The sequence below is a fragment of the Mycobacterium sp. E802 genome (assembly GCF_001666875.1).
Classification (GTDB): Bacteria; Actinomycetota; Actinomycetes; order Mycobacteriales; family Mycobacteriaceae; genus Mycobacterium.
In genome coordinates, this window is sequence record NZ_LZJD01000162.1 from 1 (window position 1) to 166,652 (window position 166,652).

General features: G+C 67.1%; 154 protein-coding genes and 5 pseudogenes. 38 read left to right on the forward strand and 121 right to left on the reverse strand.

Annotated features, from left to right (window positions below):
* Positions 1–130: 130 nt before the first annotated feature.
* The 7 genes and pseudogenes from A5699_RS23490 to rimP form a co-directional block, all read right to left on the reverse strand.
* Positions 131–1,318: pseudogene (locus A5699_RS23490) on the reverse strand (MATE family efflux transporter); the annotation flags it as partial.
* A 17-nt stretch (positions 1,319–1,335) separates the two neighbouring features.
* Complete coding sequence (locus A5699_RS23495; RefSeq protein WP_067775074.1) at positions 1,336–2,340, reverse strand: bifunctional oligoribonuclease/PAP phosphatase NrnA; 1,005 nt, start codon at positions 2,338–2,340, stop codon at positions 1,336–1,338.
* Positions 2,333–2,837: pseudogene (gene rbfA / locus A5699_RS23500) on the reverse strand (30S ribosome-binding factor RbfA). The gene A5699_RS23495 and the pseudogene rbfA overlap by 8 nt, the downstream one beginning before the upstream one ends.
* A 36-nt stretch (positions 2,838–2,873) precedes the next feature.
* Positions 2,874–5,395: pseudogene (gene infB, locus A5699_RS23505) on the reverse strand (translation initiation factor IF-2).
* A 102-nt stretch (positions 5,396–5,497) separates the two neighbouring features.
* On the reverse strand, positions 5,498–5,848 hold the full coding sequence (locus tag A5699_RS30350) for a YlxR family protein (protein WP_076239369.1): 351 nt from the start codon (positions 5,846–5,848) through the stop codon (positions 5,498–5,500).
* A gap of 51 nt (positions 5,849–5,899) precedes the next feature.
* Complete coding sequence (nusA, locus tag A5699_RS23515; protein WP_067774678.1) at positions 5,900–6,928, reverse strand: transcription termination factor NusA; 1,029 nt, start codon at positions 6,926–6,928, stop codon at positions 5,900–5,902.
* Positions 6,925–7,470 carry a ribosome maturation factor RimP gene (gene rimP, locus A5699_RS23520; RefSeq protein ID WP_067775077.1) on the reverse strand — a complete coding sequence of 182 codons (546 nt, stop codon included), beginning with the start codon at positions 7,468–7,470 and terminating at the stop codon, positions 6,925–6,927. Before rimP ends, nusA begins: the two co-directional genes overlap by 4 nt.
* A 174-nt stretch (positions 7,471–7,644) precedes the next feature.
* Between rimP and A5699_RS23525 the strand changes: the two genes are divergently transcribed.
* Complete coding sequence (locus tag A5699_RS23525) at positions 7,645–8,154, forward strand: hypothetical protein (protein WP_067774681.1); 510 nt, start codon at positions 7,645–7,647, stop codon at positions 8,152–8,154.
* Positions 8,151–8,630, forward strand: coding sequence for a ferritin-like domain-containing protein (locus tag A5699_RS23530; protein WP_067774684.1), 480 nt, complete (start codon positions 8,151–8,153; stop codon positions 8,628–8,630). Before A5699_RS23525 ends, A5699_RS23530 begins: the two co-directional genes overlap by 4 nt.
* 147 nt (positions 8,631–8,777) lie before the next feature.
* Here the strand turns inward: A5699_RS23530 and A5699_RS23535 are convergent, their stop codons facing one another.
* The 9 genes from A5699_RS23535 to mqo form a co-directional block, all read right to left on the reverse strand.
* Entirely contained in the window at positions 8,778–10,547 is a 1,770-nt protein-coding gene (locus tag A5699_RS23535; protein WP_067774687.1) for a proline--tRNA ligase, read from the reverse strand.
* A gap of 11 nt (positions 10,548–10,558) precedes the next feature.
* Positions 10,559–11,233, reverse strand: a complete 675-nt coding sequence (locus tag A5699_RS23540) for a VOC family protein (RefSeq protein ID WP_067774690.1) — start codon at positions 11,231–11,233, stop codon at positions 10,559–10,561.
* Between the two features lie 24 nt (positions 11,234–11,257).
* Positions 11,258–12,778, reverse strand: coding sequence for an MFS transporter (locus A5699_RS23545; RefSeq protein ID WP_067774693.1), 1,521 nt, complete (start codon positions 12,776–12,778; stop codon positions 11,258–11,260).
* Positions 12,779–12,811: 33 nt separating this feature from the next.
* Complete coding sequence (cobA, locus tag A5699_RS23550) at positions 12,812–14,032, reverse strand: uroporphyrinogen-III C-methyltransferase (RefSeq protein WP_067774696.1); 1,221 nt, start codon at positions 14,030–14,032, stop codon at positions 12,812–12,814.
* 36 nt (positions 14,033–14,068) lie between these two features.
* On the reverse strand, positions 14,069–15,442 hold the full coding sequence (locus A5699_RS23555; RefSeq protein WP_067774699.1) for a cobyrinate a,c-diamide synthase: 1,374 nt from the start codon (positions 15,440–15,442) through the stop codon (positions 14,069–14,071).
* 97 nt (positions 15,443–15,539) lie between these two features.
* Positions 15,540–16,154, reverse strand: a complete 615-nt coding sequence (gene cobO / locus A5699_RS23560) for a cob(I)yrinic acid a,c-diamide adenosyltransferase (protein ID WP_067774702.1) — start codon at positions 16,152–16,154, stop codon at positions 15,540–15,542.
* Positions 16,155–16,180: 26 nt separating this feature from the next.
* On the reverse strand, positions 16,181–18,046 hold the full coding sequence (locus A5699_RS23565) for a magnesium chelatase subunit D family protein (RefSeq protein ID WP_067774705.1): 1,866 nt from the start codon (positions 18,044–18,046) through the stop codon (positions 16,181–16,183).
* Positions 18,043–18,528, reverse strand: a complete 486-nt coding sequence (locus A5699_RS23570; protein ID WP_067774708.1) for a GNAT family N-acetyltransferase — start codon at positions 18,526–18,528, stop codon at positions 18,043–18,045. Before A5699_RS23570 ends, A5699_RS23565 begins: the two co-directional genes overlap by 4 nt.
* 13 nt (positions 18,529–18,541) lie before the next feature.
* Positions 18,542–19,981, reverse strand: a complete 1,440-nt coding sequence (gene mqo, locus A5699_RS23575) for a malate dehydrogenase (quinone) (RefSeq protein WP_369806761.1) — start codon at positions 19,979–19,981, stop codon at positions 18,542–18,544.
* 212 nt (positions 19,982–20,193) lie between these two features.
* On the opposite strand from mqo, the gene A5699_RS23580 reads away from it, so the two are divergent.
* Both A5699_RS23580 and mtr read left to right on the forward strand, forming a co-directional pair.
* Positions 20,194–21,216, forward strand: a complete 1,023-nt coding sequence (locus A5699_RS23580; protein ID WP_067774714.1) for an alpha/beta hydrolase — start codon at positions 20,194–20,196, stop codon at positions 21,214–21,216.
* Positions 21,217–21,225: 9 nt separating this feature from the next.
* The gene (gene mtr / locus A5699_RS23585) at positions 21,226–22,611 is read left to right on the forward strand and encodes a mycothione reductase (RefSeq protein WP_067774717.1); all 1,386 of its coding nucleotides are present in this window, start codon (positions 21,226–21,228) and stop codon (positions 22,609–22,611) included.
* A 3-nt stretch (positions 22,612–22,614) separates the two neighbouring features.
* Here mtr and A5699_RS23590 read toward each other — a convergent pair whose 3' ends face one another.
* The 7 genes from A5699_RS23590 to A5699_RS23620 are packed head-to-tail and all read right to left on the reverse strand — an operon-like array spanning position 22,615 to position 29,120.
* Positions 22,615–23,721, reverse strand: a complete 1,107-nt coding sequence (locus tag A5699_RS23590; protein WP_067774720.1) for a HoxN/HupN/NixA family nickel/cobalt transporter — start codon at positions 23,719–23,721, stop codon at positions 22,615–22,617.
* Between the two features lie 56 nt (positions 23,722–23,777).
* Positions 23,778–24,107, reverse strand: a complete 330-nt coding sequence (locus A5699_RS23595) for a helix-turn-helix transcriptional regulator (protein WP_197508374.1) — start codon at positions 24,105–24,107, stop codon at positions 23,778–23,780.
* A gap of 9 nt (positions 24,108–24,116) precedes the next feature.
* Positions 24,117–24,845 (reverse strand): FadR/GntR family transcriptional regulator, encoded by a 729-nt coding sequence (locus tag A5699_RS23600; RefSeq protein ID WP_067774726.1) that lies wholly within the window; start codon positions 24,843–24,845, stop codon positions 24,117–24,119.
* Positions 24,846–24,851: 6 nt separating this feature from the next.
* A complete protein-coding gene (locus tag A5699_RS23605; RefSeq protein ID WP_067774729.1) occupies positions 24,852–25,625 on the reverse strand; it encodes a 3-oxoacyl-ACP reductase in 774 nt (257 codons plus the stop codon).
* A complete protein-coding gene (locus A5699_RS23610; protein WP_067774732.1) occupies positions 25,626–26,990 on the reverse strand; it encodes an aldehyde dehydrogenase in 1,365 nt (454 codons plus the stop codon).
* Positions 26,987–27,766, reverse strand: coding sequence for a gamma-glutamyl-gamma-aminobutyrate hydrolase family protein (locus A5699_RS23615; protein ID WP_197508375.1), 780 nt, complete (start codon positions 27,764–27,766; stop codon positions 26,987–26,989). The genes A5699_RS23610 and A5699_RS23615 overlap by 4 nt, the downstream gene beginning before the upstream one ends.
* A complete protein-coding gene (locus A5699_RS23620) occupies positions 27,753–29,120 on the reverse strand; it encodes a glutamine synthetase family protein (RefSeq protein ID WP_067774735.1) in 1,368 nt (455 codons plus the stop codon). The genes A5699_RS23615 and A5699_RS23620 overlap by 14 nt, the downstream gene beginning before the upstream one ends.
* 202 nt (positions 29,121–29,322) lie before the next feature.
* On the opposite strand from A5699_RS23620, the gene A5699_RS23625 reads away from it, so the two are divergent.
* Positions 29,323–30,885 (forward strand): amino acid permease, encoded by a 1,563-nt coding sequence (locus A5699_RS23625; protein WP_067774738.1) that lies wholly within the window; start codon positions 29,323–29,325, stop codon positions 30,883–30,885.
* On the opposite strand, the gene A5699_RS23630 is transcribed toward A5699_RS23625, so the two are convergent.
* The gene (locus tag A5699_RS23630) at positions 30,886–34,212 is read right to left on the reverse strand and encodes a DEAD/DEAH box helicase (protein WP_067774741.1); all 3,327 of its coding nucleotides are present in this window, start codon (positions 34,210–34,212) and stop codon (positions 30,886–30,888) included.
* Between the two features lie 107 nt (positions 34,213–34,319).
* On the opposite strand from A5699_RS23630, the gene A5699_RS23635 reads away from it, so the two are divergent.
* Positions 34,320–36,125 (forward strand): N-acetylglutaminylglutamine amidotransferase, encoded by a 1,806-nt coding sequence (locus tag A5699_RS23635; protein WP_067774744.1) that lies wholly within the window; start codon positions 34,320–34,322, stop codon positions 36,123–36,125.
* Positions 36,122–37,909, forward strand: a complete 1,788-nt coding sequence (ngg, locus tag A5699_RS23640; RefSeq protein WP_067774747.1) for an N-acetylglutaminylglutamine synthetase — start codon at positions 36,122–36,124, stop codon at positions 37,907–37,909. Before A5699_RS23635 ends, ngg begins: the two co-directional genes overlap by 4 nt.
* Before the next feature lie 83 nt (positions 37,910–37,992).
* Here ngg and A5699_RS23645 read toward each other — a convergent pair whose 3' ends face one another.
* The 4 genes from A5699_RS23645 to map all read right to left on the reverse strand — a co-directional run bounded on the left by A5699_RS23645 (position 37,993) and on the right by map (position 41,755).
* Positions 37,993–38,556 (reverse strand): alpha/beta fold hydrolase, encoded by a 564-nt coding sequence (locus A5699_RS23645; protein WP_067774751.1) that lies wholly within the window; start codon positions 38,554–38,556, stop codon positions 37,993–37,995.
* A 63-nt stretch (positions 38,557–38,619) separates the two neighbouring features.
* Positions 38,620–39,303 carry a hypothetical protein gene (locus A5699_RS23650; RefSeq protein ID WP_067774754.1) on the reverse strand — a complete coding sequence of 228 codons (684 nt, stop codon included), beginning with the start codon at positions 39,301–39,303 and terminating at the stop codon, positions 38,620–38,622.
* Between the two features lie 9 nt (positions 39,304–39,312).
* Positions 39,313–40,818 carry a cobyric acid synthase gene (locus A5699_RS23655; protein WP_082957849.1) on the reverse strand — a complete coding sequence of 502 codons (1,506 nt, stop codon included), beginning with the start codon at positions 40,816–40,818 and terminating at the stop codon, positions 39,313–39,315.
* A 79-nt stretch (positions 40,819–40,897) separates the two neighbouring features.
* Positions 40,898–41,755, reverse strand: a complete 858-nt coding sequence (gene map / locus A5699_RS23660; RefSeq protein ID WP_067774757.1) for a type I methionyl aminopeptidase — start codon at positions 41,753–41,755, stop codon at positions 40,898–40,900.
* Positions 41,756–41,840: 85 nt separating this feature from the next.
* Between map and A5699_RS23665 the strand changes: the two genes are divergently transcribed.
* Positions 41,841–42,230, forward strand: coding sequence for a PaaI family thioesterase (locus A5699_RS23665; RefSeq protein WP_067775086.1), 390 nt, complete (start codon positions 41,841–41,843; stop codon positions 42,228–42,230).
* Between the two features lie 3 nt (positions 42,231–42,233).
* On the opposite strand, the gene A5699_RS23670 is transcribed toward A5699_RS23665, so the two are convergent.
* From A5699_RS23670 to dxr, 6 genes are all read right to left on the reverse strand, one after another.
* The gene (locus tag A5699_RS23670; protein ID WP_067774760.1) at positions 42,234–42,830 is read right to left on the reverse strand and encodes a DUF1707 domain-containing protein; all 597 of its coding nucleotides are present in this window, start codon (positions 42,828–42,830) and stop codon (positions 42,234–42,236) included.
* A 22-nt stretch (positions 42,831–42,852) separates the two neighbouring features.
* On the reverse strand, positions 42,853–44,676 hold the full coding sequence (locus A5699_RS23675) for a penicillin-binding transpeptidase domain-containing protein (protein WP_067774762.1): 1,824 nt from the start codon (positions 44,674–44,676) through the stop codon (positions 42,853–42,855).
* Positions 44,677–44,877: 201 nt separating this feature from the next.
* Entirely contained in the window at positions 44,878–45,732 is an 855-nt protein-coding gene (locus tag A5699_RS23680; RefSeq protein WP_067774765.1) for a GNAT family N-acetyltransferase, read from the reverse strand.
* Positions 45,733–45,788: 56 nt separating this feature from the next.
* Positions 45,789–46,922: a flavodoxin-dependent (E)-4-hydroxy-3-methylbut-2-enyl-diphosphate synthase gene (gene ispG / locus A5699_RS23685; protein WP_067774768.1), complete on the reverse strand. Its 1,134-nt coding sequence runs from the start codon at positions 46,920–46,922 to the stop codon at positions 45,789–45,791.
* Between the two features lie 29 nt (positions 46,923–46,951).
* Positions 46,952–48,172 carry an RIP metalloprotease gene (locus A5699_RS23690; protein WP_067774771.1) on the reverse strand — a complete coding sequence of 407 codons (1,221 nt, stop codon included), beginning with the start codon at positions 48,170–48,172 and terminating at the stop codon, positions 46,952–46,954.
* Positions 48,169–49,353, reverse strand: a complete 1,185-nt coding sequence (gene dxr, locus A5699_RS23695; protein ID WP_067774774.1) for a 1-deoxy-D-xylulose-5-phosphate reductoisomerase — start codon at positions 49,351–49,353, stop codon at positions 48,169–48,171. Before dxr ends, A5699_RS23690 begins: the two co-directional genes overlap by 4 nt.
* A 305-nt stretch (positions 49,354–49,658) precedes the next feature.
* Between dxr and A5699_RS23700 the strand changes: the two genes are divergently transcribed.
* On the forward strand, positions 49,659–50,570 hold the full coding sequence (locus A5699_RS23700; RefSeq protein ID WP_157561428.1) for a hypothetical protein: 912 nt from the start codon (positions 49,659–49,661) through the stop codon (positions 50,568–50,570).
* 5 nt (positions 50,571–50,575) lie between these two features.
* On the opposite strand, the gene A5699_RS23705 is transcribed toward A5699_RS23700, so the two are convergent.
* Both A5699_RS23705 and A5699_RS23710 read right to left on the reverse strand, forming a co-directional pair.
* Positions 50,576–52,069, reverse strand: a complete 1,494-nt coding sequence (locus tag A5699_RS23705) for a hypothetical protein (protein ID WP_197508376.1) — start codon at positions 52,067–52,069, stop codon at positions 50,576–50,578.
* A gap of 70 nt (positions 52,070–52,139) precedes the next feature.
* Positions 52,140–53,021: a TIGR03619 family F420-dependent LLM class oxidoreductase gene (locus tag A5699_RS23710; RefSeq protein ID WP_067774780.1), complete on the reverse strand. Its 882-nt coding sequence runs from the start codon at positions 53,019–53,021 to the stop codon at positions 52,140–52,142.
* Between the two features lie 193 nt (positions 53,022–53,214).
* Between A5699_RS23710 and A5699_RS23715 the strand changes: the two genes are divergently transcribed.
* Positions 53,215–53,469 (forward strand): DUF2631 domain-containing protein, encoded by a 255-nt coding sequence (locus A5699_RS23715; protein ID WP_067774782.1) that lies wholly within the window; start codon positions 53,215–53,217, stop codon positions 53,467–53,469.
* Positions 53,470–53,490: 21 nt separating this feature from the next.
* Here the strand turns inward: A5699_RS23715 and A5699_RS23720 are convergent, their stop codons facing one another.
* Together A5699_RS23720 and A5699_RS23725 are read right to left on the reverse strand one after the other, a co-directional pair.
* Positions 53,491–54,357: an acyl-CoA thioesterase II gene (locus tag A5699_RS23720; RefSeq protein WP_067774785.1), complete on the reverse strand. Its 867-nt coding sequence runs from the start codon at positions 54,355–54,357 to the stop codon at positions 53,491–53,493.
* Complete coding sequence (locus tag A5699_RS23725; protein ID WP_231965813.1) at positions 54,357–54,968, reverse strand: hypothetical protein; 612 nt, start codon at positions 54,966–54,968, stop codon at positions 54,357–54,359. Before A5699_RS23725 ends, A5699_RS23720 begins: the two co-directional genes overlap by 1 nt.
* Positions 54,969–55,175: 207 nt before the next feature.
* On the opposite strand from A5699_RS23725, the gene A5699_RS23730 reads away from it, so the two are divergent.
* Entirely contained in the window at positions 55,176–55,883 is a 708-nt protein-coding gene (locus A5699_RS23730; protein ID WP_067774788.1) for a DUF427 domain-containing protein, read from the forward strand.
* A gap of 49 nt (positions 55,884–55,932) precedes the next feature.
* Positions 55,933–56,406, forward strand: a complete 474-nt coding sequence (locus A5699_RS23735; RefSeq protein ID WP_067774789.1) for a polyketide cyclase — start codon at positions 55,933–55,935, stop codon at positions 56,404–56,406.
* On the opposite strand, the gene A5699_RS23740 is transcribed toward A5699_RS23735, so the two are convergent.
* From A5699_RS23740 to A5699_RS23775, 8 genes are all read right to left on the reverse strand, one after another.
* Complete coding sequence (locus A5699_RS23740) at positions 56,399–57,652, reverse strand: MinD/ParA family protein (RefSeq protein WP_082957850.1); 1,254 nt, start codon at positions 57,650–57,652, stop codon at positions 56,399–56,401. The two genes, A5699_RS23735 and A5699_RS23740, sit on opposite strands and share 8 nt — an antisense overlap.
* Before the next feature lie 140 nt (positions 57,653–57,792).
* The gene (locus tag A5699_RS23745; protein ID WP_067774792.1) at positions 57,793–58,716 is read right to left on the reverse strand and encodes an alpha/beta hydrolase; all 924 of its coding nucleotides are present in this window, start codon (positions 58,714–58,716) and stop codon (positions 57,793–57,795) included.
* A gap of 3 nt (positions 58,717–58,719) precedes the next feature.
* Complete coding sequence (locus A5699_RS23750) at positions 58,720–60,252, reverse strand: NAD(P)/FAD-dependent oxidoreductase (protein ID WP_067774794.1); 1,533 nt, start codon at positions 60,250–60,252, stop codon at positions 58,720–58,722.
* Positions 60,234–60,971: an SDR family NAD(P)-dependent oxidoreductase gene (locus A5699_RS23755; RefSeq protein ID WP_369806762.1), complete on the reverse strand. Its 738-nt coding sequence runs from the start codon at positions 60,969–60,971 to the stop codon at positions 60,234–60,236. Before A5699_RS23755 ends, A5699_RS23750 begins: the two co-directional genes overlap by 19 nt.
* A complete protein-coding gene (locus tag A5699_RS23760; RefSeq protein ID WP_067774800.1) occupies positions 60,962–61,747 on the reverse strand; it encodes an HpcH/HpaI aldolase/citrate lyase family protein in 786 nt (261 codons plus the stop codon). Before A5699_RS23760 ends, A5699_RS23755 begins: the two co-directional genes overlap by 10 nt.
* Positions 61,744–62,712 carry a zinc-binding dehydrogenase gene (locus A5699_RS23765; RefSeq protein ID WP_067774804.1) on the reverse strand — a complete coding sequence of 323 codons (969 nt, stop codon included), beginning with the start codon at positions 62,710–62,712 and terminating at the stop codon, positions 61,744–61,746. Before A5699_RS23765 ends, A5699_RS23760 begins: the two co-directional genes overlap by 4 nt.
* 1 nt (position 62,713) lies before the next feature.
* Entirely contained in the window at positions 62,714–63,943 is a 1,230-nt protein-coding gene (locus A5699_RS23770; protein WP_067774807.1) for a cytochrome P450, read from the reverse strand.
* Between the two features lie 7 nt (positions 63,944–63,950).
* Entirely contained in the window at positions 63,951–64,655 is a 705-nt protein-coding gene (locus A5699_RS23775) for an NIPSNAP family protein (protein WP_067774810.1), read from the reverse strand.
* 76 nt (positions 64,656–64,731) lie between these two features.
* Between A5699_RS23775 and A5699_RS23780 the strand changes: the two genes are divergently transcribed.
* A complete protein-coding gene (locus A5699_RS23780) occupies positions 64,732–65,595 on the forward strand; it encodes an SMP-30/gluconolactonase/LRE family protein (protein WP_067774813.1) in 864 nt (287 codons plus the stop codon).
* 9 nt (positions 65,596–65,604) lie between these two features.
* A complete protein-coding gene (locus A5699_RS23785) occupies positions 65,605–66,426 on the forward strand; it encodes a thioesterase family protein (protein ID WP_067774816.1) in 822 nt (273 codons plus the stop codon).
* 27 nt (positions 66,427–66,453) lie between these two features.
* Here A5699_RS23785 and A5699_RS23790 read toward each other — a convergent pair whose 3' ends face one another.
* Positions 66,454–67,650 (reverse strand): alpha-hydroxy acid oxidase, encoded by a 1,197-nt coding sequence (locus A5699_RS23790; RefSeq protein WP_067774819.1) that lies wholly within the window; start codon positions 67,648–67,650, stop codon positions 66,454–66,456.
* Positions 67,647–68,555, reverse strand: a complete 909-nt coding sequence (locus tag A5699_RS23795; RefSeq protein ID WP_067774822.1) for a cyclase family protein — start codon at positions 68,553–68,555, stop codon at positions 67,647–67,649. The genes A5699_RS23790 and A5699_RS23795 overlap by 4 nt, the downstream gene beginning before the upstream one ends.
* A 29-nt stretch (positions 68,556–68,584) precedes the next feature.
* Here A5699_RS23795 and A5699_RS23800 point away from each other — a divergent pair, with 29 nt between their 5' ends.
* Positions 68,585–69,838, forward strand: a complete 1,254-nt coding sequence (locus A5699_RS23800; protein WP_082957851.1) for a cytochrome P450 — start codon at positions 68,585–68,587, stop codon at positions 69,836–69,838.
* A gap of 28 nt (positions 69,839–69,866) precedes the next feature.
* On the opposite strand, the gene A5699_RS23805 is transcribed toward A5699_RS23800, so the two are convergent.
* Entirely contained in the window at positions 69,867–70,145 is a 279-nt protein-coding gene (locus A5699_RS23805) for a hypothetical protein (protein WP_157561423.1), read from the reverse strand.
* 37 nt (positions 70,146–70,182) lie between these two features.
* On the opposite strand from A5699_RS23805, the gene A5699_RS23810 reads away from it, so the two are divergent.
* Positions 70,183–71,598, forward strand: coding sequence for a hypothetical protein (locus A5699_RS23810; RefSeq protein WP_067774831.1), 1,416 nt, complete (start codon positions 70,183–70,185; stop codon positions 71,596–71,598).
* A 22-nt stretch (positions 71,599–71,620) separates the two neighbouring features.
* On the forward strand, positions 71,621–72,184 hold the full coding sequence (locus tag A5699_RS23815) for a hypothetical protein (protein ID WP_067774834.1): 564 nt from the start codon (positions 71,621–71,623) through the stop codon (positions 72,182–72,184).
* On the opposite strand, the gene A5699_RS23820 is transcribed toward A5699_RS23815, so the two are convergent.
* Complete coding sequence (locus A5699_RS23820) at positions 72,181–73,437, reverse strand: cytochrome P450 (RefSeq protein WP_067774837.1); 1,257 nt, start codon at positions 73,435–73,437, stop codon at positions 72,181–72,183. The genes A5699_RS23815 and A5699_RS23820 overlap by 4 nt on opposite strands.
* Before the next feature lie 88 nt (positions 73,438–73,525).
* On the opposite strand from A5699_RS23820, the gene A5699_RS23825 reads away from it, so the two are divergent.
* Both A5699_RS23825 and A5699_RS23830 read left to right on the forward strand, forming a co-directional pair.
* Positions 73,526–74,062, forward strand: coding sequence for a TetR/AcrR family transcriptional regulator (locus A5699_RS23825; RefSeq protein WP_067774840.1), 537 nt, complete (start codon positions 73,526–73,528; stop codon positions 74,060–74,062).
* 36 nt (positions 74,063–74,098) lie between these two features.
* Positions 74,099–76,311: pseudogene (locus tag A5699_RS23830) on the forward strand (glycoside hydrolase family 3 C-terminal domain-containing protein).
* Here A5699_RS23830 and A5699_RS23835 read toward each other — a convergent pair.
* Positions 76,299–77,477 (reverse strand): CaiB/BaiF CoA-transferase family protein, encoded by a 1,179-nt coding sequence (locus A5699_RS23835; protein WP_067774843.1) that lies wholly within the window; start codon positions 77,475–77,477, stop codon positions 76,299–76,301. The pseudogene A5699_RS23830 and the gene A5699_RS23835 overlap by 13 nt on opposite strands.
* 54 nt (positions 77,478–77,531) lie before the next feature.
* Here A5699_RS23835 and A5699_RS23840 point away from each other — a divergent pair, with 54 nt between their 5' ends.
* The 4 genes from A5699_RS23840 (at position 77,532) to A5699_RS23855 (ending at position 81,334) form a co-directional block, all read left to right on the forward strand.
* Positions 77,532–78,680: a phosphotransferase gene (locus tag A5699_RS23840; RefSeq protein WP_067774846.1), complete on the forward strand. Its 1,149-nt coding sequence runs from the start codon at positions 77,532–77,534 to the stop codon at positions 78,678–78,680.
* 43 nt (positions 78,681–78,723) lie between these two features.
* On the forward strand, positions 78,724–79,281 hold the full coding sequence (locus A5699_RS23845; protein WP_067774849.1) for a TetR/AcrR family transcriptional regulator: 558 nt from the start codon (positions 78,724–78,726) through the stop codon (positions 79,279–79,281).
* Positions 79,282–79,415: 134 nt separating this feature from the next.
* On the forward strand, positions 79,416–80,900 hold the full coding sequence (locus A5699_RS23850; RefSeq protein WP_067774852.1) for an aldehyde dehydrogenase family protein: 1,485 nt from the start codon (positions 79,416–79,418) through the stop codon (positions 80,898–80,900).
* 20 nt (positions 80,901–80,920) lie between these two features.
* On the forward strand, positions 80,921–81,334 hold the full coding sequence (locus A5699_RS23855; RefSeq protein ID WP_067774855.1) for a nuclear transport factor 2 family protein: 414 nt from the start codon (positions 80,921–80,923) through the stop codon (positions 81,332–81,334).
* 82 nt (positions 81,335–81,416) lie between these two features.
* On the opposite strand, the gene rlmN is transcribed toward A5699_RS23855, so the two are convergent.
* The 5 genes from rlmN to A5699_RS23880 form a co-directional block, all read right to left on the reverse strand.
* Entirely contained in the window at positions 81,417–82,541 is a 1,125-nt protein-coding gene (gene rlmN, locus A5699_RS23860) for a 23S rRNA (adenine(2503)-C(2))-methyltransferase RlmN (protein ID WP_067774858.1), read from the reverse strand.
* A gap of 42 nt (positions 82,542–82,583) precedes the next feature.
* Positions 82,584–83,462 (reverse strand): phosphatidate cytidylyltransferase, encoded by an 879-nt coding sequence (locus A5699_RS23865; protein WP_067774861.1) that lies wholly within the window; start codon positions 83,460–83,462, stop codon positions 82,584–82,586.
* Complete coding sequence (gene frr, locus A5699_RS23870; RefSeq protein ID WP_067774864.1) at positions 83,462–84,019, reverse strand: ribosome recycling factor; 558 nt, start codon at positions 84,017–84,019, stop codon at positions 83,462–83,464. The genes A5699_RS23865 and frr overlap by 1 nt, the downstream gene beginning before the upstream one ends.
* A 22-nt stretch (positions 84,020–84,041) precedes the next feature.
* Positions 84,042–84,791: a UMP kinase gene (gene pyrH / locus A5699_RS23875; protein ID WP_067774867.1), complete on the reverse strand. Its 750-nt coding sequence runs from the start codon at positions 84,789–84,791 to the stop codon at positions 84,042–84,044.
* A gap of 137 nt (positions 84,792–84,928) precedes the next feature.
* A complete protein-coding gene (locus A5699_RS23880; protein ID WP_067774870.1) occupies positions 84,929–85,612 on the reverse strand; it encodes a class I SAM-dependent methyltransferase in 684 nt (227 codons plus the stop codon).
* A gap of 36 nt (positions 85,613–85,648) precedes the next feature.
* On the opposite strand from A5699_RS23880, the gene A5699_RS23885 reads away from it, so the two are divergent.
* Together A5699_RS23885 and A5699_RS23890 are read left to right on the forward strand one after the other, a co-directional pair.
* The gene (locus tag A5699_RS23885) at positions 85,649–86,077 is read left to right on the forward strand and encodes a MarR family winged helix-turn-helix transcriptional regulator (protein WP_067774872.1); all 429 of its coding nucleotides are present in this window, start codon (positions 85,649–85,651) and stop codon (positions 86,075–86,077) included.
* A gap of 61 nt (positions 86,078–86,138) precedes the next feature.
* Positions 86,139–87,275: a glycerate kinase gene (locus tag A5699_RS23890; protein ID WP_067774875.1), complete on the forward strand. Its 1,137-nt coding sequence runs from the start codon at positions 86,139–86,141 to the stop codon at positions 87,273–87,275.
* A gap of 55 nt (positions 87,276–87,330) precedes the next feature.
* Here the strand turns inward: A5699_RS23890 and A5699_RS23895 are convergent, their stop codons facing one another.
* The 7 genes from A5699_RS23895 to rpsB form a co-directional block, all read right to left on the reverse strand.
* Complete coding sequence (locus A5699_RS23895; protein ID WP_067774878.1) at positions 87,331–87,786, reverse strand: DUF350 domain-containing protein; 456 nt, start codon at positions 87,784–87,786, stop codon at positions 87,331–87,333.
* 20 nt (positions 87,787–87,806) lie between these two features.
* Positions 87,807–88,970, reverse strand: coding sequence for a glutathionylspermidine synthase family protein (locus A5699_RS23900; RefSeq protein ID WP_067774881.1), 1,164 nt, complete (start codon positions 88,968–88,970; stop codon positions 87,807–87,809).
* Entirely contained in the window at positions 88,971–89,477 is a 507-nt protein-coding gene (locus A5699_RS23905) for a hypothetical protein (RefSeq protein ID WP_067775095.1), read from the reverse strand.
* Positions 89,478–89,630: 153 nt separating this feature from the next.
* On the reverse strand, positions 89,631–91,115 hold the full coding sequence (locus A5699_RS23910; RefSeq protein WP_067774884.1) for an amidase: 1,485 nt from the start codon (positions 91,113–91,115) through the stop codon (positions 89,631–89,633).
* Between the two features lie 24 nt (positions 91,116–91,139).
* Positions 91,140–91,994: an LLM class F420-dependent oxidoreductase gene (locus A5699_RS23915; protein WP_067775103.1), complete on the reverse strand. Its 855-nt coding sequence runs from the start codon at positions 91,992–91,994 to the stop codon at positions 91,140–91,142.
* A 187-nt stretch (positions 91,995–92,181) separates the two neighbouring features.
* Positions 92,182–93,009 (reverse strand): translation elongation factor Ts, encoded by an 828-nt coding sequence (tsf, locus tag A5699_RS23920; RefSeq protein ID WP_067774886.1) that lies wholly within the window; start codon positions 93,007–93,009, stop codon positions 92,182–92,184.
* Between the two features lie 17 nt (positions 93,010–93,026).
* Entirely contained in the window at positions 93,027–93,851 is an 825-nt protein-coding gene (gene rpsB, locus A5699_RS23925) for a 30S ribosomal protein S2 (RefSeq protein WP_067775106.1), read from the reverse strand.
* Between the two features lie 300 nt (positions 93,852–94,151).
* Here rpsB and A5699_RS23930 point away from each other — a divergent pair, with 300 nt between their 5' ends.
* Positions 94,152–94,649, forward strand: a complete 498-nt coding sequence (locus A5699_RS23930; protein ID WP_067774889.1) for a M23 family metallopeptidase — start codon at positions 94,152–94,154, stop codon at positions 94,647–94,649.
* Positions 94,650–94,666: 17 nt separating this feature from the next.
* Here A5699_RS23930 and A5699_RS23935 read toward each other — a convergent pair whose 3' ends face one another.
* From A5699_RS23935 to A5699_RS24050, 24 genes are all read right to left on the reverse strand, one after another.
* A complete protein-coding gene (locus tag A5699_RS23935) occupies positions 94,667–95,578 on the reverse strand; it encodes an alpha/beta fold hydrolase (RefSeq protein ID WP_067774892.1) in 912 nt (303 codons plus the stop codon).
* Between the two features lie 12 nt (positions 95,579–95,590).
* Positions 95,591–96,493, reverse strand: coding sequence for a tyrosine recombinase XerC (locus tag A5699_RS23940; protein ID WP_067774895.1), 903 nt, complete (start codon positions 96,491–96,493; stop codon positions 95,591–95,593).
* Between the two features lie 91 nt (positions 96,494–96,584).
* Entirely contained in the window at positions 96,585–97,418 is an 834-nt protein-coding gene (locus tag A5699_RS23945; RefSeq protein ID WP_067774898.1) for a DUF5995 family protein, read from the reverse strand.
* Between the two features lie 112 nt (positions 97,419–97,530).
* Positions 97,531–98,697: an alpha-hydroxy-acid oxidizing protein gene (locus tag A5699_RS23950; RefSeq protein ID WP_067774902.1), complete on the reverse strand. Its 1,167-nt coding sequence runs from the start codon at positions 98,695–98,697 to the stop codon at positions 97,531–97,533.
* 36 nt (positions 98,698–98,733) lie between these two features.
* Positions 98,734–99,600 carry a siderophore-interacting protein gene (locus A5699_RS23955; protein WP_067774905.1) on the reverse strand — a complete coding sequence of 289 codons (867 nt, stop codon included), beginning with the start codon at positions 99,598–99,600 and terminating at the stop codon, positions 98,734–98,736.
* 87 nt (positions 99,601–99,687) lie between these two features.
* Positions 99,688–100,059: a thiocyanate hydrolase gene (locus tag A5699_RS23960; protein ID WP_067774908.1), complete on the reverse strand. Its 372-nt coding sequence runs from the start codon at positions 100,057–100,059 to the stop codon at positions 99,688–99,690.
* Positions 100,060–100,075: 16 nt separating this feature from the next.
* Complete coding sequence (gene scnC, locus A5699_RS23965) at positions 100,076–100,783, reverse strand: thiocyanate hydrolase subunit gamma (protein ID WP_067774911.1); 708 nt, start codon at positions 100,781–100,783, stop codon at positions 100,076–100,078.
* Positions 100,784–100,821: 38 nt separating this feature from the next.
* Positions 100,822–101,661, reverse strand: a complete 840-nt coding sequence (locus tag A5699_RS23970) for an SH3-like domain-containing protein (RefSeq protein WP_067775108.1) — start codon at positions 101,659–101,661, stop codon at positions 100,822–100,824.
* 130 nt (positions 101,662–101,791) lie between these two features.
* Positions 101,792–102,967 (reverse strand): DNA-processing protein DprA, encoded by a 1,176-nt coding sequence (gene dprA, locus A5699_RS23975; protein WP_067774914.1) that lies wholly within the window; start codon positions 102,965–102,967, stop codon positions 101,792–101,794.
* Entirely contained in the window at positions 102,964–104,475 is a 1,512-nt protein-coding gene (locus tag A5699_RS23980) for a YifB family Mg chelatase-like AAA ATPase (protein ID WP_067774917.1), read from the reverse strand. The genes dprA and A5699_RS23980 overlap by 4 nt, the downstream gene beginning before the upstream one ends.
* Before the next feature lies 1 nt (position 104,476).
* Positions 104,477–104,845 carry a YraN family protein gene (locus A5699_RS23985; protein WP_067774920.1) on the reverse strand — a complete coding sequence of 123 codons (369 nt, stop codon included), beginning with the start codon at positions 104,843–104,845 and terminating at the stop codon, positions 104,477–104,479.
* Between the two features lie 98 nt (positions 104,846–104,943).
* Complete coding sequence (locus A5699_RS23990) at positions 104,944–105,735, reverse strand: acyl-CoA thioesterase II (protein ID WP_067774923.1); 792 nt, start codon at positions 105,733–105,735, stop codon at positions 104,944–104,946.
* Positions 105,732–106,961, reverse strand: coding sequence for a CoA transferase (locus A5699_RS23995; RefSeq protein WP_067774926.1), 1,230 nt, complete (start codon positions 106,959–106,961; stop codon positions 105,732–105,734). The genes A5699_RS23990 and A5699_RS23995 overlap by 4 nt, the downstream gene beginning before the upstream one ends.
* Positions 106,962–106,973: 12 nt before the next feature.
* Positions 106,974–109,082 (reverse strand): thiamine pyrophosphate-dependent enzyme, encoded by a 2,109-nt coding sequence (locus A5699_RS24000; protein WP_369806763.1) that lies wholly within the window; start codon positions 109,080–109,082, stop codon positions 106,974–106,976.
* A 205-nt stretch (positions 109,083–109,287) separates the two neighbouring features.
* Entirely contained in the window at positions 109,288–110,505 is a 1,218-nt protein-coding gene (locus A5699_RS24005) for an amidohydrolase family protein (protein ID WP_067774932.1), read from the reverse strand.
* A 73-nt stretch (positions 110,506–110,578) separates the two neighbouring features.
* On the reverse strand, positions 110,579–111,649 hold the full coding sequence (locus tag A5699_RS24010; protein ID WP_067774935.1) for an FUSC family protein: 1,071 nt from the start codon (positions 111,647–111,649) through the stop codon (positions 110,579–110,581).
* Complete coding sequence (locus A5699_RS24015; RefSeq protein WP_067774938.1) at positions 111,649–112,170, reverse strand: (2Fe-2S)-binding protein; 522 nt, start codon at positions 112,168–112,170, stop codon at positions 111,649–111,651. Before A5699_RS24015 ends, A5699_RS24010 begins: the two co-directional genes overlap by 1 nt.
* Positions 112,157–113,038, reverse strand: a complete 882-nt coding sequence (locus A5699_RS24020) for a xanthine dehydrogenase family protein subunit M (protein ID WP_067774941.1) — start codon at positions 113,036–113,038, stop codon at positions 112,157–112,159. The genes A5699_RS24015 and A5699_RS24020 overlap by 14 nt, the downstream gene beginning before the upstream one ends.
* The gene (locus tag A5699_RS24025; RefSeq protein WP_157561424.1) at positions 113,035–115,368 is read right to left on the reverse strand and encodes a xanthine dehydrogenase family protein molybdopterin-binding subunit; all 2,334 of its coding nucleotides are present in this window, start codon (positions 115,366–115,368) and stop codon (positions 113,035–113,037) included. The genes A5699_RS24020 and A5699_RS24025 overlap by 4 nt, the downstream gene beginning before the upstream one ends.
* A complete protein-coding gene (locus A5699_RS24030) occupies positions 115,365–116,162 on the reverse strand; it encodes an ABC transporter permease (RefSeq protein ID WP_067774944.1) in 798 nt (265 codons plus the stop codon). The genes A5699_RS24025 and A5699_RS24030 overlap by 4 nt, the downstream gene beginning before the upstream one ends.
* Entirely contained in the window at positions 116,159–117,010 is an 852-nt protein-coding gene (locus tag A5699_RS24035; RefSeq protein ID WP_067774947.1) for an ABC transporter permease, read from the reverse strand. The genes A5699_RS24030 and A5699_RS24035 overlap by 4 nt, the downstream gene beginning before the upstream one ends.
* On the reverse strand, positions 117,007–117,816 hold the full coding sequence (locus A5699_RS24040; RefSeq protein ID WP_067774950.1) for an ABC transporter ATP-binding protein: 810 nt from the start codon (positions 117,814–117,816) through the stop codon (positions 117,007–117,009). Before A5699_RS24040 ends, A5699_RS24035 begins: the two co-directional genes overlap by 4 nt.
* 34 nt (positions 117,817–117,850) lie before the next feature.
* A complete protein-coding gene (locus tag A5699_RS24045) occupies positions 117,851–118,834 on the reverse strand; it encodes an ABC transporter substrate-binding protein (RefSeq protein WP_067774953.1) in 984 nt (327 codons plus the stop codon).
* A gap of 326 nt (positions 118,835–119,160) precedes the next feature.
* Complete coding sequence (locus A5699_RS24050; protein WP_231965814.1) at positions 119,161–120,156, reverse strand: LLM class flavin-dependent oxidoreductase; 996 nt, start codon at positions 120,154–120,156, stop codon at positions 119,161–119,163.
* 98 nt (positions 120,157–120,254) lie between these two features.
* Here A5699_RS24050 and A5699_RS24055 point away from each other — a divergent pair, with 98 nt between their 5' ends.
* Complete coding sequence (locus A5699_RS24055; RefSeq protein ID WP_067775115.1) at positions 120,255–120,854, forward strand: SRPBCC family protein; 600 nt, start codon at positions 120,255–120,257, stop codon at positions 120,852–120,854.
* Here A5699_RS24055 and A5699_RS24060 read toward each other — a convergent pair whose 3' ends face one another.
* The 3 genes from A5699_RS24060 to A5699_RS24070 form a co-directional block, all read right to left on the reverse strand.
* Positions 120,855–121,316 carry a RidA family protein gene (locus A5699_RS24060; protein WP_067774956.1) on the reverse strand — a complete coding sequence of 154 codons (462 nt, stop codon included), beginning with the start codon at positions 121,314–121,316 and terminating at the stop codon, positions 120,855–120,857.
* A complete protein-coding gene (locus A5699_RS24065; RefSeq protein WP_067774959.1) occupies positions 121,313–122,038 on the reverse strand; it encodes a GntR family transcriptional regulator in 726 nt (241 codons plus the stop codon). Before A5699_RS24065 ends, A5699_RS24060 begins: the two co-directional genes overlap by 4 nt.
* 109 nt (positions 122,039–122,147) lie before the next feature.
* On the reverse strand, positions 122,148–122,921 hold the full coding sequence (locus A5699_RS24070; RefSeq protein WP_067774962.1) for an HAD-IIA family hydrolase: 774 nt from the start codon (positions 122,919–122,921) through the stop codon (positions 122,148–122,150).
* A gap of 105 nt (positions 122,922–123,026) precedes the next feature.
* Between A5699_RS24070 and A5699_RS24075 the strand changes: the two genes are divergently transcribed.
* Complete coding sequence (locus tag A5699_RS24075) at positions 123,027–123,293, forward strand: hypothetical protein (protein ID WP_067774965.1); 267 nt, start codon at positions 123,027–123,029, stop codon at positions 123,291–123,293.
* Positions 123,294–123,350: 57 nt separating this feature from the next.
* On the opposite strand, the gene A5699_RS24080 is transcribed toward A5699_RS24075, so the two are convergent.
* Positions 123,351–124,736: an aspartate aminotransferase family protein gene (locus A5699_RS24080; RefSeq protein ID WP_067774968.1), complete on the reverse strand. Its 1,386-nt coding sequence runs from the start codon at positions 124,734–124,736 to the stop codon at positions 123,351–123,353.
* A 13-nt stretch (positions 124,737–124,749) separates the two neighbouring features.
* Positions 124,750–126,252 carry a CoA-acylating methylmalonate-semialdehyde dehydrogenase gene (locus tag A5699_RS24085; RefSeq protein WP_067774971.1) on the reverse strand — a complete coding sequence of 501 codons (1,503 nt, stop codon included), beginning with the start codon at positions 126,250–126,252 and terminating at the stop codon, positions 124,750–124,752.
* Positions 126,253–126,365: 113 nt separating this feature from the next.
* Here A5699_RS24085 and A5699_RS24090 point away from each other — a divergent pair, with 113 nt between their 5' ends.
* From A5699_RS24090 to A5699_RS24105, 4 genes are read left to right on the forward strand one after another with little or no spacing between them, the layout of a single operon-like run.
* Positions 126,366–127,961, forward strand: coding sequence for a PucR family transcriptional regulator (locus A5699_RS24090; protein ID WP_067774974.1), 1,596 nt, complete (start codon positions 126,366–126,368; stop codon positions 127,959–127,961).
* A gap of 4 nt (positions 127,962–127,965) precedes the next feature.
* The gene (locus tag A5699_RS24095) at positions 127,966–128,352 is read left to right on the forward strand and encodes a DUF2237 family protein (RefSeq protein WP_067775118.1); all 387 of its coding nucleotides are present in this window, start codon (positions 127,966–127,968) and stop codon (positions 128,350–128,352) included.
* Between the two features lie 19 nt (positions 128,353–128,371).
* Positions 128,372–129,838: a YdiU family protein gene (locus A5699_RS24100; RefSeq protein WP_067774984.1), complete on the forward strand. Its 1,467-nt coding sequence runs from the start codon at positions 128,372–128,374 to the stop codon at positions 129,836–129,838.
* Positions 129,839–129,862: 24 nt separating this feature from the next.
* Positions 129,863–130,567 carry a dienelactone hydrolase family protein gene (locus A5699_RS24105; RefSeq protein ID WP_067774987.1) on the forward strand — a complete coding sequence of 235 codons (705 nt, stop codon included), beginning with the start codon at positions 129,863–129,865 and terminating at the stop codon, positions 130,565–130,567.
* A gap of 8 nt (positions 130,568–130,575) precedes the next feature.
* Here A5699_RS24105 and A5699_RS24110 read toward each other — a convergent pair whose 3' ends face one another.
* The 4 genes and pseudogenes from A5699_RS24110 to rplS all read right to left on the reverse strand — a co-directional run bounded on the left by A5699_RS24110 (position 130,576) and on the right by rplS (position 132,965).
* Complete coding sequence (locus tag A5699_RS24110) at positions 130,576–130,881, reverse strand: DUF2469 domain-containing protein (protein ID WP_003881082.1); 306 nt, start codon at positions 130,879–130,881, stop codon at positions 130,576–130,578.
* Between the two features lie 60 nt (positions 130,882–130,941).
* Positions 130,942–131,693: pseudogene (locus tag A5699_RS24115) on the reverse strand (ribonuclease HII).
* Between the two features lie 20 nt (positions 131,694–131,713).
* Positions 131,714–132,565: a signal peptidase I gene (gene lepB / locus A5699_RS24120; RefSeq protein WP_231965815.1), complete on the reverse strand. Its 852-nt coding sequence runs from the start codon at positions 132,563–132,565 to the stop codon at positions 131,714–131,716.
* A gap of 58 nt (positions 132,566–132,623) precedes the next feature.
* The gene (gene rplS / locus A5699_RS24125; RefSeq protein ID WP_029372100.1) at positions 132,624–132,965 is read right to left on the reverse strand and encodes a 50S ribosomal protein L19; all 342 of its coding nucleotides are present in this window, start codon (positions 132,963–132,965) and stop codon (positions 132,624–132,626) included.
* Positions 132,966–133,289: 324 nt separating this feature from the next.
* Between rplS and A5699_RS24130 the strand changes: the two genes are divergently transcribed.
* Entirely contained in the window at positions 133,290–134,249 is a 960-nt protein-coding gene (locus A5699_RS24130; protein WP_067774993.1) for a hypothetical protein, read from the forward strand.
* A 13-nt stretch (positions 134,250–134,262) separates the two neighbouring features.
* Here the strand turns inward: A5699_RS24130 and trmD are convergent, their stop codons facing one another.
* The 5 genes from trmD to A5699_RS24155 form a co-directional block, all read right to left on the reverse strand.
* Complete coding sequence (gene trmD / locus A5699_RS24135) at positions 134,263–134,940, reverse strand: tRNA (guanosine(37)-N1)-methyltransferase TrmD (protein ID WP_067774996.1); 678 nt, start codon at positions 134,938–134,940, stop codon at positions 134,263–134,265.
* 11 nt (positions 134,941–134,951) lie between these two features.
* On the reverse strand, positions 134,952–135,479 hold the full coding sequence (gene rimM, locus A5699_RS24140) for a ribosome maturation factor RimM (RefSeq protein ID WP_067774999.1): 528 nt from the start codon (positions 135,477–135,479) through the stop codon (positions 134,952–134,954).
* A gap of 10 nt (positions 135,480–135,489) precedes the next feature.
* Entirely contained in the window at positions 135,490–135,732 is a 243-nt protein-coding gene (locus tag A5699_RS24145) for an RNA-binding protein (RefSeq protein ID WP_003881089.1), read from the reverse strand.
* Between the two features lie 8 nt (positions 135,733–135,740).
* Positions 135,741–136,208, reverse strand: coding sequence for a 30S ribosomal protein S16 (rpsP, locus tag A5699_RS24150; protein ID WP_067775003.1), 468 nt, complete (start codon positions 136,206–136,208; stop codon positions 135,741–135,743).
* A 243-nt stretch (positions 136,209–136,451) separates the two neighbouring features.
* Positions 136,452–136,871, reverse strand: a complete 420-nt coding sequence (locus A5699_RS24155) for a nuclear transport factor 2 family protein (protein WP_067775006.1) — start codon at positions 136,869–136,871, stop codon at positions 136,452–136,454.
* A gap of 32 nt (positions 136,872–136,903) precedes the next feature.
* Between A5699_RS24155 and A5699_RS24160 the strand changes: the two genes are divergently transcribed.
* The 3 genes from A5699_RS24160 (at position 136,904) to A5699_RS24170 (ending at position 140,350) form a co-directional block, all read left to right on the forward strand.
* Positions 136,904–137,803, forward strand: coding sequence for a D-alanyl-D-alanine carboxypeptidase family protein (locus tag A5699_RS24160; protein ID WP_067775009.1), 900 nt, complete (start codon positions 136,904–136,906; stop codon positions 137,801–137,803).
* A gap of 78 nt (positions 137,804–137,881) precedes the next feature.
* Positions 137,882–138,709, forward strand: coding sequence for a D-alanyl-D-alanine carboxypeptidase (locus tag A5699_RS24165; protein WP_067775012.1), 828 nt, complete (start codon positions 137,882–137,884; stop codon positions 138,707–138,709).
* Positions 138,710–138,847: 138 nt separating this feature from the next.
* Positions 138,848–140,350: a sulfite reductase flavoprotein subunit alpha gene (locus A5699_RS24170; RefSeq protein WP_067775121.1), complete on the forward strand. Its 1,503-nt coding sequence runs from the start codon at positions 138,848–138,850 to the stop codon at positions 140,348–140,350.
* 61 nt (positions 140,351–140,411) lie between these two features.
* Here the strand turns inward: A5699_RS24170 and A5699_RS24175 are convergent, their stop codons facing one another.
* From A5699_RS24175 to ftsY, 6 genes are all read right to left on the reverse strand, one after another.
* Positions 140,412–141,476, reverse strand: a complete 1,065-nt coding sequence (locus A5699_RS24175; RefSeq protein ID WP_067775015.1) for an amidohydrolase family protein — start codon at positions 141,474–141,476, stop codon at positions 140,412–140,414.
* 4 nt (positions 141,477–141,480) lie between these two features.
* A complete protein-coding gene (gene ffh, locus A5699_RS24180; RefSeq protein WP_067775018.1) occupies positions 141,481–143,046 on the reverse strand; it encodes a signal recognition particle protein in 1,566 nt (521 codons plus the stop codon).
* A 46-nt stretch (positions 143,047–143,092) separates the two neighbouring features.
* Positions 143,093–145,621 carry a [protein-PII] uridylyltransferase gene (locus A5699_RS24185; RefSeq protein WP_067775021.1) on the reverse strand — a complete coding sequence of 843 codons (2,529 nt, stop codon included), beginning with the start codon at positions 145,619–145,621 and terminating at the stop codon, positions 143,093–143,095.
* A gap of 87 nt (positions 145,622–145,708) precedes the next feature.
* Positions 145,709–146,047: a P-II family nitrogen regulator gene (locus A5699_RS24190; protein WP_018600748.1), complete on the reverse strand. Its 339-nt coding sequence runs from the start codon at positions 146,045–146,047 to the stop codon at positions 145,709–145,711.
* A 34-nt stretch (positions 146,048–146,081) separates the two neighbouring features.
* The gene (locus A5699_RS24195) at positions 146,082–147,431 is read right to left on the reverse strand and encodes an ammonium transporter (protein ID WP_067775123.1); all 1,350 of its coding nucleotides are present in this window, start codon (positions 147,429–147,431) and stop codon (positions 146,082–146,084) included.
* Between the two features lie 181 nt (positions 147,432–147,612).
* Positions 147,613–149,013: a signal recognition particle-docking protein FtsY gene (ftsY, locus tag A5699_RS24200; RefSeq protein WP_157561430.1), complete on the reverse strand. Its 1,401-nt coding sequence runs from the start codon at positions 149,011–149,013 to the stop codon at positions 147,613–147,615.
* A gap of 417 nt (positions 149,014–149,430) precedes the next feature.
* Here ftsY and A5699_RS24205 point away from each other — a divergent pair, with 417 nt between their 5' ends.
* On the forward strand, positions 149,431–151,014 hold the full coding sequence (locus A5699_RS24205; RefSeq protein WP_082957855.1) for a PE-PPE domain-containing protein: 1,584 nt from the start codon (positions 149,431–149,433) through the stop codon (positions 151,012–151,014).
* Here the strand turns inward: A5699_RS24205 and smc are convergent.
* The 3 genes from smc to A5699_RS24220 are packed head-to-tail and all read right to left on the reverse strand — an operon-like array spanning position 151,001 to position 155,324.
* Positions 151,001–154,588: a chromosome segregation protein SMC gene (gene smc / locus A5699_RS24210; RefSeq protein WP_067775030.1), complete on the reverse strand. Its 3,588-nt coding sequence runs from the start codon at positions 154,586–154,588 to the stop codon at positions 151,001–151,003. The two genes, A5699_RS24205 and smc, sit on opposite strands and share 14 nt — an antisense overlap.
* 26 nt (positions 154,589–154,614) lie before the next feature.
* Positions 154,615–154,920: an acylphosphatase gene (locus tag A5699_RS24215; RefSeq protein ID WP_067775033.1), complete on the reverse strand. Its 306-nt coding sequence runs from the start codon at positions 154,918–154,920 to the stop codon at positions 154,615–154,617.
* Positions 154,917–155,324, reverse strand: a complete 408-nt coding sequence (locus tag A5699_RS24220; protein WP_067775036.1) for an OsmC family protein — start codon at positions 155,322–155,324, stop codon at positions 154,917–154,919. Before A5699_RS24220 ends, A5699_RS24215 begins: the two co-directional genes overlap by 4 nt.
* 125 nt (positions 155,325–155,449) lie before the next feature.
* On the opposite strand from A5699_RS24220, the gene A5699_RS24225 reads away from it, so the two are divergent.
* On the forward strand, positions 155,450–156,256 hold the full coding sequence (locus A5699_RS24225; RefSeq protein ID WP_067775040.1) for a hypothetical protein: 807 nt from the start codon (positions 155,450–155,452) through the stop codon (positions 156,254–156,256).
* 16 nt (positions 156,257–156,272) lie between these two features.
* Here A5699_RS24225 and mutM read toward each other — a convergent pair whose 3' ends face one another.
* The 11 genes from mutM to A5699_RS24280 all read right to left on the reverse strand — a co-directional run.
* Positions 156,273–157,139: a bifunctional DNA-formamidopyrimidine glycosylase/DNA-(apurinic or apyrimidinic site) lyase gene (mutM, locus tag A5699_RS24230; protein WP_067775043.1), complete on the reverse strand. Its 867-nt coding sequence runs from the start codon at positions 157,137–157,139 to the stop codon at positions 156,273–156,275.
* Positions 157,140–157,145: 6 nt separating this feature from the next.
* Entirely contained in the window at positions 157,146–157,850 is a 705-nt protein-coding gene (gene rnc, locus A5699_RS24235) for a ribonuclease III (protein WP_067775046.1), read from the reverse strand.
* Complete coding sequence (locus A5699_RS24240) at positions 157,847–158,464, reverse strand: DUF177 domain-containing protein (RefSeq protein ID WP_067775049.1); 618 nt, start codon at positions 158,462–158,464, stop codon at positions 157,847–157,849. Before A5699_RS24240 ends, rnc begins: the two co-directional genes overlap by 4 nt.
* Positions 158,465–158,531: 67 nt before the next feature.
* Complete coding sequence (gene sepIVA / locus A5699_RS24245) at positions 158,532–159,269, reverse strand: cell division protein SepIVA (RefSeq protein ID WP_067775052.1); 738 nt, start codon at positions 159,267–159,269, stop codon at positions 158,532–158,534.
* Positions 159,270–159,407: 138 nt separating this feature from the next.
* A complete protein-coding gene (locus A5699_RS24250) occupies positions 159,408–159,974 on the reverse strand; it encodes a hemerythrin domain-containing protein (RefSeq protein ID WP_067775056.1) in 567 nt (188 codons plus the stop codon).
* An 85-nt stretch (positions 159,975–160,059) separates the two neighbouring features.
* Positions 160,060–160,536 carry a pantetheine-phosphate adenylyltransferase gene (gene coaD / locus A5699_RS24255; protein ID WP_067775059.1) on the reverse strand — a complete coding sequence of 159 codons (477 nt, stop codon included), beginning with the start codon at positions 160,534–160,536 and terminating at the stop codon, positions 160,060–160,062.
* 36 nt (positions 160,537–160,572) lie between these two features.
* A complete protein-coding gene (gene rsmD / locus A5699_RS24260) occupies positions 160,573–161,127 on the reverse strand; it encodes a 16S rRNA (guanine(966)-N(2))-methyltransferase RsmD (protein ID WP_082957856.1) in 555 nt (184 codons plus the stop codon).
* Positions 161,124–164,546 (reverse strand): pyruvate carboxylase, encoded by a 3,423-nt coding sequence (locus A5699_RS24265; protein ID WP_067775065.1) that lies wholly within the window; start codon positions 164,544–164,546, stop codon positions 161,124–161,126. Before A5699_RS24265 ends, rsmD begins: the two co-directional genes overlap by 4 nt.
* Before the next feature lie 34 nt (positions 164,547–164,580).
* Positions 164,581–165,207 carry a vitamin K epoxide reductase family protein gene (locus A5699_RS24270; RefSeq protein ID WP_067775068.1) on the reverse strand — a complete coding sequence of 209 codons (627 nt, stop codon included), beginning with the start codon at positions 165,205–165,207 and terminating at the stop codon, positions 164,581–164,583.
* Positions 165,204–166,025 (reverse strand): DsbA family protein, encoded by an 822-nt coding sequence (locus A5699_RS24275; RefSeq protein WP_067775071.1) that lies wholly within the window; start codon positions 166,023–166,025, stop codon positions 165,204–165,206. The genes A5699_RS24270 and A5699_RS24275 overlap by 4 nt, the downstream gene beginning before the upstream one ends.
* A gap of 27 nt (positions 166,026–166,052) precedes the next feature.
* Positions 166,053–166,652, reverse strand: a 600-nt coding sequence (locus tag A5699_RS24280) for an alpha/beta hydrolase (protein WP_157561425.1), incomplete at its 5' end; no start/stop codon positions are given.

The following is a 166,652-nucleotide window of genomic DNA, read 5'->3' on the forward strand; positions in this document are numbered from 1 at the left end:
GGAATCGTTTTCGCCCTCGACGGGGTGCTGCTGGGAGCCGGGGACGCCAAATTCATGCGCAACGCCACCCTGACCAGTGCGCTGGTCGGCTTCCTGCCGCTGATTTGGTTGTCGCTGATCTACGGCTGGGGCCTGTTCGGCATCTGGTCAGGGTGGCGTTGCGCATGAATTTGGCGTCCCCGGCTCCCAGCAGCACCCCGTCGAGGGCGAAAACGATTCCCGCGACCGGTAATTGGGCGACCAGGAACCACCACGGCACATCGATGGCCGCCAGCACCGACTTGTCGTCGGTGAACACCGGCGGGAACACCGACGAGCCGACCGCGAACACCAGCGCCAGGACCACGCCGGCCAGCGTGGAAAACAACGTCACCCGCCAAGCCACGCTCTTGGCATGGGCCAGTTGCCCCGCGCCCAGCGCCGCCCCCACGAGCGACTGCGCAGCAATCGCCAGGGAATCCAGCACCAGCGCAAGGAAACTCCACACCTGCAGGACAACTTGATGGGCGGCCACCGCGGCCGCACCGAACCGGGCCGCCACCGCGCCGGCAGACAGGAAACAGGCCTGGAAGGCCATCGACCGCAGCAACAGATCCCGGCCCATCGTGAGCTGGGCGCGCAACACCGCGGGCTGCACCCGCAGCCCGACCTTCTCGATCAGCAACGCGCGCACGAACAGCAGCGCCGCGACCCATTGCCCGATCAGGTTGGCGACGGCCGAGCCGGCCAGCTCCAGCCGCGGCAAGCCCAACCAGCCGTAGACCAGCAGCGGGCACAGCACGGCCGACACGGCGAACCCGAACACCACATACCGCAGCGGCCGGACCGTGTCCTGTACCCCGCGCATCCACCCGTTGCCGGCCAGTGACACCAGGATCGCCGGGGCGGCCAGGATCGCTACCCGCAGCCACGGCAGTGCCGCGTCGGCGATGTCGGCGTGCCCGGCGATCACCGACAACAACGGCTCGGCCACGGCCTGCACCACCGCGATGATCAGCAATCCCAGCCCGAGGGCCAGCCAGGTCGCCTGCACTCCTTCGCCGACCGCCGAGGCCCGGTCACCCGCGCCGAACAGACGGGCCGATCGTGCCGTCGTGCCATAGGACAAGAAGGTTCCCTGTGAGTTGACCAGACCCAGGATCAGGCCGCCGATGGCCAGGCCGGCCAGGCTGAGCGCGCCGAGGCGCCCGACGATCGCGATGTCGAACAGTAGATAAATGGGTTCGGCCGCCAGTACCCCGAGCGCCGGGAAGGCCAGGCCGGCGATGCGACGGGTGGTGGCCGGTGCGACCGGAACGTCGCCTTCGGGCTCAACCATGCGACCCGCCGGCGGAGTCAGGCAAGCGCTTGAGTAAGCGCGTGCACCACGTCGTCCGTCGGGCCGGCGGCGGAGTATCCGGCCGCGTGCGGGTGCCCGCCACCGCCGAACGAACTGGCGACCGTGGCCAGGTTGAGCGACTTCGCCCGCATCGAAACCGACCAGTGCTGGGGCTCGATCTCCTTGAACACCGCGGCCACCTCGGCCTGCTGTGTCGTCCGCACGATGTCGACGATGCTCTCCACTTCCTCCGGCCGGGCCGTGGACCATTCGGCATGCGGCACCACCGCGTACACCAGCCCTCGCCCACCCACGGCCTCCGGGACGAGCCGGGCCGAGGCCAGTACCCGCGACAACATCGGCAACCAGGCGAACGGATGAGTGTCGAGTAACGCTCGGCTGATCGCGGCGTTGTCCACCCCGAGCTCGACCAGCCGGGCCGCCAGGCGATGCGCCCGGGCCGTGGCCCAGCGGAACGATCCCGTGTCGGTGGTCAGGCCGGCGTACAAGCAGTGCGCCACACGTTTGTCGATGGGCTTGTCCCAGGCATCGAGCAGTTCGGCCACCAGCATCGTGGTGGAATCCGCCGTCGGGTCGACGTAATTCGCGGTACCGAACAACTGATTCGATGCATGGTGATCGATGACGAGCACCTCGCGGCCTTCCGCGGCCAGCCCGGCCAACGCACCGAGTCGGTTGACGCTCGGAATGTCCACGGTGACAACCAGATCCGCGTCGTCACGCATGGTTTCCGGCGCGACCAGCAGATGCCCGCCCGGCAGCGTCTGCAGCGATTCGGGCAGCTCGGCCGGCGCGGCGAAGGCCACCTGGACCTGTTTCCCTGCGTCGTCGAGCACCTGCGCCAGCGCCAGTCCGGCGCCTATCGTGTCGGCGTCCGGATAGACGTGGCACACGACGCTGATGCTCTTGGCGGCCGACAGGAGATCGGCGGCCGCACGCGCATCGACGCGCAGACCGGAGGGGCTCCCGTGGGGAGCCCTCGAATGAGCCGTATCAGTCATCCGTTCGATCGCGGCCACCGGCATCCTCTGTGTCTGCCCCGTCGGCAAGCCCATCAGTGTCCTCCGCCCCGCTCACAACGGTACGGGTCGGCCTCACCGGCGTGCTTGGCACCCTGCCGAACTCGTGCCAGATCCTCATCTGCGGCCCGGGCCCGGGCCAGCAGCTCCTCCATCCGATGTGCCGCGTCGGGCACGGTGTCGCGGACGAACGCGAGGGTCGGGGTGAATCGCACCCCGGTCCCCGCGCCCACCTTGGACCGCAATACGCCCTTGGCCTTCTCCAGGGCCGCCGCCGCACCGGCATAGTCCGGCTCGTCTTCGAGTGACGAGCCCATCACCGTGTAATACAGCGTGGCGTCGTGTAGATCGCCCGACACCTTCGCATCGGTGATGGTGACCCCCGCCAGGCGGGGATCCTTGATCTCGTACTCGATCGCCGAGGCGACGATGGTGGAGATCCGTTTGGCGAGCCGCTTGGCCCGTGCCGGATCAGCCATGGCAGGCACCATTGTTCTTCGCGCAAGCGCTCATCACTAAGTACGTGCCTTCTCGACGAGTTCGTACGTCTCGATGACGTCGCCTTCCTTGATGTCGGAGTAGGTCAGCGTCAGACCGCACTCGTAGCCCTCGCGCACCTCGGTGGCATCGTCCTTCTCGCGCTTGAGCGAGGACACCGTGAGGTTCTGCGCGACGACGGTGTTGTCACGCAGCAGCCGGGCCTTGGCGTTGCGGCGCATGATGCCCGAGGTGACAAGGCAACCGGCGATGTTGCCGACCTTGGACGACCGGAAGATCGCCCGGATCTCGGCGCGGCCGAGCTCCTTCTCCTCGTACACCGGCTTGAGCATGCCCTTGAGCGCGGCCTCGATCTCGTCGATGGCCTGGTAGATCACCGAGTAGTACCGGATCTCCACACCCTCGCGGTTGGCCAGCTCGGTCGCCTTGCCCTCGGCACGGACGTTGAACCCGATGATGATCGCGTCCGAGGCCGAGGCCAGGTTGACGTTGGTCTCGGTGACGCCACCGACACCGCGGTCGATGACCCGCAGCTCCACTTCGTCGTCGATCTGGATGCCCATCAAGGCTTCCTCGAGGGCTTCGACCGTACCGGCGTTGTCGCCCTTGAGGATCAGGTTCAGCTGGCTGGTTTCCTTCAGTGCCGAATCCAGGTCTTCCAGGCTGATCCGCTTGCGGCTGCGCGCGGCCAGGGCGTTGCGCTTGCGCGCGCTGCGCCGGTCGGCGATCTGGCGGGCGATCCGGTCTTCGTCGACAACGAGGAAGTTGTCACCGGCACCCGGCACCGACGTGAAGCCGATGACCTGGACCGGACGCGAGGGCAGCGCCTCTTCGACGTCGTCGCCGTGCTCGTCGACCATGCGGCGGACGCGGCCATAGGCATCGCCGGCCACCACCGAGTCGCCGACCCGCAGGGTGCCGCGCTGGATGAGCACCGTGGCCACCGGGCCGCGACCGCGGTCCAGGTGCGCCTCGATGGCCACACCCTGGGCCTCCATGTCGGGGTTGGCCCGCAGGTCCAGGGCCGCGTCGGCGGTCAGCACGACCGCTTCCAGCAGCGCCTCGATGTTGGTGCCCTGCTTGGCCGAGATGTCGACGAACATGGTGTCGCCGCCGTAGTCCTCGGCCACCAGGTTGTATTCGGTCAGCTGCGCCCGGATCTTGGCCGGGTCGGCGCCTTCCTTGTCGATCTTGTTGACCGCCACCACGATCGGCACGTCTGCGGCCTGCGCGTGGTTGATGGCTTCCACCGTCTGCGGCATGACGCCGTCGTCGGCGGCGACCACCAGGATCGCGATGTCGGTGGCCTTCGCACCACGGGCACGCATGGCGGTGAACGCCTCGTGACCCGGGGTGTCGATGAAGGTGATCGGGCGGACGGTGCCGTCCAGCTCGACCTCGACCTGGTAAGCACCGATGTGCTGGGTGATACCGCCGGCCTCGCCCTCGCGAACGGTGGCGTTGCGGATGGTGTCCAGCAGGCGGGTCTTGCCGTGGTCGACGTGACCCATGACGGTGACCACCGGCGGACGCTGTTCGAGGTCCTCTTCGCCGCCCTCGTCCTCGCCGTACGTGAGGTCGAAGGACTCCAGCAGCTCACGGTCCTCGTCCTCGGGCGAGACGACCTGAACCTTGTAGTTCATCTCGCTGCCGAGCAGCTCCAGCGTGTCATCACCGACAGACTGGGTGGCGGTGACCATCTCACCGAGGTTGAACAGCGCCTGCACCAGCGAGGCCGGGTTGGCATTGATCTTGTCGGCGAAGTCGCTCAGCGAGGCACCACGGGCCAGCCGGATGGTCTCGCCATTGCCGTGCGGCAACCGCACGCCACCGACGACCGGGGCCTGCATGTTCTCGTATTCGGCGCGTTTCGCCCGCTTCGACTTGCGACCGCGCTTGGGGGCACCGCCGGGACGACCGAACGCACCGGCCGCGCCACCGCGCTGACCCGGACGACCACCGCCGCCACCGGGACGACCACGGAAACCTCCGGCGGCCGCGCCACCGGCGCCACCACCGCCACCGGCACCGCCGCCGCGGTAGTTACCGCCGCCGCCACCGCCGGGACGACCACCGCCGCCGGCACCGCCGGGACGAGGGCCACCACCCGGACGCGGGCCGGGGCCTCGGGAGCGCTGGCGGCAGCCGCCGGCGCACTCGGGGCGGCCGGAGGCTGTGGGGCAGCCGGCTTGGGTGCCGCGGGGCGCGGGGCAGCCGGGGTCGGCACTTCAGCCGCCGGGGCCGCGGGGGCCGCGGGCTTGGCCGGAGCCGGCTTGGGTGCGGGGGCGCCGGGCTTCGGTGCCGCCGGCGTGGGCGCGCCGCCACCCTGCGGGCGCGGCTTTTCCTCGGGCTTCTTGCCGCCCGAACGTGCTTCGGCCTTCGCGCCGAACGATTCGCGCAACCGACGCGCGACCGGCGCCTCCACCGTGGAGGATGCCGACTTGACGAACTCGCCCTGCTCCTTGAGCTTGGCTAAGAGTTCCTTGCTTGTGACACCGAGTTCCTTGGCCAACTCGTGTACACGGGCCTTACCTGCCACTACATCTCCTCGTCTGGAGGCAACAGCGGTGGTAGGCGCCGCGCCTCGGGTTTAGCTATGACGCATGGTCATCGGGACTTCACGGTGTGCTCATGTTCTTCGCTACCTGTTCTCTTGACCGGAGTGCTCGGGTGGCCGAATTCCTTCGACGTACTCGATCACTGCGGATGTATCCGGTGAACCGGTGAGTCGCAACGCTCGGACGAAAGCTCGTCGCCGGACTGCCAACTGTGCGCACTGACGGTCAGGGTGCAACCATGCACCCCGCCCGGGCAGGCTGGCCGTGGGATCAACGGTTACGGAACTCGTCCCGTTCCCGTCGGTCACCGCGACCACACGAAGCAACTCGGCGGCCAACTCTCGCTTCCGGCATCCGATGCAGGTCCGCACTGGTCCGACAGAGGTGTCGGAGGTGCTTTCATGCGTCAGAGCCGGAGTCTCGCGCTGGATCACGGCTGAGTCTACCGCCCCACCGGGTGTGCTCCGAAACGCCGGTCACTGCTGTCAGTCGTGTACCGCACCCGGCCGGACGTCCTGGTCCGGCTGAGGCGCCGCATCACTGCGGATATCGATCCGCCACCCAGTGAGCCGGGCCGCCAACCTGGCGTTCTGCCCTTCTTTGCCGATCGCCAGCGAAAGCTGGAAATCGGGCACGATCACCCGCGCCGCCCGAGCAGCCTCGTCGATCACCGATACCGACACCACCTTGGCCGGTGACAGGGCGTTGGCGACGAACCGCGCCGGGTCCTCGTCATAGTCGATGATGTCGATCTTCTCGCCGGACAGTTCGCTCATCACGTTGCGCACGCGCTGGCCCATCGGACCGATGCACGCACCCTTGGCGTTCAGGCCGGGCACCCGCGAGGCGACCGCGATCTTGGACCGGTGCCCGGCCTCCCGAGCCACCGCCACGATCTCCACCGAACCGTCGGCGATCTCGGGCACCTCCAGCGAGAACAGCTTGCGCACCAGGTTCGGGTGCGTGCGCGACAGCGTGATCAGCGGTTCCCGAGCGCCCCGGGTGACGCCGACGACGTAGCAGCGCAGCCGGTCGCCGTGCTCGTAGCTCTCCCCCGGCACCTGCTCGGCGCTGGGGATCACGCCCTCGGAACCCTTGGTCTCGCTACCCATGCGGACCACCACGAGCCCGCGGGCGTTGGCCCTGGCGTCGCGTTGGATCACCCCGGCCACGATGTCGCCCTCGTGAGCGGAGAACTCTCCGTAGGTCTTCTCGTTCTCGGCATCGCGCAACCGCTGCAGGATCACCTGCCTGGCCGTGGTCGCCGCGATCCGCCCGAACCCCTCGGGCGTGTCGTCCCACTCGTGCAGGACGTTGCCGTCGGCATCGGTCTGGCGGGCGATCACCTTGACGACACCGGTCTTGCGGTCGATGTCGATGTGCGCGTCGGGCTCATGGCCTTCGGTGTGCCGATAGGCGGTGAGCAGTGCCGACTTGATCGTGTCGACGACCACGTCGACGGTGATGCCCTTGTCCGCCTCGATGGCATGCAGCGCGGCCATGTCGATGTTCATTCCCCGGCCCCCTTCCCGGTTTGTCCGGACAGTTCCAATTCGCGTCGATTTGGAGGCGAAAACTCCACTTGCACAACAGCTTTGGCGACGTCAGCCAGGGCGATTTCACGGATCGCCAGCTCCCGGCCGTCCGGGACCACGACTTTGACCACCGCGCCGTCGGTTTCCCCGATCCGACCGGTGAACACCGTGCCGTCGGCCAGCGTCAGTTCGGCTTTGCGACCACGGTTGCGGCGGAAGTGTTTGGCTTCGGTCAGCGGCCGATCCACCCCTGGCGAGGTGACTTCGAGCACATACGGCGTGTCGCCCAGGGCAAGTCGATCGAGCAACTCGGATGCGGTCCGCGACAACGCGGCAAGCGAATCCAGATCGAGGCCTTCGTCGCCGTCGGCGGTGACGATGATGCGGGGCGGGCGCGCGAAAGCCTCGATGACGACGTCGTCGATCTCGTAACCGGCGCGCGCGAATTCGCCGTCAAGTAGCTCGATCACCTGCGCCTGCGACGGTAATTCCGCAGACCGCAACTTTGGATCCGGTGCCACGGCGAGCTCCTCATCTTGAATTGTCTCCGGCACGAAGGCCCGGGCCAGCCGCGTGGGCTGGCCCCGGAATCGCCTATCCACGATACGCCAGGGCCGCGGCAGCAACCGCCAATCGCCGTCGGGTGCGTGGCGGACGTCGTCAGTGGCGGTGTCGGGCAATGGCAGGATGTTCACGTGCCGAGCGCCGATGCAGACATCAGCCGGCGGCGCGTACTGCTCTCGGCCGCGGCCCTTGCCCTGTTGGGCGCCACCGCCGCCGCCTGCGGTACGACGACGCCTCAACCCGAAGTCGACGACCTCACCCGGCAGTTGGACCGGGCTCGCGCCGATGCCGAACTGGCCGCCGCGGTCGCAGCCGAGCAGCCGTCACAATCACCCGCTGCCCAGGCGTTGAACGCGCTGGCCGCCGATCGCACCGCCCACGCCGAAGCGCTGTCCGACGAGTTGACGCGCATGGGTGCGGCGCCCGCAGCCACCGGCACCGCCACGACCACGACGCGTGCGCCGGACACCGCGGGCGCGGCCACCTCCACGGTCAAAGACCTCATCGACGCCCTCAAGGAGTCCGCGGACCAGGCAGCCGATGTCGCGCACGCGCTGGCCGGCTACCGCGCCGGTCTGCTCGGATCCATCGCGGCCTCGTGCACGGCCGCCTACACCGTCGCACTGGGAGGTGCACAGTGACCTCACCGGACCCACGGTCGACCACCGCCCCGACCCGGCCGAGCACGTCGGCCGATGCTGCCCTGTTCGACGCGGTGGCCGTCGAGCACGGGACGATCTACGGCTACGGGCTGGTGTCGTCGCATTCGACCCCTGAGGAAAACGCCCTGGTGGCCGCGGCGATGGCCGAGCATCGAGCTCGTCGGGAAGACGCCATGGCCCGGCTCGAGGCTCGCTCGGTCACCCCGCCGCTGCCGGCGGCCGGCTATCAGCTGCCCGCGCCGGTGACCGACCCGACCGACGCCGCCAATCTCGCGATCCGGATGGAAGAGGATGCCTCGGTGGCCTGGCGTGCGGTCCTCGAACAGGCCACCAACGCCGATGACCGCACGTTCGCGGTGACCGCCCTGACCGAGACCGCAGTTACCGCGGCCAAGTGGCGTGCCATCATCGGTACCTCGCCGGTCACGACCGCCTTCCCCGGTGGCACCGAGTAATCGCCTTCCGCGGGGCCCGTTTCGCTTTTGCGCGGTTCACCTTTGCGCGGTTTTCCTTTGCGCGGTTTTCCACCTCAGGACTGCCGATGGTCGCTCACAACAGCCCTCAGGTGGAAACCGGTGCATAGGTTCGCCCGCCCCGGGCACTCAGCCGGTGATCGCCGCTGAGATCGCCGTTGAGATCTCACTGGCAGCCGCGTCGACGGCCACCTCGCGCTTCTCGCCGGTGAGCCGGTTGCGCAGCTCCACCACGCCATCGGCCCAGCCGCGACCCACCACCACGATCCACGGCATGCCGAGCAGTTCGGCGTCCTTGAACTTCACGCCGGGCGAGGCGGTGCGATCGTCGAACAGCACCTCGTGTCCGAGCCGGTCCAGATCGGCGACCAGTTCGCTCGCACCGGTGCGGGCGGCGGCATCCTTGTTGGCCACCACCACGTGCACATCAAAGGGCGCGACGGCGCTCGGCCAGCGCAGCCCCAGCTCGTCGTGCTGTTGTTCGGCGATCACCGCCACCAGGCGCGACACACCGATGCCGTAGGACCCCATGGTCAGCCGCACCGGCTTGCCGTCCTCACCAAGCACGTCGGCGGTGAAGGCGTCGGTGTACTTGCGGCCCAGCTGGAAGATATGGCCGATCTCGATGCCGCGCGCCGACGTCAGCACACCGGCACCGTCGGGTGACGGGTCACCGTCGCGTACCTCGGCAGCCTCGATCGTGCCGTCGGGGGTGAAGTCGCGTCCGGCCACCAGGCCCACCACATGCTTGTTCGGCGCATCCGCTCCGGTGATCCAGGCGGTGCCGGTCACCACCCGCGGATCGACAAGGTAACGAACACCGTTGTCCTGCAATGCCTTCGGGCCGACATAGCCCTTGACCAGGAACGGGTTCTTGGCAAAGTCGGCCTCGTCGAGCAGCGCGAACTCGGCCGGCTCCAGCGCCGCGCCGAGGCGCTTCTCGTCCACCTCGCGGTCACCGGGAACGCCGACGCCGAGCAGTTCCCACTCACCGCCCGGTTGGCGGACCTTGACCAGGACGTTCTTGAGCGTGTCCGCCGCGATCACCTCACGGCCGGCGAATTGCGGCAGCTGCGCGCTGTTGGCCCACTCCACCAGTGTTGCGATGGTCGGAGCATCCGGGGTGTCGTACACCTGAGCCTCCGGCTGCCCGTCGACAGGCAGGGCTTCGGGCGCGTGGGTGATGACGGCTTCGACGTTGGCCGCGTAGCCCGATTCCAGGCAGCGTACGAAGGTGTCCTCACCGACCTCGCTCTCGGCCAGGAACTCCTCCGACGCGCTGCCGCCCATCGCCCCCGACACCGCCGAGACGATCACGTATTTGACGCCCAGCCTGCCGAAGATCTTCTGGTAGGCCTCGCGGTGGGCGTGGTAAGCGGTCTTGAGCCCGTCGTCGTCGACGTCGAACGAGTACGAGTCCTTCATCACGAACTCGCGGCCACGCAGGATGCCGGCCCGCGGCCGCGCCTCGTCGCGGTACTTGGTCTGAACCTGGTACAGGATCACCGGGAAGTCCTTGTAGGAGGAGTACTCCCCCTTCACCGTCAGGGTGAAAATCTCCTCGTGCGTCGGGCCGAGCAGATAGTCGTTGTTCCGGCGGTCCTGCAGCCGGAACAGGGTGTCGCCGTATTCGTTCCAGCGGTTGGTGGTCTCGTAGGCGGCGCGCGGCAACAGCGCGGGCAACAGGATTTCCTGCCCGCCGATCGCATTCATCTCTTCCCGCACGATGTTCTCGATCCGGCGCAGCACCCGCAGCCCCAGCGGCAGCCAGCTGTAGATACCGGGACCGACCGGGCGGACATAGCCGGCCCGGATCAACAGCTTGTGGCTGGGCACCTCGGCATCGGCAGGGTCGTCACGCAGGGTTCGCAGGAACAGCTCGGACATACGGGTGATCACAGCGGGCCAGCCTAGTCGCGGCCCTGCCACGTGCAGATGCAGGCCTCGTTGCCCTCGGCGTCGGCCAGGACCCAGAACGCCGGTGCCCGACGGTCACTGAGCAACCGGCCGCCTGCGGCCAGGGCCGCGTCGAGCCGCGCCTGCGCCACGTCGTGTGGGACGTCGACGTCGAGGTGGATGCGGTTACGTTGCGCGCGTGGGGAATCCATCTGCTGAAACCAGATGACCGGGCCCCGGCCGAACGGATCGACAAGTCCGCCGCTGAAACCTGATGCGCCCGACTCAGCTGGGGTCTCGTCCTCGTACCCGGTGACGGCTTTCCAGAACGGGCGCACCGCGGCGATGTCCAACGCGTCGATGGCGATCTCGAAGGCCTGGATCGAACCGCCCCCGCTCGACAGCTCGAAACCGTGGGCCGCCAACGCCTGTGACACCTCATGGGCCAGCTCGAGATCCCGCGTCGTCACCGCACCGGCATCGCGGGTCCGCAGGCGCAGGATGGCCCGGTCACTCCGGATGTCGATCGACAGATGCCCCGGCGCGTCGGAGCCGGCGGCCTCCACCGCGTGCGCGACCGCCCCGGCCGCGGCCGACATCGACGGCACCAACACCTCGGTGTAGATGGCGCCCAGGACCAGCCGCCAGCCCAGCGGGCCGACGGTTTCCGAGATGTGTTGTCGGTTCATCGTCGTGGGCCCCGGTTCGCCGGCTCAGTCGAGCTCGAGCTCTCCGGAATCGATCGCGTCCTTGACCTCTTGGGCATGGGCGACCTGTTCGGAGGTGTACCCGATGAACAAAGCGGCGCCACCGACGAGCACCGCCACCGCGGCCACCCACAACAACCCGTACGTGTAGCCGGCGTCGAGCGCCGCCAGTTGCGGACCGTTCATGTCCTTGACCGGACCGGTGATGCCACCCAGGAAAAGCGTGCGTGACGTGATGACGGCCTGGATGATCGCCAGGACCAGCGGACCGCCGAGGTTCTGCAGCATCAGGGCGATGGCCGAGGCCGGCCCGATCCGGTCGAAGCCGACACCGGCGATCGCGGCCAGGGTCAGCGGCACCACGATCATGCCGATGCCGATGCCGCCCACGGTGATCGGCAGTACCAGGTTCGGAAAGTACGGGATACCGGCATGCAGCGTCGAGCCGTAGATCATCGAGCCGAGTACCAGGATGCCGCCGCCGATCACCACGAACCGCGGCTGGAAGTACCGCACGATCTGTGACGAGGCGCCCAGGCCGATACCCATGCCGACGACGAACGGGATGAAGCCGATGCCGGCGTGCAGGGCGCTGTAGCCCAGGATGTCCTGGACGTAGAGCCCGATCAGCACGGTCAGGGTGAACAGCACGCCACCGGCCAGGAAGATCGCCACAAACGTGGCGACCCGGTTGCGCTCGTGGAACAGGTCGAACGGCACCACCGGGTTCTCGGCGCTGCGTTCGGCGATCAGGAAGGCGATGCCGGCCACGGCGGCCACCGCCGCGGAGCCCAACGTGATCGGCGCCAGCCAGCCGCTCTCGGGGCCCTGGGTGAAGGCGAACACCGCAGCGGTGCAGGCCAGGGTCGCCAGCAGGGCGCCTGCGGCGTCGAGCTTCATCCGCTCACGGTTGGTCTCGCGCAAAGCGGTGCGGGCCAGATAGAGCATCACCAGGCCGATCGGCACGTTGACCAGGAACGCCAACCGCCAGGAGACCTCGGTGAGAGCGCCGCCGACCACCAGGCCCATCACCGAGCCGATGGCTGTCATCGCACCGAACACGGCGGTGGCGAGGTTGCGCGCCGGGCCCTTCGGGAAAGTGGTGGCCACCAGCGCGAGACCGGTGGGTGAGGCGATCGCCGCGCCGATGCCCTGCAACAGCCGGGCGATCACCAGCGTCGCTTCGTTCCAGGCGATGCCGCACAGGATCGAGGCGATGGTGAACAACGCGACACCGACGATGAAGGTGCGTTTGCGTCCGATGGTGTCGCCGAGGCGGCCGCCGAGCAGCATCAGACCGCCGAAAGTGAGCACGTATGCCGTGATGACCCAGCTGCGCCCGGCGTCGGAGAGGCTCAGCTCGTCCTGGATCTTGGGTAGCGCGACGATGGCGACCGTGCTGTCCATGGTGGCCAGCAGCTGCATGCCGCCGATCGCGATCACCGCTGACAGGAAGCCCCAGGACGGGAACCAGGATGGGAGGCGGGCGGCGAGTCCCTGGCGCTCGGCGTCATTGAGTGCCGTCATACCGCGCCACCTTACCGGAATCTTAAGAATCCTTTAACCGGCGAACGCCGCGACAGAGCCGATCACGATGATCGCCGGGGGTCGAATGCCCTCTGCACGAATCCGTTCCGGCGCATCGGCGAGGGTGGCCCGCAGTGTGCGTTGCGCGACGGTGGTGCCGTGCTGGACCACGAGGACCGGCGTATCCGCAGGTCGACCGCCGTCCAGCAACGCCTTGGTGAACTGCTCGATCCGTTCGACGGCCATCAGCAGCACAATCGTGCCGCTCATCGCCGCCAGCGCATTCCAATTCACTAACGATTCCGGGTGGCCGGGCGCAACATGGCCGCTGACCACCACGAATTCGTGCGTCATACCGCGGTGGGTGACCGGCACGCCGGCCAACGCGGGCACCGATATGGCGCTGGTCACACCGGGGACGACGGTGACCGGGACGCCGGCCTCGTTGCACGCCAGGACCTCTTCGTAACCGCGGGCGAAGACGAACGGATCGCCGCCTTTGAGGCGGACGACGAACTTCCCGGCCCGCGCGCGGTCCACGAGGAGGTCGTTGATCGCCTCCTGTGCCATGGCGCGGCCGTAGGGAATCTTGGCCGCGTCGATCACCTCGACATGGGGGCCGAGTTCAGCCAGCAGTTCCTGCGGCGCCAGCCGGTCGGCGACCACGACGTCGGCGCGGGCCAGCAGACGGCGTCCGCGCACGGTGATCAGCTCGGGATCGCCCGGTCCGCCACCGATCAGTGCCACCCCCGTGGGCGCCTCCCCCGAATCCTCACCGGCTTGGGCGGTCAGCAGCCCGCTCTGCAGCGCTTCGTGGATCGCGGTGCGGATCGCCGCCGAACGGCGGTGCTCACCACCGGCCAGGACGCCGACCGACAGGCCGTCGTAGTCGAAGGTCGCCGGGGTCACCGCGGAGCCGTCGCGAGCGATGTCGGCCCGCACACAGAAGATGCGACGTTCCTCGGCCTCGGCCGCGATGGCCGCGTTGACCTCCGTGTCGTCGGTGGCGGCGATCACATACCAGGCACCCTCGAGGTCGCCGGCCTGGAAGTCGCGGAGCTGCAGGGTGATCCCCGGGTCGTCCTGCGACAGCGCCTCCACCGCGGGGCTGGCCGCCCGGGCGATCACGTGCACATCGGCGCCGTGGGCGATCAACAGGGGCAGCCGGCGTTGCGCGACGGTTCCGCCGCCCACGACGACGACCTTCTTGCCCGCCAGGCGCAGGCCGACCAGGTAGGCGTTCTCGGAGGTCACATCGCTCCTCGCGTGCGCGGTAGTCACTCGCCGAGCTTAGTGGTTGCTGCCACCGGCTCGTTGGGTCGGCACCGCCGACGCCACGAACCGGGTGATGGCCTCCGGGTGTGCCGCCGGGTGGGTGTGCAGGTATCCGGCGTGCACACCTCCCCGTACCGCGCCATCGCGCCGCGCCACCTGCCCGGCACCGGCGAACGCCCACGCCGGCGGTTGTTCCTCGGCGAATTCCACTGTAGTTCGGTGGAATTCGTGGCCGGTCACCCGGTCACCCGCGGCGTGCAGGCAGGAATCCACGACGGCCACCGCGTCGCGGTAACCGAGGGTGAGACGCTCGGTGAAGCGTGCCGATCCGGCCAGCACACCGCACATGGGTATCCCGTCGAGGTCGTCGACCAGATAAGTCAAGCCGGCACACTCGGCATGGATGGGGGCGCCGCGGCCGGCCAGGTCCCTGATCTGCTGGCGGACAAGGTCATTGGCCGACAGTTCGGCGGTGAACTGTTCGGGGAATCCGCCGGGCAGCACCAGTGCGCTGACACCCTCGGGCAACGGGTCGGACAACGGGTCGAACTCGGCGACCTGCGCTCCGGCCCCGCGCAGCAGTTCGGCATGTTCGGCGTAGCCGAAACTGAACGCCTTGCCGGCGGCCAGCGCCACGGTGACATTGGTCACCGACGGGGCCACCGGGCTCCAGGGTTCGGTGGTGACCTGCGCGCCCGAGGCAGCGACCAGGGCGGCGAGATCTACGTGCCGGGCCACCAGGGCCGTCATCGCGGCCACCGCCTCGCGCGCCTGCCGGCCATGTTCGACCGCGGTGATCAGCCCGAGATGCCGTGAGGGGACGGTTAATTCGTCGGCGCGGGGAATCGCGCCGAGCACCGCCACCCCGGCATGCTCGCACGCCTGGCGCAACACCGCCTCGTGCCGCGGCGAGCCCACCCGGTTGAGGATCACCCCGGCGAGCCGCACGGAGGGGTCGAAGGTGACGAAGCCGTGGATCAGCGCCGCGATGCTGTGGCTCTGCCCGCGCGCATCGACCACCAGCACCACCGGCGCGCCCAGCAGGTTGGCCACCTGCGCCGCCGACCCGCGCGGGATACCGGTCATCTGTCCTTCGATACGACCGTCGAACAGTCCCATGACGCCCTCGACGACCGCGATGTCTGCGCCGGTGCAGCCGTGCCGGTACAACGGGCCGATCAACTCTTCGCCGACCAGCACCGGGTCCAGGTTGCGACCGGGCCGGCCCGCCGCCAGGGCGTGGTAGCCGGGATCGATGAAGTCCGGGCCCACCTTGAACGGGGCCACAGCGTGACCGGCCTGACGCAGCGCACCGACCAAACCCGTTGCCACCGTGGTCTTTCCGCTGCCCGACGCCGGAGCGGCGATCACCACCGCCGGGGTGGTCATGCTCACCTCAGCACCGCGAGCGTGCGTGTCTGCTGCCCGACACGCCGCAAAACCTCGACGCCGAGCGCACGCTCGGCGGGCGCGAGCGGGCCGAGAATCACCACTCGATGCCCTTCTGCCCCTTGCGGCCGGCATCCATCGGATGCTTGATCTTGGTCATCTCCGTCACCAGGTCAGCGGCATCCATCAGAGCCTGCGGGGCGTCACGGCCGGTGATCACCACATGCTGCGTGCCGGGGCGGGCATTGAGCGCCTCGACAACCTCGTCCACGGGAATCCAGCCCCATTTGAGCGGATAGGTGAACTCGTCGAGCACGTAGAAGTCGTGACGCTGTTCGGCCAACCGACGTTTGATCTCCGCCCAGCCGTCGGCGGCCGCCGCCGCGTGATCGACGTCGCTGCCGTGCTTACGGGTCCACGACCAGCCCGAGCCCATCTTGTGCCACTCGACCGCCCCGCCGAGGCCCTGTTCGTCGTGCAGCCGGCCGAGCTGACCGAACACGGCCTCCTCACCGACCTTCCATTTCGCGCTCTTGACGAATTGGAACACCGCGACCGAAAAGCCCTGGTTCCAGGCGCGCAACGCCATCCCGAAGGCCGCGGTCGACTTTCCCTTCCCCGGCCCGGTGTGTACCGCGAGCAGCGGCGCGTTGCGCCGGGCCTTGGTGGTCAGGCCGTCGTCGGGGACGGTCAGCGGCTGCCCCTGTGGCATGGGCGGTCCTTCCTGCAGAGTGGGGTCTAGGCAGCGGTCTGGTGCTGTACCAGCCGGGTCAGTTCGGCTGCGCGCAACTGTTCGAGCCGCACCACCGGCGATCCCAACTGTTCGGCCAGTTTCGGCGCCAAACCCAAACGCACGAACGATGTTTCACAATCGACCACCACGGCGGCGGCGCCCTCGGCGACGAGCGCAGCCGCGGCCTGCCCGGTGCGGCCCAGCGGATCGGGACCGCCAGTGGCGCGGCCGTCGGTGAGCACCACGACGAGGCTGCGCCGGGCGCGGTCCCGCGCCTTCTCCCGGATGACGAGATCGCGCGCAGCCAACAGGCCCTGGGCCAACGGCGTCTTCCCGCCGGTGTCGAAGCGGGCCAGTCTGCGGCTGGCGATGTGCACCGAGGTGGTCGGCGGCAGCAGCACTCGGGCATCGGCCTGGCGGAACGTGATCACGGCGACCTTGTCCCGGCGCTGATAGGCGTCACGCAGCAGCGACAGCGTCGCGCCGGTGACGGCCGACATCCGGTCCCGGGCGGCCATGGACCCGGAGGCGTCGACGACGAAGATCACCAGATTGCCTTCGCGGCCTTCACGTACCGCGCGTCGCACATCCTCTGGACGGGGGCGTGGCAGGCCGGGGCCCTGCTGCCGGCCGGCGGTGGCCAGCAGGGTGGCGAACATGTGCAGGCCGTGACCGCTGCCCGGTTCCGCGGTGGCCGCGATGGGAGTGCCGGTACGGTTGCGGGCCCGCGAACGACGACCGGGTGCCCCCTCGCCGACCCCGGGTACCACCAGGGCCTTGGTGCGGAACACCGGAGACGGCGGCGCGCTCGGCCGGGTCCCTGACTTCGCCGAATTACCCTGTGACGGCGACCCTTCCGAGCCGGCGTCGGCCCCGCCGCCGGGCGGGTCGAAATCCGGGTCGAAATCGGGATCTGGGTCTGCTTCCGACTGCGGTGCCTGGGCGGACTCCCCCGCCTGCTGCATGGCCTCGTCGAGGCGGTCGGGGTCCAGGCCCGGATCGTCGAATGGATCGCGACGGCGCCGGTGCGGCAACGCCAGTTCCGCGGCCACCCGGATGTCGTCTTCGGTCACCGTGGTCGCGCCGCGCCAGGCAGCATGTGCGACGGCGGTGCGTGCCACCACCAGATCCGCGCGCATGCCGTCGACGTCGAAGGCCGCGCACAGCGCGGCGATGCGGCGAAGTTCGGTGTCCGGCAGCGTCACCGAGCCGATGCTGGCCCGCGCCGCGGCGATCCGGGCGGCCAGTTCGGCGTCGGCGGCGGCGTAGCGCTCGGTGAAGGACTCGGGGTCGGCTTCGAACGCCATCCTGGCCCGGATGACCTCGACGCGGACGTCGACATCACGCGACGCGGCCACGTCCACGGTCAGCCCGAACCGGTCCAGTAGCTGTGGGCGGAGCTCGCCTTCCTCGGGGTTCATCGTGCCGATCAGGACGAATCTGGCCTCGTGGGAATGCGAGATCCCTTCCCGCTCAACATGAACCCGGCCCATCGCGGCGGCATCCAGCAAGACGTCCACGAGATGGTCGTGCAGCAGGTTGACCTCGTCGACGTAGAGCACGCCGCCGTGGGCACGGGCGAGAAGACCCGGCGAGAAGGCATGTTCGCCGTCGCGGAGGACCTTCTGCAGGTCCAGCGACCCGACCACCCGGTCCTCGGTCGCCCCGATGGGCAATTCGACCAGTCGGGCGTCGTCGTCGACGGCGGACAGCACCGCGGCAAGGCCGCGCACCGCGGTGGATTTCGCCGTGCCCTTCTCGCCGCGGATCAGCACGCCGCCGATCTCCGGGTGAACGGCGCACAGCAACAGAGCCAGCCGCAGCCGGTCCTGCCCCACGAGTGCGCTGAAGGGGTAGGTGTGCTCGGTCATGAGGGGTCCGTCTCCGTCACATCGGCTCCTCTGACGCCGGGCCGCACCATCGGCACGTGCGGGATTCCGTCGTCGAGGAACTCGTCACCGTCACGGACGAACCCGTGCCGGCCGTACATGTCCACCAGGTAGACCTGGGCGTTGATGTGGCATGGATAGTCACCGACCTCGGCCAACGCCGCTTGCATCAGTCGTGTGGTGTGCCCGTGGCCGCGGTCGCTGCGTTTGGTGCACACCCGGCCGATCCGGAAGCTCTTCTCCCCGCCGGGATGTTCCTCCATCAGCCGCAGCGTCGAGATCACTTCTCCGTCAGGGCCTTCCAGCCAGAAGTGACGGGTCTCGGCCAGCAGATCTCGGCCGTCGAGTTCCGGGTACGGCGTGGCCTGCTCCACCACGAACACCTCGACGCGGAGCTTGAGCAGCTCGTAAAGGGTTGGTACGTCGAGGTCTTTCGCCCAGCTTCGGCGTAACGCGACCGTCATCCGCCCGACCCTGTCACACGGTCGCGGGAACGTCCAGTTGGAGCGCCTTGGTGCCCCACGCCCAGACCTCCTGGAACAGGCCTGGTTCGGTGGACAGCTTGGTACCGAGGGAGGGCACCATCTCCTTGAGCTTGGGCAACCAGCTCTGGTAGCGATCGCCGAAGCAGCGCTCCAGCACATCGAGCATGGCAGGCACCGCGGTGGACGCGCCGGGCGAGGCGCCGAGCAGACCGGCGATACTGCCGTCGGCGGCGGTGAGCACGGTGGTGCCGAATTCGAGGACGCCCCCGGCGCCCTTGCGCCGGATCACCTGCACACGCTGCCCCGCGATGTCCAGCTCCCAGTCGGAATCGACTGCGCTGGGCGCGAATTCGCGCAACGTATCGACCCGGTCGCCCTCACTGAGCAGCAACTGGCCGATCAGGTATTTGAGCAGCCCGACCTCGGTCAGACCGACCCCCAGCATCGAGGCCAGGTTGTTGGGTTTCACCGAGAACGGCAGATCGGTGACCTTGCCCTGCTTGAGGAATTTCGGCGACCAACCGGCGAACGGTCCGAACAGCAGCCACGACTTGCCGTTGATCACCCGGGTGTCCAGGTGCGGCACCGACATCGGCGGGGCTCCCAACGGCGGCAGCCCGTACACCTTGGCCTGATGTCCTGCGGTCAGCGTTTGGTTGTTTGTCCGCAGGAACGCACCGCCGACGGGGAAGCCGCCGAAGCCCTTGGCCTCGGGGATCCCCGACTTCTGCAGCAGCGGCAGCGCACCGCCACCGGCGCCGACGAAGACGAACTTGGCGTTGAACTTGCGCTTGAGGCCGGTGCGCCGGTTGGTCACCTTGAGCGTCCAGGTGCCGTCGGATTCCTTGCGCAAGTCGCGCACCTCGTGACCGAACAGCGTGTCCATCCCGCGCTGCGCGGTGAAACCGATCAGCTGACGCGAGAGCGCGCCGAAGTCGACGTCGGTGCCATGTTGGGACCAGTTGAGGCCGACGGGCTCGGAGAAGTCACGCTTGGCGGCCATGAACGGCAGCCGGCGGGCGAACTCGTCCTTGTCGTCGATGAATTCCATCGACGAGAACAGCGGGTTGCTGACGAGCGCCTCGTACCGACGCTTGAGGTAGCCGACGTTCTCAGCGCCGTGCACGAAGCTGACGTGCGGGATCGGGTTGAGGAAGCCGCGCACGTCGGGCAGCACACCGTTCTCTGCCGCGTAGGCCCAGAACTGCCGCGACACCTGGAACTGCTCGTTGACGTTGATGGCCTTGGTGGTGTCGATCGAACCGTCAGACAGCTCAGGGGTGTAGTTGAGCTCACACAGGGCCGAATGGCCGGTGCCCGCGTTGTTCCAGGGATCACTGCTCTCGGCCGCGGCGCCGTCGAGCCGCTCGATCATCGTGATGGACCAGTCCGGCTCCAGCAGCCGGATCAGGGCGCCCAGAGTTGCGCTCATGATGCCGGCCCCAACCAGCACGACGTCGGTCTTCACGGTCGTACCCACGTTTGCCTCAGACACCCTGATCGCTCGTCCTTTGTATTGCGGCGGCCCGTCTCCATCGACGGCTTTTGTTATGCCCAGGTTATCGCGCGACGAATCCCGGTTGGCCAGGCATGGTAGTGCTATCCGTCACCCGTAACCTTCCGCGCCGCGGTTAGGGTGGAGCCGTGACGTCACGGGAGCCCGTATGGGAGCCGGATGTATTGCCGGGGTTCTGGCAGCACACCATCGATGGCGGAGCCGATCCTGACGGGGAAGGTGGCCTGGTCGCCACACTGGTGCGGCACGGCGCCGGAAGCGCCCAATCCGGCCATGCCGTGCTGGCGCTGCACGGCTATACCGACTACTTCTTCCACACCGAGCTGGCCGAGCGGTTCGCCGAGCGCGGCTTCGCGTTCTACGCGCTCGACCTGCCCAAGTGCGGGCGGTCCCGCCAAGAGGGCCAAACCCCGCATTTCACCACCGACCTGGCGCGCTATGACGCCGATCTGCAGCGAGCCCTGACCGTCATCGCCGCCGATACCGGCAACGCCACGGTGTGCCTGTACGGGCATTCGGCCGGCGGGCTGATCCTCACTCTGTTCGCCGACCGCCTGCGCCGCAGCGGCCGACTGGTCGAGCACCGGGTGGGCGGGTTGATACTCAACAGCCCGTTCTTCGACCTGCACGGACCGGCGGTCTTGCGCATGGCACCCACGTCGGCCGCGCTGATCGCGTTGGCCCGGTGGCGGAAGCTCTCGGTGATCCGCAAGCCCACCGAAGGTGGATACGGCACCACCCTGCATCGGGACTACGACGGTGAGTTCGACTACAACCTGGCCTGGAAACCATTGGGCGGCTTCCCCATCACCCTCGGCTGGATCAACGCCGTCCGCCGAGCCCAGGCCCGGCTGCACCGCGGCCTGGACGTCGGTGTGCCCAATCTGATCCTTCGGTCCGACCACAGCGTCCGGGAGACCTCCGACCCGGCTGCGATGCAGCGCGGCGATGCGGTGCTCGATGTCCGCCAGATCGCGCGCTGGGCGGGTTGTGTGGGAAACCGCTCCACCGTGGTCCCGATCGCCGACGCCAAGCACGACGTCTTCCTCTCGGTGCCCGAGGCTCGAGCCGTGGCCTACCGGGAGCTCGGTCACTGGCTGGACCACTACCTGAACACTCAAAGACAGTCCAGCACAACACCTTCCGGATAGGGACAGCAGATGGACCACTACGACCTGACGATCATCGGCACCGGCTCGGGCAACAGCATCATCGACGAGCGTTACGCCGGCAAGAAGATCGCGATCTGTGAACAGGGCACCTTCGGCGGCACCTGTCTGAACGTCGGCTGCATCCCCACCAAGATGTTCGTCTACGCCGCCGAGGTAGCCCATACGGTCGCCGACAGCACCCGATTCGGCGTGGACGCCCACGTCGACAAGGTTCGCTGGCCCGACATCGTGTCACGGGTGTTCGGCCGCATCGATCCGATCGCGGCCGGTGGTGAGGATTACCGGCGTAACGACCCCCAGATCACGGTGTACGCCAGCCATACGCGGTTCGGGCCCACAACCGCCGATGGCCGCTACACGTTGCACACCGAGGCCGGAGATCAGTTCAGCAGCGATCAGGTGGTGATCGCCGCCGGGTCCCGCACGTTCATCCCACCGGCCATCGTGGATTGCGGTGTGACGTACTACACCAGCGACGACATCATGCGGATCCCCGAACTGCCCGAGCACCTGGTGATCGTCGGCGGCGGATTCGTCTCGGCCGAGTTCGCCCATGTCTTCTCCGCCCTGGGAGTGCGGGTCACCATCGTGGTACGCGGATCTGGACTGCTCACCCACTGCGACGAGACGATCTGCCACCGATTCAGCGATTTGGCTGCCGAGAAATGGGACCTGCGGACGCACGAGAACGTGATCGGCTCCCATCAGGACGGCGACAAGATCGTGCTCGAGCTCGACGACGGCAAGACCCTGCCCGCCGACATGTTGTTGGTGGCCACCGGCCGGATTCCCAACGGCGACATGCTCGACGCCGAACTGGCCGGGGTTGAAGTGGACGAAGACGGCCGGGTGATCGTCGACGACTACCAACGCACCACCGCGCGAGGCATTTTCGCGCTCGGCGACGTGTCGTCGGACTATCAGCTCAAGCACGTGGCCAACCACGAGGCACGCGTGGTCAAGGAGAACCTGCTGCGCGACTGGGATGACACCGAGGCGATGGTGCGCAGCGATCACCGCTTCGTGCCGTCGGCGGTGTTCACCGAACCCCAGATCGCCACCGTCGGCCTGACCGAAGCTCAGGCCCGCGCGGAAGGCTACGACATCGTCACCAAGGTGCAGGCCTACGGCGACACCGCATACGGCTGGGCCATGGAGGACACCACCGGTATCGCCAAGCTGATCGGCGATCGCGACACCGGCAAAATCCTGGGCGCCCACATCATGGGGCACCAGGCATCCTCGATCATCCAGCCGCTGATCCAGGCGATGAGTTTCGGCCAGACCGCCAAAGAGATTGCCCGTGGGCAGTACTGGATCCACCCGGCGCTGCCCGAGGTGATCGAGAACGCGTTGCTGGGGCTGACGGACTGACCGTCAGGCCCGCGCCGCCCAGCGCTGCTCGATCCGCCCGAACCGCCAGATACCCACTGCGACTGCCCAACTCAGCACGAACAGCCCGACGATCGCAAAGCCGACGAACTCGAGGTCGGCCGAACCGACGACGGCCAGCGGTCCCGTGGTGATGCCGAGGCGCTCGACGATCAGACCGACGAGCACGATGACGCCGACGACCAACGCCACGATCACCGAAAGCACCGTCACCGTCAGGTTGTAGTAGACCTTGCGCACCGGCTGCAGGAAGGCCCAACCGTAGGCCCGGGCCATGAAGATGCCGTCCAGGCTGTCGAACAGGCTCATGCCCGCTGCGAACAACACCGGCAGCACCAGCATCGCGTACCAGGGCAGCGTGAACGCCGCGGTCCCGGCCGCCAGCACCAACAGGGTGACCTGACTGGCGGTGTCGAAGCCCAGCCCCATCAGGAAGCCGACCGGGTACAGGTGCCAGGGCTTGCTCACCCGGCGCATGACCCGAGCCAGCAGGCGGGCCAGGAACCCCCGGCTGTCGAGCTGGCGTTCGAGTTCGGCCTCGTCGTACTCGCCGCTGCGCATCGCGCGAAAAACCTTGGCGATCCCCACCGCGGCGGCAAGATTCGTCAAACCGATCAGGATCAGGAATGTTCCGGCCACCAGCGACCCGATCAGCCCGAGGGTCTGCAGCATCGCGGACTGTTCGTCCTGCACCGGACCGGCGAGTGTGCGCACGCCCAGCGCCAGCAGCAGCGCCAACCCGAACACCACGCTGGAGTGCCCCAGGGAGAACCAGAACCCCGCCGACACCGATCGGGTGCCCTCCCCGACCATTTTCCGGGTGGTGTTGTCGATGACGGCAATGTGGTCGGCATCGAAGGCGTGCCGGACACCGAGTAGGTATGCGGTGAGTCCCAGGCCGACGCCGAACACACCGGTCGACCCCAGCGTGATGCGCTGCGGCGCCACACCGAAGACCAGGACACCCCACCCGATGACGTGCAGTAACAGGACCACGGCACCGACCGCGCCGATCGAGATCCAATCGGCTCGGTCGAAACGGGTTGCCATTCCGGCTGATCGGGCGGTCGGCTGCGAAGCACCGATGGTCATCGACCGAGCGTAAGGCGAGCCCTGACATCTGTCCATGTGAACAGATGACGCTCAACTCAGCCGTGCCGGGCCCCGATCCAGTGCAACAGGTCGTGCACCGTCTCGTCCTCCAACCGGTAGCTGACCGTCCGACCAACTCGCGTCGCGCTGACCCAGCCCTGCTCCCGAAGCACCCGCAACGCCTGGGACACCGCATTCTCCGAGCGTCGGAGTGCGGCGGCCAGATCGCCGACGCAGATGCCGGGAGCACTGTGCAGACCCAGCAGGATCTCCAGCCGGTGGGGGTCGGACAACAGGTCGAATCGCCGCGCCCATCCCGACGTGTCGACGTCGGCCAGGGCCGACGATGCGCGCTCGACCTGTTCGTCGTTACCGGGATGGACCACGGTTCGAATCTAATCCAGGAAGCCGTGCAGCAAGGCCGACGATCCGCCGACGTGAGCCAGCATGGCCGCGGCCGCACCCTCGCTGTCGCCGGCCAGGATCGCGATGACGATGGCCTCGTGCTGTTCGTCGGAGTGGGCAATGTTGCGTGGCAACAACGGGATCTGATCCAGCAGCGCGTTGACCCGCATACGGTTCTCGGCCACCAGCGGCACCAGCGACGGTGACCCGGCAGCCTCGGCGATGGCCAGGTGCAACCGGGAATCCAGGCGTCGGTAGTCATCGGGCGCGGCCCCGCGGACGTCGGCCAGCCGGCACCACAACCCATCCCGCTCGCTGGCACTCAAGGTGCGGCCGGCCGCCATCCTGGCCGCCCCGACTTCCAGGATCTCGCGCAACCGCAACGCATCGTCGATCTCCTCGCGGGTCGGCCGCGGGCCGTCAGCCGTGTGCCGCGGCAACTCGGCGGCCAGGAAGGTGCCGCCGTAACGTCCGCGCTTGGACACCAGGTAACCGGCGTCGGCCAGCGATTTGATCGCCTCGCGCACGGTGTCGCGGCTGACGCCCAGACGCGTCGCCAACTCGCGCTCGGGTGGGAGGGACTCCCCTGGGGTCAGGACGCCGAGCCGGATCGTCTCCAGCAGCCGGCCGACGGTGTCCTCGAAGGCGTTGCCGAGGCGGACCGGCCGCAACAGCGTGTCAGCTGTTTCGGCGGCGGCCTGCGGATCCGGTTCGGTCATGGCGGGTCACAGAGGCGTGACGTAGGCCGAGCTGATCCCGCCGTCGACCAGGAACGTCGACCCGGTGATGAAGGAGGCGTCGTCGCTGGCCAGGAACGCGACCGCGGCGGCCAGTTCCTCCGGCTCGGCGAAGCGGCCCAGGGGGATGTGCACCAGCCGCCGTGCCGCCCGTTCGGGGTCCTTGGCGAACAACTCCTGCAACAGCGGCGTGTTGACCGGACCAGGGCACAACGCGTTGACCCGGATGCCCTGGCGGGCGTACTGCACGCCGAGCTCACGCGACATCGCCAGCACCCCGCCTTTGGAGGCGGTGTAGGAGATCTGCGATGTCGCCGACCCCATTACCGCCACGAAAGAGGCGGTGTTGATGATGGAGCCCCGCCCGGCCGGGACCATGTGCCGCAGCGCCGCGCGGCACGACAGATACACGGATTTGAGGTTGACGTCCTGCACCCGCTGCCAGGCCGGCAGTTCGGTGGTCTCGATCAGATCGTCCTCAGGCGGCGAGATCCCGGCGTTGTTGAACGCGATGTCGACCGAGCCGAACGTCGCAGCCGCGGTGTCGAAGAGCTGGTCGACGGCGCCCTCGTCCGACACGTCGACCGCGACGAACAAGCCGTCGAGCTCCTCGGCGGCCGCCTCGCCCGTGGTTGGGTCGATGTCGCCGACCACGATGGTGGCGCCTTCGGCGCGCAGCCGCTTACCGGCAGCCAGGCCGATGCCGCCGGCGCCGCCGGTGATGACGGCGACCTTGCCGGCCAGGCGTTGGGTCAGATCCATCTACAGCTCCTCTACTGCGAAAAAGACGTTCTTGGTCTCGGTGAACGACAACGGCGCATCAGGGCCCAGTTCCCGGCCGAGACCCGACTGCTTGAAGCCGCCGAACGGGGTGTTGTACCGGACCGACGAATGTGAATTGACGCTGAGGTTGCCCGATTCCACCGCCCGGGAGACGCGCATAGCGCGCGACAGGTTCTCGGTCCAGATCGAGCCCGACAACCCGTAGGGGGTGTCGTTGGCGAGCGCGATCGCGTCGGCCTCATCCTCGAACGGCAGCACCGTCACGACGGGCCCGAAAATCTCGTCGGTGACGGTGCGATCGGTGCGGCTCGGGGTCAACACCGTTGGCGGGAACCAGAATCCAGGCCCGTCGGGCGCCGAGCCGCGGAACGCCACGGGCGCATCGTCGGGAACATAACTGGCCACCGATTCCCAGTGCGGCCGCGACACCAATGGGCCCATCTCGGTGTCGCGCACCGTGGGGTCTCCGACCGTCACGCCCTTGACCGCCGGTTCCAGCATTTCCATGAAACGGTCGTAGACACTGCGCTGCACCAGGATTCGGCTCCGCGCACAGCAATCCTGCCCGGCGTTGTCGAACACCCCATACGGTGCGGTGGCCGCGGCCTTCTCCAGATCGCAGTCGTCGAACACGATGTTGGCGCTCTTGCCGCCCAACTCCAGGGTGACGCGCTTGACCTGGGCGGCCGCCCCGGCCATCACCCGCATGCCCACCTCGGTGGAGCCGGTGAACACCACCTTGCGCACGCCCGGGTGGGTGACGAACCGCTCACCCACCACCGAGCCCTTGCCGGGCAGCACCTGAAGGAGCCCCGCCGGCAATCCCGATTCAGTGGCCAGCTCGCCCAACCGGATCGAGGTCAGTGGCGTCCACTCGGCCGGTTTGAGCACGACGGCATTGCCGGCGGCGAGCGCGGGGGCAAATCCCCAGGCGGCAATCGTCATCGGGAAGTTCCACGGGGTGATCACCCCGACCACACCCAACGGCTCGTTGAACGTGACGTCCAGACCTCCTGCCACCGGAATCTGCTTGCCGCTCAACCGTTCCGGAGTGGCCGAATAGAACTGCAGTACGTCCCGGACATGCCCGGCCTCCCATTCGGCCTGCCCGATCGGATGTCCGGAGTTGGCCACCTCCAGGGCGGCCAGTTCATCGACGTGCGCGTCGACGACGGCAGCGAACGCGCGCAGGGCTGCCGCCCGTTCGGCCGGAGCCAGCCGAGCCCACGCTCGCTGTGCCGCCCCGGCACGCGCCACCGCGTCGTCGACAGCCGCCACATCGAGGAGCTCGACGGTGGTCAGCACCGCCTCGGTCGCCGGATTGATCACCTGACCTGATGTCATGAGACCCTTTCTGTTGCATACGTTCTGGCCGCATCTACCACGGCGGCGAACAAGCGCAGGTCGTCGAGAGTTTCCTCGGGATGCCATTGCACTCCGACGACGAATGCGTCGCCCGGGTACTCCACGGCCTCGATCACTCCGTCGGCGTCGCGCGCGCTGACCACCAGCCCCTCACCCAGCAGGTCGATGGCCTGATGGTGATAGCACTGCGCATCTGAGGTCTCGCCGATCAGGGCGGCTAGCGCGGTGTTCGGCACGGTGTGCACCGCAGATGTGCCGAACACCGCATTGCCCTGTTGATGGTGGGTGTTGCCGATGACGTCAGGTAGGTGTTGGTGCAGGGTGCCGCCGAGGGCGACGTTGAGCACCTGCGCCCCGCGACACACGCCGAGCACCGGAATGCCCCGCCGCAGCGCCCCTTCCAGCAGCGCGAACTCCCAGGCATCCCGCGCGATGTCCGGCGCATTGGTGGCCGGATGCGGCTGCCGCCCGTACCGCGCCGGGTCGACGTCGGGCCCGCCGGTGATCACCAAGCCGTCGATGCGGTCGAGCACCCGGTCGACGACGTCGCCGTCGGCCGGCTGCGGGGGCAACAGCACCGCGATGCCACCGGCACTGCTGACACCTTCGAAGTAGATCTGGGGCAGGAAGCTGGCCTGCACGTCCCACACCCCGGTCTGCGCCTGCTGCAGATACGTCGTCAGCCCGATTACCGGCCGTGCGTTCGCCGGGCCGGCCGTCGGACCGGTTGCCGGGCTGGCGTCAAAGGCGTTCAAATCCGCGCACCCTTTCCCAATCCGTCACCGCAGTGTTGAACGCCGCCAACTCCACCCGTGCGTTGTTCAGGTAGTGCTCGACGACCTCGTCCCCGAACGCCGTGCGCGCCACCTCGGACTTCTCCAGCAGCTCGACCGCCTCGACCAAGGTGGTGGGTAGCCGTTGCGCCCCACTGGCATAGGCATTCCCCGACATCGGGGCCGGCAGTTCGAGCTCGTGGTCGATACCGTGCAGGCCGCCGGCGATCAACGCCGAGACCGCCAGATATTGGTTGACATCGCCTCCGGGTGCCCGGCATTCCATCCGCATCCCGTGCCCGTGCCCGACCACCCGCAACGCACACGTGCGGTTGTCCATCCCCCAGGCCACCGCCGTGGGCGCAAAACTTCCGGCGGCAAAGCGCTTGTAGGAGTTGATGTTCGGTGCATAGAACAGCGTCAGCTCTCGCAAGGTGGCCAGCTGACCCGCGACGAAACTGCGGAACATCGGGGACATGCCATACGGGTCGGACTCATCGGCGAAGACAGCCGAACCCTGGTCGTCGCGCAAGGAGATGTGGATGTGGCAGCTGTTGCCCTCACGCTCGTCGAACTTCGCCATGAACGTCAGGCTCTTGCCGTGCTGATCGGCGATCTCCTTGGCGCCGTTGCGGTAGATGGTGTGGTTGTCACACGTGATGCGGGCGTGGTCGTAGCGGAAGGCGATCTCCTGCTGGCCGAGGTTGCACTCGCCCTTGACGCCTTCGCAGTACAGACCTGCCCCCTCCATCCCGAGGCGGATGTCGCGCAGCAGCGGTTCCATTCGGGTCGAGGCGTGCATCGCGTAGTCGACGTTGTAGTCCGACGCCGGGGTGAGGCCGGTGTATCCGGCCGCCCAGGCCTCACGAAACGTGTTGTCGAAGACCATGAACTCCAGTTCGGTGCCGACGTAGGGCACCAGGTTCCGCTCGGCCAGGCGGTCGATCTGCCGGTTGAGGATGCTGCGCGGCGCCTGCTGCACCGGGTTCCCGTCTGTCCACGACAGATCCGCCATCACCAGCGCGGTGCCGGGCAGCCACGGAATCAGGCGCAGCGTGCTGAAGTCGGCGGTCATCACCATGTCGCCATATCCGGTGTCCCAACTCGACATCGCATAGCCGTCGACGGTGTTCATGTCGACGTCGACGGCGAGCAGGTAGTTGCAGCACTCCGCCCCGTGGGCGGCGACCTCCTCGACAAACAACCGGCCGGAGACCCGCTTGCCCGTCAACCGGCCCTGCATATCGCAGAACGCGACGATCACCGTGTCGATCTCACCGGCGGCCACCATTTGCTCGAGGTCGGCTCGTGCCAGCATGCCGGGGTGGTGGCTCATTGCACACTCTCCTGCCCGTGTCGGATTCACTGGCCAACCCGAACTCCAGCCGACCATTGCCTAGCCCGATGACGTCACGATCGTGCCCCGAATCCGCACGATTGTCACGCACAAAAGGTAGGACAACCGACCAATAACACTCTATTGTCCGTGTGCAGCGCGGGTTCGTTCCGCCCGGCCCGCCCGTACCGAGGAGGCGTTTGTGCCCGAAGGCCATGAGCAACTCACCGACGACGAACAACATCTGGCCAAGCTGGGCTACACCCAGGAGCTCCAGCGTTCCTGGTCCGGGTTCTCCAATTTCGCCATCTCGTTCTCGATCATCTCGATCCTGGCCGGCTGCTTCACGTCATTCGGGCTCGGCTGGAACAACGGCGGCCCGGCGGCCATCGCCTGGGGTTGGCCGATCGTCGCGGTGTTCATCCTGATCATCGGGTTCTGTCTGGCCGAACTAGTCTCGGCCTACCCGACATCAGGCGGAATCTATTGGTGGGCATCCAAACTCGGCGGTCCGAAGGCCGGCTTCTACACGGGCTGGCTCAACCTCATCGGGCTGGTGGCGATCTTGGCCTCGGTCTCCTACGGGTGCGCGACATTCCTGGACCTCACCCTGGGCACTTTCAGCGAGTCCTGGCTCGCCGGTTACAGCCTGACCCGGGTGTTCATCATGTTCCTGATCATCTTGGGTGTCTCCGCGGTGATCAACATCTTCTCCAGCCATCTGCTGGCGGTGATCAACAACGTCTCGGTGTGGTGGCATGTGGCCGGCGCCGCCGCGGTGATCCTCATCCTGTTCCTCGTCCCCGAGCAGCATGCCAGTTTCTCCGACGTGTTCGCCCAGACCATCAACAACAGCGGCATCTTCGGCGGCGAAAAAGGTTGGGGTTTCCTGCTGTTCGTGCTGCCGATCTCGGCCATCCTGACCCAGTACACGATCACCGGGTACGACGCGTCGGCGCATCTGTCAGAGGAGACGAAGAGTGCGGCCAACGCCGCCGCCCGCGGGATCTGGCAGTCGATCTTCTACTCGGCGATCGGTGGCTGGATCCTGTTGCTGTCCTTCCTGTTCGCGGTTCAAGACGCCGACGCGGTATCCAAGGGCGGCGGCGCGGTGGCGGTGATCTTCGCCCAAGCGATGAGTTCGAAGTGGGTGGCCATCGTCCTGTTGATCTCGACGGCCGGACAGTTCTTCTGCACCACGGCGTGTCAGACCAGCGCATCGCGCATGCTGTTCGCGTTCAGTCGAGACCGCGCCGTGCCGGGCCATCAGCTGTGGTCGAAAGTCAACGCCAAGCGGGTGCCGGCCAACGGGGTGATCGTCACCGCCGCCGTCGCCGCGCTCATCACGCTGCCCGCGCTGGTGCCCGTCGAGATCAACGGCGCCCCGGTGCCCGTCGCGTTCTTCGCGGTGGTGTCCATCGGGGTGGTGGGCCTGTACCTGTGCTTCGCCGTGCCGATCTACTACCGGCTCAAGGCCGGTGACTCCTTCGAGCAGGGCCAGTGGAACCTCGGCAACAAGTACAAGTGGATGGCCCCCGTGGCGATCATCGAGATCATCGTCACCTCGATCATCGCGATGTTCCCGACCTCGCTGGGCGGCATGCCGTGGGATCCGAGCTTCGCCTGGAAGTTCGTCAACTACACGCCGCTTCTGGTGGGCGGCGTCTTGGTGCTGCTGTTCATCTACTGGCACGTGTCGGTGAAGCACTGGTTCACCGGACCGATCAAGCAGGTGGACGACGCGGCCGTGCAACTGCCCCGCTGATCACCCAAGCAGTTCGCGGATGTCGGAGGCCGTGATGGCCGAGCCGAACAGATCACCGTCGTCGACCACCGCGGCGAACAGGGCCCGCTTGCGTTCCTGCAGAGCCACCACCTTTTCCTCGATGGTGTCCTGGGCGACCAGGCGGTAAACGGTGACGGGCCGCGTCTGCCCGATGCGGTGGGCCCGGTCGATGGCTTGAGCCTCGGCGGCCGGGCTCCACCACGGGTCGCACAGGAAGCAGTAGTCGGCGGTGGTGAGGTTCAGCCCGAACCCGCCGGCTTTGAGGCTGATCAGGAACACCTGTGTGGTGCCGTTCCCGAATTCCTCGATGGCGGTGGCTCGTCCGTCGGAAGTGACCGAGCCGTCGAGGTAGCTGTAGGCAATGCCCGCCGAATCCAGATGCGCCCGCAGGATTCCCAGGAATCCGGTGAACTGGCTGAACACCAAGGCGCTGTGTCCCTCGGCCACCAACTGACCGAGTTGTTCGATCAGGAAGTCGATCTTGGCCGAGCCCACCGAGCGGGCGGAGTCGTCGACGAGCCCGGGGTGCAGGCTCAGTTGCCGCAGCAGGGTCAGTGACCGGAAGATCTGGAACCGGTTCTTCTCCCAGTCCCCCAGCAGCCCGAGCACCTTCTGCCGTTCCCGGGCCAACCGGGTGTCATAGATCTTGCGGTGTCTGGCGCTCAGCGCGATGGCGAGCACCTGTTCGCTCTTCGGGGGCAGCTCGGCGACCACCTGGGTCTTCGTGCGGCGCAACAACACCGGCTTGATCCGCCGCCGCAACACGGGCAACCGGTCGTCGGCCGCCCCTGATTCGATCGGCTTGCGGAAATACATCTCGAAGATCTTCGGTGACGGGAACAAGCCGGGGACCGTGATCGACAGCAGCGACCACAGTTCCATCAGATTGTTCTCCATCGGCGTGCCGGTGATGGCCAACTTGAACGGCACGTCGAGCAGCCGTGCGCTCTGATGGGTCTTGCTGTGGTGGTTCTTGACGAATTGGGCTTCATCGAGAACCATTCCGGCCCATTGAAGTTCAGCATATGCGGCCACATCCATGCGCAGCAGCGTGTACGAGGTGACGACGATGTCGGCCTCGGCCACCTGCTCGGCCAGTCGTACCGCGCCGCGCGCATCGGTACTGGTGACCACCACCGCGGTCAGCCCCGGGGCGAACTTGTGGCATTCGGCCACCCAGTTGCGGGCCACGCTGGTCGGCGCCACCACCAGGAACTTCCCCGCCCCGTCGGCCACCGCCCGGGCGATGAGCGCCAAGGTCTGCACAGTCTTTCCCAGCCCCATGTCATCGGCCAGTACGCCGCCGATGCCGTTGTCCCACAGGAACGACAGCCAGTCCAGACCCTCGCGCTGGTAATCGCGCAGGTCGGCATCGAGACCCGCCGGCGGCTCGATCGGGACCGGTGGCCGGGCAAGGGCCAACCTGGCCAGGTTGGCCCGCCACCGGGAGAGCTGCTCATCGACGACACCGAGCTCAAGCAGTTCGTCCCACAGCGTGATGTTCAACGTGGCGGCATTGGCCCGCTCCCCGTCGATCTCGCCGAGTGCCCGTGCCTCGTCGAGCAGGGCCCGCAACCGGAGCAGCTCGGGGGTGTCGAGCCGGAAGTACATACCGGAGGGCAAGAGCATATGCGTTGCCCCGGAGTCCAATTCGCGGATCACGTCGGCCAGGGCCACCGTCTCACCGTCCACCCTCACGGTGACGTTCAGACTGAACCAGTCGCCGGGAAGCGAGGTGTCGCCGGAGAACGACAGCAGGGGGTCGACGCCGGAGGCCCGGTACTGCACCTCGGAATCGATGACCAGCTCCGCAAAGCACTCGAGCTGGGGCAAGGTCTCGTCACAGAGCACCGCGGCCTCGACGGGCGTGAGGTTCACCGCGCCCAGCAGCGTGCGCCGCGATGCCAGTGCGGCCGCCTCCAGGGCACCGTGGGCGTTGACGATGGCCCGCAGCTCGTGGACCGCGCCGGCGTCCAGCGTGGCCGAGATCCGGCGGTTGACATGTTGGGAGGCCTGCCGTTTCCAGTCCTGTGCGGCCGCCGCGACGGCCTGCAACGCCGGCGTCACCCGCTCCCACAGCTCGTCCTCGGCGGCGGCGTCGCGGTACCCGGTCACCCCGGCGCTCGACGTCGGGTCGAAGTCGTGATGCTGGTCGTTGACCTGATAGCGGGTGCTCCAGAAGGCCCGGGCCCCGCCGTCGAGGATCTGCACCGTGAGCACCGCCACCGGCCCGGTGATGGTGGGCGGCACGAACAGTCCGTCGGCCACCTCCATCTCGACGCTGTGAGCCAGGCGCGGCAGGATGTCGACGGCGAGTTCGCGGGCCATCGCCGCCGGGATCTGGACCTGCTCTCGGCGGCCGAGCAGCTCGGCCATGGTCCGCCCGGGCAGCGGATCGAAGGCACCCAACCGCAGCACTGAATCGACGACCTGAAACATCCCGTGCGGCGCCGGCATCCCGATCAACCCGACGCCCTCGGGATCGTGTTCCTGTCCGTCGACGATCATCGCCACCGACATCACCGCACCCCCGGCAGTTTCGGCGGCGAAGTCCAGTCGCAGGTGCACATTCTTGATCAGTTCGACAGCCCGAATCCCGCTGGCGGTGTCGGCCAAGACGGTCACCCCGGCGTCCAACACCTCGTCGAGCCGCGGCCACAGGGAGGCCGACATCCCGTTGAGCATCATGGCCTCGGTGCCGTGCGGCGACGCGTACCGCTCCATCTCGGAGATCAACCCGCGCACCGCCTGGTACTGGTCGCGTTCGAACTCGCCGGGCTCGGGGTGGTCGAGCAGGCGCCGCCACGTCAACGCCCGCGTGATCCAGGTGCCTCGCTTCCCGAGGGTCAACGGCCGCAGCATCAGCAATGTCCCCGGCCGGAACCGGCTGGGGGCGCCGATGGAGAACTCCAATGCGATCGGTTTGCCACCGCCCTCGGGCACAGCCACCTCGTCGAGCACCCGGTCGAGCAGATAACGCCATCGCTCGACCGGCGGCTGCGGCGCGGCCCCCGGCACCGCCGTCAGCACCAGGGCGACGGCATGTTTGCAGAACGAACCGACAGGGCATGTACACAGCGCCCATTCGACGACCGCCGGGTTTCCCTGCGACAAGCCGACCTCAAGGACATACCACTGACCATGCGATCCCACACACCGTCCGCGCAGCAGCCGCCCGTCATCGTCGGACTCGACATCACGGATGCGGCCCTCGGCCGCGTAGCGCTCACCGCGCATCGTCGATTGCGCGCCGAAGTCGCGAATCAGCTCGTCGCGGGCTATGCCGAAGCCGAATCCTGGCCCCATGGGAGGAGGATAAAGCCACTGTCCGACAGGTTCGGCCACGGCGCCGGAGAAATCCCCGTCCCCCCGGGGAGGGGACAGCGCGGCCAGATGCTTGTAGGGTCGAACTGATGTGTGGAGCCGCCGGGGAAGTGCGTCTCGATGGTCAGGCACCGGATATTTCCGCGGTGTCGGCCATGGCAGACGCGATGACGCCCAGGGGTCCGGACGCGGCCGGTGTGTGGTCGCAAGGCCGGGTCGCGCTGGGTCATCGTCGCCTGAAAATCATCGACCTGACCGAAGCGGGCGCCCAGCCCATGGTCGACCCCGAGCTGGGGTTGACCATTTGCTGGAACGGCTGCATCTACAACTACCAAGAGCTACGTCGGGAACTGTCCGGACACGGCTACCGCTTCTTCTCCCACAGTGACACCGAGGTGTTGCTCAAGGCCTATCACCACTGGGGTGACCGGTTCGTCGAGCACCTGATGGGCATGTTCGCCTTCGCGATCGTCGAGCGCGACACCGGCCGCGTGCTGCTGGGCCGCGACCGGTTGGGCATCAAGCCGCTCTACATCACCGAGGACGTACACCGGATCCGGTTCGCCTCCTCGCTGCCTGCCCTGCTGGCCGGCGGCGGCGTCGACACCCGGATCGATCCGATCGCGCTGCACCACTACCTCACATTCCACTCGGTGGTGCCCCCGCCACTGACGATCCTGCAGGGCATCAAGAAGGTGCCGCCGGCCTCGGTGGTCGCGATCGAACCCGACGGCAGCCGGCACACCACCGTGTATTGGTCGCCGGACTTCACCCGAAGCGACGACCGGGCCGACTGGTCCGAAAGGGACTGGGAGGACGCGGTACTGGAGTCGCTGCGCCGCGCGGTCGAGCGTCGGCTGGTGGCCGACGTACCGGTCGGATGCCTGTTGTCCGGCGGCGTCGATTCCAGCCTCATCGTTGGTTTGCTCGCCGAGGCCGGCCAGCACGGGTTGTCGACGTTCTCAATCGGTTTCGAGTCGGTCGGCGGCGTGGCCGGTGACGAGTTCAAGTACTCCGACATCATCGCCGAGCACTTCGAGACCGATCACCATCAGATCCGGATCGGAACCGAGCGCATGCTGCCCGCCCTCGACGGCGCCATCGGCGCGATGAGCGAGCCGATGGTCAGTCATGACTGCGTGGCGTTCTATCTGCTGAGCCAGGAGGTGGCCAAGCACGTCAAGGTGGTGCAGTCCGGGCAGGGCGCCGACGAGGTGTTCGCCGGTTACCACTGGTACCCGCCGATGGCCGAGCCTGCCGCCGCCGATCTCGCCGGCGCGGTCGCCAGCTACCGGGGCGCGTTCTTCGACCGCGACAGCGACGGGGTCGGCGCACTGATCAGCGACGCCTACCGGGCCGAAGGCGATCCCAGCGGGCGATTCGTCACCGACCATTTCGCCGCCGCCGGCGCGCAGACCGGGGTCGATCGGGCATTGCGTCTGGACACCACAGTGATGCTGGTCGACGACCCGGTCAAACGGGTCGACAACATGACCATGGCCTGGGGCCTGGAGGGCCGGGTGCCGTTCCTGGACCATGAACTCGTCGAGCTGGCCGCCACCTGCCCTCCGGCGCTGAAGACCGCGTACGGGGGCAAGGGCGTGCTCAAACAGGCGGCGCGCCGGGTGATCCCGGCCGCCGTGATCGATCGCCCGAAGGGGTACTTCCCGGTCCCGGCACTGACCCACCTCGAGGGTCCGTACCTCGACCTGGTCCGCGATGCGCTGTATGCGCCGGAAGCCAAGGAGCGCGGCTTGTTTCGACCCGAGGCAGTCGACCGGTTGTTGGCGGACCCCAACGGCAGGCTGACCCCGTTGCGGGGCAACGAGTTGTGGCAGATCGCGTTACTCGAGCTGTGGCTGCAACGCCACGGCGTCACGGGGGCCGCGGCGTGACCGCCACCGAGCCCGACGCCTCGGTAGCCCCACTGGGGTCCGATCACACCGAGGCGATCACGCTCGGTCTGCACGACGCCTCACCGCAGCACCTCGTCGATGCCATGGCCGACGATGTCGTCCTCGAACTGGGTTGGGGCCGGCTGATTTTCGGCCAGACGTTCGCAGACCCGGAACAGCTCGCCGAGGTGCTGCAGCGAGAGGGTCCGGGCCGGCGCGACATCTGCATCTATGCCCGTGAATCGCACGTACTGGTTGCCCGGTCCCCCGCTGAGCTGTTCATCGATCCCAGCCACACCTACCGGCTGCGGTTCACCGACGAGCTCGCCGGGCCCGAGCCGGTTGGGTTCAGTGTGCGCACCCTGCACACCCCGGCCGACGCCGACGACATGAACCGCGTGTACGTCCGCTGCGGGATGGTGCCGGCACCGGTGGACGTCATCTGGCACAACCACACCCTGACCCCCGCGGTGGTCTATCTGGTGGCGGTGCGCGACGACGACGGCTCCGTGGTCGGCACGGTCACCGGTGTCGACCACAAACGGTTGTTCGCCGACCCCGAGGACGGGTCGAGCCTGTGGAGCCTTGCGGTGGACCCGGCCGCCGGGCTGCCCGGCGTGGGCGACGCGCTGACCCGCACGCTGGCCGGCATCTTCCGTGAGCGCGGCCGCGCCTATCTGGATTTGTCTGTGGCCCATGACAATTCGGCCGCAATCGCCCTGTACGAGAAGTTGGGTTTCCACCGGGTGCCGGTGCTCGCCGTCAAGCGCAAGAACGCGATCAACGAGCCGCTGTTCACCCACCCGCCCGAAACCGTCGACGATCTGAACCCGTATGCCCGGATCATCGCCGACGAGGCGATGCGTCGCGGTATCCGCGTCGAGGTGCTCGATGCCGGCGCCGGTGAGATGCGGCTGTCGCACGGCGGACGCAGCGTCATCACCCGGGAGTCCCTCTCGGAGTTCACCTCTGCGGTGGCCATGGCCCGCTGCGACGACAAACGGCAGACCCGACGCATCGTTTCTGACGCCGGAATCACCGTGCCCAAAGGCCGCTTGGCCACCTTCGACGACGAGGACCACGAGTTCCTCGCCGACGTCGGCGACGTGGTGGTCAAACCGACCCGCGGTGAGCAGGGTAAAGGCATCACGGTCGGCGTGGACGGCAGCGAGGAATTGGATGCCGCGTTGCACCGGGCCCGCGAACAGTACCCGGAGGTGCTGATCGAGCAGCGCGCGGCCGGTGACGACCTTCGCCTGGTGGTCATCGACGGCAAGGTGGTGGCAGCCGCGATCCGCAAGCCCGCCGAGATCGTCGGCACCGGCAAGCACACCATCGGCGAGCTGATCGAGACGCAGTCGCGCCGCCGCGCGGCCGCCACCGGCGGCGAGTCACGCATCCCGATCGACGACGTCACGAAGGGAACCGTTGCCGAGGCCGGCTGGTCTTTCGACGACATCCTGCCCGAGGGTGTGCGACTACGGGTGCGGCGGACGGCAAATCTGCATCAGGGCGGGACGATTCACGACGTCACCGCGCAGGTGAATCCCGAGCTGTGCCGGGTCGGGGTGGCCGCGGCCGAGGCGATCGGTATCCCGGTGACGGGCATCGACCTGTTGGTGCCCGACGTCACGGGCCGCGAATACGTCTTCATCGAGGCCAACGAACGGCCGGGCCTGGCCAACCATGAACCGCAACCGACGGCCGCGGCGTTCGTGGATTTCCTGTTCCCGCAGCAGCCGGGTTTGCCGCAAGCCTGGAAGCCTTCGGAGGCGGCTGACTGAGCGCTCGCGCGAAGGCAGGCCGCCGACCCGACAACACCGCGGCGGCTGACTGAGCGCTCGCGCGAAGGCAGGCCGCCGACCCGTCACCAAGTACTGGTGCGCAGCACGATCTCGGCGGCAAGTTGGGCCGTCGAGTCGCCGGCGTTGCGTCGACCCGGCATCTCCACGAGTCGGAAGTCGCCGTAGACGTATCTCTGGCTGGCCTTGGCCACGGCACGGGCAGCCGGGGTGCTGACCAGCACGGTGGTGTTCATCTCGACCGGCGGGCATCCGTCGTCGCGGACCGTCCCGGTGGCATCGGCGACCCGCGGGTGCCCCCGGTCCACCACGACGAGGCCGATGAACTTGTCCAGCCGGGTGGCGGCCAGCTCCCACGCCAGCTCGCCGCCGAGACGGTCCCCGACGAGCAGCGCCCATTTGATGTCCAGCGAATCGAGAATGCCGACCACGGACTTGGCGGTGAGCCGCGGATCGGGACCGATGATCACTGTGCGCAGTGACGCGGTGTGGAGGCGCTGGCAGATCGGCTCGTATGCGGCCGGGCCGTGGTGGCCGGCGCTCAGCACCACCACGGTGGAGCCCTTGTCGGGCCCCGAGACGTCGACGGGCGTGCTGAACCCGTCGATCGTCATGACGGTGGTAAGCATTCGGTCAAACTACCGTCCGGATTCGACGTGCGGGCCGGAATCCACATTGTCTTGACGCCGACGTCAGCGCTGCGTCAGGCGCTGCGCCTGATGGTCGAAAACGTCCAGAAACGTCTGCGGCAACTCACCTTTGGCGACGATCGACGGATCCGGCGTAGGGAACGCGATGCCGAAAACCGACCAGGTGCCCACATTTTCGAAGGCGAAGTAGATGCTCTGTTCATCTCTGCCCAGCCGCATGGTCTGCTGGTACACCAAAGCCGAGTCCCGCGTTCCGGCCATCCGGGTGGTGGTCATGGGAATGCCCGTGTCCGACGGGTCGAAGTAGGTGGAGAAGCGGGCGCACCGAGCGGCGGTGGCTTCGAGCCGCTCCATCGGCAGTGGTGAAGTCAGCACGGTCAGCACCATGCGTGCCCCGTCGTAGGCCGCGACGATCTGCGCGGCGCTGCCCGGTCCCCGCTCTGCGGACTCGGCGATCACCCGGGTCAAGCCGTCACTGCACCCGGCCGGTTCGGTCAGCATCGCCGGCGGCCCGCTCGATCCCCCCGGCCCACCGGATGCGCCGTCGTCGGTCACTCGGTCGAATTGCACGCCGGGCGGGAAATCCGCGGCAGTCAGCACCACTTTCTCCAGGGTGGCGCCCAGCCAGGTCGGACTACCGGCAACCACGGACGCGCAGCCCGACACCACCAGCAACGTGGCCATCGGCCCGACCAACGCTGCCACCCCTCGATGGCACCGATTCATCTGCCCAGGCTATCGGGCCGGGCCGGTTAGTGCAGTGTTCATGGTGGGCCGTGGTGGCGGACCGCTCCGCAACAGGCCCATCACGGCCTCGACATCCAGATGGCCCGCCAGCAGATCGGCCATGAGATCCAGTTGAGCATCGCGCCGGCCGGGCACGTCGGTGTCGTCGGCCACGACGAACCCGCCGCGTCCGGCCGCGGCGGCGACCTCGGTCAGCCAATCTCGGCGCAGCCCGTCGTTGTCGAGCAGGCCGTGCCAGTGGGTGCCGTAGATCGCGCCGTGACGCAGGCCGACGCCGAGCCAGTCCGCCGCCGCGGAACGGGTCACTTGGCCGTGATGAATCTCGTAGCCCCACAAGGGTTTTTCCCAATGCCGCAGGGTCTTGTTCGGGGCAAACTCGATATCGGCGTCAAGCAGACCCAACCCGTCGACCGAGACCGGCCGCGCTGCTCCAGCCTCCACGGCGTCGTCGATTCGCCGGCACAGCATCTGAAATCCGCCGCACACACCCAGCACGGGTCGCCCCTGTGCAGCGTGTTCACCGATCGCGTCGGCCAGGCCGCGTTGGCGCAGCCAGTCGAGATCGTGCACGGTGGCCTTGCTGCCGGGGATGATCACCAGGTCGGCACCGTCGAGGTCGGCGGCATCGGCAACCCAGCGCACCGCGACGCCGGGCTCGCAGGCCAGTGCCTCGATGTCGGTGGAGTTGGAGATGCGGGGCAATCGGATCGCCGCGACGCTCAGCGTCTGCGTGCCACGGGGCGGTTGTGGAACACCGACGAGCCCGCCGGGCCGGACCGAGACGGAATCCTCGGTGTCCAGCCAGATTCCGTCGTCGAACGGGATCACCCCGTAGGTGGGCCGGCCGGTGAGCTCCTGCAGCCGAAGCAGGCCGGGTTCGAGCAGGGCGGGGTCGCCGCGGAATTTGTTGACGATGAATCCGGCGATGAGCGCTTGGTCTGCGGGTTCCAGCACCGCGACGGTGCCGTGCAGGTGGGCCAGCAGCCCACCCCGGTCGATGTCGCCGACCACGACGACGGGCAGGCCCGCCGCCCGGGCCAACCCCATGTTGGCCAGGTCGGTGGCACGCAGATTGATCTCGGCTGGTGACCCGGCTCCCTCACAGATGACGACGTCGAATTCCGATCTCAGCGAGGACAATTCGTCGGCGACGACCGCACTGAGCCGGTCCCGGTGGGTGAAGTAGTCGCCGGCGGCCACCGTCCCGGCCACCTGGCCGCGGATCACCAGCTGCGAGGTTCGGTCCCCGCCGGGTTTGAGGAGGATCGGGTTGAACCTGGTGTGAGGTGCCAGCCCGGCGGCGCGGGCCTGCATGGCCTGGGCCCGGCCGATCTCCCCGCCGTCGACGGTGACCGCCGAGTTGTTCGACATGTTCTGCGCCTTGAACGGCGCCACCGACAGCCCCTTGCGGGCCAACAACCGGCACAGCCCCGCAACGACCATCGACTTGCCGGCGTCAGAGGTGGTGCCGGCGACCAGCAGCGCCCCGCTCACTTTCCCCTCGCGAGCAGACACTTAGGTAACCGAATTCCGGGCGTGTCGGGTACTTTCACGTCTGCTCGCGGGAAAAAACTCACGGCAGGGTGAGGATCTCGGCGCCGTCCTCGGTGACCACCAGGGTGTGCTCGAACTGCGCGGTCCATTTGCGGTCCTTGGTCACCACGGTCCAGTCGTCGTCCCAGATCTCGTAGTCCAGCGTCCCGAGGTTGATCATCGGTTCGATGGTGAAGGTCATGCCCGGCTCGAGCACGGTCTCCACGGCGGGCTGATCGTAGTGCAGCACCACCAGCCCGTTGTGGAAGGTGGTACCGATGCCGTGCCCGGTGAAATCACGAACCACGTTGTAGCCGAACCGGTTTGCGTAGGCCTCGATGACCCGGCCGACGATCGACAGCGCACGGCCGGGTTTGACGGCCTTGATGGCACGCATGGTGGCCTCGTGGGTGCGTTCAACGAGGAGGCGGTGTTCCTCGGAGACGTCTCCGGCCAGGAAGGTGGCGTTGGTGTCACCGTGCACGCCGTCGATGTAGGCCGTGACGTCGATGTTGACAATGTCACCGTCCTCGATCACCGTCGAATCCGGAATGCCATGGCAGATCACCTCGTTCAGTGAGGTGCAGCAGGATTTGGGAAAGCTCTTGTAGCCCAAGGTCGACGGATAGGCACCGTGGTCGACCATGTAGTCGTGGGCGATGCGGTCAAGCTCGTCGGTGGTGACACCGGGCGCCACGGCCTTGCCGGCCTCGGCCAGCGCAGCCGCGGCGATCCGGCCGGCGACACGCATCTTCTCGATCACCTCGGGCGTCTGCACCCACGGTTCGCTGCCCTCCTGCACGGTGGACTTCCACGCGTACTCCGGCCGGGGGATCGACTTGGGCACCGGCAGGGTCGGCGAGAGCACGCCGGGGCGCAGGGCGGTACGAACAGGCATGACAGCAAGGATAGCCAGGAGAACGCCGATCTCTCACAGCGAGAATGATGCTAACTTTTCAGCCATGCTCAGTGAGTCGACCCCGATGCGGACCACACCCGGTCATCTGCTCGGCCAGATGGGGTTCCGCGATGTGCTGGAGAACGACGAGACGCTCATCGTGGAGATGGACAACCGGCCCGATCTGACCAACATCCGCGGGGCCCTGCAGGGCGGATTGGTGGCGACCCTGATCGACATCGCGGCCGGACGGTTGGCGGGCCGTAACGTCGGGCCCGGGCAGGATGTGACCACCGCCGACATGAACATCCACTACCTGGCGCCGATCATCGAAGGTCCGGCGCGAGCGGCGGCCACCGTGGTGCGCGCGGGGCGGCGGTTGATCGTCACCTCGGTCGACGTCACCGATGTGGGCCGGGACCACCGGCTGGCCGCGCGGGCCACACTCAGCTTCGCCGTCCTCGATCCGCGGTAGACCCTAGGGCCGGTCAGACCGGGGAAAACGGCCGAACCAGGCCTTGCGCGGCCCGCGGATGTCCACCGAGCCGCACACCACCCGGCCGGTCAGGATGACGTGCGGTGTGCCTTCGCCGGGGGCGTCACGACGATGATCGTCGGCGCTGCCCACGATCACCTCGACGTCGTCGATCGATGCGCTGGCCCCCTCGGGCAGCCGCAGCTCCAACGACCCGAATTTCAGGTCCAGCTCGATGACCACCATCGGCCCGGCGAACCGGGCGCGGGTCAGATCCAGATCCACCGAACCCATCCGGCGCACCAGCGCCAGTCGGGTCGGCACGGTCCATTCCCCATGACGTTTCAGCGAGCCGAGCACTCCGCGCAGCTCGACCCGGTCGGTGGCCGTCGTGACAATCGCTCCGGGACCAGGCAGATCCCCCACCAGCGCGTCGAGATCGGAATGCAGACGGGCCTGCGAGACCATCGCGGAACGTTCCTCGAACTCGGCGATGTCGATCAACCCCAGCGCCACGGCGCTGTGCAGCCGCCGCAACGTGCCGTTACGGTCGGCATCCGAGACCCGCAGGTCCACCGATTGCTCATTGGTGCCAGTCATGACGTACCCACGGTACCGCCGTTCAGGCGAGGTAATCGTGCGGCAAGCCGTCGAGCATGGTCTTGCACATCCGCACCGCGTATTCCGAACTGCCGCCGCCGACGATCAGTGCGGCGAACGCCATGTCCCCGCGGTACCCGGCGAACCAGGAGTGTGAGCCACCCATGAACTCGGCCTCGCCGGTCTTGCCGCGCACGTCGCCGAGCCCGCCGAGATCCTTGGCAGTGCCGTTGGTGACCACCAGCCGCATCATCGGCCGCAGCCCCTCGACCATCTTCGGGCTGATCGGGGCGCCGGCCCCGTCGACCATGGTCTGGCGTCCCTCGATGAGCTGCGGCACCGGCGTGCGGCCGGCAGCCACCGTCGCCGACGCCAGTGCCATGCCGAACGGACTCACCAGCACCTTGCCCTGACCGAATCCGTCCTCGGTCCGCTCGGCGAGGTCAACCGTCGGCGGCACCGAGCCGGTCAGCGTGGTGATGCCGGCTACGTCGTAGTCGGTGCCGATGCCGTATCGCGCGGCGGCCTGGGTCAACCCCCGGGGCGGCATCCGGCTGGCGAGTTCGCCGAAGGTGGTGTTGCACGAGTTGGCGAAGGCCCGCGACATCGGGACCGTGCCCAAGTCGAAGGCGTCGTAGTTGGTGACGGTCCGGTGGCCGATGTCCATGGTGCCTGGGCAGCCCAAAAGTGTGTTGGGCGTTGCCATGCCGCGTTCGATGGCGGCGCCGGCAGTGACCATCTTGAAGGTGGACCCCGGCGGAAACTGGCCCATGGTGGCCAGTGGCCCGACGGCGTCGGCGGCCGCGTTCTGCGCCACCGCGAGGATCTCGCCGGTGGACGGTTTGATCGCGACGATCATCGCCTGTTTGCCGGTGGTGTTGACGGCGTTTTGCGCGGCGTCCTGGACCGCGCGGTCCAGGCTGATGGTGATCGACGGCGCGGGTTCTCCCGGTACCTCGTTGAGCACGTCGACGTCGACACCGTTCTGGTTGACGGTGACCACCCGCCAGCCCGGCTGGCCGTCCAGCTCGTCGGCCACCGACTTCTTGACCTCGTTGACGATGGCCGGGGCGAAATCCGGGTCGGTGGGCAACATTTCGGGTTGCGGGGTGATGACGACGCCGTCGAGCCTGCCGATGGCGGCGGAGATCCGGTCGTTGTCGGCCTGATTCAGCGTGATCAGGCTCATCGGCTGAGCCGATGCGCTGGCCTGTTCGGCGAGCAACTGCGGATTGCCCAGCGCCGGATCGAACGGACGTAGCGCATCGGCCACCGCGCGGGCGGTCGGCATCAGCGCGGCGCCGGCCGCTTTGGCATTCAGGGCGTAGTGGTAGACGTAGCCGGGCACCAGCACGTCGGTACCGCCACGCTCGTTGACCCGGGCTCGTCGCGGGGCATCGGCGCGCAGCGCGAACGTCTGGTGCTCCCCCAACCTCGGGTGCAGTCCAATGGCGCTCCAGCGGACTTCCCACTGCCCTTCCTCACGGACCATGTTGAGTTGGCCGTCGTAGGTCCAGGTGCGGTCTTTGGGCAGGTGCCAGGTGTAGCGGTAGGTGATGCTGCCGGTGTCGCCGGCGTACTTCGAGCCCAGGATCTGCGCGTCAAGTCGGGTGGCCTGCAGGCCATTCCACGCTTCGTCGAGCGCTGTCTTGGCATCGGCGGGGCGATCGGACAACGCCGCGGCCGCCTCGGTGTCACCAGTGGCCAGTTCGGCGAAGAACCGCTCCGCAGCGGGTTCGGGTCCGTCGGGTCGGGGGGTGCAGGCGCTGAGTGCCGTCGCACCGATCACCGCGATGACCGTCAGCATCCCTGCGGCTCGTGTGACTGATGATGTTTGAGTTGCCATTGAGGCTGATGTTAGAAACGCGGACGCCGGTTTCGTCGGAGGCGCACCGAGACCGAACCGAGACTGTGGTGAGACCGACCTCAGATCCTCCAGCAGTCCCTCGGGCACGTCCGCCAGCGGTTGACTTTGAACTGAGGCTGCAAAAGATCGAGTAGGCGTCTGCGCAGAGTCAATGTCAACGTGGTTGTCAGAAGACCCGCTTCAGTCCAGCAACACTGTGGCGAAGGTGCCGACCTGTTCGAACCCGATGCGCGCGTAGGTCGCGCGGGCGACGGTGTTGTAGCTGTTGACGTACAGGCTCGCGATCCGGCCCGAGGCCACCACCGCCGCCGCCAACGCCGCCGTTCCCGCCGTGCCCAGTCCGTGACCCCGCCACTCCGGGTGCACCCAGACCCCCTGGATCTGACCGACGGCCGGCGACTGGGACCCGACCTCGGCCTTGAACACCACCTCGCCCCGCTCGAACCGGGCCCATGCCCGTCCCGCGGCGATCAGCCCGGCGATCCGGCGGCGGTAGCCACGGCCGCCGTCCCCCAGCCTCGGATCGACGCCCACCTCGCCGATGAACATGTCGACCGCGGCCACCAGATACGCGTCGAGTTCGTCCATTCGCACCGGCCGGACTGCGGGATCGATCGCGCAGTGCGGCACCGTGTCCAGTGCCATCAGCGGCTGTTGCTCACGGACGTCGCGCGCGGTGCCCCACACCGATTCCAGTCGACGCCACATCGGCATCACGAGCTCGGCCCGGCCCACCAGCGACGAACAGCGTCGGGCGGTGCTCATCGCCTTGTCCGAGAACGCCTTCAGGTCGTCGGCGTCACCGCGCAGCGGGATCAAATTGGGCCCGGCGTAACACAGGGATTCGGTGACGCCGCGTCGGGTCCACAGCTCGCCGCCGATGGCGCCGTGCTCGACACCGAACTCGGCCACCCGCGCCGCCACCATGCACGAACCCACCGGGTCTTCATCGAACACCTGCAGACAGGGGGTGGCGTCTCGCACCACGGAAACTCGACGCTCGTCGACGAGGCGGAACAGTGGCGGAGCCGACATGGACAATTCTCTCTGCTCAAGCCGAGGCTAGGGTGACCCCGCTCACAGGGTCGCTATCAGCTTACGGTCACCACTGGCGAACCGCTTGCATCATCTGAACCCGACTCTTCGGCCAACCGCATGGCCTCTTCGATCAGGGTCTCGACGATCTGTGCTTCCGGGACGGTCTTGATCACCTCACCCTTGACGAAGATCTGGCCCTTGCCGTTGCCGGAGGCCACCCCGAGATCGGCCTCACGAGCCTCGCCCGGTCCGTTGACCACGCAACCCATCACTGCCACGCGCAGCGGGACATCGAGCCCGTCCAGCCCCGCGCTGACCGCATTGGCCAGCGTGTAGACGTCGACCTGGGCCCGTCCGCAGGACGGACACGACACGATCTCCAGGCCGCGGGGCCGCAGGTTCAGTGACTCCAGGATCTGGTTGCCGACCTTGACCTCTTCGGCCGGCGGCGCCGACAGCGAGACGCGGATGGTGTCGCCGATGCCCTTGGACAGCAACGCGCCGAAGGCCACCGCGGACTTGATGGTGCCCTGGAACGCCGGCCCGGCCTCGGTCACCCCGAGGTGCAGCGGGTAGTCGCACTGGGCGGCCAACTGCGTGTAGGCCTCGACCATGATCACCGGGTCGTTGTGCTTGACGCTGATCTTGATGTCGCCGAAGCCGTGTTCCTCGAACAGCGAGGCTTCCCACAGCGCCGACTCGACCAACGCCTCGGGCGTGGCCTTGCCGTACTTCTTCATCAACCGCGGGTCCAGCGAGCCGGCGTTGACGCCGATGCGGATCGGGATGCCCGCGTCACCTGCAGCCTTGGCCACCTCCTTGACCCGGCCGTCGAACTCCTTGATGTTGCCGGGGTTGACGCGCACCGCGGCGCAGCCGGCGTCGATCGCGGCGAAGATGTACTTGGGCTGGAAGTGGATGTCGGCGATCACCGGGATCTGGCTGTGCCGGGCGATCTCGGCGAGCGCGTCGGCATCCTCTTGCCGGGGGCAGGCGACCCGCACGATGTCGCAACCCGAGGCGGTCAGCTCGGCGATCTGCTGCAGCGTCGCGTTGACGTCGTGGGTCTTGGTGGTGCACATGGACTGCACGGCGATCGGGTGTTCGCTGCCGATGCCGACGTTGCCGACCATCAGCTGACGGGTCGTGCGACGGGGTGCCAGGACGGGCGCCGGAGGCGCCGGCATTCCCAGACCGATGGAAGTCACGGGTTCTCCTATTGGAAGATGCTCAGTGGGTTGATCAGGTCTGCGGTGACGGTCAGCAGCATGTAGCTGACCACGACCAGCAGCACGACGTAGGTGGCCGGCATGAGTTTGAGGTAGTTGACCGGAGCGGCGGCCACTTTGCCGCGGGCCGCCCGGAACATGTTGCGGATCTTCTCGTACGTCGCCACCGCGATGTGGCCACCGTCGAAGGGCAGCAGGGGTACCAGGTTGATCGCGCCGAGCACGAAGTTCAACTGGGCCAGGAAGAACCAGAACGCCACCCAGAGCCCGGCCTCGACCGTCTCGCCGCCGATGATGCTCGCGCCGACGACGCTGATCGGGGTCTCCTTGTCGCGCTCTCCCCCGCCGATCGCCTCGACCAGCGCACCGATCTTGGTGGGGATCTTCGCCAGGGACTTGCCGAGTTCGACGGTGAGGTCGCCGGTGAAGGAGAGGGTGCCGGGCACCGCCGTGAGCGGGTTGTACTTCGTGGGCGGCTGCACCGCGACCGCGCTGACGCCGATCGCACCGACGGTGGTCGGCTCCTTGGCGTCGGCGCTGGTGAACCGCTGCGTTTGAGTGACGTCGACGACGGTGTTGATGGTCTGGCCGTCGCGCTTGAGCTCGATGTTGACCGGCCCGTCGAGTTTGCGGATCGCCGCCGCCATCGCCGCGAAGTCGGACACCTTGGTGTCGCCGACCTTGACGATCTCATCGCCGGCCTGGATACCGGCCCGCGCCGCAGGACCGGCGCCCTCGCACTCGCCCATCTTCTCCAGGCTCAATTGCGGTGCGACACAGCCGGTTTCACCGACGATCGCCGTGGTGGGCTGGTTGATGTTGGGCAGGCCCCACATGATTGCCACCCCGTACAGCAGCACCAGACCGATGATGAAGTTCATCGCGGGGCCGGCGAACAGCACCGCGACGCGCTTCCAGACCTTCTGCTTGTACATCGCGTACGGCCGGTCTTCGGGCGCGATCTCGTCGACGGAGGTCATGCCGGCGATGTCGCAGAACCCGCCCAGGGGGATGGCCTTGATGCCGTATTCGGTCTCGCCGAGACGGTTGGGGCGCCGGGTCGACCACAACGTCGGACCGAAGCCCACGAAGTAGCGGCGCACCTTCATGCCGGTGGCACGCGCCACCCACATGTGCCCGCATTCGTGCAACGCCACCGAGATCAGGATGGCGAGCGCGAACAGCGCGATACCGATTGCGAACATCATTTGCTGACGAGCCCTTTTCTCACGGATGTCTTCTCGGACCGCGTAGCGATGGCGCGCCGTGCCTTCTCCCGGGCCCAGCGCTGCGCGTCGAGTACGTCTTCCACGGTAGCGGGTTCGGCGGCCCACTGGTCGGCAGCGTGCACCACGTCACCGACGGTGTCGACGATGGCCGGGAACGGGATGCGGCCGGAAAGGAACGCTTCGGCTGATTCCTCGTTGGCGGCGTTGTACACCGCCGTCAGGCACCCACCGCGGGTTCCGGCCTCGGACGCCAGGCGCACCGCGGGGAACACTTCGTGGTCCAGCGGCAGGAACTCCCAGGTGGACGCGATGGTGAAGTCACAGGCCAGGGCCGCGCCGGGGATCCGGTCAGGCCACCCCAGGGCCAGGGCGATCGGCAGCTTCATGTCGGGCGGGCTGGCCTGGGCCAGCGTCGAGCCGTCGGTGAAGGTCGCCATTGAGTGCACGATCGATTGCGGGTGCACCACCACCTCGATGCGCTCGTAGTCGATCCCGAACAGCAGATGGGTCTCGATCAACTCCAGGCCCTTGTTGACCAGCGTCGCCGAGTTCAGGGTGTTCATCGGGCCCATCGACCAGGTCGGGTGCTTGCCGGCCTGCTCGGGGGTCACCGATTCCAGGTCGGCGGCCGACCAGCCCAGGAACGGTCCGCCGGAGGCGGTCAACACGATCTTGGCGACCTCGTCAGGTGACCCGCCGCGCAGACACTGGGCCATCGCCGAATGCTCGGAGTCCACCGGCACGATCTGTCCCGGCGCGGCGGCCTTGAGCACCAACGGACCGCCGGCGACCAGCGACTCCTTGTTGGCCAGGGCCAGTCGCGCGCCGCTGGCCAACGCGGCCAGGGTCGGCGCCAGGCCCAGCGCCCCCACCAACGCGTTGAGCACCACATCGGCCTCGGTGTGCTCCACCAATCGGGTGACCGCATCGGGGCCGGAGAACGTCACGTCGCCGACCTTCTCGGCGGCAGCCGGGTCGGCGACGGCGATGTTGGTGACGCCGGTGGCGGCGCGCTGGGCGGCGAGCAGGTCGGGGTTGCCGCCGCCGGCCGCCAGCCCGACGACCTCAAAGCGGTCGGGATTGGCAGCGATGACGTCGAGCGCCTGAGTGCCGATCGATCCGGTGCTTCCCAGTATCAGCACGCGCTTTTTGTCGCTCACCGTTACATTGTGCCGCGCACGCGCGTGGCCGGCCCAATGCGGCACGGGGCGGCTCGCGGCGCCCGTTCGGTGTGCCGCCCATCCGTATGCTGGGACGACCGCCACAACTCCACACCGAGGGACCAGATTCGCCAATGGCTGCAGCCGAGAATGCACAAGTGATTCCCGTGACTGCCCGGACCGAGTACCTGACCAGCCGGCAGCGCCTGTCTGGGATCACCGCCGGCGCGATGCTGGGATCCGGTTTGATCGCCCTGGTCGGACTCAACTACGCCGGAGTCTCCGGACTCCTCACCGCCACCGTCGTGGCGGTGCTGGTCACCCTCGGACTGGGCGCGGTGGCCTACGGACGGATGAGTGTGCCCGGCGCGGTATTGGTCACCGTCGCCGGCGACACCGTCTATCTCGGCGACGAGAACCACGAAATCGTCAGCTACCCGCTGTCGTCGCTGGTCTCGGTGGGACAGGGCGGCCCGGCCGAGCACACGGCAACCGACGGTCGGCGCCTGACGGTTCGTGGTCAGCACTACCTGACGCTGACCTTCGCCGCAGCCGACGGCCGTCACGATGAGTGGCGGATCGCAGCCGTCAGATCAGATCCGGCGGTGACCGAGATCGTGGAGCGGCTGGAGGCGGCGCTGCCGGCGGTTCAACCGACCGCACCGCCGGTGTCGGGTGCACGAATTGCCGACGCCGGAACCGACGAGGCCGCGAAACGGTTGTGGGCCGAAGCTGCCCGGCGCCACGACGACATTCTCGGCGCCTACGGCGCGTACGAACTGGACCCGGCGATGCTGTTGCGCTACCCCGCCATCACCGATGTCACCGTCGAGCCCACGCAAACGTTCCACCTCGCACTCGATGAGGCCCAGGCTCTACGCACCGAGGCTTATCCGGGCAACCGGGGCTTGGCCGACGCCTACCAGCAAGCGGTAGTGACACTGCGCCGCGCCTGGATCGCGTGCGAATCGCACGGCATGAAGGTGGGCACGTCCTATCTCGAACCGGCCGACCGGACCGAAATGGACACCGCGCTCAAGCTCTACAACCACGCCGCCTCGAGCACCACACCGGCCGAACAGGCCACCTACTACGGGCGGGTGCGCGAGATCGTCACAAAACTCGTCGATCGCGGCGTCCTACACCCGCCGAAAGGCCAACTGGCACAGCTGGAAGGCGTCACCCGCCGCGCGATCGAGGCAGCCCGGACCAGCTGACCGCTTCAGGTGGCACCCGGCGCGAGGAACTCTCCGGAGACCGAGTACGTGCCGGTCGCGGCGTCCACCCCGGCGAGTTCGATCCGAATCGCCAACCGGGACGGATCGATCTCCCGGTCCGTCATCCAGATGTGCACGGCCTCACGTTCGTACGGTTCCAGCGCGCCACGCTGCATCGCCTGTGCGCGAACGGATTCGAAGACATCCGGCGCGATGTCGCCGAAAGCGAAGGTCTGCCTGCCCGCGTTGTACGACTCGTCGGTGACCTCGGGCAACTCCCCCGGCACGATGATGATCTGGCCGGACCGCTCCCCGGTCTGGAACTCGAGCAGCACACCGCCGTTGGTTTGGAGTTCACTGGCATGGGCGATCGGGGTCGCCCGATGAGTGCCACGGATCTCGAAGTTCGTCAGCACCCGGTCTGACGGCGCTATCCCGGCCGACGCCAGCGCATCCCGCGCCTTGTGGAACGACACGGCAAAATCTGCCGGGTCGAAGATCTCACCGACGGTGCCGTCCGGAAGCGCGTTGATCGTCTTGCTGGCGAAGGTGCCGCTGAGGATCACCGGCGCGCCGGGAGCCAACCGTTTGATCTCCAGGGTGTCGAGTTTCCGCCTGCCGGAATCGAGTTGGCGGGATATCTTGTCGACGATGGCGATCAGGTCGGTGGCGGCGATGTCCGACGCGGAGAAGGTGCTGTCCTTGCGCAGCACTTGCGCCGACGGCGTGGTGAACGCGTCCCCGCCGTTGTTGACGTAGACGATCGTGGTGTCGCCGTTGGTCGGGTCGAGCACCGTGCCGTAATCGGACCCGCTGCCGGTGAACCGGAGACTGAGCAGGTTGTTGGCCGCCGCGGGGCCGAACTGTTCGGTGATCGCCCGGATCATGCCGTCGCGGCGGGCGTTGAGGTTCATGTCCTTGGACGTGGGCGCGGTCTCGGCTCGCGGCGCGGGTGATGCGGGCCGGTCGAATGAGATATGCCAGGCGTCGCCGACACCGAACAGCACGGTCAGCGTCACCAGGATGGTGATGGCCGGGGAGATCAGCGCCCACCGGCCGGGGTGGTCATCGAACCGGGGTGTGCGCGTCACGTCACGCCGAGGTAATCCGTTGGGCGCCAACGTGGTCGACGGGTTATCAGCCAGGGCACGGAAGTCTGCCTGCGACATCGAGGCGATCCAGCGCGCCTGGTACTCGGTGTCGTGCGGCGGGCTGACTGTCGCACTCACCAACGTCGGCTGCATTTCGTCGTCGGTGAAACTGCTGCGGGTCAGCGCCTCGACCCGCACCGGCACCGAATGCGGGACCGACGCGTTCTCGAAGACCTCAAGTTCGGAGAGGCGTGAGGCCCGCGGCACCATCGCCACACCGACCACGATCAGCGGGACCGAGACCAACAGCGCCAGCCACCACGCGTTGTAGGCACCCACGCCGATACCGAGCGCGATGATGACGCCGGCCGCGCCGGCCTGGCCGACACGTAGCGCCGCGCGGTTCATCGAGCGTCCTCTCTGCACACCGGTTTTGCGCGATCATAGTGAGCACCGCCGCGAGGCGCCCGCGCGTGGCTTACCGCACCTTCGCGATGATCGACTCGGCGAATCGTTCGATGGGGCCGCGGAATCGGTTCGGCCCGGAGGCAGCGGCTGAATCCGCGGGTTCCGTTACGGCCCACGGCGCGCACATCACCGCGGTGATGCCGAGATCCTCGGCCCGCTTGTACAGATCCGGCGACGGTGGGTCCAGCAAGGCCAAGATGATCTCGAACGGCTCGTGCTCCCGGCCGTATTCACGGCGCAGCTCGGCCAGCCGGCTGGTGTACCGGGTCGCCTGTTCCAGGGTGTAGGCGTAGCCGATCCATCCGTCGCAGGCCCGCGCCGCCCGCCGCAGCGCCGCCTCGGATTCGCCACCGCACAGGATCGGCACCGGCGCCGGCGGATGAGGTTCGATCGTCATCTCGGGAACCTGGTAGTAACGCCCCTCGAACGACACCCAACCGCCGCGCCACAGCTCACGCAGCGCCGGGATCATCTCGTCGAGCCGCCGACCACGGGTGTCGAAGTCCTGGCCCATCAGTTCGAATTCCTCGCGCATCCACCCGACGCCGACGCCGAGGGACACCCGACCGTTCGAGATCACCGCTGCCGTCGCGACCTGCTTGGCGACCTCGAGCAGTGGGCGGGCCGGCGCCACATACACGGCGTTGGAAAACCGTAGCCGTCGCGTGAGGGCTGCCATCGCACCGATCAGGACCCAGGAGTCGGGCCAGGCGGTCTCCGGTGCCCACGGTGGCGTGCCGCTCGGTGAATCCGGGTAGTGCGAGGACAGTTCGCGCGGATAGATCATGTGATCCGAGCAGACCATGCCGTGGTATCCGGCCTCGTCGAGCAACGGTGCCACCACCAGTGCATCGGCGGTGTCCATGAACGCCGTGCCACTCCAGAACTGCATCTACCAACCCTTCTCTGTATCCGTATCGGGAAACTGTCCGTACCAGCGCAAGATCTGCCGTTCGGCGCGGCTGAGCAGGCGGCCGAGGGACCGCAGCCTGAATTGAGCGCCGGGGGTCGGCATACGACGCAGCGTCGTATGCCAGAATGTCGGCAAGCCAGCCTGAAGCCAGTTCGATCCTGAGGAGCAACCCGTGGCCAGCACCGAGGTGGAGCGACACAACGGCGTCGACGTCGAGGACGTGCCGTCCGCAGCATGGGGCTGGTCCCATCTGAACATCAGGGTGATCCACATCGGCGGCCTGCTGTCGGCGGCCTTCTTGCTGGTGATGATGCGCGGAAACCACGTCGGACGTGTCGAGGACTGGTTCCTCATCTCGTTCGCGGTCCTCATCGTGTTGGCCGTCGCTCGCGACTGGTGGCTGCGCCGCCGCGGCTGGATTCGCTAGGCGCATCCCTGCGCGTCGGCTCTACAAACGGGCCGGCACATCGATGGCGGTATCGGTCGCGCGCATCGAGCGGATCAGCCCTTCCTGCGTGAACGAGGCCAAGAGGTCGCCGTCTTCGGTGTGTACCTGACCGCGGACATATGACATTCCCTGGCCGGCCGCGGTGCTGTCGTGGCTGTAGAGCAACCAGTCGTCCCATGCCACCGTGTCATGGAAGACAACCGTTGCCGACATCAGCGCCGTCGACAACGTCGCATGCGCCTGCGCGGTACCCACCCCGCGATGGGGCCGCATCGTGGTCGAGATGCCGAGTTGCCCGGTGAAATACGCCAACAGCGCCTTGGCCAGATCGTCGCGCGCCGGGATCGGGTCATAGCGCAGCCAGGCATGCAGTTCGGGCGGGCCCACTTCGCCGGGACTGTTGACGTCGACGATGTCGACCAGGCGCAACTCGTGGCCGTCCATGGCCGGTGTCCCCGGATAGGCATCGGCGGGGGTCTCGACGTCGGGCCGTAGCGCGTGGTGGTTGATCACCTCACCGCCAGGCACATCGGCCAGCACCGTTACCGTGGCGCACCGCCGTGAATCCTGCTGCACGGCCACCACGGCGGTGGCGGTCGAGCGGCCCTCGTGCACGACGCCGACCGACAGCTCGACGGTGGAGTCGATCACGACGGGCCTGGTGAAGACCGCATGTGCCGAACGAATCGTCTTGTTCGGGAATCGCTTTGCGGTTGCCACGATCACCTGACCCAGCGCTTGTGTGCCTTTGGCCACCTGCCGGCCATCGGTGCCGGCGGGTCCGGTCACGCCGACGAATCGATCGGGACCGGCCGGGGCCACGTCGAACACGTCGAGCAGACCGGCCACTGACGCCCGTCCCGCCATCAACACACGGGGACCAGATCAGAATCCAACAGGCCCGCGGACCGGCCATACCGGTACATGGTCTCGACTGCGCCGGTCGGCCGGGCATCGGACCCGAGCACCGCAGATGCGTGCGCCTTGAACGCCAACGCGGCCGCACTCGGCCGGTAGTTCACCCGGTGCACCTGACCGGTGAGGCCGTCGGGAGCTCGCCACCCGAAAAACACCGCGTCACCGAGATCGCGCATCGCGGCCGGTTCCAGACGGTCGACGCTGATCGCCGTCATCGTGACCGCTTCACCCTCATCTGCGTCTGTTAGCGAGAGCGCTTCGGGCTCAACGAGTTTCACACCGAGGATGCCCAACGCCCGCCGGTCGGCGGCAACGTCGGCGCCCTGGCCGACGGCCACGCCCACCCGCCAGCCCGCCATGGCCCGGTCGAACAACCATCCGCCGATGCCGGACACCACCGGGGCGACTTCTGCGGCCACCACGGTGAGCTCGTACCGCACGGCCCGCTCCGGCCACACCCGCCGCCGGGTGATCGGCACGGTGAGCGACCCGGCGGCGGGCGATTCGCCGACCGCGGGTACCTCGGACAACTGCACGGACATTTCTGGCTGTGGGGACATAAGGCATCCATTCCGGGTCCAGAGGCCTGATCGGCCGGTACGTCTCGAGGGTTGTTGCGGTGTCGTCCGCCTCATCCAACAGCGTGACATTCTCAAGATAATCTGTAAAGCTTCTATCTTGACGCGCCGATCGCCGCACCGGAGATGGTCGGGGCGTCCCCGCCCGCGCGCCGCGGCCAGCGGGTCGGCCAAAGTGGAGGTGGCGCAATGAGTCTCGTTGCCGGGCGTGGCCCATTGAGCACCCAACCGGCCGGTTGGTTTACTCCCCCGCTCGCGGGCGCCACCGTGTACATCGAGCCCCATCCGCGCCGTATCCAAGCCGTTCGCGGTGACATCGTCGTACTCGACACCGAGCACGCCCTGATGGTGCACCGCGCCGGCCACCCACTGAGCTATGCGTTTCGCAGCGACGAGGTCGGCGGCCTCCCCCACGAGCCGGTACTCGAGGCGCCGGGATACGTCTCGGTACCGTGGGATGCCGTCGACGCCTGGTTCGAAGAAGGCCGCAAGCTCGTGCACTATCCGCCCAACCCGTATCACCGGATCGATTGCCGGCCGACCCGGCGCAGCCTGCGGGTGACCGCTGCGGATACCGTCCTGGTCGACACCGACGAGACGGTGGTCGTCTTCGAAACTGCGCTGGAGCCCCGCCTCTACGTCGATCCGGCCCTGGTCCGCACCGACCTGTTGCAGCCCAGCCAGACGACGTCGTACTGCAACTACAAGGGCACCGCCCGCTACTGGTCGGCGGCGATCGGCGACAGCATCATCGCCGACGTGGCCTGGAGTTACCCCGACACCCCGCCGGAATCCCTGCCGATTCAGGGATTATTCAGCTTCGACCCGACGCGTGTGGACGTGCTCGCCGAGCTTCCCACCCCGGGCGATTCGGCAGCCTGCGGCTGCGATCTGTGACCGGCACAACCTTGAAACCAACCTTGAAACCAGAGGAGAGCGAACACCATTGGGCATCGTGACCACCAGCTCCGAGACAGCGTTCACCCAATCCGCCGAGGAGATCTACGATTTCGTCACCAACCCGGCGAACTGGGTCAAGACCTACCCGGGCAGTGCCCACATCGGCGGACTACCGGAACGATTGCCGTTGCAAGTCGGTGACACCTGGACCGAGGCCGGGCCGGACGGGACGCAGATCTACACCTGGCACCTGGCGATCGCGATGCGGCCACGCCTGTGGGTGTTCAACTCGGTGGGCCGGCTGGGACATGACCGAGATGGCAACGGCGGTATGGACGGCCGGATCACCGTGCAGTACCAGTTCACCCGGCCGGGCAACGACGTCACGCTCTTTGGCCGCACGATGACCATCGAGGCCTACAAGGACACCCCGCTGCCGGATGCGCTGTTCCGCGTGGTGAATCCGGCGAACATCGACAGGTATCACGCCGCGGTCGCACGGGAACTCGCGCTCAGATGAGTGGCGCGCCGCCCTCGAAGTCGTCGGACAGGGCCGCGGCCAGCTCCAGGATGCGACGCCGGTAGGCCGGCCGCAGCAGGTCGAACCGGATGTCGGTGCCCGCGGCGATGTGCTTGTCCCACGGCAGCACGACCACCCGGCCGGGAGCCACATGCTTTTGGAACTGGTGTACCAGGTCACCGGTATTCACGTTGGGTTTGCGCGGACCCACGTGATTGATGACGACACAGGAGCGGTTCAGCAGCTCCTGATGGCCGTTCTGCCGCAGCCAGTCCATGGTCACCGCCGCTTGGCGGGCTCCGTCGATGGAGGCACTGGCCACGATCACCGCGCCGGACACCGTTGCCAACACGCCGCGGGCCGCCGAGGCGAACATGTCGGCGGCGCAATCGGCAAGGACGAGGTTGTAGTGCTTGGAGACCGCGGCGGTGGCGGAGTTCCAGTCCACATCGTTGAATGCCCGGCCGGCCCGGCTGTATTCGTCACCGGCAAGCACTTCGAGCTTGGACTCGTTCATGCTCGTATAGGCGCGGACATCGTTGTAGCGCGAAAGGTCCTTGGCCGCCAGCAGATCGCTCACGGTCGCCGCGGACTGTCGCCCGGCCCGATCGGCCAGATTGCCGCCTGCCGGATCGGCGTCCACCGCCAGGATGCGGTCACCGCGCACCGCGCTGAGCACCGATCCCAGAGCCACGGTGACCGCGGTTTTACCGACGCCGCCCTTCAGCCCGAACACGCCGATCTGATAGGACTCTCGCGCTGTGCGGCGCACCCGGGCGTACAGATCGAGTTCGTAGAGTTCGTCGCGGGACAACCCGAGGTTGAGACGGGTCATGACATAGACCGCGCGTCGCCAGCCGCGACGGGGTTGCATCTTGACGGCCGAGCGCACGCCGACGCGAGCCAGGTTGTCGATCGCGCGCAGCTCGTCGGCGGCCGCCGCGGGAACCGGCTGCTCCAGGATCCAGTTACCGGCGGTCGGCGAGGCGTTGGCCGGCGGGGCGATGGGACGACGCGGGCTCACCGGCGGCAGCTTGGCCGTGATCTCGGATTCGCCGGGGACGGCGAAATTCGAGGTGAGGACGACCGGCGGGGTCGAAACCCGGGCATCGTCGGGCCGCGACCGGCCGTGGGGCAGCGCCGCCACCGGACCACCCAGCAGGGCGTCGAGCCCGCCGTAGTCCAACGTGCCCCGGGCGTGTTTGGGGTCTCTGGAGTACGTGAGCCGGTCGTCGTCGGCCGACATAGCCACCTCTCAATCGCTCACTTGCCCGCGGTTGCCCGTGCCTGTTCCCCGTGCCACAGACCTGCATTATTGCCCACAATATTGCCAATATTTGCCGACAACCACCGCCGAGCCGATGTCCGAGGCGGTCAGCTACCGGCTCAGCCGTGCAGGGCACGGCGCAATGCCGCGCCCTGCAGGGCGAAGAGTTGTTGGCTGACCTCCCACTCGGGAAGCAGCGAATCGAAGCCATGGCAGGTCCCGGCGAACAGGTGGAGTTCGGTGGCAACTTTCTGTTTCAGCAGGCTGCGGGCGTAGTCCAGCGCCTCGTCACGCAACGGATCGAGCTCCGAGCAGGTGATGAGGGCCGGCGCCACACGGGCCAGCGCGTCGGTCCGAGCCGGCACCGCCACCTCAGTGATGTCGCGACCACCCGAGTAGTGCCGCCACATCGCCACGGTGGCCGGACCATCGAACCCGGGGGTGTCGACGAACTCCTCCTTCGATCCGGTGCGCCGGTTGTCGAGCACCGGTTGGTGCAGGGCCTGGAACACCACCGGCGGTGCCGAGCCGGCCGCGGAGTGTTGGGCCAGCAACGCCGCCAGCGCGCCGCCGGCGCTGCTGCCGGCCACGGCGATCCGGTCGGCATCGATGTCAAGCTCGGCGGCCATCGTGGCAGCCCAGTTGAGCACCACCATGGCGTCGTCGAAACCGGCCGGGTACGGCGCTTCCGGAGCCAACCGGTAGTCCATCGCGATCACGGTGCAGCGGGCGCGTCGCGCCAACTCCACGCATTGGATCTGGTCGGTGTCGAGATTACCCAGGACGAAGGCGCCGGAGTGGCAGTAGATCACCGCAGGGGCGGGCGAGGGCCCAGCCCGGTAGATGCGCACGGCGATGGTGCGACGCCCGAGCGTGACCCGCCCCCCGATGATCTCCACCCCCGGGGCGTCCAACATCTGCGCCGCCTCACGGCGGCGTTGATCCAGCGACGCGCGCACCGCCCCCAACACGTCGGCAGACAGGTCGGTGCGCGCCTCGGCGAAGCCGCGCAGCGCAGGGTCGAGGCGCGCCCGCCAGGACACTGGTCAGCCGTCCGTTCGGTCGGCGCCCGCGGCGACCGCGTCCGGCCGGGCGACGGGCGGGTCGAAGGTGTAGTCGCCCGGACGGAACCGTCGCGTCATCGTCCAGAACGCCCGGGCGCTGCGCGGCCACTGCGTGACGACGCGTCCGCTGGGCGCCCGGAAATAGCTGCTGCACCGCGTGAGCCACACGGTGCCCTGCATCCAGCGGTCGACGTCGGAAAGGAACGCCGCCATTGCCTCGGGCCGTACCGCGACATATGACTTGCGTTTGCGCCGAAGGTGTTTGAGGGCCCGTACCACATAGCGAGCCTGAGCCTCCAGGATGAAGATGACGCTGTTCGACCCGACGTTGGTGTTGGGGCCGTAGAGCATGAAGAAGTTCGGGAATCCGGGCACCGTCATCCCCAGGTAGGCGAAAGCTCCGTCACGCCAAGTGTCGTGCAGCGACACCCCGTTTTCCCCAGTCACCTCGATCTGGCCCAGATAGTCGGCCGCGGCATAGCCGGTGGCGCACACCACCACATCGACGTCGAGTTCCCGGCCGTCCTCGGTGACCAGCGTTCTCGATCGCAGCGCCCGCGCCGGGCTTGATACCACCTCGACGTTCGGTCGGGTCAGGGTCTGGATGAAGTCCGGTGAGAAAACCAGACGCTTGCAGCCCAGCGGGTGGTCGGGGGTGAGCCGGGCCCGCAAATCCTCGTCGGCCACCGTCGATTCGAGGAGGTTCAGCGCGATCGCCTTGAACTCCTGGGTCTTGTCGCTGCCGTTCTCGATCACCGCGATGTTGGACTCACTGCGCAACCACAGCCGGGTCCGGTAGATCTTCTTGGCGAACGGGATGTGGGCGAACAGCCAGCGTTCCCGTTCGGTGTAGGGCCGGTCGGGTTTCGGCAGTACCCAGGTCGCCGAGCGTTGCACCGAATACACCTTCTCGGCGACCTTGGCCAGTTCTGGAACTACTTGGGAGGCAGTCGATCCGGTACCGAGCACGGCCACCTTGGCGCCGTCGAGCTCGACATCGTGATCCCAGTTGGCGGTGTGCATGAGGGTGCCGGTAAAGGGTTCCTCCTGGATCAGGTCCGGCTGCAACGGTTGGGTGAACAGCCCGATTGCCGACACCACGACGTCGAAGCGATGCTGCGCGCCGGTCGCAGTGGTCAGCAACCAGTTGCCGGCCTCGGCGTCCCATCGTGCCGCGACGATCTCGGTGTTCAGCTGCAGATGCGGGCCCAATCGGTACCGCTGGGCGCACCGCTCGAAATACTCGAGGATCTCCGGTTGCCCCGCCCACATCCGGCTCCAGTCGGCGTTGAGGTCGAACGAATACGAGTACAGGTGCGATTTCACGTCGCAGGCCAGACCCGGGTACGTGTTGATCCGCCAGGTGCCGCCGACGCCATCTTCGCGGTCGAAGATGGTGAAATCGTCGAAACCGGCTTTCTTCAGGAAGATTCCGAGCGCCAGGCCGCCGGGGCCGGCGCCGATGATTCCCACCGATGCAGAGTTGCCCATGCGTGTCATCCGATCTGCAGACATTGGCCGCCGTCGACGAGCAGCTCGGAACCGGTGATGAACGACGCTTGCTCCGACAGCAGGAACGCCACGGCGTCGGCGATCTCGGTGGGTGTGCCCAACCGGCCCAGGGTGGCCCGCTCGGCCAGCCGGGCCTGGGTCTTTTCGTCGAGCATCGGAGTCTCGACCGGCCCCGGGAACACGGCGTTGACCCGGATGCCGTCCCGGCTCAGCTCGGCGGCGGCCAGCTGGGTGAGCCCCCGCAGCGCCCATTTTGACGAGCCATAGGCGGCGTGGTTCGGGAACGGGCGGACCGCGCCGGTGCTGCAGGTGTTCACCACCGCGGCCCCTTCCGCCTGCCGCAGCGGTTCAAGGGCGGCCTGCAGCCCCAGGAACGGGCCGAGGCAGTTGACCCGCCAGGATCCCTCGAATCCTTGCGGGGTTTCCTCGGCGATCGAGGCCCGGTGCAGCACACCGGCGTTGTTGACCAGTGCGTTGAGCCCTCCGAACTGTTTCATCGTTGCCTGCACCGCGGCCTGCCATTGTTCGGCCGAGGTGACGTCGAGCGTCACGGCCAGCACACGATCACCGAATTCGGTTGTGCCAGCCGCCAGTTCGTCGAACAGCAGATCGGCCGCGGTCACCCGGTAGCCGTCGGCCACCAGGCGTGCCACGATGGCTGCACCTTGGCCCCGGGCGGCGCCGGTCACCAGGGCCACCCGACCGGTTGCGCTCACTGATATCCCCTTTGGATCGATTCGTCGTGGTTCTGTCCGATGGCTTCCTGCAGGTGCTCGGTGGCACCGCGGCGCAGGGCCTGCGACTCCGAGGCCAGGGTGATCATCTGGAACCCCAGGCCGGCCATCGCTTTTCCGAGTCTTCCCGCCCCGGCATGAATCCCGGTGACCAACCCGGCCGCGTGGGCGGCGTCCTTGATCGCGACCATCGATGCTCGTACGTCCGGGTGGGTCCAGGCGTCGGCGAGCTGGTAGCCCATCGAGATGGCCAGATCTGCCGGTCCGACGTACACGCCCGTGAGGCCGGGAACGGCGCAGATCTCCTCGACGGCGGCCAGGCCGGCTGCCGTCTCGATCATCGCGAACACACTCACCCGCGATTCCAGTTCGTCGGCGTCCAACCCCATGCTGGCGCGCAACGGCCCGAAGCTGCGTACCCCGGCCGGAGCGAATCTGGTGGCCGCGACCGCCGCCGCGGCCTGCTCGGCCGATTCCACCATGGCGATGATCACCGCATCGGCACCGGCGTCGAGTACCCGGCCGATCGGTGCGGCATCGGCCGACGGCAACCGCACCGCCGTGGCAATCGGCACATGCTCCAACCTGCGCAGCAACAGCGCCACGTCGGCGTCGTCGAGATAGCCGTGCTGGACGTCGAATCCGACGTAGTGGTAGCCCGCGGCCGCGAACTCCTCGGGGCCGATGATCGTCGGTCCGACCACCCAGCCGCCCCAGACCTGGGCGTTGGCCGCGAGTGCGTCCTGCAGTCGGCTCGGGATCATCGGGTGATCGCAATCTTGACGCGTTCGGGCATGGGGCGGCTGGCGAATTCGAATGCGGCCGGTACCTCGTCGACGCCGAAGGTGTGGGTCACGTAGCGGGGCAACAGATCCGGATGCTCGCGGGCGAACGCGTCGGCGCGACGTAACACGCGCTGACGGTCCAGCGTGACACCGGATTTCAGGGTCAGGTTGTTCCGCAACATGGTGCGCATGCTGATCGGGTAACTGTCGTCGTCGGGTACGCCGAAGTAGAACACCGTGCCGCCGAACGCGGCGGCCTCCAGCGCGTGGTTGAGGGTGGCGACCTGATGCCCGACGGCCTCGATGACGATGTCCGGTTTGCCGTCGGCGCCCAGATGCCTGACCCAGCGGTCACTGGTGGCACGGACCATGTCGTCGACCCCGAACCGCGGGCCGATCGTGGTGCGGTCCACCGGGTCCACGCCGGTGACCCGGGCGGCCCCCAAAGCCTTTGCCACATAGGAGAACAACAGACCGATCGACCCCTGCCCGATGACCGCGACGTGACGGCCGGTGACATCGGGCAACTGCTCCATGGCGTAGAGCACGCAGGCCAGCGGCTGCAGCCCCACCGCGAGCTCGGGGGCGAGCGCGGGGTCGTAGGTCACCAGCCCGGCACCGTCGGTGATTACGCGGCCCATCAGACCGTCGAAACCCGAGGCCCAGCCCACCACCCGCTCCCCCGCCCGATGATCGGGATGGCGGCTGGCCAGCACCTCGCCGACGATCTCGTGGATCGGGAAGCCGTTCATCTCCGCCGCGCAGGGACCGGTGTCACCCGGAAGCTTGCCCTGGGTGCCCTTGAATCCGGGCAGGTCGCTCCCGCAGATCCCGGCGGCCAGGAAGTCGAGCAGCACCTGGCCGTCGGACAGGGATTCCGGTGTGGGCTCGGCGATGTCGGATCGTTCGAACGTGAACGGTGCCACGAGGCGGTAACACCACATGTCACACCTCCACGGGAATGTTGTTCCAGCCCCACTGAAAACTCGACGGCGGGCGGGACGCCGCGGCCTCGTCGATGTGGTACTCGGGCACGCGTTTGAGGAACTCCTGGATCATGATGGTGATCTCCAACCGGGCCACGTGCACTCCCAGGCAGAAATGCTGGCCGTGCCCGAACGACAACAGCCGTTCGATCGGCCGGTTCCATACGAACTCATCCGGATTGTCATATTCCCGTTCGTCGCGGGCGGCCGAGGCCAGCAGCGTGATGATGCGCTGCCCGGGATTGATGGTCGTGCCGTGGACGGTGTACGGCCGCCGTACGGTCCGTGCGAACCACTGCGCCGGGGCGCTGTGCCGGATGATCTCCTCGCGCGCGATCGGCACGTTGCCGTCGAGATCGGCTCGCACCGCAACCAATTGGTCGGGGTGGCGCAACAGCTGCCACAGCCCGGTCGCGGTGATCTTCGGGACGGTTTCGGTGCCGCCGATGAACACACCCAGCATCTGCACGGCGGCTTCCATGTCCCCGAAGGCCGACCCGTCGGGCAGGCGGAAGTCGATCAGGGCGTCGGCGATCGGCACACTGCCGTCGGCACCCTCGGCACGACGACGTTCGATGATCGGGGTGAGATACGACAGATAGCCGGGCCGGGCGTTGCCCACCTCGACCCCTTCACCCGGTTGCGCGAGGCTGCCGGCATTGACGGTGGCCAGTACCTCTGGCGCCAGATCGGCTGGTAATCCGACGAAATCGCAGACCATCGCGGCCGCGACGATGCCACCATAATCCTGGGTGAGGTCGAACGTGCCACGCGGCAGCAACTCGTCGAGCCGCTCGTTGGCCAGCGTTCTGATCCGGTCAGCCAACTTGGGTACGGTCCTGATCCGGAACTGGGCGGACGTGCATTTGCGCACGTTCTCGTAGAGCGGCGAGTCGAAGTTTGCGTGAAAGGGCATGGGGTGCAACGGCGGATCGGGCACCGGGCCGTCGTTGTGGTGTGCCAAGACGTTCGCCGCCGGCAGGGTGCCCTCGGAGGCGACGAAGGTTCCGTCGTTGACGCCGAGCATGTTCCAGATGTCCTCGAACCGGGACAGCGCGTAGGTGTCCCACTTGTCGATGTAATACACCGGGTACTCGTCGCGCAGAATCCGGTAGTACGGCAACGGATTGGCCATCACGTCCGGATCGAAGGGATCGTAGGTGAACCCCTGCAGCACAGGTTGATTCATCGCATACCTACTTCAGCGGCGAGGGTGGCAGCGCCGAGAGGATCGAATCCTCCCAGCCGTCACGCAGGGCGGGCGCGACACTCATCCAGGTCACGATCTCCGCGGGCGGATTCCCCTTCCACGACGGATAGTGGTTCTCGAAGCAGTCCCAGTCGTCGTCGAGCGCCCAATAGTGGATCACCTCGTTGAACCGGAACGTGGTGATGAACGACCCCAGCCAGCGTTTGCCGGTGCTCTCCGACCACGGCACATACAACCGTTCCAGTTCGCGGATGTAGTCGTCCTGACGCCCCGGCTTGGTCTCCATGATCTCCTGGATCACCAGTCCGGCACCGAACTTCGCATCCTGAAGCTGGGCGAGTGTGCGGTTGTACTTGCCGGCGTACATGATTCGGCCCTCGCCGCGGGCTCCGAGCTCGGACAGGTATGCCGCCCACTGCAGTGCGGGCTTCTCGTGACTGCCTCCGGCGGCTTGGGCCTTGCCGATGCGGGCATAGTCGGCGAAAGCGTCGATCTCCCAGATGATCGTCACCTGCGGCCAGTGCCCGTTGTACGGCGTGGTTTCCCAGATCGCGAACAGCCGGGCACCCAGCTCCTCCATCATCGGCTGATAGACCTCACCGAATGTCTGGGTGAACTGATCTGTCCGGCCCGAACCGAGATCGATGGTCTCGTGCAGATACAGCAGCGTGTGGCCGTAGAACTTCTTCATCTACCGCGCTCCGGTGGTTGACAGTGACACCCTGCGAGCGTGACACTTGGGGCGTGTTTTGTAAAGGCACGAGGATATGACGGCGGGAACCGAAGAGGCCGGGACAACCGAACTCGCACATGGCTTCTGTTTCGGTGAGGGCCCACGCTGGTTCGAAGGCCTGCTGTGGTTCTCCGACATGCTGGGCGAGGCCGTGCACACGGTCACCCTGTCGGGGGCCATGACCACCCTGCCCGTCCCCGGACATTCCCCGTCCGGTTTGGGTTTTCGGCCGGACGGCTCGCTGCTGATCGTTTCTACCCGAGGCCGCCAGGTGCTGCGCTACGACGGCGACACCGTGGAACTGTTGGTGGATCTCAGCGATCTCGTTCCCGCCGACCTCGGTGACATGGTTCTGGACGAACACGGTCGGGCGTACGTCGGGTCGCAGGCGCGTTCCCACGGCGTGATCGTGCGCGTCGACCCCGACGGCACGGCGAGCGTGGTCGCCGACAACCTTGACTTCCCCAACGGCATGGTCATCACCCCGGACGGCACCACCTTGATCGTCGCCGAATCCACCGCCCGACGGCTCAGCGCCTTCACGATCCGCCCCGACGGCAGCCTCACCGATCGGCGCGTGTTCATCGAGGGGCTCGACGGCCCACCCGACGGGCTCGCCGTCGACGCCGAGGGCGGCGTGTGGGCGGCATTGACATTGGCGCACGGGTTCCAGCGCATCGCGCCCGACGGCTCGACGGTCACCGACCGCATCGATGCCGACGGACGCACCGCAATCGCCTGTGCCCTCGGCGGTGTCGAGGGGCGCACGCTGTTTCTGGTCACCACCACCGACGCCTACCCGGAACGGCTCGTCGGCACCAAGCTCTCGCGGGTCGACACCGTGACGGTCGACATTCCCGCACCCGGCGATCACGACACCCATCACCATCACCACTGAACGGTAGACATGTCTGACTCTTACTACGAGCTGATCGACGCGAACGATCCGCTCGGCGAGAAGTTTCGCGCCACCGACATGGCGCGCGGCACCTGGTCGGCCTCGATCCAGCACGGCGCGCCGGTGTCGGCGCTGTTGGTGCGCGCGCTGGAACGCTGTGTGCACCGCGACGACACGCGGTTGAGTCGGGTGGCCATCGACCTGATGGGCGGTGTGCCGTCCGAAGGTGACCTGTGGGTGCGGGCCCAACTGGAACGGCCCGGCAAGCAGATCGAGCTCGTCAACGCCGAGATGCTGGCGCTCGGGCCCGACGGAGAACCCCGGGTGGTGGCGCGCGCCGGCGGGTGGCGGATGCTGCAACTGGACACCACCGCCGTCGCGCATACGGGCGTCGAGCCGCTACCTCCGTTGGAGCAGGCCCGTAGCCGCGACATGGCCAAGAACTGGGAGCCCAACTATGTGCACAGCGTGGACTGGCGCTGGCTGACGGTGCCCCAGGCGCCCGGCCCGGGCGAGTCGTGGCTCAAGCCGACGGTCGATGTGGTCAAGGGTGAACCGATGACGCCGTTGCAGCGGCTGTTCGCGGTCGCCGACGACGCCAACGGCATCGGGTCGAAGATCGACATCCGCAAGTGGACGTTCCTCAACACCGATCTGGTGGTGCACATCCATCGCATGCCCGACGGGGAGTGGATCGGCATCCGCGCCGACACCCACTACGGACCTGACGGCATCGGCACCACGGTGGGCACGTTGTTCGACGAGTCCGGGGCGGTGGGCGCGATCCAGCAGGCGGTGCTGGTCCGGCCCCGCCCACCCAAGCGTTCTTAGCGCGAGCAGACGCAAACCCGTACCTTTTCACTCGCAGATGTACGGGTTTGCGTCTGTTCGGCGAAGAACTGAGGGGGTCAGGTCGGCCACGCTCGCCACACCCATCAGCGTCAAAGTCGAACGGATCTCGGCGGCCAGGATGTCGAGCACCGCACTGACCCCGGCCCCGCCGGCCACGGCCAGGCCGTAGATGTAGGGCCGGCCGATCATCACCGCGTCCGCGCCGAGGGCCAACGCGGTGACCACGTCGGTGCCACAGCGCACACCGCTGTCCAGTAGCACCGTGGCGCGGTCGCCGACAGCCTCGGCAATGTCGGGCAACGCGTCGATCGAGGCGACCACCCCATTGAGTTGGCGCCCACCATGATTGGACACCACCACCCCGGTGGCGCCCACCTCGTCGACTGCACGTATCGCGTCGTCGGGCTCCAACACACCCTTGACCACGAAGGGTCCGTCCCAACGCTCGCGGAGTGCACCCACGTCGCGCCAGCTCAGGTCCGGCCGCATCCGGCGGCTCTGGATGCTGACCGATTCCACGGCACCCTTGGCGCCCGTGATGTGGGTGAGGCTGCGCATCGTCATCCGTTGATGACGCAGCAGCCCGTACCACCAGGCCGGCCGGATCGCGGCGTCGGCGATCCGGCGCGGGGTGAGGATCGGTGGATGCCCCATCCCGATGCGCCGCTCACCGGTCCGGTTGCCCTGCGCCGGGACGTCGACGGTCACCACCAGGGTGCGGTATCCGGCGTCACGGGCCCGGCTGAGCATGGAATCCGAGAACGGGCCGTCGCCCCAGGGGTAGAGCTGGAACCAGTGATCGGCCGAGGTGCCCGCGGCGACCTCCTCGATGGAGTACGACGACGCCGTGGACAGGGTGAGCCGGGTCCCGGCCTGTTCGGCGGCCCGGGCCGCGGCCAGCTCACCCGAGTAGTGCGCCAGGCCGGTGAGTCCGGTGGGCGCCAGCAGCACCGGCAGGTCGAGTCGTTGCCCGTCGATCGTCACGCCCAGATCGGCATCGGCGTGCCCGGACAGAACCCGTTGGCGCAGCTGCCATTTGGCGAAGGAGGCACGGTTGGCCCGCATCGTGCGCTCGTCCTCTGCCCCGCCGTCCAGGTAGGCCCACACCATGACGGGCAGGGCCCGGCGTGCCGCGGTCCGGTAGTCCTCGATGCTGACCAGTGGCGTCGGGGTTCGCAGCCGGTACTGGAATGCCGGGCTCATTTGATCGCGATGGGCGTGACGGGGGACCCGACGGCGTTGCTGATGTGCAGCGGTGGCGCGACGAACAGGAAGCTCCACACGCCGTCGTCAGCGCAGTCGGCACTCAATGCGTCAAGGTCGAGGATCTCGGCCAGCGGCATGCCCATGTCGCGGATCAAGATGCAGTGCAGCGGCAGGGTCTCCCCTGTCTCACTGGGGATCACCTCGATGGCCCAGTTGTCGCTGCCCACCGCCGCGACACCGCGGTCGTGTAGCCAGCGGGCGCACTCGATGCCCAGGCCCGGCTCGGCGGACATCCAGCCGTCGCGGCCCTGCGCCAACAGGCGGGCCCGCCACCCGGTCCGCACGAGCAGGAAGTCGGCCTCCCCGACGGTCACACCCTGTGCCGCTTCTGCGGCCTCCAAATCGGCCGGGGTGATCGCGGTGCCCGGTTCCAGCCAATCCACCCCACGCAACCGGGCGATGTCGAGCAGCACCCCGCGACCGACGATCCGGTCGGTGAAGGCGTCGACGGCCAGCTGTCGGGCACCCGCGCGGGCCCCTACCTCGTCGGCGGAGTGTCCGTTGTAGAGCTTGCCGTCGTAACCGACATGCGACAACGCATCCCACTGAGTGCCGGATTGCAGCGGCATGATGATCCAGTCGTCAGCCACCTGCAGCCCGTGCGACTCGAAGTCGCTGTGCTGCATCGACATCAGGTGCACCGGGTTGTTCCGGCCGCCGACACCGCTCTGCGGTCCGTCTTTGCCCACCGGGATACTCAGCTGAAATACCTTGCCCGAACGGACTTCACCGGCCGCGGCCTGCACGTGGCGCGGCTCGACGAGGTTGAGGGTGCCGATCTGGTCGTCGGGCCCCCAGCGGCCCCAGTTGGACAGTTCGCGGCCGCGATCCTTGAAACTCACGCTTTACAGAGTTGCACAAAATTGTCAACATGGCAGCTATGGTCGCCGCCCATTATCCGCTGCTGTCGTTCGACACGACCGATCCGGCGTTCGTCGCCGATCCGTGGGCGCGCTACCGCGAGATCAGGGAGCTCGGCGGGGTGGTCTTCAACGAGCGGATCAACCGCTGGATGGTCAGCGAGTTCGACCTGGTCAAGCAGATCCTCAGCGCACCATCGCGGTTCGGCTCAGAGCGCGGCCAGGTCGAGCACGCAGCGGTGTTCGGCGGACCGACGATGGAGTTCTACGACGGCCCCCACCACGACCGGATCAGGTCCATTTGGTCGGGCGATTTCCGGCCGAGGACGTTGGCGCGGCTGCGCCCGGTGATCACCGAGATCGTGCGGGCCCGGTTGGCGCCGGTGGCCGCGAGGCTGCGCGACGGGGAAACCGTCGAGATCGTCACGGAGCTCACCCGGGGCATCCCGACCGAGGTGATCGCCCACATGCTCGGCGTGGAGCCGGAGATGGTCGACCAGTTCACCGCGTGGAGCGACGCGATGGGCGCCTCCGCCGAGGGTTACAGCATGCCGGGTGCGCACGGTGCCGAGTTGATCGCGGCCGGGAAACACGCCACGGCCCAACTGAATTCCTACATTCGCGAGCAGTTACCGGTTCGGGGCTGTCCGGCCGAGGGCAGTTGGGATCTGATCGGGACGATGGTCGCCCATGAATACGCGTGTGAGCACATGACCGAGCAGGAGATCGTCGCGAGCAATACCCAGTTGGTGTTCGCCGGCAACGAGACCACCGCCAAGCTGCTCGCCCAGATCGTGGCGACACTGGCCATACATCCCGACCAGCGCCGAATCCTGCAGTCAGACCGCAGCGTGGCCCTCGACGCGGTGGAAGAGGTACATCGCCTGGAAACCGTGTCGCACTCGATCTTTCGCGACGTCGTCGGCGACGACGTAACGCTGAACATTGGCGGCTCGGCCGCCGTGGGTGACGTCGCGGTGGCCGACGGTGAGCGCATCACCCTGCTGCTGGGAGCGGCGAACCGAGACCCGCGACGCTGGGAGCGCCCCGACGACTTCGATATCACCCGGCGCAAGCTGTCCCACCTTGGGTTCGCCTTCGGCCTGCACAGTTGCCTCGGAATGAACCTGGCCCGGCTGGAGGCGCAGATCTTCCTCGAGGAACTGATCGACACCGTGGGTGACTGGCAACTGGCCAGCCCGCTGGACTACGGCACCAACTACACCGTGCGCGGGCCGAGCCGAGTGTTGGTGGCCGCCGCCTGATTCGCAACAAACACGAGTAGCGCACTACTCACGACACCGACGCCGAGCAGCGAGATGCTGCCGAGATGACACCAGACGGCCGGCGAATCGAGCAGCGCCGTAGGTGGCATGCCGGGGCGCTCGTACTCGCGTCGACATGCGGGCTGTTGCTGGCAACGATGTTGAGTAACCCCGCATTCGCCGATCCGAGCCCGTCGTCCTCGACGTCGGAACCAACGACTTCGATGAGCCCAACCGAGTCGCCGACGCCCACCCCGGAGACGCCGACGCCCACCCCGGAGACGTCGGCGAGCGTCACCCCCACCACGACCGAAACCTCGACGGAGCGCCGAACAACGGCGCATATGAGCCTCACGCTCGACCGCGACGAGGGCTACCCGGCAACGCATTTCACGGGCACTCTGACGGGTGTCAGTGCATGCGCGAACGCGCGCGCACACCAGGAGAACATTCGGTCGTCACGGACGGAATTGTTCCAGTGGGATGGCGCGTCTCTGCCGCCTGACGGTGGAACCGCGGGTGTACATACGGACCCTGCCACCGACAGTGCCGCGATCGACTTCACCGTGCCCACGACAGCTGAGCCCGGTGCGCACGAGGTGGCAGTGGCCTGCCCGAGCGGGCGGGTCACTGCCCAATTCACGGTGCTGGCACCCACCCTCGTAATCGAACCCGAGCAGGGTTACGCGGGATCGTCGTTCGACGCGACGGTGAGCGGATTCGACACGTGCACCCCCGCTGACATGTCATTCCGATGGGACGACCAGGAGCTGACGTCAAGCGAGCCAGGCGGCGACGGCAGATTTTCGTTCACGGTACCGGAGAATGCAAAGGCCACCTCGCACTCCGTGACCGCATCCTGCGGACACAACACGGCGCCGGCCACTTTCACGGTGCTCGCAGCGTCGAAACCCACGCTTACTCTCACACCGGGACACGGAGAACCCGGCGACGTCGTGACTGCCGCGGGCACCGGATTCGGCTGCGACGGCGATGTCGAACTGCACTGGGACGACACACTGTTGGCTGAAGGTCTGCCGGGCGCGTTCACGTCGTCGTTCACGGTTCCGCCGGCACAGAGGTCGTTCGTCCACACTGTGACAGCGTCGTGTCGCCCCGACTCGAGCATCAAGGACACGCAGACCTTCACGGCGACGAGCATGCCCACACCCATACCCGAGCAGCCCGAGCAGCCCGAGCCGACATTGACGCTCCAGCCCACGAGCGGCCGCACCGATGACGAGGTCCTGGCCACCGGTGAGGGGTTCCCGTGCGCAAACCACTCCGGACCCGTCGATCTGGCCTGGGACGACGGCCCGACACTGACCGCCGTATCACTCGACCGATCAGGGCATTTCACCACGCCCCTCCTGGTGCCGGCCAAGACCGATGGCGGCCGGGTGACATTGCGCGCGACATGTTCGGACGGAGTCGTACTGGCCGCCGACTTCACGGTCTTGAGCAGCCCTCCGCCGCCTCCGATCCCGCCCAAACCCGATTATCAGTGGGTGCTGTGGCTGTTCCTCGGCGTCATCGCTCTCGCGGTCCTCGCCCGCACCTTTCGTCAGCGTTGGCGCGTCAAGCCGCCGCCCCTTCCGCAGATATATGCCGTCGGACGTGCCGATGCCGCCCCGACTGTCATCGCACGGGAGACACCTGACCACGGGGAAACGACACACACCCTGCGAATGAACACGCACGCAGATCTCGGCACACAAACCGTCAGAGAGGTGGACGATGATTACTACCACACGCACTGAGACGCCCATCGGGAACGCAACCGTGCGCGATCTCCTGTTCGGTGATGCAACCCGATCATCCACCAGCGTGCTGGAGGAATCTCTGCACGAACATCGCACGGTGCGAGCCCTGGTCCCTCCCATGCATGCCGCCGAGGCGGAGCGTCAAATAGCCGCTGCCACAGACGGACTACTGTCATTGAACCTGGCCGATGTGGCGGCCGAGGGCTGGAAGAAGTACGCCGCCCTCAATAAGGCGGCGCGCAGCACCCTCGACAACCCTTCGACCACCGAAGTGGTCACGCTGGTGACCCACAAAATCGAGTCGAGCCACCACCCCACTGTCGACGTGACCCTGGACGGCACACCGCTCGCCACCATCAATATCGATCTGCAACTCTGCTTCACCATGGCGGCGGTGAGCGCTGTGATTCAACGCGGCCGCCTGATGGAGATTCGGACGGGAACGTGCACCGTCACCGGTTCGCTGACGGTACAGCGGATCTCAGTAGCCAAGAAGGAACGCAAATTCGCCCTCCCCGGCGCGATCAGATTGCCCGAGGGGATCCCCCTGCTCGGCCTCGACGCGCGTCGTGTCCCGGCCTAGGCGATGTGTGCGGGCACCCGCTTGATGCCGTGTACGAAGCTGCTGTACAGCAGTTCGGGCTCACCGAATTCGACGGTCTTGAGCCGAGTCAGCAACTCGCGGAACAGGTGGCGCAACTCGGTCTTGGCCAGTTGGTTGCCCAGGCAGAAGTGCGGACCGCCACCGCCGAACCCGATCTGCGGGTTGGGCGAACGGCTCAGGTCGAACCGCTGCGGGTCGGTGAACACCGATTCGTCCCGGTTGGCCGAGCAGTAGAACAGCCCCACCTTGTCGCCGGCGTTGATCTGCTGACCGGCCACCTCGACATCCTGGGTGGCGTGCCGGGCGAACTGGATGACCGGGGTCGCCCACCGCACGAACTCCTCGGTGGCCAATCCGATCCGGTTGTCGAAATCCTCTAGCAGCCAATCCTTTTGGTCGGGGTTGGCTGCCAGCGCCATCATCGCGTGGGTGGTGGTCTGCTTGGTGGTGTCGTTTCCGGCCGAGGCCAGCAGGATCAGGAAGGCCCCGATCTCCTCGTCACTGAGGCGGTGTCCGTCGACCTCGGCGTTGACGATGCTGGTCATCAGATCATCACCAGGGTTGGCCCGCCGGAACTTGGCCAGCTCAATTCCGGTGTTCGAGATCAACATGATCTCGTTGATGGTCGCCATGGCCCGCTCTTCGAGCGACGAGTATTCGTCATCGCTCATGCTGAACAGCTTCTCGGCGGCCTTGGCCAGCGCCGGCTGATCCGCAGTGGGCACGCCCAGCATGTCCGAGATCGTCCGCATCGGCAGCTGCGCCGAACAGGCCTCGACGAAATCGACGTCGCCCGCGCCGATCAGCTCGTCGACGATGGACACGGCGTTGCGGTGAATCTGCTCTTCGATCTTCCGCACGTTGCGCGGGGTGAACGCCGAGCTGATCAAACGTCGATACGTGGTGTGCTCCGGCGGATCCATCATCAGGAAAAACGTGGCGAACTTCTGCACGTCGGCCGGCATCGGATCGAGCGCGACGCCCTGGGTGGAGGTGAACAGCTCAGGATGCTGACTGACGAACTGGATGTCGGCCCGGCGCGTCACCGCCCAGAAGCCGGGCTCTTCGACATCGAACAGAGACGACAGCGGCTGATGCCAGCTCAGACCCTCGCCGGCACGCAGCTGCGCGAACGTCTCGTCACGCTCGGCGAACGGCCGGCTCCAGAAATCGTGCGATGTGATGTCGAACGGGCTGTATTCGCGTGCCTGCGGCGAGCTGGCAACTGTCACGGGGGTTCCCTCCTGCACGGGCGTCCGACGACTGTGTCGCGCCACGAATTAGCGTGACAGTTCGCCGATAGTTTGTAAAGCTGGGTGCATGGCGGAGAAATCGTCCATCGACGACGAGAGCACCACCCGTGGGCGCATCCTGGCCGCCACCGCCGAAGTACTCGGCGCCAATGGAATGACCAAGCTCAGCCTGTCCGAGGTGGCGTCGCATGCCGGGGTGTCGCGGCCCACGCTCTACCGATGGTTTGCCTCCAAACAAGAACTGCTCGACGCATTCGTGGTGTGGGAACGCAAGTTCTACGAACGCTCCGTGGCCGAGGCCGCCGCCGATCTGCCCGAAGATGAGCACCTGGATGCGGCGTTGCGCACCGTCGTCGAGTATCAGCAGTCCTACCCGGGGCTGCGGATGGTCGACATCGAGCCCGAACACGTCATCAGGCGGCTCGCTCAGGTGATCCCGCTGATGCGGGAACGGCTGCAACGGCTGACAACCGGATCCGATGCCGACATCGCTGCGGCCACCGCGGTGCGGGTGGCGGTCAGCCATTATCTGGTGCGCAGCGACGACGCCGACGACTTCCTCGCGCAACTGCGCCATGCCGCCCGGGTGAAACATCCACAATGACCAGGGCCTTATTTATTCGGGGCTACCCTGGGGCCGGTGACGCACTCCGCTGATCTCACAGCCGGGTTGGACCTGTCCGAACAGGCCGCGCTCGGCAGCGGCGCAAGTTTCTGGACCACCAAGGAGATCGGCGCGCTGCCGTCGATCGTGCTGACCGACGGGCCGCACGGGGTACGCAGGCAATCCGGTAGCGCCGCAGACCATCTGGGTCTTGCCGGCAGCGACCCGGCGACGTGCTTTCCCCCAGCGGTCGGGCTCAGCCAGACCTGGGATCCCGAACTCGTGGAACGCATCGGCGCCGCTCTCGGGGACGAGGCCCGCGCACTGGGCGTGCAGGTACTGCTCGGCCCGGGGGTCAACATCAAGCGTGACCCGCGCTGCGGCCGCAATTTCGAGTACTACTCCGAGGACCCGCTGCTGTCCGGCCTGCTCGGTGCGGCGTGGATACGCGGGGTGCAGAGTCGCGGCGTCGGTGCGTCACTCAAGCATTTCGCGGTCAACAACGCCGAACACGACCGGATGCGGGCCAGCTCCGACGTCGACCTGCGCACGTTACGGGAGATCTATCTACGCACCTTCGAAATCGCGGTGCGCCAGGGCAGGCCGTGGACTGTGATGTGCTCCTACAACCGGATCAACGGGGTGTACGCCGCCGAGAACAGGTGGCTGCTCACCACGGTGCTGCGGGAGGAATGGGGCTTCGACGGCGCAGTGGTCAGTGACTGGGGCGCAGTGGCCGATCGGGTTGCCGCCGTGGCCGCGGGCCTGGATCTGGAAATGCCGACGACCGGCGGGATCTCCGACGCCGAGGTGGTGCGGGCAGTACGGGCCGGACGCCTGGGACCAGATGTCGTGGCCCGCGCCGCCGCACGCGTCGCGCGCTTGACGGAGCGGGTCAGTCAAAACAGCAGTCAAGCAACAGGTTTCGACATCGACGCCCATCATGAGCTGGCGCGCGAGGCGGCCCGCCGGGCCATCGTGCTGTTGAAGAATGACGGCGACCTGCTTCCCCTGGCACCGTCGGCGGTGGCGGTCATCGGCGGGTTCGCACAAGAGCCACGGTATCAGGGCGGGGGCAGTTCACACGTGAACCCGGCCCGGCTCGACATTCCACTCGACGAGATCCGCCGCCTTGCCGGAACGCATCCGGTGACCTACTGCCCCGGCACCGACATCGGTGCGGCGGTTGCCGCCGCCGAATCGGCCGATGCCGCAGTGCTGTTCCTCGGGCTGACGGCCGAAGAGGAATCCGAGGGCTACGACCGCGAGCACATCGACCTGCCGGCCGCCCAGATCGAACTGCTGCGCACCGTTGTCGCCGCCCAGCCACGAACCGTCGTGGTGCTGGCCCACGGCGGCGTGGTGCGCCTCGACACCGTCGACGCCGTGGCGCCGGCCATCCTCGACGGCGCCCTGCTCGGTCAGGCCGGCGGTGGTGCGCTGGCCGACGTGCTGTTCGGCGTCGCCAACCCATCGGGCCGGCTGGCCGAGACGGTGCCGTTGCGACTGCAGGATTCACCGGCCTACCTGAACTTCCCCTCCGAATCCGGCCATACCCTCTACGGCGAGCGAATGTTCGTCGGTTACCGCTGGTATGACACGCGGGACATCCCGGTGGCATTCCCGTTCGGACACGGCCTGTCGTATACCCGGTTCGACTACTCCGGCCTGGACCTCGCCGCTACGGCTGACGGCATATCTGTCCAACTGACCGTGACCAACGTCGGTCAACGGTCCGGCCGGGAGGTGGTCCAGGTCTACGTCGGATTACCCACCTCCAAGGTCGGCAGGCCGCTGCGTTGGCTGGCTGGGTTCACCTCTGTCCTCATCGAGGCGGGGGCCGTCCATACCGTCGAAATTCCCATCAGCCGAGCCGAACTCGCGTTCTGGCCACAGATGCCGAAGCGTGGATTGTCGAGCCCGGCGAGTATGTGGTGACTGTCGGCGCGTCAAGCCGTGACCTCCGACTGAGCGCGACGGTGACGCTCGACGGAGATCGACCATCGCGACCGTTCACCCGCGAATCCACCCTGGGCGAGATCCTTGCCGATCCCGCTGCCGCCCAGACGATTCTGACCGCACTGGGCAACGCGTCCCCGGTCGGCGCGGTGGATTCAGCCCTCGGCAGCAACCTGCTGCGGATGCTGGAGTCGGTGCCGATCGGACGGATGATCGCCTTCTCGGCGGGCAAGGTGACCCGAGAGCAACTCGACCAACTGCTCTCGGAGGCCAATGCTCAACGATCCTGACCACGCAATTCGGCCAGGATCTCGTCGGTGTGAGCGCCCAGAGCCGGGGCTACCGTGCGTGGCTGCCACGGGGTGGCCGAGAAATCGGCCGGGCTGGCCACCATGGGCGTCGACGAGATCCCATCGGGCACATCCACGATGCCTCCGGCAGCATGGAACTGCTCGTCGGCGATGACGTCGTCGAGACTGTTGATCGGTGACCAGAAGAGATCGGGCTCATCGTCGAACAGTGCCGCCCAGTGGTCCATCGGATGGCCGGCGAAGATGGCGTCCAGGTCGGCGATCAGTGTGCGGGCGTTGACGTAGCGGTCACGCGCCGTGGCGAAGCGCGCATCGGTCAGCCAGCCTTCGCGGCCCACTGCCCGGCACAGCGCGGGCCAGTGCCGGTCGGCCTGCAACCCGACGATCCAGAAGCGTTTACCGTCGCCGGCGGTGTAGTTGTTCATGCAGGGGTTGGCCATCGACTCCCGCTGGCCGATCGCGATCTGTTGACCGCTCATCAGCACGGTGTTCAGGTCGAAGCTCACGGTGTAGGCGCCCTGCCGGTACAGCGAGGTGGTGACGAGTTGACCGGTGCCGGTGCGGTTTCGGGCCAGCAGCGCGGCGCACACCGCGGCCGCCAGCGTCATCCCCGCCGAGTGATCGCCCATACCGCCCCGCTGGAACGGCGGTGTGTCACCGGGGCGGGTGAGCAGGTCGGCCAGGCCCGCGCGGGCCCAGAACGCGGCGACGTCGTAGGCCGCCCGGTCCGCCTCCGGCCCGCTGAGGCCGTACCCGGTGATGAGCCCGTACACCAGGCGCGGATTGCGCGCCGCGACGGTCTCGAAGTCCAATTGCAGCCGCCGCAATGCGGCCGGGCGCACATTGGTCAGGAAAACGTCTGCGCCGGAAAGTAATTCGAGCGCAGCTTGCTGACCGTCATCGGTTCCGAGGTCGAGCACGATGCTGCGCTTGGACCGGTTGTCCATCTCGAAGGGTGGGTTGGCCGCCGGGCCGAGCTCCGGATCCAGCCCCAGCATCCGACCGAAGGTTCTCGCCGGGTCACCCGAGGGTGGTTCGATCTTGATGACGTCGGCACCCCAGTCGGCCAGCAGCGCCCCGGCGGCCGGCGCGGCCACCCACACCCCGAGTTCGATCACCCGGAACCCCTCCATCGGACCCGCCATCGCCGCCCTTTCCGAATCGCTTTACAATCCCGCGCAAGTTTGTAAACTTGCCCAATGCTCACACCGGCCCGCCGCCTCGTCCCAGCCGTCGGCCTGGCCGCGCACATCGGCCACGGCGTGCAACGTATCGCAACCGACGCGGTGATCGGCCGGATGCGCTCATTGCCCCGAAGCATCGCCGATCTCGATGCCGCCTACCTGTCCGCGCTGACCCGGCGCCCGATCACGTCGGTGTGCGTGGCCGGGGGCGACGCAGGCACGTCGTCGCGCGCCCGGCTGACGCTGACCGGCCGGGCGGACGCCGACGTGCCCGCGTCGGTGTTCGTCAAGATGCCCGCCGAAACGACCGCCACCCGGATGCTGGGCGAGCTGGGCCGGCTGGGACACACCGAGGTGCGCTTCTACCAACAGTTGGCCGAGGGACTGACCGGCGTCCCCCGCGCGTACGGCGCCGCGTTCGATGCGCTGACGGGCCGGTTCGTGCTCGTGCTCGAAGACCTGACGCAGAGCCCCTGCGAATTCCCCGACACCCTGCATCCGCTCGACCGAGACCGGGCGGCGCTGACGGTCGAGCTGCTCGCCCGCGTCCATGCCACCTTCTGGAACCGGCTGCCGGCGCGAAGCGGCAGTGGGCCGCTGGGCTGGATCTATTCGGCCTCGGGCGATGACACCTCGCTGCTGACCGGCTCCCTGCTCAAGCTGTCGACCAAACGCCTGGCCGAGAGCACCGACATCCCCGTGGCCGGCGGCCCGTTCATCGACGAGAACTACCGCGCGGCTGCGCAGCTGCTCGACCGCCCGCCACACACCGTGATGCACGGAGACGCACACCCGGGCAACCTGTACTTCCGCGACGGCGAGGCCGGGCTGTTGGACTGGCAGGCGGTGCGCCGCGGACATCCCGGGCGAGAATTGGCCTATACGCTGGTGACCAGCATGACCACGGCAGATCGGCAGGCATCCGAACGCGAGTTGCTCGACGAGTACCGGACGGCCCTGGCCGCCTCAGGCGGTCCCTCGCTGGATCGCGACGAGTTGTGGGAGCGTTATCGGCTCGGCGCGATCTACGCCTACGCCGCACCGGTGATCACCGCCGGCCTCGGCGGGATGCAGGACGAGGGCATCGCGCTCGAAGGTGCCAGGCGGGGTGTGGCCGCTTTGTCCGACCTGGAGACTGTGGCAATACTCAAGAAGTTGCTGTGATGGTCCTACCATTTGGTGAACCGCGATCAACCAAGGCCTGGACGTGAATGAACCTGTACCCGCGCAGCGGGACGCATCTGTTGAGGACACCTCGACGCGCAATCGAATCCTGGTGGCGACGGCCGAGGTGCTGGCCCGCAGTGGGCAGACCAAGCTGAGCCTGTCCGAGGTGGCACTGCAGGCCGGGGTGTCCCGGCCCACGTTGTACCGCTGGTTCGCCGACAAGCAGGAACTCCTCGCCGCGTTCGGCACCTATGAGCGCGAGATGTTCGATCAGGGCATCAGCCGCGCCACCGTCGGCCTGCGCGGCAACGAGAAGCTCGACGCCGCACTGCGTTTCATCGTGCAATATCAGCAGTCCTACTCCGGCGTCCGAGTGGTCGACATCGAGCCCGAAGTGGTGATTGCCCAGCTGGCCAACGTCATCCCCCTGATGAGGGAGCGGTTACTCAAGCTTCTGTCGGGTGCCAATGCGCCGGTCAAAGCCGCCACCGCGATCCGCGTCGCGGTCTCGCACTACATCGTGCGAAGCGATGACGGTGATCAGTTTCTGGCGCAACTGCGTCACGCCGTCGGCATCAAACAGCCCGACGCGGGCTGACCTCCCACTGATTCGCCGGTAAACACCTCCCGCTTCACGCTCAACGAGACTCTACGATCGCAGAGACTTGTCGATTGGTCAATCCTTCGCTCAAAGGGGTGACACCACTCGCAATTTTTGTAAAGCTGTCTCCTATGACTCAGGTGCAGAGCGATACGGGTGTCCTCGCCGGCGACGAGCGGATGCTCATCGACGGGGAACTCCAATACACCGGCAGCGGTGCGAAATTCGACGTGATCCACCCCGCCAGCGAGCAGGTGGCGGGCCAGGCGACCGACGGCACGGTGGCCGACATGGAGCGCGCCGTGGGCGCCGCGCGCCGTGCGTTCGACGACACCGACTGGAGCCGCGACGTCGAGTTCCGCTACCACTGCCTGATGCAGCTGCACGACGCGCTGGAGGCCGAGAAGGAGCGGCTGCGTCGGGTGCTGGTCACCGAGGTGGGTTGTCCCGTCACGGTCACCGGCAGTCAGATCGAGGACCCGATCGGCGAGGTCAAGCACTGGGCCGAACACGGCAAGAACTTCGAGTACCTCGTGGACAACGGTGTGCACCAGACCCAGCTCGGGCCGGCACACCGCAAGATCGCCTATGAGCCCATCGGCGTGGTCGGGGCGATCACCCCGTGGAACGTGCCGTTCTACCTCAACATCGCCGAAACCATCCCGGCGTTGATGGCGGGCAACACCGTGGTGCTCAAACCCGCACAGCTCACCCCATGGTCGGGCACCGAGTTGGGCCGCATCGTCGCCGAGCACACCGACATCCCGGCCGGGGTGTTCAACGTCGTGGTGTCCAACGCCAACGAGGTCGGGGCGGCGCTGTCGGCGGATCCGCGGGTCGACATGATCACCTTCACCGGTTCCACCGCCACCGGACGCGCCATCCTGGCGGCCGGCGCCCCCACGGTGAAGAAGACGCTGCTGGAACTTGGCGGCAAGTCTGCCCACATCGTGCTCGACGATGCTGACTTCAACTCCGCGTTGCCGATCGCGGCGATGATGGCCTGCGTGATGAGTGGGCAGTCCTGCATCCTGCCCAGCCGCATCCTGCTCCCCCGCAGCCGCTACGACGAGGGCATCGCGATGCTCAAGGGAGCGATGGAGAACTTCCCGGTCGGTGATCCGTGGACCCCGGGCGTCATGCAGGGCCCGCAGATCAGCGCCACCCAGCGGGAGAAGGTGCTGGGGTTGATCAAATCCGGCATCGACTCCGGGGCCCGGCTGGTCACCGGCGGCGGCATCCCGGAGAATCTGCCCACCGGCTACTACACTCAGCCGACGCTGCTGGCCGACGTCGACCCCAACTCGCAGGTCGCCCAGGAGGAGATCTTCGGTCCGGTGCTGACCGTCACGCCGTACGACTCCGATGACGAGGCGGTGGCCATCGCCAACAACTCCATTTACGGTCTGTCCGGCGAGGTTTCGTCCGCCGACGTCGACCGGGCCTTCGCCGTCGCGCGTCGGATGCGTACCGGCAACGTCACCATCAACAGCCGCAGCCACTTCGGCATCAACAGCCCGTTCGGCGGCTCCAAGCAGAGCGGCCTGGGCCGGCGCAACGGCGAGGAAGGCTTCAAGGAGTACTTCGAGTCCAAGACCATCGGAATGCCGGAGTGAGCGAAGCTTGCGAGCGAACCATGGATCTGAGTGCCGAGATTTCAGCCCTGCTGTACCGGTACGCCCGCGCCGTCGACTCCAAGGACTGGGAGCTGTACCGGTCGGTGTTCACCGCCGACGCCGTCATCGACTACTCGTCGGCGGGGGCTGTGGTGGGCACCCGCGACGAGGTGGTCGACTGGTTCGCCGCCAACTTCGGGGTGATCCCGTGGAGCATGCACTACATCACCAACATCGAGATCTTGGAAACCGACGGTGACACCGCGACCGTGCGGGCCATGTTCTACAACCCCATGCAGCTACCCGGCATGGCGGAGATGAGTGCATGCGGCGGGTACTACCACCATGAGCTGGTGCGCACACCCGATGGCTGGCGCAGCCGCAGCCTGCGCGAGGAGAACCTCTGGTTCACCAATGCGCCGGGTCAGGCCTGACTGACGGACCGTTGACATTAAATCTACGCAGACGCCTACTCGATCTTTTGCAGCCTCAGGTCAAAGTCAACGCCGAAAAACCTCAGCCCTCGGCGGCGAGCTGACCACAGGCCGCGGCGATCTCCCGGCCGCGGGTGTCGCGCACCGTGCACGACACGCCCTTGGCCTGAACCCGTTTGACGAACTCCCGCTCGACCGGCTTGGGGCTGGCATCCCACTCGCTGCCCGGGGTGGGGTTGAGCGGGATGAGGTTGACGTGCACCAGGGGGCCGAGCTTGGCATGCAGCTTCTTGCCCAAAAGGTCTGCGCGCCAAGGTTGATCGTTCACATCGCGAATCAACGCGTATTCGACGGACACGCGACGGCCGGTGGTGTCGGCGTAATAGCGCGCGGCGTCGAGGACTTCGTCGACCTTCCACCGGTTGTTCACCGGCACCAGGGTGTCGCGAAGTTCGTCGTCGGGCGTGTGCAGCGACAATGCCAGCGTCACGCCCAGCTTCTCGTCGGCGAGCTTGCGGATGGCCGGAGCCAGACCGACCGTCGACACCGTCACCGACCGGGCGCTGATCCCGAAACCGTTCGGCGGCGGCGCAATGATGCGCTTCACCGCGGCGACCACCCGGTTGTAGTTGGCCAGCGGCTCACCCATACCCATGAAGACGATGTTCGACAGCCGCCCACCGCCGGCAGAGCCGGCAGTCCCACCGAAGTGCTCGGACCGCATGGCCGACGACGCGGCCCGCACCTGCTCGAGAATCTCGGCGGTGGACAGGTTGCGCTTCAGGCCGCCCTGGCCGGTCGCACAGAACGGACAGGCCATGCCGCAGCCGGCCTGTGACGAGATGCACACGGTGTTGCGCTGCGGGTAGCGCATCAGCACGGACTCGAACGTCGTGCCGTCCACCGCCCGCCACAGCGTCTTGCGCGTCTCCCCCGCATCGCACTGGATGTGCTTCACCGGGTCGAGCAACGTCGGGAACAGGGCCTCGGCCACCGAAGCGCGCACGGCGGCGGGCAGGTCGGTCATCTGCTGCGGGTCGGCGATCAGCCGTCCGTAGTACTGGTTGGCCAGCTGCTTCCCACGGAACTTCGGCAACCCCAGCTCGGCGACGGCCTCCGCGCGCCCGGCCTCGTCGAGGTCGGCGAGGTGCCGCGGCGGCATGGCTCGTCGCGGTGCGTCGAAAACCAGAGGAAGGGAAGTGGACATGATCGCGTCCAGTATCTCACTGTCAGCGGCCAGGCCACGAATTCACGCCAGCAGCGTCAGCACGATCCAGCCGACGACCGCCGAGGGCAGCATCGCGTCGATGCGGTCCATGATCCCGCCGTGACCGGGCAGCAGCGTGCCCATGTCCTTGATGCCGAGGTCGCGTTTGACCTGGGATTCGATCAGGTCGCCGAGCACACCGGTGATCACCAACAGCAAGCCCAACGGCACGCCCACCCAGGCCGGCTTGTCCAACAGGAACGCCACCGAGAGCACGGCCGCGGCGATGCCGAACAACAGCGAGCCGCCGAGACCCTCCCAGGACTTCTTGGGACTGATCGCCGGCGCCAACAGATGCCTGCCGAACAGGACACCCGCGACATAGCCGCCGATATCGGCGAAGACGACCGTCACGATGATGGTGAACACCCGGGCTCCGCCGTGGTCGGCGAAGATCAGCAGCGCGGTGAAAGCGGCGAACAACGGCACCCAGGTGGCCAGTAGCACCGTGGCGGCGATGTCGCGCAGGTAATTGACCGGCTGCTGATCCAGACCTTGCCCGACGAGACGCCACACCATGCAGACGACGACCGTCGCGCCGTACGCGCCCAGCAGACCGGCCAGCCCGTAGGGCCAGGTCAGCCAGATCATGGCCTGGCCGCCGAGGAGCAGCGGAACGGCGGGCAGGGCGTATCCCTGTTCGCGCAGCCGGCGGATCACCTCGTGGGTGGCGATGGCGATGGCCACGGCGAGCAAAGGCAGCCACAACGTCGGCGCAAACAGCAACGTGCCGATGGCCATGGCGCCGAGGACGACGCCGACCGCGATGGCCGCCGGAAGGTTACGGCCGGCCCGGGACTGCTTTTTCTGCGGTTCTGGAACCGGTGAATCTGTCACGAAAGGTACTTGCTGATCGGTCATCAGACCTCCAGCAGCTCGCCTTCCTTGTGCTTGACCAGCTCGTCGACCTGGCTGGTGTAGGTGTGGGTGGACTTGTCGAGGTCCTTTTCGGCGCGGCCGACCTCGTCCTCGCCGGCCTCGCCGTCCTTCTTGATGCGGCTGAGCTCTTCCATCGCCTTGCGGCGGATGTTGCGGATCGAGACCTTGGCGTCCTCGCCCTTCGACTTGGCCTGCTTGACCAGGTCGCGACGGCGCTCCTCGGTCAACTGCGGGATGGCGATGCGGATGATGCTGCCGTCGTTGGTCGGGTTGACGCCGAGATCGGAGTTCCGGATCGCATCCTCGATCGGCCGGAGCTGGGACGCCTCGTAGGGCTTGATCACCACGAGGCGCGCCTCGGGCACGTTGATGCTCGCCATCTGCGTGATCGGCGTCATCGCCCCGTAGTAGTCGATGTTGATGCGGGAGAACATGCCCGGATTGGCCCGGCCGGTCCGAATGGTGGCCAGGTCGTCACGGGCCACACTCACGGCCTTTTCCATCTTCTCTTCAGCGTCGAAGAGAGTTTCGTCGATCACGTCGGCTTCTCCCGTTTCCCGTTCAGGTGGTGACCAGTGTTCCGATCTTCTCACCCGCCACCGCGCGGGCGATATTGCCTTCGGTCAGCAGGTTGAACACCAGCATCGGCATCCGGTTGTCCATGCACAAACTGAAGGCGGTGGCATCGGCGACCCGCAGGCCACGATCGATGACGTCACGATGGGTGACCTCGGTGAGCAGCTCGGCGTCCGGGTCTTCCCGCGGATCGGCGGTGTAGACGCCGTCGACGGCCTTGGCCATCAGCACCACGTCGGCGCCGATCTCCAGGGCGCGCTGCGCGGCGGTGGTGTCGGTGGAGAAGTACGGCAGGCCCATGCCCGCGCCGAAGATCACGACGCGGCCCTTTTCCAGGTGCCGCACGGCGCGCAGCGGAATGTACGGTTCGGCGACCTGCCCCATGGTGATGGCGGTCTGCACGCGGGTGTCGATGCCTTCCTTCTGCAGGAAGTCTTGCAGGGCAAGGCTGTTCATCACGGTGCCGAGCATGCCCATGTAGTCGCTTCGGGTGCGCTCCATGCCGCGCTGCTGCAGCTGTGCGCCGCGGAAGAAGTTGCCGCCGCCGATGACGACCGCGACCTGTACGCCACTGCGTACCACCTCGGCGATCTGGCGGGCGACCTGGTGCACCACATCGGGGTCCAGACCGACCTGACCGCCCCCGAACATCTCTCCGCCGAGTTTCAGCAGGACCCTCGTATAGAAGGGACGGATGGGTGCTGCGCCCTCGCCGGCGACATTCGGATCCGCCATCGGTCTCCTCGGCACTCCTCGCATGTAGAGAGCCACCCGGGTTACCCCTGGACGGCCTCTCTATCCTGCCCTATGCCGGGCAGCCTGCGTTGTCGGGGGAGCTCTCGCGGATCGGAGTGTCGCCGGCCGGCCTGCCGTTATCCCAGGTGAGCCTGCAACAGCCAGGCCGGCACCGACTTGCGGTCGCCGCCTTCATCGCGGATGCCCGCGCCGGCGAAATTGGCGAACTCCGGTGGCACGTTCGCGTGGATCCGGGCCGGCCGAACGTCGTCGATCACCCAGTACTTGCCGACGACCTCGCGCAGTTCATCCTCGCTGACCGGGTTGGCCGGTCCGGTGTCGCCCATCGCCGCCTTGTCGAACACCAGCACGAAGTACGAGGCACCGGGCGCGGCGGCCCGCACGATCGACTGCTGGTAGCCCTCCCGCAGCTCCACCGGCATGGAGTGGAACAGCGTGCTGTCGACGATGGTGCCGAAGCGTCCGTCGTAGCCGGTGAAGGCGCTGATGTCGGCGACCTCGAAGCTCGCATTTGTCAGTCCCCGCTTGGCGGCCTCGGCCCGGGCCAGGTCGATGGCGGTGGCCGATTGGTCGAGCCCAACCGTGGTGAAGCCTCGCTCCGCCAGGTACAGGGCGGTCGCGGCCTCACCGCAGCCGGCGTCGAGCACATCGCCGTGGAATTTTCCTTCGGCAATCAGCGCCGCGATCTCGGGCTGGGGCTCTCCGATGCTCCACGGTGGGCGCACCCCGACGAACTCGGGAGCCTCACCGCGGTAGGCGGATTCGAACATTGCGTCTGACATCTCACTCGGCGTGGTCATACGTCCGGTATATCAACGTGGTTGATATGTGTCAATATGCTTGACATGCCTGATGGTCTCGAGGAGCAGCCACTCGGCTACCTGATGTATCGCGTGGTCGCGGTGCTGCAGCCGCGGGTCGCCGCACAACTTCAACCGCTCGGCCTGACCCTCCCCGAGTTCGTGTGCCTGCGAGTGCTGTCCATGGCCCCTGGACAGTCCAACGCCGAGCTGGCCCGCCACACCAACGTCTCGCCGCAGGCGATGAACAACGTGGTGCGGGGACTGCAGGAGCGCGGCGCGGTACGCAGGCCGGCCAGCGTTGATTCCGGACGCGCACTACCGGCCGAGCTGACCGGCGAAGGCGCCGAATTGCTCGCCCGCGCCGAGGCTGCCGTACTCGCGGCCGAGGCCGACGTGCTCGACCGCCTCGACGACGACCAACGACGTCAACTCAAGCGCCTGCTGGCCCACGCGGTGAACTGAGCGTGCCGGCGCGACCGCCCGACGCGCCGTATGGCTGCACAGTCGGTAGTGTCACGACGGAATGAAGATCGTGCTGGCCCCGGACTCGTTCAAGGAGTCGATGACCGCGTCGCAAGCGGTGGCAGCGATGCGCGAGGGCATATCGGCGGTGTTCCCACGGGCCGAATGCCTGGGGGTCCCGATGGCCGACGGCGGTGAAGGCACCGTGGACGCCGTGGTCGATGCGCTCGGCGGTGAACGCGTGACCGCCGACGTCTTCGATCCGCTCGGCCGGCCGGTGCGCGCCACCTACGGTTACGTGCCCGAGCGTCGCCTGGCGGTGATCGAGACCGCCAGTGCCGCCGGCCTGGAGCTGGTGGCACCGGCAGACCGAGATATCCTGCGCGCCAACACCTTCGGCGTCGGGCAACTCATCCTCTCCGCGCTCGACCGCGGGGCCGGCGAACTGCTGATCGGCCTGGGCGGATCGGCCACCAACGACGGCGGTACCGGCATGCTGAACGCGCTGGGCGTGGCGTTCACCGATGCCGACGGCCGCCCACTGCCACCCGGCGGCGCGGCACTGGCGCGCCTACATCACATCGACATCGCCGGTCTGGATCCGCGCCTGTCCGACGTTCACGTTCAAATCGCTTCCGACGTCACCGCACCCCTGCTCGGATCCGGGGGCGCCAGTGCGGTTTTCGGTCCGCAGAAAGGCGCCACGCCCCACGATGTCGCGGTGCTGGACGCCGCGTTGACCCGCTTGGCAGAGGTGACGGAAACGGCTTTGGGTCACGCTCGCCCGGACCGTCCGGGAGCCGGCGCCGCCGGCGGGCTCGGCTTCGGCTTGATGGAATTCCTTGCCGCCGAATGCGATCCCGGGGTCGAGGTGATCGCTGACACCGTGGGGTTGGAGCGGGCACTGACCGGTGCGGACTGGGTGTTCACCGGTGAGGGCAGCGTCGACGCCCAGACCATGCTCGGTAAGACACCATTCGGCGTCGCACAGGTGGCCGCGCGGACCGGAACACCGGTGGTGATCTTCGCCGGCCGGGTCTCCCCCGACGCCGACGTGCTGTTGGCCAACGGTGTGGACCGGCTCGTGGCGATCACCGCGGCGGGCACGCCTTTGGCGCAGGCACTGCGTGACGGCCCGGCCGCCTTGGCCCGGGCCGCCGCCGAGGTCTGCCGCACTCTCCAGCGCGAACAGACATGAACCCGTACATTTTCGGGCGGGAAGGTACGGGTTTACGTCTGCTCGCGGGTGGGGATCAGAGGATCGCGGCCGCGACGATGAAGCCGAAGGCCAGGTAGGCCGCGATCACGACCAGGGCCTCGGGAGTGAATCGTTCGGCGGCCAGCACCCGCCCCATGTCGATACCTTTGATCGCACCGATGAGCCGGACCGAAACAGCTTGGGCGGCAATGCCCAACAAGCCGAAGACCAGCGTGCTGATCAGCCCCTGGACCAGGTCACCCAGTGAGCTGTAGATGGCAAGCACGATGATGACGGCCATCGACACCACCCCGGCGGCGGCCACCGCCGACGCGTTGGGCCGACCGGCCTGCACCAGCGTCCGCAACGGCCCCGGCGTGGTCCAGTCGATCACGTAGAAGCCCAGGACCATCAGCGCCACACCGACAATCGTGTACAGCACGATCGCCGATACACCGTGGCCGAGGATCGACCAGTAATGGGAGCTGAGCGCAACCAGCGTGGTTGTCATAGGGGATGTTCCTTCCAGAGTCACAGCGGGATGCGGTGTGGCACAAAGGCAGCGCCGTTGTCGGTGACGAGACCGGAGGTCTCGCGGATGCCGAGTCCGGCGGATTCGTCACCGACGATCCAGGCCCCCAGCGCGGGACGCATGTCGTCGAATTGCGGTAGTGGATCGAGCAACTGGTACACGTAGCCCTCTTCGCCGTATACCCCACCGGTCTCGGTCTCGTAGCCGGCGCCGACGATGGTGATGTTGGCGCCTTCCCGGCCGAGCTTCGGTTTGCGCACGTAGTCGACCAGCTCGTGTGGCTCATCGACGTAGGCAGGCAAGAGATTCGGGTGGCCCGGGTACATCTCCCACAGCACTGCCAGGATCGCCTTGTTGCTCAACAGCGTCTTCCACAGCGGTTCCACCCACAGGGTCGACGGCAAGCCCTCGACCGCGCGGCGCCCGAAGTCGTCGTCGAGCATCCACTCCCAGGGGTACAGCTTGAAGATGGACGCCATCGGAGCTTCCGCGAGGTCGACGAACCGGTCGAGGTCCTCGTCGAACCCGATGTCTTCGATCGCCAACCCGACCGTGTGCAGGCCGGCCTCGGCCGCGCACTCCTGCAGGTAGGCAACGGTGACGTGGTCTTCGCCGGTGTGCTCGGCGCCCGACCAGGTGAAGTACGTCTCGGCGCCGGGCAGCCGGTCGCGGATCTCAGCCCAGCGGGCAACCAGCTTCTCGTGCAACGAATTCCACTGATCGTCGTCCGGATACACGTCGGTTTTCCAGTGCCACTGCAGGATCGCGGCTTCCAGCAAAGTGGTCGGGGTGTCCGCGTTGTACTCCAGCAGTACCGGCGGCCGGCGGCCGTCGTACCGCAGGTCGAAGCGGCCGTAGAGGTGTGGATCGCTGCGTCGCCACGACTTCTCGATGTGCTCCCAGCTCCATTCCGGAAGGCCGAAGTCGCGGTAGCGGCCGGTCAGCACGACATGCTCGACGGCCTCCAGACACATCGAGTGCAACACCTCCACGGAGGCCTCGATCGACAACACCTCGTCCATGTCGAAGACGTAGTGCACCGATTCGTCCCAATACGGGCGGTCGGCGCCCGTCGCGTCACGCGCCGGGGTGCCGAAACACATCCCCTGCTCGGCGACGATCTGTTCCCAGCCGGTACGCGGGGAACTGCGTTGGCGGCGCATTCAGCTGCCCGAGCTTCCGCCGTAGCTCGACGACGAGCCGAAACCACCCCGGGAGATCGACGTTCCCGACTTCGTCTTGGCGGTGGTGCCCTTGGGGATCTCCAGCGTGCCGCCCCGCGCGACGGTGCCCACCCCACCGTTGTTGCCGCCGTAGTAGTAGCGGTACGGCGAGCCCATGTAGATGAAGGTGCCGCCGGAGCTGCTGTGTCCACTGGAGCAGTACGAGTCGGGCACCACTTCGTTGGTGCCGTCCTTGACGCAGGTGGCCGCGACTTCCTCTTTGTGCAGCAGGTGATAGCCCAGGGCGATCACCCCGACCACACCGACGACCGCGACCGACCCCATCAGGATCTTGCCGTTGCGGGCCGAACGTTCACGCGCCTTCTGTTCCTGCAGCCGCGCCCATTCCTCGGCGGCTTCGCGGGCCTTCTGTGCCCTGTCACGCTGACGCGCCTCGGCCACCGTGGGCGGTCGAGGCTGGGTGACGCCGGGCTCCTGCCACCGGATCGACCCGGGCTGCGGACCCGGCCGGTATTCCTCCTCCCGGTGGAATTCCTCGCCTGGTTGGCTCCCCGACCCCATCACGTCCCCCTGTTCGGCGATACTCGCCGGTCATCATAGGAGGACGTCGACACCGTCGCGACCCCCGGCCCGGTCTGTCTACTTCACGGCCTTTCGCGCCCGCTTACGCGGGGCCGACGGCGCCGGGTCCTGAATGCGCGGCCACGGCTTGGCCTCCTCGAGCTCGTAGGCCAGCTCCAGCAGCAGGGCTTCGCGGCCGCGGGTCGCCGAGAGCATCATGCCCACCGGGAGGCCGTCGGCCGTCTGCGCCAGCGGCAGCGAGATGGCCGGGTCCCCGGTGGCGTTCTGCAGCGGTGTGAATGCCACCCAACCCAGCAGCCGCTCGATGATCTGCTCGTAGTCGGCGGTCGGATCCAGCCAGCCGACCTCGACGGTGGGTTCGGCCAGGGTCGGCATCAGCACCACGTCGTAGCTGGCGGACAACCGCTCGGTGACGCGCCGCGACCGGGCCAGCCGCGCGATCGCCGCCGGTACCCGATGCAGGTTGCGGGAGGCGAGCCGGTCCAGGCCGAGGCTGAGGTTGTCGAGCTTGTCGCGATCGAACGTCGGCCCCATCGCCCGCTTGCCGCCGCGCACCGTCGCATACGCGAGAAACGCCCAGTACAGCAGGAAGTCGTCCTTGAAGCGCGCCGGTACGGGATTGCCGATCACCGAGATCCGGTGGCCGAGTTCCTCGAGCAGCGTCGCGGTCTTGTGGGTGAGCTCCGTCATCTCCGGACCGGCGTCGTGGACGATCGACTGCGTGCACACCGCGATGCGCAGGCGTTGCTTGCCGGGCCGGCTGACGTCACCGATCGGCGGCAGTTTGGGGTTGCGGTAGACGCGCTCCATCTCCCGGAACAGCGCCGCGGTGTCGCGGACCGACCGGGTGAGCACCCCGTCGGCGACGATCCGCAACGGCATCAACCGCAGGTGCTGATCCTGTGGCAGCCGGCCGCGGGTGGGTTTGAGACCGACCAGCCCGTTGCACGCGGCGGGGATGCGGATCGACCCGCCGCCGTCGTTGGCATGCGCGATGGGAACCGCCCCAGACGCGACGAAGGCCGCCGAGCCCGAGGAGGACGCACCCGCGGTGTAGCGCGGATTCCAGGGATTGCGCACCGGGCCCAGCCGTGGATGTTCGCACGCCGCGCTGAACCCGAACTCCGAGAGCCGTGTCTTACCCAGCGGCACCAGCCCGGTAGCCAGGTAGGCACGGGCGAAGTCGCCGTTGGCCGCCTCCGGCTGCGGTTGCCACGCGTCGGTACCGCGCATGGTGGGCATGCCCTGCACCGCGACGTTGTCCTTGACGAAAGTCGGGACACCGTCGAAGAATCCGCCGTACGGGCTGGGGGCGGCACCGCGGGCATGTGCCCGATCGAACGCCTCGAACGCCAGCCCGTTGAGTGTGGGATTGACGGCCTCTACGCGCGCGATGGCGGCCTCGATCAGATCGGCGGCCGATACCCGACCGGCCCGCAGTTCTTCGACCAGGCCCACAGCATCGTGCTCGCCGAGCGCGTCGTCGCCGAAGGCACTGCAACGGGTGGAGGCATTTCGCGTCGGACGCGGACCGCTACTCATGCTGCGACGCTAGCAAGCTGCGCGTCACTGCGTCCGGGCCACACTCTGCAGCGCCGCCAGGTGCTCGTCGACCGTGCGAAGGCCGGCCCCCATGGTGTTCACCGTGACGTGACTGGCCCCGGCCTCGGCCCACGCGGCGATGCCGGCGGCGGCCTGCTCGGGGTCACCGGACCACGTCACGCGCCCCTCCATCCCGATGGTGGCCGGATCGCGCCCGACCGAGATCGCCGCGCGTTCGACCCGGGCGCGCGCGTCGTCGAGTTCGAGCCCCGGACCGACCATCGGAAACCAGCCGTCGGCCAGCCGCCCGGCCCGCTCCAACGCCCGGGGGGACGCCGCCCCGAACCACACCGGGATCGGGCGCTGCACCGGCAGCGGCGCCAGGCCGGCGCCGGTCACCGTGTGGTGGCGGCCCTCGAAGGTGACCGACGATTCGGTCCAGAGGCGACGCATCAGCTCCACCTGCTCTTCGGATCGTTTGCCGCGATTGCCGAAGTCCTCGCCCAGCGCCTCATACTCGACGGCGTTCCAGCCCAGCCCGATGCCCAACCGGAAGCGGCCACCGGTGAGCAGGTCGACCTCGGCGGCCTGCTTGGCCACCAGCACGGCTTGCCGTTGCGGCAGGATGATCACCCCGGTCACCAATTCCAGCGATGTGACCGCCGCCAGATAGCCGAACATCACCATGGGCTCGTGGAACGTGGTGTACAGGTCATACGGCCCGGCCCAGTCCCGGTGCACGGCCGGGTCGGCCCCGACCACGTGGTCGTACGCCAGGATGTGGGTGAAGCCCAGTTCTTCCACGCGTTGGCCGTAGGCGCGCACTGCGCCGGGATCTCCGCCGAGTTCGGTCTGCGGAAATACCACTCCTACGCGCATGCTCACCTCCTCCACCATTGGTACCTGCCACACTCCCACACCGGCAAAGGCCGATACCGGCCGGCAAGCAACTACCCGGCACCAACCGGGTCACGAATGAACAAAACCCCGCACTTTCCGGGATCGCCGGAATGAGCGCGGGGTTTTGCGACGAGCGGTTCTGGTAGACCGCTCGAGTCTTCTTCGGCTAGGCCTGGCCGACCTCGAACCGCACGAAGCGGGTCACGGTGACGCCGGCCTCGTCGAGCAGGGCCTTGACGGTCTTCTTGTTGTCGGACACCGACGGCTGGTCAAGCAGCACGACGTCCTTGTAGAAGCCCGTGACACGACCTTCGATGATCTTGGGCAGCGCCTGCTCGGGCTTGCCCTCTTCCTTCGCGGTCTCCTCGGCGATGCGCCGCTCGTTGGCGACGATGTCGGCCGGGACGTCCTCACGGGTGAGGTACTTGGCCTTGAGCGCGGCGATCTGCAGGGCGACCGCGTGGGCGGCCTCCTTGCCCTTGTCGGCATCGCCGGCGGTGTACTCGACCAGCACGCCGACGGCCGGCGGCAGGTCCGCGGCCCGCTTGTGCAGGTAGGTCTCGACCGTGCCGTCGAAGTAGGCGACCCGACGCAGTTCGAGCTTCTCGCCGATCTTGGCCGACAGGTCGGCGACGGCCTGCTCGACGGTGGTGTCACCGATCTTGGCGCCCTTGAGGGCCTCCACGTCGGCGGCCTTCGCGGCAGCGGCGGCCGCCACGACCTGGTTGGCGAGCTCCTGGAATTCGGCGTTCTTGGCGACGAAGTCCGTCTCGGAGTTCAGCTCGATCAGCGCGCCGTCCTTGGCCGCGACCAGACCCTCGGCAGTGGCGCGCTCAGCGCGCTTGCCGACGTCCTTGGCGCCCTTGATACGGAGCAACTCGACGGCCTTGTCGAAATCGCCGTCCGACTCGGCCAGCGCATTCTTGCAGTCCATCATGCCGGAGCCGGTCAGCTCCCGAAGGCGCTTGACGTCGGCAGCGGTGTAGTTAGCCATTTAAGACTTCTCCTGAATTACGAAGCGTCAGTGGATGTTTCGGGTGCCGCAGCGGCCTCGCCCTCGGCGGCACCTGCGGTCGCACCGGCCAGCAGTTCCTGCTCCCACTCGGCGAGCGGCTCTGCGCCTTCGGCGTCCTGCTTCTGACCGGCGCCGGCGCGAGCCTGCAGGCCCTCGGCCACGGCGGAAGCCACGACCTTGGTAAGCAGGGCAGCCGAACGGATCGCGTCATCGTTGCCCGGGATCGGGTAATCCACGACGTCGGGATCGCAGTTGGTGTCGAGGATCGCGATGACCGGGATGCCCAGCTTGCGCGCCTCGCCGACGGCGATGTGCTCCTTGTTGGTGTCGACGACCCAGATGGCCGAGGGCACCTTCTGCATGTCGCGGATACCACCGAGGCTGCGCTCAAGCTTGTTCTTCTCACGCGTGAGCATGAGGATTTCCTTCTTGGTGCGACCTTCGAAGCCACCGGTCTGCTCCATGGCCTCGAGCTCCTTGAGGCGCTGCAGACGCTTGTGCACGGTGGAGAAGTTGGTGAGCATGCCGCCCAGCCAGCGCTGGTTCACGTAGGGCATGCCGACGCGGGTGGCCTCTTCGGCGATGGATTCCTGGGCCTGCTTCTTGGTGCCGACGAACAGCACGCTGCCACCGTGGGCGACGGTTTCCTTGACGAACTCGTATGCCTTGTCGATGTAGGTCAGCGTCTGCTGCAGGTCGATGATGTAGATGCCGTTGCGGTCGGTGAAGATGAATCGCTTCATCTTGGGGTTCCAGCGGCGGGTCTGATGCCCGAAGTGAGCGCCGCTGTCCAGCAGCTGCTTCATGGTTACAACAGCCATGTCGGCCATGTCCTTGTCGTTGTCGGTTGTCGTCCGGTATCGGTGACACCGGACCCTGGTGCCTGCTGGTTGCCGGACCCGCCCTGGAAAACCCCAGGTCAGGACCGCCGGCATCCGGGTACGACCCCGATGACGAGGTTGTGGCGCAGACACGCGAAGTCAGCCCGCTCAGCGAGCTGCGGGTAGAAGCTTACACGCTGCGCAGGAGTGCTTTCACCACGCGGCAAACGCGGACGGATTCATCCACAGGTCCAGTTTCGGGGCTTCCGCGCGGCCGGGACAAGACGCTGAACTGAAGAGGTGAGATCCGCCGCGGCAGTTCTGGTGCTGCTCCTGGCCTGGGCGTGGCCGGGCATCGCCCACGCCGACGGCGTGCGACTGCGCTGGCCGGTGTCACCCCGACCCGTCGTGACCAGGCAATTCGATGCACCTTCCCCAAACTGGACGCGTGGCCATCGCGGCGTCGATCTGGCGGCCGTCCCCGACCAGCCGGTCTACGCCGCGGGCCCCGGCACGGTGGTGTTCGCCGGCGTACTGGCCGGACGTCCGGTGATCTCTCTTGCCCATCCGGGTGGCCTGCGCACCAGCTACGAACCGGTGCAGGCCACGGTGCGGCCCGGGCAGACCGTGACCGCCGGACAGCTCGTCGGCACCGTGCTGACCGGTCACCCGGGCTGCCCTGCGGCAGCCTGCCTGCACTGGGGCGCCATGTGGGGTACGGCCGCACGAGCCGACTACGTCAATCCACTCGGGCTGCTGGCCGAGACCCCGATCCGCCTCAAGCCGCTGGGCGGTTGACCCGGCACCGCACAGCATCAGCCTGTTGCGCCAGGGCCCGTCAGGCCGTGCAGAAATCTCGCCATCGCGTCGAGCACGATGTCCGGTTGGTCACGCTGAACCCAATGTCCGGCGCGGGCAACCACTTTGAGCTCGGCATCGGGAATCAGCATCGCCGCGGTACGGGCACACGCCACCGGCACACCCGGGTCACGTTCGCCGTGGACGATGAGCGCCGGGCACGGAAATGACGCCAACCGCGGGGTGTAGTCGGTGCGCAGCCGGTTCCAGCCGACCTGGTCGCGTTGCCATTGCTCGAACGCCCGAAAGCCGTCCGGCCGACCCGCCGCGGCCATGATCTCGTCGATCAGGTCATCGGTGAGGTGGGCGGGATCGGTGATCAACGAGGCCATACTGCGCACCATCGCCTTTCGATTCCCGCCCACCCAACGGGTGGCCCAGCCCAGCAGGCCGGCACGCAAGGTCGCCCAGGTGACCAATTGCCGCACACCCGACAGCGGCCCGCCCGACAGCCGGGACATGAGGCCGTAACTGCTCAACAGCATCGCGCCGGTCACCCCCTCCGGCCGCTCCAGCACGTGGCCGACGGTCATACCGCCACCGAGTGACAACCCGCCGATCGCATAGCGCTGAAGGCCGAGTCCATCGACGAACTCCCCCACGTAGGCGACCAGCCGTTCCTGCGTCACCGGTAGCCGCGGCGCCGGGCTGTGACCGTAGCCGGGATGGTCCGGCGCGATGACGCGGTAACCCGCTCGGGCCAACCGTGGACCGATACCGCCCCACGACAGCGACGCGCTGTCCACTCCACCGCCGTGCAGCAGCACCACCGCGGGATTCTGGGGGTCGGTGGACCAGGTGAGGTAGGACACCGGCGCACACGGCAATTCGACGGTTGCCCGGGTTGGCTCGACAGCCGGCTCGTGCACAGTCCCCCTTACTCAGGCTCGCGGATGGGCTTGATCGTGCACGGCCCGCAGCCGTTCGACGGTGACGTGGGTGTAGAGCTGCGTGGTGGCCAGCGAGGTGTGGCCCAACAACTCCTGCACGACACGCAGATCCGCACCCCCTTCGAGTAGATGCGTGGCCGCACTGTGGCGCAGTCCGTGCGGCCCGATGTCCGGCGCGCCGTCGACCGCGGACATCGTCTGGTGCACCACGGTGCGCGCCTGCCGTGGGTCGAGCCGGCCACCGCGCGCACCGAGCAGCAGCGCCGGCCCCGATCGCGGGCCGGCCACGTGCGGGCGCCCCTCCGACAGCCACGCCGTCAACGCGGCGTGCGCGGGTTCACCGAACGGCACCGTGCGTTGCTTGTTGCCCTTGCCCAGCACGCGCAGCACACGCCGCGAGGTATCGACGTCGTCGATGTCCAGGCCGCACAACTCGCTGACCCGGATACCGGTGGCGTAGAGCATCTCGACGATCAACCGGTCGCGCAAAGCCAGCGGATCCCCTTGCTGTGCACCGGAATCCAATGCGTGCAGGGCGTCGAGCGCTTGATCTCGCCGCAGAACCGCGGGCAGCGCGCGGCGCGCCTTGGGGACCTGCAGTCGCACCGCCGGATCGGTGTCGAGCAGGCCGCGCCGCACCGCCCACGCCGTGAAGGTCTTCACCGACGAGGTACGCCTGGCGAGTGTGGCGCGCGCCGTTCCGGCTCCCGCCTGCGCGGCCAACCAGGACCGCAGCAGCGGCAGGCTCAGCCGCGAGATCGCCCGTTCCCCGGTGCGGTGCTCGACGAAATCGAACAGGGCCGTCAGGTCACCCCGATACGCGCGACGGGTGTGGTCGGAATGGCCGCGCTCCAGCCCCAGATATGCGTCGAACTGCTCGAGCACGGACTCCATTCCCTCACCGTGTCAGATCCCGTGGCGGTGTCCACCCGACGCGCCGCGCCGCTTCCGCAGTGTGACGTCCCGGCTCACCTTTGTCTTCGAGTCACAATGCCGTGGCGATCGGCGCCGGCGTCGAGGCGATCTCGTCGAGCACGCGGATGTTCTTGACCACGTCACGGCTCTCCTGCGCGGCGACCGCGTTCACCGCCCATTGGATGAGGCCCACCATCCCTGGGGGCTCGAAGATGAGGCCGCCCTGCTTGGCGATCCGGTGATCGCGCAATCGGATGGTGAGGGGCCGGGTGAGGGCAGGTTGGACGGCCAGCAGGGTCGAAAACCGCCAGGCGTCGTCGCGGAATGCCCGTACCGCCTCGTTGATCAGGACGATCTGGTTGTCCATGAGCACTGCGTAGACATCGGCCAAAGCCGGTGACAGGTCGTTGATGTCGGTCACGATCCCGTTGACCTGGCTGGCGAGTACGGCGTTGATCCGGTCGAAATCGGCCTTCGACTCCCACAGCCGGTCGGGTCGCGTCGCCGCCGATGCCACGATGCCCAGGTCGAGGCCGATATGGGCGTTGATGCCGGCCAGCATGTGCTGCAGCACGATGGGTGCGGGATCGACCGCCGCGTCGAACGTCACTCGCCAGGCCCGGGTGGGTTTGGCGAACCGTCCGGGATGGAAATGTCCGTTGAGCGCGTCGAAGTACCGGTTGGCGAACGCCACATCGAGCCGCTGCAGACGCTCGCCGTCGTCGAACACCCCGTCGGCCACGGCCGTGCGTACGGCGATCGTGATGCGTTTGTACAGGGCGGCGAAATAGCCCAGCCGGCTGATGTTTTCGATCGACCAGCCGATCACCGCATCGATCGTGTCGACGACGTCGTCGAGGGTGGCCGCGGGTGTCAGCGGCGGCAGTTGCGTCCGTTGCGGCATCGGTCATCCTCCCCGAAGACGGTGAGTCGGTGGGCGACGGTGCAACCATCGCCGCGCAATTCATCCTCACCCCCGGCGGGCGGCCCGGACACGAGTAGCCGATTACCCCATTTCAGCCGTGGTCGACGCGCCGCAGCGCCTCGGGCGTGAGATCGGCCAGGGTCGGATACCCGTCGACGCCCATGATCAGATCAGCCTCGGCCAGCAACGTGCGGAGCACGTGCACGATGCCGTCGACGCCACCGAGCGCCAGCCCATAGGCATACGGGCGCCCCACCCCCACCGCGGTCGCCCCCAGCGCCAGCGCCTTGACGATGTCGGCCCCGTGGCGGATTCCCGAGTCGAACAACACCGGCAACCCGTCGGCCGCCTCGACCACGCCCGGCAGACAGTCGATCGCGGGTAGCCCGCCGTTGGCCTGGCGCCCACCATGATTCGAGCAGTAGATACCGTCGACGCCGCCGTCTTTGGCCCGTCGCACGTCGTCGGGATGGCAGATGCCCTTGAGGATGAGCGGCAGTTTCGTCAACGACCGCAGCCACGGCAGGTCGTCCCACGTCAACGGATTACCGAACAGGCTCACCCAGCGCAGCACGGTGGCCTGCGGATTCTCTTCGGGTGGCTGCGGCAGCCCGGCCCGGAACACCGGGTCGCTGGTGTAGTTGGCCAGGCACTTACCGCGTAGCTGCGGGAAGTTCGAGGTGGACAGGTCCCGTGGGCGCCAGCCGGGAACCCAGGTGTCCAGGGTGACGACGATGCCCTTGAACCCGGCCGCCTCGGCGCGCTGGACGAGACTCGCGGCCAGCTCTCTGTCGGTCGGGGTGTACAGCTGGAAAAAGCCTGGGGTGTCACCGAATTCGGTTGCGACGTCTTCCAGCGGGTCTTCGGTGAGCGTGGACAACACCATCGGCACCCCGGTGCGTGCGGCAGCGCGCGCGCCGGCCAGATCACCGTGGCCATCCTGCCCGCAGATACCCAACACTCCGATCGGCGCCATGAACAACGGCGAGGGCAACGTGAGCCCGAACATCTCCACCGACAGGTCGCGGTCCCGGTGAGCGTTGAGCATCCGAGGTATCAGCCCCCACCGGTCGAAGGCGGTCCGATTGACCCGCTGGGTCCGCTCGTCACCGGCCCCGCCGGCGACATATGACCACACCGACGCCGGCATGGCCGCCTGCGCCTTGGCCTCCAGCGCCGCATAGTCCATCGGCATGGTCGGCATTACGCCGGACAGCCCCTGCAGGTAGATCTCAAGTTGAAAATCGCCGTACGCCATGATGGCTACCTTGCCATCCCGGCTGCGCGTCCGGTCTCAGCTCGCGGTGTCGGCCTCGGCTTTTGCCAGCTCAGCCTTCCATTGACGGAAGGTCTCCTCGGTGCGTCCACGCCGCCAGTACCCGGAGATCGACGCCGCCCATTTCGCCGGGACGCCGCGCTCCTTGCGAATGTAGGGACGCAGATTGTGCATGACGGCCTGGGCCTCACCGTGGATGAAGACCTGCACCTGGCCCGGCAGCCACGCCGCGCCCTTGACCGCGGCGATCAGCGGTGCGTTGTCCCCGGCGCGTTCGTCGCCGACGAGGTCGGCCCGACCACCTCGATAGATCCAGTTCACCTTGACACCGTCGGGAGCCGTCAGCTCGACCTCATCGTCGGGTCCGGCGACCTCGATGAACGCGTGACCAATCGCGTTGGCGGGCAACGCCTCCAAAGCAGCGCCGATCGCCGGCAACGCGGCCTCGTCACCGGCGAAAAGGTGCCAGTCGGCCTCCGGGTCGGGAGCATAGGCACCGCCGGGACCCATCAGGTAAGCCGGCTGGCCCGGTTCGGCGGCCGCAGCCCACGGCGCCGCCACCCCTTGCTCGCCGTGCACGACGAAGTCGATGGTGATCTCACCCCGCTCGCTGTCGACCTTGCGCACCGTGTAGGTACGCACGGTCGGACGCTGTTCGGCCGGCAGCTCCTGAAAGCTGTCCAGCGTCAAGGGTTGTGGCAGGGCCGCGACGTCGACGCCGTCTGGGACGATGGCGATCTTGACGTAGGAATCGGTGAATTCGCTGGGCGAGAACGTGTCGAAACCTGTCCCGCTGCCCGCCCCGCCAAGCACCAACCTGACCATGTGATCGGTCAACTGCTCGCGGTGCACCACCTGAAACGTGTGTAGGGGTCGTCCTGCCATACCGCCTCCAAGATCGTCTGCCGGTCGTTCATCAGCCGACCTCTCGACTATACGGAGACCACAGCGCGACCCGGGGACTACGTCAGCTCAGGCTTCGAGCCTCGCCCGGACCGCAGCCAGACGTTCTCCCAACTCCGATTCCGTGATCACCCCGCGAGCCAGCAGCGAGTGCGCCAGGGCCACCAGTTGGTTCTCGGGGTAAGGCAGGTCGGCATACAGCGTCGACGAAAGCTGGTCTTCCTCGTCGCGGCGCTGTGCGAAGTTCGGGACACCCGTCTCGTCCGCGGCGTGGTCGAGTGCGTCGCAGAGGCCGTCAAGGCTGGTCTTCCACGGGGGAACCAGATTCTCGACGCCGTATTTCGCGGCCATCAGTGGCCACACCTGGTTGCGCGCCACGATCTTCGCCAGCGTCGGGATCGGGTCGTCATCGACAGGTGCCGGCTCATCCCATCGGTTCATCAACCCGCTCCGATGTTCATTTCGCGGGGTGGACGGCGGCCCGGGTGCGGGTGATGACGTTGGTTGTCACACCGGCTTTCGGCAGTGCCACACCGATGAGGCAGTCGCGGGTGATGATCTCGGTGAGCTGGTCCTCGGTCCAGCCGTCGGTTCCTTCGGGGCGCATGGGCATCACCATGAAGCGGTGCTTCTGATTCGAATCCTGTACGTGCACTTCGACGGTGTCGGGCAGGTAAAGCCCGAACTCGGCCAGGACCTGCCGCGGCCATCGCACCATCCGGCGGCGATAGTTGGGGGTGCGATACCACTCGGGTGAGTTGCCGAGGATCGGGCGCGGGTAGCACGAGCACAACGCGCAGACGATCACATGGTGCACCGTCGGGGTGTCTTCGAGAATCTGAAACGCGGTGAAGTCGCTGGGGGTGCCGAAGCCGGTGGGCTCCAGCCAGTCGACGCCGACTTCTTTACTCGCCGTCATCGGCTCGTCGACGGCGAGTTGTTTGAACTCCGGATCCAGCCAGGCACGGGCCACCAGCCGCGCGGCCGGAGTCGGTCCGATCTGTTCGGAGAACTCGGTGAACAGACGGTGCTCTTCGGCGGTGAAAATCCCTTTCTCGATACATAATTCGCGCAGTGCGATCTCGAGGACCTCGAAGTCGGTGATCTCGTCGACCATGGGCTTGACGGTGCGCTCGTGATCGTGGTCGTGATCGTGTTCTGCCATGGTGTGTCCTTCGTGCGGAGGCTGATCGCCCGAAGCCGTCAGCCGGCTGCCTGCAACCAGTGCTCGGGGATCTCGGTTCTCAACGTGTCCGTGGCCGTTCCGGTGTAGCCGTCCCACAAGTCAGCCATCGAAAAGCTCACCACGTAGAACCATTCGGGTTGGGCGTCGGTGCGGTCCCAGGTTTCGTCCTCGGCGGCCGGACTCTCGTAGGCCACCGCGGCGATTTCGCCGCGGGCGCCGCGAACGTATTCGGGTGTGCGCGTGTAGAAAATCACGGGGAGTTCGCGGACGAGCACCGCGTCGCCGACCTGAAACCTGGGTGGTCCCGCACGGCCCGCATAGACCTGCGGATCACCTTTGCCCTTGGCGTGGGTGATGTGGCTGTTGCGCTCGATCTTCGAGCCATCCCCAACGCTTTTGGGCCGGGCCTCCGGGAGCGCGCCGGACAGCCCGCCGGCGTAACGTTCCTGGACTTCTGCCATGCGCTCGGACAGTTCGGTCAAACCGATGTGGTGCTTTTCGATGAGGACCCGCGCCACCGACACGAGCCACCGGCCGTAGTACGGAAAGCCCTGATAAACGGCGCGTCCGACGTCGACGTTGCACATTCGGCGTCGTTCCTCGGACAGCCAGATGCCGCGCCAGCCGAGGACTTCACACATGACGTAGGTCATGTGCTCCCAGTACTCGTATTCCTTGTTCTCGTACTTCATCGGAGCATCCGGCTCGCCCCCGACGTCATGCACCGGCTTGAGGTAGGCGATGAGCCGATCGTGATCGAGTAGGTCCGGCGTCGGCGCGTCGGGCAGCTCGGGATACGCCGATTTCAGGCGTCCGACCAAGTTCAGTTGGGCGGCGCGGTCAGCTGCGGTACTCATATCCACCCCCCATCCCCGGCGTCGCCCGGTGGGATGTCGGCATGCCGGGGTTGTGAGTTCACCTGATCATTCGAAGCTAACACCGGGTCGCTCTGCCCACAGCCGATCGGCGCGATTTCGCCCCGCGGGCTTACGCCGACGAGCACGTCTCGCCCGCCGATGCGCGAGGCCGACGTCGACGTCGACGCACGATCCGCCAGCATCCGTCGGAGCTTTCGACCAGACCGTTGAGCTCCAACATCGTCAACGGCCCCAGCACTTGATGGGGCGGAAGCGCGGCAAGCACCGCAATCTCGTCCACGGTGTGCGCACCGCGCGCCGGCAGCGCGTCGTACACGCGTTTCTCGTCCGGCGCGAGCCCGTCGAGCGGTCCGGTCGGATGTTCGGGTTCGCACGCCAGTTCCCCGATGTGCCCGACGAGTTCGACGATCTCTTCGGCACGCCCGACGAGATGCGTGTCCTTCTGCTGGAGCAAGACGTGACACCCCGCCGAGGCGGCCGAGGTCACCGGTCCGGGCACCGCACACACCGATCGGCCCAGCAGCTTGGCCCACGACGCAGTGTTCGCCGCGCCACTGCGCAGCCCGGCTTCCACCACCACGGTCGCACCGGAAAGGACGGCCACCAACCGGTTGCGGGTGAGAAACCGCAGCCGCCCTGGCGGGACACCCGGCGGATATTCGCTGATCAGAAGGCATTCTTGGCGGATCCGGTGGAACAGCGCGCTGTGACCGGACGGGTACGGGTTGTCGATCCCGCCGGCCACGATCGCGACAGTCACGCCCTCACACGCCAGCGCAGCGCGGTGCGCGGCCCCGTCGATGCCATAGGCGCCGCCGGACACCACGGTCACCTCGCGTTCGGCCAGGCCGGCAGCAAGGTCGGCCGCGACGTGCTCGCCGTAGGCCGTGGCCGCTCGCGTGCCGACGATCGCCGCCGCACGCTGTGTCACCTCGTCGAGCCGCGCGGGCCCGCTGGCCCACAGCACCAGTGGCGGATGGCCGTTGGGACGCTTGTTTCCTGTCCGCCCCGCGAAGGCGCGGAACTGCAGCAACGGCCACTCGTCGTCGTCAGGCGTGATCAGCCGACCGCCCATCCGGTCGAGCGTGTCCAGATCTCGTTCTGCTCGATCCGATTCACGACGCGCCTCAACCCGGCTCAGCAAGCTGGTTTCGATGGCGCCGGATTTGACCCGCTCGGCCGCCTCAACCGGACCCACCTGCTTGACCAAGGCCGTCAATTCCGGGCACGGCGGCTCGGCGACCCGGGACAGGTAGGCCCACGCGCGCCGCACCTCGTCGGTCATGCCACACCTCCGGCCTCACGGAAGCTCAAGGCCGTTGCCACGTCCTCACGCGCGGGCATGGTCCGCCCGGCCAGATCGCCCAGGGTCCAGGCCACCCGCAAACACCGGTCCGCGCCGCGGATACTGATGACGCCGCGCTCGACCGCGGACCGCAACGGTGCCATCACGGCTTTGGGCAACCGGAATTTTCGCCGCAGCAATGGACCGCTGACTTCGGCGTTGGTGCTGAATCCGTATGTTCTCCAACGGTCCTGGGCGGCGAGACGGGCCATCGCGACCCGCTCACGCACCTCGGCGCTCGATTCCTCGGCCTGGGGTGTGAACGCCCCGGCGCTCACCGGATTCAACTGCACCCGCAGGTCGACGCGATCCACCAGCGGACCCGACAACTTGCCTCGATAACGCAACCGCGCCTGGGCCGAACACGTGCAGTCGACCGGTTTGGGTGGAGCACACGGACAGGGGTTGGCCGCAAGGATCAACTGAAACCGTGCCGGATAACACGCCACCCCGCCGCGACGAGCCAATCGGATCTCACCGTCTTCCAACGGGGTTCGCAACGCCTCCAGTGTGCTCGAACCCATCTCGGCGAATTCGTCGAGAAAGAGCACGCCCCGGTGTGCCTGGCTGACTGCGCCGGGACGCGCGAACCCACTGCCGCCACCCACCAACGCCGCCACACTCGCGGTGTGATGCGGCGCCACGAAAGGCGGTCGGGTGATCAACGGCGTATCGCCGGCCAACAATCCGGCCACCGAGTGGATCGCCGTCACCTCCAGCGATTCCTGAAAGGACAACGGTGGCAACAAGCCCGGGAGCCGCTGTGCCAACATGGTCTTCCCGATGCCCGGTGGCCCGGTCAGCATCAGATGATGGGCGCCCGCCGCGGCTACCTCGACGGCATAGCGCGCCTGGGCCTGGCCGACCACATCGGCCAGATCCGCCACCGGCTCCGGTGCGCGCCCCGACGCCACGACGCGGCCGGCGAGATGACCTTTACCGGCCAACCAGGCCTGCAATTGGCGCAGGGAACGCACCCCGCACACCTCGATTCCGTCGACCAGGCTGGCCTCGGCCAGGTTGTCGACGGGCACCACCACCGTCGGCCAGCCCTCCCGCTTGGCGGCCAGCACCGCGGGCAGCACACCGTGGATCGGGCGGACCCGGCCGTCGAGGGCGAGTTCCCCCAACAGCACCGCCTTCTCCAGACGCGCCCAGACCGTCTTGGTGTGCGCCGAAAGCACGGCCGCCGCCAAGGCCAAATCGTAGACCGACCCGACTTTGCGCAACGTCGCCGGTGACAACGCCAGCGTCAACCGCGACATGGGCCATTCGTTGCCACAGTTGGTGATCGCCGCCCGAACGCGGTCTCGTGATTCCTGCAACGCCGTGTCGGGCAAGCCCACCAGGTGCACACCGGGTAACCCCGAGGCGATGTCGGCCTCGATCTCCACGATCACGCCGTCGACCCCGCGCACCGCAACCGAATACGCTCTGCCCAAACCCATTTCAGCCCACCCCCTTGAGGTGGGTGAGTTCGGGTTCTCGGCGGCGCCCGATGCGGATCCCGATCACGTCGATACGCAACGCCGCGTACCGAACCTTTTGCTCGACCAACCACAGCGCCGCCAACCGCCGGATCCGGCGCACCTTCTGCGCGGTGACCGCCTCGGCGATCCCGCCGAACCCGTCACCGGTGCGGGTTTTGACCTCCACGAACACCACGGTGTTGGTGGCGACCTCCTCGGCGATCACATCCAGCTCGCCATAACGGCATCGCCAATTGCGCACCAACGGCCGCAAACCCTGTGCCGTCAGATGTTCGACGGCCAACTGCTCACCCAGTGCCCCGATCTCGGCTCGTGTCAAGGAATCCATGCCCAGACCGTGCCGACATGGTCCGACAGAACGGGCTCAGACCGGGCGAGTTATCCCCAGCGCAGAGTTCATCCACAGGCAGCGCCTCCGCCGCTCTTTCACCGCTCGGCGACCAGGCCCTCCTGCACCAGCGTGGCCGTGACGGCTCCGTCGGCTGAAACCAAACTCGATGTGATGACTCCACGGCCCCGCGCGGCCGCCGGTGAGCGGGATTCCAACAGATTCCACTCCCCCGCCCGCACCGGCTGGTGAAACCAGATCGACGAATCTGTGGTGCCGCTGCGGTGACTGCGGGACCGCATGCTGTGCCCGTGCACGGCCAGCGCCGGATCGATCCCGTACAGGTCGGTGATGTAGACCGCGATCAGCGTGTGCACCAACGGATCATCGGGCAGCGCCGTGGTGACGCGCCACCACATTCGCCGGACGAATTCCTCGCCGGATCCCTCGTCGAGGACGCGGATGTCGAATTCGTCGAGGGGCAATGAGGGCGCGGGCCCGGGTGGGCCGGTCTGCGGCAGCGCGTCGGGATCGTGCGACACCGCCACCCTGCCGTGCTCCGGACCCGCCAATGCGGTCGCGAAGGACGCCGTGGCCGTCGTCAGCATCCGGCCGTGCTCATACGACTCGACGCGCCGGGTCGAGGCGGTGCGCCCGTCGTACACCTCCTGCACCCGGTACTCGGCAGCCTCTCCGGCATCCCCGCCGCGCAGGAACTGTAGGTGCAGGTTGGTCGGTGACCGATCGTCGCCCACGGTGCGGCAGGCGGCCGCCAGACTCTGCGCAGCCAACAGGCCACCGTAGGCACGCTTGCCGCCCGGCCCACTGGCCTTGCCGATGAACACCTCACCGGCGGCCTGCAGGTCCAGCAGCTCGAGCAAAGCGCTCACGAATCGTCAGAACCTGTTGCGACAGCGCCGCTTTCGGTAAGCGCGGCGATGTCTTCGGTACTCAGCCCGAGATGTTCGGTCAGCACCGCGACGGTGTCGTCACCGAGGGCGGGCGCCGCGACGGCCGGCGGATACATTCCACCGATCGACACCGGCAATCCTGGCGCCAGGTAGGTGCCGATGCGTGGTTGCTCCAGCGGGGTGAACAGCGGGTTGGACACCACCCGCTCATCGACGGCGACCTCGGCGAAGCTGCGGTAGCGCTCCCACAACACCGACGTACCCGACAGTGCGGCGCTGATCTCCTCGGCGGTGTGCTCGCTGAACCACAGCGTGAACAGACCGGTGAGCGCGTCGCGGTGGGTGTAGCGCTGCCCCTCGTCGGTGAAGTCGGCACCGAGGGCCTCGGCAAGGGCAGCAACGGCTTTGGTGGTCCCGGTGACCTCGGTGAGGTCACGGAAGTGCCGGCCGGTCAGCGCCACGAGCATGAACCCGACGCCGTCGCTGCTGGTGAAGTTCTGCCCGTAGGTGCCATACAGCGTGTTGCCCAGACGTTCGCGACCCGTGCCGTTGACCATCACCTCGGTCAAAAATCCGAGATTTCCCGCGGTGGCGAGCGCGACGTTTTCCAGCGGAATGCTGATCCGTGCGCCCACACCGGTGGAATCGCGGTGACGCAGTGCGGCGCTCACCGCGAGCGCCACGTACAGTCCGCAGCTGACATCCCAGGCCGGCAGTACGTGGTTGACCGGGGTGGACAGCTGCGCCGGCCCGGTCACGAGTGGGAAACCCAACCCGGCGTTGACGGTGTAATCCACCCCGGTGCCGCCGTCGGCGCGCCCGGACACCTCGACGTGGATCAGGTCGGGCCGCAACCCGGACAGGACGTCGTAGGAATGCCACTGTCGCCCAGCCACATTCGTGATAAGCACACCCGCCTCGGCGATCAGCCGCTGCACCAACCCCTGACCCTCACTTGAGCGCAGGTCGGCGGCCACCGAGCGTTTCCCTTTGTTCAGGCCGGCCCAGTAGATGCTCTCACCCTCGTCGGTGAGCGGCCAGCGGTGATAGTCGGCGGCGCCCCCGACGGGATCGACCCGCACCACCTCGGCGCCCAACTGAGCCAGCGTCATGCCGGCCAGTGGCACCGCGACGAAACTCGAGATCTCGATGATCCGGACCCCCGCCAGCGGCCTGGTGGGGTCGGGCGTCACAGGTTCTGCCATCCGGTCAAGCTATCAAGCCCGTTGGGTGACCAGGTTGACCGCAGCGTCCTCGATGGTGTCCTCGGACAGCAGCACCTGCAGTGCGGCATCGCCGAGCGGGATGAAACTGTCGGCGCTGGCCACCCGGTGCATCCGGCCGGTGTAGCCCCCGTCCACGAGTTCGGCCAGCACCGCTTCTCCCACCCCGCCGCTGTGACGGGTCTCGTCGACGATGAGCACCCGTCCGGTCGCCTCCGCCTCGCGCAGCATGTCCTCCACCGGCAGCGGCGCCAACCAACGCAGATCGACCACCCGCGCGGCGATGCCGGCCTCGGCCAGACGGCGCGCCACCCGCAGGCTCATCCACACTCCGTTGCCAAAGGTCAGAATCGTCAGATCGGCGCCCTCGCCGTAGGTGCGGGCCCGCCCGATGCGGACCGGTTGCTCCGGATAAGCCGCCAGCCATTGCTGATCGCCATCCGCATAGAGGTCCTTGGTGTGGTACAGCGCGATCGGTTCGAGGTAGATGCACACCGCCCCGGCTGATTTCGCGGCACCCACACACGTGTGCAGCATGGCCGCGGCATCGTCGGGCCGGGCCGGCGAGGCGATCACCACACCGGGGATGTCGCGGATCGCAGCGATCGAATTGTCGTTGTGGAAATGCCCGCCGAAACCCTTCTGGTAGCCGTAGCCCGCAATTCGCACCACCATCGGGTTGCGGTACTGGCGATTGGAGAAGAACTGCAGAGTGGCTGCCTCGCCGCGGATCTGATCGGCGGCATTGTGCAAGTACGCCAGGTACTGGACCTCCGGGATCGGCACCAGACCCGAGATTCCGGCGCCCAGCGCCAGACCCAGAATGGTCTGTTCGTCCAGCAGCGTGTCGAACACCCGGGCGGGCCCGGCCGTGTTCTGCAAGCCGCGGGTGACGCCGTACACCCCACCCTTGTGCGCAACATCTTCACCGAACACGATCGTCTCCGGATGTTGGACCAACACATCTTTCAAGGCACGGTTGATGGCCAGCGCCAACGTCAAGGGTGCGCCGCCGGGCTCGCCGGGACCGGTGACCGAAACTGCCCGAGCGTCGTCGAGAGTGTCACGCAAAGGTTTCACCACGGCCGGGGCACTGTCGAGTTGTGCGGACCGGCTGAGCTCATCGGCCAACCCGATCACCTCTCGGCGTTTCGCCTCATACCGGTCGACGGCCTCGACCGGCGTCAAGACGCCATGTGAGACAAGGATTCTGGCGGTGTTGAGAACCGGGTCGCGATCGTAGTCGGCCAGGATGTCATCCGGCCTTCGGTAACCGGGTTCATAGTCCGACCCGGCGTGGCCCATCAACCGGACTGTGCTCAGGTGCAGGAAGGCAGGTTTGCGGTGGCTACGTACCCACTGTGCGGCCGCCACCGCCTTATCGAAGGCCGCGACCAGATCACAGCCGTCGGCAGCGAAATACTGCAGCCCCTCACGATGGGCGTAGGTCCGTGCCACCCACCCCCGCGGCGTCTTCGTGCTTATCCCGATGCCGTTGTCTTCGCAGACGAACAACAGCGGCATGGGCAGCCCCTGGTAGGAGGCATGCAGCGCGGCATTGATCGCACCCACCGCGGTCGAGTGATTCACCGAGGCATCACCGAAACTGCACACCGTCAGCGCATCGTCCGGCCACGGGCACGCCACACCGAGCTTGCGGGCCCGGGCGATCGAAAAGGCAACGCCGAGTGCACGTGGGAGATGTGAGGCGATCGTCGAGGTCTGCGGAATGACGTTCAGGTCATGACGGCCGAACACTTTGTGCCGCCCACCCGCGATGGGCTCGTCTTTCGCTGCGACCATTCCGAGTAACACGTCACACACCGGATCGGTGCCGCCGACCTGGGCGGCGCGGGCCAGGTAGAAGCCACCGGAGCGGTAATGCAGCAGCGCCGGATCGGTCGGGCGCAGGGCGGCAGCCACCGCCGCGTTGCCTTCATGGCCTGACGAGCCGATGGTGTAGTAGCCCGTGCCGCGGGCCCGCAACCATCGGGCCGCCAGATCCAGGTGTCGGCTACCCAGTTGAGCATCGAAGAGCGCCAACGCATCCCGCGCGGTCAGCGCCGACCCCTGCGGCCACGGCTGATTATCGGTCCCGGTCAACTCGGACACGGTCCTACAGAAGTATTCGTCGATGCCTTCACGGTGGGAACTGGCCACCTGGCCTCCTGAGCTCGCGGTGGGTGGACGGTACGCGCGACGCCGAGTTGTCAGCGCAACGCGGCAATTCCGGTGAGGTCCTGCCCGACGATCAGACTATGCATTTCGCCGGCGCCTTCGTAGGTCAACACCCCTGGTGATTATCGGTTCAGCAGCACCCGACGCGATGCGTCGTGGACTTTGCGGTCGGAACGGGCTCGCCGCGCCACCGCACCGCCCGGCTGGGCGGTGGGGTTTGTTCACTACGGGTCTTGACCAGCGGGACACCGTCGACCAGCACGGTCGCGATCCCGGGCAGGTCGCCGAGGGCAAAACATTCCAGCGCATCGTCGGCAGTCGATCCGGTGACCGGCCCGAGGACCAGCAGGTCGGCCGGCCGGCCTTCGGCGAGCACCCCGGTGTCGAGGCCGTGGGCGCGGGCCGTCTGACCGGTGGCTGCCGCGACGGCGTGCAGCGGGTCGACGCCGCAGATCGAGGCGAGGAAGCAGATGTTGCGCAGCATGCCTCGCGGGATCACGCCGGTGCCGCCGGGGGTGTCGGTGCCGAGCGTGAGCCGGCTCAGTTCACCGCGTGCGGACAGTTGGTCGACCACGAGTTTGGTGGCGCGGTAGTTCATCGAGCTGCACACCTCGACGTGGGCCGAGGGCAGGTCGGCGATGATCGCCACGATGTCCTCGTCGGGCGGCGGGATCGGCCCGCCGGAGATGTGGCCGACGATGTCCGGACGTACCGCGACGACGACGTCCCGGCCGGCCACCCGGCTCGATCCGGACCGCGACACTCCACCCGAGTGCATCTTGACGGTCATGCCACGGTCATGCGCCCATTCGACGTAACGCTGGGCCTCGCCGTCCCCCAGCCGGTTCCAGTCGTAGAAGATGAACTTGAGGTGTTCGACGCCTTCGCGGTGGGCGCGGTCGAAGTGCTCCTCGGTCATGCCCGGCACGAGCAGCATGGTGCCGGCGTTCACTTTGACGCCCGACGGGCGGGACCGCCCGGTGGTGTGTTTGGACGTGACCGCGATGCTCAGGACGAGTTCCGGCGTCAGTGCCCCGAAATCGATGCCGGGGATGTGCAATTCACCGGCTGACACCATCGAGGTGGTGCCGCCCTGGAGGTAGTTGCCGATCCAGCCGATCGAGTTCTGCGCCGGCGTCCATTCGCCGAAGGTCGGATGCACGTGCCCGTCGACGAGGCCGGGCATGACGGTCAGTCCGCCGGCTGACAACACGTTGTCGGGGGCGGGATGGTCGACGCCGATCCCGGCGATGCGTCCGTCCTCGATCAGCAACGTGGTATCACGCACGGCCGGCGTCGCATCGCCGCACACGAGCAGTCCGATGTCCTCCACGAGCAGTGTGGTCACAAACCCTCCCAGCGTTGGATTTTGTATACACTATCCGAACGTGCCGGATCGGCATAGCGCAATGCAAGATCTGTCACGTACGGCTCGGGACATCGCCGCCGCGGCCGAGCCGGAATTCTCTGCGCTGCAACCACGTCGGCACGACCAACGGTGCGACGAACACCATCAGCACCACGATGAGCGCACCCACGAAATTCATCACGAGCCGCACGGCGCCTTCGTACCAGGGGAACAGGTTCGGGTATTCACTGATCACCAGCAGCACCGGTGGTCCGGTGATCGCCCACCAGGTGTAGTTGACGGGCCGTAACGCCATCGCGATCAGGAAAAGCGCCACCGTCAACCCGATCACCACCGGTGCAGATGGCTGTGTCCCCAGCAGCACCGCGGCGATCACGGCACCGACAGCGTTGCCCGAAAGCCGCTGAGCCAACCGCAAACCCGTCTGGGCCCGGCTCGGCTGGATCGTCAACAGCACGCTGGTGACCAACCAGTGGCCGCCGACCATGTCCGCAGGCAACAACGCCGCCACCGACACCGCAAGTCCCACCGCTACCCCAACCCGAGCCGCATGACCCACACTGGCCGCGGAGGCCCGCGGGAGTGGCTCTTCCTCGGCCCGACGCCGCAGGCGAGAAATCGCGAACCAGACCGCCCAGCTCGCGAACACGATGACGATGCCGACGAGGTAAGGCCACAGTGCCGCGGTACTCGTGGCGTGCTGATCCAGGTCGATCGACATCAGCACCACCGCCAAGCCGGCAGTCGCACCGACGCCAGGAATCAGCGCGCCCGCGATCGCCGCCCCCATGGTCAACCCGGCCAGCGCGACGGTGTTGTGCGCACACGCGATTACGAGCGCTCCGCCCGCCAACACGGTCACGGCCCTCACGCCCATGGTGCGAAGCGCCGATGGCCACGTGGCGGGGATCTCGGGAACGGCGATCAGCACGAAACCCAGGCCCACCCCCGATCCCCATTCGGCACGGCCAGACAACGCGGTGCCGGCCAGGACAGCGCCCAGCGCCACCGCCAGTGCGGCCGCCATCCCCCACCGGCTGTTGCCGACGGGACGCAGGAGTTCGGGAGTGCGAAACGGTCGACCCACCACGGCGCTGCCGTCAGACCGCGGCCGGAGCGTCATCACCCGGACTGATCGGCGGCGTCCAGTACTGCCTGCACGATGCCCTGATAACCGGTGCAGCGACAGATGTTGCCCGACAATGCCTCTCGGACCGAATCCTCGGTCAGCGGCTTCTCAGTGTCCGGATCGCGCAGTAGCTCGACGGCAGTGACGAGAAAACCCGGTGTGCAGAAACCGCACTGCAAACCCCCTCGTTCGGAAAACGCCTCACGCAGCCGCCCGGTTTCCTCGAACGCCTCGAGGCCTTCAACCGTTGTCACCCGCATGCCGTCGATCTGCACCGCCAACATGAGGCAGGCACGCACACTCTGACCGTCGAGGAATACCGAACATGCACCGCACACTCCGTGTTCGCAGCCCAGGTGCGTACCCGTCAGGCCCAGCTCGTCACGCAGAAAATCGGCCAACGTCAGCCGGGGTACCACGGTGCGCTGGATCAGCCTGCCGTTGACAACGGCTGATATCGGCACGCCCACAGTCGGTTTGGACGTATCGGCTGTCTGCCTCTCAGTTGACACCATGGGCGGCCTCCGGTCCCTTGTCGATACGCCGTTGGGCTTCGGTGAGCGATTGCGCCAACGCCGCGGCACACAACCGTCGGCAGTAGTCCGGATCGTCAGAAGCCGGTTGCACAGTGCCGGCCCACCGCTCTGCCAGTGCTCGCCACAACCGTGACGAAGGACGCTCGCCGATTGCATCATCGCCCTTGAACAGCAGCGGCCGGTCCGCCGCCGCGAGCACACCGGCGCGCAACGATTCGATCCGGCCGTCGTGGCCTATACCCAGCAGGCAACCGGCGCCCGACAGCCCGTAATCACCGTGCTGCCGGGCGTATTCCACGAAACCCCAGCCCTGGCCGCGCCGGATGGCAGGAAGTGACACCCAGGTGATCATCTCGTCAGGTGCCAGGGCACTGGTGTAGAACGACACGAACATGTCCTCGGCGGCAATCGCCCGCCGGCCCCCGGTCGCCGATTCGGTGTGAAATGTGGCGCCGAGGACCACAGTGGCCAAGGGCATTTCAGCTGCCGGGTCGGCATGCGCCACCGATCCGCCCAGTGTGCCTCGGTTGCGGATTCCGATATGCCCGATATGGCCGGCAGCGGCCGACAGCAAGGGAGTGCGCGCGGCGATCAGCGGATCGACTTCGACGGTGCGATGGGTGACCAGCGCGCCGAGGATCAGATCGTCGGTGTCGTCGAAGATGCGCTCGAGCTCGACCAGCCTGCCGATGTCGATGATCACGCTCGGCCGGGCCAGCCGCAAGTTCATCAACGCCATCAAGGATTGACCGCCCGCCATCAACTTGGCGTCGGGATGACACGCCAGCTGCTCGAGGGCTTCACCGACCGAATCAGGGCGGAAATAGGTGAAGGGCGCGGGTTTCACGATGCCGCCCGATCGAGTACTCGGCACAGTTGTCCGGTCGAGATCGGGGTGCTGTCGACGTGGATACGCCCGCCGAGTGCATCGTCGACAGCCCCGGCGAGCGCGGCATACACGGCGATGGTGCCACTCTCCCCGGCCCCGCGAACCCCGATCGGATTCGCCGGGGTGTCGACATGCAGATGCTGCACGCGCACGTTCGGTATGTCGGTGGTCAGCGGCAGATGGTAGGCGGCGAACGTCGTCGATTGCGGCTGACCGGTTTCCGAATAACTCCACTGCTCGAACAGCGCGCCGCCGACGCCCTGCGCGACACCGCCGACGATCTGCCCTTCGACGATCTTCGGGTTGATCTCCCGGCCACCCTCGTGTGACACCGCGTAGCGCAGCACCTTGACGATTCCGGTGCGCCGGTGGACGCCCACGATCACCGCGTGAACGCCCATCGTCCACGTAACCGTCGTAACCCGATGCACCGCAGTGACATCGAGGGCACCACCGCTCTCCTGTTCGCCGCCCACCGCAGCCGCGCGGGCCAGGTCGTCCCACCCGATCGAGTGGTCCCTGGCGATGTGAAACCTGCCCTCGGCGTACTGAACGTCCTCGCGGTCGGCGTTGGTCAGGGCCGTCACCCGATCGGCGGCCAACTCGACGAGTTGGCCGGCGGCCTTGTGCACGGCCGAGCCGGCAAGTATCGCCGAGCGGCTGGCAAAGGTTCCCACCCCGTCGGCCAGCCGGTCGGTATCCCCCGGCACGTAACACACCTGGTCAAACGGCACGCCCAAGGCCTCGGCGGCCACCTGTGAGAAGACGGTTTCGTGTCCCTGACCGGCCGATGCCGCTCCGGCGGTCACCTCGAACCGGCCGGTGGGCAGTAGGCGAATCCGCGCGGTCTCATGCGGGCCACGGCCCGTGGCCTCCAAGTAGGCCGACAACCCGTAACCGATGTGGTGTTGCGGATTTTCGGCCGCACAGCGGGCTATCTCGTCCCGTGGCAACACGTCCAGAACTGATTCCAGACAGGCGCCATAGTCACGCCCGTCGTAGTGGATCGGGACACCGTCGCGGTACGGAATCGGCCGCGGGTACGGCAGGTCGGCCTCGGTGAGCAGGTTGCGCCGGCGGATCTCGTCAGTGCTCATCCCGATTTCGCGGGCCGCCGCGTCGAGACTGCGTTCCAGGGCGAACGTGGCCTCCGGCCTACCGGCGCCGCGGTATTGGGCAACCAACGTCTTGTTGGTCAGGGCCGCGCGCCCGGAAATCCGCGCGGCGGGTATGCGGTACGGGCCCAGGAGGTGGATCGCGGTGTTGGCGATGATGCCCGCCACCCAGAGGCTTCCGGCGCCGATGTCGACGACGAAATCGTCTGCCCACGCCAGGATGTGACCGTCATGGTCGACCGCAAGCCTGGTGTGATGCACCTGATCTCGGCCCTGCGCACTGGCCAGCAGATGCTCCTGACGGTCTTCGACCCAGATCAGCCGGCCGCCGGTGTGTCGGGCGAGCAGTGCCAGCAGGATTTCCTCGCCGTACACATTGGCCTTGGTACCGAAGCCGCCACCGACATCGGGCACCGCAACCTTGACGTCCTGGCGTGACCAGCCGGTCACCGCGCAGATGGCGTTGCGCACCATGTGCGGCACCTGGGTCGAGGTGGTCACCTCGACCCGCTGCAGGCGGGAATCGAACTGGGCCAGCACACCTCGGCACTCCAGCGGTACCGCTCCGTGTCGGTTCATCCGGTAGGTGCCGCTGACCACCCTTGCAGCCGTGGCGAACTCGCGCTCGACGTCGCCGAACGAATAGTGCAGTCGCGCCGCCTCGTTGCTGTCGAGGTGGTCGAAAAGCACGGGGCACTCGGCGTCGAGCGCGTCGAACGGGTCAGTCACTGCGTCAAGCGGCTCGTAGTCGATCTCGATGGCCTCCAGCGCATCCTCGGCGCAATAGCGGTCCTCGGCCACCACGACAGCGATCGGCTGGCCGGCGTAGTGCACGCGGTCATGGGCCAGGATGGGCAACCGCTGCTCGGCTAGCACGCACGACGTGGCGGCGGTGAAGTCCGCGTCCGGGGTGGTCAGGGACGGGATCGGTACACCGCACAAGCCCAGGTCGCCGGCGGTGTGGATGCCGATCACGCCGGGCATCCGCTCGGCAGCCGTGGTATCGAGGCGGACGATCCGGGCGTGTGGCTCGGTCGAGCGTAGGAACACGACGTGGTGAGCGCCGGCCGCACAGTCCGCCACGAACTGGCCGCGACCGCCGAGCAGGCGCTCATCTTCGCGGCGCCGGACCGAACTGCCGATGTGACCCGACTCCGATTGGTTCCTTGTCAATGGAGTCGTTTCTCCCACTGCCACAATGCGATCGAGATTCCGAACGAAATGGTGATCAACAGCATGATGGTGGCGACCATGGACGGGTAATCACCGTGGCTGTAGGCCTGCAGCACCACCCGGCCGAGACCTCGCCTGGTGGCGAAGAATTCCGAGAGCACCACGCCGACCACCGCGAGGCTCACCGCGAGCCGGATTCCGGTCAGCAGCGGCCGCCGGATCGCGGGGATGATGATGTGCACGAGCGTCTGCCAGGCGTTGGCGCGCACGGAGCGGGCCAATTTCCAGTACACCCGCGGGATTTCCTGCACGCCGGTGGTCACGTTGATCAACACCGGGAACAGGGCGAACAACACCCCCATGACGATCTTGGAACCGGACAGCGTGAAGATCGGCAGAAGTACCGGGTACAGCACGATCTTCGGAATCCCGTTCAGCACGATCAGCATCGGCTCGAAGATCAGCCGCAACCGCTGCGACAAGCCGAGCAGCAGTCCGAGTACGCCGCCGATCGCGGTGCCGATCACGAATGACAGGAACACCGACTGCGCGGTGACCTGTAGATCGAACAGATAAGCGGGATCGGCGAGATTGTGGATCAGCACCTGGAAGGTCTGCACCGGCGAAGGAATGACGAACGTCAGATCGGAGAAGATCTCCCAGACGAGCGCCACCACCAGTGCGAGCAGGATCGCACCTACGGCCTGGTTACCCAGGACAGACCGGATCCGCTGCGTCGTCGATCGCGACTTGTCCACCGGAGGGTGGCCGGTAGATGACTGCACGGTGGTCATCGGTTCCTCCCACGCAGCAGTACACGTTCCACCGTCGCCAGCAGCGCGGTGAGAATGCATGACAACACCAGAACAACGGCGATGTAGGCAAACATCTCGTTGTTGTTGAAGATCTCGTAGAGATAGCGGATCCGGTAACCCAAACCGGCCTGGGCAGTGGTGAATTCCATCGCGATGGTGCCGATCAGTGCGTAGACCACCGCGAGCCGCAAACCGGCGACGATGAAGGGCCCGGCCGCCGGGATCGCGATCGCGAACAAGGTCTGCCGTGGCGAGGCTTTCAACGATCGGGCCAGTTTCATGTACACCGGCGGCATCGTGTTGAGCCCGACTGCGGTGTTGAGTGCCATGGGGATGGCCGCCATGATGGTCGCGAGGATGATCACCGACATCGCGTTGATCCCCACGATCACGATCATCACCGGATAGAAGAGCACGAGCGGCACCGCATAGAACGAGACCAGGTACGGCTCGAAGATGCGTCCGATCGCCGGCGCCTTCCAAAAGGTCAGGCCGGCAGCGAAACCCAACAGGCTGCCGAACAGGATCGAGAAGGCCACCTCGACACCCGTACGGGCCGCGTCAGTCCAGAACTGGCCTTCGCCCAGCAGACGTACCAGTTCTGCCAGGATCACCGAGGGGGCCGGAAGGATACGGTCGCTCCAGAGCCCGGTCCGGGCACCAACTTCGGCGACGATCAGGAAGCCCAGGATCAGCAATGACGTCGAGAGCATGCTGATCGCGGCGTTGCTCAACCGCCTCTTACGGAGTTCCGGCTCCGGCCGGCCGTCACCGGTACTCATGTTCTCCGTGGGCAAGTCCTCCTGTGCGACATAGGACGTCGTCACGTCGCCACCTTCTTCTGGGCCTCCTGCTGTCTGAACCCGCGCATGGATTCGGCCTGCAGTGACGTCCAGATCCGATTCTGGAGTTCGTTGAACCGCGGAGTGGAGACCATACTCGCGTCGCGCTCGTCGGGCAGGTCGATGTCGACGACGTCGATGATCGACCCGGGCCGATAGGACATCACCCAAACCTGTTGAGACAGCAGGATCGCCTCGGAGATGTCATGCGTGACGAACACTATGGTCTGATTGGTCCTGGCCCAGATCTGGCGAACCTCGGCGCCGAGGAACAATCGGGTCTGCTGGTCGAGGGCCGCGAACGGCTCGTCCATCAGCACCACTTCCGGCTGAACCGCCAAGGTACGGGCCAGTGCGACCCGCTGCCGCATGCCACCGGAAAGCATGGAGGGGTAGGACTTTTCGAAACCGCCGAGCCCGACGAGTTCGATCGCCTCTTTGGCCCGCTGACGTCGTTCGGCCTTGCCGGTGCCGATCATCTCCATCGCGAAGGCCACATTCTCTTCGACCGTGCGCCACGGCAACGTCGAATCTTCTTGGAACACGACACCGATCGACGGATCGGGTCCGGTGACCGGCTGTCCAGCCACGCGTACCAGACCGGTCGACGCCTTCTGCAACCCGGCGATCACCGCCAACAGAGTTGACTTACCGCATCCGCTCGGCCCGACGATGGACACGAAACTGGAGTGCGGAACGTGCTGTTTGATGTCGGTTACCGCGGTCACCTTGCCGGCCGGGGTATCGAAAACCACCGAAACGTCGTCGATCCGGATGCCGTCACGATCCATAGGTACGCCTTTCAGGGATGCTGGCCGTGTCAGCTCAGATGTCGGTCTGCGCGTCGTCGGGCAGGTACTGCTGATCGAGCGTTGTGGCCCAGTCGATTTGTTCCGGGATCTGGCCGGCGGCGACCATCAACTCGGACAGGTTCTTCAGACCGGCCGCATCCACCTTCAACGAATAGCCCTTGGCGAGATCGGGATTGCTGGCGAACGCTGCGCGCATCACCTCCGGCGACACTCCGACCAGTGGGGCGATCTCGTCGGCCGCCTCGTCGGGGTTGGCCACCAGCCAGTCGTTCAGCCGGTCGGCAACAGCGAAGAATGCCCGGACGTTATCCGGATTCTTGTCGGCGTAGTCGGCATTCACGGCCACCAGGTCGGCCGGCAGGTCACCCACCACGTCCCGCGAATCGACCAGGACCGCAGCGTTATCCGACTTCTGCTTGTCGGCGATGAACGGCTGCATGGCCCACCCCGCGGTGATCTGCCCGGCCTTGGCCGCGGTCCAGTTGTCACCCATCGGCCCGACCGCTTGCGACTTGACACCGAGCTTGCGCTCGAGGCCCTTGACGATCAGTTCGGTGGACGAGCCCGCGGAACTGAACCCGAGGGTGGCGCCCTCCAATGTGCGGCCCGGCGGGGAGATCCACGAGAAGTCGTTCACCTGGAACCACGGCGCAACCACCTCGAGATTCGAATTCGGTTGCTGTGCCGCAAGAATCACCGAGCTGTTGCCGGCGATCGCCATGTCCGCGTCACCGCTGGTGACCACGCGTAGCGTGTTGCCGCCGCCACCGCCCGAGTAGAGATCGACGTTGATGCCCTGCTCTTTGAACCAGCCCTTGTCGATACCGACCTGCAGGATGGCCATGAACGGCAAGCTGTCCACACCGGTGGCCGAGATGCTCAGCGTATCCGTGGCGCCGCTGTCCGGACCTGACGATTCGTCGGCACATGCCGTCGCTGCCGCGACGAGCGCCACAGCGGTTCCCGCCGCGACGAACACTTTACGAAACCAGGCCATCGACGCATACCTCCGAGGTCGGTGAATATTGGATACACTATACGAATTTGTGTGATCTAGGTCAATATTTTGGACCAATGTGAGCGGTCCCGCCACTCGTCCACAACCTCGCCAGTTCAAGGCCGAGAGCCACGCCCAGCAATGCGGCTGCCGTGGTGAACCTCGCGCTCGATCTGACCGGTGGGACCAGCGGCCGCGAGCCGGCAGGATCCGACCCGTGGTCGCCCACCGTCGCCACCGCAAGGCCGTCAGCCGCGGTCAGGGTCCGCTTCAGCGGTGGCGGGGCACCCGCCACCGTGCTGCCGGGTGCGGGGAAGCCGTGGCGATCAGCCACGGCCGTCGATGATTTCGGCAAAAGTGCGGATGGTGGGCGCCCGGCTCTCCCCCGGACGCACGAACGGCACGATGGAAACCTGGTCGACGCCAAGCGATTCGATCTCCTTGAGGCGCTGTGCGCATTCATCGGGGGTGCCGGCCAGCGCAAACAGATCGACCAACTCATCGGGCACCAGGTCGGCATGACTGGCCTCGGGGTTCATGTGCTCGTAGTAGTTGTAGGAGTCCCGGATTCGATCGATGGCCTGCTCCAGCGCCGGTTCCACCTTAGCCGGAAGCGGCCTGATCGCCACTCGGGATACGTGCGCGCGCACCAGATCCCGCGCCTTGACGCGATCCTCGTCGATTGCCGTCGGGGTCCACAGCACGATGTGGATGTCATCGAGGGTACGGCCGCTCTCGGCCGCACCGGCTTCGATCGTCTGCAACGCGGCTTCGATGAAGTGTGGCGCAGTGCCGACCAACACGATGACGCCATCGGCGATCCGACCCGACATCCGCAGGATCTTCGGGGCCGAGGCGGCAATGTAGATCGGAATGTCGACCGGTTCGGACAGGTAGTTCAGGTGGTACTCAGCGCCGCTGGTCGGCTCCACCACCTTCTCACCTTTGAACAAGGTACGGAGCTCGCGGATCGACGCTTCGAGCTCGGCCAGCTTGAGCGGCGTGAGACCCATTGTCCGCAAAGACGAGTCGCCGGTACCGATGCCCAGCGCCACCCGGCCGCCGGTGTACTCGGCCAGCGTCGCCCAGGTCGAAGCCAGCAGGGACGGATGGCGGGTCACCGCGTTGGTCACCCCGGTGCCGAACACGATGCGTTCGGTTCCCACGGCCGCCGCCCCCATCACGGTCGAGGACTCGCGCCAGATGTTCTGCGAATCCCCGAACCACACATTGTCGTAGCCGAGGGATTCGCTCAATTTGACGTACTCGCACATCGTGCCCACCGGTTCGGTCGGAAACAGCCCGACTCCCTTGCTCAGCACTATCGACCTCCTGGGCGACGTTGGATATCGTATCCAATCGTAGGGCCGCCCTTCGGGACGCACAACCGCTAGACGCGATCGAGGAGATGGAAAACCGCATGCAGCTAGTCAATGAGTTCTCCGTCGACGCCCCGCTCGACATCGCTTGGGCCGCACTGACCGACGTACCGCGGGTGGTCGAGTGCATACCTGGCGCAGCACTCGAAAGCCAGAACGGTGACGACTACCGGGCCAACGTCGCCATCAAAGTGGGGCCGGTCGGATTGACGCTCTCCGGTACGGCAACCGTCGTCAGCCGTGACGACAGCACCCACGCGATGGTGGTCCGCGGGCAGGCTCGCGATCGAAAAGGCAACGGCTCGGCGGAAGCCACCGTCACCATGTCGGCCTGCGCGCAGGGCTCCCGCACCGAGGTGACCGTTCGCACCGACCTCGAACTCGGCGGCCGCATCGCCCAATTCGGCGCCGGCGTCATCTCGCAGGTGAGCAACCGCATCATCGGGCAGTTCGTGCACAGGCTCAACGCCATGATCGTCGGTTCCGACGGTGCTGCCAAAACCGGCCGATGCGCCGAGCAGAGCCCGACACGGCGTCACCACGAGCTTGGTGAAATTGACTGGTATTCAATCGGGTTGACGACGCTGGCCGGAATCGCCCTGGGACTGGCGATCGGCCGCACCGCGTCGCGAGTGGCCTGATCAGTCGCGCACGGCCGCGACGAGCTCGAGTTCCACGCACGCGCCGCCCGGCAACGAGGCAACTCCGATTGCCGTGCGGGCATGTGCTCCGCACTCCTGGCCGAACACCTCCAGCAGCAACGCCGACGCCCCGTCGATCACGCCGGGGTGGGCATCGAACTCCGAGGTGGCGCGCACATAGCCCCGCAGATGCACCAGGGCGGTGACCGCATCCAGGCCGACGGCCGCATCGACCGCCGCGACGAGATTGAGCGCCGCCCACCGTGCCTGGGCGGACGCCTGCTCCGCAGTGACATCAGCACCGACCACCCCGACCGCGCCCGGATCCTCGGGCCGCCGCGCGGTGGTCCCTGAAATCCACAGCTGGTCACCGCATCGGCGGCTGGGAAAGTAAGCCCCTTTCGGCTGCGCCGGGGCGGGGAGTTCGATTCCCAACGCCGCCAACCGTTTCCGAGCGCTCACTCGTCGGATTCCTCGTCTCCGAACACGGTGTGCAGGTGGGCGATGGCGTGCATGCGGTGCTGATGGTTCAACGCGACCACCCGGTCGATGTCGCGTGCGGCCATGGCCTCCACCAGCAGCACGTGCTCACTGTTGACCTGGTCCAGATCCATCAAGTGGGCATACATCGGGCGGTATGCGTCAGCGGTGTTCCACAACTGGGTGACGATCCGCTTGGTGCGTGCCATCCGGCTGGCCTCGAAGGTCAGGAAATGGAACTGCCGGTTGGCCAGCCCCACCGCGATCAAGTCACCGCCGGCAGCCGCTTGGTCCATCACGGCCATATGCGCACGCATGGCATCGATGAGCTCGTCGGTGACAGCCGGCATGGCGTCCCGGATGAGCTCGGCCTCAAGGATGTCGCGGATCCGGAACACCTCGACCAGTTCGTCGAGCCCGAGCTGAGCGACGCGGTACCCGCTGTGCGGCACATAGGTGATGTATTCCTCGGCCTCAAGCGTTTTCAGCGCTTCGCGTACCGGAATCCTCGACATGCCGAATTGTTCGGCCAGGCTCTCCTGCACGATCCAGCTGCCAGGCGCGAGTTTGCCACTGGTGATGTCCCGACGCAGCGCCTCGGCCACCGCCTGCTGAGCGGTCTTGGGCCGGACGAAGTCCGAGCGCGCTCCGACGGCGGAATCGGATCCTGCGGCTGTGCGCCGGGTGGCTGTTCGCGGTGGCATCGGGTCTCGCTTTCGCTAATAATTGGATATTCTATGCGATTAGCGGGTCGCAGTGCTATTCCGTTGCCATCTTGCAGTCTCGAGCGTCCCCGGCGAGGGCCGTTGAGCCTCAGATCAACTCGATTGCCTCGGCGATCGACGGCAACACTCGGCTGGGCCGGAACGGATACCGCTCGATGTCGTGCACGGTGGTGGAGCCGGTGAGCACCAGGATGGTGTCCAGCCCGGCCTCGATGCCGGCCACCACGTCGGTGTCCATCCGGTCTCCCACCATCACGGTGCTCTCCGAGTGCGCCTCGATGCGGTTGAGTGCGCTGCGGAACATCATCGGATTGGGCTTGCCGACGAAGTAGGGTTCGCGGCCGGTGGCCTTGGTGATCATCGCCGCGACCGAACCTGTTGCGGGCAACGGTCCCTCCGCCGATGGACCGGTGACGTCGGGATTGGTCGCGATGAACCGGGCACCGCCGAGGATCAGCCGGATCGCTTTGGTGATCGCCTCGAACGAATAGGTGCGGGTCTCCCCCAGCACCACGTAGTCGGGGTCGATGTCGGTCAGGGTGTAGCCGGACTCATGCAACGCGGTGGTCAGCCCGGCCTCCCCGATCACATAGGCCGAACCGCCGGGCTGCTGGTCGGCCAGGAACGCCGCGGTGGCCATAGCCGACGTCCAGATCGCCGTTTCGGGCACGAGCAAGCCCGAGCGCGCCAGGCGGGCGGCCAGATCCCGCGGCGTGAAGATGGAGTTGTTGGTCAAGACCAGAAACGGCCGCTGTTTGTCGGCCAGGGTCTGCAGAAACTCGGCAGCGCCCGGCAGCGCATGTTCTTCGCGGACCAGGACGCCGTCCATGTCGGTGAGCCAGCACTGGGCAGGTGAACGCACCGGTCCAGTGTCCCAATTTGCGGCGCCGATCAGGGGCCAACGCAGTTATCCACCGGGTGTCGCGATGGCATGGCCGTGAGACCGGGACGCCCTCACGATGGGGCGATGGCAGCCCTCGAAGACCTCGAAGCGCGGGTGGCAGCGCTGGGGGCCTCCCATTTTGACTATCGCGCGGCACTTGCGGCAGTCAACGCATTGGGCGCCAATCAGCGTGAGCAAGGCCAACGACTCACCTCCGTCGAGGGGCGGCTGACCTCGGTCGACCGCGAACTCACCGATTTCCGTCAGGAGACCCGGGCTCGGCTGCGCTCTGTCGACGAGCACCTGGCCGAGATCAAGGACCTGATCATCGACCGCAACCGCGGGCACTGAACGCCGATGGCCCGGCACCGCGGAAACCGCAGGGCCGGGCCATCGTTCGGGCAGTGATCAGTTGGTGTGCTGATCCGCGACCTCGAGCGCTTTGTCCAGGATCGCCAGACCCTCACGGGCCTCCTCCGCCGAGACGTTGCACGGCGGCACCACGTGGATGCGGTTGAAGTTGGCGAACGGCAGCAGGCCATTGGCCTTGCATGCACCGACCACCGCGTTCATCGCCGGGCTGGAACCACCGTACGGAGCCAGCGGTTCGCGGGTCTCCTGGTTGGCGACGAGCTCCACGGCCCAGAAGACACCGACGCCGCGCACCTCACCGACGCTGCGGTGCTTGGCCGCCAACTCGGCCAGGCCGGGTCCGAGCACCTCGGCACCGATCTTGGCCGCGTTCTCGACCATGCCCTCGTCGGCCATCGCGTTGATGGTGGCGACGGCGGCCGCGGTGGCCAGCGGATGCCCGGAGTAGGTCAGCCCACCCGGGTAGGACCGATGCGCGAACGTCTCGTAGATGGCGGGGCTGATCGCCACCCCACCGAGCGGGACGTAACCCGAGTTCACGCCCTTGGCGAAGGTAAGCAGATCGGGCACCACATCGAAATGTTCGATGGAGAACCACTTTCCGCTCCGACCGAAGCCGGCCATCACCTCGTCGGCGATGAACACGATGCCGTAGCGGTCGCAGATCTCGCGCACCCCGGCCATGTATCCCGGCGGGGGCACCATGATGCCCGCGGTGCCCGGGATCGACTCCAGGATGATCGCGGCGATGGTGGACGGGCCCTCCATCTGGATCAGCTTGTCGAGGTACTCCAGCGCGCGCTGCGATTCCTGTTCCTCGGTCTCGGCGTAGAACGACGAGCGGTACAGGAACGGCCCGTTGAAGTGCACGATGCCGGCGTTGCCGCGGTCGTTCGGCCAGCGGCGCGGGTCACCGGTCAGGTTGATCGCGGTGTCGGTGCCACCGTGGTAGGCGCGGTAGCGCGACAGCACCTTGTAGCGACCGGTGTGCAGCCGGGCCATCCGCACCGCATGCTCGACCGCGTCGGCGCCGCCGTTGGTGAAGAACACCTTGTTCAACTCACCAGGGGTGCGCTCGGCGATCAGCCGGGCCGCCTCCGAGCGGGCCAGGTTCGCGTACTGCGGGGCCACCGTGCACAGCTTGGCGGCCTGTTCGGCAACGGCGGCAACCACTTTCGGGTGCTGATGGCCGATGTTGGTGTTGACCAGCTGGCTGGAGAAGTCCAGCAGCCGGTTACCGTCGCCGTCCCACAGGTAGGACCCCTGGGCAGCGGTGACGGTCATCGGCGAGATCTCCTCCTGCGCCGACCAGGAGTGGAACACGTGCGCACGGTCGAGTTCGTAGGCGCGCGCGGCTTCGGCCTTGGCCGCCTCGACGGTCAACCCGTTGGGCAGCACGGCAGACTCTTGAGTCACAGTCATGGCTGAAATTCTCTCACTTGTTCTCGGGGAAGCCGAGGTTGATGCCGCCGTGGCTGGGGTCCAGCCAGCGGGTGGTGATGGCCTTGGTGCGGGTGAAGAAGTGCACCCCTTCGGCACCGTGGGCGTGGCTGTCACCGAACAGTGAGGCCTTCCAACCACCAAAGCTGTAGTAGGACATCGGAACCGGGATCGGCACGTTGATACCGACCATGCCCACCTCGACCTCGTTCTGGAACCGCCGCGCCGCACCACCGTCGTTGGTGAAGATCGCGGTGCCGTTGCCGTACGGGTTGTTGTTGATCAGCTCGAGGGCCTCGTCGTAGGTCTCGACCCGCACCACCGACAGCACCGGGCCGAAGATCTCGTCGGTGTAGACGCTCATCTCGGGGGTGACGTTGTCCAGCAGGGTCGGGCCCAGCCAGAACCCGTCCGGATTCCTCTGACCCGCCCCGTCCAGCACGGTGCGCCCGTCGACCACAACCTTGGCCCCGGCGGCCTCGCCGGCGTCGATGTAGGACGCCACCTTGTCCCGGTGAGCCTTGGTGACCAGCGGGCCCATGTCCGAATCCTTGGTTCCGTCACCGGTTTTGATGGTGGTCGCGCGCTCGGCGATCTTGGCCACCAGATCGTCGGCGATCGGGCCGACGGCCACACAGGCCGACACCGCCATACAGCGCTCACCCGCCGAACCGAAGCCGGCGTTGATCATCGCATCGGCGGCCAGGTCCAGATCGGCATCCGGCAGGATCACCGCATGGTTCTTGGCGCCGCCCAGGGCCTGGACCCGCTTGCCGGCCGCAGTCGCGGTGGCATACACGTACTGCGCGATCGGGGTGGAGCCGACGAAGGACACCGCCTTGATCTTGGGGTTGGTCAGCAGTTCGTCGACAGCGGTCTTGTCACCCTGCAGCACGTTGAACACGCCGTCGGGCAGGCCGGCTTCCTTCCACAGCTCGGCCATCCACAACGAGGCGCTGGGATCCTTCTCCGAGGGCTTGAGCACCACGGTGTTGCCCGCGGCGATGGCGATCGGGAAGAACCACATCGGCACCATGGCCGGGAAGTTGAACGGCGAGATGATGGCGACCGGCCCCAACGGCTGCAGCACCGAATGCACATCCACCTTGGTCGAGGCGTTCTCGGTGAACCCACCCTTGACCAAATTCGGGATCCCACAAGCGTATTCGACGACCTCCAGGCCCCGGCTCACCTCGCCGAGCGCATCGGAGAGCACCTTGCCATGCTCGCTCGTGATGATGGCGGCCAGTTCTTCCTTGCGGGCGTTGAGCAGCTCGCGGAAGGCGAACAGTACCGACGTGCGCTTGGTCAGCGAGGCGTCACGCCAGGCCGGGAACGCCGCCACCGCGGCGTCGATCACGGCGCGCGCGTCATCGACACTGGCCAACGCAAGCTCGCCGGTGACCGTGCCGGTCGCCGGATTGGTCACCGGAGCGGTGGCGGAGGAGCTGCCGGCAAATATCTTGCCGTCGCGCCAGTGCTGAATGACATTGCTCATGGGTTCCGAACCTTCCTATGGCGGTGAGTACTGCTATTACTCTGGGCCAGCAACGGCTGCTCGCAGCCGAACATCCCGTAAGGCAGAACTCCAGATTTATTACACTTTGTAAAATGATCCCAACCGTCCGCGACATCGTCGGGCTCCCGGTGGTGCAGGCCGGCGAGCCCGAGGTGCTCAGCGCCCAGCAACTGGACCGCCCGGTGCGCTGGGTCCACGTCAGCGACATGCCCGACCTCGCCGGTCTGCTGCAGGGCGGCGAGTTGGTGCTCACCACCGGCGCGGCGTTGTGCGCTGCGCCGCGCGACTACCTGCGCCGGATGCAGCGGGCGGGTGTCGTCGGCGTGGTGGTGGAACTCGGTACCCGGGTCCAATCGCTTCCGCCCAGCGTCGGCAGCATGGCCCAGACGCTCGGACTGGCGCTGGTGGTGCTGCACCGGGAGACGAAGTTCGTCGAGGTCACCGAGGCGGTGCACCGGCTCATCGTCGCCGACCAGTACGAGGAACTCGAGTTCGCCCACCGCACCCACCAGACCTTCACCGAGCTCAGCATGAAACGCCCGTCGATGGCCGACATCGTGCGCGCAGCCGCCGAGATGATCGACGAATCGGTGGTGCTGGAGGATCTGTCCCGGCAGGTGCTGGCGATCTCACCGCGTGGCGAGGCGGCCACCACCGTGCTCACCGACTGGCAACGTCGGTCCCGGGCGATGACCGAGCCATGGGCAACCACCGCCGTCGGCCCGCGCGCCGAGGAATGGGGGCGGCTCATCGTTCCGCACGCGCCGGTCGCTCCGGCCAAAACCAAGATGGTGCTCGAACGGGCCGCGCAGGCACTGGCCCTGCATCGGATGGCCGAGCGGGGCCGGTCCGGGCTCGAGCGCCAGGCGCAGAGCGGGTTGATCGACGACGTGTTGGGCGGCCGGATTTCCGACGACCGCGAAGCCAATGCCCGGGCACTGGCGCTGGGCCTGCGGGCCGCCGGGTCTTACCTGCCGGCCACCGTCCGGGTGGGCGCACCACCGGACCGGCTCGATCCCGTCAGCACCCAGCGCCGCAACATCCGCATCCTCGATGCGGTCACCCACAGCGTGAAATCCCAAGGGCACAGCGCGATCTGCTCGGTTCGCCGGGACGGTGAGATCGGTCTGGTGCTGGCCATGAACCCGCGGCGCGGGGCCGGCATGGACACCACGTTGACCCGGTTGGCCGAGGGCTGGCGGGAGGCCATCGCCCGCGGCGGCGACGCCGACAAGGTCGTGATCGCCGTCGGCAGCAGTGCCGGCGCGTTCGCCGACGCGGTCCACGGCCTACGCGAAGCGGCCCATGTCGCCGAGGTGGCGGCGTCCATGTCGGATTTGCCGCGCCCGTTCGTGCGTGCCTCCGACGTCCGATTGCGCGGTCTGATCACCCTCCTGCTCGACGATCCGCGGGTTCAGACGTTCGCCGAGACCGAACTCAAGGACCTGCTGATCCACGATGCCGAGCAGGACAGCGACGACGTGGCCGTGTTACGCGGCTACCTGGAGCTCGCCGGCAACAAGTCGGCACTGGCCAAGCGACTCCACATGAGCCGCCCGGCGCTCTACAGCCGGCTCGCCTCGATCGAACGGCGGTTGGGCGTGAACCTCGACGACGGCGAATCGATGACCTCGCTGCACGTCGCGCTGCTGGTACTCGATGCGCAACGCAGCGCCGCGCCATACTGATCCGATGGCTGATCGCAATGTGCTCGGAGGCCTGCTCGAAGAGTGCAGCACCGACCCGCTCACCGGCTTCTACCGCGACGGGTGCTGCTCGACCGGTGACGCCGACGCGGGCCGGCACACCATCTGTGCCGTGGTGACCACCGAATTCCTGGAACATCAGCGGTCGATCGGCAATGACCTGTCGACCCCGGCCCCTCATTTCCGCTTCCCCGGCCTGGCACCCGGAGACCGGTGGTGCGTCACGGCGGCCAACTGGCTGCGGGCCCACCATGACGGCCAGGCCGCCCCGGTCGTGTTGGCCGCCACCCACGAACGCACCCTGGAGCTGATTCCCCTCGACGTGCTTCAGCAGTACGCCGTCGATGTGCCCGACGACCTGGGCAGCCTCTGAGGCTCCGTAGGCTCGAAGGGTGAGCGTCGCCCCCAACTCGACCGTCGCGCTGGACAACCGCTTCGCCGACGCGCTGCCCGAAATGGCCGTCGCGTGGCAGGCCGAGGCCGCCCCGGCGCCGCGACTGCTGGTGCTCAACGAGCCGCTGGCCGACGACCTCGGGCTCGACGCCGGCTGGTTGCGCAGCCCCGAAGGCCTCGGCCTACTGGTGGGCACCGTCGTCCCCTCCGGCGCCACCCCGGTGGCGCAGGCCTACGCCGGCCATCAGTTCGGCGGATACGTCCCTCGCCTCGGCGATGGCCGCGCACTGCTGCTGGGTGAATTCGTCGGCCCCGGGGATCGGCTCCGCGACCTTCACCTCAAGGGGTCCGGGCGTACCCCCTTCGCTCGCGGCGGCGACGGCCTGGCCGCCGTCGGACCCATGCTGCGTGAGTACATCGTCAGCGAGTCGATGCACGCCATGGGCATACCGACCACCCGATCGGTGGCCGTCGTGGCCACCGGCCGGGAAGTCCGCCGCGAGACGCTGCTGCCCGGCGCGGTCCTGGCCCGTATCGCCGCCAGCCACTTGCGCGTCGGCAGCTTCCAGTACGCCTTCGCACATACCCAGGCCACCGGAGACCTCGGGCTGCTGCGCCGACTGGCCGATCACGCCATCACCCGGCACCATCCCCACGCCGCTGACGCCGACAATCCGTACCTGGCGTTGTACGAGGCGGTCGTCTCGGCGCAGGCCGAGCTGCTCGCGCAGTGGATGCTGGTCGGATTCGTGCACGGCGTGATGAACACCGACAACATGACGATCTCCGGGGAGACCATCGACTACGGCCCCTGTGCCTTCATGGAAACCTTCGATCCCGCAACGGTATTCAGCTCGATCGACCAGGGCGGCAGGTACGCCTACGGCAACCAGCCCACCGTGGCCGCCTGGAACCTGGCCCGCTTCGCCGAGACCCTGCTGCCTCTCTTGGCCGAGGACTCCGAGCGGGCTGTGGAAGTCGCCACCGAGGCATTGCACGGGTTCGGCCCACAGTTCGACAGCGCCTGGACGACCGGTATGCGAGCCAAGCTCGGACTGCCCGCCGGTACCGATGCCACGATTGCGAAACCCGTCATCGAGGACTTCCTGGCGCTGCTGCACCAGCACCGCATCGACTACACCTCATCGTGGCGTGCGCTGGCCCGGATGGCCCGTGGTGAAAACGAGTCGTTGTTCGACCCACCCGGCTTCGACGGCTGGTGCCGGCGTTGGCTTGCGCTGCATCCCGATGCCGAGGCGATGGACCGGGTCAATCCGCTCTACATCCCCCGCAACCACCTCGTCGAGGAAGCACTCGCCGCGGCGTCGAACGACGATGACCTAGAACCGCTGAACCACCTCATGGCAGCCCTCGCGTCCCCGTACCGGCAGCGCCCGGGTCTCGAACGCTATGCCGCCCCCGCACCCCCCGACTTCGGTGCCTACCGCACGTTCTGCGGAACCTGACCGGCAGCCGCTACTCTCGGTCGGGTGACGACGATCACCGTGGACACCCCGGCCGGTTCGATCGATGCCCTGCTCGGAATCCCCGCTGGTGGAGGGCCGTGGCCGGGTGTGGTGATCATCCATGATGCGATCGGCTACGGCCCGGACAACGAGGCGATCTCCGAACGCGTGGCGGCCGCCGGCTATCTCGCGCTCACCCCGAACCTGTACTCCCGCGGCGGCCGGGCCAGATGTATCACCCGTGTGTTCCGCGACCTGCTGACCCAGCGTGGCCGGGCACTCGACGACATCCTGGCCGCCCGGGACCACCTGCGCGAGCATCCACAGTGCACCGGGACCATCGGCATCGCCGGCTTCTGCATGGGCGGACAGTTCGCACTGCTCATGGGGCCCAAGGGATTTGCCGCGTCAGCACCGTTCTACGGCACACCGCTGCCGCGTCGGCTCGACCAGACCTTGGACGCCTCGTGCCCGATCGTGGCCAGCTTCGGACGCCGCGACCCGATCGGCGTCGGCGCCCCGGGCCGATTGCAGCGCGTCGTCGACGACAAGAGCATCGCGGCCGACATCAAGGTCTATCCCGACGCCGGCCACAGCTTCGCCAACCAACTACCGGGGCAGTCGTTTCTGCGGATCACCGGTTTCGGCTACAACGAGGCAGCCACTGCCGATGCGTGGTCCCGGGTGTTCACCTTCTTCGGTGAACATCTGACCGCCAAATCCGGCTGAGCCGGCCGCTACTCCGGCAACCGCAGTTCCGGCTTCTCCACCTCTTCGATGTTCACGTCCTTGAAGGTGATGACCCGCACCTGCTTGACGAACCGGGCCGGCCGGTACATGTCCCACACCCAGGCATCGGCGAGCCGCAACTCGAAGTACACCTCGCCCTCGGAGTTGCGCGGAATCAACTCCACGCTGTTGGCCAGGTAAAACCGGCGCTCGGTCTCCACGACGTAGCTGAACTGCCCGACGATGTCCTTGTATTCGCGGTACAGCGAGAGCTCCATCTCGGTTTCGTACTTCTCGAGATCCTCGGCGCTCATCTGGTGTGCAGTCCTTCTCGTTGTGCTGATGCCTTGTCGCCCATCTTTCCGTACGCCACTTCAGCATGCCGCATTGGTGCCATATCCCGCCGCACCCCCGCCGTCTCTGCGGCCCGCCGCACCCCTGCTGTCTCTGCGGCCCGCCGCCCTCCTGCCGTCTCTGCGGCCCGCCGCACGTTCACATACGAGTAGCGGTGCTCCCCACACGGCCCCAACTCCGCCAACGCCGCCGAGTGTGCCGGGGTGCTGTACCCCTTATGTTCGGCGAACCCGTACCCGGGGTGGTGCTGCTCCATGTCGACCATCAACCGGTCCCGACTCACCTTCGCCAGCACACTGGCGGCCGCGATGCAGGCTGCGGCGGCGTCGCCCCCGATCACCGGCAGAGACGGCACTGCCAACCCCGGCACCCGGAACCCGTCGGACAACACATATCCAGGTCGCACCGACAAACCGGCCACCGCACGGCGCATGCCCTCGATATTGGCCCTGTGCACGCCGAGGCGATCCACTTCGGCCGACGGGATGAACACCACGTGATAGGCCAGGGCGTAGCGGCGGATCAGGGGGAAAAGTCGCTCCCGCTCCGCCGGGCCCAGCTTCTTGGAATCGTCGAGGGAAGCCAGGCTGTCCATCCGGTTCGGACCCAATACGCAGGCCGCCACCACCAGAGGACCGGCGCAGGCGCCCCGTCCCACCTCGTCCACCCCGGCGACCGGGCCGAGACCGTTGCGGTACAGCGCGGATTCCAGGGTGCGTAGGCCGGATGATCTGCGGATCACCGTTCGAGGCGGCCACGACGTCTTCGCCACTGGCGGCACAGGGCAGCTCCCTAGGAGTCGGTCTGTGGGTTCACGCCGTTGATGCCGCCCCATCGAGACGGCGGCCAGGCGATGAACCGTGCCTTTCCGATGACATTCTCCACCGGAACCGTGCCGGCCATCGGGTCACCGGTACACAGCAGCCCCTCACGCGCATCGGCGGGCAGGTTGCTGCAGTGCACCCGCGAATCGGCCGAGTGGGTCCGGTTGTCCCCCATCACCCACAGTCGGTCCGCAGGCACGGTCACCGGGCCGAACTCATTGCCCAGACAGGGATAGACATTCGGGTCGGCCATCATGGTGGCCGGATCCAGGTACGGCTCGTTCAACTGCTTACCGTCGACCGTCAGCCCCGTGTCCGCCCGGCACTGCACGGTCTGACCACCCACCGCGATCACCCTTTTGACCAGGTCGTTCTCGTCCGGCGGCACGAACCCCACGAACGACAGGGCGTTCTGCACCCAACGGATGGCGGTGTTGTCCGAGCGGATCGACTTGTACCCGATGTTCCACGACGGCGGGCCCTTGAACACCACGACGTCACCGGGCTCGGGTTCGGAGAACCGGTAGGTGAGCTTGTCGACCATGATCCGGTCCCCCACGCAGCCGGGGCAGCCGTGCAGCGTCGGCTCCATCGATTCCGACGGAATCAGGTAGGGACGCGCGATGAACGTCAGCGTCACGTAATAGAGCACCAGCGCGATGCCGGCCAGAATGGCAATCTCGCGGGCGGTGGAATGCTTGCTCTTGGGAGACTCTTCCGGCGATTCGTCTGCGGCGGGAGCCGCGGATTCGGAATCGGAGTCGAGGCCGCCCTCCGAGGATGCGTCGGCGGAGTCGGTGGGTCCGGTCACAGGCACCACAGTAGCGAGCGTCGTGACCGGTCCCGCGACGAAAGCTTCGTCAGGCGGAGCAGCGCGCTCAGCGCTTTTCCTTGATCTTCGCCTTCTTACCGCGCAGTTCGCGCAGGTAGTAGAGCTTGGCGCGACGCACGTCACCCCGGGTCACGACATCGATGTGATCGATGTTGGGCGAATGCACCGGGAAGGTCCGCTCGACGCCGACGCCGTAGCTTTCCTTGCGCACGGTGAAGGTCTCGCGGATGCCGCCACCCTGGCGACGGATCACGACGCCCTTGAAAACCTGGATGCGCTCCTTGGAGCCCTCGATCACCTTCACGTGCACATTGACGGTGTCGCCGGGGCTGAAGGTCGGGATGTCGTCGCGCAGCGACGCCTGATCGACGAAGTCCAGCGTGTTCATCGGTGACACTTCCTTGTTGTTCGCGGCTCCGGCCGGGCGCGCACAAACCGCGCAGCCGAAGCTATTTTCGGGTGTATCGGGGTGTATCTCGCAGCGGAACGCGGGCAAGCCGGCCCAGTCCTACGCAGACAACTGCTCAATTGTGCCAGACGGGTCCCCATACCGTGAAATCCGGCGAGTCTGCGTGGAACCTCCACAGCGCTGGGCAAGCATACTTCGAGCCCGGACCCACTAAGCGCTCAGCGGCGCGAACAGTTACGCTGCAGCCACCGATGTGCCGGTGCGACAAGCCCATCAGATGTGATCGACGGTTCAAGGAGGACCATGCGACGGCGGCCGTCGAGACTCACAGTGGCGGGCGCAGCCGGCGTGACGGCGATCGTGGCCATCGCCGGCGTGACGGTCACGGGCTGCGAAGCCCGGGTATACGGCACTCCTCCGTACGATCCCGCCGCGCCACAGCTGACCGTCGTCGCACCTCAGGGCAACATGGCCCCCCTGCCCGAAGCGTCCCCCGGCGAACCTGCACCGTCGTTCGACGGCCTTGAGGACCGCGCACAGCAGGCCACCGAGAATGCCGCCGAGGCCGGTGCCGACATCACCGTGCTGGTACTCGACCGCAACACCGGCCAGCTGGTCTCGAACGGAAACCAGACTGCCATCGCGATCGCCTCGGTGGTCAAGCTGTTCATCGCCGACGATCTGCTGTTGCAGGAAGCCAAGGGCGAGACGGTCCTGAGCCCCGAGGATCGCGAGAACCTCGACGTGATGCTGCGATCATCGGACGACAGTGCCGCCGAGGTGTTCTGGTACCGCAGTGGCGGCAGCGCGATCGTCGAGCGGGTGGCCGCTCGGTACGGCCTGGCTTCGACGCGTCGACCCAACGACGGTCGGTGGTGGAACACCATCAGCACCGCGGCCGATCTGGTGCGCTACTACGACATGTTGATGAACGGCAGCGGTGGCCTGCCCGCGGAACAGGCCAACGTCATCCTGTCCAACCTGGCCCAGTCGACCCCGGACGCCATCGACGGCACGCAACCGGACGGCACATACCCGCAGCGATTCGGTATTCCTGAGGGCCTTTACGCCGAACCGGTGGCGGTCAAGCAGGGTTGGATGTGCTGTATCGGTTCGGACTGGATGCACCTGTCGACCGGTGTGGTCGGGCCCGATCGTCGCTTCATCATGGTGATCGGTTCACTGCAACCGACAAATGCCGCCACCGCGCGCACCACCATCACCGACGCCGTCAAGACGATGTTCCCCGGCGGCCGGATCTAGGCTCGCGACCAGATCAGTCGAGCAGATCCGGGCGACGTTCGCGCGTCCGGTGCAGCGATTGTTCATGACGCCAGGCCGCGACCTTGGCGTGATCACCGGAAAGCAGCACATCGGGCACGTCGAGCCCACGCCAGCTCTGCGGACGGGTGTAACTCGGCCCTTCGAGCAGGCCATCGGAGTGGGAATCCTGTTGGTGCGACGCAGGATTGCCCAACACGTCGGGCATCAGCCGGACCACCGCCTCGATCATGACCAAGGCGGCCGACTCTCCGCCGTTGAGCACGTAGTCGCCGATCGAGACCTCTTCGACCCGCATCCGCCGCGCCGCGTCGTCGGCCACCCGCTGGTCGATCCCCTCGTACCGGCCACAGGCGAACACCAGGTGCGACTCAGCACTCCACCGCTCGGCGGTCGCCTGGGTGAACAACCGGCCCGCCGGCGTCGGAACCACCAAAATCGTGTCCTCAGAACAGATTTCGTCGAGCGCCTCGCCCCACACCGGAGCCTTCATGACCATGCCGGGGCCCCCGCCGTACGGCGAGTCGTCCACCGAGCGGTGCACGTCATGCGTCCAGTTCCGCAGGTCGTGCACGGCCACGGAGAGGATTCCGGCGTCGATCGCCTTGCCCGGCAACGACTGCCGGATCGGATCGAGGTAGGCCGGGAATATCGTGACGACGTCAATACGCACTACGTGGCCCGTCAGACCTGGTCCAGGTTCAGCAGACCATCGGGGGGATCGATGACGACGGTGCCGGTTTCCCGGGACACCGAGGTGACGATGGCGCCGACGAAGGGCACCAGCACTTCGCGGCCATCCGGGTCGGCCTTGACCGACAGCAGCTCGCCGGCCGCGGTGTGCAGCACCTCACGAACCACTCCGACCGCGGCGCCGTCGACCGTGACGACCCGCATCCCTTCGAGCTCGTGGTCGTAGAACTCGTCGGGATCATCGATGGTGGGCAAGTCGGCGGTGTCGACGATGAACACCGTGCCACGCAACTCATCGGCCGCGTTGCGGTCGGAGACACCGGCCAGCCGGATCAGCAGCCGGCCGGCGTGATCGCGTACGGACTCGACGGAGAAATTGCGCTCGGCACCCCCCTTGGCGCGGCCCCGAAGGGCCACGCCGGGGGCGAACCGGGCGTCGGGGTCGTCGGTACGGACCTCGACGACGACCTCACCGGTAATGCCGTGAGCTTTGACAACCCGCCCGACAACCAGGTCCATGGATCCGACGCTACTGGTCGGTGTCCACCACGTCGACGCGGATTCCGCGTCCACCGATGCCTGCGACCAGGGTGCGCAGCGCGGTAGCGGTGCGGCCGCCGCGGCCGATGACCTTGCCCAGGTCATCGGGGTGCACGTGCACCTCGACGGTCCGCCCACGGCGGCTGGTGACCATGTCGACGCGTACGTCGTCGGGATTGTCCACGATGCCGCGGACCAGGTGCTCGACGGCGTCGACCACGACAGAACTCACTGCGATGCTCAGCTCTCGCTTGCGGCTTCGTCAGCGGCGGCCTCGGCGGCAGGTGCCTCGGCGGCCTCGTCCTGCTGATCCTTCTTCGGGGCCTTCTTCTTCTTCGGCGTGACGGCCGCGGCACCGGTGCCGCTCTCGGCCTCTGCCAGTGCCGCGTTGAACAGGTCCAGCTTGGACGGCTTGGGCTCCTTGACCTTCAGCGTGCCCTCGGCGCCCGGCAGGCCCTTGAACTTCTGCCAGTCACCGGTGATCTTCAGCAGGGCCAGCACCGGCTCGGTGGGCTGCGCACCGACGCCCAGCCAGTACTGCGCGCGCTCCGAATCGATCTCGATCAGGCTCGGCTCTTCCTTGGGGTGGTAGCGGCCGATGACCTCGATGGCGCGGCCTTCGCGGCGGGTGCGCGCGTCGGCGACAGCGATGCGGTACTGGGGGTTGCGGATCTTGCCAAGCCGGGTGAGCTTGATCTTGACAGCCATGGTTAAGCACTTCTCCTTGAGTGTCACGCTGCAATTCGGCGATGCGGGCGGAATTGCCCGATCCGGTTTTGCCTTACGTGTGTGACCACCGCGCAGCGCATTGAACGAGTCGCGCGGCAGACAGCCGACAATTGTGCCAGAACGATGCCGACCAGCCCAAATCCGGTCCCAATGGCCAGTTATCGCACAACTTCCGGCCGGTTGCGTGTCACAACTGGCCACTCACGGCGCCCACCAACAGCGTCACACGACCTTGTCGAAACACTTGGTCTCGACGCGACGGCTCATCCGCCAACCGTCGGCGGTCCGGACGAACTCGTCTTCGTACCACAGGCCGCAGAACAACACCTGTTGCTCCAGCCCCGGCAGCACCATTGGGTTGAAGCAGATGGTCCGCGACGAGGCCTTGTCTCCGTCGAGTTTCACATCGCAGTTTCCGAGCATGTGGGCGTACGCCGGAAAATTCGGCAACACCTCGGTCAGCCAGGCCTTGACCTCCGGGTAGTGACCGTCGATGCCGCCCATAGCCCGGTAGTCGATGTAGGCGTCGGGAGTGAACACCACATCCAGGTCATCGAACAGTCGACGGTCGATCGCCGTGGAGTAGTCGATCAGCAGCTGCTGGATCTCCAGGCGGTCCGAAATTTCGGCCAGGCTCAACATGTCTCGATTCAACACGATTACGCTGGCCCGCCATGGGGAGGTTCGTCAGGTTGTCTGTCATCGGGATCGCGGCCGCCGTCGCTTTGATCCCGCTCTCATCGGTGCCTGCCACCGTGCCCGCGGCCAGAGCCGACCTCGAGGTGCAGCAGGTCGGCTCCGCGCCCATTCCCGACGGTCCCGCGCAGGGTTGGGTGGTCGCCGACCTGGACACCGGCCAGGTGTTGGCCGCCCGCAACGAGCACACCCGCTACGCGCCGGCCAGCACGATAAAGACCCTGCTGGCCCAGGTGATCCTCGACGAAGTGCCGCTCGACGCCACGATCGTGGCCGAGGAAGCCGACACCAAGGTCGAGTGCAACTGCGCCGGCGTCGCGCCCGGGAAGACGTATACCGCACGTCAACTGCTGGAGGCCGCACTGCTGGCCTCGGGCAACGACGCCGCCAACACCCTGGCCCGGATGCTCGGCGGTCCCGAGGCGGCCGTTGCCAAGATGAACGCCAAGGCCGCGGCACTCGGCGCGCACAACACCAACGTGGCCACGCCGTCTGGGCTGGACGGGCCCGGGATGCCGTTCTGGTCCACACCGCACGACATGGCCTTGATCTTCCGCGGGGCGATGGCCAATCCGGTGTTCGCCGAGATCACCGCGTTGCCGTCGACCACATTCCCGAGCAAGAGCGGCGAGCGCGTGCTGGTCAACCAGGATGAGCTGCTGCACCGTTATCCGGGTGCCATCGGCGGCAAAACCGGCTTCACCGACATTGCCCGCAAGACCTTCGTCGGGGCCGCGGCGCGCGACGGCCGCCGCCTCGAGGTCGTGATGATGTACGGGCTGGTCAAGGAGGGCGGTCCGACGTACTGGGATCAGGCTGCCGCCCTTCTGGATTGGGGCTTTGCCCAAGACCGTTCGGCGAGCATCGGGTTGTTGTAGCCCGTACGTCTCAGTCGATACCTGAAGGAAACCTGTCCGCGCGCTGAAAGAGTCCAACGCTGGGTAGCGTCGGCGCCCGTGCGAAAACTGTTCGCGGCGGTGGCGCTCGCGCTCGGTACGTCGATGGCCGCCGCGAGCGTCTCGGCCGCTCCGGTCGCCGCGCAACCGGGCGTTGCGCCGGCAGGCGCCCAGATTCCCGACGGTCCGGCCAAGGCCTGGCTGGTGGCCGACCTGGATACCGGCCAGGTTCTGGCATCCAAAGATGCCTACGGCTCCTATGCCCCGGCCAGCACCATCAAACCGCTGTTGGCGATGGTGGTGCTCGACCACCTGCGGCCCGATAATTTCGCCCGGGCCAACCAGTCACACACGAAGGTCGAATGCTCGTGTGTGGGCCTCACCCCGGGGCAGCCCTATACGACCCGCCAACTGCTCGAAGCACTGCTCATGGTGTCGGGTAACGATGCGGCGAACATGCTCGCCGACATGCTCGGTGGCCAACGCGCCACGGTGGCGGCGATGAACCGCAAGGCAGCCAGTGTCGGGGCACGCAACACCCGGGCTTCCTCGCCGTCGGGGCTCGACGGGCCCGGTTGGGAAAGCGTCACCACCCCGCACGATCTGGCGGTGATCTTGCGCGCCGCGCTGACCTATCCGTTGATCGCACAGATCATGCGTCAGCCGTCGGCCCAGTTCCCGGGCAAAACCCTGACCAACCAGAACGAATTGCTGGCCCGCTACCCCGGCGACATCGCCGGCAAGACCGGTTACACGGACCTGGCCCGGAAGACGTATGTGGGTGCGGCACAACGGGGTAACCGGCGGCTGGTGGTGGTCCAGATGTATGGCACCGGCGATCTCTACCCACAGGCGACCGACTTGTTCGATTACGGCTTCTCCCACTGAGCCAGAAAAGGTAGGGCCCCACCGGGACTCACGAGAAACTAAGGTCACCCTAAATTCGCGTGGCAGGTCCGCGCGCGACCGAGGGGAGCCGACGTGTCCGACCTTGAGTTCTCATTGGTGGTCGCCTACGGCACCGACATGGGCAACGCCGAAGACGCCGCGATGACGTTCGCCGAGGCGGCGACCGCGGCCGGAATTCCGGCCGAGGCCGTCGAACTCAACCAGGTGGAACTCGACCAACTGGACACCACAACGCATTTCATCGTCGTCACGTCGACCTTCGGCGATGGCGAGTTTCCCGACACTGCCGCATTGTTCTGGGAGGCGCTCAGCGCCTCGACCGCGCGGCTGGAGCACCTGAGCTTCGCGGTGCTGGCACTCGGGGACACGTCCTATGAATTGTTCTGCCAGGCAGGCAAACTGCTCGACGCGCGCCTCGAAGAGCTGGGTGCCACCCGACTGGCCGACCGGGTCGACGTCGACGGGTACTACGAAGAGCCGGCCGCAGCCTGGACCACCGATCTGGTCAAGCAGTTGACCGCCGCCCAGTCCGGCCCCACTGCGCCCGTGACCGTCGTCGAAACCGCCCCGGCCGATCCCCCACCCCGTAGCCAGGAACGCAACCGGGTCGTCGCCGCTCCCCTGATCGTCAATCGGCTGCTCACCTCGCCGGAATCCGACAAGGAAGTACGCCACTACGAACTCGACCTGACCGGGTCCGGCGTCACCTATCAGGCCGGCGATTCCCTGGCCGTCCATGCCACCAACGATCCGGACCTGGTGGCAGCCATTCTCGACGCACTGCACGTGGGATCGGAGCACCGGCTCGCCGAGGCCGACGAGCCCCTGGGCGTGCTGCTCACCGAACGGCTCGAGATCCGGACACCGTCACGGGCGCTGCAAGAACTGGCCGGCGCCGCTGCCTACGGTGAGGATGTCCTCGATCTGATCAGACGAGCCGATTTGACCGTAGACGAGGTCGTGGATACGTTGCGTCCGTTGCAGTTTCGCGACTACTCGATCGCCTCGAGTCCGCTGCTCCACCCGGATCACATCCACCTGACGGTGGCCACCGTGCGCTATGCCGGCACTGCCCGCCGACACGGGGGCGTGGCCTCGACATACCTGGCCGAGCGCACGCAGACGGTTCGAGTCCATCTGCGTCCCAACCATCATTTCCGGCTGCCGGCAGCCGATGCGCCGATCATCATGATCGGGCCCGGCACCGGCATCGCGCCGTTCCGGGCGTTCCTGCAGGAGCGGCAGGCCGCCGCCGCGCCCGGCCGGTCCTGGTTGTTCTTCGGGGACCGCCGCCGCGCCACCGACTTTCTCTACGGGTCGGAACTGGAAGGTTTCCGGGACGCGGGCACGTTGACCCGGCTCGATGTCGCGTTCTCCCGCGATCAGGACACGAAAGTCTATGTGCAGCACCGTATGCGAGAGAACACAGCAGAGCTGTTCGCCTGGCTGCAGGACGGCGCGTACCTGTATGTCTGCGGTGATGCCGACCACATGGCCAAGGACGTCGACACCGCGCTGCACGAGATCATTGCCGAAAACGGCCGGATGGATGCCGAGGCCGCGCACGCCTATGTCAACGACCTGATCAGGAGCCACCGCTACCTGCGCGACGTGTACTGAGACGAGTGATTTGTGCACCTGCGGTAACGGTGGGCGTTACCGCAGGTGCACAAATCGCCGGTCAGTAGACGCGACCGCGCAGGATCACCAGATCCGGATGGTTGACGCCGCCGTGCCGCGGATCCTCGCGGTAGCACACCAGATCCGCCGACGCGCCATGTTCCAGCGCGGGCCGGCCCAACCATGCCCGGGCGTCCCAGCTGGCCGCGCCCAGCGCCGCCGTCGGGCTCATCCCGACGCCCTTGAGCGCCTCGATCTCGTCGGCGATACGACCGTGCGCGACCATGCCGCCGGCATCGGTGCCGGCGAAGACCGGCACCCCGGCCGCATAGGCGGCGCCGACGCGGTCCCGGCAGGACGCGTAGAGATCGCGCATGTGCTTGGCGTACGTCGGGTATTTCCCGGCCGCATCGGCGATGCCGGGAAAGTTGTCGATGTTGATCAAGGTGGGCACCAGGGCTGTGCCGTGCTCGAGCATCAACTCGATGGTGTCGTCGGTGATCCCGGTGCCGTGCTCGATGCAGTCGATCCCGGCGTTGATCAGCCCGGGCAGGGCGTCCTCGCCGAACACGTGCGCGGTGACCCGCGCACCTTCGGCATGCGCCGCGTCGATCGCGGCCTTGAGGATCTCGTCAGACCACAGCGGTGCGAGGTCGCCGATGCTGCGGTCGATCCAGTCGCCGACCAGCTTCACCCACCCGTCACCCCACCGGGCCTGCTCGGCCACCGCCGCAGGTAGCTGTGACTCGTCCTCGATGTCGATCGGCAGCCCGGGGGAATATCGCTTCGGGCGAGCCAGGTGACGACCGGCCCGGATGATGCGTGGCAGGTCCTCGCGGTCGTCGAAGCTGCGGGTGTCCACCGGTGAACCGGCGTCCCGCAGCAACAGCGCACCGGCGTCGCGTTCGGTCTGCGCCTGCACCACCGATTCGTCCAGCGACACCGCACCACCAGGCCCGAGGCCGACGTGGCAGTGCGCGTCGACCAGGCCGGGGATGATCCAGCCACCGTCAAACACGGTGTCGGCGTTGGCAATCGGTTCGGCCGACAACACGCCCTGATGGATCCACCATTGCACTTCTTCGCCGTCCGGGAGCCCCCGGCCACGAATGTGCAGCGCGCTCATCGGGCTACTTCTGGCCGGGGAACTTCAACTTCGACAGGTCGAAATCGGCCAGACCGGGCGGCAACTCGTCCAGCCCCTTCGGCATCTTGGACAAGTCGGGGAAGCCGGCGGGCATCCCGGCGCCCAATGGGTTGCGCGGCGGAGTCGGGCCTTTCCCGGACTGACGACCCTTCTTCTTGCCGGCCTGCTTGTTCTTACCCTTGGCCGCCTTGCGGGTCGAACCCTTGCGGCCGAACGGCATACCCATCTGGCCGGCCATCTGCGACATCATCTTGCGGGCGTCGAAGAACCGGTCGACGAGTTGGTTCACCTCGGAGACGCTGACACCCGAGCCGTTGGCGATGCGCAGCCGCCGCGAGGCGTTGATGATCTTGGGATCGGCCCGTTCGGCCGGGGTCATGCCGCGGATGATGGCCTGCACCCGGTCGAGTTGGCTGTCGTCGACCGCGGCCAACGCATCCTTCATCTGCCCGGCGCCGGGCAGCATGCCCAGCAGGTTGCCGATCGGCCCCATCTTGCGGATCGCCAGCATCTGCTCGAGGAAGTCCTCCAGAGTCAGCTCGCCCGAACCGATCTTGGCGGCGGCCTCCTCGGCCTTCTGCTGATCGAAGACCTGCTCGGCCTGCTCGATGAGGGTGAGCACGTCGCCCATCCCCAGGATGCGGCTGGCCATCCGGTCGGGGTGGAAGACGTCGAAGTCCTCCAGCTTCTCCCCCGCCGACGCGAAAAGAATCGGCACACCGGTGATCTCGCGGACCGACAGCGCCGCACCACCGCGGGCGTCGCCGTCGAGCTTGGTCAACACGACGCCGGTGAACCCGACGCCCTCGCGGAATGCCTCGGCGGTGGCGACGGCGTCCTGGCCGATCATCGCGTCGAGCACGAACAGCACTTCGTCGGGGTTGACGGCGGCGCGGATGGCCGCGGCCTGGCCCATCAATTCCTCGTCGATACCGAGCCGGCCCGCCGTATCGACCACGACCACGTCGAAGTGTTTGGCCTTCGCCTCGGCCAGACCGGCCGAGGCGACCGCCACCGGGTCCCCGTGACCGGCCTGCTCCAGACCCTCGACGGAGGTGCCCGGATGCGGGGCGAACACCGACACCCCGGCGCGCTCACCGACGATCTGCAGCTGGTGGACCGCGCCGGGCCGCTGCAGGTCACATGCCACCAGAAGCGGACTGTGCCCCAGGCCCTTGAGCCACTTCGCCAGCTTGCCCGCCAGCGTCGTCTTACCCGCACCCTGCAGGCCGGCGAGCATGATGACCGTCGGCGGGTTCTTCGCGAAGGCCAATTGACGGGTCTGGCCGCCGAGGATGCCGATCAGCTCCTCGTTGACGATCTTGACCACCTGTTGCGCGGGATTCAGCGCAGCGGAGACCTCGGCGCCCTTGGCCCGGTCCTTGATCCGCGCGACGAACGCACGCACCACCGGCAGTGATACGTCCGCCTCCAGCAGGGCCAACCGGATCTCGCGCGCCGTGGCGTCGATATCGGCGTCGGTCAACCGCCCCTTGCCGCGTAGGCCCTGCAGGGCTCCGGTCAACCGGTCAGACAGGCTTTCAAACACGTGGTAAGCCTAGCGGTCGGGGGGTTGGGCGGACGTCGACCCGCCCTCAACCGGCCTGTTCGGCGGGTGTGGCCGGTTTGGGTGGGGGCGCGGGCAGGACCGCGAGCATGTCGCGCTCCAACTTCTCGCGCACGGCATCGGGACCGCCATCGCCGGCCGCCAGTGTCGGTGCGGTGATGCCGAATACGTCGATCACCGAGGATCCCAGTGTGGTCACCTTGGCCCACGCCACATCCACGCCGTCGGTTTCGAACACCGCGGTCAGCCGGGCCAGCAAGCCGGACCGGTCGATGGTGCGGATCTGCACGATGAGCTCACCGGGCCCGCCACCGGGCGACCACAGAATGCGCGGCTGGGCGGGCACGTGGTTGGCCGGAACTGCGGCCAGGATCTCCCCGGCGCGGGTGGTCGGATACCGGGCCGCCTCGCGATCGCGTCGGTCCAGTGCGTCCATCACCTCCAGATCACCGTTGAGCGCCAGGATCAACTGCTGACGGAGCAGCTCCGCCGCCGGTGGCGCACCGAAGTGTGGGGACACCACGAACGTGTTGATGGCCGAACCCTCGTGGCTGTTGACCGACGCGGAGTGGACCCGCAGTGAGTGCAACGCCAACACACCCGCCGCCTTCGACAGCAGACCTCGCCGGTCCGGGGCAATCATCGTCACGTTGTAAATGTGTGGCGAGTCCGCCGGGATGAGCTCCACATGGACACCGACGTCGGCGGCCAGCGCGAGGAATCGCGGCTCGATGGGGTCGGGCTTGGGCAATGGCTCGCCGGCCATCACCAACCGGCACCGCCGCACCAGGTCGCCGATCAGCGATGCCTTCCAGTCGCCCCACACTCCGGGGCCGGTGGCCAGCGAATCGGCCTCGGCCAGGACGTTCAGCAGCTCCAGCAGCACCATGTCACCGCCGAGCGCATCCGCGACTGCGTCAATCGTCTTGGGATCCTGCAGGTCTCGTCGGGTCGCGGTGTTCGGCAGCAGCAGATGGTGGCGGACCATCTTGGACAGCACCTCGATGTCGGAGGGCCACAACCCCAGCCGGGTGCCGATCTGGGTGGCCAGCTCGGCGCCGATGACACTGTGGTCGCCACCACGACCCTTGCCGATGTCATGGCACAGCGCACCCAGCAGCAACAGATCCGGGCGCGACACCCGTGTGGTGAAAGCACTTGCACGCGAGACCGTTTCGGCCAGGTGGCGGTCTACGGTCCAGATGTGGACGACATCGCGGGGTGGCAGGTCGCGCACCGCACCCCATTCCGGGAACAGCCGTCCCCACAGGCCGGTGCGGTCCAGGGCCTCGATCGTGGCAACCGCGGCCGGCCCGGACGCCAACAGCACCAGGAGGTCCTTGAGCGCCTGACGCGGCCAGGGTGTGCGCAGCTCCGGCGCGGTTTCAGCCAGCCGGCTCAACGTGGAGACGGCCATCGGCAGGCCGGTACTGGCCGACGCCGCGGCGACCCGCAGGATCAGGCCCGGGTCACGTTCCGGGCGGGCATCACGGGCCAGGATCACCTCACCGGCGTACTCGATGACCCCTTCGTCCAGCGGGCGTCGCACCGGGCGGCGCAGGGCCGCAAAGCCACGGCGGGGCAAGGCGTTGGCGGCGGTGCGAATACCGGAGTCGACGTAATAGCTCACGGTGCGCGCGGCGTCCGAGAGCATCCGGGCCAGGTCGAAGCGGTCTCCGATCCGCAGCGCCGCCCCGATCTCGTCGGCATGCTGGGCCAGCAGGGTTTCTCGACCACGGCCGGAGGCGCGGTGCAATTCGGTCCGAACATTCAGCAGTGCCAGGTGCGCACCGCCCAGCGTCCCGGTCGGCGAGGCCAGGGCACGGCTCGGATACACATCGGCCAATTGGGCTATCGCCAGTGCGTTGAGCAGTTGGACGTCACGCAGCCCGCCCCGGCCCGACTTCAGATCGGGTTCGGCGCGGTGGGCGATCTGACCGCTGCGCTGCCACCGCGACTGCGCATGGTCGATGAGTTCGTCGAACCGCGACGCGATTCCGATCCGCCACTGCCGGCGCGCGCCGCCCACCAGCAGCATGGACAGATCGGCATCACCGGCGATATGCCGCGCGTCGAGCATGGCCAGGCCCACCGCGATGTCCTCACCGGCCACTTTCAGTGCCTCGGGCACAGTACGGACACTGTGGTCGATGCGAATATTGGCGTCCCACAACGGATACCAGAGCTGCTCGGCCACTTCCGAGACCACGGCCAGTGGCATGTTGTCGTGCAACAGCATCAGATCCAGATCCGAGTACGGCAGCATCTCACCGCGACCCAGACCACCGGTGGCCACGATGGCAAATCCACTGGAGGCGGTAATACCGATCTCGGCGGCCTTTGTGGTGAGCCAGAATTCGTGTAGATCGAGCAATGCGTCGCGCAATTCAGCCGCATCCAGCTGACGCGATCCTCCGTTGAGCAACTGTTGGGTGGCCGCCGCCAAGTCGTTGGCGGGGCGTGGCGAGCCGGTCGGAGCCTCCCCGAGGGGGGCTCCGGTACCGGCCGGCTCCTCACGCAACCACTCGCGGGTGGATTCTGGTTGCTGCTCTGTCATTTGGACTCCTCCCCCGGCCGACGACCCACCAACGCTCACACGGTTCGGCCGGGAGACTCGGTCGACCAGCTGTTCGACCGACTGCGGCTACAGTGCGTCGGCGCCGCGTTCCCCGGTCCGGACCCGGACCACGGTGTCAACCGGGCTGACCCAGACTTTCCCGTCGCCGATCTTGCCGGTACGGGCGGCTTGCACGATGACGTCGACCACCTTGTCGACCGCGGAGTCTTCGACGACGACCTCCACCCGGACCTTCGGTACGAAATCGACCGAGTATTCGGCGCCCCGGTAGACCTCGGTGTGCCCCTTCTGCCGGCCGTAACCCTGTACCTCGCTGACGGTCATTCCGAGAATGCCCGTCTGCTCCAGGCCGGTCTTGACATCTTCCAGCGTGAACGGCTTGACGATCGCAGTGATCAGCTTCATAAATTCCATCCCTTCGGTGGCCAATTGTTCCCGATCAGGCGAGCTCGTAAGCCGTTTCTGCATGCTCGGTCTCATCGATACCGGTGGCCTCATCTTCTTCCGTGACACGCCAGCCCAGCGGTTTGAGGGCCAACGCAATGATGGCAGTCATGACCGCGGTGAATACGGTTGCCACGACGGCAATCACGATCTGGACCACCAATTGCCTGACCCCGCCGCCGTAGAACAGGCCGGTTTCGGTGGCGAAGAAGCCGATTCCGATGGTGCCCCACAGACCGGCGACGAGGTGGACGCCGACGACGTCGAGTGAATCGTCGTAGCCGAGCTTGTATTTCAGGCCGATGGCCAGGGCGGACAAAGCACCGGCGATGGCGCCGAGGATCAGTGATCCGATCGGGCTGAGCGCACCGCAGGCCGGCGTGATGGCAACCAGACCGGCGACGATGCCCGAGGCCGCACCGACGCTGGTCGGATGTCCGTCGCGGATGCGTTCGACCACCAGCCAGCCCAGCATCGCCGCGGCGGTGGCCGCCGTGGTGTTGATCCAGACCAGGCCGGCGGTGGCATCGGCGGCGCCCTCGGAACCGACGTTGAACCCGAACCAGCCGAACCACAGCAGCGCGGCGCCCAGCATCACCCACGGGATGTTGTGCGGCCGGAAGGCCATCTTGCCGAAGCCGCGGCGCCGGCCCACCAGGATCGCCAGCACCAACGCGGCCATACCCGCGTTGATGTGCACCACGGTGCCGCCGGCGAAATCGATGGGCGCCACCGTTGCGGTGGCCGTGCCGTCATCACCCACGGTGGTCCCGAACAGCCAGGAGGCAAAGCCGCGCTCGTTGTTCGACAGCAGACCGCCGCCCCAAACCATATGCGCGAGAGGGAAGTACACCAGGGTGACCCAGATACCCGCGAACGCCAGCCAGGTGCCGAACTTGACCCGCTCGGCCAGTGCACCGCTGATCAGTGCGACCGTGATCACCGCGAAGGTGAGCTGGAACGCCACCCACACGATCGCCGGGACGGAGCCGAACCCGCCGATGACGTGGAGTTCCTGGCCACCGATCTCACGCGTCTCAAGCAGCTGGGTCAGACCGAACAGCGAGAACGGGTTGTCGAAGACTCCGCCGACGTCCGATCCACCGGTGTGCGCGGACGCGAACGACATCGAGTAGCCCCACAGGACATAGATGACGCTGACGACGCCCAGGGCCCCGAAGGACATCATCATCATGTTGAGCACGGACTTCTGCCGGGAGAGGCCGCCGTAGAAGAACGCCAGGGCCGGCGTCATCAGCAACACCAGCGCGGCACTTGCGAGCACCCAGGCCGTATCGCCGCTGTCGAATGCGGCGAACGATTCGTCAGGTAGGGCTAAGACCACTTTGTGTGAACCTCCTTGGGAAGTGCGCCGAAAGATCGGCTCCCGATGAGATTCGTTGTGTGCCGTTTCATCGGTGATGCGGATGCGTTTCGTCGAAGTGAACGCAATCCGGATCCCCGTTACCTTCATGTTTCCCGAAACTCACGCCGCGTACCGGCGCGCCGGGAACTCAGAGACCCGCTCAGCCCAGCAGGGCGTCGACGAAGGCCGCCGGCTCGAACGGCGCCAGATCGTCCTGGCCTTCTCCGAGCCCCACGAGCTTGACCGGCACCCCGAGTTCCTGCTGAACCCGGAACACGATGCCGCCTTTGGCAGTGCCGTCGAGCTTGGTCAACACCACCCCGGTGATGTCGACGACTTCGGCGAACACCTTGGCCTGGGGCAGGCTGTTCTGGCCGATCGTGGCATCCAGCACCAGCAGCACCTCATCGACGGCGGCACGCTTCTCCACCACCCGCTTGACCTTGCCCAGCTCATCCATCAGGCCGGTCTTCGTGTGCAGGCGTCCCGCAGTGTCGACGACGACCACGTCGGCGCCGGCCTTGATGCCCTCGTCGACGGCGTCGAACGCCACCGAGGCCGGATCCGCACCTTCGGCGCCTCGTACCACCTCGGCGCCGACGCGCGCAGCCCACGTCTGCAACTGGTCGGCAGCCGCAGCGCGGAAGGTGTCCGCCGCGCCCAGCACGACACGTCTGCCGTCGGCAACCAGCACTCGGGCCAGTTTGCCGACGGTGGTGGTCTTGCCGGTGCCGTTGACACCCACGACCAGCAGCACCGACGGCTTGTCGGCATGCGGAAGCGCCTTGATCGAGCGGTCGAGCTCGGGGCGCAACTCCGACATCAGCACTTCGCGCAACACTGCACGGGCTTCGGCCTCACTGCGGACACCCTTGCTGGCCATCCGCTCGCGCAATGCCGCCACCACGGATTCGGTGACCACAGGCCCCAGGTCGGCGATCAACAGGGTGTCCTCGACCTCTTCCCATGAATCCTCATCGAGGTCACCGCCACCGAGCAGCCCGAGCATGCTGCGGCCCAAGGCATTCTGGGACTTGGCGAGGCGCCCACGCAGCCGGTCCATTCGGCCTTCGGCCGGGGCGATGGCCTCGACCTCGGCGGCGACGGCATCGGTCACCTCGGTCGAGGGTGCGGCGGGTTCTTCCGGTGCCTCCGCTTCCGCTTCGGGCTTTTCGGGTGCTTGCGGTACGGCGGGCGCTTCCGGCGCTTCCGGCGCTGCGGGCTCCTGGGGAGCAGCAGGCGCCTGGGGCAGAGCGGTCTCGACCGGCGGCTCGGGCAGTTGTACGTCGGAGATCGTGCGCCGGGGCGCGTCCCGCGGAATCGTGGCGTCGTCACCGACGGCCGGCAACCCGCTGGTATCGATCCGTTCAGCGGTCGGCGCGGCCGATTGGCTGAAAGTGATCCCGGACGAGGCCGTGTATCCCCCGGAGCGGTCGATCGGTTTCGCCGCGTCCTCTTTCGACAGGCTGATCCGTCGCCGGCGGTACCGCACCAATCCGACGGTCAGCGCGATGACGACGAGAACAGCGACGACCGCAATGGCGATCCAGAGACCCAACAACGCACCATCTGTCACCTCGCCATTGTCTCAGGGCGAATGACCGGCGCCGACCGGCCCCGTTTGGCGGCCGTGGGCGAACAGAACCTCCTGCGCTCCGCGCACCGCGGCCAGATCGTCACGCCCAATTTGCCGAAAATGCCGGTACGTATACGTACCAGAGAGTACGTTTCGGTCAGTATCCGTTTTGCACTCACACGTTCACGCCCGCCGTCGGCGCGCCCAGTCGCTTAGCTGCGTTTGCGTCATGACCGACCAGAAGTGCATTTCATTACGGTTTCAAGATCGGTTTCAGTTTCTTTTCGAATTTGCTGAAAACCGCGCGCCATGTGGTTCACGATGCACCTGGATCGGGAATGACCACAGCCGTAGCCGGTGCGCGGTCTTTCCCTCGGAATATTTGCGAACGGGAGAACAAAGATGCCCACGCGTGTGCTTCGAGGGGTGTCGCTGGCGATCGTCGCGCTGATCGGCACGGTCGGGCTCGCGGTGATCGCGAGCATGACCACGCTGGTCCAGTTGACCGCCACCGCGCTCATCATGGGTGGAACCGGGATGAAGGCGTTGGGTGCTCCACATCAGTGGGGCGCCGGAAGCTACGTGGATCAGGTGAACAACACCTATCTGTCGGACCGCCATCTGGATGAGGACGATTTGGCATGGGTTTCCACACCTGAGCAGTTCTGGCCGGCCACCGGCCTGACTGATGCCACCTTCGACACCTCCGTCGCGCGCGGCGTGCTCAGCCTCAACAACGCGGTTCTGGCGACATCGGGCGAGAAGATCGTCGTCGGCTACTCGCAGAGTGCCAACATTGCCACCCGGGAGAAGCGGAACCTCGCCGAACTGCGGGCGCAAGGCGCCACCGTCCCGGCCGCCGACGAACTGTCGTTCGTGTTGATCGCCAATCCCAACCGGCCCAACGGCGGAATCCTGGCCCGCTTCGAGGGGCTCTATATCCCGATTCTGGGCATCAGCTTCGACGGCGCCACACCCGATGACGAGTATGCGACGATCGACGTGGCCCGTGAATACGATCTGATCGCCGACTTTCCGAAGTACCCGCTCAATCTGCTGGCCGATCTCAACGCCCTGATGGGGTATGTCTACCTGCATCCCAATTACGGCTCTTCGGTAGTGCACCTCGACGATCCCAGCACCTACCAGTCCTACACCTCCGGCAACACCACCTACTACCTGGTGCACACCGAACATCTGCCGCTACTGCAGCCCTTGCGCGACATCCGGATTCTCGATCCGGCACTGGACCTGATCGAGCCGACCCTGCGCGTTCTGATCGACCTCGCCTATGACCGCACACCCGAGCACATGGGCGTACCGACCCGAGCCGGGCTGATCCCCGACATCGACTGGGACAAACTGGCGGCGGATCTGACCGCCGCGGCCAACGACGGCATCCGCGACGCGCTGGCCGATCTCGGTATCGGTGTCGACCGCGACGGCGTCGGTCCGGAAAGCCCGGCGCCGCTGGGTAAGTCAGCTCCCCGTACGACCGCAACCGCAGGCGTGACGGACCCCGACACGCTCCCACGCCGGGCGGGCCCGCACCTGTCAGGGCTTCGGTCGACGACCGACGGCCACCGCTTCGCTCCCGAGGACACCGAGACCGACGCCGCGACGGACGCCGGTACCGGTGCCGACGCCGGTGGCGCGCCGCAAACCGGACCGGTGCAAGAGCAGGAGTCTGAGCCGAGCGGCTCGGATACGAAGGCGACATCGGAACGCTCCCGAAAGCCTCTGCGGCAGTCCCTCATCCACAAGAAGACGTCCGATATCGCCGAGGCCGAGGCCCCCTCGCCCCAGGCACGCCCCGATCGTCCCGAGCGTCGAGTCCACCGCATCGACCATGACAAGGACGCAGCCGGGACGAGCGCCGAAGACACGAAAGACCCAGAACCACAAAGTAAACCGCGTCATCCGCATCGCGTCGGGAAGTCCGACGGGTCACGTGACCGGGCATCGGCCGGCGTCAGCTCGAGTTGACCGCCAGTTCCTGTCCGCGCATCCGCTGGGAGATCACGGTGGTGATGCCGTCACCGCGCATGGTCACGCCGTAAAGCGCGTCGGCGACCTCCATCGTCGGCTTCTGATGGGTGATCACAATCAGCTGCGACTTTTCCCGCAGCTGCTCGAACAGGCTGATCAGCCGCCGCAGGTTGACGTCGTCGAGTGCGGCCTCCACCTCATCCATCACATAGAACGGGGACGGCCGGGCCCGGAAGATCGCCACCAACATCGCCACCGCGGTCAACGACTTCTCGCCGCCGGACAACAGCGACAGGCGCTTGATCTTCTTGCCCGGCGGTCGGGCCTCGACCTCGATGCCGGTGGTCAGCATGTCCGCCGGGTTGGTGAGCAACAACCGGCCCTCCCCACCCGGGAACAGCGTGGAGAACACCTGCTCGAATTCGCGCTCGACGTCGACGTACGCCTCGGTGAACACCTGCAGGATGCGGGCGTCCACGTCGGCGATGACGTCGAGCAGATCGCTACGGGCCGCCTTCACGTCCTCCAGTTGCGTCGAGAGGAAGTTGTAGCGTTCTTCCAGCGCCGCGAACTCCTCCAGCGCAAGCGGATTCACCCGGCCCAATTCCGAGAGCTCGCGTTCGGCCTTCTTGGCCCGGCGCTCCTGGGTCGGCCGGTCGAACGGCATCGGTGCCGGCGCGGTCACCTGCTCACCCCGCTCACGGGCCTGCTCGTATTCGGCCATCTCCAACTCACTGGGTGGCAGCGCCACCTGCGGCCCGTACTCGGCGATGAGGTCGGCGGCGGGCATGCCGAACTGCTCCAGCACCTGCGCTTCGAGTTGTTCGATCCGAAGCGCCGCTTGCGCTTTGGCCATCTCATCGCGGTGCAGCGCATCGGTCAGTGCGGTGATCCGCGCGTTCAGCTCGGAGACTTCCTCGCGTGCCTGAGACAACGCGGTCCCCCGCAATTGGCGCTCGGTGGCCAACTCGTCACGCATCTGTGAGGCCACCGCCACCACGGCGCTGAGCCGTTGCGCCACGACACGACCTGACTCGGACACGGCAGCGGCCACCCGCGCCGCATGTTCACGGGCTTCGCGGGCGCGTTGGGCGCGTACCCGGGCCTCACGCTCGGCCGCGGCCGCGCGGCGGAGCGAATCCGCGCGTCCGCGAACCGCATTGGCCCGCTCCTCGGCGGTACGCACCGCCAGGCGGGCCTCCACCTCGACCGAACGGGCCGCCTCCGCGGCGGCCATCGACGCCTGCCGATCCACCGGCTCGGCTTCGAACGTCGGGAGCTGTTCGGCATTGTGCAGCCGCGACTCGAGTTCGGTGAGTTCCTCGACGGTCTTGGTGCGTCCGGCCTCAAGCTCGTCACGCTGGCGGATCAACCGCTGCCATTCGTCGCCGGCGACTCGGGATTCCTGCCCCAGCCGCCCCAGTTGCTCATAGATCGCTGAGATCGCCGCGTCCGACTCGTTGAGCGCGGCCATCGCCTCTTCGGCGGCCTCCTGGCGGGCAGCCTGTTCTGTCAACGCGCCCGACAGCGCGGCGGCCAGCTCGCCGGTCTGACGCTCGGCGGTATCCAGTTCGCGGCGGGCCTTGTCGATCTCCGAGCTGATCTCCAGCGTCGACGGCTTCCGGTCGGAGCCACCGCTGATCCAACCGGCACCGATGAGATCGCCATCGGCCGTCACCGCGCGCAGGTCGGGTCGCTCCGACACCAATTGCACGCCGGCGCGCAGATCTGTCACCACGGCCACCCCGGCAAGCATCGCGGTGATCGCGCCGCGGAGCCGATCGGGAACGGTGACCACGTCGTTGGCCCAGAGCACGCCGTCGGGAAGCACACCTGACGGTGCGGCCCCGTTGGTCTTCCAGTCCCCCAGCAACAGGGCCGCCCGGCCGCCGTCGGATTCCTTCAGCGCGGCCACCGCGGCGGCAGCCACCCCGAAGTCCTCGGCGGCCAACGCATCTGCGGCCGCCCCGAGAACCGTTGCCACCGCCACCTCGTGACCCGGTTGGACCTTCAGGTAGTCCCCGATGGTGCCGAAAAGGCCTGCGCCACTGTGGTTCTTCTGCAGCCAAGCGGCGCCGTCGCGCCGATCCAGGCTGACGGACAGTGCCTCGATACGGGCGTGCAGCGAGGCCACCTGTCGTTCCGCGGCGCGCTCGGCCGCCTGCAGTTCCGCCACCCGCTCATCGGCGAGCTTCAACGCGGCCACCGAGCGGTCATGCTGTTCGTCCAAACCGACTTCACCGGCATCGAGTTCGCCGACCCGGCTCTGCACGGTCTCGAATTCCGCTTGGGCCTGTTGGGCTTTGGCCGCAGCTTCCTCGATGCTGACCGACAACCGCATGACACCCTCGTCGATCGACTCCACCCGAGTGCGCATCGTGTCGACCTGACCCGCCAGCCGGGCCAGACCTTCGCGGCGGTCGGCCTCGGCGCGGGCCGCCGCCAAATGTGCACGCTCGGCCTCGGCCGCCAGCTGTTCGCGCTCCGCCAGTTCGGCGCGCGCGCTCTCCAGAACGATGCGCGACTCTTCCAGCTCGCCGAGCAGCTCCATCTCGAGTTCGGCGACTTCCTCGGCCTCGGCTTCCAAGGCCTCGGGATCGCGTCCGTTGGAGATCTCCGGCTCGGCATCGAACAGCTGCGCCCGGTCGGTCGCGATGCGGATGGTGGCACTGACCCGCTCGGCCAGCGCCGACGCCCGAAACCAGGTCTGCTGGGCGGCCTCGGCCCGGCGGGTCAGTTCGGCCACCGCGGCCTCGTGCGCCTGCAATTCGACAGTCGCGGTCTCCAGCCTGGTCGTCGCCTCGTCGTGCTCGCGGCGCAATGTGGTCTCGGCCTGGTTGGTGTTGTGGAACTCGACCTGGCGTCTGACCAGGTCGTCGGCGGCCAGCCGGAGGCGGGCATCTCGCAGATCGGCCTGGATGGTCGCGGCACGTCGCGCCATCTCGGCCTGGCGGCCCAGCGGCTTGAGCTGGCGACGCAGCTCGGTGGTCAGGTCGGTCAGGCGGGCCAGGTTCGCCGCCATCGAGTCGAGCTTGCGGACCGCCTTTTCCTTGCGCTTGCGGTGTTTGAGGACGCCGGCGGCCTCCTCGATGAAGGCGCGACGGTCCTCGGGACGCGACTCCAGGATCTCGGCGAGCTTGCCCTGGCCGACGATGACGTGCATTTCACGCCCGATGCCGGAGTCACTGAGCAGTTCCTGGACGTCCATCAGTCGGCAGCTGCTGCCGTTGATCTCGTATTCGCCTGCGCCGTCCCGGAATACGCGACGGGTGATCGATACCTCGGAGTACTCGATCGGCAACGCGTTGTCGGAGTTGTCGATCGTGAGCGTCACCTCGGCGCGGCCCAGCGGCGCCCGCGACGACGTGCCGGCGAAGATGACGTCCTCCATCTTGCCGCCGCGCAAAGTCTTGGCGCCCTGCTCGCCCATCACCCAGGTCAGGGCATCGACCACGTTCGACTTGCCCGACCCGTTCGGGCCGACGACACAGGTGATGCCGGGTTCGAAACGCAGAGTCGTCGGCGAGGCGAAGGACTTGAAGCCCTTCAACGTCAGACTCTTGAGGTGCACGGCGTTTTACCCTACCGCCGAGTCGGCTACCGTTCGCGAAACCCCGCCATCGGGGCGTCGGCTTCCGTCCAATCTGCGACGACGTTGTCCACCGACCCCGGGGTTTGACCGCTTCCCAGCAGCTCAAGCAACTGCTGACACTTGTCCCGAGGCCCCTGGGCCACGACATGCACGCGGCCGTCGGGCCGATTCGAGGCAAACCCGGTCAGGCCGAGCTCCAACGCCCGCGACCGGGTCCACCACCGGAACCCCACGCCCTGCACATGACCGTGCACCCAGGCGCTCAACCGCACCTCGGCCTCGCGGTCAGCGGGGAGTTCCGGCCCGGTCATCGCGTTTCGACCTCGAACCTGACCTCGGTGCCCGACTTGAGGGTGCGGCCGACCGTGCAGACCTGGTCGACGGCCCGCTCGACCACGGTCAGCAGCCGGGCCACCTCGGACTCGGACAGATCCGACACGTCGATCTCGAGTTTCTCCTCGAGCAGCGGGTACCGCTCCTGCTCGCGGTCGGCCGGTCCGGAGACCCGGATCGTGGCCGGGTAGTCATCACCGAGGCGGCGGCGCAGCGGCTGATCACTGGCCATTCCGCTGCACGCAGCGAGCGCGATCTTCAGCAACTCGCCCGGGGTGAACACCCCCTCGACGTCCTCACTGCCGACGAGTACCTCTGCGCCGCGGGAGCTGCGCCCGACATAGCGGCGCACACCGGTACGGTCAACCCAAAGTTCGGTCACGGAGTATTTCTACACGTCGCGATACCCGCGTATTCCAGCGGCGATGGTCCATACCACGGGTTCGGCCCGCCGCCCAGCCGGGCCGCGACGATAGACTCGACACACCGACTTCGCTGAGGAGCACCGTGACCTATCCACCGAGCAATCAGCCCACCCCGCCGTCGGGTCCTCCAGGCCCGTGGCAGCAGCCGTACCAGCCGCAGGGCTATCCGAACCCGGCCGGGGGTCCCGAGCAACCCTATGGAGCCTCCTACGGAGGTCCTCAGCAACCGCAGCAGCCCTACGGCTCCCCGTACGGCGCACCGCAACAGCCCCAGCAGCCCTACGGCTCCCCGTACGGCGCGCCCCAACAACCCCAGCAGCCCTACGGCTCACCCTATGGGGCACCTCAGCAGCCCTACGGTGCGCCGCAGCAGCCGTACGGCTACCCCACCCCCCATCCGCCGAGCGGTGGCAACAACAAATGGCTGCTCATCGGCGGCGCGGTGCTGGTCGCGTTGATCCTCGTCGGCGGCATCGTCATCTTCGCCCTGAGCGGTGATTCGGATTCAACCGGAAGCCGCACCACGGCAGGCGGTTCCTCACAGTCCGGTGGCTCGTCGAGTTCGGGTGAGAGCGACGCCGAGAAAGAGGTGCGGGACTTCCTCGACGAGGTGATGACCAGCACCAGCGACCTCAAGGACGCGCTGCCGTATTTCTGCCAGGCTGATCAGGACCTGTTCGAGAAGCTCGGTGGGCTGGACGCGATCGACATCCCGCACAGCACCGATCCCACCGGGTCGGCCGAGATCACCAAGATCACGGTCAACGGCAACAAGGCCGTCGTCGACATCTCGAGCAGCGCCGGACCGGGCAAGTTGTACCTGCGTAAAGAGGGCGGCTCCTGGACGCTCTGCATGTCCGACATGCCGGGCATGCCCAGCATGCCCTGATCAGACCGGGAGGGTGTCAGCCCCGGGGCCGGGGCTGACATTTCGGGCAGTAGAACGATGACCGGTTCATGAACTTGTCACGGCGCATCACCGCGCCGCACCGGCGGCACGGCTCGCCTTCGCGGCCATAGGCGTCCAGGGACCGCTCGAAGTACCCCGATTCGCCGTTGACGTTGACATACAGAGAGTCGAACGACGTACCGCCCTGGCTGAGCGCATCGGTCATCACCGCCGCGGCTGCGTCGAGTATCTCGGCCAGCCTGCGGCGCGGCAGCAAGGCAGCCGTTCTGGCACCGTTGACCTTGGTGCGCCACAGCGCCTCGTCGGCGTAGATGTTCCCGATTCCGGAGACCACGGTCTGATCGAGCAGCTGACGCTTGATCTCGGAATGCTTGCGCCGCAACACCGTTACCACTTTGTCGCGATCGAACAGTGGGTCCAGCGGGTCACGTGCCACATGCGCGACCGGCTCCGGCAGGGTGGTGCCGTCCACCGTCACCAGATCGGCCAGCTGCCAACCGCCGAACGTCCGCTGATCGACGAAGCTCAGCGCGGTGCCGTCGTCGAGCAGCGCGGCGATCCGCAGATGCCGGTCGTCACGGATCGGGCCCAGCAGCATCTGCCCGCTCATCCCCAGGTGCACCACCAACGCCTCGGTGGCGTCCTCGCTGTCCTCCTCGGCCAGGTTCAACCACAGGTACTTGCCGCGGCGCCCGGTTCCGGTGATGCGCGCCCCCAACAGCCGGGCGGTGAGGTCGGCCGGGCCGGCCTCGTGACGGCGCACGGCGCGGGGATGATGCACGCGTACCGCCGAAATGGATTTGCCCGCAACATGTTCGGCCAAACCGCGGCGGACGACCTCTACCTCGGGTAGTTCTGGCATCGGTTGTCACGCATTGTCGAGGGTTTTGTCCAGCGCGTTCCAGGCCGCGGCGGCCGCCTTGAGTTCGGCCTCTTTCTTGTTACGCCCCACACCCCGGCCGTATTCGACGTCGGCCACCACCACGACCGCCGAGAATTCTTTGTCGTGGTCGGGTCCGGTGGAGGTCACCACATAGCTGGGTGCACCGAGGCCTCGTGAAGCCGTCAGCTCCTGCAGGCTGCTCTTCCAGTCCAGGCCCGCGCCCAGCGTCGGGGCGGTGTCGAGCAACTGACCGAACAGCCGCAGGATCACCTCCCGAGCGGTGGTCAGTCCGTGCTCCAAATAGATTGCCCCGAGCAGGGATTCGACGCCGTCGGCGAGAATGCTGGACTTGTCGGCGCCCCCGGAGTTCTCTTCTCCCTTACCCAGCAACAGGTGGCTGCCCAGGCCGCTCTCGGTCAGACCACGGCCGACATCGGCCAGCGCCTGGGTGTTGACGATGCTGGCCCGCAGTTTGGCCAGATCGCCTTCGGAACGTTCGGGGTGGCGGTGGTAGAGCTCCTCGGTGATCGTCAATCCCAAGACCGCGTCGCCGAGGAATTCCAACCGCTCGTTGGTCGGTAAGCCACCGTTTTCGTACGAAAAGCTGCGGTGGGTCAGCGCGATGGTGAGTAGTTCGGAGGGAAGTTCGACGCCAAGAGACTCCAGCAGTGCCGCGTGCGAATCGCTCACTTCTGGTCCCCGGGGCGCTCGTCGTCGGGCAGCATCGCGGCCAGCTTCGCCCAGCGGGGGTCGATCTTGTCGTGGTGGTGACCCGGCTCGGCGGTGGCCAATGCGACCCCGCAGTCCGGGCACAGTCCGGGGCAGTCCGCACGGCACAGCGGGGAAAACGGCAACGCCAGCCCGACCGCATCGATGATCGGTTGCTCCAGGTCGACCGTGTCGGCCTGACCGGCCGACCCGACCCGGCTCACCTCGTCGGACTCGGTGGTCTCGTCGGTGGCGCTGTCCGGGTATGCGTACAGCTCGGTGAGATCGATTTCGACGTCACCGGTGAGTTCGGTCAGGCACCGCGCGCATTCTCCGACGGTGGGCGCCGACACCGTGCCGGTGACCAGGACGCCCTCGGACACCGACTGCAACTGCAGGTCCAGTTCCAGCGGAGCACCCTCGGCAATGGCCACCAGCTCGACCCCGATCCGTACGGGGCTGGGCACCGTGTCGCGGTGGGTCAGGAACGAACCCGGCCGCCGGCCCAGTCGCGCGACGTCGATCACCAAAGGCGATCGGGAATCACCGTGCCGTCCAGTTGCCCCCTGTCCACCCGATTTCGCACCCGTCGCCATGAATCAATCCTACGGCGGCGTCAGTACGCACCATGACGCAGTGCGCGTCGACAAACCGGGAAAACGGTCAGCGGGTGGCGTAGTCGTGCGTACCGGCGGTGGTGCGTAGCTGGTGACGGCCACGACCGACCGAGCGCAGCGTGCCGTTGAGGAAGTCCTCGAACTCGGCCAGTTTGCTGTCGACGTAGATGTCGCACTCCCCGCGCAGGCGGTCGGCCTCGGCGTGTGCGGAGTCGATCAGGCGGGTGGCCTCGGCCGTCGCGGTGGACACGATCTCGGTCTGCGACACCAGACGCTGTTGCTCCTTGATGCCCTCCTGGACCGCCTTCTCGTAGGACAGGTTGCCGTTCTCGATCAGCCGGTCAGCTTCGGCCTTCGCCCGGCCGGTGCTGGCCTCGTACTCGCGCTTCGCCACGGCGGCGAGACGCGCGGCCTCTTCACGTGCCTCGCCGACCATGCGCTCGCTGTGCGCACGTGCTTCGGCAACCATCCGGTCGGCCTGCGCCTTGGCATCGGCCAGCAGCCGGTCGGCCTCGCTGCGGGCGTGGTTGATCATGCCGTCAGCGTCGGCATTGACCTTGGACATCACCGATTCGGAGTGCTCCTTGGCTTCCCGCAACAGCGAATCGCGGGCATCGAGCACGTCCTGGGCATCGTCGAGCTCGCCGGGGATCGCGTCCTTGATGTCATCGATCAGCTCGAGCACATCACCACGCGGCACCACGCAACCGGCGGTCATCGGCACACCACGCGCTTCTTCGACGATCGCGCCGAGCTCGTCGAGCGCTTCAAAAACTCGGTACACGGCAAAACCCTCCAGGCCTCGTTGTTAGTGACCAGTGTGCCTGGTGTTACGCCTGTGACTTGGGAGCACAATCGGTGTGTCGCCCCGACGGTTGGCCTGCGTGAGCGCGATCACTCCGGACCACGGCGCGGCGGCCGCTTATCTCAAGGCCGAACCGATCAGATCCCGAGCCCGGTCGAGCATCGACGCGAACGGCCCGACAGCGAAATTCAGCCCGGCCGATTCGACGCCTGGATGCGGTCGGGTGGGCGCGATCGACTCGGCGGCCTTGACGGCTTTGACCATCCGTTCGAGATCGTCGGCGTCGAGTTTGCGATGCAGCTTGTCGAATTCGTCATGCTCCTCGTGTTCGGCATGGTCGATCACGGCGTCCCGGAAGTTCGCGAGCTCGGTGAGGAATCCGTCGGACCCGATGTCCATGCTCTCCAGCGCGGCGAGCTGCTCCTTGGCCGTGTGTTCCTCCTGCAGGAGGCTGTCGACGATCTCGTCGCCGGCGGCGAGCTCGCGGCGCACCCGCGGATGCACGACTATCTCCTCGGCTGTCTCGTGCACCGCCAGCAACTGGCGTAGTTCGACGAACGCCTTCTCCCGGGCCTCGGTGGTGGAGGCGGAAAAGACTTCCTCGAACAGGTCCTTGATCAGGTTGTGCTGGTCTTTGAGGAACTTCACGACGTCATCGGTGGATTGAACGAATGTGTTCGGCACGGCGGACCTCCGGATGATCGGATTTCGATGTCACGGCGCATGGGCTGAGCGCCTCGGACATCAGATACCCGCCGTGGTGGGAAGGCTAACCGCCGAGCTTTTCCCGGAGCCTGCGATTGACGGGCTCGGGTAACAACGCCGACACGTCACCGCCGAGCGAGGCGACCTCCTTGGCCAACGACGACGACACGAAGGAATACTGCGGCGTGGTGGCCACGAAGAAGGTGTCGACACCGGCGACGTGCTTGTTCATCTGAGCCATCTGCAACTCGTATTCGAAGTCGGTGCCGGTGCGCAGACCCTTGACGATCGCGGTCAGACCGCGCGCCTTGACGAAGTCGACCACCAGACCCTGACCGGACTCGACCCGAAGATTCGGCAGATGCGCGGTCGATTCGGCGATCATCGCCATCCGCTCGTCGACGTCGAACATGCCCTTCTTGTTGGGGTTCACCAGAACCGCCACCACAACCTCGTCGAACTGCGCCGCCGCGCGCTCGAAAACATCGACATGACCGAGGGTCACCGGATCGAAGGAGCCGGGGCATACCGCGCCACTCATGAGTCACGACGGTACAGGCCGCCACATTCCCCGGCGCTAGCCCACCTCCGCGAGTTCGACGCGGGTGTCACCGTAGCGTCGGCTACTCAGCGCGTCCCAGCCCGGCGGCCAGTTCACCGGCCGGCTCGACGCGCGCCGTTCCACCAGCACAAAGCTGTCGGCAGCCACCCAGCCGCCGTCGGCCAACGCGGTGAGCATCGCGTCGACCGCAGCGTCGTCGAGGTCATAGGGCGGGTCGGCGAACACCAGATCCATCGGCCGCGCACCACCGGCGGCGAGCACGGTCTCGACACTGCCCCGGCGCACCGTGGCCGCGCGGAAGCCAAGGGCGGCAATGTTTTCGGCGATGACGGTGGCGGCACGTTGATCGGCCTCGACGAAAAGTGCCGAAGCCGCACCACGCGAGAGCGCTTCCAGACCGAGCGCTCCCGACCCGGCGTACAGATCAAGTACTGACAACCCGGCGAAATCCAGCCTCGCGGTGAGCGAGTTGAACACGGCCTCGCGGACGCGATCGGACGTCGGCCGGGTTCCCTTGCGGGGCACCGCAATGCGGCGCCCACCGTGTGCCCCCGCGATGATGCGGGTCAGGTCGATTCCCCGGGCGCTTCGCTCCTGCCCGCCGAACCGGTCACCACGACCAGCAGGTCGCCGCCCTCGACCTGTGCGGTGGCACTGACCGCGACACGTTCGACGGTTCCGGCCTTGGGGGCGGTGATCGCGGCTTCCATCTTCATCGCCTCGATGGTGGCGATCGTGGCACCGGCTTCGACGGTGTCGCCGGCGGCGACTCCGACGGTGACCACACCGGCGAACGGGGCGGCCACATGATCGGGATTGTTGCGGTCGGCCTTCTCGGCGGCCGGGACCTCACTGGCGATGCTGCGGTCACGCACCGTGATCGGACGCAGCTGCCCGTTGAGGATGCACATCACGGTGCGCATGCCCCGCTCGTCGGCATCGGAGATGGCCTCCAACCCGATCAGCAACTGCACCCCACGCTCAAGCTCGACCCGATGCTCCTCGCCGTAGCGCAGCCCGTAAAAGAACTGGTTGGCACTGAGCCCCGAGGTATCGCCGTACTCCTCACGGTGGGCCTCGAACTCCTTGGTCGGACCGGGGAACAGCAACCGGTTCAGCGCCGCCTGCCGCTTGGGGCCGGGCGCGGCCAACAACGCCTCGTCCTCGACCGAGAGGTCCTGGATCGGTTTGGCCGGGCCGCGGCCGTCAAGAGCCTTGGTGCGCAACGGCTCTGGCCACCCACCTGGCGGATCGCCCAGCTCGCCGCGCAGGAAACCGATCACGCTGTCGGGAATGTCATAACGGGCCGGGTCGGCAGCGAAATCCTGGGCACTGACCCCCGCACCCAACAGTGCCAACGCCAGATCCCCGACCACCTTCGAGGAAGGGGTCACCTTCACCAACCGACCCAACACCCGGTCAGCCGCCGCGTAATTGGCCTCGATCTCCTCGAACCGATCTCCGAAGCCCAACGCAATCGCCTGCTGGCGCAGATTCGACAGCTGCCCACCGGGGATCTCGTGGGTGTACACCCGCCCCGTCGGCGCCGGCAAACCACTCTCAAAGGGCGCGTAGACCTTTCGCAACGCCTCCCAATACGGCTCCAACTCACACACCGCACCCAGATCCAGCCCGGTGTCATACTCGGTGTGCGCCGCCGCAGCCACGATCGAGGACAGTGCGGGCTGACTGGTCGTGCCCGCCAGCGGTGCGGCCGCCCCGTCCACCGCCGACGCGCCGGCCTGCCAAGCCGCCAGATACGTCGCCAACTGCCCACCGGGGGTGTCATGGGTATGCACATGCACCGGCAGATCAAACCGGGCACGCAACGCACTGACCAACGTGTGCGCCGAGGCCGGCCGCAACAACCCGGCCATGTCCTTGATCGCCAACACATGCGCACCCGCATCGACGATCTGCTCGGCCAGGCGCAGATAGTAATCCAGCGTGTACAGATTCTCGGCCGGGTCAGACAAATCCCCGGTATACGACATCGCCACCTCGGCGATCGCCGTCCCCGTCTCCCGCACCGCATCGATGGCCGGACGCATCGACTCGATATTGTTGAGCGCATCGAAGATCCGGAAAATATCGATCCCGGTCCGCGTCGCCTCATCCACGAAAGCGCTGGTGACCAACTCCGGATACGGGGTGTAGCCCACGGTGTTGCGGCCCCGCAACAACATCTGCAGACAAATGTTGGGAACCGCCTCACGCAAAGCGGCCAACCGCTCCCACGGATCTTCCTTCAAAAACCGCAGCGCCACATCATAAGTCGCCCCACCCCAACACTCGATGGACAGCAACTGCGGCATCATCCGCGCCACATACGGCGCCACCTTCAACAACCCCGTCGAACGCAGGCGGGTGGCCAGCAACGACTGATGGGCATCACGGAACGTGGTGTCAGTGACCCCGACCGCCTTGGAATCACGCATCCACGCCGCGAAACCCTCCGGGCCCAGCTGCACCAGCCGCTGCTTGGAACCCGGCGCCGGCACCGCCGACAAGTCCAACTCCGGCAACTTGTCCTGCGGATACACCGCCGACGGACGCTCCCCGTTCGGCTTGTTCACCGTGACATCGGCCAGGTAATTCAAGATCTTGGTGCCGCGATCGGCCGGGGTGTGCGCGGTCAACAACTGCGGACGGTCGTCGATGAACGAGGTAGTGACCCGCCCGGCCCGGAAATCGGGATCCTCGATCACCGCCTGCAAGAACGGGATATTCGTCGACACCCCACGAATCCGGAACTCCGCCAACGCCCGTCGGGCCCGAGCCACCGCCGTGGAGAAATCGCGCCCCCGACACGTCAACTTCACCAACATCGAATCGAAATGCGCCAACACCTCGGCCCCGACATTGGTGCCACCATCCAGGCGCACCCCCGCACCACCGGGCGACCGATACGCCGTGATCCGCCCCGTATCCGGCCGGAACCCGTTGGCCGGATCCTCAGTGGTGATCCGGCACTGCATCGCAGCGCCCCGAATCACCAGAGTGTCCTGACTCAACCCCAGATCGGCCAGCGACTCCCCCGCCGCGATCCGTAACTGCGAACCCACCAGATCCACATCGGTGATCTCCTCGGTCACCGTGTGCTCCACCTGAATCCGCGGATTGCACTCGATGAACACATGATGGCCACGCTCGTCGAGCAGGAACTCGATCGTGCCCGCGCAGGAGTACCCGATCTGGCGGGCGAACGCCACCGCATCGGCGCAAATCCGTTCCCGCAACGCAGGATCCAGATTCGGAGCCGGTGCCAGCTCGATCACCTTCTGATGCCGCCGCTGCACCGAACAATCCCGCTCGAACAAATGCATCACATTGCCGGCGGTATCAGCCAGGATCTGCACCTCGATATGGCGCGGATTGATCACCGCCTGCTCCAGATACACCTGCGGATCACCAAACGCCGACTCCGCCTCACGGCTGGCCGCCTCCACCGCCTCGGCCAACGCGTCAGGATCGGTGACCCGGCGCATCCCACGCCCACCACCCCCGGAGACCGCCTTGACGAACAGCGGGAACTCCATATCGGCTGCCGCCGCGACCAACTCATCCACCGACGACGACGGCGCCGACGACGCCAACACCGGCAACCCCGCCGCCCGCGCCGCCTCGATCGCCCGCGACTTGTTGCCGGTCAGCTCCAACACCTGCGAACCCGGACCCACAAACGTGATCCCCGCCTGCGCACACGCCGAGGCCAATTCCGGGTTCTCCGACAAAAACCCGTACCCCGGATAAATCGCATCAGCCCCCGAATGCTGCGCCACCCGGATGATCTCGTCCACCGACAGATAAGCCCGCACCGGATGACCGACCTCACCGATCTGATACGACTCATCAGCCTTCAACCGATGCAACGAATTGCGATCCTCATACGGATACACCGCCACCGTCGCAATGCCCAACTCATACGCAGCACGAAACGCACGAATAGCGATCTCGCCACGATTGGCGACCAACAACTTGGAAATCACGGGTAGACCTAACCGCCGAGTTATTTCTGGAGTGTTACAGCAGAGTTGACCAATATTCCCAGAAACGCACCAGGATCAACAGGACAAGTGAGGTGAACCAGAGCGTCACGATCGACCAGCGCCACTGGTAGATCGCCCGGGCGGCCGCGTTGGTGGACAGGGGGCGCAGGGCGATGGAACTCGCCACCACGAACAGCGGAATGGTCACCGACCACACCACCATGCAGTACGGGCACAGGGCACCGATCCGGTAAAGGCTCTGGAAGATCAGCCAGTGCACCATGACGACGCCGAGCAGGCTGCCCAGAGCCAATCCCACCCAGTACCACCGGGGTAGCCGAACTCCCGCAACGGCCAGTACCCCGGTGACCAGGGTGACGGAGAAGGCCACCACGCCGATCAGCGAGTTGGGGAAACCGAATACCGAAGCCTGTGGCGTGGTCATCACCGAGCCGCAGGAGATCACCGGATTGATGCTGCAGGACGGCACATAAGACGGATCGATCAACAGCTCGATCTTCTCGATCGTCAGCGCCAGCGCAGCGGCCAGGCCCAGCACGCCGGCAATCAGAATCCAGACCGCGCCCGCCCGCCCGACGGCCGGTCCCGCCGCGTTCTCGGTTACCGATTCGTCGATCTCGGACGACGCGGTGTCGCTCATGGGTTGGCCGGCGCCGGTGAAGCAGGGGCGGGTGCGGGAGCCGCGGGTGCGGGTGCGGGTGCGGGTGCGGCCGGGGCGGGCGCGGGGCCCTTCAGCTCCGGCAGGTCGCCGACGATCTCCCGGACCTTCGCGATCAGCGCGTCAGGAGTGGTGGGCTGGTATTCCTCACCGTTGATCTGAACGGTCGGGGTCGAATTGATACCGGTGGCCGCGGCCATGCCCTGCACCATCTCGACGTAGCGGCCCTTGGTGATGCAATCGGGCACGTCGCCGCCGGCACCGGCCTGACGGGCGAGCTCGATGATCCGGGCGTTGTCCGGGTAGATACCGCTGCCCTCCTCCGGCTGGATTCCAGGCGTGTAGAGCGCGGAGTGGAAGCGGCGGAACGCGTCGACGGACTCGTCGGCGATGCAGTACGCCGCACCACCGGCGCGCGACGAGTAGCCGTTACCGGCCTTGTCCAGGATCGCCACCATGTGGTAGTCGACGGCGACGGCCCCGGTATCGATCAGCTTGTTGATGGTCGGACCGAAGAGCTGCTCCAGATGGCCGCAGGCCGGGCACAGGAAGTCCTCGTAGAGACTGATCGTCACCTTGGGGTCAGACGTTCCTTCTTCGGTGATCACGTTCGGTGCGGCCACGTGCACCGCCCGGGCCTCACCCGACGCCGGGCGCTTGTGGCCCGTCATCACGATGTAGAGCACGAGACCGACCGCGAACAGCACCACCACGGCTGTCAGCCCGATCTGAACCCACAGGTTGCGCTTGCGGTCAGCCGCCTTGAGGTCGTACTTCGCGGTCTTCTTCGGTTTGGCCACGCCGACCAGCGTACCGGCGAGGCCAGGTCAGCTTTCGGCGTGGCTGAGATGTGCCCGCACCGCTGAGATCATGGCGCTCGTGGCGGTGACACTGCCGCCGCCGAGCGGGAAGAAGTTGGCGAACGCGTGGATCATCGACCGTTCTTCGCGGAGATCCACCACCACACCGGCCGCCTGCATCGCCTCGGCGTACCGGTTCCCCTCATCGCGTAGCGGATCGAAGCCCGCGGTGATCACGAGAGCGGGCGGCAAGCCGGAGAGGTCTTCGCTGAGCAGCGGTGATACCAAAGGATCCGACGCCGCCACCTCCGCGCCGTCGAGGTAGTGCTCGGCGAACCAGCGCATATCGCGATCGGTCAGGAAGTAACCGTCGGCGAACAACGTCTTGGACCGCGTGTCGCTGGACCAGTCGGTGACCGGGTAGAGCAGCAGCTGCAGGGCAGGCAGCGGCAGCTCCGAGTCGCGGGCTTGCAGGGCCACCAAGGCAGCCAGGTTGCCGCCGGCACTGTCACCGCCGACGACGATCTGCGTGGCACCCAGGCCCGCGGCGTGGTCCAGCGCCCAGCGGTAGGCGGCGTAGGCGTCGTCGAGGGCGGCCGGCGCCTTGTGCTCGGGCGCGAGCCGGTA

Bases quoted from the DNA above. Each gene is read 5' to 3' on its own strand.
- rimM (WP_067774999.1), bottom strand. From the start codon at position 135,479: ATGGACCTGGTTGTCGGGCGGGTTGTCAAAGCTCACGGCATTACCGGT.
- A5699_RS23765 (WP_067774804.1), bottom strand. From the start codon at position 62,712: ATGTGGTGTTACCGCCTCGTGGCACCGTTCACGTTCGAACGATCCGAC.
- ispG (WP_067774768.1), bottom strand. From the start codon at position 46,922: ATGCCGGCGCCTCCGGCGCCCGTCCTGGCACCCCGTCGCACGACCCGT.
- A5699_RS23600 (WP_067774726.1), bottom strand. From the start codon at position 24,845: ATGACCGAACCGGATCCGCAGGCCGCCGCCGAAACAGCTGACACGCTG.
- A5699_RS24090 (WP_067774974.1), top strand. From the start codon at position 126,366: ATGATCCCAACCGTCCGCGACATCGTCGGGCTCCCGGTGGTGCAGGCC.
- A5699_RS23895 (WP_067774878.1), bottom strand. From the start codon at position 87,786: ATGACAACCACGCTGGTTGCGCTCAGCTCCCATTACTGGTCGATCCTC.
- A5699_RS23850 (WP_067774852.1), top strand. From the start codon at position 79,416: ATGACTCAGGTGCAGAGCGATACGGGTGTCCTCGCCGGCGACGAGCGG.
- A5699_RS24085 (WP_067774971.1), bottom strand. From the start codon at position 126,252: ATGAGCAATGTCATTCAGCACTGGCGCGACGGCAAGATATTTGCCGGC.
- A5699_RS23985 (WP_067774920.1), bottom strand. From the start codon at position 104,845: ATGGATTCCTTGACACGAGCCGAGATCGGGGCACTGGGTGAGCAGTTG.
- A5699_RS23785 (WP_067774816.1), top strand. From the start codon at position 65,605: ATGTCTGACTCTTACTACGAGCTGATCGACGCGAACGATCCGCTCGGC.
- cobO (WP_067774702.1), bottom strand. From the start codon at position 16,154: ATGCCACAGGGGCAGCCGCTGACCGTCCCCGACGACGGCCTGACCACC.
- A5699_RS23970 (WP_067775108.1), bottom strand. From the start codon at position 101,661: ATGAGTACCGCAGCTGACCGCGCCGCCCAACTGAACTTGGTCGGACGC.
- A5699_RS24240 (WP_067775049.1), bottom strand. From the start codon at position 158,464: ATGGCGACGGGTGCGAAATCGGGTGGACAGGGGGCAACTGGACGGCAC.
- A5699_RS23740 (WP_082957850.1), bottom strand. From the start codon at position 57,652: ATGTCGGCCGACGACGACCGGCTCACGTACTCCAGAGACCCCAAACAC.
- A5699_RS23610 (WP_067774732.1), bottom strand. From the start codon at position 26,990: ATGACATCAGGTCAGGTGATCAATCCGGCGACCGAGGCGGTGCTGACC.
- A5699_RS23630 (WP_067774741.1), bottom strand. From the start codon at position 34,212: ATGGGGCCAGGATTCGGCTTCGGCATAGCCCGCGACGAGCTGATTCGC.
- A5699_RS23555 (WP_067774699.1), bottom strand. From the start codon at position 15,442: ATGACCACCCCGGCGGTGGTGATCGCCGCTCCGGCGTCGGGCAGCGGA.
- A5699_RS23910 (WP_067774884.1), bottom strand. From the start codon at position 91,115: ATGAGTAGCGGTCCGCGTCCGACGCGAAATGCCTCCACCCGTTGCAGT.
- A5699_RS23840 (WP_067774846.1), top strand. From the start codon at position 77,532: ATGCTCACACCGGCCCGCCGCCTCGTCCCAGCCGTCGGCCTGGCCGCG.
- A5699_RS24110 (WP_003881082.1), bottom strand. From the start codon at position 130,881: ATGAGCGCCGAGGATCTCGAGAAGTACGAAACCGAGATGGAGCTCTCG.
- A5699_RS23590 (WP_067774720.1), bottom strand. From the start codon at position 23,721: ATGACCATCGGTGCTTCGCAGCCGACCGCCCGATCAGCCGGAATGGCA.
- A5699_RS23955 (WP_067774905.1), bottom strand. From the start codon at position 99,600: ATGGCAGGACGACCCCTACACACGTTTCAGGTGGTGCACCGCGAGCAG.
- A5699_RS23780 (WP_067774813.1), top strand. From the start codon at position 64,732: ATGACGGCGGGAACCGAAGAGGCCGGGACAACCGAACTCGCACATGGC.
- A5699_RS24130 (WP_067774993.1), top strand. From the start codon at position 133,290: ATGCGACGGCGGCCGTCGAGACTCACAGTGGCGGGCGCAGCCGGCGTG.
- A5699_RS24160 (WP_067775009.1), top strand. From the start codon at position 136,904: ATGGGGAGGTTCGTCAGGTTGTCTGTCATCGGGATCGCGGCCGCCGTC.
- A5699_RS23680 (WP_067774765.1), bottom strand. From the start codon at position 45,732: ATGTCGGCTCCGCCACTGTTCCGCCTCGTCGACGAGCGTCGAGTTTCC.
- A5699_RS23855 (WP_067774855.1), top strand. From the start codon at position 80,921: ATGGATCTGAGTGCCGAGATTTCAGCCCTGCTGTACCGGTACGCCCGC.
- mtr (WP_067774717.1), top strand. From the start codon at position 21,226: ATGGACCACTACGACCTGACGATCATCGGCACCGGCTCGGGCAACAGC.
- coaD (WP_067775059.1), bottom strand. From the start codon at position 160,536: ATGAGTGGCGCGGTATGCCCCGGCTCCTTCGATCCGGTGACCCTCGGT.
- A5699_RS23565 (WP_067774705.1), bottom strand. From the start codon at position 18,046: ATGACCGAGCACACCTACCCCTTCAGCGCACTCGTGGGGCAGGACCGG.
- A5699_RS23635 (WP_067774744.1), top strand. From the start codon at position 34,320: ATGTGTGGAGCCGCCGGGGAAGTGCGTCTCGATGGTCAGGCACCGGAT.
- A5699_RS23915 (WP_067775103.1), bottom strand. From the start codon at position 91,994: ATGCGCGTAGGAGTGGTATTTCCGCAGACCGAACTCGGCGGAGATCCC.
- A5699_RS23545 (WP_067774693.1), bottom strand. From the start codon at position 12,778: ATGACGGCACTCAATGACGCCGAGCGCCAGGGACTCGCCGCCCGCCTC.
- A5699_RS23605 (WP_067774729.1), bottom strand. From the start codon at position 25,625: ATGGATCTGACCCAACGCCTGGCCGGCAAGGTCGCCGTCATCACCGGC.
- A5699_RS24175 (WP_067775015.1), bottom strand. From the start codon at position 141,476: ATGAGCGCGCTGCACATTCGTGGCCGGGGGCTCCCGGACGGCGAAGAA.
- A5699_RS24055 (WP_067775115.1), top strand. From the start codon at position 120,255: ATGCAGCTAGTCAATGAGTTCTCCGTCGACGCCCCGCTCGACATCGCT.
- A5699_RS24080 (WP_067774968.1), bottom strand. From the start codon at position 124,736: ATGACTGTGACTCAAGAGTCTGCCGTGCTGCCCAACGGGTTGACCGTC.
- A5699_RS23675 (WP_067774762.1), bottom strand. From the start codon at position 44,676: ATGGCAACTCAAACATCATCAGTCACACGAGCCGCAGGGATGCTGACG.
- rpsB (WP_067775106.1), bottom strand. From the start codon at position 93,851: ATGGCTGTTGTAACCATGAAGCAGCTGCTGGACAGCGGCGCTCACTTC.
- A5699_RS23995 (WP_067774926.1), bottom strand. From the start codon at position 106,961: ATGGCAGAACCTGTGACGCCCGACCCCACCAGGCCGCTGGCGGGGGTC.
- A5699_RS23540 (WP_067774690.1), bottom strand. From the start codon at position 11,233: ATGAACCGACAACACATCTCGGAAACCGTCGGCCCGCTGGGCTGGCGG.
- A5699_RS24015 (WP_067774938.1), bottom strand. From the start codon at position 112,170: ATGGTGTCAACTGAGAGGCAGACAGCCGATACGTCCAAACCGACTGTG.
- rpsP (WP_067775003.1), bottom strand. From the start codon at position 136,208: ATGGCTGTCAAGATCAAGCTCACCCGGCTTGGCAAGATCCGCAACCCC.
- A5699_RS23650 (WP_067774754.1), bottom strand. From the start codon at position 39,303: ATGAATCGGTGCCATCGAGGGGTGGCAGCGTTGGTCGGGCCGATGGCC.
- A5699_RS23730 (WP_067774788.1), top strand. From the start codon at position 55,176: ATGAGTCTCGTTGCCGGGCGTGGCCCATTGAGCACCCAACCGGCCGGT.
- scnC (WP_067774911.1), bottom strand. From the start codon at position 100,783: ATGGCAGAACACGATCACGACCACGATCACGAGCGCACCGTCAAGCCC.
- rplS (WP_029372100.1), bottom strand. From the start codon at position 132,965: ATGAACACGCTGGACTTCGTCGATCAGGCGTCGCTGCGCGACGACATC.
- A5699_RS23495 (WP_067775074.1), bottom strand. From the start codon at position 2,340: ATGACTGATACGGCTCATTCGAGGGCTCCCCACGGGAGCCCCTCCGGT.
- A5699_RS23710 (WP_067774780.1), bottom strand. From the start codon at position 53,021: ATGCAGTTCTGGAGTGGCACGGCGTTCATGGACACCGCCGATGCACTG.
- A5699_RS23950 (WP_067774902.1), bottom strand. From the start codon at position 98,697: ATGGCGTACGGCGATTTTCAACTTGAGATCTACCTGCAGGGGCTGTCC.
- A5699_RS23690 (WP_067774771.1), bottom strand. From the start codon at position 48,172: ATGATGTTCGCAATCGGTATCGCGCTGTTCGCGCTCGCCATCCTGATC.
- A5699_RS23835 (WP_067774843.1), bottom strand. From the start codon at position 77,477: ATGGCGGGTCCGATGGAGGGGTTCCGGGTGATCGAACTCGGGGTGTGG.
- A5699_RS24190 (WP_018600748.1), bottom strand. From the start codon at position 146,047: ATGAAGCTGATCACTGCGATCGTCAAGCCGTTCACGCTGGAAGATGTC.
- A5699_RS23645 (WP_067774751.1), bottom strand. From the start codon at position 38,556: ATGCTTACCACCGTCATGACGATCGACGGGTTCAGCACGCCCGTCGAC.
- mutM (WP_067775043.1), bottom strand. From the start codon at position 157,139: ATGCCAGAACTACCCGAGGTAGAGGTCGTCCGCCGCGGTTTGGCCGAA.
- A5699_RS23800 (WP_082957851.1), top strand. From the start codon at position 68,585: ATGGCAGCTATGGTCGCCGCCCATTATCCGCTGCTGTCGTTCGACACG.
- A5699_RS24075 (WP_067774965.1), top strand. From the start codon at position 123,027: ATGGCAGCCCTCGAAGACCTCGAAGCGCGGGTGGCAGCGCTGGGGGCC.
- A5699_RS23760 (WP_067774800.1), bottom strand. From the start codon at position 61,747: ATGATCCCGAGCCGACTGCAGGACGCACTCGCGGCCAACGCCCAGGTC.
- A5699_RS23725 (WP_231965813.1), bottom strand. From the start codon at position 54,968: ATGTCCCCACAGCCAGAAATGTCCGTGCAGTTGTCCGAGGTACCCGCG.
- A5699_RS24170 (WP_067775121.1), top strand. From the start codon at position 138,848: ATGGGCAACGCCGAAGACGCCGCGATGACGTTCGCCGAGGCGGCGACC.
- A5699_RS23750 (WP_067774794.1), bottom strand. From the start codon at position 60,252: ATGTCTGCAGATCGGATGACACGCATGGGCAACTCTGCATCGGTGGGA.
- A5699_RS24155 (WP_067775006.1), bottom strand. From the start codon at position 136,871: ATGTTGAGCCTGGCCGAAATTTCGGACCGCCTGGAGATCCAGCAGCTG.
- A5699_RS23960 (WP_067774908.1), bottom strand. From the start codon at position 100,059: ATGAACCGATGGGATGAGCCGGCACCTGTCGATGACGACCCGATCCCG.
- A5699_RS23665 (WP_067775086.1), top strand. From the start codon at position 41,841: ATGCGGACCACACCCGGTCATCTGCTCGGCCAGATGGGGTTCCGCGAT.
- A5699_RS23775 (WP_067774810.1), bottom strand. From the start codon at position 64,655: ATGAAGAAGTTCTACGGCCACACGCTGCTGTATCTGCACGAGACCATC.
- A5699_RS23890 (WP_067774875.1), top strand. From the start codon at position 86,139: ATGAAGATCGTGCTGGCCCCGGACTCGTTCAAGGAGTCGATGACCGCG.
- A5699_RS23670 (WP_067774760.1), bottom strand. From the start codon at position 42,830: ATGACTGGCACCAATGAGCAATCGGTGGACCTGCGGGTCTCGGATGCC.
- A5699_RS23620 (WP_067774735.1), bottom strand. From the start codon at position 29,120: ATGAGCCACCACCCCGGCATGCTGGCACGAGCCGACCTCGAGCAAATG.
- rlmN (WP_067774858.1), bottom strand. From the start codon at position 82,541: ATGTCCACTTCCCTTCCTCTGGTTTTCGACGCACCGCGACGAGCCATG.
- dprA (WP_067774914.1), bottom strand. From the start codon at position 102,967: ATGACCGACGAGGTGCGGCGCGCGTGGGCCTACCTGTCCCGGGTCGCC.
- A5699_RS23880 (WP_067774870.1), bottom strand. From the start codon at position 85,612: ATGACCACGCCGAGTGAGATGTCAGACGCAATGTTCGAATCCGCCTAC.
- A5699_RS23790 (WP_067774819.1), bottom strand. From the start codon at position 67,650: ATGAGCCCGGCATTCCAGTACCGGCTGCGAACCCCGACGCCACTGGTC.
- A5699_RS24030 (WP_067774944.1), bottom strand. From the start codon at position 116,162: ATGACCACCGTGCAGTCATCTACCGGCCACCCTCCGGTGGACAAGTCG.
- A5699_RS23770 (WP_067774807.1), bottom strand. From the start codon at position 63,943: ATGAATCAACCTGTGCTGCAGGGGTTCACCTACGATCCCTTCGATCCG.
- map (WP_067774757.1), bottom strand. From the start codon at position 41,755: ATGCCTGTTCGTACCGCCCTGCGCCCCGGCGTGCTCTCGCCGACCCTG.
- A5699_RS24045 (WP_067774953.1), bottom strand. From the start codon at position 118,834: ATGGCCTGGTTTCGTAAAGTGTTCGTCGCGGCGGGAACCGCTGTGGCG.
- A5699_RS23705 (WP_197508376.1), bottom strand. From the start codon at position 52,069: ATGAACCGCGCGGCGCTACGTGTCGGCCAGGCCGGCGCGGCCGGCGTC.
- A5699_RS24040 (WP_067774950.1), bottom strand. From the start codon at position 117,816: ATGGATCGTGACGGCATCCGGATCGACGACGTTTCGGTGGTTTTCGAT.
- A5699_RS24010 (WP_067774935.1), bottom strand. From the start codon at position 111,649: ATGACGCTCCGGCCGCGGTCTGACGGCAGCGCCGTGGTGGGTCGACCG.
- A5699_RS24095 (WP_067775118.1), top strand. From the start codon at position 127,966: ATGGCTGATCGCAATGTGCTCGGAGGCCTGCTCGAAGAGTGCAGCACC.
- pyrH (WP_067774867.1), bottom strand. From the start codon at position 84,791: ATGGCGGATCCGAATGTCGCCGGCGAGGGCGCAGCACCCATCCGTCCC.
- A5699_RS23900 (WP_067774881.1), bottom strand. From the start codon at position 88,970: ATGCGCCGCCAACGCAGTTCCCCGCGTACCGGCTGGGAACAGATCGTC.
- A5699_RS23885 (WP_067774872.1), top strand. From the start codon at position 85,649: ATGCTTGACATGCCTGATGGTCTCGAGGAGCAGCCACTCGGCTACCTG.
- A5699_RS23720 (WP_067774785.1), bottom strand. From the start codon at position 54,357: ATGGCGGGACGGGCGTCAGTGGCCGGTCTGCTCGACGTGTTCGACGTG.
- A5699_RS23825 (WP_067774840.1), top strand. From the start codon at position 73,526: ATGGCGGAGAAATCGTCCATCGACGACGAGAGCACCACCCGTGGGCGC.
- mqo (WP_369806761.1), bottom strand. From the start codon at position 19,981: ATGAGCGCAACTCTGGGCGCCCTGATCCGGCTGCTGGAGCCGGACTGG.
- A5699_RS24185 (WP_067775021.1), bottom strand. From the start codon at position 145,621: ATGACAGAGCAGCAACCAGAATCCACCCGCGAGTGGTTGCGTGAGGAG.
- tsf (WP_067774886.1), bottom strand. From the start codon at position 93,009: ATGGCTAACTACACCGCTGCCGACGTCAAGCGCCTTCGGGAGCTGACC.
- A5699_RS24205 (WP_082957855.1), top strand. From the start codon at position 149,431: ATGCCCACGCGTGTGCTTCGAGGGGTGTCGCTGGCGATCGTCGCGCTG.
- A5699_RS23865 (WP_067774861.1), bottom strand. From the start codon at position 83,462: ATGACCGATCAGCAAGTACCTTTCGTGACAGATTCACCGGTTCCAGAA.
- A5699_RS24270 (WP_067775068.1), bottom strand. From the start codon at position 165,207: ATGAGCGACACCGCGTCGTCCGAGATCGACGAATCGGTAACCGAGAAC.
- nusA (WP_067774678.1), bottom strand. From the start codon at position 6,928: ATGAACATCGACATGGCCGCGCTGCATGCCATCGAGGCGGACAAGGGC.
- A5699_RS23980 (WP_067774917.1), bottom strand. From the start codon at position 104,475: ATGGGTTTGGGCAGAGCGTATTCGGTTGCGGTGCGCGGGGTCGACGGC.
- A5699_RS23570 (WP_067774708.1), bottom strand. From the start codon at position 18,528: ATGACGGTCGCGTTACGCCGAAGCTGGGCGAAAGACCTCGACGTACCA.
- A5699_RS24065 (WP_067774959.1), bottom strand. From the start codon at position 122,038: ATGCCACCGCGAACAGCCACCCGGCGCACAGCCGCAGGATCCGATTCC.
- A5699_RS24215 (WP_067775033.1), bottom strand. From the start codon at position 154,920: ATGACCGGGCCGGAACTCCCCGCTGACCGCGAGGCCGAGGTGCGGTTG.
- A5699_RS23945 (WP_067774898.1), bottom strand. From the start codon at position 97,418: ATGCCGCAACGGACGCAACTGCCGCCGCTGACACCCGCGGCCACCCTC.
- A5699_RS23810 (WP_067774831.1), top strand. From the start codon at position 70,183: ATGAGCCTCACGCTCGACCGCGACGAGGGCTACCCGGCAACGCATTTC.
- A5699_RS23940 (WP_067774895.1), bottom strand. From the start codon at position 96,493: ATGGAGTCCGTGCTCGAGCAGTTCGACGCATATCTGGGGCTGGAGCGC.